General features: G+C 45.4%; 205 protein-coding genes, 1 tRNA gene, 1 pseudogene and 5 riboswitches (1 of these 212 only partly in view). Of the genes and pseudogenes, 93 read left to right on the forward strand and 114 right to left on the reverse strand.

All coding sequences use genetic code 11. The annotated features are described in order from the left end of the window. The 7 genes from tsf to glyS form a co-directional block, all read left to right on the forward strand. Window positions 1-128 carry the 3' portion of a translation elongation factor Ts gene (gene tsf / locus BMZ93_RS01570; protein ID WP_091501497.1) on the forward strand. 748 nt of this gene lie to the left of the window's left edge, so only the last 128 of its 876 coding nucleotides appear in the window; its start codon lies beyond the left edge, outside the window; it ends in the stop codon at window positions 126-128. A 99-nt stretch (window positions 129-227) separates the two neighbouring features. Further along, window positions 228-953 carry a UMP kinase gene (gene pyrH / locus BMZ93_RS01575; RefSeq protein WP_091501499.1) on the forward strand — a complete coding sequence of 242 codons (726 nt, stop codon included), beginning with the start codon at window positions 228-230 and terminating at the stop codon, window positions 951-953. After that, complete coding sequence (gene frr / locus BMZ93_RS01580; protein ID WP_091501500.1) at window positions 953-1,498, forward strand: ribosome recycling factor; 546 nt, start codon at window positions 953-955, stop codon at window positions 1,496-1,498. Before pyrH ends, frr begins: the two co-directional genes overlap by 1 nt. A 214-nt stretch (window positions 1,499-1,712) precedes the next feature. Beyond that, window positions 1,713-3,212, forward strand: coding sequence for a peptidoglycan amidohydrolase family protein (locus BMZ93_RS06530; protein ID WP_143404264.1), 1,500 nt, complete (start codon window positions 1,713-1,715; stop codon window positions 3,210-3,212). A gap of 249 nt (window positions 3,213-3,461) precedes the next feature. Beyond that, the gene (locus tag BMZ93_RS01590) at window positions 3,462-4,871 is read left to right on the forward strand and encodes a DUF2130 domain-containing protein (RefSeq protein WP_091501502.1); all 1,410 of its coding nucleotides are present in this window, start codon (window positions 3,462-3,464) and stop codon (window positions 4,869-4,871) included. A gap of 16 nt (window positions 4,872-4,887) precedes the next feature. Continuing rightward, window positions 4,888-5,835, forward strand: a complete 948-nt coding sequence (gene glyQ / locus BMZ93_RS01595; RefSeq protein ID WP_091501504.1) for a glycine--tRNA ligase subunit alpha — start codon at window positions 4,888-4,890, stop codon at window positions 5,833-5,835. After that, window positions 5,835-7,892 carry a glycine--tRNA ligase subunit beta gene (gene glyS, locus BMZ93_RS01600; protein ID WP_091501505.1) on the forward strand — a complete coding sequence of 686 codons (2,058 nt, stop codon included), beginning with the start codon at window positions 5,835-5,837 and terminating at the stop codon, window positions 7,890-7,892. Before glyQ ends, glyS begins: the two co-directional genes overlap by 1 nt. Window positions 7,893-8,045: 153 nt before the next feature. Here the strand turns inward: glyS and BMZ93_RS01605 are convergent, their stop codons facing one another. After that, window positions 8,046-8,324, reverse strand: a complete 279-nt coding sequence (locus BMZ93_RS01605) for a helix-turn-helix domain-containing protein (RefSeq protein ID WP_091501508.1) — start codon at window positions 8,322-8,324, stop codon at window positions 8,046-8,048. A gap of 64 nt (window positions 8,325-8,388) precedes the next feature. On the opposite strand from BMZ93_RS01605, the gene BMZ93_RS01610 reads away from it, so the two are divergent. The 15 genes from BMZ93_RS01610 (at window position 8,389) to BMZ93_RS01675 (ending at window position 22,540) form a co-directional block, all read left to right on the forward strand. Further along, window positions 8,389-9,561, forward strand: a complete 1,173-nt coding sequence (locus BMZ93_RS01610) for an AIPR family protein (protein WP_091501510.1) — start codon at window positions 8,389-8,391, stop codon at window positions 9,559-9,561. 143 nt (window positions 9,562-9,704) lie between these two features. Continuing rightward, window positions 9,705-10,268, forward strand: a complete 564-nt coding sequence (locus BMZ93_RS01615) for an ImmA/IrrE family metallo-endopeptidase (protein ID WP_159427774.1) — start codon at window positions 9,705-9,707, stop codon at window positions 10,266-10,268. Between the two features lie 3 nt (window positions 10,269-10,271). After that, window positions 10,272-10,745, forward strand: a complete 474-nt coding sequence (locus BMZ93_RS01620; RefSeq protein WP_091501514.1) for a hypothetical protein — start codon at window positions 10,272-10,274, stop codon at window positions 10,743-10,745. Between the two features lie 52 nt (window positions 10,746-10,797). Continuing rightward, the gene (locus tag BMZ93_RS06570) at window positions 10,798-11,043 is read left to right on the forward strand and encodes a hypothetical protein (RefSeq protein WP_159427775.1); all 246 of its coding nucleotides are present in this window, start codon (window positions 10,798-10,800) and stop codon (window positions 11,041-11,043) included. After that, a complete protein-coding gene (locus tag BMZ93_RS01625) occupies window positions 11,018-11,374 on the forward strand; it encodes a type II toxin-antitoxin system PemK/MazF family toxin (RefSeq protein ID WP_159427776.1) in 357 nt (118 codons plus the stop codon). Before BMZ93_RS06570 ends, BMZ93_RS01625 begins: the two co-directional genes overlap by 26 nt. A 515-nt stretch (window positions 11,375-11,889) precedes the next feature. Further along, the gene (gene lepA / locus BMZ93_RS01630) at window positions 11,890-13,743 is read left to right on the forward strand and encodes a translation elongation factor 4 (protein ID WP_091501517.1); all 1,854 of its coding nucleotides are present in this window, start codon (window positions 11,890-11,892) and stop codon (window positions 13,741-13,743) included. Window positions 13,744-13,884: 141 nt separating this feature from the next. After that, window positions 13,885-15,105: a zinc-binding alcohol dehydrogenase family protein gene (locus BMZ93_RS01635; RefSeq protein ID WP_091501518.1), complete on the forward strand. Its 1,221-nt coding sequence runs from the start codon at window positions 13,885-13,887 to the stop codon at window positions 15,103-15,105. 57 nt (window positions 15,106-15,162) lie between these two features. Next, window positions 15,163-16,053: a 50S ribosomal protein L11 methyltransferase gene (prmA, locus tag BMZ93_RS01640; protein WP_091501520.1), complete on the forward strand. Its 891-nt coding sequence runs from the start codon at window positions 15,163-15,165 to the stop codon at window positions 16,051-16,053. Between the two features lie 9 nt (window positions 16,054-16,062). Then, window positions 16,063-16,809, forward strand: coding sequence for an RsmE family RNA methyltransferase (locus tag BMZ93_RS01645; protein ID WP_091501522.1), 747 nt, complete (start codon window positions 16,063-16,065; stop codon window positions 16,807-16,809). 98 nt (window positions 16,810-16,907) lie between these two features. Then, window positions 16,908-17,300, forward strand: a complete 393-nt coding sequence (locus BMZ93_RS01650) for a hypothetical protein (protein WP_143404265.1) — start codon at window positions 16,908-16,910, stop codon at window positions 17,298-17,300. Window positions 17,301-17,396: 96 nt separating this feature from the next. Then, window positions 17,397-19,022, forward strand: coding sequence for an ABC-F family ATP-binding cassette domain-containing protein (locus BMZ93_RS01655; RefSeq protein WP_091501930.1), 1,626 nt, complete (start codon window positions 17,397-17,399; stop codon window positions 19,020-19,022). A 59-nt stretch (window positions 19,023-19,081) separates the two neighbouring features. Continuing rightward, window positions 19,082-20,251: a hydroxymethylglutaryl-CoA synthase gene (locus tag BMZ93_RS01660; RefSeq protein ID WP_091501525.1), complete on the forward strand. Its 1,170-nt coding sequence runs from the start codon at window positions 19,082-19,084 to the stop codon at window positions 20,249-20,251. Between the two features lie 121 nt (window positions 20,252-20,372). Beyond that, window positions 20,373-20,816 carry a nucleoside 2-deoxyribosyltransferase gene (locus BMZ93_RS01665; RefSeq protein WP_091501527.1) on the forward strand — a complete coding sequence of 148 codons (444 nt, stop codon included), beginning with the start codon at window positions 20,373-20,375 and terminating at the stop codon, window positions 20,814-20,816. Window positions 20,817-20,900: 84 nt separating this feature from the next. Further along, window positions 20,901-21,170 (forward strand): ACT domain-containing protein, encoded by a 270-nt coding sequence (locus tag BMZ93_RS01670; RefSeq protein ID WP_091501529.1) that lies wholly within the window; start codon window positions 20,901-20,903, stop codon window positions 21,168-21,170. A gap of 26 nt (window positions 21,171-21,196) precedes the next feature. Next, entirely contained in the window at window positions 21,197-22,540 is a 1,344-nt protein-coding gene (locus tag BMZ93_RS01675; RefSeq protein ID WP_091501531.1) for a PFL family protein, read from the forward strand. A gap of 764 nt (window positions 22,541-23,304) precedes the next feature. On the opposite strand, the gene BMZ93_RS01680 is transcribed toward BMZ93_RS01675, so the two are convergent. Further along, window positions 23,305-23,553 carry a hypothetical protein gene (locus BMZ93_RS01680; RefSeq protein ID WP_091501532.1) on the reverse strand — a complete coding sequence of 83 codons (249 nt, stop codon included), beginning with the start codon at window positions 23,551-23,553 and terminating at the stop codon, window positions 23,305-23,307. A 130-nt stretch (window positions 23,554-23,683) separates the two neighbouring features. On the opposite strand from BMZ93_RS01680, the gene xerC reads away from it, so the two are divergent. The 4 genes from xerC (at window position 23,684) to BMZ93_RS01700 (ending at window position 28,761) form a co-directional block, all read left to right on the forward strand. Further along, the gene (xerC, locus tag BMZ93_RS01685) at window positions 23,684-24,607 is read left to right on the forward strand and encodes a tyrosine recombinase XerC (protein WP_200769354.1); all 924 of its coding nucleotides are present in this window, start codon (window positions 23,684-23,686) and stop codon (window positions 24,605-24,607) included. Window positions 24,608-24,678: 71 nt separating this feature from the next. Then, window positions 24,679-25,554 carry an aldose 1-epimerase family protein gene (locus BMZ93_RS01690; RefSeq protein WP_091501536.1) on the forward strand — a complete coding sequence of 292 codons (876 nt, stop codon included), beginning with the start codon at window positions 24,679-24,681 and terminating at the stop codon, window positions 25,552-25,554. A 55-nt stretch (window positions 25,555-25,609) separates the two neighbouring features. Continuing rightward, complete coding sequence (locus tag BMZ93_RS01695) at window positions 25,610-26,506, forward strand: hypothetical protein (protein ID WP_143404266.1); 897 nt, start codon at window positions 25,610-25,612, stop codon at window positions 26,504-26,506. Between the two features lie 245 nt (window positions 26,507-26,751). Further along, entirely contained in the window at window positions 26,752-28,761 is a 2,010-nt protein-coding gene (locus BMZ93_RS01700; RefSeq protein ID WP_091501540.1) for a KUP/HAK/KT family potassium transporter, read from the forward strand. A gap of 43 nt (window positions 28,762-28,804) precedes the next feature. On the opposite strand, the gene BMZ93_RS01705 is transcribed toward BMZ93_RS01700, so the two are convergent. Continuing rightward, window positions 28,805-29,653, reverse strand: a complete 849-nt coding sequence (locus BMZ93_RS01705; protein WP_091501541.1) for an N-acetylmuramoyl-L-alanine amidase — start codon at window positions 29,651-29,653, stop codon at window positions 28,805-28,807. A gap of 87 nt (window positions 29,654-29,740) precedes the next feature. Here BMZ93_RS01705 and BMZ93_RS01710 point away from each other — a divergent pair, with 87 nt between their 5' ends. The 7 genes from BMZ93_RS01710 (at window position 29,741) to BMZ93_RS01740 (ending at window position 39,188) form a co-directional block, all read left to right on the forward strand. Further along, window positions 29,741-31,651: an ABC-F family ATP-binding cassette domain-containing protein gene (locus tag BMZ93_RS01710; protein WP_091501543.1), complete on the forward strand. Its 1,911-nt coding sequence runs from the start codon at window positions 29,741-29,743 to the stop codon at window positions 31,649-31,651. 64 nt (window positions 31,652-31,715) lie between these two features. Next, the gene (gene dprA / locus BMZ93_RS01715; RefSeq protein WP_091501545.1) at window positions 31,716-32,588 is read left to right on the forward strand and encodes a DNA-processing protein DprA; all 873 of its coding nucleotides are present in this window, start codon (window positions 31,716-31,718) and stop codon (window positions 32,586-32,588) included. Between the two features lie 193 nt (window positions 32,589-32,781). Next, window positions 32,782-34,146 (forward strand): cytosine permease, encoded by a 1,365-nt coding sequence (locus tag BMZ93_RS01720; protein ID WP_091501547.1) that lies wholly within the window; start codon window positions 32,782-32,784, stop codon window positions 34,144-34,146. Then, window positions 34,146-35,390 carry a cytosine deaminase gene (gene codA / locus BMZ93_RS01725; protein ID WP_091501548.1) on the forward strand — a complete coding sequence of 415 codons (1,245 nt, stop codon included), beginning with the start codon at window positions 34,146-34,148 and terminating at the stop codon, window positions 35,388-35,390. Before BMZ93_RS01720 ends, codA begins: the two co-directional genes overlap by 1 nt. Before the next feature lie 78 nt (window positions 35,391-35,468). Next, the gene (locus BMZ93_RS01730; RefSeq protein WP_091501550.1) at window positions 35,469-36,089 is read left to right on the forward strand and encodes a pyridoxamine 5'-phosphate oxidase family protein; all 621 of its coding nucleotides are present in this window, start codon (window positions 35,469-35,471) and stop codon (window positions 36,087-36,089) included. A 126-nt stretch (window positions 36,090-36,215) separates the two neighbouring features. Next, the gene (topA, locus tag BMZ93_RS01735; protein WP_091501553.1) at window positions 36,216-38,309 is read left to right on the forward strand and encodes a type I DNA topoisomerase; all 2,094 of its coding nucleotides are present in this window, start codon (window positions 36,216-36,218) and stop codon (window positions 38,307-38,309) included. A 69-nt stretch (window positions 38,310-38,378) separates the two neighbouring features. Beyond that, the gene (locus BMZ93_RS01740) at window positions 38,379-39,188 is read left to right on the forward strand and encodes a hydroxymethylpyrimidine/phosphomethylpyrimidine kinase (RefSeq protein ID WP_091501555.1); all 810 of its coding nucleotides are present in this window, start codon (window positions 38,379-38,381) and stop codon (window positions 39,186-39,188) included. Between the two features lie 54 nt (window positions 39,189-39,242). On the opposite strand, the gene BMZ93_RS01745 is transcribed toward BMZ93_RS01740, so the two are convergent. Then, a complete protein-coding gene (locus BMZ93_RS01745) occupies window positions 39,243-39,794 on the reverse strand; it encodes a helix-turn-helix domain-containing protein (protein ID WP_091501557.1) in 552 nt (183 codons plus the stop codon). 251 nt (window positions 39,795-40,045) lie between these two features. Here BMZ93_RS01745 and BMZ93_RS01750 point away from each other — a divergent pair, with 251 nt between their 5' ends. The 11 genes from BMZ93_RS01750 (at window position 40,046) to pepT (ending at window position 49,237) form a co-directional block, all read left to right on the forward strand. Next, the gene (locus tag BMZ93_RS01750; RefSeq protein ID WP_342027614.1) at window positions 40,046-41,317 is read left to right on the forward strand and encodes a tetratricopeptide repeat protein; all 1,272 of its coding nucleotides are present in this window, start codon (window positions 40,046-40,048) and stop codon (window positions 41,315-41,317) included. An 86-nt stretch (window positions 41,318-41,403) separates the two neighbouring features. Then, complete coding sequence (locus BMZ93_RS01755; RefSeq protein ID WP_091501559.1) at window positions 41,404-42,606, forward strand: CCA tRNA nucleotidyltransferase; 1,203 nt, start codon at window positions 41,404-41,406, stop codon at window positions 42,604-42,606. A 1-nt stretch (window position 42,607) separates the two neighbouring features. After that, window positions 42,608-43,108 (forward strand): dihydrofolate reductase, encoded by a 501-nt coding sequence (locus BMZ93_RS01760; protein ID WP_091501561.1) that lies wholly within the window; start codon window positions 42,608-42,610, stop codon window positions 43,106-43,108. Between the two features lie 9 nt (window positions 43,109-43,117). Further along, entirely contained in the window at window positions 43,118-43,969 is an 852-nt protein-coding gene (locus tag BMZ93_RS01765) for a DegV family protein (protein WP_091501564.1), read from the forward strand. 22 nt (window positions 43,970-43,991) lie between these two features. Next, window positions 43,992-44,567: a YpmS family protein gene (locus BMZ93_RS01770; RefSeq protein WP_091501566.1), complete on the forward strand. Its 576-nt coding sequence runs from the start codon at window positions 43,992-43,994 to the stop codon at window positions 44,565-44,567. Further along, a complete protein-coding gene (locus tag BMZ93_RS01775; RefSeq protein ID WP_091501568.1) occupies window positions 44,557-44,784 on the forward strand; it encodes a YozE family protein in 228 nt (75 codons plus the stop codon). The genes BMZ93_RS01770 and BMZ93_RS01775 overlap by 11 nt, the downstream gene beginning before the upstream one ends. Before the next feature lie 13 nt (window positions 44,785-44,797). Then, entirely contained in the window at window positions 44,798-45,643 is an 846-nt protein-coding gene (gene ylqF / locus BMZ93_RS01780) for a ribosome biogenesis GTPase YlqF (RefSeq protein ID WP_091501570.1), read from the forward strand. Next, window positions 45,636-46,403 (forward strand): ribonuclease HII, encoded by a 768-nt coding sequence (locus tag BMZ93_RS01785; RefSeq protein ID WP_091501572.1) that lies wholly within the window; start codon window positions 45,636-45,638, stop codon window positions 46,401-46,403. Before ylqF ends, BMZ93_RS01785 begins: the two co-directional genes overlap by 8 nt. A 110-nt stretch (window positions 46,404-46,513) precedes the next feature. Then, the gene (locus BMZ93_RS01790; protein ID WP_091501575.1) at window positions 46,514-47,203 is read left to right on the forward strand and encodes a tRNA (adenine(22)-N(1))-methyltransferase; all 690 of its coding nucleotides are present in this window, start codon (window positions 46,514-46,516) and stop codon (window positions 47,201-47,203) included. Then, the gene (locus BMZ93_RS01795) at window positions 47,200-47,991 is read left to right on the forward strand and encodes a Nif3-like dinuclear metal center hexameric protein (protein ID WP_091501577.1); all 792 of its coding nucleotides are present in this window, start codon (window positions 47,200-47,202) and stop codon (window positions 47,989-47,991) included. Before BMZ93_RS01790 ends, BMZ93_RS01795 begins: the two co-directional genes overlap by 4 nt. Before the next feature lie 10 nt (window positions 47,992-48,001). After that, window positions 48,002-49,237 carry a peptidase T gene (gene pepT / locus BMZ93_RS01800; protein WP_091501579.1) on the forward strand — a complete coding sequence of 412 codons (1,236 nt, stop codon included), beginning with the start codon at window positions 48,002-48,004 and terminating at the stop codon, window positions 49,235-49,237. A gap of 67 nt (window positions 49,238-49,304) precedes the next feature. Here the strand turns inward: pepT and BMZ93_RS01805 are convergent, their stop codons facing one another. Beyond that, window positions 49,305-49,487 (reverse strand): YjzD family protein, encoded by a 183-nt coding sequence (locus tag BMZ93_RS01805; RefSeq protein WP_091501581.1) that lies wholly within the window; start codon window positions 49,485-49,487, stop codon window positions 49,305-49,307. Window positions 49,488-49,680: 193 nt separating this feature from the next. Between BMZ93_RS01805 and BMZ93_RS01810 the strand changes: the two genes are divergently transcribed. The 16 genes from BMZ93_RS01810 (at window position 49,681) to BMZ93_RS01885 (ending at window position 66,942) form a co-directional block, all read left to right on the forward strand. After that, window positions 49,681-53,073, forward strand: a complete 3,393-nt coding sequence (locus BMZ93_RS01810; RefSeq protein ID WP_091501584.1) for a DNA polymerase III subunit alpha — start codon at window positions 49,681-49,683, stop codon at window positions 53,071-53,073. Between the two features lie 95 nt (window positions 53,074-53,168). Beyond that, window positions 53,169-54,575, forward strand: a complete 1,407-nt coding sequence (pyk, locus tag BMZ93_RS01815) for a pyruvate kinase (protein WP_091501586.1) — start codon at window positions 53,169-53,171, stop codon at window positions 54,573-54,575. Between the two features lie 91 nt (window positions 54,576-54,666). Continuing rightward, window positions 54,667-55,668 carry a PhoH family protein gene (locus tag BMZ93_RS01820; protein ID WP_091501588.1) on the forward strand — a complete coding sequence of 334 codons (1,002 nt, stop codon included), beginning with the start codon at window positions 54,667-54,669 and terminating at the stop codon, window positions 55,666-55,668. Then, window positions 55,668-56,150: an rRNA maturation RNase YbeY gene (gene ybeY / locus BMZ93_RS01825; RefSeq protein WP_091501590.1), complete on the forward strand. Its 483-nt coding sequence runs from the start codon at window positions 55,668-55,670 to the stop codon at window positions 56,148-56,150. Before BMZ93_RS01820 ends, ybeY begins: the two co-directional genes overlap by 1 nt. Next, window positions 56,128-56,682 (forward strand): diacylglycerol kinase family protein, encoded by a 555-nt coding sequence (locus BMZ93_RS01830; protein WP_244269330.1) that lies wholly within the window; start codon window positions 56,128-56,130, stop codon window positions 56,680-56,682. The genes ybeY and BMZ93_RS01830 overlap by 23 nt, the downstream gene beginning before the upstream one ends. A gap of 3 nt (window positions 56,683-56,685) precedes the next feature. Then, window positions 56,686-57,597, forward strand: a complete 912-nt coding sequence (gene era, locus BMZ93_RS01835) for a GTPase Era (protein WP_091501592.1) — start codon at window positions 56,686-56,688, stop codon at window positions 57,595-57,597. Between the two features lie 78 nt (window positions 57,598-57,675). Further along, window positions 57,676-58,467 (forward strand): DNA repair protein RecO, encoded by a 792-nt coding sequence (gene recO, locus BMZ93_RS01840; protein WP_091501594.1) that lies wholly within the window; start codon window positions 57,676-57,678, stop codon window positions 58,465-58,467. Beyond that, the gene (locus tag BMZ93_RS01845) at window positions 58,464-59,429 is read left to right on the forward strand and encodes an asparaginase (protein ID WP_091501596.1); all 966 of its coding nucleotides are present in this window, start codon (window positions 58,464-58,466) and stop codon (window positions 59,427-59,429) included. Before recO ends, BMZ93_RS01845 begins: the two co-directional genes overlap by 4 nt. 97 nt (window positions 59,430-59,526) lie before the next feature. After that, window positions 59,527-60,759, forward strand: coding sequence for a serine hydroxymethyltransferase (gene glyA / locus BMZ93_RS01850; protein WP_091501598.1), 1,233 nt, complete (start codon window positions 59,527-59,529; stop codon window positions 60,757-60,759). A 33-nt stretch (window positions 60,760-60,792) separates the two neighbouring features. Then, a complete protein-coding gene (locus BMZ93_RS01855) occupies window positions 60,793-61,341 on the forward strand; it encodes a 5-formyltetrahydrofolate cyclo-ligase (RefSeq protein WP_159427777.1) in 549 nt (182 codons plus the stop codon). Window positions 61,342-61,444: 103 nt separating this feature from the next. Next, the gene (locus BMZ93_RS01860) at window positions 61,445-62,779 is read left to right on the forward strand and encodes a Y-family DNA polymerase (protein WP_091501602.1); all 1,335 of its coding nucleotides are present in this window, start codon (window positions 61,445-61,447) and stop codon (window positions 62,777-62,779) included. Further along, the gene (locus BMZ93_RS01865; RefSeq protein ID WP_091501604.1) at window positions 62,772-63,182 is read left to right on the forward strand and encodes a hypothetical protein; all 411 of its coding nucleotides are present in this window, start codon (window positions 62,772-62,774) and stop codon (window positions 63,180-63,182) included. Before BMZ93_RS01860 ends, BMZ93_RS01865 begins: the two co-directional genes overlap by 8 nt. Continuing rightward, window positions 63,157-63,417 (forward strand): hypothetical protein, encoded by a 261-nt coding sequence (locus BMZ93_RS01870; protein WP_091501606.1) that lies wholly within the window; start codon window positions 63,157-63,159, stop codon window positions 63,415-63,417. Before BMZ93_RS01865 ends, BMZ93_RS01870 begins: the two co-directional genes overlap by 26 nt. A gap of 98 nt (window positions 63,418-63,515) precedes the next feature. Next, window positions 63,516-65,333, forward strand: coding sequence for a pyruvate oxidase (gene spxB, locus BMZ93_RS01875; RefSeq protein ID WP_091501607.1), 1,818 nt, complete (start codon window positions 63,516-63,518; stop codon window positions 65,331-65,333). A 114-nt stretch (window positions 65,334-65,447) separates the two neighbouring features. Next, window positions 65,448-66,161 carry a 2,3-bisphosphoglycerate-dependent phosphoglycerate mutase gene (locus BMZ93_RS01880; protein ID WP_091501609.1) on the forward strand — a complete coding sequence of 238 codons (714 nt, stop codon included), beginning with the start codon at window positions 65,448-65,450 and terminating at the stop codon, window positions 66,159-66,161. A 127-nt stretch (window positions 66,162-66,288) separates the two neighbouring features. Beyond that, window positions 66,289-66,942 carry an SDR family oxidoreductase gene (locus tag BMZ93_RS01885; protein ID WP_091501611.1) on the forward strand — a complete coding sequence of 218 codons (654 nt, stop codon included), beginning with the start codon at window positions 66,289-66,291 and terminating at the stop codon, window positions 66,940-66,942. 41 nt (window positions 66,943-66,983) lie between these two features. Here BMZ93_RS01885 and BMZ93_RS01890 read toward each other — a convergent pair whose 3' ends face one another. After that, window positions 66,984-67,673: a YjjG family noncanonical pyrimidine nucleotidase gene (locus BMZ93_RS01890; protein WP_091501613.1), complete on the reverse strand. Its 690-nt coding sequence runs from the start codon at window positions 67,671-67,673 to the stop codon at window positions 66,984-66,986. 175 nt (window positions 67,674-67,848) lie between these two features. Here BMZ93_RS01890 and BMZ93_RS01895 point away from each other — a divergent pair, with 175 nt between their 5' ends. Both BMZ93_RS01895 and BMZ93_RS01900 read left to right on the forward strand, forming a co-directional pair. Next, window positions 67,849-68,850: a YeiH family protein gene (locus BMZ93_RS01895; RefSeq protein ID WP_091501614.1), complete on the forward strand. Its 1,002-nt coding sequence runs from the start codon at window positions 67,849-67,851 to the stop codon at window positions 68,848-68,850. Between the two features lie 99 nt (window positions 68,851-68,949). Beyond that, a complete protein-coding gene (locus tag BMZ93_RS01900; protein WP_244269331.1) occupies window positions 68,950-69,519 on the forward strand; it encodes an NAD(P)H-dependent oxidoreductase in 570 nt (189 codons plus the stop codon). 49 nt (window positions 69,520-69,568) lie between these two features. Here BMZ93_RS01900 and BMZ93_RS01905 read toward each other — a convergent pair whose 3' ends face one another. Both BMZ93_RS01905 and BMZ93_RS01910 read right to left on the reverse strand, forming a co-directional pair. Continuing rightward, window positions 69,569-70,744: an ammonium transporter gene (locus BMZ93_RS01905; protein ID WP_091501616.1), complete on the reverse strand. Its 1,176-nt coding sequence runs from the start codon at window positions 70,742-70,744 to the stop codon at window positions 69,569-69,571. A 132-nt stretch (window positions 70,745-70,876) separates the two neighbouring features. Next, entirely contained in the window at window positions 70,877-72,157 is a 1,281-nt protein-coding gene (locus BMZ93_RS01910; protein ID WP_091501618.1) for an adenylosuccinate synthase, read from the reverse strand. 209 nt (window positions 72,158-72,366) lie between these two features. On the opposite strand from BMZ93_RS01910, the gene purB reads away from it, so the two are divergent. The 3 genes from purB to BMZ93_RS01925 all read left to right on the forward strand — a co-directional run bounded on the left by purB (window position 72,367) and on the right by BMZ93_RS01925 (window position 75,800). Then, the gene (gene purB, locus BMZ93_RS01915) at window positions 72,367-73,662 is read left to right on the forward strand and encodes an adenylosuccinate lyase (protein ID WP_091501620.1); all 1,296 of its coding nucleotides are present in this window, start codon (window positions 72,367-72,369) and stop codon (window positions 73,660-73,662) included. 108 nt (window positions 73,663-73,770) lie between these two features. Then, a complete protein-coding gene (proB, locus tag BMZ93_RS01920; RefSeq protein WP_091501622.1) occupies window positions 73,771-74,559 on the forward strand; it encodes a glutamate 5-kinase in 789 nt (262 codons plus the stop codon). Then, the gene (locus BMZ93_RS01925) at window positions 74,559-75,800 is read left to right on the forward strand and encodes a glutamate-5-semialdehyde dehydrogenase (protein ID WP_200769355.1); all 1,242 of its coding nucleotides are present in this window, start codon (window positions 74,559-74,561) and stop codon (window positions 75,798-75,800) included. Before proB ends, BMZ93_RS01925 begins: the two co-directional genes overlap by 1 nt. Before the next feature lie 307 nt (window positions 75,801-76,107). Here the strand turns inward: BMZ93_RS01925 and dapF are convergent, their stop codons facing one another. Together dapF and BMZ93_RS01935 are read right to left on the reverse strand one after the other, a co-directional pair. Next, window positions 76,108-77,085 (reverse strand): diaminopimelate epimerase, encoded by a 978-nt coding sequence (gene dapF / locus BMZ93_RS01930; RefSeq protein ID WP_091501626.1) that lies wholly within the window; start codon window positions 77,083-77,085, stop codon window positions 76,108-76,110. Window position 77,086: 1 nt separating this feature from the next. Further along, window positions 77,087-78,463 carry an aspartate kinase gene (locus tag BMZ93_RS01935; RefSeq protein WP_091501628.1) on the reverse strand — a complete coding sequence of 459 codons (1,377 nt, stop codon included), beginning with the start codon at window positions 78,461-78,463 and terminating at the stop codon, window positions 77,087-77,089. A gap of 177 nt (window positions 78,464-78,640) precedes the next feature. Further along, window positions 78,641-78,820, forward strand: a riboswitch (Lysine riboswitch). A 101-nt stretch (window positions 78,821-78,921) separates the two neighbouring features. Here BMZ93_RS01935 and lysA point away from each other — a divergent pair. The 10 genes from lysA to BMZ93_RS01985 all read left to right on the forward strand — a co-directional run bounded on the left by lysA (window position 78,922) and on the right by BMZ93_RS01985 (window position 89,082). Then, entirely contained in the window at window positions 78,922-80,241 is a 1,320-nt protein-coding gene (gene lysA / locus BMZ93_RS01940; RefSeq protein ID WP_091501630.1) for a diaminopimelate decarboxylase, read from the forward strand. Window positions 80,242-80,297: 56 nt separating this feature from the next. After that, window positions 80,298-81,002, forward strand: a complete 705-nt coding sequence (gene dapD, locus BMZ93_RS01945; protein WP_091501631.1) for a 2,3,4,5-tetrahydropyridine-2,6-dicarboxylate N-acetyltransferase — start codon at window positions 80,298-80,300, stop codon at window positions 81,000-81,002. After that, window positions 81,002-82,159 (forward strand): N-acetyldiaminopimelate deacetylase, encoded by a 1,158-nt coding sequence (locus tag BMZ93_RS01950; protein ID WP_091501633.1) that lies wholly within the window; start codon window positions 81,002-81,004, stop codon window positions 82,157-82,159. The genes dapD and BMZ93_RS01950 overlap by 1 nt, the downstream gene beginning before the upstream one ends. A gap of 4 nt (window positions 82,160-82,163) precedes the next feature. Then, the gene (dapA, locus tag BMZ93_RS01955) at window positions 82,164-83,033 is read left to right on the forward strand and encodes a 4-hydroxy-tetrahydrodipicolinate synthase (RefSeq protein ID WP_091501635.1); all 870 of its coding nucleotides are present in this window, start codon (window positions 82,164-82,166) and stop codon (window positions 83,031-83,033) included. Between the two features lie 12 nt (window positions 83,034-83,045). Then, window positions 83,046-83,819 carry a 4-hydroxy-tetrahydrodipicolinate reductase gene (gene dapB / locus BMZ93_RS01960; RefSeq protein WP_091501636.1) on the forward strand — a complete coding sequence of 258 codons (774 nt, stop codon included), beginning with the start codon at window positions 83,046-83,048 and terminating at the stop codon, window positions 83,817-83,819. Between the two features lie 16 nt (window positions 83,820-83,835). Beyond that, window positions 83,836-85,029, forward strand: coding sequence for an aminotransferase class I/II-fold pyridoxal phosphate-dependent enzyme (locus BMZ93_RS01965; RefSeq protein ID WP_091501638.1), 1,194 nt, complete (start codon window positions 83,836-83,838; stop codon window positions 85,027-85,029). Between the two features lie 12 nt (window positions 85,030-85,041). Next, on the forward strand, window positions 85,042-86,100 hold the full coding sequence (locus BMZ93_RS01970) for an aspartate-semialdehyde dehydrogenase (RefSeq protein ID WP_091501640.1): 1,059 nt from the start codon (window positions 85,042-85,044) through the stop codon (window positions 86,098-86,100). Window positions 86,101-86,370: 270 nt separating this feature from the next. Then, window positions 86,371-87,315, forward strand: coding sequence for a phosphate/phosphite/phosphonate ABC transporter substrate-binding protein (locus tag BMZ93_RS01975; protein ID WP_091501642.1), 945 nt, complete (start codon window positions 86,371-86,373; stop codon window positions 87,313-87,315). 218 nt (window positions 87,316-87,533) lie between these two features. After that, entirely contained in the window at window positions 87,534-87,629 is a 96-nt protein-coding gene (locus BMZ93_RS06695; RefSeq protein WP_342027618.1) for a putative holin-like toxin, read from the forward strand. A gap of 565 nt (window positions 87,630-88,194) precedes the next feature. After that, window positions 88,195-89,082, forward strand: a complete 888-nt coding sequence (locus BMZ93_RS01985; protein ID WP_091501646.1) for a DMT family transporter — start codon at window positions 88,195-88,197, stop codon at window positions 89,080-89,082. Between the two features lie 121 nt (window positions 89,083-89,203). Here BMZ93_RS01985 and BMZ93_RS01990 read toward each other — a convergent pair whose 3' ends face one another. Beyond that, the gene (locus BMZ93_RS01990) at window positions 89,204-89,779 is read right to left on the reverse strand and encodes an NAD-dependent epimerase/dehydratase family protein (protein ID WP_091501647.1); all 576 of its coding nucleotides are present in this window, start codon (window positions 89,777-89,779) and stop codon (window positions 89,204-89,206) included. Window positions 89,780-89,880: 101 nt separating this feature from the next. Here BMZ93_RS01990 and BMZ93_RS01995 point away from each other — a divergent pair, with 101 nt between their 5' ends. After that, window positions 89,881-90,459, forward strand: a complete 579-nt coding sequence (locus BMZ93_RS01995; RefSeq protein ID WP_091501649.1) for a TetR-like C-terminal domain-containing protein — start codon at window positions 89,881-89,883, stop codon at window positions 90,457-90,459. Window positions 90,460-90,539: 80 nt separating this feature from the next. Here the strand turns inward: BMZ93_RS01995 and BMZ93_RS02000 are convergent, their stop codons facing one another. Beyond that, window positions 90,540-91,022 carry a GNAT family N-acetyltransferase gene (locus tag BMZ93_RS02000; RefSeq protein WP_091501651.1) on the reverse strand — a complete coding sequence of 161 codons (483 nt, stop codon included), beginning with the start codon at window positions 91,020-91,022 and terminating at the stop codon, window positions 90,540-90,542. Between the two features lie 97 nt (window positions 91,023-91,119). Continuing rightward, a complete protein-coding gene (locus tag BMZ93_RS06575) occupies window positions 91,120-91,287 on the reverse strand; it encodes a hypothetical protein (protein WP_159427778.1) in 168 nt (55 codons plus the stop codon). 120 nt (window positions 91,288-91,407) lie between these two features. On the opposite strand from BMZ93_RS06575, the gene BMZ93_RS02005 reads away from it, so the two are divergent. Beyond that, window positions 91,408-93,351, forward strand: a complete 1,944-nt coding sequence (locus BMZ93_RS02005) for a S9 family peptidase (protein ID WP_091501653.1) — start codon at window positions 91,408-91,410, stop codon at window positions 93,349-93,351. 183 nt (window positions 93,352-93,534) lie between these two features. Here BMZ93_RS02005 and BMZ93_RS02010 read toward each other — a convergent pair whose 3' ends face one another. The 5 genes from BMZ93_RS02010 to BMZ93_RS02030 form a co-directional block, all read right to left on the reverse strand. Beyond that, window positions 93,535-94,374 (reverse strand): MetQ/NlpA family ABC transporter substrate-binding protein, encoded by an 840-nt coding sequence (locus BMZ93_RS02010; protein ID WP_091501655.1) that lies wholly within the window; start codon window positions 94,372-94,374, stop codon window positions 93,535-93,537. Between the two features lie 627 nt (window positions 94,375-95,001). Beyond that, on the reverse strand, window positions 95,002-95,694 hold the full coding sequence (locus tag BMZ93_RS02015; protein ID WP_091501657.1) for an SDR family NAD(P)-dependent oxidoreductase: 693 nt from the start codon (window positions 95,692-95,694) through the stop codon (window positions 95,002-95,004). A gap of 206 nt (window positions 95,695-95,900) precedes the next feature. Next, entirely contained in the window at window positions 95,901-97,586 is a 1,686-nt protein-coding gene (alsS, locus tag BMZ93_RS02020) for an acetolactate synthase AlsS (RefSeq protein WP_091501659.1), read from the reverse strand. 76 nt (window positions 97,587-97,662) lie between these two features. Beyond that, window positions 97,663-98,376 (reverse strand): acetolactate decarboxylase, encoded by a 714-nt coding sequence (budA, locus tag BMZ93_RS02025; RefSeq protein ID WP_091501661.1) that lies wholly within the window; start codon window positions 98,374-98,376, stop codon window positions 97,663-97,665. Between the two features lie 103 nt (window positions 98,377-98,479). After that, on the reverse strand, window positions 98,480-98,896 hold the full coding sequence (locus tag BMZ93_RS02030) for a MarR family winged helix-turn-helix transcriptional regulator (protein ID WP_091501663.1): 417 nt from the start codon (window positions 98,894-98,896) through the stop codon (window positions 98,480-98,482). A 371-nt stretch (window positions 98,897-99,267) separates the two neighbouring features. On the opposite strand from BMZ93_RS02030, the gene BMZ93_RS02035 reads away from it, so the two are divergent. From BMZ93_RS02035 to BMZ93_RS02050, 4 genes are all read left to right on the forward strand, one after another. Further along, a complete protein-coding gene (locus BMZ93_RS02035) occupies window positions 99,268-100,629 on the forward strand; it encodes a nucleobase:cation symporter-2 family protein (RefSeq protein WP_091501665.1) in 1,362 nt (453 codons plus the stop codon). Next, complete coding sequence (locus tag BMZ93_RS02040; RefSeq protein ID WP_091501668.1) at window positions 100,626-101,210, forward strand: xanthine phosphoribosyltransferase; 585 nt, start codon at window positions 100,626-100,628, stop codon at window positions 101,208-101,210. The genes BMZ93_RS02035 and BMZ93_RS02040 overlap by 4 nt, the downstream gene beginning before the upstream one ends. A 259-nt stretch (window positions 101,211-101,469) precedes the next feature. Beyond that, complete coding sequence (locus tag BMZ93_RS02045) at window positions 101,470-102,426, forward strand: GMP reductase (protein ID WP_091501669.1); 957 nt, start codon at window positions 101,470-101,472, stop codon at window positions 102,424-102,426. 96 nt (window positions 102,427-102,522) lie between these two features. Continuing rightward, window positions 102,523-103,053 carry a GNAT family N-acetyltransferase gene (locus BMZ93_RS02050; RefSeq protein ID WP_091501671.1) on the forward strand — a complete coding sequence of 177 codons (531 nt, stop codon included), beginning with the start codon at window positions 102,523-102,525 and terminating at the stop codon, window positions 103,051-103,053. Between the two features lie 48 nt (window positions 103,054-103,101). On the opposite strand, the gene BMZ93_RS02055 is transcribed toward BMZ93_RS02050, so the two are convergent. Further along, complete coding sequence (locus BMZ93_RS02055) at window positions 103,102-105,879, reverse strand: cation-translocating P-type ATPase (protein ID WP_091501673.1); 2,778 nt, start codon at window positions 105,877-105,879, stop codon at window positions 103,102-103,104. Between the two features lie 130 nt (window positions 105,880-106,009). Further along, on the reverse strand, window positions 106,010-106,174 hold the full coding sequence (locus BMZ93_RS06620; protein WP_200769356.1) for a hypothetical protein: 165 nt from the start codon (window positions 106,172-106,174) through the stop codon (window positions 106,010-106,012). Window positions 106,175-106,316: 142 nt separating this feature from the next. Between BMZ93_RS06620 and BMZ93_RS02060 the strand changes: the two genes are divergently transcribed. From BMZ93_RS02060 to BMZ93_RS02070, 3 genes are all read left to right on the forward strand, one after another. Beyond that, complete coding sequence (locus BMZ93_RS02060) at window positions 106,317-107,870, forward strand: multicopper oxidase family protein (RefSeq protein ID WP_091501675.1); 1,554 nt, start codon at window positions 106,317-106,319, stop codon at window positions 107,868-107,870. A 131-nt stretch (window positions 107,871-108,001) separates the two neighbouring features. After that, window positions 108,002-110,527: an ATP-binding cassette domain-containing protein gene (locus tag BMZ93_RS02065; RefSeq protein ID WP_091501677.1), complete on the forward strand. Its 2,526-nt coding sequence runs from the start codon at window positions 108,002-108,004 to the stop codon at window positions 110,525-110,527. Window positions 110,528-110,603: 76 nt separating this feature from the next. Beyond that, window positions 110,604-111,341, forward strand: a complete 738-nt coding sequence (locus BMZ93_RS02070; protein WP_091501679.1) for a DUF1003 domain-containing protein — start codon at window positions 110,604-110,606, stop codon at window positions 111,339-111,341. Window positions 111,342-111,401: 60 nt separating this feature from the next. On the opposite strand, the gene BMZ93_RS02075 is transcribed toward BMZ93_RS02070, so the two are convergent. From BMZ93_RS02075 to BMZ93_RS02135, 13 genes are all read right to left on the reverse strand, one after another. Further along, window positions 111,402-112,034 carry an NAD(P)H-binding protein gene (locus BMZ93_RS02075; RefSeq protein ID WP_091501681.1) on the reverse strand — a complete coding sequence of 211 codons (633 nt, stop codon included), beginning with the start codon at window positions 112,032-112,034 and terminating at the stop codon, window positions 111,402-111,404. A gap of 1 nt (window position 112,035) precedes the next feature. Next, entirely contained in the window at window positions 112,036-112,422 is a 387-nt protein-coding gene (locus tag BMZ93_RS02080) for a MerR family transcriptional regulator (RefSeq protein ID WP_091501683.1), read from the reverse strand. Then, entirely contained in the window at window positions 112,419-113,723 is a 1,305-nt protein-coding gene (locus BMZ93_RS02085) for an MFS transporter (protein WP_091501685.1), read from the reverse strand. Before BMZ93_RS02085 ends, BMZ93_RS02080 begins: the two co-directional genes overlap by 4 nt. A 131-nt stretch (window positions 113,724-113,854) precedes the next feature. Further along, window positions 113,855-114,886, reverse strand: coding sequence for a zinc-binding dehydrogenase (locus tag BMZ93_RS02090; protein ID WP_091501687.1), 1,032 nt, complete (start codon window positions 114,884-114,886; stop codon window positions 113,855-113,857). 160 nt (window positions 114,887-115,046) lie between these two features. Next, on the reverse strand, window positions 115,047-115,889 hold the full coding sequence (locus tag BMZ93_RS02095; RefSeq protein ID WP_091501689.1) for a DUF1129 domain-containing protein: 843 nt from the start codon (window positions 115,887-115,889) through the stop codon (window positions 115,047-115,049). Then, entirely contained in the window at window positions 115,879-116,220 is a 342-nt protein-coding gene (locus tag BMZ93_RS02100) for a PadR family transcriptional regulator (RefSeq protein WP_091501690.1), read from the reverse strand. Before BMZ93_RS02100 ends, BMZ93_RS02095 begins: the two co-directional genes overlap by 11 nt. A gap of 140 nt (window positions 116,221-116,360) precedes the next feature. Beyond that, the gene (gene brnQ, locus BMZ93_RS02105) at window positions 116,361-117,704 is read right to left on the reverse strand and encodes a branched-chain amino acid transport system II carrier protein (RefSeq protein WP_091501692.1); all 1,344 of its coding nucleotides are present in this window, start codon (window positions 117,702-117,704) and stop codon (window positions 116,361-116,363) included. Between the two features lie 311 nt (window positions 117,705-118,015). Further along, window positions 118,016-119,359 (reverse strand): branched-chain amino acid transport system II carrier protein, encoded by a 1,344-nt coding sequence (brnQ, locus tag BMZ93_RS02110; RefSeq protein WP_091501694.1) that lies wholly within the window; start codon window positions 119,357-119,359, stop codon window positions 118,016-118,018. A gap of 283 nt (window positions 119,360-119,642) precedes the next feature. Continuing rightward, window positions 119,643-120,215 carry an energy-coupled thiamine transporter ThiT gene (gene thiT / locus BMZ93_RS02115; protein WP_091501696.1) on the reverse strand — a complete coding sequence of 191 codons (573 nt, stop codon included), beginning with the start codon at window positions 120,213-120,215 and terminating at the stop codon, window positions 119,643-119,645. A 78-nt stretch (window positions 120,216-120,293) separates the two neighbouring features. After that, window positions 120,294-120,392, reverse strand: a riboswitch (TPP riboswitch). Window positions 120,393-120,485: 93 nt separating this feature from the next. Beyond that, the gene (locus tag BMZ93_RS02120; protein ID WP_091501697.1) at window positions 120,486-121,130 is read right to left on the reverse strand and encodes a TetR/AcrR family transcriptional regulator; all 645 of its coding nucleotides are present in this window, start codon (window positions 121,128-121,130) and stop codon (window positions 120,486-120,488) included. A gap of 33 nt (window positions 121,131-121,163) precedes the next feature. Next, window positions 121,164-122,261, reverse strand: a complete 1,098-nt coding sequence (locus BMZ93_RS02125; protein ID WP_091501699.1) for an ABC transporter permease — start codon at window positions 122,259-122,261, stop codon at window positions 121,164-121,166. Further along, window positions 122,258-122,980 (reverse strand): ABC transporter ATP-binding protein, encoded by a 723-nt coding sequence (locus BMZ93_RS02130; protein ID WP_091501700.1) that lies wholly within the window; start codon window positions 122,978-122,980, stop codon window positions 122,258-122,260. Before BMZ93_RS02130 ends, BMZ93_RS02125 begins: the two co-directional genes overlap by 4 nt. 115 nt (window positions 122,981-123,095) lie before the next feature. Further along, entirely contained in the window at window positions 123,096-123,956 is an 861-nt protein-coding gene (locus tag BMZ93_RS02135; protein ID WP_091501702.1) for an alpha/beta hydrolase, read from the reverse strand. Window positions 123,957-124,653: 697 nt separating this feature from the next. Between BMZ93_RS02135 and BMZ93_RS02140 the strand changes: the two genes are divergently transcribed. Next, window positions 124,654-125,994, forward strand: coding sequence for an SLC45 family MFS transporter (locus BMZ93_RS02140; RefSeq protein ID WP_091501704.1), 1,341 nt, complete (start codon window positions 124,654-124,656; stop codon window positions 125,992-125,994). Window positions 125,995-126,079: 85 nt separating this feature from the next. Then, window positions 126,080-127,765, forward strand: a complete 1,686-nt coding sequence (locus BMZ93_RS02145) for a glycoside hydrolase family 13 protein (protein ID WP_091501706.1) — start codon at window positions 126,080-126,082, stop codon at window positions 127,763-127,765. Between the two features lie 65 nt (window positions 127,766-127,830). On the opposite strand, the gene BMZ93_RS02150 is transcribed toward BMZ93_RS02145, so the two are convergent. From BMZ93_RS02150 to BMZ93_RS02165, 4 genes are all read right to left on the reverse strand, one after another. Beyond that, window positions 127,831-128,223, reverse strand: coding sequence for a tautomerase family protein (locus BMZ93_RS02150; RefSeq protein ID WP_091501708.1), 393 nt, complete (start codon window positions 128,221-128,223; stop codon window positions 127,831-127,833). Window positions 128,224-128,313: 90 nt separating this feature from the next. Continuing rightward, window positions 128,314-129,105 carry a hydroxyethylthiazole kinase gene (thiM, locus tag BMZ93_RS02155; RefSeq protein ID WP_091501710.1) on the reverse strand — a complete coding sequence of 264 codons (792 nt, stop codon included), beginning with the start codon at window positions 129,103-129,105 and terminating at the stop codon, window positions 128,314-128,316. Continuing rightward, window positions 129,095-130,642, reverse strand: a complete 1,548-nt coding sequence (thiD, locus tag BMZ93_RS06700; RefSeq protein ID WP_091501712.1) for a bifunctional hydroxymethylpyrimidine kinase/phosphomethylpyrimidine kinase — start codon at window positions 130,640-130,642, stop codon at window positions 129,095-129,097. Before thiD ends, thiM begins: the two co-directional genes overlap by 11 nt. Then, complete coding sequence (locus BMZ93_RS02165; RefSeq protein WP_091501713.1) at window positions 130,626-131,288, reverse strand: TenA family protein; 663 nt, start codon at window positions 131,286-131,288, stop codon at window positions 130,626-130,628. Before BMZ93_RS02165 ends, thiD begins: the two co-directional genes overlap by 17 nt. A 91-nt stretch (window positions 131,289-131,379) precedes the next feature. Beyond that, window positions 131,380-131,470, reverse strand: a riboswitch (TPP riboswitch). Between the two features lie 129 nt (window positions 131,471-131,599). Here BMZ93_RS02165 and BMZ93_RS02170 point away from each other — a divergent pair. Continuing rightward, complete coding sequence (locus BMZ93_RS02170; RefSeq protein ID WP_091501715.1) at window positions 131,600-132,037, forward strand: MarR family winged helix-turn-helix transcriptional regulator; 438 nt, start codon at window positions 131,600-131,602, stop codon at window positions 132,035-132,037. Window positions 132,038-132,083: 46 nt separating this feature from the next. Here the strand turns inward: BMZ93_RS02170 and BMZ93_RS02175 are convergent, their stop codons facing one another. The 8 genes from BMZ93_RS02175 to BMZ93_RS02210 all read right to left on the reverse strand — a co-directional run bounded on the left by BMZ93_RS02175 (window position 132,084) and on the right by BMZ93_RS02210 (window position 142,317). Then, entirely contained in the window at window positions 132,084-133,427 is a 1,344-nt protein-coding gene (locus BMZ93_RS02175; protein WP_091501716.1) for an MFS transporter, read from the reverse strand. Between the two features lie 260 nt (window positions 133,428-133,687). After that, on the reverse strand, window positions 133,688-135,025 hold the full coding sequence (locus tag BMZ93_RS02180; RefSeq protein WP_091501718.1) for an MFS transporter: 1,338 nt from the start codon (window positions 135,023-135,025) through the stop codon (window positions 133,688-133,690). Window positions 135,026-135,364: 339 nt separating this feature from the next. Continuing rightward, window positions 135,365-136,894 carry a PH domain-containing protein gene (locus BMZ93_RS02185; RefSeq protein WP_091501721.1) on the reverse strand — a complete coding sequence of 510 codons (1,530 nt, stop codon included), beginning with the start codon at window positions 136,892-136,894 and terminating at the stop codon, window positions 135,365-135,367. Continuing rightward, window positions 136,884-137,354 carry a PH domain-containing protein gene (locus tag BMZ93_RS02190; protein ID WP_091501723.1) on the reverse strand — a complete coding sequence of 157 codons (471 nt, stop codon included), beginning with the start codon at window positions 137,352-137,354 and terminating at the stop codon, window positions 136,884-136,886. Before BMZ93_RS02190 ends, BMZ93_RS02185 begins: the two co-directional genes overlap by 11 nt. A 105-nt stretch (window positions 137,355-137,459) precedes the next feature. Then, window positions 137,460-138,230 (reverse strand): pyrroline-5-carboxylate reductase family protein, encoded by a 771-nt coding sequence (locus tag BMZ93_RS02195; RefSeq protein WP_091501725.1) that lies wholly within the window; start codon window positions 138,228-138,230, stop codon window positions 137,460-137,462. A 113-nt stretch (window positions 138,231-138,343) separates the two neighbouring features. Beyond that, complete coding sequence (locus tag BMZ93_RS02200; RefSeq protein WP_091501727.1) at window positions 138,344-139,693, reverse strand: glucose-6-phosphate isomerase; 1,350 nt, start codon at window positions 139,691-139,693, stop codon at window positions 138,344-138,346. A gap of 55 nt (window positions 139,694-139,748) precedes the next feature. Further along, on the reverse strand, window positions 139,749-140,657 hold the full coding sequence (locus BMZ93_RS02205) for an ROK family protein (RefSeq protein ID WP_091501729.1): 909 nt from the start codon (window positions 140,655-140,657) through the stop codon (window positions 139,749-139,751). A gap of 316 nt (window positions 140,658-140,973) precedes the next feature. Next, window positions 140,974-142,317, reverse strand: a complete 1,344-nt coding sequence (locus tag BMZ93_RS02210; RefSeq protein WP_091501731.1) for an amino acid permease — start codon at window positions 142,315-142,317, stop codon at window positions 140,974-140,976. A gap of 126 nt (window positions 142,318-142,443) precedes the next feature. Between BMZ93_RS02210 and BMZ93_RS02215 the strand changes: the two genes are divergently transcribed. Next, window positions 142,444-143,319, forward strand: a complete 876-nt coding sequence (locus tag BMZ93_RS02215) for a LysR family transcriptional regulator (protein ID WP_091501732.1) — start codon at window positions 142,444-142,446, stop codon at window positions 143,317-143,319. A gap of 41 nt (window positions 143,320-143,360) precedes the next feature. Here the strand turns inward: BMZ93_RS02215 and BMZ93_RS02220 are convergent, their stop codons facing one another. The 22 genes from BMZ93_RS02220 to BMZ93_RS02325 all read right to left on the reverse strand — a co-directional run bounded on the left by BMZ93_RS02220 (window position 143,361) and on the right by BMZ93_RS02325 (window position 161,421). After that, on the reverse strand, window positions 143,361-144,026 hold the full coding sequence (locus tag BMZ93_RS02220) for an energy-coupling factor transporter transmembrane component T family protein (protein WP_091501734.1): 666 nt from the start codon (window positions 144,024-144,026) through the stop codon (window positions 143,361-143,363). Next, on the reverse strand, window positions 144,023-145,417 hold the full coding sequence (locus BMZ93_RS02225; protein WP_091501736.1) for an ABC transporter ATP-binding protein: 1,395 nt from the start codon (window positions 145,415-145,417) through the stop codon (window positions 144,023-144,025). The genes BMZ93_RS02220 and BMZ93_RS02225 overlap by 4 nt, the downstream gene beginning before the upstream one ends. Before the next feature lie 12 nt (window positions 145,418-145,429). After that, window positions 145,430-146,005: an ECF transporter S component gene (locus BMZ93_RS02230; RefSeq protein WP_091501738.1), complete on the reverse strand. Its 576-nt coding sequence runs from the start codon at window positions 146,003-146,005 to the stop codon at window positions 145,430-145,432. A 91-nt stretch (window positions 146,006-146,096) separates the two neighbouring features. Then, a riboswitch (TPP riboswitch) is annotated at window positions 146,097-146,186 on the reverse strand. Between the two features lie 65 nt (window positions 146,187-146,251). Beyond that, window positions 146,252-146,773, reverse strand: a complete 522-nt coding sequence (locus tag BMZ93_RS02235; RefSeq protein WP_091501740.1) for an HdeD family acid-resistance protein — start codon at window positions 146,771-146,773, stop codon at window positions 146,252-146,254. Between the two features lie 145 nt (window positions 146,774-146,918). Beyond that, window positions 146,919-148,259: an FAD-dependent oxidoreductase gene (locus BMZ93_RS02240; protein ID WP_091501782.1), complete on the reverse strand. Its 1,341-nt coding sequence runs from the start codon at window positions 148,257-148,259 to the stop codon at window positions 146,919-146,921. Between the two features lie 145 nt (window positions 148,260-148,404). Next, window positions 148,405-148,680, reverse strand: coding sequence for an HU family DNA-binding protein (locus BMZ93_RS02245; RefSeq protein ID WP_010690891.1), 276 nt, complete (start codon window positions 148,678-148,680; stop codon window positions 148,405-148,407). 180 nt (window positions 148,681-148,860) lie between these two features. Beyond that, window positions 148,861-150,171, reverse strand: a complete 1,311-nt coding sequence (gene der / locus BMZ93_RS02250; RefSeq protein WP_091501784.1) for a ribosome biogenesis GTPase Der — start codon at window positions 150,169-150,171, stop codon at window positions 148,861-148,863. Window positions 150,172-150,232: 61 nt separating this feature from the next. Further along, window positions 150,233-151,423: a 30S ribosomal protein S1 gene (rpsA, locus tag BMZ93_RS02255; RefSeq protein ID WP_091501786.1), complete on the reverse strand. Its 1,191-nt coding sequence runs from the start codon at window positions 151,421-151,423 to the stop codon at window positions 150,233-150,235. Between the two features lie 191 nt (window positions 151,424-151,614). Further along, window positions 151,615-152,295, reverse strand: coding sequence for a (d)CMP kinase (gene cmk / locus BMZ93_RS02260; protein ID WP_091501788.1), 681 nt, complete (start codon window positions 152,293-152,295; stop codon window positions 151,615-151,617). A gap of 20 nt (window positions 152,296-152,315) precedes the next feature. Further along, window positions 152,316-152,834 carry a hypothetical protein gene (locus BMZ93_RS02265; protein ID WP_091501790.1) on the reverse strand — a complete coding sequence of 173 codons (519 nt, stop codon included), beginning with the start codon at window positions 152,832-152,834 and terminating at the stop codon, window positions 152,316-152,318. A 71-nt stretch (window positions 152,835-152,905) separates the two neighbouring features. Then, entirely contained in the window at window positions 152,906-153,490 is a 585-nt protein-coding gene (locus tag BMZ93_RS02270; RefSeq protein ID WP_091501792.1) for an ECF transporter S component, read from the reverse strand. Between the two features lie 76 nt (window positions 153,491-153,566). Beyond that, window positions 153,567-153,703: riboswitch (FMN riboswitch) on the reverse strand. Between the two features lie 95 nt (window positions 153,704-153,798). After that, complete coding sequence (locus BMZ93_RS02275; RefSeq protein WP_091501793.1) at window positions 153,799-154,548, reverse strand: pseudouridine synthase; 750 nt, start codon at window positions 154,546-154,548, stop codon at window positions 153,799-153,801. Between the two features lie 14 nt (window positions 154,549-154,562). Then, window positions 154,563-155,228, reverse strand: a complete 666-nt coding sequence (gene scpB / locus BMZ93_RS02280; protein WP_091501795.1) for an SMC-Scp complex subunit ScpB — start codon at window positions 155,226-155,228, stop codon at window positions 154,563-154,565. After that, window positions 155,206-156,024 carry a segregation and condensation protein A gene (locus BMZ93_RS02285; protein ID WP_342027616.1) on the reverse strand — a complete coding sequence of 273 codons (819 nt, stop codon included), beginning with the start codon at window positions 156,022-156,024 and terminating at the stop codon, window positions 155,206-155,208. The genes scpB and BMZ93_RS02285 overlap by 23 nt, the downstream gene beginning before the upstream one ends. Further along, window positions 155,972-156,328: a hypothetical protein gene (locus tag BMZ93_RS02290; protein WP_091501797.1), complete on the reverse strand. Its 357-nt coding sequence runs from the start codon at window positions 156,326-156,328 to the stop codon at window positions 155,972-155,974. Before BMZ93_RS02290 ends, BMZ93_RS02285 begins: the two co-directional genes overlap by 53 nt. Window positions 156,329-156,336: 8 nt before the next feature. Beyond that, window positions 156,337-157,224, reverse strand: a complete 888-nt coding sequence (gene xerD / locus BMZ93_RS02295; protein WP_091501798.1) for a site-specific tyrosine recombinase XerD — start codon at window positions 157,222-157,224, stop codon at window positions 156,337-156,339. After that, complete coding sequence (locus BMZ93_RS02300; RefSeq protein ID WP_091501800.1) at window positions 157,224-158,111, reverse strand: CvfB family protein; 888 nt, start codon at window positions 158,109-158,111, stop codon at window positions 157,224-157,226. The genes xerD and BMZ93_RS02300 overlap by 1 nt, the downstream gene beginning before the upstream one ends. A gap of 83 nt (window positions 158,112-158,194) precedes the next feature. Further along, entirely contained in the window at window positions 158,195-158,641 is a 447-nt protein-coding gene (locus BMZ93_RS02305) for a GatB/YqeY domain-containing protein (protein ID WP_091501802.1), read from the reverse strand. A 94-nt stretch (window positions 158,642-158,735) separates the two neighbouring features. After that, window positions 158,736-158,924 carry a 30S ribosomal protein S21 gene (rpsU, locus tag BMZ93_RS02310; RefSeq protein ID WP_010690912.1) on the reverse strand — a complete coding sequence of 63 codons (189 nt, stop codon included), beginning with the start codon at window positions 158,922-158,924 and terminating at the stop codon, window positions 158,736-158,738. Between the two features lie 107 nt (window positions 158,925-159,031). Beyond that, window positions 159,032-160,204 carry an MFS transporter gene (locus tag BMZ93_RS02315; RefSeq protein WP_091501804.1) on the reverse strand — a complete coding sequence of 391 codons (1,173 nt, stop codon included), beginning with the start codon at window positions 160,202-160,204 and terminating at the stop codon, window positions 159,032-159,034. An 80-nt stretch (window positions 160,205-160,284) separates the two neighbouring features. Then, window positions 160,285-160,926: a DUF6198 family protein gene (locus tag BMZ93_RS02320; protein ID WP_143404268.1), complete on the reverse strand. Its 642-nt coding sequence runs from the start codon at window positions 160,924-160,926 to the stop codon at window positions 160,285-160,287. 90 nt (window positions 160,927-161,016) lie between these two features. Beyond that, on the reverse strand, window positions 161,017-161,421 hold the full coding sequence (locus BMZ93_RS02325) for a MarR family winged helix-turn-helix transcriptional regulator (protein ID WP_091501807.1): 405 nt from the start codon (window positions 161,419-161,421) through the stop codon (window positions 161,017-161,019). Window positions 161,422-161,494: 73 nt separating this feature from the next. Between BMZ93_RS02325 and BMZ93_RS02330 the strand changes: the two genes are divergently transcribed. Continuing rightward, window positions 161,495-161,923: a GNAT family N-acetyltransferase gene (locus BMZ93_RS02330; protein WP_091501809.1), complete on the forward strand. Its 429-nt coding sequence runs from the start codon at window positions 161,495-161,497 to the stop codon at window positions 161,921-161,923. 45 nt (window positions 161,924-161,968) lie between these two features. Here BMZ93_RS02330 and BMZ93_RS02335 read toward each other — a convergent pair whose 3' ends face one another. From BMZ93_RS02335 to hisS, 3 genes are all read right to left on the reverse strand, one after another. After that, complete coding sequence (locus tag BMZ93_RS02335) at window positions 161,969-162,835, reverse strand: YitT family protein (protein ID WP_091501811.1); 867 nt, start codon at window positions 162,833-162,835, stop codon at window positions 161,969-161,971. A gap of 256 nt (window positions 162,836-163,091) precedes the next feature. Next, window positions 163,092-164,879, reverse strand: a complete 1,788-nt coding sequence (gene aspS / locus BMZ93_RS02340) for an aspartate--tRNA ligase (RefSeq protein ID WP_091501813.1) — start codon at window positions 164,877-164,879, stop codon at window positions 163,092-163,094. Continuing rightward, complete coding sequence (gene hisS, locus BMZ93_RS02345) at window positions 164,879-166,186, reverse strand: histidine--tRNA ligase (protein WP_091501814.1); 1,308 nt, start codon at window positions 166,184-166,186, stop codon at window positions 164,879-164,881. The genes aspS and hisS overlap by 1 nt, the downstream gene beginning before the upstream one ends. Window positions 166,187-166,596: 410 nt before the next feature. On the opposite strand from hisS, the gene BMZ93_RS02350 reads away from it, so the two are divergent. Next, window positions 166,597-167,718, forward strand: a complete 1,122-nt coding sequence (locus BMZ93_RS02350; protein WP_091501816.1) for an SLC13 family permease — start codon at window positions 166,597-166,599, stop codon at window positions 167,716-167,718. Between the two features lie 39 nt (window positions 167,719-167,757). Here BMZ93_RS02350 and BMZ93_RS02355 read toward each other — a convergent pair whose 3' ends face one another. The 11 genes from BMZ93_RS02355 to BMZ93_RS02405 form a co-directional block, all read right to left on the reverse strand. Next, on the reverse strand, window positions 167,758-168,345 hold the full coding sequence (locus tag BMZ93_RS02355) for a uracil-DNA glycosylase family protein (RefSeq protein ID WP_091501818.1): 588 nt from the start codon (window positions 168,343-168,345) through the stop codon (window positions 167,758-167,760). 14 nt (window positions 168,346-168,359) lie between these two features. After that, window positions 168,360-169,331, reverse strand: coding sequence for an amidohydrolase family protein (locus tag BMZ93_RS02360; protein WP_091501821.1), 972 nt, complete (start codon window positions 169,329-169,331; stop codon window positions 168,360-168,362). A gap of 111 nt (window positions 169,332-169,442) precedes the next feature. Beyond that, window positions 169,443-169,628, reverse strand: a complete 186-nt coding sequence (locus BMZ93_RS02365; protein ID WP_091501822.1) for a hypothetical protein — start codon at window positions 169,626-169,628, stop codon at window positions 169,443-169,445. Between the two features lie 49 nt (window positions 169,629-169,677). Further along, the gene (locus BMZ93_RS02370) at window positions 169,678-170,175 is read right to left on the reverse strand and encodes a YbhB/YbcL family Raf kinase inhibitor-like protein (protein WP_091501824.1); all 498 of its coding nucleotides are present in this window, start codon (window positions 170,173-170,175) and stop codon (window positions 169,678-169,680) included. Window positions 170,176-170,259: 84 nt separating this feature from the next. Then, window positions 170,260-170,583 (reverse strand): branched-chain amino acid transporter permease, encoded by a 324-nt coding sequence (locus BMZ93_RS02375; RefSeq protein WP_091501825.1) that lies wholly within the window; start codon window positions 170,581-170,583, stop codon window positions 170,260-170,262. Beyond that, window positions 170,580-171,260 carry an AzlC family ABC transporter permease gene (locus tag BMZ93_RS02380; RefSeq protein WP_091501827.1) on the reverse strand — a complete coding sequence of 227 codons (681 nt, stop codon included), beginning with the start codon at window positions 171,258-171,260 and terminating at the stop codon, window positions 170,580-170,582. The genes BMZ93_RS02375 and BMZ93_RS02380 overlap by 4 nt, the downstream gene beginning before the upstream one ends. 258 nt (window positions 171,261-171,518) lie before the next feature. Then, window positions 171,519-173,195, reverse strand: a complete 1,677-nt coding sequence (locus BMZ93_RS02385; protein ID WP_091501829.1) for a BspA family leucine-rich repeat surface protein — start codon at window positions 173,193-173,195, stop codon at window positions 171,519-171,521. A 260-nt stretch (window positions 173,196-173,455) separates the two neighbouring features. Next, window positions 173,456-173,545: transfer RNA gene (locus BMZ93_RS02390), tRNA-Ser, on the reverse strand. 58 nt (window positions 173,546-173,603) lie between these two features. After that, window positions 173,604-175,445: a translational GTPase TypA gene (gene typA / locus BMZ93_RS02395; RefSeq protein WP_091501831.1), complete on the reverse strand. Its 1,842-nt coding sequence runs from the start codon at window positions 175,443-175,445 to the stop codon at window positions 173,604-173,606. A gap of 53 nt (window positions 175,446-175,498) precedes the next feature. Further along, complete coding sequence (locus BMZ93_RS02400; RefSeq protein WP_091501833.1) at window positions 175,499-176,296, reverse strand: inositol monophosphatase family protein; 798 nt, start codon at window positions 176,294-176,296, stop codon at window positions 175,499-175,501. Then, complete coding sequence (locus BMZ93_RS02405) at window positions 176,289-176,564, reverse strand: UPF0223 family protein (protein ID WP_091501835.1); 276 nt, start codon at window positions 176,562-176,564, stop codon at window positions 176,289-176,291. Before BMZ93_RS02405 ends, BMZ93_RS02400 begins: the two co-directional genes overlap by 8 nt. Window positions 176,565-176,772: 208 nt before the next feature. Between BMZ93_RS02405 and def the strand changes: the two genes are divergently transcribed. Next, window positions 176,773-177,348, forward strand: coding sequence for a peptide deformylase (def, locus tag BMZ93_RS02410; RefSeq protein WP_091501940.1), 576 nt, complete (start codon window positions 176,773-176,775; stop codon window positions 177,346-177,348). A gap of 108 nt (window positions 177,349-177,456) precedes the next feature. On the opposite strand, the gene BMZ93_RS02415 is transcribed toward def, so the two are convergent. The 20 genes and pseudogenes from BMZ93_RS02415 to parE all read right to left on the reverse strand — a co-directional run. After that, complete coding sequence (locus tag BMZ93_RS02415; RefSeq protein ID WP_091501837.1) at window positions 177,457-178,365, reverse strand: DnaJ C-terminal domain-containing protein; 909 nt, start codon at window positions 178,363-178,365, stop codon at window positions 177,457-177,459. Between the two features lie 87 nt (window positions 178,366-178,452). Continuing rightward, window positions 178,453-180,312: a molecular chaperone DnaK gene (gene dnaK / locus BMZ93_RS02420; RefSeq protein WP_091501839.1), complete on the reverse strand. Its 1,860-nt coding sequence runs from the start codon at window positions 180,310-180,312 to the stop codon at window positions 178,453-178,455. Window positions 180,313-180,400: 88 nt separating this feature from the next. Continuing rightward, window positions 180,401-180,979, reverse strand: coding sequence for a nucleotide exchange factor GrpE (grpE, locus tag BMZ93_RS02425; protein ID WP_091501841.1), 579 nt, complete (start codon window positions 180,977-180,979; stop codon window positions 180,401-180,403). A 12-nt stretch (window positions 180,980-180,991) separates the two neighbouring features. Next, window positions 180,992-182,026 carry a heat-inducible transcriptional repressor HrcA gene (gene hrcA, locus BMZ93_RS02430; RefSeq protein WP_091501843.1) on the reverse strand — a complete coding sequence of 345 codons (1,035 nt, stop codon included), beginning with the start codon at window positions 182,024-182,026 and terminating at the stop codon, window positions 180,992-180,994. Window positions 182,027-182,213: 187 nt separating this feature from the next. Beyond that, window positions 182,214-183,170: a riboflavin biosynthesis protein RibF gene (gene ribF, locus BMZ93_RS02435; protein WP_091501844.1), complete on the reverse strand. Its 957-nt coding sequence runs from the start codon at window positions 183,168-183,170 to the stop codon at window positions 182,214-182,216. A gap of 84 nt (window positions 183,171-183,254) precedes the next feature. Next, entirely contained in the window at window positions 183,255-185,729 is a 2,475-nt protein-coding gene (locus tag BMZ93_RS02440) for a DUF1542 domain-containing protein (RefSeq protein ID WP_091501846.1), read from the reverse strand. A gap of 153 nt (window positions 185,730-185,882) precedes the next feature. Continuing rightward, the gene (gene truB, locus BMZ93_RS02445) at window positions 185,883-186,794 is read right to left on the reverse strand and encodes a tRNA pseudouridine(55) synthase TruB (RefSeq protein ID WP_091501847.1); all 912 of its coding nucleotides are present in this window, start codon (window positions 186,792-186,794) and stop codon (window positions 185,883-185,885) included. Window positions 186,795-186,853: 59 nt separating this feature from the next. Beyond that, complete coding sequence (locus BMZ93_RS02450; RefSeq protein WP_091501849.1) at window positions 186,854-188,041, reverse strand: aminotransferase class I/II-fold pyridoxal phosphate-dependent enzyme; 1,188 nt, start codon at window positions 188,039-188,041, stop codon at window positions 186,854-186,856. Between the two features lie 120 nt (window positions 188,042-188,161). Next, window positions 188,162-189,331 (reverse strand): aminotransferase class I/II-fold pyridoxal phosphate-dependent enzyme, encoded by a 1,170-nt coding sequence (locus BMZ93_RS02455; RefSeq protein WP_200769357.1) that lies wholly within the window; start codon window positions 189,329-189,331, stop codon window positions 188,162-188,164. A 163-nt stretch (window positions 189,332-189,494) separates the two neighbouring features. Continuing rightward, window positions 189,495-189,854 carry a 30S ribosome-binding factor RbfA gene (gene rbfA, locus BMZ93_RS02460; protein ID WP_091501852.1) on the reverse strand — a complete coding sequence of 120 codons (360 nt, stop codon included), beginning with the start codon at window positions 189,852-189,854 and terminating at the stop codon, window positions 189,495-189,497. A gap of 22 nt (window positions 189,855-189,876) precedes the next feature. After that, entirely contained in the window at window positions 189,877-192,327 is a 2,451-nt protein-coding gene (gene infB / locus BMZ93_RS02465; RefSeq protein ID WP_091501854.1) for a translation initiation factor IF-2, read from the reverse strand. Further along, window positions 192,327-192,644, reverse strand: a complete 318-nt coding sequence (locus tag BMZ93_RS02470) for a L7Ae/L30e/S12e/Gadd45 family ribosomal protein (RefSeq protein ID WP_091501856.1) — start codon at window positions 192,642-192,644, stop codon at window positions 192,327-192,329. Before BMZ93_RS02470 ends, infB begins: the two co-directional genes overlap by 1 nt. Next, window positions 192,631-192,933 carry an RNase P modulator RnpM gene (rnpM, locus tag BMZ93_RS02475; protein ID WP_091501858.1) on the reverse strand — a complete coding sequence of 101 codons (303 nt, stop codon included), beginning with the start codon at window positions 192,931-192,933 and terminating at the stop codon, window positions 192,631-192,633. Before rnpM ends, BMZ93_RS02470 begins: the two co-directional genes overlap by 14 nt. A 17-nt stretch (window positions 192,934-192,950) precedes the next feature. Beyond that, window positions 192,951-194,129, reverse strand: coding sequence for a transcription termination factor NusA (nusA, locus tag BMZ93_RS02480; RefSeq protein ID WP_091501860.1), 1,179 nt, complete (start codon window positions 194,127-194,129; stop codon window positions 192,951-192,953). A 23-nt stretch (window positions 194,130-194,152) separates the two neighbouring features. After that, window positions 194,153-194,629, reverse strand: coding sequence for a ribosome maturation factor RimP (locus BMZ93_RS02485; RefSeq protein WP_091501862.1), 477 nt, complete (start codon window positions 194,627-194,629; stop codon window positions 194,153-194,155). 168 nt (window positions 194,630-194,797) lie between these two features. Next, on the reverse strand, window positions 194,798-195,067 hold the full coding sequence (gene rpsN / locus BMZ93_RS02490) for a 30S ribosomal protein S14 (RefSeq protein WP_091501864.1): 270 nt from the start codon (window positions 195,065-195,067) through the stop codon (window positions 194,798-194,800). After that, on the reverse strand, window positions 195,067-195,216 hold the full coding sequence (gene rpmG, locus BMZ93_RS02495; RefSeq protein WP_002815032.1) for a 50S ribosomal protein L33: 150 nt from the start codon (window positions 195,214-195,216) through the stop codon (window positions 195,067-195,069). Before rpmG ends, rpsN begins: the two co-directional genes overlap by 1 nt. Window positions 195,217-195,356: 140 nt before the next feature. Beyond that, window positions 195,357-196,262, reverse strand: a complete 906-nt coding sequence (locus BMZ93_RS02500) for a manganese-dependent inorganic pyrophosphatase (RefSeq protein ID WP_091501867.1) — start codon at window positions 196,260-196,262, stop codon at window positions 195,357-195,359. A 72-nt stretch (window positions 196,263-196,334) separates the two neighbouring features. Continuing rightward, a complete protein-coding gene (gene parC / locus BMZ93_RS02505) occupies window positions 196,335-198,764 on the reverse strand; it encodes a DNA topoisomerase IV subunit A (protein ID WP_091501869.1) in 2,430 nt (809 codons plus the stop codon). Window positions 198,765-199,085: 321 nt separating this feature from the next. Continuing rightward, window positions 199,086-201,059 (reverse strand): annotated as a pseudogene (gene parE / locus BMZ93_RS02510) (DNA topoisomerase IV subunit B); the annotation flags it as partial. 241 nt (window positions 201,060-201,300) lie between these two features. Here parE and plsY point away from each other — a divergent pair. Beyond that, a complete protein-coding gene (gene plsY / locus BMZ93_RS02515) occupies window positions 201,301-201,909 on the forward strand; it encodes a glycerol-3-phosphate 1-O-acyltransferase PlsY (RefSeq protein WP_091501872.1) in 609 nt (202 codons plus the stop codon). A 165-nt stretch (window positions 201,910-202,074) separates the two neighbouring features. On the opposite strand, the gene BMZ93_RS02520 is transcribed toward plsY, so the two are convergent. Together BMZ93_RS02520 and BMZ93_RS02525 are read right to left on the reverse strand one after the other, a co-directional pair. Further along, complete coding sequence (locus BMZ93_RS02520) at window positions 202,075-202,650, reverse strand: hypothetical protein (RefSeq protein ID WP_091501874.1); 576 nt, start codon at window positions 202,648-202,650, stop codon at window positions 202,075-202,077. 33 nt (window positions 202,651-202,683) lie between these two features. After that, on the reverse strand, window positions 202,684-204,921 hold the full coding sequence (locus tag BMZ93_RS02525; RefSeq protein WP_091501876.1) for a RelA/SpoT family protein: 2,238 nt from the start codon (window positions 204,919-204,921) through the stop codon (window positions 202,684-202,686). Window positions 204,922-205,170: 249 nt separating this feature from the next. Here BMZ93_RS02525 and BMZ93_RS02530 point away from each other — a divergent pair, with 249 nt between their 5' ends. Continuing rightward, on the forward strand, window positions 205,171-206,394 hold the full coding sequence (locus tag BMZ93_RS02530) for an MFS transporter (RefSeq protein WP_091501878.1): 1,224 nt from the start codon (window positions 205,171-205,173) through the stop codon (window positions 206,392-206,394). A gap of 98 nt (window positions 206,395-206,492) precedes the next feature. Here the strand turns inward: BMZ93_RS02530 and glnA are convergent, their stop codons facing one another. The 11 genes from glnA to BMZ93_RS02585 form a co-directional block, all read right to left on the reverse strand. Further along, window positions 206,493-207,839: a type I glutamate--ammonia ligase gene (glnA, locus tag BMZ93_RS02535; RefSeq protein WP_091501942.1), complete on the reverse strand. Its 1,347-nt coding sequence runs from the start codon at window positions 207,837-207,839 to the stop codon at window positions 206,493-206,495. Between the two features lie 42 nt (window positions 207,840-207,881). Then, window positions 207,882-208,223 (reverse strand): MerR family transcriptional regulator, encoded by a 342-nt coding sequence (locus BMZ93_RS02540; RefSeq protein ID WP_091501880.1) that lies wholly within the window; start codon window positions 208,221-208,223, stop codon window positions 207,882-207,884. Window positions 208,224-208,434: 211 nt separating this feature from the next. Next, window positions 208,435-211,125, reverse strand: coding sequence for a DNA polymerase I (gene polA / locus BMZ93_RS02545; protein ID WP_091501882.1), 2,691 nt, complete (start codon window positions 211,123-211,125; stop codon window positions 208,435-208,437). A gap of 73 nt (window positions 211,126-211,198) precedes the next feature. Then, a complete protein-coding gene (locus BMZ93_RS02550; RefSeq protein ID WP_091501884.1) occupies window positions 211,199-211,924 on the reverse strand; it encodes a Bax inhibitor-1/YccA family protein in 726 nt (241 codons plus the stop codon). A gap of 77 nt (window positions 211,925-212,001) precedes the next feature. Continuing rightward, a complete protein-coding gene (murC, locus tag BMZ93_RS02555; RefSeq protein ID WP_091501886.1) occupies window positions 212,002-213,336 on the reverse strand; it encodes a UDP-N-acetylmuramate--L-alanine ligase in 1,335 nt (444 codons plus the stop codon). 12 nt (window positions 213,337-213,348) lie between these two features. Then, window positions 213,349-214,005: a YtpR family tRNA-binding protein gene (gene ytpR / locus BMZ93_RS02560; RefSeq protein ID WP_091501888.1), complete on the reverse strand. Its 657-nt coding sequence runs from the start codon at window positions 214,003-214,005 to the stop codon at window positions 213,349-213,351. A 23-nt stretch (window positions 214,006-214,028) separates the two neighbouring features. Beyond that, window positions 214,029-214,709 carry a 5'-methylthioadenosine/adenosylhomocysteine nucleosidase gene (locus BMZ93_RS02565; protein WP_091501891.1) on the reverse strand — a complete coding sequence of 227 codons (681 nt, stop codon included), beginning with the start codon at window positions 214,707-214,709 and terminating at the stop codon, window positions 214,029-214,031. A 9-nt stretch (window positions 214,710-214,718) separates the two neighbouring features. After that, window positions 214,719-215,018, reverse strand: coding sequence for a hypothetical protein (locus BMZ93_RS02570; RefSeq protein WP_091501893.1), 300 nt, complete (start codon window positions 215,016-215,018; stop codon window positions 214,719-214,721). Further along, window positions 215,008-215,583: an NUDIX hydrolase gene (locus tag BMZ93_RS02575; protein WP_091501895.1), complete on the reverse strand. Its 576-nt coding sequence runs from the start codon at window positions 215,581-215,583 to the stop codon at window positions 215,008-215,010. The genes BMZ93_RS02570 and BMZ93_RS02575 overlap by 11 nt, the downstream gene beginning before the upstream one ends. 3 nt (window positions 215,584-215,586) lie before the next feature. Then, complete coding sequence (locus BMZ93_RS02580; protein ID WP_091501897.1) at window positions 215,587-215,802, reverse strand: cold-shock protein; 216 nt, start codon at window positions 215,800-215,802, stop codon at window positions 215,587-215,589. Window positions 215,803-216,025: 223 nt separating this feature from the next. Continuing rightward, window positions 216,026-216,682, reverse strand: a 657-nt coding sequence (locus BMZ93_RS02585; RefSeq protein ID WP_143404269.1) for a DUF1542 domain-containing protein, incomplete at its 5' end; no start/stop codon positions are given.

Genomic DNA, 216,682 nt, shown 5'->3' on the forward strand with positions numbered 1-216,682 from the left:
AAAAGGTTGCTGACTTTGCCAAGGAAAACGGTTTGACTGTTAAGTCATTCGTTCGTTACCAAGTTGGTGAAGGAATCGAAAAGCAACAAACAAACTTGGCCGATGAAGTTGCAAAGCAACTTGGCTAATATTTGATTTAAAAAAGAGTGCCCATTCATTTGGACACTTTTTTTACGGACGTAACGCCCATCCTTTGTTATAATTGAAGGTAAGAAAAAGGAGACACCATGACTGAAAAGAAATACAAGCGCGTGTTGATGAAGTTGTCTGGCGAGGCCTTAGCTGGTCCTAAAGGACAAGGAATTGACCTCGAAACTGTTTCATCAATTGCCGCTGAGATTAAGACCGTTCACGATATGGGAACCCAAATCGCCATCGTTGTTGGTGGTGGAAACCTCTGGCGAGGCGAACCAGCCGCTAAGGTTGGCATGGAACGTTCACGTGCCGATTACACTGGAATGCTTGGTACAACGATGAACGCCCTTGTTTTACAGGATGCTTTGGAACGTGCTGGTGTACCAACACGTGTTCAAACAGCCATTACCATGCAGCAAATTGCTGAACCATACATCCGTGGCCGTGCCATCCGTCACTTGGAAAAGGGACGTGTTGTGATCTTTGCTGCTGGAACTGGTTCACCTTACTTCTCAACGGATACAACGGCGGCTTTGCGTGCCAATGAAATTAACGCCGATGCCATCTTGATGGCGAAGAACGGTGTTGATGGTGTCTACGATTCTGATCCACGGACAAACCCTGCAGCAAAGAAGTTTAACCACTTGACTCATTTGGATATTTTGCAGAAGGGCTTGAAGGTGATGGACTCAACGGCTTCATCATTGTCAATGGATAACAACATGCCTTTGGTTGTCTTTAACTTGAACCAACCAGGAAACATTGAAAAGGTTATTGCCGGTGAAAATATCGGAACAACTGTGACAGGAGAAGAATAATGGCGATTGATTTTAATCAAGCAACTGACAAGATGAAGGGTGCCCAAGACGCTCTTCGCCGTGAATTAGCTGAAATCCGTACTGGACGTGCTAACCCACGTATTTTGGACCGTGTGCAAGTTGAATACTATGGCGCAATGGTGCCATTGAACCAAGTTGCTTCAATTTCTGTACCTGAAGCCCGTATGCTTTTGATCACACCTTTTGATAAGGGTGCTTTGGAAGCCATCGTTACGGCGATTAACATGTCTGACTTGGGCTTGAACCCAGCATCAGACGGTCAAATCGTTCGCTTGGCCATTCCTCAAATGACGGAAGAACGTCGTAAGGAACTGGTTAAGGAAGTGAAGGCTGAAGCTGAGAAGTCAAAGGTTGCGGTTCGTAACGTTCGACGTGAAGCAATGGATGCCATCAAGAAGGATAAGGAATTGACGGAAGATGACGTTCGAGATTCTGAAGACAAGGTCCAAAAGTTGACTGACGACAACATCAAGGCAATTGATGAAATCGCAGCTGAAAAAGAGAAAGAATTGATGACAATTTAATTCCAAGTTGAGAATGAAATGATAGAGCAAGCCTTAGTGCTTGCTCTTTTTTTCTTAGAATGGACTTTTTAATTTTAATAAATTTCCTTAAAATACTACTAAGAGTGATTTTAATTTTCAATTAAAATTAGCCAGGTAGGGCAATCCATGCTATTATTTTAAGAGAATGTATTTATAAAAGTAGCAATTTATTAAAATGAGACAAGGTACCAATATGACAAATCATCTATATAAAAACGGAAAGGCTTGGCTGACCCTGGCCTTTGCAGCCACTGGTTTTGCTTTTGCAAACCACAACCAGGCATCTGCTGATACTCAAGATGCGAATGCCTCAGCGGTTACATCTGATCAATCAGCGCAGCAAGCACAACAAACGCAACAGGTACAGTCTGAAACAACCACGGCTAACACGCAGCAGGTGGCTTCTGCACGTGATAACGCGCTAGCAAAGTATGCCAATCAACACGTGTCTGGCTATATTTATTCTCCTGATGTTTCAGGAGCAAATGGTGGCTACAACTGGTTTGAAGACGGTCACTTGTTTACTGGTTTCCGTAAGTATATGGGCACTTACTACTGGTTTGTTGACGGTGTTCGTCAAAATGCTGGCTGGCGTCAAGCTTGGGGTATGAACTATTACACTGATAACGATGGTCGTGCCGTTCAAGGACACCAAAACATTGGTGGACAGGACTTTGACTTCGGAAACGATGGTTCATACTATCTTCGTTCATCCGGTTACCTTCACGATGGTTCGAGCCAAAACGGAGGCTACCGCTGGTATGAAAACGGAAAGCTTTACACTGGTTTCCGTTACTACGCGGGTACTTTTTACTGGTTCGTTGATGGTGTTCGTCAGAACGCCGGTTGGCGTCAAGCATGGGGTTTGAATTACTATACTGATGATAACGGACGTGCTGTTCAAGGTCGTCACATCATTGATGGTAAGCTCTATGACTTTGGAGATGATGGTTCTTTCTACAACCGTCCATTGAACGGTTATTTCTGGGATGGTTCACCTAAGAACGGTGGTTACCGCTGGTACGATAACGGAAACCTTTATACTGGATTCCGTTACTATATGGGAACTTATTACTGGTTCGTCGATGGTGTTCGTCAGAACGCTGGCTGGCGTCAAGCTTGGGGCATGACATACTATACTGATGATAATGGACGTGCCGTTCAAGGATCACAGTACATTGATGGTCAATGGTACTTCTTTGGTGATGATGGTACTTACTACCGTCGTTTCGCAGCTAGTGATGTTGTGAACTGGTTCTACCGTAACTATGGTAAAATCACCTATTCAATGTACGGCTCACGTACTGGTGCTGATGGAACTGCCGATTGTTCCGGTGCTATGACTGAAGCCTTGATGGAAGCCGGTGCTTCAAAGCCAGCCTTCATCTACAACACGGATTCCATTCATGATTACCTTCGTAATAACGGTTACCACTTGGTTGCCGAAAATACGAAGACTCAAAAGCAAGTTGGCGACATCGTGATTTGGGGCCGTCGTGGTGAATCTGGTGGTGCTAATGGCCACATCATGATCATCAACAAGGATGATGATGCCAACGGAAACGGTGCCCGTGAAATTTCAGTTGATTACTGGACAAACGGTGGTTACAATTCCGCTATTTCAGAGCATGATTACAACTATTATGCTGCTGTTGATGGCCACCCATACTTCTATGTTTACCGTCATAATTAAAAAAGTAGAATCTTTGCTTCGCAAAGGTTCTTTTTTTCTTGCCTTTTTCAAATTAAAATAGCATAATATGTGTAAGCAATTCTCTTGTAATGACCCGGCGTGGAACCCGGCTAGCATGAGAACTCAACGAAAGTGTCAGAGCATTTTCTGCTCTGGAAATCAGGTGGAACCGCGCGCGAGCGTCCTGATGTCAAAGAAATTTTGGCATTAGAACGTTGGCGCGTTTTTTTGTCTAAAAAAGGAGGGGCGATGGCAAAACTAAAGTACAGTGTGCAATCCGAAACTGTTTTAGAACTGCAGGAAGCCGGTCAGGTTGGCGACATCATCGACCTGAAGGATAAGCAAGAGGTCGATACCGAAACGCTTGCGAAAGCCGTTCAAGAAGGGATTGAGCAGCGTATCCAAAGAGAAAAGTCGGACTGGGAAAAGAGTCAGTCTGCCATTCTGAAATCTAAGCTGGCGGAAGAGCAGCAGGCTGCGAATCTGACGCTCGAAAAGGCTAAGCAGGAAGTGGCGGAGGCTGCTCGTGAAAAGCAGGAAAAGCTGCAAGCCGAACTAGCGGATTTGAAGGCTTCCCTGAAGAGTCAACAAGCTGGTGAAAGCTCGGCCAAGGAGCTGGCATTAGCGAAGCAGCGGGAAGAGTTAGGCAAAGCTCAGGCGGCTGAAAAAGACCAACTGCAACAAGCCTTGCAGGATGTCCAGAAGCAACTTCAAGACGAGCTTTCCAAGCAGAAGGAATCGGCTGGACAGGAAAAGCTGAAGCTGGAAAAGCAACTGATGGAGCTTGAGAACAAGGTGCAGAACCAGGAGCGGGATAAGGAACTGGCCCTTGTTCAGACCAAGGCTGACTATGAAGCCCAGTTAAAGGCCGCTCAGGACCAGGTTGAGTTCTACAAGGACTTCAAGGCCCGTCAGTCGACCAAGGAAATTGGGGAGTCCTTGGAAGTATACGCTCACCAGGAGTTCAATAAGATTCGGCCCTACGCCTTTCCAAACGCTTATTTTGAAAAGGATAACGAGGTTTCCAAGGAAACCGGGTCGAAGGGGGACTTCATCTTCCGTGACTACGATGATGGCATCGAGTTCATCTCCATCATGTTTGACATGAAGAACGAGGCTGATTCGACCGAGAAGAAGCATAAGAACGCGGATTTCTTCATGGAATTGGATAAGGATCGCCGGGAAAAGGGAACGGAATATGCCGTGCTGGTTTCTCTCCTGGAATCTGATAACGAGTACTACAACACTGGGATCGTACAGGTTCCTGACTATCCTAAGATGTATGTGATTCGCCCCCAGTTCTTTGTCCACTTCATTGGCCTGCTGCGGAATGCGGCACTGGATTCTGTTCAGTACAAAAAGCAGTTGGCGGAAGCCAAAGAGCAAAACATCGATATTACCAACTTTGAGGATAATATCAACACTTTCAAGGACAAGTTTGCGAAGAACTACGAGTCTTACTCGAAGAACTTCCAGGCGGCCATTGATGAGATTGATAAGGCCATTAAGCGGATGGAAGAGGTCAAGCGCAAGTTGACCACTTCCGAAAACCAGTTGCGCCTGGCCAACAACAAGTTAGACGACGTTTCCGTTAAAAAGTTGACCCGTGGTAATCCAACCATGAAGGCCAAGTTCGACGAATTGAAAAAAGAAGATTAATTTAATCGAGGAAATTATGACAGATAAGAAACTTTCACTACAGGATATCATCCTGACTTTGCAAGAGTTCTGGGCTGCTAAGGGGGCTAACCTCATGCAGGCTTATGACAACGAAGTCGGTGCCGGAACACAAAGTCCATACACCTTCTTGCGTGCCAACGGCCCTGAACCATGGGCTGCGGCCTACGTGCAACCATCACGTCGTCCTGCCGATGGACGTTACGGTGATAACCCTAACCGACTCTTCCAGCACCACCAGTTCCAGGTGGTGATGAAGCCTTCTCCTGACAACATTCAGGAATTGTACCTGGCCTCATTGGAAGCCTTGGGTATCAACCCACTCGAACACGATATCCGTTTCGTGGAAGATAACTGGGAAAACCCATCAATGGGTGCTGCCGGTATCGGTTGGGAAGTTTGGCTCGATGGAATGGAAGTAACTCAGTTCACTTACTTCCAACAGGTTGGTGGAATCGAAGTTGATTCCGTTACTTCTGAAATCACTTATGGTTTGGAACGTTTGGCTTCTTACATCCAAGACGTGCCAACAGTTTATGATTTGGAATGGGGTCACGGTGTTCTCTACGGTGACATCTTCAAGGAACCTGAATACGAGCACTCAAAGTACGCCTTTGAAGAATCAAACCAGGAAATGCTTCTTCGCCACTTCGACGACTACGAAGCCGAAGCCAAGCACAACTTGGAATTGGGATTGGTTCACCCAGCCTATGACTACATCTTGAAGTCATCACACACCTTTAACCTATTGGATGCCCGTGGAACGGTTTCAGTTACGGAACGTGCCGGTTACTTGCACCGTATCCGTTCAATGGCCCGTCAGGTTTCCAAAGTCTTCATCGAGGAACGTGCTAAGTTAGGCTTCCCATTGTTGAAGGACGAAGCACTACGCGAAAAGTACCTGGGTGAAAAGGGAAAGTACGCTAAGAAGGAGGACCAAGACTAATGGCCGATTATATTTTAGAAATTGGATTGGAAGAAATGCCAGCGCATTTGGTAACTTCTTCTGAAAAGCAACTGGTAAAGCGCGTCAAGGACTTCTTAGACGCACATCGCTTGGCTGTACAAGAAATCAAGCCTTTCTCAACACCCCGTCGTTTGGCCGTTGAATTGTCAGGCTTGGCCGAAGGATCTGAAGCCATCTCCGAAGTGAAGCGTGGACCAGCCGTGGACCGTGCCAAGGATGACGAAGGAAACTGGTCCCGTGCCGCCCAAGGGTTCGCCCGCGGACAGGGAACTACTCCTGAAGAATTGACTGAAAAGGACGGTTACCTCTGGGCCAACAAGGAAATCGCCGGTGTGCCTGCCAAGGACATCTTGGCTAAGATTGGTGATGAAGTTGTGGAGCAAATGACTTTTACAACTTACATGAAGTGGGGCAACCACTCCTTCCACTACATCCGTCCAATCCGCTGGTTGGTTTCATTGTTGGACGAAGAAGTGGTGCCATTCTCAGTATTGGACGTGCAAGCCGGTCAGACCACTCGTGGCCACCGTTTCTTGTCTACTGATAACGTAATCATTGCATCAGCACAGGCCTACGAAAAGACATTGAACGACGCCTTCGTTATGGTTGATGCTAAGACTCGTAAGGACACGATTGTTGCCCAACTCGAGCAAATCGCCAAGGACAACAAGTGGAACCTGGACTTGCAGTCAGACATGGCTAAGGACCTCTTGGAAGAAGTGAACAACATCGTCGAATGGCCAACGGCCTTCAGCGGTCAGTTCGACGAGAAGTACCTGGAATTGCCTAAGGAAGTCTTGATCACTTCCATGCGTGACCACCAACGTTTCTTCTTCGTAACGAACGAAGCCGGCGACCTCTTGCCACACTTCCTTTCTGTTCGTAACGGAAACGCTGAAGACATCGAAAACGTTGCCCGTGGTAACGAAAAAGTCCTTGTCGCCCGCTTGGAAGACGCGGCCTTCTTCTACAAGGAAGACCAGCAAAAGTCCATCGCTGACTACATGGAACGTGTTAAGAAGCTTGTCTTCCACGAAAAGATTGGAACGGTTTACGAGCACATGCAGCGTGTGCAAGGTTTGTCTGCCCAATTGGCCCAAGCTTTGGGACTCTCTGATGAAGAACAAGACGATCTCAACCGTGCCGCTCAAATCTACAAGTTTGATTTGATGACTGGTATGGTCGGTGAATTCGACGAACTCCAAGGTGTCATGGGTGAGCACTACGCCAAGCTCTTTGGTGAAAAGGATGCCGTTGCCAAGGCCATCTACGAACATTACTTGCCAACCTCTGCCGAAGGCGAAGTTGCCCAAACTAAGGTTGGTGCCGTTTTGGCCATCGCCGACAAGTTGGATTCTATCGTTACCTTCTTTGCCCACGACATGATGCCATCTGGTGCTAACGACCCTTACGGTCTCCGTCGTGCCGCAACCGGTGTTGTCCGCACATTGGAAGCCTTCGACTGGCACTTTAACCTCTTGGACATCCTCCTTGCCTTCGAACAGAAGAACGGGGAAGTGGCCGATGCCAACTTGGACGACGTCTTGGCCTTCATGACCGACCGTGTCCGCAAGCAGGCTCTCGACGCTGGTATCCGTAAGGATATCGTGACGGCTGGTACTGCCAACGTTGTTACTGGTGACTTCGTGTATGTTGCTGACCGTACGAAGGTTTTGGCTAACCACGCCAAGGACGATAACTTCCGTGACGTCATGGAAGCCTTGGCCCGTGTTTCACGCCTTGCCAAGAAGATGACGGTTGATGCGCCAGTTGACCCAGCGCTTCTCGTTAACGACCAAGAGAAGGCCCTTTACGAAGCAACCAAGGATCTTTCATTGGCTGATCTCGAGGCGAAGGGTGCCGAAGCACTTTACCAAGCCTTGGTTGCCTTGCAGGCGCCAATCGCGGCATACTTCGACAACACGATGGTTAACGATGACGACGAAGCCATCAAGAAGAACCGTTACGCTCAATTGAATGCCATCAAGACGCTCATTGACGGCCTTGGTAACACAGAAGATATCGTTATCAAGTAAGTAGGCATACTTCATAATTATGTATATTAAAAAGTCGACCTGGAAGGGTCGGCTTTTTTGTGTGTTGATGGGATGTGTTGTGCGCTGGGAGAGGGCGGGGAGCGGCGAGAATTGGCGGTGCAAGGATGGAAAGGTGGGAGGCCGGCCAGAGGGCTATAGATATTGATCGATTTCAGTGATTAGATCTGGAAAATCAATCTGTAAGGCAATGGATATTTTCTTAAGAGTAAAAATTGATGGCAAGTTGTAGCCTAGTTCAATATTAGATAATGATTTTTCACTTATCCAGTCTTCAGGTAAAAGACCGTCTTCAATTGGCTCGGAAATAAAAACTTCACGAGAATATCCCAATACTTTTCGGTGTTGCCTGATTATATTACCTATTTCTTTGTTTTCTAACTGTTCTTTTCTTTTTACCACAATAGTAACCATGGTTCCTTTTATTATTATCTGTAATACATTATATTATACATATTGAATGAAAGAGGAGAAAACGATGATTGAAAAATTTCCAGTAAAAAGTATACGAACGACAAAGTCGCCTTCAACTGAAGGTGTTACAACATACACCATGTTGGTTGATTTTAATGATTTGCCAAATGACATTTCACTAGAAGTAAACCCACGTAAGCCAAAGATGAACACGGCTGTTGCTAAAAAATTGATTCATGCAGTTACGGGGACAGAAGAAGATTTTGATATTAAGAACCGTGGAATTGTAATTATTGCTAATAATCTGATTTTTAACAACGGTCAAGTTACTTTGGATTTGGGTGATGATCGTACTCGATTCGGTATTTTGGATGGTGGTCATACTTACACGGCTATTACGCAAAACCGAGGGGATATGCCTGAGGATATGCACAAATATGTAAAGTTGGAAATTTTGGTTGGCGAAAACCTTGATGCAACTGGGCTAGCTGATGCTCGTAATACGAGTGTTCAGGTTAGTGATATCGCGTTATTTGAATTAGATGATAAATTTAATGACGTTAAGGATGTCCTGAAAAAAGAAAGCTATGCTGATGATGTGGCTTATAAGGATAATGATAATAAGAGTATTCCTGTCGCAGATCTATTGCGATTGATGTACGCGATGAATATCGAGAAATTTGCAAGTGAAACAACAGCTCCTGTTTCTGCCTATTCATCAAAAGCAGCTGTTTTCCGTGACTACAAAAAGGAAATTGATAAGGGTGACGATAATGTCTATGCAAAATTAATTCCATTGTTACCTGAATTGGTTCGAATCTTTGAATTCATTCAACGTGATATGAAGAAGTACTATGCTGAATTTAAGAAAGCAAATGGACAGAGTTCATCTGCTTTTGGAAAAGTTCGCGGTGTTGAAGGAGCAGGAAATTATCACACAGCTTTTTCAAAGATGGATATTGAGTATCAAATTTCAAATGGATTTATTTTCCCAATCTTCGGTGCATTCCGTGCGCTTTTGAAAGAAAATAACGATGGAACTATCGAATTCGAATTTTCACCCGAAAAGGTCTGGAATAAAGTAGGTGTGAACTTAGTTCAGAATACTTTTGAAACAGATACAAACCCTCAAATGGCTGGAAAGAATAAAACGTTGTGGCAGGGAAACTATCGAATTGTTGAAGGTGCTAAAAAAGATTTGTTAATTGAAAAATTGATGAATCAAAACGGTTTGTAAGATATTGGTTTAAAGGTCGACACTTTGTGTCGGCTTTTTTTATTCCTATCCTTCATAACCGCTGCTTCATGACCGTGCTAGATTAAGAAATAAAAGCAAAGATTTATTTCTTGTCTTCGTATTACTACATGAAGGAGGTCAATATGGATAACACGAAAACGATTGCCGTGGTGAGTTTAGCAAAAATTGTTCGAAAGGATGTCTTTTGCTTGGAAGACAATCGCGCGCTGTTTGATAAGTTGGAGGGGATGGGCGTCGAGCTGTTAGGCTTCTTTGATAAGAAGATGTCAGCTTTACTGAAGTGGGATAGTCATTATCATCATCCGGTTATTGCGGTAAATAACCGGGATTCGGAGAAGAAACAAATCTTTTCATTGGCCCATGAGATTGGCCACTTATTCATCGATTATGGTTGGCTGCCAGAACCTTATAAGAACCCAGACGACTTTAACAATCTTGATGGCGTACTGAATGTGACTCATTACCGTCGGGTGAAGAGCCATCAAAACGGTAGGGATTCGAAACGTGAAGTGCTAATGGACGACTTTGCCAGGAACTTTCTGATGCCCTATGAAGAGGTGAAACAGCTATTGGTTGATAATGGCTTTAACGTGGAGACAACGATTGACCAGCTGGTGGAAAGATACTATGTAACTGAACTGACTGCGCGTCGGCAGTTAGGTTTTGTAAGAAATCGAGGTGATTGAGTGATGGATTTCACTGACCCAGTTTTTAGGAAACACCTGGAAGCTTTGGTTAATGATTTGCGCGGATTTGATAAATCTGAGACTAGTAGTCCTCAAGATGATGATTCCAATAAGGTGAGTTTTCATACACTGCGTAACCAGCAGAGTATCTCTTTTCGGGAACAAATCATCCTGGCGATTAGCGAAGATATTAAGAGTAAGGCGGCCATTCGAAAACGTTTTTCGACTTTTTATATCTGGTTCTTAACCTTAGTCACGACACTTGTTTTTTATGTCATCTTAGATCCGATTAACATGCTGTCGAGTGGAGCGAGCTTTTACTCGGATACGTTAAAGATATCGTTGGTGGGTACCTTCTTTGCCACACTATTGTCTGCCTTTATGGCGATGGTGAAATACGGTTTTACGGCGGAGAAACAGATGATTGAACTGTTTGATTTGATTGGAAATGAGAGTGAGGGTGGAAGTGATGAGTGACCCTCGTACGCAATAAAGTAATTGTGTTTTGTATTTGAAAGGAGAAATGAAAATGACTGTTCATACATATAGGCAAGGCAACGAAATAGTGATTACAATTCCAGCCGAATTTAAAGTAGAGGCAAATAAAGATTATCAGCCAACAATTTTACCGGATGGAACCATCAAGTTTATTCCAGAGGATAGTCCTTTCCCGGACATATGGAATGATGATCCGAAGGATATTGCCGCATTTAACCAAGAAATTGGTTCACTTGATGATGGTGCGAATTATGGTCGAGAAAACGTTGAGTATTAAGCCTGGCAGTGTGTATTGGATTGACGTGGAGCCACACTCTGGTCGAGAACAAGGTGGACACTTAGTATCAGAAAATAATATTCGGCGTCCGGTCGTTGTTGTATCGAATGAGAGATATAACGAACACAATATGGCACTTGTCTTTGCATGTACATCAACTAATAAGAAAAATCGATATTTATTACCCATTATGCTAAAAAAGCCATCTAATATTATTCTTAGTCAGATTTTGGGCTACGACATGGTGTCAAGAAATGCCCAGTATATGGGTTTTGATGTTGGCCAAGAGACATTGAGCTATCTAAGAAATATTGTTATGCAATATATATAATTTGTGAGGAGACTCAAAGGAAAAGCACCTACAAATTTTTGTAGGTGCTTTCTTCTACTATTGCAGAAGGGGTGTAAAGAAAGTTGCCCTCTTTTTATAAAGGAAGTGGTGATATGAATGTACTCACTACTCTGGAAAGGGGGAGGGCTTTGACTCCGGTAAAGCACTACAGCTAGTGATTAGCTCTGCGATTCTTATCGTAATGATTTTATCTTGCGTTGTTGCGCTATTAATTTAAGCAAAAGAAAATAACTATCTCTTCTTTGAACGGCCTGAGATGATTATTTTATAATTTTTTTAGGACTGCTTATCACTTTTGTGAGTCTGCTTGGTGGGCAATCTGTTGCAACCAGATTGATCTTTCTTTACGCCTCCAGTTTAATCAGGCCCACCAGACATCACAAGCAAATACCACAATGGTTCATATGCCTGTTGTAAAGCAATGCCGCTATTGGTTTGGCGGCCTTTTTCGTGTAAACTAAGTAATAAGAAAAACTTTTAAAAAGCAGGTAAACATGGCTGATTTTACAATTGACCAATTGAAGGAACGACAGAAGCGGATTCGTAACTTTTCAATCGTGGCCCACATTGACCACGGGAAGTCCACGATTGCGGACCGTATTTTGGAGCAAACGAAGACGGTTGCTGAACGTGATATGCAGAACCAGTTGTTGGACTCCATGGATTTGGAGCGTGAACGAGGCATCACGATTAAGTTGAACGCCGTTGAAGTTCACTACGAAGCCAACGACGGGCAAACTTACATCTTCCACCTGATTGACACACCAGGGCACGTCGACTTCTCTTATGAAGTATCACGTTCTTTGGCGGCCGCCGAAGGGGCTATCTTGGTTGTCGATGCGGCACAGGGTGTCGAAGCCCAGACTTTGGCTAACGTCTTCTTGGCCTTGGATAATGATTTGGAAATCTTGCCAGTCATTAACAAGATCGATTTGCCATCGGCAGATCCTGACAAGGTGAAGCAGGAAATCGAAGACGTGATTGGCTTGGATGCCGACGATGCCGTTTTGGTTTCAGCCAAGAAGGGGATTGGTATCCCTGAATTGCTGGAGCGAATCGTTTCGGACTTCCCAGCGCCAGACGGTGACTTGGAAGCGCCTTTGCAGGCCTTGATTTTTGACTCCCAGTACGATGCCTACCGTGGTGTTGTGGTCAACATTCGTGTCCGTCAGGGAGTTGTCAAGCCTGGTGACAAGATTCGAATCATGAACACCGGGGCTGAATACGAAGTCAACGAAGTTGGTGTGATGTCACCCAACGCCCAGAAGCGTGACTATTTGATGGCAGGGGATGTCGGCTATTTGACGGCTTCAATCAAGGACATCTCAACAACTCAGTCTGGTGATACCATCACGCTGGTCAACAACCCGGCTGACGAACCATTGCCTGGTTATAAGAAGATGACGCCAATGGTGTACTCAGGACTTTATCCTTCTGACAACGCCAAGTACGGTGATCTTCGCGACGCCTTGGAGAAGTTACAACTAAACGATGCTGCTTTGACTTTTGAACCTGAAACATCCCAGGCCTTGGGCTTTGGATTCCGTGTTGGATTCTTGGGCCTCTTGCACATGGATGTTATCCAGGAACGTTTGGAACGTGAGTTCGACCTTGATTTGGTCACAACGGCGCCATCCGTTACCTACAAGGTGACGACAACCGACGGCGAAGTTTTGATGATTGAAAACCCATCCGAACTACCAGCCTCACAGGACATCAAGACCATTGAAGAACCATATGTGCACGCGCAAATCATGGTGCCAAACGATTACGTTGGGGCCGTCATGGAATTGGCTCAGCGCAAGCGTGGGGAATTCGACACGATGGAGTACCTGGATGAGAGTCGTGTCAATGTGAAGTACTACATGCCACTGTCTGAAATCATCTTTAACTTCTTTGATAAGTTGAAGTCTTCAACTCGTGGTTATGCTTCATTGGATTACGAGCTGGACGAATACCGTCCATCCGACTTGGTTAAGATTGACATTCTCTTGAATGGCGATAAAGTCGATGCCTTGTCATTCATCGTCCACCGTGACTTTGCGGTGGAACGTGGCCGTATCATTACAGCCAAGTTGAAGGAAATCATTCCTCGACAGAACTTTGAAATTCCAGTTCAGGCCGCCATCGGGAACAAAATCCTGGCCCGTACCAACATTAAGGCCTACCGTAAGGATGTGACGGCCAAGATTCACACGGGTGATCCGGACCGTCGTGCCAAGCTGCTGAATAAACAGAAGCGTGGTAAGGCCCGCATGAAGGATGTCGGAACGGTTTCAGTTCCACAGGAAGCCTTCATGGCCGTTCTAAAGACCGAAGACGACGAACAGTACGCAAAGGGAAACTAATTTTTCTCAATTGTAGACTGGTTTAGGGCCTTTTGTATTTTTAGAGAATACGAATTTGTTTAGAATCATTGAAAAAGCCAATCTTCTGGGTTAGAATGAAACCAAACAGGGGTGAAATGCATCCCCCTAAGGAGTGTAATTATGGCTTTTAAAACAGTGATTGGTTCGATTGCAGATCACTTCCGGCCAAAGATGGACGCGGTCGGAGTGACACATAATGGCCCATTGACGGCCGATGACGCTTTCATTGAGCGTTCCGTCAATCAGCCACAACCGCGCGAAAACGAAATTCTTGTGCAGGTTTTGGCTTCATCCGTTAACCCGGTTGACGTTAAGATGCGTTCCGGTTACCAGGATAAGGGTGTCTTCCGTATCTTTGGTTTGGATGTTGTCGGACGAGTTGCCGCCGTTGGTAAGGACGTGTCCCGTTTTGCCGTTGGTGACCGTGTTTACTACGCTGGAAAGCAGCACCACGACGGTGCTGATGCCGCTTACCAGGTCATTCCTGCCGAGATGGCTGCTAAGGCGCCAGAAAATTTGGATGACGTATCCGCTGCGGCCATGCCATTAACGACCATTACGGCCTACGATATTTTGGTCCATGGTTTCCACTTGCCAATCGCAAAGGATGCCGGCAAGGGTAAGAGTGTTCTTATCATTAACGGTGCTGGTGGCGTTGGTTCAATTTTGATTCAATTGGCCAAGTACCTTGGCTTGACGGTGATTGCGACCGCTGGCCGTGCCGATTCACAGGAATGGGTCAAGAAGATGGGTGCTGATCACGTGGTGGATTACCACCGTGGCTTGGTTCGTCAGATTGCCGATTTGGGTTATCCCGAAGTTGACTACATTGCCAACTTGCAGGACACAACCGGCTACTGGGACTTGATGGTGAAGACGATTCGCCCTTACGGTGAGATTGCCTCAATCGTCGACACGACGATGCCAGTGGACTTAGGCGAATTGAAGTCCAAGTCCGCTTCCTTCTCATGGATTTTCATGTTAGCTCGTGGTAACTTTAACGTTTACTTGTCCGAGCAGGGACAAATCCTAGAAGATATGGCGACCCTCTTTGATGAAGGTATTCTTCACTCAACGGTCACGAAGGTATACCACGGCTTAACTGCTTATAGTATTCGTTCGGCCTTCCAGGATGTCGCGGGACACCGTGCCATCGGTAAAGTCGTTGTCGACTTCGCACCAAACATTAAGGCCTCTGAAGGTGGCATGCCACTGGAGGACGGTTCTGATAAGGAATCGACCTTCTCCGATGGACCTGATAACATTCAGGAAAAGGACGGCCAGGCTGAAAAGACTGGTAAGTCCGAACTAAACGATGAAGATGCACCAACACATTATTAAAATAGTAAAAGCCGGGAACCGGTTGGTTCCCGCTTTTTCTTTGTAAAGGATAATTAGATGACAACTTATCAAAAGGTAACATGGACGGTTCCTGCTGACCTGCAGGACTTCGTTGTCTCCGTTTTAATTGAACTGGGCGCCGACGGGGTGGAGCAGGGAGAAGGAACCCTGACCATTTATGAAGACCAGGCCAAGGATGGCTGGCGTGACCGCTTGCAGTCCTATGAAGTGGGTTTGAACCTGTTGAAGGACCAGGGCTTGGCCTTACAGGTGGAACCCATCGTGAACGAGGAACTGGCATCCGATACCTTTGAAAACGAGTGGAAGAACTACTACCACGCTGCCCGTATTACCAACCGCTTTACGGTCGTGCCTGCCTGGGAAGACTACCAAAAGCAGCAGGAAGGTGAAAAGTTGATTGTTATGGATCCAGACCAGGCCTTTGGGACTGGAACCCATCCAACGACGTCTTTGATGTTGCAAGCTTTGGAAACCGTTGTTCGTGGTGGGGAAAAGACCATCGACGTTGGAACTGGTTCTGGTGTCTTGGCCGTTGGTGCCAAGCATTTAGGCGTTGGCGACGTATTGGCCACGGATATCGATGAAGAGGCCGTGAAGACGGCCGAAGAGAACCTGGCCTTGAATCCGGTTGCCAAGGATGTGACCGTCATTGCCTCGGATTTGATGAAGGACGTGCCGGAGAATTTTGTGGCCGGCGGTGTTGATTTGGTTTTGGCCAACATCTTGGCGGATGTCATTGAGCCCCTGATTTCACAGGTTCGACCAGTCGTCAAACCAGGTGGTCACTTCTTAGTGTCTGGTATTTACGATGATGTGGCTGAGAAGATTGAAAAGGCCTTGATTGCCCATGACTTTGTCGTGGAACAGAAGATGCAGTCAGGCACTTGGCACGCCTACATTTGCCGTTTGCCCGAAGAAGCAGAATAGGAGATTGCCATGCACCGTTATTTTTTGAATGAAAAAATTGGCGCAGTAATTGAATTGACCAAGGACCAGGATGTCTTTCACCACATGCTGCGCGTTCGCCGTGCTAAGGTGGGAACAAAGGCGGAATTTGTGGATGTTGATCAGAAACTTGTCGTTGGGGAACTAGTGGAAGCCGGTTCCGATTCGGCAACGGTCAAAGTCTTAGAAGAGTTAAAGCAGAAGGTGGAGCTACCGGTTAAGGTCACGCTCATTGTTTCACCCGTGAAAAACGACCGAACGGACTGGTTTGTTCAAAAGGCGACCGAACTCGGTGTTGATCGAATCATCTTGACCAAGATGGAACGGACGGTTGTCGACTGGGGTAAGCAGCAGGAAAAGAAGTTAGCTCGTTTAGAAAAGATTGCTTTGAATGCTGCGGAACAGTCCCACCGTTTAAAGGTGCCAGAAATTGACTTCATGGCCTACCAAGACGCGATTAACGAGAACAAGGACCACGGCCTGGTTGCCTGGGAAGAGTCAGCCAAGGAAGGCGAGAAGGCGACTTTGCTAAAAGTCGCAGAAGAAGCTAAGTCTGGTGAACGCTTCACGGTGCTCTTTGGACCGGAGGGGGGCTTGTCAGTGGAAGAGATTAAGGGCTTAGCTGCCGCGGGCTTTGCGCCAGCTGGCTTAGGTCCCCGTATTCTACGTGCCGAAACGGCACCACTCTACACCTTAAGTGCTTTATCAACCATCTGGGAACTACAAGAGGGCATGTAAGAACTCCAACAGATTCTAAATTCTGTGCTTGTCGCTGTCCGCGAAAAAATTTATAATAGTGTATGTATCAAATTGAGAAAAAGACGGAGAATACCATTGTGGATTCAGTAAAGAATACATTTAATAGGAGCCTGGTGAACTGGCTAATCGCCTTGTTTATCGTGGCTATCGTCCTGCCTTACATTGGCTCAGTGCGTAGTTGGTCAACGATTTTCAAAGTTGTCTTTATGTACTTCATCGTCAATGGTGGTTTTGCCTTGGCTTTTGGTTACGCCATCCGTCGGAAGGGCTTCCGCTTCTATTGGATTTTTGCCCAATTTCTGGTGTTTGGGCTCTTGTCCAACTACCTTTTTAGCATTGTGAACGAATCCTACGGCTACTACTTAGCCTTTCTATACTTGATTTTGACTTGTTTTACTTTCTTTGCCAATAACGATGATGATCTTGACGAAAACGAACTGCCCGTTGATGGTGGTTATCAAGACGTCTAATCAAATGATTTAACGAAAAGCGCCCAAATAGGGGCGCTTTTCTGTTAGACTGTTATAAGGTAAATCTCGCATTTTATGAAAACGGAGGGAAACACCGTGATTACTGTTTCAGATATGACTTTTTCATTCTCTGGTAAGAAACTCTACCAGGATGTTAACTTAAAACTGGTACCGGGACATACATATGGTATTATCGGGGCCAACGGAGCCGGAAAGTCCACTTTCCTAAAGCTCTTGCAGGGCAAGTTGGAACCAACTGAAGGTTCAATCAATATTACTGCCGGGGCACGTATGTCCTCATTGGAGCAGGACCACTTTGCCTACGACGATTCAACGGTGATGGATACTGTTATCCAGGGTCACAAGCGTTTGTACGAAGTGAAGACGGAGATGGATGCCATCTACGCCAAGCCTGACTTCTCAGATGAAGACGGCGTTCGCGTTGGTGATTTGTCAGCTGAATTCGAAGAACTTGATGGTTGGAACGCGGAAGCGGAAGCGGCACAGTTGCTAACGAAGTTGGGTATCGACGAATCCATGCACTACACCTTGATGGGTGAATTGACTGAAAACGACAAGGTGAAGGTCCTCTTGGCCCAAGCCTTGTTTGGTAACCCTGATATCTTGGTTTTGGATGAGCCAACCAACGGGTTGGACGTTCAAACGATTTCATGGTTGGAAAACTTCTTGGCTGATTTCGAAAACCTTGTCATTGTTGTTTCCCACGATCGTCACTTCTTGAACGTGGTTTCAACGAACATCTTGGATGTTGACTACGGTAAGATTACACCATTCGTTGGTAACTACGACTTCTGGCGTGAATCAGCCGAATTGGCGCAGCGTTTGGCTTCTCAGCAAAACGCCAAGAAGGAAGAGCAGATTAAGCAGTTGCAAGAATTCGTTGCCCGCTTCTCTGCCAACGCTTCCAAGTCAAAGCAGGCCACTGCCCGTAAGAAGCAGTTGGACAAGATTACTTTGGATGATATCAAGCCTTCATCACGCAAGTACCCTTACATTTCTTTCCCAATCAACCGTGAAATGGGAAACGATTTGGTGAAGGTTGAAGGAATCTCCAAGTCCATCGACGGCGAAAAGGTTTTGGACAACATTACCTTTACTGGCCGTCCTGGTGACAAGATTGCCATCCTGTCCCGCTCTGATTTGGCGACAACGACTTTGATGCAAATCTTGGCCGGCACAATGGAACCTGACACTGGTTCGGTTACCTGGGGTGTGACAACTTCTCAGTCATACTTGGCTAAGGATTTGAACGACAACTTTGACGACCAAGACAAGGTGATTTTGGACTGGTTGCGTGACTTCGCCGAAGAAGAGCAAAAGGATAACACGTCATTGCGTGGTATGCTTGGTCAAATGCTCTTTAAGGGTGACGATGCCTTGAAGGAAATCAAGGTTTTGTCCGGTGGTGAAAAGGTGCGTATTGTTTTGGCAAAGATGATGCTCTTGAAGGCCAACGTCTTGCTTTTGGACGATCCAACCAACCACTTGGATTTGGAATCCATTCAATCCTTGAACGAAGCTGTTACAGCCTTTAAGGGTTCTGTGATTATGACCTCACACGATCACGAGTTCTTGGAAACAACGGCCAACCACATCGTTGAAGTTTCAGCGAAGGGTGTTGTGGATCGTTTGGATACGACTTATGATGAATTCATCTCGACTGATTCCATTCAGGCGAAGGTGAAGGCACTTTACGATTAATAATTGATTATCGCAAGAGCGCTTTCGGGCGCTTTTTTGTATAAAGAAGGAGTTCATTGATGGCAGTTGGAATTGAACAGATGGCTTTTTACACGCCGGGCTTGTCACTGGATATGATTGATCTGGCCAATGCTCGTGGCGAAGAACCAGACAAGTACACGATTGGAATCGGTCAGAGCACCCAGTCCATCGTGCCAAACTACGAAGACGTGGTCACGATGGGGGTTAATGCGGCTCGCACTTTCATTGATAAAGTCGATGTGGAAGCCATTGACATGCTGCTTTTTGCAACGGAGTCTGGGGTCGATAATTCGAAGTCGGGGTCGATTTTTGCCAAGAACTTCCTGGGCTTGAAAGAGGGCATCCGGGCCATCGAGATGAAGCAGGCCTGCTATGCGGGAACCTTTGCTTTGATGCAGGCCAAGGATTTTGTGACCCTTCATCCGAAGAAGAAAGTCCTGGTGATCGCTTCTGACATCGCTCGTTACGGTTTGAAAACACCAGGCGAAGTGACTCAGGGGGCGGGGGCTGTAGCAATGCTTATCTCGGCGGAGCCGAAGGTCGCTGTTATCAATGACGACACTGTCTACATGGTTCGGGATGAACCAGATTTCTGGCGGCCCATTGACTCTGACATCGCCTTGGTAGACGGTCATCAGTCAACGGACGTTTACAAGGAAATGTTCCTGGACTTGTGGGGCCGCTACAAGGCAGAAAAGGGCGTTGAGCTCGGTGATTTGGCCGGCTGGGGCTTCCACATGCCTTATACGAAGATGGGTAAGAAAGCTTTGGAGCAGATTTTGCCAGAGGTCGACAACGACCAGGCCGAGTTGCTGCGGGAGCGACTTTGTGACGCGCAGTTTTATAACCGGCATGTTGGGAATTTGTATACGGGGTCGTTGTATCTGTCCTTTATCTCGCTCCTTGATCAGAGTAAGCAGCTAAAGGCGGGGGACCGAATTGGCATGTTCTCCTTTGGCTCAGGGGCCGAGGCAGAATTGTTCTCATTGACTTTGGTGGACGGCTATCAAGAAGTGATTGCCGCAAACAAGGTGCAAGAGATGCTGGATGACCGGAAGCGTTTGTCCATGGCTGAATACGAACAGGCCTTTCAGAGCCAACTCTTTGATTCCAGCCAGGATGTTGCTTCGGATGCGCCTGAGAAAACGGGCCTCTGCCAGTTTACTGGTTGGCAGGAACGTTACCGTCAGTATCGGATGGCTAAATAAATTTTATAAACCGCTTGGAGAGTGATTTCCGAGCGGTTTTTTCGATACATTTTTTAGAAAGTAATCTAATAGTCACAGAATTTTGATACACTAGTTTTAAGACATAAAGAGGGAGTTTACCATGGCAAAACGAGTATATCTAGCAGGTCCGTTTTTCTCAGAAACACAGGTTGCACAGGTCGAACGGTTGGAAAAGGTCTTAGCCGCCCATCCCCAAATCGGCGATGTTTTCTCACCACGTAAGCATCAGCACGAAGAGTACGAACTATTCTCACCAGAATGGCAGAAGGTTACCTATGCCTCTGACGTACAAGCAATCAATGACTGTGATTTGATTGTGGCCTTGTCCGACTTTGACGGGGCCGATGCTGATTCAGGAACTGCCTGGGAACTTGGCTACGCTTTTGCTAAGAAAATTCCAGTGGTCATTGTCAAAGAAGATGAAGTAACCTTGAACTTGATGCTGGCACAGTCCTTGACGGCTTACCTGCACACGGTTGAAGATGTGGCGGATTACGACTTTGAAAAAATGCCAAAAATTCCTTACGACGGCGCTGTCGTATAAAAAAACACAAAAAGGGCAGGCGAAAACCTGTCCTTTCGCGTATAATTTAGTATTAAATAAAGAAGCCTAAGTGGCGAAGGAGTAATGATGAAAGCAGTTGTAACCGTAGTTGGACAGGACAAGACAGGAATCGTGGCGGGAATCGCCAACGAATTAGCAGCCTATGGCGTTAACATTTTGGATTTGTCACAGACGATTATGTCCAAGACTTTCACCATGTCAATGCTTGTTGAATTGGGTGGCGAAGACTCATTTAACGAATTGCATGCAGCCTTGAAGGAAAAGGGAACAAAGATGGGCGTTGCCGTTCACGTGCAACGTGAAGAAATCTTTGAAGCCATGTCACGCATCTAATCGAGCACAGTACGAAGGATTTAAACATGGAAACTAGTCAGATTATTGAAACCATTAAGATGGTCGAAGAGGATAACTTCGACATCCGTACAGTGACAATGGGAATTTCCCTTTTGGACACTGTGGCAAGTACTCCTGAAGAAACTGCCAAGAACATCTACAAGAAGATTACGACCTACGCCAAGGACTTGGTAGCGGTTGCCGAACAAATCGAACGCGAATACGGTGTGCCAATTACAAACAAACGTATCTCCGTTACGCCAATCTCTTTGGTGGCTGGATCAGCCAACGAAGAAGAAATCTTGCTTTTGGCCCACGCCATGGACGATGCTGCCAAGGAAGTCGGCGTGGACTTCATCGGTGGTTACTCAGCCCTCGTTCAAAAGGGATTCTCACACGGTGACTTGGCTTTGATTCACTCATTGCCACGTGCTTTGACGGAGACGGACTTGGTTATGTCTTCTGTTAACATTGGTTCATCCAAGGCCGGTATGAACTTGGACGCTGTTAAGTTGATGGGTGAAACCGTCAAGAAGATTACGGACTTGTCTGACACAGCCAATGCTAAGATGGTGATCTTTGCTAACGCGGTCGAAGACAATCCATTCATGGCCGGTGCCTTCCACGGTGTGACGGAACCAGATGTTGTCATTAACGTCGGTGTTTCAGGTCCAGGTGTGGTGAAGCGTGCCCTTGATAAAGTCAAAGGTGAATCCATCACGACGGTGGCCGAAACAATTAAGAAGACGGCCTTCAAGATTACTCGTGTTGGTCAGTTGGTTGGCTCATTGGCTGCCGAACGCTTGGGTGTTCAATTCGGAATCGTTGACCTTTCATTGGCACCAACACCAGCCCGTGGTGATTCGGTTGCTGAAGTTTTGGAAGCCATCGGTTTGGAACAGGTTGGTGCCCACGGTACCACCGCTTGCTTAATGATGCTAAACGATGCCGTTAAGAAGGGTGGCGTGATGGCTGCCCAAGGAGTTGGTGGTTTGTCTGGTGCCTTCATTCCTGTTTCTGAAGATGCCGGCATGATTGACGCTGTTAAGGCCGGGACTTTGTCATTGGCCAAACTGGAAGCCATGACGTCAGTTTGTTCTGTTGGTTTGGACATGATCGCCATCCCTGGTGAAACGCCAGCTACGACGATTTCTGGAATGATTGCTGATGAAGCGGCCATTGGAATCCAGAACAACAAGACGACTGCCGTTCGTATTTTGCCTACGAACGGTGCCAAGGTCGGTGACATGATTGATTACGGTGGCCTTTTGGGTACTGCGCCGGTTATGCCTGTTGTAGACAAGTCTTCTGCAGAATTCATCAACCGTGGTGGACACGTGCCAGCACCAATTCACTCATTTAAGAACTAATTTTTGATAACTGTATAAGAAAAACGCTCCTTTGTCGATATGAGACAAAGGGGCGTTTTTTGCTATATGCAGGGGGAGGAAATCTTGCTATTCTTTGGATGAACTTTGTTACTCCTGCATGGTGTTGTAGTTAGGCACCAGGAAAGGAGGATGAAGATTTGAATATTTTAGTTATTCTAATGCAATTGCTTGATGCCATACTATTTCCGGTATTAACTGCAATGTTAGCGGATTTAGTGCTAACTAAATTGCATAAATGGTTAAATCGTAAAGATTAATCATATGTGCCTCGGCTGGCCAGCCGGGGCTTTTTAGTATAAAAAAACCACCGCTGGCCGGCGGTGGTCTTGGAAGGAGAATGAAAACTCTTTTCCTAGTTATTCTGGTTTGATTATATCACACTAAAATGGCTTGTAAATTATCATAATATGAATCTTCATAATAAAAAGCCACCGCTGGCCGGCGGTGGCTTTGAAAGAAGAACAAAAGCTCTAACTTCAAATACTCTATTTAGACTATATCACGATGTATTTGGTTGTAAACCCTTACAGTATGAATAATCATAATAAAACCACCACTAGCCGGTGGTGGTTCTGAGAGGAGAATAAGAAATTGATCTCCAATACTGCTTCTTAAACATATCACGACGTAAGCAACATCCTAATTCTCAATCAGAATATATGCCTAAAGGGGATATATCTTGATGACGGCGGTCAATGAAAAGTAAGCACAAAAAAAGACCCGAACGGGTCTTTTTGACTTGATTAATGACGGCGACTGGCACGTGCGCCATAGTCGTAACGGTCATTTGCAGCAATTACGCGCTTCGTCAGTAAGTCAGAAGCTTGGTGATGTTGTTCTTCATAGTGGCGACCTTCTTCCAAGGCGACACGCTTATCACGATTGTTTAAAATGTTATCGCGGAATCGTAGGAAGAAGGCTGAGAACTTAACTCGCTTCATTTCCAGGTTGTGACGCAAGTAATCGGTATTTGAATTAATTGGTAAGTTCATTAGATTGCCTCCTAGCACTTGTTTAACTATGTCTACTATACTGCCCGGAAGCCCTGGATAATATGGTTTTTGCTAAATCGTAAGGGTCTTTACTTTTTCTTAAAAACTAGCTTTAGCGTATAATGGAATTATGGAAAAAGAACTGGCACAATACCAATCATATTTGAATGCTGAGCGTGGCTATTCTTCTTTGACGGTAGAAGCCTACAGTAAGGATATTCAGGCCTTTGTCGACTATTTGAAGGACAACGGCGGCTTCACACGTTTTCAAAGTGTTCAGCCTCTGGATGTCCGCGTTTACTTAGCTTCTTTATATGATGAGGTCTTGGCCCGAACGACCATTGCTCGTAAGGTATCGAGTTTGAAGAACTTTTACGCCTACTTAGTTAAAGAAGGGCTAGCGCAGGATAATCCTTTTGAGGGGGTGGCCTTGCGTAAACACCAGGCCCACTTGCCGGAGTTTTTGTATGACAACGAGCTACAGGCCCTTTTTAAGGTGGCCTATGATAAAAAGGACCATCCCCAGTACCGACGGGATGCTGCGCTTCTGGAGTTTCTCTTTGCGACTGGGGTTCGTGTTTCGGAGCTGTCGGGGATGCACCTTGATCAGTTGGATTTGAATAACCAGTTGGTGTTGGTACACGGAAAGGGGAATAAAGATCGTTACGTGCCCTTTGGCTCCTATGCGAAGAAGGCCTTGCAGGATTACTTGGAAAACGACCGGCCGGAACTCTTGGCTAAGAATAAAAAGTCGGACAAGCCAGAAGAGGTCTTTTTGAACACACATGGTGGGGCCTTGACCTCGGCAGGGGTGACTTATATCTTGCAGCAGTTGATGAACAAAACCTCCTTGACTGGTAAGATTCATCCCCACATGCTCCGCCATACTTTTGCGACGGCTTTGCTGAACCGGGGAGCGGATATGCGAACGGTACAAGAGCTATTGGGCCACGCCAATCTGTCAACAACACAGATTTATACCCATGTATCGAAAGCCACGCTACAGTCCTCTTATCAGAACTACTTCCCACGTGCGAAGCGTGAAAATGAGTAACCGCTTTCAATTGCCTTATAAAGGCGTTTTTATCTATTGTCATAATAAAAAAGAGGTAGTAAAATAAAAGCATGATAACCCTAGAAAATGACAAACTAACAGTAAAGATTAACGAGCACGGGGCAGAATTAACTTCTGTTTGGAATAAGGAAGATAGCCTTGAGTACATTTGGTACGGCGATCCCATGTACTGGGGACGCCATGCGCCAAACCTCTTTCCAATTGTGGGCCGTTTGCAAGGTGACCAATTCAATTTGGCTGGCCAAACTTACTACATGAACCAACACGGATTCGCCCGTAACATGGACTTCACCGTTGTGGAACGAGATGCGGACTACGTGCGTTTTTCACTTTCTGATTCAGAGGCCACTTGGCGTATTTACCCATTTGCCTTTAAGTTTGATGTCATTTTCCGTTTAAAGGGTTCTGAACTCTTTGTGGATTATGAAGTTCATAACCCTGACAAGCAGAAGTCACTTTTCTTCTCAGTTGGTGGACACCCTGGTTTCAACCTGCCTTTGGACGGCGGTAAGTTCTCAGATTACTACCTATCAGTTAAGCCTGAAAAGGTTTACGATCGGATTCGCTTGGTTGGGCCTTACTCAAATCCGAACATGCCATCGCCATTTAACGCCGATATTCCTCTGCGTTTGCGCCAGGAAGATTACCATGATGATGCCATCATTTTGAAGTTGGACCGCCAAAAGGCAACCTTCTTGTTGGCCCGTTTGGCTAACCAGCACGGCATGGAAATGACCGTTGATAACGCCCAGTACCTGGGTATCTGGACGCCCGCTGGTAAGGATGCACCATTTATCTGTATCGAACCATGGTGGGGAATTGCTGACACGGTGGATGCAACCGGAAACTTCAAAGAAAAGTTTGGCTGCAACGTTTTGGCAGCCGGTGATACCTTCAACGGTACTTACTCAATGAACTTCTTCTAAGATTAATAAAAAAGGAAAAGCCAGGCGCAACGCACCTGGCTTTTGTGTGAATAATATGGATTTTTTGACTCTAATTAAAGAAAAGCATGCGATTAACCAGGCCGCTTTGGCAGTGCCAATGGCCCTGGGACCAAATGATAAGTTCACGCCTTTCCGGCGACTCTTGGATACCGAGAATCCCGATGCTGTCATTTGGCAGGCGGACGCCATTGCTGATGACTTCTCAAAGGAAGTAATCTGGGACCAAGTTAAGCAGGGCGGTGCTCAAGCAGTTGATGAGGGCGACATGTCAGCCATGAAGAAGGCTTCCATGAAGGCTGAACTCGATAAGGCCCATGAAGAATTTCTATCAAACTGGCCAAGTATCCAGCAGCAGATCATTCAAGAACTACTGCAAAATGCGAAACAAACTGCGAATGGCCGCTACCTCTTTTTGTCCTATGCAACAAAAGAAGAGGGCGGCTCTGGCGAAATGGCTCCGGCGGACCAAGCCTTCTTCTTGGTATCGACTTTAAAGGCTGGTGGACAGGATTTTGCAGGTGCCTACATCCCAAGTCACTTGGATGAAAACTTGCAGAATAAGGTCCGTGAAGCTGCCAGGTCTGCTGACGTATTGACAATTCAGACCCAGCAATTAGCCGATTTGGATGAGCAGACTTTGACGACTGCCTTTGAAAAAGCGGTGGAAGCAGGGGATGATTTCTTGAATTTGGAGATTTCAGCAGCTGTGCTTGGAGAATACGATGTTTCAGATATTGAACTGATTCTATCAAATTTGTTAAGTAAGTACGCTGATAAGTTGCACCTAATTTTGACTTTGACAGGTCAGTTGAGCAAGGAACAGTTGGAGTCTTGGTTGATTTTGCCATCCGCCTTAGTGACTTTGGCACTATCAGGAAACTACCAAACACCAATGATTCAATCTACGATGAAAGAGTTGGGTTGGAATTAGTTCGTTTTCAATTTGAACCAGACATGGTATACTAGTTCTTGACCAACTGGGTAGTATCTATCTACCTACCCGGCACCCGCAAGGGTGTCGTTTTTTTTTACAATAAATTCCTTCAAAATAACTTGTATTGATGAGAATTAAGCGTTACAGTCAAACTGTTTACAGGATTATTTACTACTAAATGTTTGATAAAACGCTTCGGGGTGAATGCCTGATTCTTCATATTAATTCGAATTGGAGAAAAGATGACGAATAAGAAAAAATCGAAACTGAAATACGCAGCCTTCCTAATTACCCTTGGAATTGTCTACGGCGATATTGGTACCTCACCACTCTATACGATGAACGCCATTATTGCTGGAAACAGCAGTACGGATAATCAGCGAGCCCTGGTCATCGGATCAATCTCCCTGGTCTTTTGGACGTTGATGTTGATTACGACCATTAAGTACGTTTTAATTGCTTTGAAGGCCGACAACCACGGTGAGGGTGGCATTTTCTCCCTCTACAGTCGTGTACGTACGAAAAAGACAAAGTGGTTGATTCTCCCCGCCATGATTGGTGGGGCGGCTCTCCTGGCTGATGGGGCGCTGACGCCTGCTGTGACGGTGACTTCTGCCGTTGAAGGGTTAGCGGGTCAGGCCTTTGGCCCATTGACTTTTCCGACGGGGACAAAGTTTGTGGTGCCAGTGGTCTTAGCCATCTTGTTCTTTGTCTTCTCCTTGCAGCGAAAGGGAACGACAAAGATTGGCCGGCTCTTTGGACCATTAATGTTTATCTGGTTCACCTTTATTGGCCTCTTTGGGCTCTTGCAGGTCTTTCAGTACCCAGCGGTTTTACAAGCCTTGTCACCGGTTTATGCCGTTCAAACGCTCTTTTCTTCCTATAACAGTCAGGGAATCTTGATCCTAGGAAGTATCTTCCTGGCCACAACCGGTGCCGAAGCGCTCTATTCTGATATGGGACACGTTGGTAAGCACAATATTTACTTGTCTTGGCCATTTGTTTATACCATGCTGATTTTAAACTACATGGGGCAAGGCGCTTGGGTGATTATGAACCACCCAAGTGGTACGAATTTAAACCTCTTCTTTGATATTTTGCCGAACCAGTGGCGAATCGTTGGGGTTATCTTGAGTACGATTGCCGCGGTGATTGCTTCCCAGGCTTTGATTACCGGAGCCTTTACACTGGTGTCAGAGGCGATTTCGTTAAAGATTATGCCTCGTCTACGGATAACCTATCCAACGACGGCTCGTGGGCAGATGTACATCGCCTTTGTGAACTGGCTACTCTGTGCCGTCGGCATTGGCGTGGTGCTCTTCTTTAAGACCTCGCACCACATGGAATCGGCCTATGGCTTGGCCATTACGGTCACCATGCTGATGACCACGCTTTTGCTCTTTGAGTTTATTCGAAGTCAGTCGCAGTTAACCTATGCGGTAATTTTTGCCGCGACCTTCGGTAGCTTAGAGACCCTGTTCTTGATTGCTAGTTTGGTGAAGTTCATTCACGGTGGCTATTTCACGGTCATCTTACTGATGTTGATTCTATCCGTCATGGTCTTCTGGTATTACGGTAATAAGCGTCGTGAGGCTTTGTCTTTGAACAACGACTACCTGTCCTTGAAGGATTACCGCCGTCAGCTAGTGGAACTATCACAGGATACAAACGAGCCGTTGATGGCCAACAACCTGGTTTATCTAGTGAATATTCACGATGACTATACGTTGAAGAAGTCCGTTATCTATTCGCTTCTAGGTGCCCGGCCAAAGCGTGCGAAAGTCTACTGGTTTGTCACCATTCGTGAGGGACGAAATCCTTATGAAAAGTCCTATTCCATTGATCAAATGGGGACGAAGAACATCGTTCGTGTCGTCCTGTACTTAGGATTTAAGGTCAATCCTGAGTTGGAGTACTTCATTCGGCAGATTGCCAAGTCACTCGTTCGAGAGGGTTACCTGGAACCACAAAAGGTACGTTACGGCTTGGATATGAAGCGGGCCGTAGGTGACTTTAAGTACATCTTAACCAACAATTACTATACGGATTTGGAAGCTGTAACTCATATTTCTTCCTGGGACCGTTTCTTGATTGCCGGTCGTGTGCTACTTCAATCGCACTCTGTTAACCTCCGTTCCTTCTATCGCTTGCGCTTCTCCGATACTGTCGAGGAAGTGGTACCGCTCTTTATGGAACGACCACAGTCTTCGAAGCTTGAACGACTAGAAGTGATTAATCAACCAAGTGAATAAAAAAACCAGCAGGTGATGAACCTGCTGGTTTTTTTATATGGTGTTAATTTGATTGGATGTAGTTGTAAAGGCCATTGGTAATGTCTTTGGCAATCTTTTCCTGGTAAGACGTTGACTTGATGTAGTTCAGGTCCTTATCGGAATCAATGAAGCCTAGTTCGAGCAAGACAGCCGGACGGGTGACATCCTTAATCACTAGGTAAGGAATAGAATCATAACCGCGGTTTTGGAGAGGTAGGTTGTTCAAGGACTTGGAAAGTGATTGAACCAGGCTCAGCGAGTTACTGTTGTAGTAATACTGGGAAATACCTGACGCTGAGTTATGAGTACCAGAAGCATCGAAGTGGAAGGAGATTTGGGCGTCTGCTTGATACTTTTCTGCTGTACGGGGAATGTAGAGCAAAGGCACAATGACATCGGTTGAACGGGTCATCAAGACGCGGGCACCGGTCTTTTCCAAATCCTTCCTTGTCGCAAGGGCGGTTTTCAAGGTGTATGTCTTTTCGTAGTACTTATTGTTGTAAGACATGGCACCCGTATCGGAACCCCCGTGACCCGGATCCAAGACAATCGTTGCTTCAGAAAGTGCCGTTGGCTTCTTTAAGAAGGTATTGTTGGCAACCCATGACGCAACCCAGCCCTCTTGGTCGTCCTTGGAATCCTTGACATACCACCAGCCGTTTTGCCGTTTCAAAACAGTTAGTTTTGTCCCGGCCTTCATCGCTATAATTTGCTTCGAGGTACGGCTTGGTCCTTTCCGAAGAGGGACGTCGTCCGGACGGGTGGTTAACTGGTTCTGCTGCGAAAGCGAGAGGACCAGTAGGAAGGTAGTCAGGGTGATTAACCCTAGGACCGATAGGCCAATTTTATTATTTTTAATCCAATCAATCATAAAATGACTCTTTTTCTTTCGTGAACTTTCCTAAATAGTTTACCACGATGGCCGACAAAACCGGTTAAATTAAGTATAATAGAAAGCATGAAACAATTCCGAGTAGAAAATTTAACTTCCGTATATGGTGAAAAAGTCCTTTTTGAGGACCTTTCCTTTTTAATCTCTTCTGGTGACCGTGTTGGGCTAGTTGGTGTGAATGGTTCAGGGAAGACAACCCTGTTGAACGCCTTGTCTGGTAAGCATCCAGCCGACAGTGGTACGATTACGACCCAGAACGACTTTCGAATTGGCTACCTGGAACAGGATCCTGATTTGGATGGGCACTTAACTGTTTTGGATGCCGTTTATGCTGGTGATCAACCTGTTTTTAAGACGGTACGAGCCTACCAGGAGGCGCTAGACGCCTTTTCGATGAATCCCGAGGATACCAAGGCGGCGGATCGTTTTGAAAAGGCCCAGGCGGCCATGGACCGTGATGATGCCTGGACGATTGAGTCGCAAATCAAAACGATTTTAACCCAGCTACATTTAACGGACTTAAAAGCCGAAGTGAAGAATCTTTCCGGTGGTCAGAAGAAGCGTGTCGGGATGGCGCAAGTTTTGATTCAAGAGCCAGACTTGCTCATCTTGGACGAGCCCACCAACCACTTGGACTTCGATTCCATTGCCTGGTTGGAACAGTACCTAGCCAAGTATAAGGGTGCTTTACTAACGGTTACTCACGACCGTTACTTCTTGGACCGAGTAACCAACCGTGTCTTTGAGCTTTCCTTTGGTAAACTCTACGAATACGAGGGAAACTACCAGGACTACCTCGAGGGGAAGGCCCAACGTCAATCGGATGAGGCCCTGGCGGAGCATAAGCTGGAAAAGAAATACGAGCAGGAAAAGATTTGGATGAATAAATCCGCCCGTGCTCGTACAACGAAGCAAAAGGGCCGTGAGAAGGCCTTTGCACAGTTGGAAGAATCGATGGGTCAGGTCAAGCAGGACGAGGACATCGAGCTATCACTGGGCCAGTCACGCCTGGGTAAGAAAGTCATGAAGTTGGAAGATGCGACTTTGGCATTTGGAGACAAGTTGATTTTCAAGAATTTATCCATGCTTTTGGGGCAGCGTGACCGAATCGGAATTACTGGGCCAAACGGGGTTGGAAAGTCTTCCTTGCTAAACGTTTTGGCAGGCCGTTTGCCATTGACCGATGGAATCTTTGAAGTTGGTCAAACCGTCAAGCTTGGTTACTACACGCAGGTGACGGAAGAGATTCCTGACGATAAGCGTGTGATTGAGTATTTGACGGACGTGGCTTCGACCATTAAGGATGAGAATGGTCAGCCTTTGTCAGCAAAGGACTTGCTTGAGCAGTTCCTCTTCCCACCATTTATGCATGGGACACTGGTTCGTAAACTGTCCGGTGGGGAACGCCGTCGCCTTTACCTGTTGAAGATTTTGATGCAGGCACCAAACGTTTTGCTCTTAGATGAGCCGACGAACGATTTGGACATTGGGACTTTGACGGTTTTGGAGAACTTCTTAGCTCGCTTTGCTGGAACAATTGTGACGGTTTCCCACGATCGTTACTTCCTAGATTCAGTTGCTGACTATGGTTATTACCTAGCTGGCGGAGGTGAAGTTGACCGTTATAATGGTGCTTTCTCAGACTATTTGGATGAAGTGATTCTGCCTCAAGAGAGTGGGAATGGACAAGCTGCCGTCAAGGAAGAAAAGGCCGTTGAGGATAGTCCTGAGCCACAGAAAAAAGAGAAAAAACGTAAGTTAACTTACAAAGAAAAACAAGAATGGGAAACGATTGAAGATGATATTGCTGCTTTGGAAGAGCAAGTTGATTCTTTGAATAATGACATCGCGGAATGCGGTTCAGATTACGGTAAAATCGTGACGATTCAATCAGAGCTCGATGAAAAGCAGGCCGCTTTAGATGACAAGATGAGCCGCTGGGAATACCTTTCTGAAATTGTTGAAGGACAGGACTAAGGTCCTGTTTTTTATTGGACTTTTTTATTTGTATTTCGTATCAACTCTAAAAGGGGAAATACAGATGAAGCAGAAAGAGTTTTTATTGGCCCTTCATTTAACGAAGGGAATTGGTCTTATTCGTAAGGAAAAAATAATTCGCGCCATTGAAGAGAATCGGGCGAAGACAGAATATCCTTGGTCTTTTTCCGAGTTACTCCTTATTTTGGAGATGAATGGACAGAAGCGCTTTGCTGATCAGTTAGCAGTTGCTTATCAGGAGGGGCTTTTGCTGGCTCGTAATTATCCAGATGCTTACCTTTCGTACTTTGATGAAGAGTATCCAGTATTGTTGAGGGAGAGCTATCAGGCACCGTTGATTCTCTTTTATAAAGGTGACTTGCGGGCATTGCAGTTACCCGCTTTGGCAGTGGTGGGGACCCGAACGGCAACGGCTTATGGACAGGAAGTGCTGAGATACTTGCTGCCACCCTTGCTTGAAAGAGGGGGGGCGATTGTATCCGGTTTAGCGAAGGGAATCGATGTGATGGCGCATCAGGTGACTTTTGCGCATGGGGGTGTTCCGATTGCGGTCATTGGATCAGGGATAGGACGGGCCTATCCGGTACAAAACAGACGCTTGCAGGAGCAGGTAGCGGAACAGGGGCTCTTATTATCCGAATACCCACGAGATGTCGGCCCTAGTCGGGGCCATTTTCCTGAAAGAAATCGAATTATTGCGGGCTTAACTCGAGCAACCCTGGTTGTGGAGGCTAAGAAACGGTCGGGCTCTCTAATTACGGCTAATTTAGCCTTACAGAATAACCGGGAGGTCTTAGCAGTACCAGGATCAATTTTTTCTGAGGAATCCCGCGGTTGCCATGAAATTATTCAGGCAGGTGCTCTTCCTGTTCGATCAGTTGAAGATATTCTAAAAAATGCAAATTTTACAAATTGATGACATTTCCTTTAAATTCCATACCGAATCGGAAAGAACTGTGCTATGCTTTATACAACTTTAAGTGGTTCAGAGAAATCAGAAGTTGCAAAATATTAAATTTTAATGCGGGGATTATCGCCCCTTTTTGCAGCACGCTCTGAATCACGGATGGTTCGGAGCGTTTTTTCTTTGAAAAAGAGGGGGAGTCAAAATGGACAGTAAGCACTATCACGTTCGGCCAGTACCGGCCGAGGAACGAAATCTAGGTAAGTGGGACATGTTTGCCACTTGGTTTGGGGCCAATGCGAACAACGGCACCTGGTACATTGGTGGTATCATCGCTGCCTGTGGCATGATTGGCGGAATCTGGGCCTTGCTCATCGCCTCGATTTTGTCCTACATCTTCCTCAGTTTTATCTCCTTTATGGGCTATAAAACGGGACTATCAACTACTACACTGAGCCGTGCGACCTTCGGGATCCGCGGTAGTATCATCCCATCCATGATTAACTTCATCATGTTCATGGGCTGGACGGCGGTGAACACCTTCATCGCGGCGACTTCCCTTTCCTTTATCTTTCACAGTTTCTTTGGCTGGCCAGTCTACGGTCAGGCCGGTGGAAACAAGGGCTTGATTGTCGGTATCTTAATCATGTCCGTTCTGCACATTTTGAGTATTATTTCTGGTCAAAAGTCAGTCCGAATCATTGAGCGAATTGGAATTCTCTTGGTTATCTTCTTCGTTCTATGGGAAGGCATTGTGGTCTTCCGCCACGTTTCCTTGCACGAATTAGTGAACTGGGTGGTGCCCGCTAAGGACCGTATGCAATTTGGGGCAGCAATTGATATTTTGGCTGCCTTTAACTTGGCTTGGGTTACTTCAGCCGCCGACTTTTCACGTTTTGCAAAGACTAAGACAGTGTCAACGGTGTCATCCTTCTGGGGAGCGCTTGTTGGGGTGGTTGCCTTTGCCGCCATGGGCTTGAGCACTGCAATCTCAATTGCCTTAACGACCGGCATTTACAAGCCAGATAATTCCGATCCATCAACGGTTGCCAATGAACTGGGACTGGGAACCATTGCCATGATTGTCATTGTCTTGACCAGTATGACGGCCAACGCGGTGAACTTGCAGGCAGCTGGTTCAGCTTTGAACAACATCTTCAGCAAGATTTCACTTCGCAACGCCTTGTTGATTTCAACAATTATCGCGACAATTTTTACCTTTATCCCGGTTATTAACGGAGACTTCTTATCCGTCTTCACGGCCTTTCTGGACTACATCGGGATGTTCCTTGGCCCAATCATCGCCATTATGATTGTCGATTACTTCTTGCTAAACAAGGAAAACTACCAGCGTCAAAACTTTGAAAAGAACGGGGGACCTTTCTGGTTCCGCGGTGGTTACAACTTCATGGTGATTGCCCTCTGGGTTGTCGGTGTTTTGATGTACCTTTACCTTTCAAACGTGGAATTTTTGAAGGATACCATCGGAGCGACTTTCCTAGTAATGGTTGTAATTGGCGCTGTCTACTACGCCTTGGTTAAGTTAATGAATCGTTCAGGTGACAAATAATGTTAATTAAAAACGCACGGATTGAAAATGCTGCTGAAACAAGCGATATTCGTATTGAAAAAGGTGTGATTACGGAACTGGCCCCTTTGATTGAAGGGGCTGCCGGGGAAGAGATTTTAGACTTACAAGGGAAGTTAGTCTTGCCACCCTTTGTCGACTCCCATATTCACTTGGACTCAACACTGACTGCTGGACAGCCAGAGTGGAATGAGACGGGAACGCTTTTTGACGGTATCCGAATCTGGGCAGAGCGTAAGAAGACTTTGACCGAGTCCGATGTGAAGGAACGGGCAATTCGAACGTTAAAAAAGCAGGCCTGCCACGGTGTGCAATACGTTCGTAGCCACGTTGATGTGACAGACCCAAACTTAACCGCCTTGAAAGCCTTGCTAGAGGTGCGTGAAGAGGTCAAACCCTTCATGGATTTGCAACTAGTGGCCTTTCCACAGGACGGCATTCTATCCTTCCCAAACGGGAAAGCGTTAATGGAGAAGGCTGTCCAGATGGGGGTGGATGCCGTGGGTGGTATTCCACACTATGAATTCAATCAGTACTATGGAAAGGACTCCTTGGAGTTTTTGGTGGATTTGGCGAAGCGCTATGACCGCTTGGTCGACGTTCACTGTGATGAAATTGATGATCCAAACTCACGTAATTTGGAAGTCCTTGCGACTTTGGCTTACGAAAGCGGCTTGAAGAACAAGGTAACGGCCAGTCACACGGTTTCCTTTGCCTCAGTGCCCGATGCCTACGCCTACAAGCTGATGCGTGTTTTGAACATGTCTGGCATTAACATGGTGGCCAATCCACTGGTTAACATGCACCTTGGTGGCCGTTTTGATACCTATCCTAAGCGCCGTGGTTTAACCCGAGTGAAGGAACTACTGGAAAACGAGATTAACGTTTCCTTTGGTGAAGACGATGTGAAAGACCCTTGGTATCCAATGGGGGATGGCAACATGCTGGATTCACTCTACGTTGGTATTTTGGCTTCTGGTTTGATGGGATACACTCAGATTCAAAATTCTTACAAGTTGATTGGTGAGAATGGCGCCAAGACTTTGCACCGAGAAGATGGGTACGGTATCAAAGTCGGTAATAAAGCCAACTTCTTAGTCTTTGATGCCGACAACTTCTACGATGTTTTGAATGAACGTCGTACCATGCTTTATTCCTTCCATCAGGGTGAAGTGATTATCGAAAACCAACCGGTCAAGACGGTCAGCCGTTTGAAAATGAACTGAAATGTTTTAGAGTCATTCTTGCCTAGTGTAAATCACCGTGCTATATTTAATTTAATGTGATGAATTAGGGAGAGCAGCATGTATCCAAAACGTTTTATTCAATTATTTCTTATCTTTTTTGTAACGGTCATTGTTGCCGAATTACTGTCTGATGGGGTGGGGATGAACAGTCTTTGGCCTCACATCTTCTTTGTGACGGTCATTGGCTATTTGGTCTTGGTAACGCCTTTAACGATTTTGACGGTGATGAAGAACCGCAAGAAGTTTGGTAAGGACGATGCCACTAGTAAGAACGAGGCATTGAACGAAGCCTACGCGGCATTACCAAACATGGTTGCGCTGGCAACAAAGGATGAAAGCTGCTTGGTTTCAAACACTTTGATTGCCTTTAAGCCATCAGCACGTGAAGAAAACGTTTTGTACTTAGTAACCGATAAGGATTCAACCAAAGCCGCTGACTTACGCTGCCATCCTGAATGTGCCTTTACCACTTGGTACGCTAAGTCTGGATTGCGTTTGCACTCCAACCAGACAACCGCCGTTGTACTGGAAGATGAATTGGCTGAAAGTGAAATTGCAGAACATCCTGAAATTTTGAAACTTTCTGAGAATGCTGCTAAGCAAGCGGTCATTAAGTTGACTTTTTCTTCTATTGTAATTGAATCTTTCCAAAAGGCTGCCCAAGTGCTAACCTTTTAATAGACAAACGAGACTGTAAAGTTCTCGTTTTTTATTTGATGTTTGAAGATGACTTTTTAAAAAATATCTGTTTTAATATTCTGTATGCTATAATGCAGATAATTTGAAGAACTGTGAGGATCTGTCGTGGCAGAGAAGAAAACGAGCAAAACGACAACTCGTAAGAAAACAACTAGCAAGAAGACGACCCGGTCTTCTAAAAATAAAAAACTGGTGATTGTCGAGTCTCCTTCGAAGGCAAAGACAATTGAAAAGTACCTTGGTTCTACTTACCAAGTTGTGGCATCAATCGGTCACGTTCGTGACTTGCCTAAGTCAACCTTGGGTGTTGATGTCGAGGACAACTACCAGCCAAAGTACATTAACATTCGTGGAAAAGGTCCCGTCATTAAGGACCTGAAGAAGGCGGCTAAGAACGCCAAGCAAGTTTATCTCGCATCCGACCCGGATCGCGAAGGGGAAGCCATTGCCTGGCACTTGCAATATATTTTAGGGTTGGACCCCGAAAAATCCAACCGTGTTGTTTTTAACGAAATTACCAAAGATACTGTTAAGAACGCTTTTAAGGAGCCACGGACCATCAACCAGGATTTGGTCGATGCCCAGCAGGCCCGTCGAATCATTGACCGACTCGTGGGTTACTCGATTTCACCCGTCTTGTGGAAGACAGTGAAGCGTGGTTTGTCAGCCGGACGTGTTCAGTCCGTTGCTCTTGGTTTGATTATCGCCCGTGAAAAGGAAATCCAAGCCTTCCAACCAGAAGAATACTGGACCTTGGATTCTGAATTTAAGAAGGGCCGCTCAAAGTTTAAGGCGAACTTCTACGGATTTGATGGTAAGAAACAGCCACTGCCTGATAACGCAGCCGTCCAGAGTGTGATGGGGCAGTTGGACACGAAGAAGCCATTTACGGTTTCTTCCGTTAAGGCGAAGGAACGTAAGCGTTCCCCACAGCCACCATTTACCACGTCAACTATGCAACAGGCAGCCAACACGCAGTTGAAGTTCCGTACTCGAAAGACGATGATGACGGCTCAGCAATTGTATGAAGGGATTAACTTGGGCCGTGGACTCGGACAAGTTGGGTTGATTACCTATATGCGTACCGATTCAACCCGTTTGTCAGCGGTTGCTAAGAATGCAGCTGCTCAATACATTCACAACGAATGGGGTGAAGAGTACTCAAGCCATAAGCCAGTGGCTGGTGTCCCTCAGGAAGGGGCACAGGATGCCCACGAAGCCATTCGTCCAACGGATGTTTTCAAGACACCCGCTTCTATCAAGGATAAGTTGACGCCTGACCAGTTCAAGCTCTACTCCTTGATTTGGTCCCGTTTCGTCGCATCCTTGATGACACCAGAAATCTTGGATACGATGGCCGTGACGGTTGAACAAAACGGTGTGCTCTTCCACGCCAATGGTTCTAAGACAAAGTTCCCTGGATTTACGAAGGCCTATCCTTCAGCCAAGGAAAAGGACAACCTTCTACCTGATTTGGCGGAGGGGGATGCCGTTGATTTGGCAAAGACCAATCCGGAACAGCACTTCACAATGCCACCAGCCCGTTATTCTGAAGCGGCTTTGATTAAGGCCTTGGAAGAAAACGGTGTTGGACGTCCTTCAACTTATGCACCGACCTTGGATACGATCCAGCGTCGTAACTACGTCCGTGTGGATGCCCGTAAGTTTGTGCCAACTGAATTAGGTGAAGTTGTTCAAAACATCGTGGACGACAAGTTCCCGGATATCACCAATACGAAGTTTACTGCCAAAGTCGAGCACTCACTGGATGAAATCGAAGTCGGTGAGAAGAAGTGGGTGCCAGTTGTGGACGAGTTCTACAAGCCATTTGCTAAGGAAGTCGAATCCGCTGAAAAGACTTTGGAAAAGATTACCATGCACGATGAATTGGCGGGGATGGACTGTGAGGTCTGTGGCGCACCAATGGTTGTGAAGATGGGACGCTACGGTAAGTTCTACGCCTGTTCTCGTTTCCCAGATTGCCGTAACACCAAGGCAATTGTGCAAGAAATCGGGATTGAATGTCCAAAGTGTCATAAGGGGCAGGTCGTTGAGCGTAAGACCAAGCGTGGTCGAAAGTTCTACGGTTGTTCCCGTTACCCTGACTGTGATTTCGTTTCATGGGATAAGCCAAAGGCGCCCGGTGAAGAACAGTCGGATGATAAAAAAGATACGAAGAAGAAAACTGGCGCTAAGTAATATTGCTTAAGAAACTAGTTTAAGTAAAAGACGAGCCGCTGGGCTCGCCTTTTTTAGAAAAGAGATTAAATGGTCAAAAAAGTACTTACAATTGCGGGTTCTGACTCGCTTTCAGGTGGTGGCTTACAGGCTGACTTGGCGACTTTTGCAACGAAGGGGCTGGCAGCTTTTTCGGTCATCTCTTCGATTGCCATTATTCAGGAAAACGCTGTGACGATTCAGCCGGTAGATGATCAAACCTTTGCGACGCAATTTGAATCGTTGGAGCAGGTTGACCACTTTGATGCCATTAAAGTTGGCTTGCTTTGCTCGGTTGAACAAATCGAAACGACCTATCACTTCTTAAAGGGCTACTTAGGGCCGATTGTTGTTGATCCGGTACTGTCCTTTAAGGAGGGAGAGCTGGCGGTTGATCCGGAGATTTTAACCGCTTACCTTGACCGACTATTACCATTGGCCACTGTGGCAACGCCGAACTTGAATGAAGCCATTGCCTTAGCTCATCAGAACTATTTACCTCGGACAAAATCGGCAGCCGTTGCTCTAGCCAAACAATTGAGTGCCCGTGCCCGTTGTGCCATCTATTTGAAGGCTGGTCAGCAAATCCTAGCTGATCACCAGATTGATGTGCTAATGGATGAAGATGGACATTTATCGGTGATTCGCCATGAAACCATTCATTCGGACGGAAATAACGGAGCGGGTTGTACTTTGGCAGCGGCCTTAACCGCCCGTCTGGCCTTTGGGGATGAACTGTACGATGCCGCCCAACGTGCAGCGGAATTTACACGCCAGGGAATTCGACATGCCTACTCCTTATCGGATAAGCGTTCGGATGGCAATGTTTGGCCAAACTGGTATTTAGCAAAGAATAAATAAAAAAACGACTCCTTGATTGGATAGGCCTAAAGGCAGTTCAATCATTGAGTCGTTTTATTTTGCTTGTTTACGATATTGTACGGCGGTCATGCCAACTTGTTGCTTGAAAACCGTGTTGAAATAAGAGAGGTTTGGGATGCCGACTTTTAAGCCAATCAGTGCAACAGAATCCTTGCTGTCGCGGAGCATCTTCTTGGCCTGATACATTCGAAGGCGTACGAGGTAGGCCTGGGGCGTTTCATCAGTTGTGGTAACGAAGGCCCGGTGGATGACGCCAGTTGATACGTTGAATTCATCGGCTAGCGTTTCCAGGGTTAGACGTTTCTGATAGTTGTGAGCCAAGTAAACCTTCACTTGATAGACCAGCTTTGCTTTGTCTGAAAGGACACCGAAGGGCTGGCAATCAGGGCAGGGGACAAAGCCTTCAAAAAGTGCCTCATCGCAAGTTTTAAAAATGCGGATATCCTTTGGAACACAGTCTTCTTCACGTTGGCAGGAAGGGCAGCAAACCCGGTGGTCAGCTGTTACGCCGTAAATGAACTGGCCGTCAAAACTAGCGTCCTGATCGTGAATCGCTTGCCAACGCTTCTTGGTTAATGAATACATGACTGACTCCTTCCATAAAAGTGAATGGTCTTTCTAAAAAAACATAATATTATTAATTTTAGCACGAAATAGCGCTTTAGGGGGTTGAACATTGCTATAGCGATAATTGCCTTTGCCCTTCGGTATTTCAGAAGTGACGCTCGAAAAATATGGAAAGTTTTCATTTTCTAAAAATGCTTCTTTATACTTAGAACTGAGCAGGATATAATAGTTAGTAGAGTTTTTTAACAATGAACAAAGGGGCGGTAATCATGACAAATCACGCAGAAGAAATGATGAGTGCATTGAACTTAGGTCAGGTGACTGACGCTCAAAAAGCCTTTGACCTTTCGCTTAAAGAGGATAGCGATGATTTGGTTTTCTCACTGGCAGAAGACCTATACGCCATGGGCTTTGTGGATGAATCCAAGCAGGCTTATTTACAGCTTTTAGCAAAGCACCCGGACGAAGATCAATTGAAGTCTGCGCTTGCCGAATTAGCCATTGAAGAAGATAACTTAGAGGAAGCTCAGGATTATTTGGCACAGATTGCACCTAATTCAGATGCCTACTTGCAGGCATTGCTGGTCAAGGCCGACCTATATCAGCAGGAAGGCTTACAGGAGTCTGCTGAATACGCTTTGAAGCAGGCACGGCAGATTGCACCAGAGGAACCAGTGGTGGCCTTCGCCTTAGCGGAGTTTTACTTTTCAACTGGGGAGTATAACAAGGCCATTGCCTTGTACCGCTCCTTGCTTCTCATGGGCCAACGCCGAATTGCCAAAGTCGATGTTGCTGCTCGAATTGGAACGGCCTATGCTGCTGTTGGCAATATTGATAACGCCATTGCTTACTTCGAACAGATTAAGCCAATCGATATGACGGTTGATAATAAGTTCCAACTTGGCTTCCTTTACTATCAAAAGGGTGAAACCGCTGAAGCGGTTGAACTCTTGGAAGAAGTCTTGGACATTGACCCACACTACACCTCGGTCTATCCAATTCTGGGTCAAGCTCAGGAAAAGGCCAACGAAAAAGAGGCCGCTCTCAAAACTTATCAGGCAGGTCTATCTTATGACCAAACTAACGTCGTACTCTTTCGTTTGACTGCCAACCTGGCTTTCCAGATGGGGGATGACAAGTTGGCCGAAGATTCTTATAAGAAGGCCCTGGCTTTGGATGATGCCGATGTGGTTACAATTGCGGCGATGGCCGACTTTTACTTAGCTAAGCATGATTATGACCAAACGATTGAAATGATTACGGATGCGAATAAGCGCGACCTCTTTGATCCAAAGTTTAACTGGGATTTGGCCCGTGCCTACCATGCCAAGGAAGAGGATGAAAAAGCAGCTTCCTATTGGCAACAAGCAGCCGAGGATTATCCAGAAGATACGGACTTCCTCCACGATTTGGCGGACTGGTACCATGAAACGGGAAATCGTGACGAAGAAGCAGCTACTTTGAAGAAGGCCTTAGCTATTAATCCTGACAACTTTGAATTGTCCGAACGACTAGCTGAATTGGAAGACGTATTTTTCTAATTTAACCCTTAAAAACAGGCCGTGTTCGTGCATTTATCTAGAATTATTGCTAAGATAAAACTATAAGGAATAGTTGAGGTGGCCCCATGCAATTTGATGAACTGCCCGCCCAGTTAGTGGCGGCCAAACCGATATTAGAAAAGATAAACGAAGCTGGTTTCGAAGCTTACTTCGTTGGTGGCTGTGTCCGCGATATGATTCTTGGAGAAGAACTCCACGATGTCGATATCGCCTCATCGGCTTACCCAGAAGAGATTAAAGAGATTTTTGACAAGACCGTTGATACGGGTATTCAACACGGGACGGTCATGGTCTTAGACCATGGGGAAGGTTACGAAATTACGACCTTCCGAACGGAATCAACCTATACGGACTTCCGTCGGCCTGACTCAGTTACCTTCGTTCGCTCCCTGTCGGAAGACTTGAAGCGCCGTGACTTTACCATTAACGCTTTTGCTTTAGACGCCGATGGTACGGTAATTGATTTGTTTAATGGCCTCGATGATTTGAAGAAAAAACAAATTCGAGCCGTTGGAAAAGCCAAGGAGCGGTTTACTGAAGACGCCTTGCGAATGATGCGCGCGCTGCGTTTTGCGGCTAAGTTAGACTTTTCAATTGAAGAGGCGACCTTAGAGGCGTTGGCAGAACTAGCGCCTAACCTGGAAAAGATTGCCGTTGAACGTATTCAGGTTGAATTTGAAAAGATGCTAATGGGACAGGCGGCCGGCCGTTCTTTGATGACCATGGTTGAAGTTGGCTTGTTGCCATACTTCCCAGGTAAGACTGGTCGAATTAAGGCTAGTCATTTACTAGAACTAGCCAACTACCTACAAAGCGCCCAGCCTAAGAACTTTGCTGAAGTTTGGACGCTCTATCTAGCCACTGCTGGTCTTAATGCAGATGAATTACAAGATGAATTAAGGACTTGGAAGTTATCGCGTGAGGTTATGTCGACGGTTAACCGTTTGGCACCGGCGATTGAGAAGGTGGAGGGCCTGTCGGTGTGGGACCTCTACCAAATTAACGATTTAGCTGAAACGTTCTTATCAGTACTTGCAATCATCGGTGTTGATGAGTCAGTGCGCTTATCAATTGCTGCACAGTTCGATGCTTTGCCAATTCGTTCGGCTAAGGAATTAGCCGTTAACGGTGGTGCGCTGATTCAAGCAGGCATTGCTAAGCCAGGTCCAGCACTTGGAAAGATTCTTTCAGATATTGAACAGGCCGTTGTAAACGGGCAAGTGGAGAATGAACAAGCGGTGCTTTTCGACTTTGCAAAGGGGAAGTAATATGGCAGTATTAAGAATGGTTTGGGCCGAGGACGACCGACATGCCATTGGTAAAAATGGTACCTTGCCTTGGTCTTTGCCAGCTGATTTAGCACACTTTAAATCTGAAACATTAAATAGTACGATGTTAATGGGCCGTGCCACATGGGACTCCATTGGCCGACCTTTGCCAAAACGACGAACTGTTGTTTTGACAAGACAGCAGGACTTCAATCCGGGCTTTGATTCAGTTATCGTTGTTCATTCATTGGATGAGCTAAAGAAATTGATTGAAGCTGAGTGGAAGGAAGACCAATTGGTTACAGTTGCCGGTGGCGCTCAGCTATACAAAGCGTTAATGCCCATGGCAACGGAACTATCCGTTACGAAGGTAGCGGGTGACTTTGACGGCGATACATTTGTCGAAGCAATTGATCCATCTATTTTTGAATTAACTAATAAAGAAGAATTGGTTGATAATGGTCAAGCAATTCAATTTTTAACATATAAGCGAAGGGCTTAGGGGGAAACGATGAGCAAGGTAAAGATTGTAACTGATTCAGGTGCACGTTTTTCAGAGGCAGAATTAAAGGAATTCGATATGCAAATCGTTCCTTTGTCAGTTGAAATTGATGGCACAATCTATCAAGACGGTGTTAGCATTACATCTGAAAAGTTCTTGGACTTGATGAAAGAAAGTAAGGAATTGCCTCATACTTCACAGCCATCAATTGGTTCCTTCCAAGAAGCCTACGAAAAGGCTGCCGATGGTGATGAAGATGTTGAAATCCTTTCATTGCACATTTCATCTGGATTGTCAGGTACTGTAAACGCTGCTAGCCAAGCATCGGCACTTGTTCGTAACAAGGTTGTTGCCTTCGATACACGCTCAGCTGACCGTTCCGAAGCATTCGTTGTTTTGGCAGCGGCTCGTGTTGCTGCAGCTGGTGGTAGCATGGACGAAGTCCTTGCAGCAGCTGAAAAGGCCCGTGATGAAACTTACATCTACTTGTCATTCCGTACGCTAGACAACATGGTTGCTGGTGGACGACTCTCAAAGACACAGGGCTTGATTGGAAACTTGTTGAACATTAAGGTTGGTGCCTTTGTCGATAAGGAAGGAAAAGTCGATGTTGCGGTTAAGGGCCGTGGTATGAAGACTTTGAACAAGTTTAACGACGATGTGATTGAAAAGATGAAGGGCTTCAAGACGATGAAGCACATTGGTGTGAGTCACGCTGGTATTCCAGAAGAAGCACAGGCTTTGGCTGATCGTTTGAATGAAATCTGGCCTGATATGGATATCTTGGTATCCACCACATCACCATTGATTTCAACGCACACTGGGTTAGGCGCTTTAGCCATCTTGTTTGAAGCAGAATAAAGAGTAGTAAGAGGGGTTTGTCATGAAGAAGCACCGTTCCGTTTGGTTTTGGTTCTTTTGGTTATTAATAATTGCCATTCTATCGTTTGGGGCCTACACGGCTTACTTAGCAATGATGCCGACACGGACAAACTTTAGTACGACAACACCTAGTCAGAATACTAAAATTGATTTGACTTTGAACCGTGACCAGTTGAACGCCTTGGCTAAGACCTACTTAACCGATGATTCAAATGGTAAATACCAGGTGAAGGTTAATTCCGACAACGTTGTGGCGAATACGACGGTGACAATTTTTGGTCAGAAGTTGGATGCCCAGTTGACGATGGACCCAAAGACGACTGATGACGGAAACATTATTATGGCTGTTCAAAAGGTGGAACTCGGTCGCCTGGACTTGCCAGTCAACGTGGCCATGGGCTACATTAAGGCCATGTACTCTGGTCCTAAGGGTGTTTCAATTCAACCTGATCAGCAGCAAATTGCCCTTGATTTGTCTAAGTTGACGAACAAGAACGGTTGGACGGTTCGTGCCGACCAATTCGATTTGAAGGAAAACCGTTTCGCCTTTACAGGAGTGATGCAAAATGCCCAGTAAATCTAGAAGCTTTTACGGTTGGTTGATGACAAACCGCAACCCCGTTGCTGCTAATGAAATTCAGCAGTTTGCTAACAATGCTTTTTTGGATGCTTCCTTTCCGAAGCAGTCAATGGATTTCGATGAGATTTCCGAGTATTTGGAAACAAGTACTTCATATTTAATGTCGATGACGATTTTTGATGAAGCCTGGTCGGAGTACCAGGCTTCTCGTTAGTTAGGAGGAAGTGATGGGACAGAATATTCAATGGTACCCTGGTCACATGGCCAAGGCCTTTCGTTTGATGCGTGAAAACTTGTCATTAGTTGACATTGTTTTTGAGTTGGTTGATGCGCGAATCCCAATGTCTTCACGGAATCCTGAAGTTGATAAGCTAATTGAAAAGAAGCCCCGTTTGTTGGTGATGACGAAGGCGGATTTGGCTGACCCAAAAGAAACGGCAGCTTGGAAAGCCCACTTTGAAAAAAAGGGCTTGGCTGTGGCCGTATTGGACACCCGTGGTCCAAAGACTGCCCAGTATATAACGAAGGCTGCCAAGGATGTTTTGGCTGATAAGCTTGAAGCACAGGAGGCCAAGGGAATTAAGGACCGTCCAATTCGAGTGATGTTGGCAGGTATTCCAAACGTCGGGAAGTCAACTTTGCTCAACCACTTGGTTCAAAAGAACGTGGCGATTACGGCGAACAAGCCAGGGGTAACTAAAAAAGTCGCCTGGTTGAAAACCTCAACCGGACTGCAAATTTTGGATTCACCAGGTGTCCTTTGGCCAAAGTTCGAAGACCAAAAGATTGGTCAGCGTTTGGCTTTGACAGGGGCGGTGAAGGATACTATCTTTGCTAAGGATGATGCTGCACTGAACTTGTTAGCATTCTTCCGGGACTACAACCAAAAGGCGATTATCGACCGCTATCATCTCAATGATGATGCCTTTGATTTGTCGGATGTTGATTTGCTCCTGGCCATTACTGCTAAACTTGGTTTTAAGGATGACTACGAAAAAGCAGCCATCCGAATGCTAAACGATTTGCGTTCTGGCAAGCTTGGCCGCTACACATTGGATCGAGAATATGACTGAGACCATTGCAACAATTAAAGCGGCTTTGAAAGAAGCGACCTTCGATGATGCCCGTTTAGCGGAATGGCGATTGGACGAGCGTGCGGGTGTTCAAGCAGCCTTGAAGTCCTTTGACCGTCGTATCGAAAAAGCGGCTAAGCAGAAGGCAGACTTCATGACTCGCTTTGCCTTTGAGTCCGAGCTCTGGGAGCAGGGTTATCAGGCCATTGCCGGAATCGATGAAGTGGGTCGTGGTCCATTGGCTGGTCCGGTGGTAGCGGCTTCGGTGGTTTTGCCGGCTGACTTTGATGCATACGGTGTCATTGATTCTAAGCAGCTATCCGAAAAGGTTCGTGACGATCTCGTCCAGTATATTAAGGATGAAGCCATTGCCTATGGTATTGGAATCGTGCCGGCCGAACGAATTGATGAGATTAACATCTATGAGGCTAGCCGTGAAGCGATGAAGGAAGCAGTTTTGGCTATGAAAGTACCTGCTGACTATCTTCTAATCGATGCCATGGTAGTGGATTTGCCAATCCCCCAAACGAAATTGATTAAGGGCGATGCCCGTTCGAATTCAATTGGGGCAGCCTCGATTTTAGCTAAGGTGACCCGTGATGCTATCATGGTTGCCTATGATAAGGAATATCCTGGCTACGACTTTGCCAGTAACGATGGCTATGGGACGAAGAAGCACTTGGAAGGGCTGGCTAAGCTCGGTCCGTGTCCAATCCATCGTAGGTCCTTTGCGCCCGTTAAAAAATTACTTTCTGAATAAAACCGCTCAGGCGGTTTTTTAATTTGTTTCTAATTTAGTCTTGTTGTAAAAGATACTGAACAGTATAATAAAGAAAAGTTCAGTCGAATTATTTTGAAGGAGTGTCGTTCATGCCCCAAGTAAAGTTGAGTCCCCGCTTAGAAGCGGTTGCGAATTTGGTGGACGCAAAAAAACGAGTTGCCGATATTGGCTCCGACCACGCCTATCTAGCCACTTACCTGGTTGAGCAGGGAAAAGTCGCCCAGGCCATCGTTGGTGAAGTAGCGTTCGGCCCCTTAGATAACGCGAAGCACACAGTCGCCACACAGGGGTTAGGTTCCCAAATTGACTGCCGCTTGGCTGATGGCTTAGCTGCCGTTTCAAAAGAAGACGGGGTTGAGACCGTTGTTATTGCGGGTATGGGTGGCTTGCTCATTAAGAAGATTTTGAACGACCAGAAGCAATTAGGGCCCTTTAGCCAGTTGGTTCTGCAACCCAATACTGATCAGGACGCGGTGCGCGCCTGGTTAGTCGAGAACGGGTATGCCATCGTCAAAGAGCAAATGGTCGAAGAAGGGGAGCACCGCTACGAAATTATTGTGGCCGAACCCGGAAAACAGACTTTGTCAGCCGATGACCTCACTTTTGGCCCATTCTTGCGTAAGGAACAAGGCCATATTTTCTTACAAAAGTGGCAGCACGAGCAGAAACGTTTACAGTTGGTACTGGACCGCTTGAAGGAAGCTGGACAAGTGGATAATCCCAAGTACCATCAGGTATCAGAGAAGGTTAAGAAGATTCAGGAGGTGCTTTCAGCATGATTTTAGCTGCTGATTTGATTAAAAAAATTGAAGCTTTTGCACCAAAAGAGTTAGCTGAGAAGGGTGACCCAACTGGCTTGCAAATTGGTGACCCCAAGCAGGCCATCCACCGGGTGATGACGGTCTTGGACGTTCGTCCGGAAACAGTGGCAGAAGCCATTGAAAAGAAGGTAGATTTCATTTGGGCCCACCATGAACCACTGTTCTTCCCGGCGAAGAACCTGGACCTTTCAAACCCACAAAACAAGATGTATGCCGATTTGATTAAACACAACATTGTGGTCTACTCATCCCATACGAACTTGGATGCTGCCGAAGGCGGTTTGAACGACTGGCTCTGCCAAGCCTTTGATATTCAGAATGCGAAGCCATTGGTTGCCGAAGAGGGTAATGAGAAGACTGGCCTTGGCCGAGTGGGCTCTTTGCCGACACCGATGAAGATGGCCGATTATGCTAAACGAGTTAAGGCTGCCTGTGGCGTTGCCGCGGTCCGTCTCATTGCGAATAATCCGGACCAAGAGGTGCAGAAGATTGCTGTGCTCGGTGGTGACGGTGGTAAGTTCTGGAAAATGGCGCAAGCTGCCGGAGCTGACCTATACATTACGGCTGATTTGTACTACCACGTCGGTCACGATGTCTTAGCAGAAGACTTTGCCGTGCTCGACCCTGACCACCACATGGAAGCCTTGGCTAAACAGCCGATGGCCGACAAGGTGCAGGAATGGTTTGCTGGTGAACTGGAATCCCTTGTTAGTGAAGTAAATACTGATCCATATCGTTATTTGTAGGAGGTTTATAATGTCAACAAAATACCCAGAATTAATTAACCGCTTTATGCGCTTTGTCAAAGTCAACACACGTTCAAACGAAGAGTCTGAAACGACGCCTTCTGATCCAAAGGAAGTTGCTTTCTTGAAGGACCTTTCAGAAGAACTCCGTTCACTCGGTTTGTCTGACGTTCAAACAATGCCAGATGGCTACGTTTTTGCGAAGATGCCAGCCAACATTGATGATGCTGATGTACCAACGATTGGTTTTATTTCCCACGTTGATACGGCTGACTTCAACTCTGAAAACATTCAGCCACAAGAAGTGAAGAACTATGATGGTCAATCAGTTATCAAGTTGGGTGACTCTGGATTTACTTTGGATCCAAAGGATTTTCCAAATTTGAAAAACTACAAGGGTCACGATTTGATTACAACTGACGGCCGTACCTTGTTAGGTGCCGATGACAAGGCGGGGGTTGCTGAAATTTTTGCCTTGATTGACTACTTGAATGCACACCCTGAAGTTAAGCATGGGGCGCTTTCATTCGCCTTTGGACCAGATGAAGAAATTGGTCGTGGTGCTAATAACTTTGAAGTTAAAGCTTTTGGTGCCGACTTCGCCTACACGGTTGATGGTGGACCACTCGGTGAATTGGAATGGGAAACTTTCAACGCTGCTGGTGCAAAAATTTCAATTACGGGTCGTAACGTTCACCCTGGAACGGCTAAGGATACCATGGTCAACGCTTTGCAATTGGCCATCGATTTGCACAATGCCTTGCCAGCCGATGAACGTCCAGAAAAGACGGAAGGCCGTGAAGGATTCTTCCACTTGTACGCTTTGAATGGTACGCCAGACGAAGCTTCAATGGGCTACATTATTCGTGATCACGATCGAGAAGCCTTTGAGGCGAAGAAGAACCTTTTGATTGTGGCCGCTGACGAATTGAACGCCCAATTCGAAAGCCCACGTATCAAAGTAGACGTACAAGACCAGTACTACAACATGGGTGACGTATTGAAGGACAAGCAGGAATCAGTTGTACTAGCTGAATCTGCTATGAAGGCCTTGAACATCGAGCCAAAGATTGAAGCCGTTCGTGGTGGTACGGATGGTTCGAAGATTACCTTCCTTGGACTACCAACGCCAAACCTCTTTGCGGGTGGTGAGAACATGCACGGTCGTTTTGAATACGTTTCAAAGCAGGTCATGGAACAGGCAACGGACGTTTTGCTTGAAATTGTTCAGGAAGCAGCTAAGTAAATCAGAATAGAAAAAGGACTTTTTGAAGCGAAATGCCTCAAAAAGTCCTTTTTAATTCTTTTAAATTTTACTGAGCGGTCTGGCTGTCCTTTGAAAGGGCAGGGACAACGACAACAGCCAGTTCTCCAATGATAACAGTTACTAGTGCTGACATTGCTGGGTTAAAAGTGACACTCGTCATTTGACCAACGAGGTAGCCGAGAATTAATCCGAAGAATGCTGACCAGATTGCGGTAACGATATAGCGCATTTTTTCACCACCTTTTTTATTTAATGCCAATCTTACGCCTATTTTAGAATTGGTCAAGCAACAGAAACGAATTTTCGTCTAGGAAAAGTCGAGTCAGGGTGGTAGATGCCAGTAAACTTCACGGTTTTTTAAAGATATGAGAACAAATTTTCGGTATAATAAAAGCAAGAATTGTCACGTTTGGGAGGCCTCTATGTACGCACCATTACAAGTGAAAAGTGCTTATTCGCTCTTACAGAGCCCAAGTAGCATTCAACAAATCGTGGATACGGCCAAGGCCCGTGGCTACCAAGCAGTGTCATTAGCTGAACAGAACGTGATGTACTCTTTTGTTGACTTTTACAAGGAGGCCCGGGCGAAGGACTTAAAGCCTGTCTTTTCATTGCAGTTGATGGTGAATGGCTTAGTGAATTTGGCAACGGCCTTTCCGCTCTTGCTAACGGCTTACGAACAAAATGGGTATCAAAACCTGATTGAACTATCTTCTAAGAAGATGACTCTTGAAGACGATGAGCCGATGACTTTGGCCATGTTGGCTGACCATTTGGATGGGCTGGCATTGACTCTAACGCCCGAGTCAGAACTTGGCCAGTTAATTTCAACCAATGATCCATCGACGAAGAATTACTTAGAAAATCTTCTGAAACTGATTGGACAGCCGGGTAAGTTCTACTTAGGTATTTCGCCTAGTCTGTCCTTCGTCCAGCAAAAAGCACTCGCAACCTATGCTGGCGAAAACAATCTACCTTTAATTGCCTGGGACCGGGTTGATTACTTAAATCCGGAAGATACCTTTACAACCCAGGTTCTACGAGCTGTGAATGCTGGAACGGTGCTCGAAAACCTAGGACCACTTTCCCATGAAAAGGGTGCCTTTTACTTGAAGGACCAGGCGGAACTTGCCCAGTCGTATCAGCAAAGCCTTGAATTGAAGAGGGCTTACGAAAATAACGAGGCCTTGATTGATTCCGTTGACGTGGCCCTGAATTTTAAAAAGCCGGCATTGCCCGTCTATCAGCAAGACACCGGTCTCTCGTCGGCCGATTTCTTGAAGAGCCTCGCTCAAGCTGGCCTGAAACGTCGTTTGACTTTGGCTGGTATTCAAGAGGTGCAGCCCTATGTGGAACGTTTAGAAGGGGAACTGTCCGTTATTATCGACCTGGGTTTTGCCGATTACTTCCTCATCGTCTGGGATATCTTAAAGTTTGCCCGTGACCACAGTGTTCAAACAGGTGCAGGCCGTGGTTCAGCCGCTGGCTCCCTTGTTGCGTACTGCCTTGGTATCACAAACGTTGATCCACTCCAAGCCGGTTTGCTTTTTGAACGTTTCTTGAACCCTGAACGTGCTCAGATGCCCGATATTGATATTGATTGGCCAGATGACCGACGGGATGAACTGTTGGCCTACCTACACGATAAGTACGGACAGGCTGACTTCGCCCAGATTATTACCTTTGGTACCTTGGCTGCAAAGCAGGTACTTCGTGACGTCGGCCGTGTCTTTGGTCTAGATGCCAAAGAGCAGAAGAAGCTGACGGACACGATTCCGGCTGGTAAGAACGGTCGAAAAGTCAGCCTAGATGAAACCTTGGCAGACCCTAAGAACCGTTTGGAACCAGCAGTTTCAAAGTACGAGTTTGGAAAGCTGCTTTTGCAGACGGCTCGTAAGATGGAAAACTTACCCCGTAATTATTCCACCCACGCGGCCGGTGTTGTTTTGTCTGACAGTCCATTGACGGAAACCTTGCCCGTTCAGCGCGGCAATGACGGTTATTTGATGACTCAACTGCCAAAGGGACCGGTTGAAGAACTAGGGCTATTGAAGATTGATGTGTTGGGTCTAACGACTTTGAAGATTTTGGCAAAGGGGATTGAGCTGGCGCGTCCGGTTCTCGGGGACGACTTTGATATCAAAAAGATTTCCTTCGAGGATCAGGATACACTGGCGCTCTTTGCGGCCGGACAAACAAATGGTGTCTTCCAGTTTGAATCCCCCGGGATGCAGCGGATGTTGCGACGACTCAAGATTGACCGTTTTGCTTTAATTACGGCCTCGACGGCCCTTTACCGTCCAGGACCAAGTCAGCACATTGAAACCTTTATCAAGCGACGGTTGGGCCAGGAACAGGTACCCAAGTCCGACCCAGTTGTTGATCGGATTTTAGCGGAGACCTACGGAATTCTGGTTTACCAGGAGCAGGTCATGCAGGTGGCGGAAGCCTATGCCGGCTTCACACTGGCTCAAGCGGATTTCCTACGGGCAGCCATGTCGAAGAAAAAAGTCCAGCAGATGAAGCAGGCCAAAGAGGCCTTTTTGAAGGGGGCCCTTGAAAACGGTCACAGCCAGCAAGAAGCGGAACAACTCTTTGACTATATTGACCAATTTGCCAATTACGGATTTAACAAGTCTCACGCTGTGGCCTATTCTGAACTGTCCTTCTCCTTAGCTTATTTGAAGGCACACGCGCCTTTGGCCTTTTATACGGCCTTGTTGAATGCCCACCAGGGTGGGGCAGCGAAGGCACAGGGGTATTTGCAAGAGGCTAAGCGCCGCGGTGTCAAAGTCTTGGGACCGGATGTGAATCAATCCGAGGCGGACTGGTCAATTGAAGACGGCGCCTTACGGATGGGCTTGGGCAATATCTCAGGCCTTCCAACGCCATTCATTACCGATTTGATAGGCGCGCGCAGTCAGATAGGGGAGTTCAAGACAATTCAGTCCTTTGTCCTGGCTTTGCCGGACAAGTGGCGGAAAGAAAAGGTCTTGGGCTTGCTAACCTATGCGGGTGCGTTGGACCGTTTTGGCTATAACCGTGCTGAGTTAATTGAGAACATGGACGACTTGCTGACGGCGGCAGCCTTTGGTGAACAGGTTTTGAAGGAAACGAAGATGCGTCAGGTGCCAGACTTTGGACTGGTGGAACGCTTGCAAAAGGAAAAGGAAGTGCTGGGCTTTAATTTGTCGGGCCATCCAACTGAAGCTTTCCAAGCCGATTACGATGCTGGTAAAGTCAGAAGCATTGCGGACCTGGCTGAAAATCAGCAGGTTTCGATTTACGGCTTGATTAAGCAGGTCAAAGTCATTAAGACCAAGAAGGGGGACCAAATGGCCTTCCTTTCTGTATCCGATATGACTGGTTCTGTTGACGTGACCGTCTTTCCAAAGACTTATGAGCGTTTAGCTGACCAGTTAAAGATCGGACGGGTTTTCCAGATTTCCGGTAAGACGGAATTGCGTCAGGGGCTCTCTTTGATTGCCAACCGTTTGGTAGAAGTGAATCCAAATGAGGGCAACAATCAACGACAGCAGGCGCAATTAACAGAAGCTAGTTCGAAGCAAGAAAGGTCGGAGGGGATTTGGTTCCTCCGTTTAACTGATGAAAAGTCTGAGGTTGAGCAGAAGGCGGCCATCTGGGAATTGATGAAAAAATACCCAGGTCCGAACTTAGTGACCCTTTATTGGCCAGCTACGAAAAAAAGGCAGAATTTGCCAATTCAGTTTGGATTGGCAGGCAAAACGACTGTTATGGCGCCTTTGCAAGAGCTATTGGGTGAAAAAAATGTCGTTTTTAAACAAAAAGCTTAGATTCTAGCTTGTGAATTTACTGCCTTGTGTATTACAATGTCTTTAGGAAGTTGTTTGAAGCAACTCACCAAGATATCAAAGGAGCAGATTTACCCATGAAAAAGACGAAAATCGTCTCAACACTTGGTCCCTCATCAAACGATGTAGATACCATTGTGAAGTTAATTGAAGCTGGTGCTAACGTATTCCGTTTCAACTTCTCCCACGGTGATCACGAAGAACACTTGGGCCGTATGCAAAAGGTTGCAGAAGCTGAAAAGATTACTGGCAAGACAGTTGGACTTTTGCTTGACACCAAGGGTGCCGAAATCCGTACAACTAAGCAAGCTGATGGTAAGATCCAATTCACCACTGGTGACGTATTCCGTATCTCTATGGATGCTGACTTGGAAGGTACACACGACAAGATCGCTGTTACATACCCAGGTTTGTATGATGACGTTAAGGTTGGCGGAAAGGTTCTCTTTGATGATGGTTTGCTTGGAACAACTATCATGGAAAAGGATGACGCAAACCGTGAATTGGTCGTAAAGGCTGACAACCACGGATTGCTTGGATCACGTAAGGGTGTTAACGCACCTGGTGTTTCAATCAACTTGCCAGGTATCACTGAAAAGGATGCTGATGACATCCGCTTCGGTTTGGATCACGAAATCAACTATATCGCGGCTTCATTCGTTCGTAAGCCTGAAGATGTTTTGGATATCCGTGCCTTGTTGAAGGAAAAGAACATGGAACACGTTCAAATCATCCCTAAGATCGAATCACAAGAAGGTATCGATAACTTGGATGCTGTCTTGGATGTATCTGATGGTTTGATGATTCCTCGTGGTGACATGGGTGTTGAAATTCCTGCAGAAGATGTTCCTCTTGTGCAAAACGAAATGACAGCCAACATGAACAAGCGTGGATTGCCAGTTATTACTGCCACTCAAATGCTTGACTCAATGGAAGATAACCCACGTCCTACACGTGCCGAAGCAACTGACGTTGCCAACGCCGTATGGAACGGAACTGACGCTACTATGTTGTCAGGTGAATCAGCTAACGGTGAATACCCAGTTGAAGCCGTTACAATGATGGCTAAGTTGGACGAAAAGGCAGAAACTGTTTTGCCTAAGTACAACCGTCACAAGGATACTTTCTATCCAAACGACGACATCGAAGCTGCTGCATACTCAGCTGCACGTTTGGCTGACTCTGTTGATGCCAAGGCCGTTGTTGTCTTGACTGAATCAGGTTACGAAGCACGTATGCTTTCAAAGCACCGCCCAATGGCACCTATCTTCGCTTTGACTAACGAAGAACGCGTACAACGTGGTTTGACTTTGAACAACGGCGTATTCCCAATCTTGGAAAAGAACGCTATCAAGTCAGCTGATGAATTGGTTGCTGAAGCTAAGAACGTTGCTAAGGAACAAGGCGAAGCCGTTTCAGGTGACAAGATTGTTGTTATGTCTGTTGCTAAGTCAGCAAACAGCGTTTCAGTTGAAACTCTTTAATTTAAAGTCTGTTTCACTCAAAAGTCCGACTCTGTCGGGCTTTTTTTGTGTTAAAATTAAGAAAGTTCCAAGCAAATGAGGGATATGATTTTTGACAAAACAGAGTGAAAAGATTTTTACCTTTCAAAACATTGAGCAGCAGAGCGTTTTAACTGGTACTAACGACCAGTTACTCGTCTTAATTGAAGAGGCGCTTCATGTCACCATTCATGTTCGTGGTTCACAAGCGGTCATTGCTGGTGAAGAGGCGGATTTAACGAAGGCCTATGCCGTCTTAGACGTTCTGGCCAAACTTGTGAAAAAACAGGTTTCGGTTGGACCGGCGGACGTGGTTTCTGCTACCACAATGGCGCAGAAGGGGACGCTTGAATACTTTTTGGACTTCTACCAGGAATCCATTATTCGTGATAATAAGGGACGGGCTGTCCGCGTGAAAAACTACGGACAGCGCCAGTATGTCTCAGCAATCAAGCATAACGATTTGACTTTTGGAATCGGTGCAGCGGGAACCGGTAAAACCTTCCTGGCCGTGGCAATGGCTGTGGCCGCTCTGAAAAAGGGAGAGGTTGAGCGGATTATTATCGCCCGTCCCGCCGTTGAAGCAGGGGAGTCACTTGGTTTCTTACCAGGGGACTTAAAAGAAAAAGTCGACCCCTACATGCGACCAATATACGATGCCATGAACACCTTAATTGGTGCTGATCACGTTGAACGTTTAATTGAACGGGGTGTCTTGGAAATTGCGCCTTTGGCCTATATGCGTGGTCGAACTTTGGATGACGCTTTTATCATTGTCGATGAAGCGCAGAACACGACGAACGCCCAGATGAAGATGGTGCTAACCCGTCTGGGCTTTCAGTCAAAGATGGTCGTCAACGGCGATCCATCCCAAATTGATTTGCCAAAGGGTGTGAAGTCCGGTTTATTAGCCGCGCAAAAGATTTTGCAGGGATTGAACCGCGTGGACTTCGTTCATTTTGACAGTCAGGATGTCGTTCGACACCCAGTTGTGGGACAGATTGTCACGGCCTACGAAGAAGCCGATGAAAAATTAAAAGCATTGAAAAAAGCACGTGAAGAAGGACAAGCATAATGGATTTAGCGATTATTGATCAAACCAAGGATGGGGTCACACAGTTCCACAAGGACTTGGTAACCTATGTTTTGGACTATGCTGGTAAATACATCGACTTACCAGATAACACGGAGATGTCCGTGACTTTTATGAACAACGATGCCATCCAGGCCTACAACCGTGACTACCGTGGTTTGGACAAGCCAACGGATGTTATCTCTTTCGCCATTGAAGAAGATGGTGATGATAGCCCAGTCTTGGCCGATGAAGAGATGGATGCTGAAATTGCCAAGAACATTGGTGATATCTTGGTTTCAGTTGATATTATCGAGAGCCAGGCCGAATACCTTGGCCACTCTTTCGAACGTGAACTCGGATTCTTAGTGGTTCACGGTTTCTTGCACTTGAATGGTTACGACCACATGCTTGGTGAAAAAGAAGAAAAAGAAATGTTTGATTTGCAGAGGAATATTTTAGATGACTATGGACTCCGACGCTAAACGCAGCGAAAACCTACAACGTGATGAACTAGCCCGTTTTCAAGATGAGCTTGATCAATCGTCAAAGGTTCAACAGCAAAGTCAGCAGAAGGAAATCTCTGATGAACACGGACGGGAAACGGGTCGAAACCGTAATTTCTTTAAATCGCTCTTTAACGCGATTAAGGGGATTTTACTGGTTCTTGTTCGCGAACGAAACATGCGCTTCCACGTTGGCTTCGCCTTGATTGTGCTGGCTGGTGGTCTCTACCTAGGATTAAACCGTTCGGAGTGGCTCTGGGTTGTGATTGGCGTGTTCTTAGCCATTTATGGCGAATTCGTTAACACCGTTGTCGAAGCGGTGATTGATTTGATGGTGGATAAGCGCTACCACCCACTGGCAGGTCTGGTAAAAGATGTGTCAGCCGGAATGGTGCTGGTTTCTGTGGCAGCTGAAATGATTATCTTGTTCTTAATCTTCCAGCCACACCTCTGGCACTTCTTCGGTATCGAAACAGACTTCTCACGCTTCATTCACCGTTTGAAAGGATAATTCATGACTAAAGAAGGATTTAAATCAGGTTTCGTTGCAATCATTGGACGACCAAACGTGGGGAAGTCCACATTACTAAACCGTATTGTTGGCGAAAAGATTGCCATCATGTCAAACAAGGCGCAGACGACTCGTAACAAGATTCAAGGAATCTACACGACGGATGATGCACAGGTTGTCTTCATCGACACTCCTGGTGTTCACAAGCCACAGAACTCATTGGGCGATTACATGGTGAAGTCCGCCTTTTCTGCCTTGCACGAAGCCGATGCCATCTGGTTCGTTGTCGACGCTTCGAAGAAGCGTGGTGCCGGTGATAACTTCATCATTAACCGTTTGAAGGATGTTAAGAATACGCCAATCTTCTTACTCATCAACAAAGTGGACTTACTTAAAAAAGAAGAACTCTTTGAAGTGATTAAGACTTATCAGGAAGATGCGCCCGAATGGACGGAAATCTTCCCAATTTCTGCTACTGAAGGGGACAACGTTCCTGAATTGTTGGACACGGTTATCGCGGACTTGGACGAAGGTCCTCAGTACTTTGATGCCGACCAATTAACGGACCACCCAGAGCGCTTTGTTATCTCGGAATTGATTCGTGAAAAAGTCTTGCAGCTAACGCAGCAGGAAGTGCCTCACTCAGTGGCCGTTGTCATCGATAAGATTGAAACAGCTGACGATGGCATTGTTCACATTCAAGCTTCCATCATTGTTGAGCGCCCAACACAGAAGAACATTGTGATTGGAAAGCAAGGAAAGATGATCAAGCAAATCGGAACCCGTGCCCGTAAGGACATCGAGCGTTTGCTCGGATCCCGCGTCTTCTTGGAGACCTGGGTTAAGGTCGAAGAGCGTTGGCGTGACCGTCCTCAGGCCTTGCAATCATTGGGTTACCGTAAGGACGACTTTTAAAAGAAATAAGATTTTGCGGCTGGTCGCACAACTGGCCGCTTTTTCGTACATAGACATGCTAGAAGAAAGGAGAGGGTCATGGCGCTGATTGAAGGATTGATTTTACATACAACCGCCTACCGGGATAATGATTTACTGGTCAAAGTCTTTACCAAAGACGCTGGCATTATCACGGCCATGGCCCGGGGTGCCAAGAAGCAAAAGTCGAAGTTGGCGCCCGTTGGACAGGCCTTTACCTGGGTGGTGGTTGACGGGATTTACCCAAAGAATCAACAGGGTCTGGGCTTTATCAACTCCATTCAGGAGAGCCGGATTTATAAGAACGTTGTCACGGATTTAACGGCTGCGGCTTATGCGGCGCTGATTGCCAAGGACTTAACGGTTGCCTTGGAAGAAAATGTTCCACAGCCCGACTGGTACGAGAAGACCCTCGCAGCCTTTGAACAGTTAAACAAGCAAAAGGACCCACAGGTGGTGGCCAACATTATGGAATTGCAGTTACTACCGGTCTTTGGTGTTTCACCGAACTGGGTTCGTGACCCCTTATCCGGTGCTGAGACAGGGGACTTTGACTACTCCGATAAGTACAACGGGATTATCGAGAAGTCCCACTTTGATATGGATGACCACCGGCTGCACTTGGACCAGAAGACGGTCTACTACTTACGGCTCTTTTCAACCATTGATATCAGTAAGCTGGGGTCGGTGACACTATCGCCGATGACTAAGCGGGGTATTCAGCGAGTCGTCGATTATTTATACGATCAGCAGGTCGGTTTTCAACCGAAAGAAAAGCGTTTTATTCAAAAAATGGCCGCCTTTGAAGGGCAGTTACAGATTAAGCCACGTAAAAAGGAGAGTGAATCATGAAGAAGATTTTAGTTTTACATACTGGTGGAACCATCGCCATGCATGCTGCTGAAGACGGTGACGTGGAAGTTGGCTCAATTAATCCATTGAATCAGGCACAGTTTGATTTTCCTGCCGTTGATTTGGAGATTGAAAACCCCTTTAACATCCCCTCTGAGCACATTACGCCAGAACATATGTTAACACTCTATAACCGCCTAAAAGACGCTGAGAAAGACTATGACGGCGTTGTAATTACACATGGAACGGATACACTCGAAGAAACGTCTTTCTTCCTGGATAAGACCCTTGATTTGACTATTCCAGTCGTCATGACCGGGGCCATGCGTTCCTCAAATGAACTCGGTTCTGACGGTCTCTATAACTTCCAATCTGCTTTGCGGGTGGCCATGGATGAGGAAGCGGGGAACCGTGGCGTGATGGTTGTCTTGAATGATGAAATTCACGCGGCTCGCTTTGTCACCAAGACCCACGCCACGAACGTGGCGACTTTTGCATCCCCAATCTCTGGACCAATGGGTATGATTACCAAGCGGCAGATTATCTTCTTTTACGATTTGCCAAAGACAATGACCTACCCAATTGCTGCAGTGACCAAGAAGATTCCCGTTATGAAGGCCTACGCCGGAATGGATGGGCAGATTCTTTCACTCTTTGCTGAAACCGAGCATATCGACGGGATCATCATTGAAGCGCTGGGGGCCGGAAATTTGGGTGAAGATGCCGCCCGTGGGGTCCAGGAGTTACTAGACGCCGATATTCCGGTTGTCATTGTTTCCCGTTCATTCAACGGTTTAGCGGAACCGGTTTACGACTACTTAGGTGGTGGTATTCAATTGGAACGCGAAGGGGCGATTTTTGCCCGGGCAGTGAACGGGCAAAAGGCCCGTCTAAAGCTTCTTATCGGTTTGGAGAACGGTCTTTCAAAGAAAGCCTTGAAAGACTTTTTGAACGAATTCTAAGGAAGCGCGCTATAATAGTTTGGTAAAGCTTTTTACATAACGGTGGTAATCGTGCCTCGTTAAAAGTCCGGATCACATATACGTAGGAGAAAAGCACATGACATTTATGCAACAAGACCCATTGGTCTTCTCAGGAATCGAACAGGAAGCGGCTCGTCAGAACCGTACCATTGAGTTGATTGCCTCTGAAAACTTTGCCTCACCAGCCGTTCGCGCGGCCCAGGGCTCTGTTTTGACGAACAAGTACGCCGAGGGTTACCCATACAAGCGTTACTACGGTGGAACTGAATACGTCGATATCATCGAGCAGGCGGCTATTGACCGTTTGAAGGCGCTTTTCGGTGCCGAATACGCCAACGTGCAACCCCATTCTGGCTCACAGGCTAATGCTGCCGCCTACATGGCCTTCTTGAAGCCTGGCGACACGATTTTGGGGATGGATTTGGAAGCCGGTGGTCACTTGACCCACGGTGCCAAAGTCTCATTCTCTGGTAAGGTTTACCATTCTGAGTCATATGGCTTGGATCCTGAAACAGAAGAATTGGATTATGATGCCATCATGGAAAAGGCCAAGGCTGTCCAACCACAGATGATTGTGGCCGGGGCTTCCGCATACTCACGTTTTATCGACTTTAAGAAGTTCCGTGAAATCGCCGATGAAGTCGGTGCCTTCTTGATGGTCGACATGGCTCACATTGCTGGTTTGGTTGCCGCTGGTTTGCACCAGAACCCAGTTGGTATCGCCGACGTTGTGACATCAACAACCCACAAGACTTTGCGTGGTCCACGTGGTGGGGTAATCTTGTCACAGGAGAAGTACGCCAAGAAGATTAACTCAGCCATCTTCCCTGGTTCACAGGGTGGTCCTTTGGAACACGTGATTGCTGCCAAGGCCGTGGCCTTTGGAGAAGCTTTGCAACCAGCCTTTAAGGACTACGCAAAGCAGATTATCGCCAATGCCAAGGCCATGGTTGACGTCTTCAACGAAGCCGAAACGATTCGCGTGGTGGCAGGTGGTACTGATAACCATCTCTTCAACTTGGACCTAACAGCAACTGGCTTGACCGGTAAGGAAGCTCAGGAACTTTTGGATGCCGTATCCATTACAACCAACAAGGAAGCGTTGCCTAACGAACAACGTTCACCATTCGTGACATCTGGTATCCGTATTGGAACACCAGCCATTACCACTCGTGGATTTGATGAAGCAGCCAGCCGTAAGGTGGCCCGTTTGATTGTTGGGGCTCTTGAAAATCCAGATGATGACAAGGTTTTGAAGCAAATCAAGCGCGATGCTGAAAAACTTGCTATGCAGCACCCAATGCCATAAATTAACTTATGTTTTTATACTAAAATGACTGAATTGCTTAGTAAAAAAGACTGTCGGGATCAGCAAAAGGCCCGCCTGAAGGCATTAGCTGAAGAACATCCTGACGTAAAAGTCGCCCAGGAAGAAAGGCTGTATCGAAAGCTCTTTTCTTCGGCCGGTTGGCGGTCGGCTGATACGGTAGCGCTTACGAAATCACTACCGTTTGAAGTGAATACTGATTCGCTGATTCAACAGGCATGGCTGGAGAAGAAGACCGTCCTAGTTGCGCGAGTCGCTGAAGCTGGTCGCTTGGACTTCGTCCAGGTAAGCGAGAAAACGAACTGGTCGAAGCCAAATCGAATGGGCTTGGTTGAACCACTGGATGGAAAGGTCATGCCAGTAGCCGCCATTAACTTAATGATTGTACCTGCTTTGGCCTTTGATTGTGACAGTGGACAACGTCTGGGTTTTGGTGGCGGTTATTACGACCGGGTCTTAAAGGACTTTACCGGGAAAAGCGCTGCCTTATGTCTAGCTGAGCAGGCTCGATGCGACTGGATAAAAGACGATTTCGATCAAGTCGTACAAGAAATCATTAATTGAAATATACAAAGAAGATGGAAAAATCCATCTTCTTTTTTTCTTGCTAAAGCGAACATCTGTTCGTATAATAAAAAAGCACGGTATTTTGTATGAGGTAAGAACGATGGCAAGAACAATTCAAGATATTTATGCTAATGAAAAGCGGCGGGTTGTCTTTTTAATCGATTCGAAAAGTTTCTATGCCAGCGTGGAGTGTGTGGAACGGGGACTTAATCCCTTGAAGGCTATGTTAGTAGTTATGTCCCATCAGGAGAACCTGAAGGGTGGCTTAGTGTTAGCATCGTCGCCCATGGCTAAAAAGCGTTTAGGGATTTCGAACGTTACCCGCCAAAAGGACGTCCCGGACATACCCGGTTTAGTGAAAGCTGAACCCCGCATGAATCTATACATACAAAAGAACTTGGAAATTAATGCTATCTATCAGCGCTATGTAGACGAGCAGCACCTGCTGCCGTATTCAATTGATGAATCCATATTAGACGTTACGGACTTTTGGAAACTTTTTGGGGAAAGCCCCAAGGAAGTGGCTCAAAAAATCCAAAAAGAAGTCCTAAAGGAAACGGGGATTTACCTGTCGGTCGGCATTGGTGACAGTCCGGTGATGGCCAAACTGGCTCTAGATTTAGCGGCCAAGTCCGACCCCCATCTATTGGCCGAGTGGCACTATGAGGACTTGCCCCAAGTGCTTTGGCCGGTTAGTGACTTTGGCAAAGTCTGGTCGATTGGTCGAAAGACCGCTAAAAAATTACAGGCCTGGGGCATTCATTCGATGGGGGACCTGGCCCATTACAATCCCTACGTTTTGAAAAAGAAGTTAGGTCTAATGGGGGAGCAGCTCTTTGCCCTGGCCTGGGGTATCGACCGTTCCGACTTGACAGAGAAAGTCCAAACGAAGAATAAATCCTATGGTAATTCCCAAGTGCTCCCTTATAACTATCGGGACCGAGAAGCGATTCGGGTTGTGATATTGGAAATGGCGGACCAGGTAGCCTCCCGGCTTCGGTCACACGGGGTTCGGGCGGGGCTTGTCAGTCTTTATATGGGCTATGCCGAAGAGAAGATTGACTTTGACGAACGGCACAGCCGGACAACGGGTCTCCACCAGACTGTACGAATTGAACCAAGTAACCGCAGTAGTACCATGATGGCTACCCTGGAGAAGCTCTTTAATCAGTATTGGAACGGACAGCCGGTACGGCACGTTGGCGTGACGATGGCAGATTTAGGGACGGATAAGGTTCAGACCTTGTCACTTTTTGAACCAGCACCAGAAGCAGAAGAAGAAAAACAGGACCCGGTTGACCAAGTGGTTGATCAACTACGGAAACGTTTTGGTTCTGCTGCCATTGTTCGTTCCCACTCACTAGAGCACGGTGCCCGAGCCATTGAACGAGCCGGTTTGGTTGGCGGACACAACGGGGGGAATACCTATGAATAAGGACTTCTTAGAAGGGGAAGACTGGCTAGCCATGGTGCAGCAGTACTTTGAAAAGGACTATCGGGAACGGGGAAAGGTGAAGTGGAACGGCTTCTTCCTATCTGACCACACGGCAAAGTTAAAGAGCAAGAGCCAGAATGAGAAAGTGGCGAATCAAGCGGTTTGGTTATCAAAGCGGTCACTGGAGCAAATCCAACAATCCGTTCACCTGGCCTATGAGCATGCCAGCCTATTGATTCTTCAGAAGAACCAAGTTGATTGTGATAATCGAATACCCTTGCCAGTAGCAGGGCGAGTACGTGATTTTTATGCAGAGGGCTTTTATTTAGGAGATGAAGCCATTGATTGGACCGAAGTACGGTATGCGGAGGTAAAGAATGGAAAATCAAGAATTAATTACTGAAGTAATAAGAAGCATTGAGCCGCTTTTTCAAAAGAAGCCCAACGTCATTTATGAGGTGCGCTTAGTGAATCAGCCCTTTGCGGAGCAAATGAACATCTTCTTTGAGTGGGGGAGGATTGGACATGCGACAATTTCCAGACAGATTAAAGCGGTCCACCATATTGGCATGGACCAGGTTTTGACTTTTAAAAAGGAACTGGCAAAGCGCCTGTCGATCCCAATCCGTGTCGATTAAGGAACAGAATCTGACATCTGTTCAACTTTTTCTAAATAGTTTACATATGTGAAGTAATAAGACTATACTGGGGGTAAGAAAAGAACAGGAGATGTCTTATGTCAGAGAATACTGTAGCAGCAAGCGTCGCAATGTTAAAGGTTATTGAGGGATGGGGTGTTGACCATGTGTATGGTTACCCTGGTGGATCATTTAACTCCACCTTGTCCGCTTTAACCGAAGAAAAAGATAAGTTGAAGTACATTCAAATTCGTCATGAGCAGGTCGGAGCCTTTGCTGCAGCGGCCGATGCGAAGTTGACGGGTAAGATTGGTGTGGCCTTCGCCTCAGCTGGTCCAGGAGCTACCAACCTATTGACTGGTTTGTACGATGCCCGTGAGGACCATGCTCCCGTTTTGGCCTTGGTTGGACAAGCCGGTACTTCAGTAATGAATACGAACTTCTTCCAGGAATTCAACGAAGATCCAATTTTTGAAGATGTTTCCGTATACTGCCGTACGATTATGACAGCCGAGAGCTTGCCACACGTTGTGGACCAAGCCATTCGTCAGGCCTATAAGAATAAGGGCGTGGCCGTTGTTATTATCCCTAATGACTTAGGCTTCGAACAAATTCCAGACCTTCCATACGGTTCGCACAGTGCTAGTGACGATAAAGTCGCTCCTAAGGTGCAACCAACGGACCAAGAGGTCAAAGAGTTCTTGCGCCTCGTTTCTCAGGCAAAGCGTCCTGTCCTACACGTTGGACGCGGAATCAAGGATGGTGGGGATGCCATCATCGATTTGTCCAAGAAGTTGCAAATTCCAATTATCATGACCGGCTTGGCCAAGGGTTACGTGGATGAGAGTTACGAAGGTAACCTCGGTATGTCAAACCGTGCCGCCCACAAGGCAGCCGATGAAATCATGGCATCAGCAGACTTGTTGATTGCCGTGGGTGCGGATTTCCCATTCGCCGATGTCATTTATCAAACACACCCAATGAAGTTCATTCAGATTGATAACGACCGTGTTGAACTTGGCCGTCACCACAACCTTGATTTGGGTATCTGGTCGGATGCTACTGAGTTTGTAAAGGCTGTCTTGACCAAGGCTGACCAAGTCGAAGAACGCCCATTCATGAAGGCAGCTATCGCTGATAACTTGAACTGGCGTGACTACATGAAGAAGCAAGAAGAGGGGGCTGTTAACCCAATCAAGCCCGCCTTCGTCTACCAGCAGGTCAACCGAATTGCCGAAGACGATGCCATCTTCTCAATTGATGTCGGTGATAATATCATTAACGCTTTCCGACACTTGCACGTCGGTAAGCGCCAAAAGATGGTCATTTCAGCACTCTTTGCTTCAATGGGAACCGGATTGCCTGGTGCTCTAGCCGCTAAGTTGTCCTTCCCAAACCGCCAAGCCATTCAAGTGGCCGGGGATGGTGCCTTCTCAATGATTATGCAGGATTTGATTACGGAACGTAAGTATCACTTGCCAATCATTAACGTCATTACTTCAAACAAGGTGCTTGAATTCATTAAGTCTGAACAAGACGATTTGCCAATGCACCGTTCAGGTATTGATTTGGAAGACCAGAACTTCGCTAAGATTGCTGAAGGAATGGGTGTAGAAGGTGTTCAGGTAACGGAAGCTGCTGATTTGCCTCGTGCATTTGACCAAGCACTTCAGGTTACGAAAGAAGGCCGTCCATTCTTAATCGATGTGAAGGTTACGCCAGCTCGTGCTTTGCCAGTTGAAGCCTTGCAACTTCACCAAGGAAACGGTAAATTTGTTGAGACTGTCAGCCCTAAGTACAACGCAAACTTTGATGTTGAACGACCTAAGTCCGTTCGTGACTTCTTAGACTCCTATGACGGTCAATCACTAAAGACTTTGCCAGAGTTCTTTGATGAATACGGTGTCACATTATAAAAGTAAAAAAAGAAAAGACGCTTCGGCGCCTTTTTTATTTGGAAAAGTCATTCGTCCTTGATTATGCTATAGCAGAAAGTGTAAAATAGGTCACAATCAAAAAAGGAGTTCGATATGCCAACACTTGTCTTAATACGTCACGGTCAAAGTGAATGGAATCAAGCAAACCGCTTTAACGGTTGGATTGATACACAACTTTCAGAAACTGGAAAGAAACAAGCACGGGAAGCGGGAAAGCTTTTGCAAGATCAAGAGCTACACTTCGCTCGGGCTTACTCTTCTGTTTTGTCACGGACGATTATGACGGTGAACCGGGTGTTGGAAGAGCTGGGTCAGGCCTACATTCCCCAAGTCAAGACCTGGCGTTTGAATGAACGTCACTACGGTATTTTGCAGGGTGAGGATAAGGACGTGATGCGGGCTAAGTACGGCAAGGAGCAGGTACAAACTTGGCGTCGTTCTTACTCCGTCTTGCCTCCGTCATCAGCGGGATTGTCAAAGACTGTTACCATTGATGGCCGAGTTTACCCTGCCTTTGACCACCGTTATGCAGAAGTTCCCTACGGCTTGTTGCCAAAGAGCGAAAATATCCAAACGACGGAAGCCCGTGTAAAGCCAATCTTTGAAGAAGGTATCTTGGCAGACTTAAAGCAGGGCAAGGATGTTCTTGTGGTCGCCCATGGGACGTCCATTCGGGCCTTGACTAAGTTGGTTGAAGGATTAACGCCGGAGGAAGTCACCAAGGTTGAAATTCCAAACGGTCAGCCAATTCTATATGACTTTTCAAATGACTTAACTATCAAGCAAAAGACCGTTTTAGGTGATTAAGGGACAAAGGACGTGGAAACGTCCTTTTTATGTAGGGTGAAGTGGGACTTTGCAAAAGAAAGTGTCTTCTTTTATAATAGAAAATCCATCAGTTTCTTTATAAAGTACAATCAATAAGGAGGTTAGCATGTCAAATGTATTAGTAATCGGGGCCCATGGTAAAGTCGGTCGTTTAGCCGTCCAAAACCTACTAGCGTCAGGCGACAACGTTTACGCTGGTTATCGAGAAGAAAAGCAGTTTGATACACTAGCAGATCAGCATTCTTTAACAGCTATTCTATTCGATCTCAACATGTCGGCAACTGAAATGGCTGCTGTGATGACGAAATATGGTATTCAGCAGGTGGTCTTCACTGCTGGGGCTGGTGGTAAAGGTGGTGCTGAACGAACTGCTGCTGTTGATTTGGATGGTGCAGTTAAAGCCATGGAAGCCGCAAAGTCTGCTGAAATTGAAAAGTTCGTCATGGTTTCAGCAGCTGGTGCTGATAACCGTGTCATCTGGAAGAAGTCTGGTATCTATACCTACTTTATGATGAAGCACTATGCGGATATGATTTTGCAGGATTCTACTTTGAATTACACCATTTTGCGACCAAGCACGCTTTCTGATGAGCAGGCCAGTGGTGAGATTACTCTGTTAGATGAGCAGACTGTGCCCACTAGTTCAGTTTCAAGAGCTGATGTTGCTCAAATGATTGTTTTAGCAGTACACAATTCAAAAATGGATAAAAAGATTATTTCATTTGAACAGGGAAATGCTGACATGTACGCCTTGTTCTAAAATAAAAAGCCCTTCGCATTGAGTTGCGAGGGGCTTTTTGATTAGAGCATTTGGGCTAGTTCAGCTAATGAATAGGCGATGCGGTTGGGGTGAATGCTGTCTGGTAGTTCTTTTTTTGTTAGGTTCAGCCAAATGGTTTCGATACCCGCGTTCTGACCACCGAGCATGTCGGAGTATAGACCATCCCCAATCATGATTGTCTTTTCTTTATCAACGTCAGGGCGACTAGCAAAGATTTTTTCAAAGAAAAGGGCGTCAGGCTTGGCAACGGCAAGACCTTCAGATGTAAAGACCTGGTCGAAATATGGCATGAGTCCAGTCTCCTTTAAACGACGTAGCTGTGTTTCTTCTTGGCCGTTGGTACCGGCTAAGATTCGGTAGCGACCGTGCAGACTTTTCAATAGTTCTTTAGCGCCGTCTAACATGCGATAGTTGTGATCACGAAGGTAGGCGTAGTCTTCTTCCATTTGTGTAGCATTAACTTGTTGGCTTAATGCCAGCTTTTCCAAAGTCTTAGGAAAGCGGTCTTGAAAGATGGTGTGACGGTCAATTTCTTTCATCTCATACTGATACCAAAGACGACTGTTAACGGCCTGGTAGGTGGTTAAAGCCTCTTCTAGTGCAGCACCTGAAAGTTGTGCGTGCTTTTGAAAGAGCTCCTTAATATCGGCTACCTCACCACCCTTAAAGTCGAGCAGTGTGTCATCTAAGTCAAAAATTAGGGTTTGCATGAAATTAAAATCCTCCAAAAGATATCACGAATGCTTATATTATAGCAGGTGGTGATAGGGAGAAAGTTGGCGTCAAACAAACTTAGTAAATTATTAATTTCACTTGAAATCAATCCAAGTTAGGTGTTTAATAAAATTCGTTGCTTTCATTAAAAATGATAAGGAAGAGAAGACTATGAAAATCAAAAAAGAGCAGGTGAAGGGAATCGTTCTCGTACTGATTCTCTCCGCTTTGTCCCAGTTCTTTGCCCGCTTTTTACCACAATTAGGTGCCGAAGGAATTGCCATGATTTTGGGAATTATCCTCGGTAATACCTTGTTAACATCAGCGAGTTACGCTTCTGGTGTGAAGTGGTCCGAAAAGTATCCAATCGAAATTGGGATTGCTTTACTAGGATCGACTTTAACCTTTGCCACGATTGCTAAGCTTGGCTATCAAGGGGTTCTCTTCATTATTGTGAACATGGCCTTGGTTATCGGAACGGTTTTCTTGCTAGGACGCTATGTCTTCAAGGTCTCTTTGTCCGAAACGATGTTAATGGCTGCTGGAAACGCAGTCTGTGGTTCTTCCGCCATTGCCGGTGTTGCACCAGCGATTAATGCTAAGGACGATGATCGTCGTACAGCCGTTGCCACGGTGTCTCTGACAGGAATGCTCTTGCTTTTGACTTTACCAGCCCTAAGCCACGTCCTATTTGGTAGTCATAACTTCTTAACGGGTGCCTTAGTTGGTGGAACGGTTCAATCGGTTGGACAGGTTGTTGGTACCGCTTCGTTGATTAACCCAACGGTTGTCACTTATGCGACACTCTTCAAATTGCTCCGTGTCATGATGTTGGTGGTCGTCGTGATTTCCTTTGCGACAATCGCGAAAAAGGCTTCCGCAGAAGAAGTTGTTGAAGACGAGAAGAAGGCGAAGAACAAGTTACTTCCTTGGTACATCATCGCCTTTATCATCCTTCTTGTTATCAACTCAATGGCAACGTTACCAAGTGCTGTGCACGACGTGGCGCATGGTATTTCATCCTTCTTTGGCGTTGTCAACTTGGCCGCCATTGGCTTGAACTTGAAGTGGACGGTCATTAAGAAGTCCGGGGCAAAGTTCTTATCATTTGGATTCGTTGTTGGACTTTGTCAGGTTATTCTTGCCATTGTCTTGATTAAGTTATTCTTTTAATCTTATTTGGAAAGCAGCCGGAGTGCTGCTTTTTTTATTGTTATAATATTCCATAAGAAGGCTTTTTCATCAAAAGAGTCTTTCAATGGAGTAGGGGGAATGATGAATCTATTAATTATTCAAGGACACCCGGACAGGGAGTCTTTCACACATGCCAACGCGATGAATGCGATGAGAGAGGCTGAGAAAGCCGGGCATCAGGTGAAAATGATTGACTTAGCAGTCGATGATTTTGATCCAATACTACGCTTTGGTTATCGTCAGCACATGGATGATGAGAGTGCACCCCATCATTTTCAAGAGTTGATTCAAGAAGCTGACCATTTAGCCTTTTTCTTTCCAGTCTGGTGGGGTGCAGAACCCGCCGTGTTAAAAGGTTTTTTAGATCGAACGTTAACTCCTGGCTTTGCTTATCACTATGAGTCGCCAACTAAGATTCAGCATCTCTTGAAGGGGAAAACAGCTAGTCTGTTCATTACGAGTCGTGGTCCTGCCTGGTTTACGAAATCACCATACGGGGCCGTTGTGTCCCGTTGGAAACGGTTAGTCCTCGGTTTTTCTGGCATCAAAGTTAAAAAGACGCTTGTGATGGGTGATATGAATACGAAGAAAAATACAGAAAAGAAGCGCCAAGCATTCATGGCGCTCTCTGCAAAAGAATTGCAATAGAAAAAGAGCTAACCTTCGATGGTTAGCTCTTTTTAAGTATGTTGACTTATTAGTTTAAGCCTTTTTCTTCGGTTTTTGCATCAACTCGGAGTGTTCCGTTAAAGAAGAATGACAAGATTTTTGCGATGATGTATGAAACGATGGCAGTGAAGGCAATCGTAATCACAACGGCCAACACTTGGTCGCCTAATAGTGACCAGCTACCTTGAATTAATCCAGCAGTCGTTGAGCCGAATTCCTTACTTGCAAAAACGCCGGTTAAGAGAGCACCAAGAATTCCACCAACACCGTGAATTCCAAAGGCATCGAGTGTATCGTCGTAGCCACACTTTGTTTTAAGAGTTGAAAGTGACCAGTGGATAACGAATGCAACCAGAATTCCAAAGATAAGCGATGCCCATGGGGCAACAAAGCCAGCAGCAGGAGTGATGACAACCAATCCTGCAAGAGAACCGTTAAAGAGGTCTGCAACCGTTACGACTTTGTTCTTACGGTAAGCAATGTATGCGTAAACGAGCATGGCTGTTGCAGAAGCAACGCCCGTGTTGATAATGGCTGAAATGGCTTGGCCATTGGCGGCCAAAGCAGATCCACCGTTAAATCCGAACCAACCGAGCCAGAGTAGGAGCCCACCAACAAAAGTGAAGGAATCCTTTCCCTTAGGTGTAATCATGTGACGACGGGCACCAAGGACGAGAGCCAACGTCAATCCTGTCACACCTGAGGAAATGTGAACGACAGTACCACCGGCAAAGTCGATGGCACCAAGTTGGGCGATAAATCCGTTGTCCCAGACCATGTGAGCAAGTGGTGCGTACACAAGTACCATCCAAAAGCTTAGGAATGCTAGGAGGGCGGCTGTCTTCATTCGACCGACAATTGAGCCGGTAATGATCATCACGGTGATGATGGCGAATGTTCCTTGGAAGAAGGCAAAACCTGCATCAGGAATCGTTAGGGCACGAGTTGTATGATCGAATGAAACACCGTTTAAGAAGAGGTGCTTGAAGATATCGTTAAAGTGGTTTGTTCCTGGAAAGGCAAATGAATAACCGAGGGCGAACCAGAGCACGCTGACTAGACCAATTACGATTAATCCGAGGCGTAACATGTAGAAACGATTTTTTTCTTCAGCAACACCCGCGTAGAAAAGTGCTAAACCAGGGGTCATTAACCAAACTAAGAGCGACGAAACTAGGACAAAAGCAATATCTCCTGAACTCATTGTAGTATTTCCTTTCAAATGACGATTTATAATATAAATAGTACTTTACGACATTTTTAGCTATACCAATTAAATTTCGGGAACTTTTCTGACATTAGGACATAAAAAAAGCACTCATTGAGTGCTTTTTACTTACCAAATTTTAGTTAGGATATGGGTTGCTTCACGTTCTGGGCCAACGGCAAAGGTGTGCAAGGGAACGCCAACTAACTCTGAAACCTTTTCCAGGTAGTGACGGGCGTTGGTTGGTAATTCATCAATTGATTGAACCTTGCTAATGTCTTCTGTCCAGCCTGGCATTTCTTCGTAGATTGGTTCGCAGCGGGCAACGTCGCGGTTGTTGGCAGGGTAGTGGTCGATAACCTTACCGTCGAGATGATAGGCCGTTGCAATCTTAATGGTATCAATACCAGTTAGGACATCTAAACAGTTCAATGAAAGTTGCGTCATGCCGGAAATACGGACGGCGTGTCGGAGAACGACAGTATCGAGCCAGCCGATACGACGGGGACGCTTCGTTACAACGCCGTATTCATGGGCAACTTCACGGATGTGAGCACCAATTTCATTTTTGAGCTCAGTTGGGAAGGGACCTTCACCAACACGGGAAGTATAGACTTTGGCAACACCGACAACTTCGTTGATGCGCTTAGGGCCGATTCCAGAACCAACGGTTGCACCACCGGCAATGGGGTTCGAAGAGGTAGCGAAGGGGTAGGTTCCCTGGTCAATATCAAGCATTGAACCCTGGGCACCTTCAAACAAGACCTTCTTACCTTGATCAAGCGCGTGGTTAATGAGGTAGGAAGTATCCGTCACCATTTCCTTCATTTGTTGACCAAATTCAAGGTATTCTTCATAGATATCGTCAAAGTCAAGTGCTTCAGCACCGTATAACTTTGTTAGTAGTTCGTTCTTTAAGGCTAATGTGTTTTTGAGTGCTTCTTTGAACGTTTCAGGATCAATTAGGTCGCATACTCGGATACCAATTCGTTCGACTTTATCCATATAGGCGGGGCCGATACCCTTTTGAGTCGTACCAAGCTGATGGGCTTTACGTTCTTCTTGCAGGCGGTCTAAAAGACGGTGGTAAGGCATAATTACCTGTGCACGGTCTGAAATTTTTAAGTTATTGACGGTTACGCCATGCTCTTTTAAGTAGGCGATTTCATTAAAGAGTGTTTCGGGGTTTAAGACAACACCGTTTCCAATCACGTTAGTAACGTTTGGTAGAAGAATTCCAGATGGAATAAGTTGTAGGTGAATCTTTTCATCTCCAAGTACCAGGGTATGACCGGCGTTGTCGCCACCTGAATAACGGACGACGTAATCGGCCTTTTGGCTTAAGAAATCGGTAATCTTACCCTTTCCTTCATCGCCCCACTGACTTCCGACAATAACTGTTGCTGGCATGTAACTTGCTCCTTTTTTTCGGTCGCTTTTTATGACCAGAATTAATAATATCGAAGTGTTTACGAAAATACAAGGCCTATTTTAGTCCATTGTTCGTGTTTAAATATTTAAAAAACGGTGTTGTTCTCATTTTTATGGCAAATATCAAAACTATTGTTCGTTTTTTATGCTAAAATGACATTATTCGAAGAAAATAGAGGACGTTTTTTATGTTGCCACGTTATGCCAAAGCTGAGATGCGCCAAATCTGGTCGATGGAAAACCAGTACCGCACTTGGTTAGATGTTGAAATCGCCATCGATGAGGCCTGGGCGAAGAGGGGCTTAATCCCTACCGAAGATTTAAAGGCCATTCAAGAGCATGCCGACTTTGATTTAAACCGTATCCAAGAAATTGAAGCACAGACCCATCATGATGTGGTGGCCTTTACGCGGGCGGTGTCTGAGACTTTGGGAGACGAAAAGAAATGGATTCATTACGGGGTCACGAGTACGGACGTTGTTGATACGGCCAATGGCTTACGTTTGAAACAGGCCAACACAATCATTAAAGAAGACTTGCAAGCCTTACACCAACTGTTAAAGGAACAGGCTCTGCAGTATAAAGAAACGGTCATGATTGGTCGTACACACGGCGTGCACGCTGAACCAACGTCATGGGGTTTCAAACTAGCCCGCTGGTACGATGAAATTACCCGTCAGATTAGACGTTTTGATGAAGCATCTGCCGCTGTCGAAGTTGGACAGATTTCAGGTGCCGTTGGGACTTTTGCAAACATTTCGCCAGAAGTCGAAGAATACGTGTGTCATAAGCTGGGGTTGGGCGTTCAACCAATTACCAGTCAGGTTCTTCCTCGTGATTTACATGCGGACTACATGGCGACCATTGCCTTGATTGGTTCTTCGTTGGAAAGCTTCGCCACTGAGATTCGCTCACTACAGCGAACTGAAATACGAGAAGTCCAAGAGTTCTTCGATAAGAAGCAAAAGGGTTCTTCCGCCATGCCTCATAAGCGAAACCCCATTGGTTGCGAAAACATTTGCGGTCTGTCACGTGTGTTACGAGGGTACGTTATCCCATCATATGAAGACATCGCCCTCTGGCACGAACGTGATATCTCACACTCCTCTGTTGAGCGGATTCTCTTCCCAGATGCTACGAGCCTATTGGACTACATGCTTAAGCGCTTTACCAATATCTTGCGCAAGCTCGAAGTCTACCCAGAGCGGATGAAGGCCAACATGGACCATACCGGCGGTTTGATCTATAGCCAACGAGTTCTCTTGAAGCTGATTGACCAGGGCTTGAGTCGTGAAGCTGCCTATGACATGGTTCAGCCATTGACTGCCCGGGCCTGGGACGAAGGACTATCCTTTGAAAAGTTGGTGCACGATTCAGCTGAAATCGGCCAGTATTTGACTAAGGAAGAGTTAGATGATGCCTTCGACTATCGCTACCACTTGCGTCGAATTGACCAAGTTTATAAGCGCTTAGGAATTGAATAAAATTTTTCATCATCAAAGCAGGAATTTCCTGCTTTTTTTGTACGATAAAAGCCTAGCCAGACGCCTTTTTACTGCTATAATAAAATAAAAAACGTTGAGGAAAATAAAATGGCAAAATGGCAGCGGATTGTTGTAAAAGTCGGGACGAGTACCATTGTTGATACGAATGGTAAGGTCAACTACCCGGTGATTAATCGCTTGGCACAGGTGCTTACGTCATTACAAAACGAAGGACGGGAAGTGCTCTTCGTGACATCTGGTGCGATTGGTGTTGCCATTGACCAAATGGGACTAGCAGCACGTCCCAAGGAGATTCCCGAACAGCAGGCACTGGCAGCTATTGGCCAGGGTTATTTGATGTCAATCTATAACCAGTCCTTTGCCTTTTACAAGCAAACGGTCGGCCAAGTTTTGTTGACATACGATGTTTTTGAAAATCCGGGTATGCTAGCCAATACCAAGCAGGCAATTCAAGAGTTATTCAAGAACGAGGTTATCCCAATTGTTAATGAAAACGATGTGATTGCCGTTGATGAGTTGGATCACCAGCATTCCTTTGGTGATAATGACCATTTGGCAGCTCTAGTCGCTGATGAAATTGATGCGGATTTGATTATTTTGTCCGACGTGGATGCTCTTTATACTGCTAACCCTAATCTGGATCCGAATGCGAAAGCGATGCACTACGTTGCTGAAATTACTGATGAGATTCGACAGGCAGCAACTGGTTCAACTTCGGGACTAGGAACCGGCGGTATGACCACCAAGTTGGCTGCAGCAGAGTACATGATGAAGCAGGGCCATCGAATGGCTTTGATTAACGGTGCGAACCCAGATAACATCCTTTCTGTCATTGCAGGGGATGAAGTGGGGACACACTTTGAAGGAGAAATGTGATGACAGTTCTTGAACAAATGGGGGCACAGGCTAAAGCCGCTAGTCAGCAAATTGCCGCCTTAAGCGATGACTTACGTAACGATGTGTTAAAGGCGATGGCAGTTGCCCTACAAGATAATGAAGAAGCGATTATTGAGGCGAATCAGGCCGATTTGGCCCATGCAGAAGGTTTGTCTGCACCAATGCGTAACCGTTTAACGGTGGATTCTGCTGTCCTGCAGGGGATTGCAACTTCATTAGCTGCTGTTGCGACTTTGCCAGATCCATTAGCCGGTCCATATGAATCTTGGGAGCACCAAAGCGGTTTTGAAATTGTTAAAAAAATCGTACCTCTGGGTGTCGTTGCCATGGTCTATGAAGCACGCCCAAATGTGACGGTTGATGCTGCGGCACTTTCCATTAAATCTGGAAACGCTGTTATTCTTCGTGGTGGGAAAGAGGCGATTCGAACGAATGTTGCCTTAGCGATAGTTCTTCGTACCGTCTTAGAATTAAAAGGCTTGAACCCAAACATCGTTCAGTTAATTGAAGACACCTCCCACGAGAGTGTTAACGAACTATTAGGTATGAGAAAGTACGTGGACGTACTTATTCCCCGTGGTTCTAGAGGGTTTATCGACTTTGTTGTCAAAAATGCGTCGGTTCCGGTTATTGAGACTGGTGCTGGAAATACGCACATTTTTGTGGACGATTCGGCTAAGCAAAAAGAGGCAATTCAGGTGATTGTTAACGCCAAAACCTCTAAACCAGCCGTCTGTAACTCGGCCGAAAAGCTACTGATTCACGAGGCGATTGCGGCGGACTTTTTGCCAGCAGTTGCCTCGGCTCTTATTGAAAAAGGAGTTGAACTTCGTGGCGATCAAATTGCACAAAGCATCGATTCTCGTATCAATAAAGCGAGCGATGAAGACTGGGATACGGAATATAATGACCTCATTATGGCTATCAAAATTGTCCGTAATGTTGATCAAGCTATTGATTGGGTTAACGAGCACACAACTCACCACTCAGAAACCATCCTCTCAGAAAACAAGGAACACGTGGCGGACTTCATGAACCAGGTGGATGCCGCTGTTGTTTACCAAAATGTTTCATCACGCTTCACCGATGGCTTCGAATTTGGATTTGGAGCCGAAATTGGTATTTCTACGCAAAAGTTGCATGCCCGTGGCCCAATGGGCTTGCCTGCACTAACAACGATTAAGTATGAAGTGTTTGGTGATGGACAGGTTCGTCAATAGATCAAGGCCCGAAGGAGGTTGTTAAGAAAGGTCTGATAATGAGTGGTTATTCTTTGATACAGAAAGGAAAATTCAATGCAAACAATATCTTTTGATAGCATTTATGATGATGCTTTAAATCAAAGTAACGAACGCAAACTGCATTTAAAACAATTAGATGTAGCTATGAAGAGAGAAGTTACATTGACTTCCGAAAAGACTTTCGACTAGATACACTTAAAAAGTCATTGCAACAACCATCATTCTCTTTTAACAAACAAAAGAGCTCCTTGTTTAACGCTTAAACAAGGAGCTTTTATTAATGCTTTTATAACGACTCAACAAAGGCCTGATAGGCCGTTTCTTCATCCGTTTTAGTAGTTGTGAAGTTTGATTCTTCCAACTTAGCCTGATGCAAATCAGATTCATCGAAGGATGCTTTATCTAAGAAAGTCGCATTTCCGATCAATTCAATCCAAGGATGCTCGGCATCAGGATGAACATTCGTCTTTACCATACCACCTGGGTTATAAACTGAGATAGGTTGCTTGAGATTAACCTGTTCTGGATGAATTAGGGCAAAGGCGAAAGAAGTGGCGGACATTCCTGTTCCACAGGCGTTGGTAAAACCAACACCGCGTTCAAAGGTGCGGACAAAGAGCTTGTTTGGACCCAAAATCTTTGCAAAGTTGACGTTCACTCCGTCAGGAAAGTAAGGGTTTTCGCTGTTTAAGCGCTGACCGATTTCGCCTAACGTCTCGTTTAAATCCTGGTCGTTTTCGACAAAGGAAATCAAGTGTGGATTGGGTACAGCGATGGTCGTAAATGATAGGTGGTCATTAATTACTGGCAGCTTTTCGTTTACGATTTTATCGAAGCCTAAATGATCAAAGGGGAAAGCTTCCTTGTTAAAGAGAACAGGGGAGATTTCAACAGAGAAGGCGGGAACGCCTTCAGCAAAATCAGTAGCCCGACTAACACGTAAATCAGCCTCTGCCGTTTCGACCGTGAACTCTTTTTGTCCCATTTTTTCCGACAAGTAACGAGCTACCGTCCGGAGACCATTTCCGCACATCGAGGCAATGCTACCGTCAGCGTTGATGACCGTCATCTTGCCAAGGGGACCAGGGTGGGTTGGCTCATCAACAACCAAAACACCATCGGCGCCCGGCCAAAAGTCATTTTTCTGACAGAATCTTTGTGCCAATGCGACGAGTTCGTCCTGCGTTAAAGGCGTTTGTAATGTAGTTTGATCAAGGATATAAAAATGGTTGTGAGAACCATGGACATGAATTAAATCGACCATCTTAGGCCTCCTGTTCGTTCTTGTTAAAGAAGTGTTGGTAAATTAATGATACCGCTTTTTTACCATAGGCACGTTTCGTCCCAAGCATCGTTGAGATTTGAGAAGCACCCTGGTTGATCATGTTAATGGGCACGCCATTGTTCGTTAACGAGGCAATGGCATCCGTAATAATCGTTGGTTTTTTGAACATTCCTTCGCCAACAATCATGATAATGGTATAGTCGTCAATCCATTGCATAACGTCCGGATTCAAAGCGTCTTTAATATCTGCACAAAGTCGTTCAATCATCTCTTCGTTTAACTGCCGGTTATCAAAGATAACGGTCAAGTCATCAATACCTGAAGGCATGTGTTCGTATGAAATGTTGTATTTGTAGAAGATTTGAAGAAGCTTCAAAGTCATACCAACTTCCTGGTTCAAGAGATAGCGGTGTAAGTAGAGGGCTGAGAAGTGATCAGAGTTCGTGACACCGGTAATTGGGTATTCGGCTTCAAAGTCTTTTTCCGGAACAATCAAGGTACCTGGGTCTGTTGGACGGTTGGTGTTTTTCACATTAATGGTTACTTGACCCTGGATAGCTGGAATAATCGCTTCGTCATTGAAGACGGAAAAACCGGAATAGGAAAGTTCCCGCATTTCACGGTAGGTCATTTGTTTAATCGAAACGGGTTCTTCAATGATATGTGGGTTTGCAACATAAACAGCCGAAACATCGGTGAAGTTTTCGTATAATTTAATGCCCAGTCCACGAGCAACAATTGAGCCGGTTATGTCTGATCCACCACGAGCAAAGGTTGCCATTTGACCATCCTTTGTCATGCCATAAAAACCAGGAACCACGAGAATTTCATCATCGGAATATTCAAAGTTTTTCAAATTGGTATAGCTTTCTTCAAGGACGGTTGCGGCATTTGGCTGCCCTTCAACATAGAGTCCTAACTCCGCTGGCCCGGCAAAGCGTGCTTGATGTCCCAATTGATTCAAAACCATGGCCATTAAGATGGCATTTAGATGTTCACCGTGTGCTTTAAAATAGGCTAAACGGTAGTCGTCCTCTCCTGAAAAAGTACTTGAAAGATTTGAAATAATATCAGCAATCCCTTGGAAGTCCTTTTCTGAAATTTTGAAATAGTCCGCAATGTTCTGATAGCGGGAAATCAATTCTTTTTGAACAGCAAAAAATTCTGAGCTGCCAGGAGTGCTTTTCGCATACTGTATGAGTAAATCGGTAACTTTGGTATCGATGTCAAAGCGTTTACCTGGAGCAGATACAACCACGACGCGTCTTTCTGGGTCTGCTAACACGATGTTAACAACCTTTTCGTACTGTTCTCCGTTAGCTAGGGACGATCCGCCAAACTTAACAACTCTTGCCATATTCTCATTCTCCTCTAGTCGTTCTTTAATCTGATTGCATTGTATCAGCACTTTTTCAAGAAACAAGGGAGAATGTTATTCAAAAGGACTCAATTTTTTTGCCAATAGATGAAGAAATAAAATTAAAATTTTTTTAATTAAAAGGGTTGACGGATTCTAAAAACTGTTTTATTATTTAGACATCGAAGAGGTTGCGACCACGATGAGTAAATTAGTCGAGTTCCTGTGTGAACCATGACGCTAATCGAAAGGCACGGTCGCCGAAGCGCTTTAGTAGCACAGACTAAAGTAAGCTGGGACATCGTTTAATAAGCGATGGACTGTCACGATTCACATCGTGGTGCGCTTTCGACAATTGAAACCAGTAATTTTTTTATGAACCATTGGATTCTCTTGTATGAAGTGTAAACCACTTCGTACAGGAGTTTTTTTTATGCCAAATTGAGGGAGAGTAAAAAATGAACGAGCAAATTGAAAACAATCAAATTAATTCAGCCGGTCATTTGACGATTGGCGGCTGCGATGCCGTTGAATTAGCAAATGAATTCGGTACGCCTGTACTGGTTTACGATACTGCAGCAATCAAGACACAAATCCGACACTTCCAAGAAGTGTTTACACAAAACGATGTCGATTATGCAGTTTGTTACGCTAGCAAGGCCTTTGCTAACACGGCCATGTATCAACTAGTTAACCAAATGGACTGCCACATTGACGTGGTGTCCGAGGGTGAAATGAAGATGGCCATGCATGCCGGTTTCCCAGCTTCACGCATGACTTTTCACGGGAACAACAAATCCGCTGAAGAATTGCGTTTAGCAGTTACTTCCGGTATTGGCGTTATCGCTTTAGATAACTTCCATGAGATTCAATTGCTGAGTCAAATCCTAGAAGAAACGAACCAGCAGGTTGATGTCATCCTGAGAATCACTCCGGGAATTTCAGCCCACACCCACGAATATATTCAAACGGGTCAGGTTGATAGTAAATTTGGTTTTGATCTTGAATCAGGTCAGGCCGAAGAAGCATTGCAACTTGTTCTGAAAGAAGAGCGCATGAATATGCTTGGTGTACACGCCCACATCGGTTCACAAATCTTTGAACTAGCCGGTTTTGAAGGCGAGGGTGAAAAGCTCGTTGACCTAGCTGCTAGTTGGGAAAAGAAGTACGGTTATCAGACAAAAGTCTTAAACGTTGGTGGCGGATTCGGAATTCGTTACACATCCGATGACCGACCACTGGCTCCACAAGACTTTGTTAACACAATTATCAAAACCATCAAAGCTCGTACGAGCGAACTAGGCATTGCAACACCAGCCATTTGGATTGAACCTGGTCGTTCAATTGTCGGACCTGCCGGATACAGCTTGTATACCGTTGGATCACGTAAAGACGTGCCGGGCATTCGCTCTTACTTAGCTGTTGACGGCGGAATGGGTGATAACATTCGCCCCGCTTTATATGATGCAAAGTACGAAGCGGTCTTGGCGAACAACCCTGCAGCAGAAGCCGTTGAAACGGTACACGTTGCCGGAAAGTTCTGTGAATCAGGTGACATCTTGATTCAGGAACAGGCATTGCCAGCTACAAAGCCTGGTGATATCTTGGCTGTCCTAAACACTGGAGCTTACGGTTACTCAATGGCTTCGAACTACAACTTGAACCCCAAACCAGCGATTGTCTTTGCTGAAAACGGGAAGGCCACTTTGGTAACTCGTCGTGAACGAATTGAAGATTTGGAAGCACTAGATTTCAATTTAGACGGTTCAAGTAACTAAAACGAAAAACACACTCAATAAAAATACTATTAATATAGAAGAAAAGGTACAAAAACATGGAAAAGATGACTGCAAAAGAAATCATTCAATACATTGGTTCCGCTCAGAAGCAAACACCAACAAAGGCCTACATTAAAGGTAATCTAGCGGATGTCACTTATCCCGAGGGTGTCAAAGTCTTCGGCGATGACCAAGTCGCCACCATTTTTGGTGACTGGTCAGCCGTTCAGGCCGTTATTGCCCAGGCTGGTGTAGAAGATTCTGAAATTGAAAACAACGCCCGCAACTCAGCGGTGCCATTGTTGGATTTAAAGAACGTGAACGCCCGCATCGAACCAGGAACGGTGATTCGTGATCAGGTAACCATTGGCGACAACGCCGTTATCATGATGGGTGCTGTCATTAACATCGGTTGTGAAATCGGTGCCAACTCCATGATTGACATGGGTGTTGTGATGGGGGGCCGTGCCGTTGTCGGTGAGCACTCACACATCGGGGCCGGCGCGGTTTTGGCCGGAGTTATTGAACCAGCATCCGCACAACCAGTTGTTATTGAAGATAACGTATTGGTCGGTGCCAACGCAGTTGTAATCGAAGGTGTTCGAGTAGGAAAGGGTGCGGTTGTCGCTGCTGGCGCAATTGTTACAAAGGATGTTGAACCCTACACCGTTGTTGCAGGAAACCCAGCACGTAAAGTCAAGGATGTCGACGCGAAGACGGAGTCGAAGACGACTTTGGAAGATGATTTAAGAAAGCTGTGATGAGCATGTTAACGAAAGAAGATTTAATTCAAATTCGGCGTGATTTGCACCAGATTCCCGAGCTTGCGCTCGAGGAATTCCAAACACATGACTATTTACTGAAGGAAATCGCTCAATTTAACCAGGAATTCCTGACGGTTCGCGAGTTACCAAAGCTGCCAACGGCCATTCTAGTTCGAGTTGAAGGGTCAAACCCAATCAAGACGATTGGCTATCGTGCCGACATTGACGCACTTCCTGTTACGGAAGAAACGGGATTACCATTCTCCTCAAATCACGAGGGGGTTATGCACGCTTGTGGCCACGATATGCACATGACAGTTGCTCTGGCTGTTCTCAATTACTTCTCTGAACACCAACCAAAGGACAACATGCTTTTCTTCTTCCAACCTGCTGAAGAAGAAAAGTGCGGTGGGCTATTGGCCTATGAAATGGGTGTTTTTGAAGGCGAATGGCGACCTGATGAATTCTACGGTTTGCACGATTCACCTGATTTGCCAGCCGGTACAATTGGCTGCCGAATGGGCACGCTTTTTGCCGGATCAACAGAAGTTGACGTTGACTTCATTGGTACTAGCGGACACGCGGCTTTCCCTCACAACGCGAACGACATGGTCGTTGCAGCATCTGCCTTTATCGGACAAATTCAAACGATTGTTTCTCGTAGCATTGACCCTGTTCGCTCCGGTGTTATTACCTTTGGTAAGTTTGAGGCCGGGACCATTCGTAATGTCATCACTGGAAAGGCTCACTTGGAAGGAACCATTCGTGGCCTTGAACAATCGATGATTGAAGAGCTTGTTGCTCGAATTAAGGACGTGGCTGAGGGAATCGCCCGTTCCTTCAACTGTGAAGTCGTACCAACCTTTGAACAGGGTGGTTACTTACCAGTCGAAAACAACCCTGAATTAACAAAGAACTTTATTGATTATATGGAAGCCAACCATGGCGACCAGTTCAAGTTAACGGAACCTGCGATGACCGGTGAGGATTTTGGTTACTTACTTTCCAAGATTCCTGGCACGATGTTCTGGCTGGGAGTTGATGATAGCCATCCCCTCCATTCTTCCGAACTGAGTCCCAGTGAAGATGCTTTGGAACCTGGTGTAAAAGCCATCGTTGATTTCCTAGAATACCGAATGCAAGAGGAGGCCTGAGTTCATGCTATTTGAAAACGCAGATTTGATGACAGCCATTATTACGCCTTTTGACGAGAATAATGAGATTGACTTTGATACCTTGGCAACGCTGACAGAACGTTACATTAACGAAGGACACCGTGGCTTTATCATTGGTGGAACAACGGGTGAAACGCCAACGTTGACACACGATGAAAAGCTGGCCCTGTATCGAAAGTTTGCTGAAATTGTGGCCGGACGAGTACCCGTTATTGCTGGTACCGGATCAAATAATACGGCTGAAACGATCGACTTTACTAAGGAAGTTAGCCAAATCGACGGAATTGATGCCGCCTTGGTTGTGGTGCCTTACTATAACAAGCCAGACCAACGTCGTATGACCGCTCATTTTGAAGCGGTTGCTGAAGAGGGTGGCCTACCAGTGGTGATTTACAACATCCCCGGCCGAACTGGTGTCACCATGAGTAACGAAACGGTTGTCGAATTGTCTAAGAATCCGAACATCGTCGGTGTTAAGCAGTGTACCAGCATGACTGATTTGGAATACTTGGTAGACCATACTGGCCATGACTTTGCCGTTTATTCTGGTGAAGATGCACAGGCACTCTTTGCCCGTGTAATCGGGGCCAATGGGGTCATTTCCGTTGCTTCCCATTTGTACGGACCACAGATGCGCGCCATGTATGACGCTTTGTATTCTGGAAACTATCAGGAAGCAGGTGTACTACAACGTTGGTTAACGCCAAAGATGAGCGCCTTGTTCATGTATCCATCCCCAGCGCCAGTTAAGGCACTGCTAGATGCCGAAGGTTATAAAGTCGGTGGCTGCCGCCTACCAATTCTTCCATTAAACGATGAAGAAATGGAAGCTCTCGCACAAGCCATCCAGTAAAGGAGATTACCATTGATTAAAGTTATTATTGCTGGCTTCCGTGGTGCCATGGGCCAGCAAGCACTCCAAATGATCAAAGAGCAAGACAACCTAGAAGTTGTCGCTGTCTACTCGCCAAGCGCGAACGCTGAGAACGCGCAAGCAGCAGGTGTTGAAGCTGACACGCAGGTCTTCAACCAACTAGAGGACATCAAGGTCGAAGCTGACGTTTGGCTTGACTTTACTACGCCAGCAGCGGTTTTCGAGAACACGAAGTTTGCCATAGAACACGGTTATCAACCTGTGATTGGGACCACCGGACTGACTGATCAACAGGAAGAAGAACTAATGAACTTAGCCTCTGATAAAAAAGTCGGTGGCCTAATCGTACCGAACTTCTCACTGTCAGCCGTTCTGCTCATGAAGTTTTCAGAGGAAGCAGCGCAGTACTTCTCAGACGTTGAAGTAATTGAAATGCATCACGAAGATAAGAAGGATGCACCTTCTGGGACAGCCTTGATGACGGCCAAGCGAATCGATAAGGTTCGCAAGGCACACGAACAAGGTGACTCCAAGGAAACGATGCCAGGGGTTCGTGGCGCAGACTTAAATGGCATTCGTATTCACGCTGTTCGCCTTCCAGGCTACGTTGCCCACGAGCAGGTTCTGTTCGGAGGGGAGGGGGAAGCTCTGACAATCCGTCAGGATAGCTTTAACCGTTCTTCCTTTATGAAGGGCGTGAAATTAGCCATTGAAAAAGTTCACACAGTCGACAAACTAACCATCGGGTTAGAGCAGGTTATGTAATCAGAAAGAAGCAAGTATGCCGGAATTATTACCACAACTAGAAGATAGCTATAATCAGCGCCTTAACTTAGTTAAGCCATCCAAGATTCGTTCCTTTGACAATCAGATTTCTGATATCGAAGGATTGGTTAAGCTGACCATCGGGGAACCCGACTTTGACACGCCAGATCACATCAAGAAGGCCGCTATTAAGGCTATGCAGCAAAACCAAACGCACTACACGGCCCAAGCCGGCACAGCTGCACTACAAGAAGCGATTGCTGGATACCTCAAGCGACACCACGACCTGGTCTACTCAGCTCATAGTGAAATTGTTGCGACAGTTGGGGCAACGGAAGCGATTTACGCTATCTTGGAAACTTTGATTAATCCCGGTGATCAGTTTGTGATTCCAACTCCAGCCTTTGCGCTTTACGAGCCAATTATTAATTTACTTGGCGGTGAAGTCATTGATGTTGATACGTCAGAGACTGATTTTAAGCTTTCGCCTACGGTGCTTGAAAAAGTCTTATCCGAGAACGCCCGCGTTAAGGCAGTCTTCTTAAGCTATCCAAATAATCCTTCCGGTAGCACACTTTCTGAAGAAGAAGTTCATGCTTTAGCAAAAGTCATTAAGAAGCACCATGTCTTTGTCATTTCTGATGAGATTTACAGTGACTTGACCTACGATAAGCAACCATACTCAATTGCTCGTGATTTGCCAAAACAAACAATCTACATTTCAGGGGTTTCAAAATCCTATGCTATGACGGGTTGGCGAATCGGTTTCGTTGCTGCACCGGCAGACTTTATTGCTCGCCTACGTAAGATTCACGCCTTTATGGTGACTTGTCCATCGGCCATTGATCAGGCAGCCGCCGCAGAAGCCTTCCTGAATGGCGATGCCGATATTGATAAGATGCGTTTCGAATACCGTGAACGTCGGAACGTCTTGTTCCAAGGACTAACTTCCATGGGACTGCGACCACTTTATCCAGAAGGGGCTTTCTACCTTTTCGTTCCAGTTCCTGAATCATTCCAAAATGATGATGAACTCTTTGCCTTCCGATTAGCACGAATGGCAAAGGTCGGTGTAATTCCGGGTTCTGCTTTTGGAAACGGCGGTAAGGGATATGTACGCTTATCTTATGCAGCCTCAATGGATAGTATTAAGGAAGCACTCCGTCGAATTAAAACGGCTCTTAACGATGGCGTCTTTGTAAATGATTAAGGAGATAAGAAAATGAGAACTTATAACGTTGCGATTCTAGGTGCTACAGGGGCTGTTGGAACTCGTTTAGTTCAACAACTCGAACAATCAACAATTCCCGTGGCCTCTGTTAAACTGTTAGCTTCTGCTCGGTCAGCTGGTAAGAAAGCGACTTTTAAGGGAGAAGAAGTGACGATTGAAGAAGCCACTCCTGAAGCCTTCGTAGGCATCGACATCGTTCTTGCTTCTGCTGGTGGTTCAGTTTCAAAGCGTCTGCTCCCTGAAGCTGTAAAACGTGGCGCTGTTTGTATCGACAATACTTCTGCCTTCCGAATGGACCCAGAAGTGCCACTGGTTGTGCCTGAGGTAAACCCAGAACAGTTGAAGAAGCACCATGGCATCATTGCCAACCCAAATTGTTCAACCATTCAGATGGTGGTTGCTTTGAAACCCGTTTTTGAGAAGTTCGGTATTGAACAGGTGATTGTGTCAACTTACCAGGCCGCTTCTGGTGCAGGCCAATCTGCCTTGAACGAGTTTTTCCAGGAAAGTCGCGACTACTTGGATGATAAGGAAATGTCAGCCGAGATTCTGCCAACGGCCAGTGATAAGAAGCACTACCCATTAGCCTTTAACTTGCTTCCTCAAATCGACGTCTTTGAGGACGAAGGTTACACCCATGAAGAATGGAAGATGATTCACGAAACAAAGAAGATTCTCTTGAACGATATGAATGCTACTGACCTTAAGGTGACAGCAACCTGTGTTCGTGTTCCCGTCCCAATTTCACACGGAGAATCGGTTTACGTTCAAGTCAAGGATAAGAAAGCAACCGCTCAAGATATTCGAGCAGCGATTGCCGAAGGGGAGGGGATTGTGCTACAAGATGACCCATCACAGCAAATTTACCCTCAACCATTGAATGCCGTTGGAACACGGGAAACGTATGTTGGTCGTATCCGTCCTGATCAAGAAAACGCCGGAGCATTCAACATGTGGGTTGTTTCAGATAACCTCCTAAAAGGAGCAGCTTGGAACACCGTAGAAATCGCGGAACGTTTGGTTTCAGAAGACTTGGTACATCCACAATAATCATTTTAAAAGTCCTAATTAACCTTAGGACTTTTTTTATTTGTCTTAAAAAGGTAGCTGTTGAACATTCGTCTTTTAATAATATTTAACTAAAATGTAATATAAAGTTCGTTTTTAATTAGAATATTCATCTGGATTCCCGTTGAATATTCATTTAATCTAACAGATAATAGGTTAGTAAGCGAATGATTGGTTGCGTTTAATCCGACTTTATCATTCAAATACGAATGATATTGTTAGTTGTCGTATTTTTAGGAGAAAAACAGAAAAATGAAAAAACTTCTTGTTGCCGTTGCGGTCGTTATTATCGCCGTTGGAGGATTCTTTGCTTTTAATGCAAGCGGGAAAAAATCCGACGCTGACTCCAGTAAGAAATCGTCGAAGATGGACTTGAAGGAATTGAATCTTCAATTCGTTCCATCAATTAACTCAGATACCTTGGTAGCCAAGGCTAAGCCACTGGAACAACTATTGGGTAAAGAATTGGGCATTCCGGTCCACGTATCACTTGGAACTAGTGGTAACAGTGTCGTTGAAGCACTTGGTTCTAAGAAAGTCGATGCATCCTTCCTATCACCTGATTCTTATGTTCAAGCTCACAAGTTGTACGGTGCTAAGGCGTTGTTGCAATCAACCCGTTACGGTATCAAGAAGGACAACACTGGAGAATCAACTGGTAAGCTCGTTGATAACTACAGTTCATTCGTTATTGTTGGTAAGAACTCCGGCATCAACTCAGTGAAGGACTTGAAGGGGAAGAAAATCGCCGTTCAAGGCCCATCATCTGCTGCCGGTTACGTTTACCCAGCTGTTGAGTTGAACAAGAAGGGCATTAACGTCCTGAAGGAATCAACGCTTGTCCAAGTTAAGGGACACGATCAAGCCGTTATGTCTGTCTTGGATGGCGATGTTGACGCAGCCTTTATCTTCGGTGACGCTCGAAACGTTGTAAAGAAGGATCAACCAGACGTCTTCAATAAGACAAAGATTTTGTATGCCACAAGCGGTATTCCAAACGATACAGTAACTGTACGTAAAGGAATTAGCTCATCTGATGATCAAAAGATTAAGGATGCTTTGAAGAAGATTGCCAAGACTGATGAAGGTAAGAAAGTCTTGAAGAACATCTACTCATGGGATGGTGTTGCCGATTCAAAGGACTCAAACTTTGACACAGTGCGCGAGTACAACAAGCAAGTAGCGAAGTTGCAGTAATGATAAATTAGTAAAAATACAAAAAGCAGGAAACCGTCTATAAAGGCGATTTACCTGCTTTTTTTCATTGAGCATATCTACAATATCTCAATGTCAAACATGCTATAATCACTTTGCAAACAAGTGAAGATGGTGGCTATCCTGGAAAGGTGGTGGTGCCGATGATTTCAAAATCATGACCCCAAACATCCTAGGAAAGGAGAAGCCTGATGTCTGTAATGGACGTCTTAACGCTGCTGATAGCGTTTGGAATACTTATTCTGACGTTTATTGGCATCGTCATTGACCTAATCAAATTAAGTCAAAAAAAATAACCATCTTAGACTGTGACAAGCTAATGGTTATTTATTAATCTATAAGGCTAGCCACCGTTAACTGGTTTGCTAGGGAAACGGTGCTGTTGAGTCAGCATCGTTTTTCTGTACACTCATTATAACATATGCGAGCCATGATGACTTTGGCCAGTTGATGATATTGCGTAATTGCTAGGTATTAATGAATACCACTGATATAGTTGGTTCCTTTATATAATCCAATCACCAAACCATCACATTTAACTTCAGACAAAGGACCACTAAGGCGCTTAATTTATGCTGATATTGAATGGTAGCGTGCAAAAAACCTGATTAAGAGAAAAATATTAGCTGGGTAACAAAGCGGGGTTATTTTTGTTTGTTGGATTGAATTGAAAAGATAAACAGATATTACTTTCGATAATATATATTATGTAAAGTAAACCATATAGAAACTCATTTACTCTAAATTAAAACATGCAATGATGATCAAACTACATACTATCTTATAAAGCTCTTGTCATTATCATTGGTTCTAGTAAAATTAAGCTATTGTCCTTTAAAACAATTAGATTTGAGAGGTATTATGAAAAGTAAAACAAATACTGGTTTACTCTTTGCCATCATTGGTGGTGTTTTCTGGGGCGCTTCTGGAACCGTTGCAGAATACGTATTCAGTGTCCAGCACGTACCGTCAACTTGGTTAGTTGGTATTAGACTTTTGAGCGCCGGATTGCTCTTATTAGGCGTATCGGTAACACTTCATCAAGACATTTTCGCTATCTGGCATAAATGGTCATCAGTTATATCGTTACTATTATTTTCTTTCTTCGGAATGCTACCTTCTCAATTAGCTTATTTTATGGCTATTCAGTATGGAAACGCACCGACAGCAACTGTTTTACAGTTTCTAGGGCCTATTTTTATCATTTTATATCTAGCATTGTCTAGCAAACATTGGCCTAGTCGAATTAATACGATTAGCGTTTTCATTGCGGTTACAGGAACGTTTTTACTCGTCACAAGCGGTAATATTAAAGGTTTATCCTTCTCATTAGCGGCCATTTTATGGGGAATTGGTGCTGGTTTGAGTCAAGCTTCCTATACACTTTTACCAAGAAAATTGTTGATTGAATTCGATGATACATTGGTTGTTGGTTGGGGAATGTTTTTAAGTAGTATTCCCTTCCTTGGTGTTATTTTTAATTCTAAAGTCACTATAAATAATGTTGGTACAGCTAGTTCCATTGTCTTCATCGTTATTTTTGGTACGATGCTAGCGTACCTATTTTATCTAAAGAGTCTCCGGTATATCTCACCAAGCATTACTGGTATGTTAAGTTCATTTGAACCATTAACAGCTACTTTGTTATCGATTACATTCTTGCATGTTACTTTTAATTTTGTACAATTAATCGGTGGCGCATTAATCCTTTCAACGGTGTTTTTGCAATACTTTTTCAATAAAGAATAAACTATTCTTTGTTCATATAAAAATTAGTAATAAAAAACAACAGTGAGATTTTCTGGCTGTTGTTTTTTATATTTATCTATTTGCTATATATTTATGTTATCAAGAAATTCTTGTTCATTTACTACTTCGTTTCAATCAACTTAGTCACCATTTCGTCCGCGACCGAATCAATATGAACAGGCCGTAATCCAGATGAAAAGAGTCCCAAGACTTTAAATAAAGGTACTAACTTAGACAAGGCATCCGACCGACCATTCCCATAAACCAAAGTCGGATTAACAATTGCTGTTGGAATTCCGCTGTTGACTAACATGTCTGTTATTACCTGCTTGATTTCAAGAAAAGCTTTCGGGCCAAGACTACCTTGAATGAAACCCATTCCTTTGACATGATAAGCCTTTGCAATTTTCAACATCACTTTTGCAGGCTCCTCATTGATAGTTTTTAATTGTTCCTTGTCTTTTTCTGGCCGCCCAACAAGGTCAATAATATAGTCAATATGATCTGGGAGCATTGCTTTCAATTCAGAAAAATTCGTTACATCAACTGCATAATTATGTATATTAGGCTGATTAAGCACCTGCTTTTCTGATCGTGAATAGACAAAAAAATCCACGTTAGCATCACGATTTACCCAAGTTTCAATAATATTTCTTCCAATGTAGCCACCGCCACCTAAAAGTACTACGTTCGTCATAAATTCATCCTTTTTTTGTATAATTAAAATTGTATATGTATCAGCATATAGTACAGTCATACAAAGAAGAACAACAGGTTATCGAAAAGTGTTGAGTGAAAATGGATAGTCATTTAATTAAAAACAATACAAAATCAAAAATATTCTCCACATTAATTTTATTTACCAAGGACAAAACTATTTACACGGTAACAGTAGCCGAATTAACTCGAAAAATTGGCATTAATCGAAGTACATTTTATTTATATTTCACTGACATCTCTGATGCCATATCGCAAATGGAAAAGTTGCTAATTGAAAACATTATTAACGTATTAAAACGGACTCGAACACTTCACAGTGATGATGCAATTGAACTTGATATGTATAAAGCAATTACCTATTCAATAGATAATAATAGCGATGCTTTTATTGCACTCTTAGGGACGAACGGAGATCAACAGTTTGCTAATCGCCTGAAACAAAGCATTGCTCCTTTTATCGGTCCTAATGGGATTACAAAAACGACCAAAAATTCAGATATTCCAGAGGACTTTGCAGAAGATTTTATTATTAATAGTATTTTCAGCATCGTCCTCTTCTGGATCAACCATAATGCGGAGATGCCTTATGAAAAAGTCGCGAAGATTATCTATAAAACCAGAAGACTATCGCCACTCGAAATTGCAGGTGTTAACTAATAAAAATCTCCCCCACTATTAAATATAAAAACTCATTAAAAAAACGGCTTTCCTTATCAATTAAAGAAAACCGTTTTTTCTTATAAATCTAAAATAAAGAATTGATCACAGGCGTTATGTTGAGCTTCTTTCAACGGTGCATCAATCTCTCGAAAGCCGACTTTTTGATAGACATGAACAGCTGACTCTAATTTGTGATGCGTTTCGAGGTAAAGCTGCTGATAGCCAGCCTTGCGTGCCTCATTGATGACCAGCTCAATTAATTGATAACTGAGCCCTTGTCCTCGAGATGCCTCACTCAAATAAAGTTTTTGTAGTTCTGCCACCCTTTGTTCATTATCGTATTCAGCGAAACCTGCGCCACCAAATACCTCCCCCTCATCACTTAAAGCAACATAGTAATCCCGGTTATCTTTCGCATCGTAGAAACGACTCATTTGCCCCAGTTCAGGATCAAAGTAAGCCGTTCCTTTAATGTTTAAACCAAAGGACTTTAACGAGCTTTGTATAATGTTTTTCAAAGCGGCGTCATCATTTGGCGTAATTTTCCGTATCTGCGTCATTTTGTCTATTCCTTTGGCCTTCCAATTCCTATCTTATAGATCAATTCTTATAAATCAATTTAACTCTTAATTTAACTCTTTATGTAGTTCGATAAAGTCACCCCTGGTGCTTTTGACCATCTAAAATGACGTCCACAATTTCCTGGCCAACCGTTTCAGCCGTCTTAAAACCCTCGACTGACATGTTTCCGTTTTCTGCCTTCATTTCCACCTTCTGCCCCGTTGGCGCGTGAAAATCGCCTGGTTCCAATGCTTTAAAAGTCATAAGGTCTTCTTTCAGTAAAATTAATTATAAAAATATTTTATCATAATTTTCTAATGATAATCACATTGTTAAGGACCGTTTTGTTATACTAAGTGTATTATCAAACCTTAGGAGGACGCTATGCCCGGAGTTCAAATAACCGATTTATATCAATTAAAAAGTCTTAGTCAGCCATTCGTGAATAATGGTACGGTTTTCTTTGTGCAAAGCATGCTGGACGAAAAAGAAAACACTTATCGAGCAGATATCTACTCTATTGATGCTCAGCAGACCGTCCGTCCCTACACAAACAGCGGGCTGAACCTACAGCCAGTCGTTAGCCAGGACTTCCTTTACTTCCGCTATAAAGAAAACGAAGGTGCCTTTCAACTCATGAAGATGCCGGTTGATGGTGGTGTGGCAGAAGCCCTGACCGTCGAAGATAGTGTCGATCAACTCGTTTTATCAGCAGACAAAACCAAGATTTTCTTCAAGTCTGTTCATACAGACGACACGAAGAAAGAGCCTCTTGGGATTCGACACCTAACAGAGGTTCAAAATAAAGCCGATGGTATTGGTTGGTTGCCAACCAACAAGACCTATTCATTGAAGGTTTACAATGTTCGAAATGGTGAAACAAAAACCTTCTGGACGCGAAAACAGGACTTCAATTTACAAGATGTTTCATCTGACAACGGCAAAGTCCTTTACCTTGCTGCCGAACACCCAGAATGGGATGACAAGTTTGACGATACGATGGCTGTCTACTGCTATGACCAAAAGGCCGACAAGCATCAGCGGCTTACTAGAGCCATGCCCGAAGCAGTCTTTTCCGACGCTCATTTTTCACCCGATGGCAAGCAGGCTGCCTTGATTGGAACTGACTTTAAGCATTATTCAGCCTCTGTTAATCAGCTTTATCGATACGACTTTACTAATGCCGAGCTTAAGAACGTCACTGAAAACGCGGACTTAAACGTGGGCTATGAGCACAGTATCGGGAGCGATTTGATTCAAAACCGCTCCAACCGTTCTATTTATTGGTTATCAAACGAAGCCTTTCTCTTTATTGCCTATGACCATGGGCACAGCCAACTCTATTATTACGATGGCCAGAAAAAACAATTACTCAGCGATGAAGCACGAGACATTGTGGACTTTGTGCCAGTTGATGATCAAACAGTCGTTTTCGTCAATTCAACACCGGAAAAACCATCCGAATTAAAAGAATGGCAGCTCTCGTCCAAAAAGGAACAGACGCTCTATAATCCAAACAAAGCGTACGAAAATACTCATCAATATGCTAAAGTCACTTCCTTCCACTACCCTTCTACCGACCAAGAAGTCGAAGTACAGGGTTGGTTTACAAGGGCTCAGGGAGATTCCGAAGCTGCACCCCTCATCCTTTATGTTCATGGTGGCCCTCATGCCGCTTACGGGGACACCTTCTTCCACGAGTTCCAGGCACTGGCAGCCGAAGGCTACCACGTCGCCTACGTGAACCCACGTGGCTCAACCAGTTACGGGGAAGACTTTGCCACCGCCGTCATGGGTCACTACGGTGAGTGCGACTACGACGATGTCATGGCCGGACTAGACTACGTTCTCGAACACTTTGACGGTATCGACCAGAAGCACCTCTTCATCGCCGGTGGTTCCTACGGTGGCTTCATGTCCGCCTGGGTCGTTGGCCATAACAACCGCTTCCAAGCCGCCGTTATTCAGCGCCCCGCCATCGACTGGATTGGCCTCTACGGCAACAGTGATATCGGTGTGACTTTCGTATCCGCTGAAATGGGCGCAGACCTCTATAAGGACGCCGGCGCAGCTCAATACTATTGGGAAAAGTCGCCTTTGGCATACGCCGATAAGGTTCAAACACCAACAAGAATACAGCACGGTGTCCTGGACCGTCGCTGCCCGGCCAGCCAAAGTGAAGCGCTCTTCACAGCCATTAAACGCACCGGCACCGACTGTGACTACATCCGCTACCCACAATCCTTCCACGGGCTCTCTCGAAACGGTGCACCAGCACTTCGAGTACGACGAATCAATGACATTGTCGATTGGTTTAAGCGTTACTAATTAAGTAACAAATTTAACATAAAAAAGCAGTTACTAATTAAAAAGTAACTGCTTTTTGTATGTATACGTACATTTATAATACTTATAAATCAATATTGTATAGTAAATCATCAAAGAACAATAAAAAAGAACAAACCGAGATATTCTATCTCCATTTGCTCTTCATTTATTAAACAAAATTGCTTACTTTAGTCCAGGAGCACCCTTCCAAACAGCAACTTCACCAGTTTCAGACTTGTTGTTAATGTAATCGGCAACGTTATCTGATTGGTAAGCCTTCACGAACTTCTTGATGGCTTCAGAATGCTGCTTCTTCTTTGTCGTTACAATAATGTTAATACCGTTGTGTTGGCTCTTATCGATTGGACGAACATAGATAGCAGACTTAATTGAACGACCTGCTCCAACGATGAAACTTGGGTCAACAGAAGCCAAGTCCACTTCAGGCAAGACACGAACAAGTTGGTCCGTTCCAACTTCCTTAAACTTCAGGTTCTTCTTGTTTTCAGTAATATCCTTTAGCGTTGGGTCCTTGGCATCCTTGTTCACCTTGATCAATCCGGCATTTTGGAGCAAGAGCAAAGTCCGTCCCTGCGTGATTTTAGTGTTTGAAATAGCCACCGTTCCACCATCAGGAATTTCATCCAAACTCTTGTGCTTATCTGAGTACAAACGACCAGCAACAAGAATTGTTTCTCCAACAGGAACCAAATCAGTCTTGTGGGCCTTGTTCCAGTCATTCAAGAAGATGTAGTGCTGGAAAGCGTTCACATCAATGTCACCACTAGATAAAGCGGCGTTAGGCTGTGTGTAATCCGTAAAAGTCTTAATCTTCAAATCAAGACCTTCCTTCTTCGCATTAGCCTTAATAATCTTCCACTGCTCATCGGTATGCTTGTCACCGGCCATGATTCCCACTGTCAAAGTCTCATTCTTTGACTTGCCTTCGTGATGCCCAAAACTCAAGTAACCAATTCCTGCCAAGGCGACCAAGGCAATAATCCAAATGTAAATCTTTTTCATGATAATCCTTCTCTCTAAGTAAATTCTTTCATATTTATTCATTACTCAGTCAAGTAGGTGGATCGTTAATTCCAACACTTTTGATTAGATGATTAAGATTAATTTGTATCCATTCACGTGTTTGCTTAATTGAAGCCATAAAAAAACCAGTCCTTACAGTATTGGTTCATACTGAAAGACTGGTTTTACTCGATTGAAAAAAGAGTGGCCAAATAGTCTTGATGCAATATGAACGGTCAAAGTCACTTTCTTGAAGCGCTAATCAACCGTTCATTATGACGATTGATTAGCTAAAACATGGCTACGTTCATCATTTGCATCTTAAGCATTCTTTTTTCTCCTTTTTCTTTAATGTTGTTTTAATTTTATCATATAGGTTGGCTATGTCAACGCTTTTTAACTATCAATATTTTAAAAAATTAGCATTTTCGATAAAAATACTACATATCTCAAAATTGATAGGGGGTCCTTCTCTCAATTCAAATATACTTCATACCAATACCCCTTTTTCCACCAACAAAAAATGCACACCGATTCATTATCAGTGAAAAAAGTCGCTGTCATTATATATGAAACGAGACGATTAACACCACTTGAAATAGCCGGTATTAACTAGTTATCTCCCCCCTACTTCAACTCTTCATGTAACTCAATAAAGTCACCCTGATGTTTCTGGCCATCCAAAATTACATCAACAATTTCCTGGCCGACCGTATCTGCCGTCTTAAAGCCATCAACTGCTAGATTACCGTTTAGATCAGTTGTCGTTGGCCCTGGATGAATGCTGAAGATTTCCAGTGAGCGGTTCTGGGCTTCAAAATCAATGGCCAATGCGTCCTTCATCACGTTTTGTGCAGCCTTCGTGGCCTTATAAGCAAATGGATTCCAGTTTGGATTAGCAACTGTTGGAATCGTTATATTCACAATCCGACCATTGTTCTTTTCTAGCACTGGTAAGAGTAACTGCGTTAGCTCAAAAGTTCCGAAGAAATTTACTTGCATCGTACTTCTTAAGTCATCAACCGACGTATCATAGCTTAATTCATTTTTACCAGGAACGCCGGCATTATTTACTAAGAGTGATAGACTGTCATATTTTTGACCGATCACATCAGCTGCTTCTTTCAACGTTTCAGGCGCACTTAAATCAACTTTAACAAAGTCGGCAGCAACCCCTGACTCCTTTAAAGCCTTGACCGCCTCAATACCGCGCCCTTCATTACGGGCACCGACTAGTACCTGCCAACCTTGATTTCCTAAGGCCTTTGCAATTGCAAAACCAATGCCCTTATTAGCACCTGTGATTAACGCTTTTTTCATAAATTAGTGCCTCCATTCGAATAATATCTATCCCAATTATAGTGCAAGATTTTAGCAATAACAAAAAGTCCCCTTCTGTGTGAAAGGGACTTTTTATTTTATTGAAAATAAATCCTATTTCTACACAAAAAAATGAACATCAACAAAAGTCGATGTTCATTCTCACCAAGTATCAAAAAAATTATTTGTTTAAAGCTTAATCAGAATTATCCTTCTGATTCAATCAACTGTGAACCAAGTTCATAGTTGTGTGAGTAGTCGACTGGAATATCAACAACCACTGGACCATGAGTTGCAAAGGCTTCGTCAAGCACCTTGTCCAATTGATCAGGTGTATCAACACGCAATCCCTTGGCACCGAATGATTCGGCGAACTTAACGATGTCGATGTTACCAAAGTCAACACCGGCAGCTTGGCCGTTGTACTTCATTTCTTCTTGGAACTTAACCATGTCGTAGTGAGCGTTGTCGTTCCATACGATGTGGACAGTATCCAAGTTCAAACGAACAGCAGTTTCCAATTCAGCGGCTGAGAAGAAGAAGCCACCGTCACCAGAAACAGAAACTGACTTAGCACCTGGGCGAACCATAGCAGCAGTCAAAGCCCATGGCAAACCAACACCAAGTGTTTGCATACCGTTTGAGATCAAGAAGTGACGAGCAACGTATGACTTAAAGTGACGGGCCATCCAGATGTAGTGTGAACCGATATCAGTTGAAACAGTCATATCATCAGTCACGTGCTTTTGGATTGATTCAACAACGTCCAATGGGTGGTTCAAGTTAGCTGAAGCTGGTGTGTATGTTGGTTCATCAGCAGCACGCAAGTCGTCCTTCATTTCCTTCAAGACAGCTTGTCCTTCGGCAGGAACGTGGTAACCCTTGATGTCAGCATCCAACAAAGTCAAGCTTTGGGCCAAATCACCAATTAACTGGCGTTGTGGAACAAAGTTGTTATCGATTTCGGCTGGCGTTGTGTCTAAGGCCACGATGTTCAAGTTCTTTTCCTTGTTCCAGTTACGTGGTTCGTATTCGATGGCATCATAACCAATCGTTACGACCAAGTCAGACTTTTGCAAGAGCTTGTCACCGGTTTGGTTACGGAACAAACCGATACGTCCAAAGAAGCAGTCTTCTTCAAGGTCACGTGAGATAACGCCGGCACCTTGGAAGGTTTCAACAACTGGCAATTTTGTGTCTTGGAGCAATTGGTGAAGTGCTTCAACAGTGTCATCATCAGATCCACGGGCACCAACCAACAAAACAGGCAACTTTGCTTGCTTGATTTGGTCAGCCAACCACTTCAAATCGTTGATTGAAGCAGCACCTTGTTGTGGTGCTTGTACTTCTGGCAAGGCATCAATTGAAACAGGCGCATCATCAACGTCTTGTGGCAATGAAACAAAGGCACCACCACGCTTTGCACCGTTAGCAGCAGCAAAAGCGTTGGCAATGATTTCTGAAATGTTGTTTGGATCTTGGATTTCAGAACTGTAGTTTGTAATTGACTTGAAGAGTGATACTGAGTCCGTTGACTGGTGAGTCAAACGGTTCAAGTCACGACGTGGTACTTGACCACCGATGGCCAAGATTGAGTCGTTTTCAGCGCTGGCAGTCATCATACCAGAAACCAAGTTACCAACACCTGGTCCAGAAGTAACCACAACAACACCAGTCTTACCCGTGATACGTGAGAAGGCTTGGGCCATGAAGGCAGCGTTTTGTTCGTGACGAGTGATAATCAACTTTGGTGTCTTTTGTCCGGCCTTTGGGTGTTCCAAAGTTTCGAACAAGCGGTCAATCTTTGCACCAGGGATACCAAAGACAAGGTCAACACCGTGGTTGATAAGGCTATCGTTTACGATATCTGCCCCAAATTTTTGTTCAGACATATTTTTTACTATGAGCTGTTAGAGAGAAAAGACTCAGCCCATGTTTCCTTTCCTTTATTTCAGTCGCTTTAACAGATTAGTCAGCTGATTCCGCAGCGTGAATCACGTCGTTCAGCGTAGACAAGTCGGTCAAATCAGCATTCTTATAGTCTTCGTTGTCCATTGGTAGGTTAATGGTCAAGCCAGAAAGAAGTTGCAATTCAACATCAACAGACTTCAAGGTAGCGCCAAGGACATGGCCACCAAAGTCAAGTTCATCTGAGAGGAAGTGTTGGTGGAAGCCAGCAACACCAACGCCTTCGTATACGTGTGGTGTAAAGTAACCAACCATGGTTCCCTTCACATCGTTACGGTCGAAAATACGTTGTGTCTTGGCAATGGCACCCAAGCCAGGATATGGCTTTTCGGACTTCGCAGCGGCACGTGTTTCAACGGCTGCAAATTCCCCGGTCATCTTCACGGCGAAGAAGTAGTTCTTCGTACCAACTTCTTTCAAAATTTCCTTTGAAAGATCCTCTAAAGTAATGTTTTCGAAGTGCTTAAATGGCTTGAAGTCAGCCTGGTGCACGTCACCAAAGGCGATTGGAAAGTCGTCTGCGACGCGATTAACATGACCTTGAACATCAACTTGATAAGCAACACCATCAAGCATGATTAATTCACCGTCAACACCAGCACCTGTTCCGATTCCGGTATTTCCGGATTCCAACATTTCTTTAGCCGATACAAAGCCGTCAAGCAGACGCTCAACCAACATTTGCATCGTCCCAAATTGTACTAATGGTTTCATCTGTGTCCCCTATCTTTATTGGTCAACTAAGTTTACCTATAAAGCATACACCTGGACCAAGTTGTCTGTCAATATTCTTAATTACAGCTTTTGATTTTAATTTTTAAAAACTTTGTAAATATTGTTCAACCATATCGTTCAAGGCATCGTGCCAGTTACCATTGTGTAACTCCAAGAGGCGGTTAATCTTTTCACTCTGGTCGTGGTTCAACTCAGTGATCATCGCTTCACCTTCCTTGGTAAGAAAGAGATCTTTTGCACGTGGGTCGGCCGCAGAAGGCTTTGTACCGAGCAAATGGCGCTCTTCCAAATCTTTATAAGCCTTGTTGAAACCCTGCTTACTAATTCGCATGATGCCCAGAACTTTTTTAATGCTTGGGTCCGTCAGGTGACTAACCAGGAAAAGAATCCGGTGCTGCGTTTTGTTAATTTTAAAACGCTCTAAATCAATATGCTGTGAAAACTCCTGGTAAGCGAAGTAAATCATGGCAATATTGGATTCTTTAATTTTTTCATTCATGACTTGATATTCCCTATTTTTCTAAATGGTTTCGCAATCTGATTTTAACACCTGTTGTTAAGAAATGGCATACTAACATTTTTCCTACAACGCAATGAAGGGACTATTTTTAAAAATAAACCGAACAATATTTTATAAAACATTCAAATAAATACGAATTATATGATACAATAAAGGCACCAATTTGGAGTTATATACGGTTTTTAATGCTAACCGAGTCTCTACCGTCCGGCAAAAAGGACGACTATCACCAAGGGTTTTTAAAGCGCGCTTGGGAATTCTTTGCGCGCTTTTTTTATTTCTTTTGATATGGACTCACTGTCGACATTTTCAACCGCTATGACATTGGATGTTCAAATCAAGGAGAAATCATGGAAAAGCCCAACACCCCTTTACCTAAAGCACAAGCCCTTCTACTTGGCCTTCAACATGTCTTAGCCATGTACGCAGGATCGATTTTAGTACCATTATTAATCGGAACGGCCCTCCGTTTTTCATCGACGCAGCTGGCCTACTTAATATCGGTTGATATTTTCTGTACTGGATTAGCTACTTTATTCCAATTAAAGCAAACACCCATCACTGGAATTGCCCTTCCGGTTGTGCTCGGCTCTTCTATTCAGGCCGTTTCACCCTTAATTAACATCGGTTCCACACTTGGATGGGGAGCGATGTACGGTGCCACCATCATTGCCGGACTCTTCGTTGTCTTAATTGCCGGCAGCTTTGCCCGCTTACGAGACTTTTTCCCACCCGTTGTTACTGGATCTTTAATTACGGTCATCGGCTTAAGCCTGACACCCATCGCCTTACAAAACTGGGGTGGTGGTAATCTTCAGTCAAAAGATTTCGGCTCTTATCAAAACCTGTTGATTGGTGCTGTAACCATTGCCATTACCTTAGTACTAATGAAGCTTGCTAAAGGTTTCGTTAAAGCCATCGCCATTCTATTAGGTATCATTCTTGGTACCGTTTTCGCTGCTTGCCTTGGTGCGGTTTCATTAAAGCCAGTTGCTGAAGCAGCCTGGTTCCATTTGCCACAGCCCTTCTTCCTTGGGACACCGACTTTTTCACTATCAGCCTGCTTAACCATGATTGTCATTGTCTTGACCGCCATGGTCGAAGCAACCGGTGTTTACTTTGCCCTTGCAGATTTAACCGGCCGTAAGCTAGAACAAAAGGACCTAGCACGTGGTTACCGGGCAGAAGGGTTGGCCGCAATCCTATCTGGAATCTTTAACACCTTCCCCTACTCAACCTTCTCACAAAACGTCGCCGTTGTTCGTCTTTCTGGAGTAAAAACGAAGCAACCCATCTATTATGCCGCCTGCATCTTGCTCGTTCTGGGCCTTCTTCCAAAGTTTGGTGCCTTGGCGACCATCATCCCGAGTGCTACACTGGGTGGAGCCATGATGGTCATGTTCTCAACCATCGCCATTCAAGGCTTACAAATTCTTGGAAAAGTCGATTTGAACGCCGAGGGCAACTTGCTCACCGCTGGCCTTGCCATTGGTGGCGGACTAGCAATTGGATCAGTCCCAACTTTCCTCACTCAACTACCTGAAACGTTAAAATTAGTTCTTTCGAACGGTGTGGTTGTCACGACCATAATCGCCGTGTCGATGAACTTACTCTTAAACGGTTGGCCACGAACAGAACGAAACCAGGATACTCAGGAAACCGACGTTATCAACACCGAACAGTCCCTACTAGAAGCAGAGGAATTAATATGAAAGCACTCGAACAACGAATCCAAGAGGATGGCCGGGTTATTGAACCGGATATCTTAAAGGTTGACTCCTTCCTCAACCATCAAATTGACCCCGTGCTCATGCAGGAAATGGGCAAGGAGTTCGCAAGGCTCTTTGCCAATCAGGGGGTGACCAAGATCTTAACGGTCGAAGCTTCTGGCATCGCCCCAGCTGTGATGGCTGGTCTAGCCTTAGATGTTCCCGTTGTTTTTGCCCGAAAAAGCAAGTCACGTATTCTATCGGATGACGCTTTTACAGCCGACGTTTACTCCTTTACGAAGCAAACGAGCAATGCCATTCGAATTGACAAGCGTTTCTTGTCAGCAGACGACCATGTTCTTCTTATCGATGACTTCCTAGCGAACGGCCAAGCACTATTAGGGTTAAAGGAAATTGCTGATCAAGCAGGCGCCACAATCGTTGGTGCGGGCATCGTCATCGAGAAGTCCTTCCAACCCGGCCGTCAAAATGCCATTGACGCTGGTCTAGAGAACATCCACTCCTTAGCACGAATTGCCGTCTTTGAAGACGGCCAAGTCAAATTTGTAAACGAAGAAGCATAATCACCCAATAGAAAACACCTGCAGCTCATGCAGGTGTTTTTTTATGCCCTGTTCATAGAAAAAATCAAAAATCCGAACTTTCATTCAATTTCCATCCATTCGTTCGGTTCAGCAGACGATAAAAGGCGATTATTTATCACAACATCCTTGATTTAATGATTAATAAACCGTATATTATTAATTGTGATTTAGAAAATCAATGTGAAATATGAACATTATGTTCTGATGATGAACCCCGAATCGTGAATGGAGAACAAGAATGAAAACCTTTGATTATGATGCTATCCGACTTTTACCAAAGAAGAGTCTGTTAAAGAGCCGACGGGAAGCCGATACTTCAGTTACATTGGGTAAGTACACTTTCAAGATTCCAGTAATGCCTGCCAACATGGCAACGGTTATCGATGAAAACCTAGCCGAATGGTTAGCCTCTCGTGACTACTTCTATGTTATGCACCGTTTCCAGCCCGAGACACGGTTTGACTTTGTCAAAAAGATTCAAGAAAAAGGACTCCTGGCTTCAATCAGTCTCGGTATTACGGATGACGAGTACAAGTTGATTGATCGCTTTCAAGCTGAAAATGTTTGCCCAGAATACATCACAATTGACGTAGCACACGGTCATTCCGAGTTCGTCATTCAAATGATCCACTATATTAAAGAAAAGCTCCCCGACACCTTCCTGATTGTTGGAAACCTCGGTACGCCTGAGGCCATTGTTGAAATTGAGGCTGCCGGTGCGGATGCCACCAAGGTCGGAATCGGCCCTGGTAAGGCATGTATTACAAAAGACAAGACTGGCTTTGGGACAAACGGATGGCAACTCGCTGCCATCGCCAACTGCGCTCAGGTCGCTACCAAGCCAATTATTGCTGATGGTGGTATTCGACACAACGGTGACATTGCCAAGTCCATTCGCTTTGGTGCCTCAATGGTCATGATTGGTTCCATGTTTGCAGGTCATGATGAAACACCTGGCGATATTATTCAAAAAGACGGTAAGACTTACAAGGCCTACTACGGTTCGGCCTCTGCCGCTCAAAAGGGTCACCAGCATAACGTCGAAGGTCGTAGCCTAATGGTCGAATACAAAGGCAGCATTCAAGGCACGCTCACTGCGATGCAAGAAGACCTTCAGTCTGCGATTTCCTACGCCGGCGGCTTTGACCTCTCAAGTCTCAAAACCGTTGATTACGTAGTTCTCACCGATTATTAATTTAAATACACTAGGGACTTTTGATTACTAAAAGTCTCTTTTTCATTAACTTTCTTGTACAATAATAAGAAAAAAGTCGAGTAACGGAGGTCGCCCATGCATATCAGAACAGCCCAAACAAGTGATGCAGCTGCTTTGCTGGCCATTTATCAGCCATCAATTGAAAACAGCACCACCAGTTTTGAATATATCCTACCAACGCTTGCTGAATTTGAAACACGCATTAGTCAAACACTCGAAAACTACCCCTACCTAGTGATGGTCGAGGATGATCAGATTCTGGGCTACGCCTACGCCCATCCTTACGCAGAGCGGGCAGCCTACCAGTGGTCAACTGAGATATCCGTTTATATCGCCAAGGCCGCCCAGGGTCAGGGTATTGGCCGACAACTCTATCAAAAGATTGAAGCAATTTTAGAAAAGCAAAACGTCGTCAATGTCTGTGCCTGCGTAACGGGTCAAAACCAAAATAGCATCGCTTTTCATGAGCACATGGGTTATGAAATTGTTGGCCAATTTAAGCACATCGGTTTTAAGGAAGGCCAATGGTTAGACACCTTCTGGCTGCAAAAGGAATTGAACTGTCCAGACGTTCCAGCTCCCTTTATTCCCTTTTCAAAACTCTAAATTCAACAATAAAAAAGCCCAGGATTAGACCTGGACTTTTTAATTTGCTTACTTATTGAGCTTAAGGAAATACTTACGGACAATCCACTTACGACATTCTTCCAATAGAATCAATGGAATTGGAATGATGAGTAAGAAAATCCACTCGTTAACTCCTAATGCGTAGGTATTAAAGACATCCTGTAGGAATGGAACGTAGATAATCGCTGAAATTAGCATCACTTCGAAGATAATACCATTGATAATGTGTCGGTTACTAAAGAGACCAATCTTAAAGACTGAAGTGTACTTCGTACGGGCGTTCATCGCTGCCGCAATCTGACAGAAGACAATCGCCGCTAAGGTAATGGTTGTTGCTTCGGCGTAAACATCCCCTGAACTGAACAAGGCGTGTTCTGGCCAACCGTATGAATAGTTGACGAAGAAGTAGGCAGCTGAAGAAATTACTGACGCCACCAAACCGTAAAGTCCAAAGGCCTTCCAAATAATAGACTTGTTCAGCAAGTGGGCATTACGTGAACGAGGTGGTTCTTGCATGATACCTGGCTCACTCTTTTCAGATCCAAGACCAAGGGCTGGTAACATATCCGTTCCTAAATCGATGGTTAGAATCTGCATAACCGTCAGTGGCAATGGAATTAAACCACCCGAGAACAGGAAGAGTACGGAAGGAAAGGCTTCCGGCACGTTACTGTTCAAAATATAAAGTAGGAACTTCTGAATGTTACTATAGACCGTTCGTCCCTCTTCAATGGCGGCAATAATTGAAGCGAAGTTATCATCCGTCAAAATCATGTCGGCCGCTTCCTTGGCAACGTCGGTACCAGTAGCACCCATGGCGATTCCAATGTCAGCCTGCTTCAAAGCTGGGGCATCGTTGACACCATCCCCCGTTGAGGCAACAATCTCACCGTTCGCCTGGTTGGCCTTCACAATGCGGTACTTCTGTTCAGGGGCAACACGGGCAAAGATGACCTCGCCCTTCACGGCTTGACGCAAGTCTTCGTCGGACATGGCCGTCAACTCATCGCCAGAAATGACACGCGCTTTATCCGATACCAAACCAATCTTTGTGGCCACGGCTTTAGCGGTAATTGGACCATCCCCAGTCACCATGATAATCCGGATACCGGCTTGATGGGCTTTCTTGACCGCGTCGTAAATTTCTGGACGAGGAGGATCCGCCATAATGGTCAATCCAACAAAGGTTAAGTTCTGCTCAGTATTTTCAGCAGTTGCCTTTGACAGGTCCTGCCCTTCATCCGCTGATAAGTCACGGTAGGCAATGGCAAGTGAACGCAAACCTTGGGAGGCATACTGCTCGTTTGCCCCTCGAATGGCCTTCACATCGTCATCCGTAATGGGACGAACTTTACCATTATCCAAAATATTCTTTGTGATGGACAAGATACCACTCATGGCACCTTTGGTATAAAGGGTTAGCTTTCCATCCTGCCCCTTATTAATCGTTGACATTCGCTTACGATCAGAATCAAAGACGATTTCTTTTTGACGAGGGTTCTCGGAAGCTAATTGCTGACTAGCCAGCTGGTACTTTTCGGCCAAGATAACCAAAGAGGCTTCCGTTGGTGTTCCAACAATTGTTGCTTCAGCACCGGGCTTATTGGTTGGCTTAACCGTCGTATCGTTATTCAAACTAACTGCCTTAAGCAAGAAGTCTAAGTCAGGGTTTGCACCAGCCTTCACGGCCTGATCACCATCCATCACTTGACCGTTGTTTACATATCCCTGGCCGGTAACAGTATAAACCTTACCCGGCATCCAAACATGGTTGATGGTCATTTGGTTTTGCGTTAACGTTCCCGTCTTATCAGAAGCGATAACCGTCGTTTCACCCAAGGTTTCAACTGAACTCAAGCTCTTCACTAAGGCGTGCTTCTTAGCCATTCGCTGCACACCCTGTGCTAGTGACAGGGTCACCGTTGGCAAAAGTCCTTCCGGAATAAAGGCCACAATCATTCCCAGCGCAAAGATAAAGGACTTGGCAACTGGATAGTGAACGAAGAAGATGGCAGCTAAGAAGAAGCCGGCTCCAATTAAGATGGCAATGATTGACAGTTGGCGGGTCAAACGATTTAACTCCATCTCCAATGGGGATGGCTTCGACTTTTGACTCTGCGTCAAGCGGGCAATCTGTCCGAACTCGGTGCGCATTCCGGTGTTCAGTGCAACGACTTTAGCAGAACCGGCGGAAGCGACCGTTCCAGCATAGACAATGTTGCTCTCAGCGAACTTTCCCTCGCCATGGTGGTATTCCGCCTTCTTATCTGACAGGTTCGACTCCCCAGTTAAGGCTGATTCATCGACCTGGAAAGAATCGGACGAAATGACACGGGCATCGGCTGAAATACTATCCCCCGCTGCAATGGCAATCATATCGCCGGGCACAATCTCCGCAGTATCAATCTGTTCGGACTGGCCGTCACGAATAACCGTCGCCTTTGTTGGCAACATTTTCTTCAAAGCATCGGAAGCCTTCTGTGCTTGATTCTCCTGCCAGTAAGAGAAAAGCCCGTTAATCACGTTGACCGCCCAGATGGCAATTCCGAGTTCCAACATCTGCGCAAACATGGCAATTAAACCAGAAACCCAGAGCAGAATGGCCATTAAGCTAGTAAAGTTCTTCAGGAACTTCCATAACTTATTTTCACCCTTGGCAGACGTGATTACATTGTCACCGAACTTGCTATGTAGTTGTTGCGCCTGGCTGTTAGTCAGTCCCTTTTCACTTGAACCAATTGTTTGATAAAACTGATCTAACGGCATTTGCGCTAACTGATCATTATTTTGACCTTGATTTGGCATATCAACATACCTTCCTTTTTAATAAAAAAGCCCACAGAACAATGCACCATGTTTTGGTTGAAACCATGAGTCATCATTCTATAGGCGTTTTATTGACGTCCATTAATGATTTCATCAATGGTTAAACAAATTAACATCCTTTGTCATTGGAGATAACGGCGTAGGCTGATTCAACGAACATCCCCACGGCCATGACCCACATAGCGGGCATCATCTTCATAGTGGCTACCAAGTAAATTGTGTATGCCCACACAAGCATCATCAATAAATGAAAAATCCGATTAAACTTTCGCATTCCAAACCCTTCCCTATGTACTTATTACCGTACATTCTTATTTGACTAAATCATAACATAGTTATAGCAGATATTTAACATAGTATTACACATATGTGCCATGAAATTGTATACTAAGGGCAATCAATAGAGGAGGAAAACGATGTCAGAATCAAAAAAGCCAATCTATAACGATTACTTCTTTAATGAAAGTGCCTATGATTACCACGATGGTGGTTATGTGCCATTGGAGAAGTACGATTCACCTACAGTACCACTTGGTATTCCAACGCTTTTAAAGCCGGATAAGGAAACCGATACCGACGTCTGGTTAACGGTCCACGCCCAAGCCGGTGAAACACAAATTGTACCCGGTGCCAAAACAAAAACTTGGGGCTACAACCAAAGTCTCTTAGGCCCAACCATTGTCTTTAAGTCCGGTAAAACTTATCACGTCACGCTGAAAAACAGCCTACCCGAGCTTACGACTTTTCACTGGCACGGACTCGACGTTCCAGGACCATTCATTGATGGTGGCTGCCACGCCCCTGTCTACCCTGGTGAAAACAAAGAAATTACCTTTAAAGTCGACCAACCCGCTGCCACAACTTGGTTACACGCTCATCCATGTCCATTAACTGGTTGGGATGTTTGGCACGGCTTAGCTGCCATGGTCTATGTAACTGACAAGCACGAAGAAAGCTTGCCACTTCCTCATGAATACGGTGTTGATGACATTCCCGTTGTCTTGCAAGACCGTCGTTTCCACGAGGATAACCAGTGGGACTACGATGCCGACTACGATCCAGATGGTGTCGCTGGCCCAACCGCATTAATTAACGGAACGGTCAATCCAGAGTTTAACGTCACCACACAAAAGCTCCGTCTCCGTTTCTTGGATGGATCAAACCGTCGTGAATGGCGCTTGCATCTCTCCGATGACCTCGTCATGACACAGATTGCTTCTGATGGTGGTTTACTACCCGAACCCGTTCAGATGACCAAGTTAATGATTACCTGTGCCGAACGTGCTGAGGTTATCTTAGACTTTGGCAAGTACAAGGCCGGTGACCAAGTCACGCTCTACTCAGACGATATGCCAATCTTGACATTTAATATCAAAGAATTCACCCCTGACAACACGGAGATTCCTGAACACTTAGCCGACATCAACTACCCTGATGTTTCAGACCCAGATTCGTTAGTTCACCAAGTTGTCATGTCTGGAATGGATGAGTCAGTTGGTATCAACGGTAAAAAGTTTGGCATGATGCGCATTGATGACCGCCAAGAAATTGGCAAGACCGAGTACTGGGATATCACCAATACCAACGACTGCTGTGGTGGTATGTTGCACCCTTATCACATGCACGGTGGTTCCTTCCAAATCGTCTCGCGTAACGGTCACGCACCTTACCCTAACGAAATGGGCTTGAAGGATACGGTCAGTGTTAACCCTGGTGAAACTGTCCGCATCAAGATGCGCTTTAACTACGCCGGTGTCTTCATGTACCACTGCCACATCATCGAACACGAAGATGGCGGTATGATGGCCCAGTTGCAGGTTTACACGCCCGATGAACCAAACAAGAAGTACGATTTGATGCCAATGGATACTTTGATGAATGCTATCGCGAAAGAGCGCGGCTGCAAGGTGGATGAGTTAGTCATTAAGCCACTCGATTCCTATAAGATGATGGGAATGGATATGTGCTGATTGGGCACGAATGAAACAAAGTAAAAACCACATTGAGAAGAAGTCTTCCCGATGTGGTTTTTTATTTTGAATAACCTCCCCAACTATGCTATTACATAGATAAGAAACACTCTAATCAAAGGAGTTTACTTATGATTGAAAAGTCGCACATCCCAAGTCAAATTGAAGTCCGCGGCGGACGCGTTCACAATCTAAAGAACATTGATGTGAACATTCCACTCAACAAGTTTGTCGCCATCTCAGGTCGGTCCGGTTCCGGTAAGTCCTCATTAGCAATGGGCATTTTATTTTCGGAAGGTTCCCGTCGCTATCTCGAAGCCTTGTCTGCCTACACGCGTAACCGAATGGGACAGGAATCGTCAGCAGACGTCGACTCGATTCAGTACATTCCATCTGCGATTGCTCTCAAGCAGCGCCCCGCTACCCCGGGTGAACGCTCCACGGTCGGTTCCATTAGCGAGCTGTCCAACATCACGCGGCTTATCTTTTCTCGTTTAGGATCACCGGTCTGCCCCAACGGTCACCGCTTAGAACCCTCTTTGGCCATCAGCCGGGCGATGAACGAGGCCGAAAAGCCAGGTGAACACCACAACGAAGGCCAGCTACCCTGCCCCGTTTGTGGCGTGCACTTTACCGCCTTTTCCGCCCAGGACTTTTCAGCCAATAGTACCGGCGCCTGCCCAACCTGCCATGGTAGTGGTCAGGTCCGTGAACTCGATGAAGCCAAGCTAATTAAAGACGTCAATCTGTCGATTAAAGAAGGCGCAGTCGCTTCCTGGCACCTGCCCGGCCGAAACTTCATGCCATCAATCGCCCAAAGTCTAGGTGTTCGCATCGATGTACCATACAAGGACCTAACGGACAAAGAGAAAAGCATTGTCTTACACGGCGAGAAGAAACTTTACCCTGTCGACTTCCACACCTCAACCGGTCGCGTCTACCATTCGGACGGCTCTCTATACGAAAACGCCTACGATGCCGTGACAGATTCTTTAGCCAATGTCAAAAGTCAGGCAACACTCAAGAAGCTCGATAAGTTCTACCACTTCTCTACCTGCCCCACCTGTCATGGTTCACGTTTGAATCCAGACTTGCTGAAGCAAACGGTAGACGGCAAAAACATTGTGCAAGTGAATGACCTAACCCTCGGCGAGTTAACGAACTGGGCCGATAATACGGTGGACTCTCTTCCCAATAATATGGAGCACCTGGCCAACACGTTGTTTACAAACATGAAGCAGGTCCTTCGTCCTATCCTAAATCTTGGTCTCGACTATCTCACCATGTCCCGTGCCGGGGCTAGCCTTTCAACGGGTGAACTCCAACGCTTGCAACTATCGAAAACGATTCGCGCTCAGACCACCGGTGTTCTTTACGTTTTGGACGAGCCTTCTATTGGCTTACACCCAGACAATATCAAGGGACTCATTCAGGTCTTCCGCGAACTCATTGCCCAGGGAAACTCCCTAGTTGTCGTGGATCACGAAGTTGATTTAATTGCTGCAGCCGATTGGATTATCGAAATTGGTCCAGGTTCGGGCGAAGCCGGCGGTCTTATTATCGATGAAGGAACACCAGCAAAGCTAACCAACGATTCCCAGTCCCTGATTGGCCCTTTCATCAAGGGTTCGGCCAATATTGTTCATGATTCGGTCACTCCGGTAGGTACCGGCAAAACTACATTACGTGTTCAAAACTACCATAATCTAAAGGATGTCCAAGTCACCATCCCCGAACACCAGATGACGGCCGTGACTGGTTTCTCAGGTGCCGGAAAGACCTCCCTTATTCTAGACAATCTCATTCCAGCTATACAAAATAAAGAAAATAATCTAAAAACTGTAAGTGAGCTTACAACGAATATTACTAACACTGTCACGATTGATGCTAAACCCATCGGACGGAACACCCGCTCCACTTTGGCCACCTACACGAACATCATGAACGAACTTCGACGACTTTTTGCAAGCCTGCCAGAGGCCAAGAAAGCAAAATTAAGTGCTTCGGCCTTTTCATACAATAACAAAGAAGGTGCCTGCCCCACCTGTCAGGGGCTGGGTGTCATCACCGAAGATGTTCAGTTCCTGCCCGACATTGTGGAGACCTGTCCAACTTGTCAGGGCGCTCGCTTCAACGACCAAGCTCAGTCAATTAAATGGCAGGGTCAGTCCATTGTCGACCTCCTGAACCTTTCAGTGAAAGAAGCTTTACCCGTTTTCAAAGGGGAAGCCAAAATCGAAAGCGAACTAAAACTTCTCGATGAAATTGGTCTAAACTACCTCCATCTCGGTCAGGCAACACCATCCCTTTCCGGTGGTGAAGCACAGCGCTTAAAGCTTGTCAGTCACTTACATAAGAGCCAGATGCACACGCTTTTTGTCTTTGACGAACCAACCATTGGCCTGCATCCCCTTGACGTGCAAACGCTACTCGGTGTCTTCAACCGTCTTAAGGAAAAAGGCGCAACTATCATCTTTATCACGCACGACCTGGACATGATGACCAATGCCGATTGGCTAATTGACCTGGGTCCCCGTGGTGGTAATCAGGGTGGTCAGTTAATGGCCATGGGTAAGCCCTTTGATTTAGCCAAAGAGCCCCATTCCTTAACGACAGAGTACTTGGCTAAACACCTAAGTAAATTCGATTTAATCTAAATTATCCCTGCATTCTCGGACTGAAACTACTATAATGTGTCATATAACGACTAAAACGACAAGGAGCAGATGAATAATGGCTAATCCAACCGATAACCAGTACCAATGCCTCATTGATAACAAAGACGGCTACAACTTTGGCGCGGGAACTTTTCTCCATGACCTGGACCCCCAAACCCGTAAGATGATTAAGCAGGACCGGCCGAAGGCGTCAGACCAAGATTTCATCTGTTCCGAACACCTCGTTGCCTACCGTCTTCGTAAGCTGGATAAGATGATTCACGAAGACCAACGCAAAAACCAGCAAATTCATCAAAAGATGCAACGTGTCCTTCAAGATGATAACTACAAAATCATCGATGTTGGTAAGAAGTTAGATAGCACCTTAACCTTTGGCCAAAAAGTCGCGGACGGTGTCGCCCACTTTGGTGGTTCATGGCCATTTGTGATTTCCTTTGTGGTCATCATGATCGTCTGGATTATTTTAAACGTCACCCACCTCTTCGGGGCCAACTTTGATCCATTCCCATTCATTCTGCTGAACCTCTTCTTGTCCATGGTTGCTGCCATTCAAGCACCACTCATCATGATGGCCCAGAACCGAGCTTCAGACTACGACCGAATGGAATCACAAAACGATTACCACGTAAACCTGAAGTCCGAAGAAGAAATTCGCCTTCTCCACGCCAAGGTTGACCACTTGATTCAACAGGATCAGCCAAATTCCATGCAGATTCAAAAGATGCAAATGGAAATGCTAGCCTCTATCAATGAGGAGCTAGCATTGTTAAATAAAAAGAACGAAAAAGACTAAGAACTAACAAAAGACCCGCTCCAGATAAAATCTGAGCGGGTCTTTTTGTATTCATCTAAATTAATAGAAACTTGGCTTATCAAGTTTCTCAGAACCTGGTTCGTAAATACCAACACTGGCCTGAATGTCACGCTTGGGGTTATCAAGCAGGTCAAGGACATACTGGACAATCGCTTCTCGTGTCACCTGTGCGCCAACGAAGGGTTCGCCCTTCTGCGTGGTGGCATAAGCGACATTACCCTTTTGATTGTATAACCAAGACATCCGCATGTAGGTATAATCCAAGCCGGAGTCTTCAATCATCTGCAGGTTCTGGTGACGGGCTGGTGAAGCATCCCCAATCATGGAGCGATTCCATTCGCCAAACTTACCAGCGACTTCACCATAAACGCCAAGTACACCGGCGATAATAATACGCTTAATGCCGCTTGCCTTCATCGCTTCTAGGATTGGTTCCGTATCGTGGTCCGAATAAACGAAGACAACGTCCTGACCAGGCATGATTTCTTTAAGGAGTGCTTCGTTTGAGAAGTCCCCGTCCACGATTTTAACACGGGGGTTATTCTTGTACTCGCTAAGCCGTTCGTTAGCACGACGGGCGTAGAGCGTCAGTTGATCGTCCCGTTCATTTAGCAGGCGTTCCGTTAATTGATGAGCAATCTGTCCGGCTGCACCTAAAATCAAAATCTTCATCTTATTTCTCCTTTTCTAAATCATCTTCTGCTTTTCGCATATGACTTTCATAGTTTTCAACCTTGTAAAGTAAGTGGTCATGGGCCGCCTGCATTTTATCAATACGTTCCTGCATCTCTTCGGCCTGTTCGATTAACAAAGCCTTTCGAGCGGGAATCGTTTCTGGGTCATCCTCAAAAACCATCCCTACGTACTCACGTAAACGCTCGACCGACATGCCAGCATTGCGCATCGTCTTAGCAAAGTCCAACTGGCGAATATTTCGTTCATTGAAATCCCGTAGGTGATTTTCCTTACGGGCCACCGGCATAATTAAACCAATGCGTTCGTAGTAACGAATCGTATCGTTACTCAAACCTGTTTTTTCAGCTGCTTCTTTGATATTCATTTCGAAACCTTTCGTGTAACAAAAATGGCAACAATCGCCAAGGCAATCGCCGTATAGAGTGCCATCGAACCCACTTCAGCGTGGTAAGAACTCGTCGTCGCCACGATAATTGATAAGCCAACTGGGCCACCGATTTGATGGGCCGTGTTCGTTAATCCAGAAGCGATGCCAGCTAACTCATCTGGCGCTTGATAAAGTCCGGCAGATGTTACGGGTGCCAGTACCATTCCCTGTCCAAAGCCAATCACCAACATTGGTAGTGCAAAAGCTAGGAAGTAGCCAGAGGAGACATCGGATAAGGCGGTCCAAATCAGTCCCAAGAGTAGGAAGAACTCCCCTGCCAGCAGCACCTTATTATTACCATAACGCTTTGTCAGCCTTGGTAAAAGGAAGGAAACAACAAACTGCACAACCGTGATTGGTAAGAAAGCAAAACCAGACTCGAGCGCCGTGAAGTGGTATTCTTGCTGCCAAACTTGTGGTAAGAAGAACCAGTAAGGAAGCATGGCCATCATAAAGAGTAGACGAGCGGCATAGGCCCCTGACCGAACACGGTTTTGAAAGAGTGTCAGTGGCAAAATGGGGTTCTTCACCCGACTTTCAAAAAGAATGAAAAGAACAAGCAGTAGAAGCCCTAGTGCAACCATCCAAACCCTAGCACCCGTCAAGCCGTCAATCAGTGCGGCTAAGCCAAGAACCGATAAAATCGAACCAACATAGTCAACCTTGCTCTTCAAGCCGGGCTTATTGGGGATAAATTTGATGGCTAAAAGGAGCAAAAGGGCCGTGATCGGCACATTGATCAAGAAGCCAGCTTCCCATGAGAAGGCTGTCGTCAAGTCTCCGCCAATCAGCAAGCCTAAACTCGACCCGATACCAGCGGTCACACCGTAGTAGGCAATCGCCCGCTCACGCATCTCGCCCTGGTAACTATCCATCATTAATGCCAAAGTCGAAGGCGCAATAACCGATGAGCCAATTCCTTGGACGGCTCGCATCGCAATCACAAAAGTAGCGTTGTCAGACAGCCCAATTAATAAAGAACTTAATCCAAAAATCAGAATACCAGTTGTAAAGACCCGCTTCCGCCCCAAAATATCGGAGAGTCGCCCCGACAGTAACAGGAAGCCACCAAAGGTCAATGTATAGGCGTTTGAAATCCAAGACAAAGCAGCCTGTGATAAGTTGAGGCTCTGTCCAATTTCAGTCGAGCTCGTAAAGATAATGGAGTTATCCATCAGAATGAGAAAGTAACCCAGCAACGTGATGGGTAAGACCATTCCAAATTTCTCTTTTTTCATATTTTCTCTTTCCCCTTTATTGTATAACTTATGAAGTACAAAAGTTATTAAACACCTTGGAGTACACTCCAAGTCAAGAAAAAAGATAAAAAATAAAAAAGAACACTCCCGTGTTCCTTTCCATCATTCAATTAAAAGACTAGCAAGGACTTAATTGCCTCACGCTTGTCCATGGCCTCATAGGCTTTTTGAATATCCTTTAACTCAAACTCTTTTGTGAAGACCTGGCCAGGATGAATCTCATCATCCAACACCGCCTTCAACAAGAGCTCACGGTCATAGGTGGTAACCGCAGCGATTCCACCGCGCAAACCAATGTTCTTCCAGAACAAGTTGTTCGTGTTCATCATTGGGTCCTGTGGAATCCCAACACGGCCAACCACGGCGCCAGGACGACCAAGTTGCACAGCCGTTTGAACCGCTTGTTCAGAGCCAACACACTCCAAAATAGCGTCAGCACCAGCACCGGTTAGTGCCATAACATGCTTCACGCCGGCATCGTCACGTTCCTCGACAATGTCCGTCGCTCCAAAGGCCTTGCCCAATGCCTGACGGTCGGCATGGCGTGACATTAAGATAATCCGCTTTGCCCCGCGTAACTTGGCGGCAATCACGCCACAGAGGCCAACGGCACCATCACCCATAACAACAACAGTATCACCCTTTTTGACTTCGGCAGTTGCGGCAGCATGGTATCCGGTCGCCATGACATCTGACAAAGTCATCAAAGACTTCAATTGTTCATCCGTATAGTCTTCTGGCTGACCAGGAATCTTAACCAACGCCCAGTCAGCGTTCTTATAACCGATGTATTCAGCCTGGTAGCCAGTCGAACCACCCTTATCAGGATCTAAGCAGTCCCCGTCAAATCCGGCTAAGCAAGCCTGGCAGTGACCACAGCCATGGGTAAAGGGCGCAATGACAAAGTCGCCCGGTTTGACATTTGTCACCCCTGAGCCCACTTCTTTCACAATCCCGATGGCTTCGTGTCCAACTTGAGAACCTGCATCACGCTTGGCAATACCACGGTAGAACCAAAGGTCAGAACCACAAACGGATGCTCGCAACGTTTTGATAACGGCATCCTTGGGCCCTTTAATGCTAGGCTTTGGAACCTCCTGCGTTTCGACTTGACCTGGTTGAACAAAGACTGCTGCTTTCATGAATGAATCCCCCTTTTCGATATCAGGTCCATTTTGGACTTTTTGACTTCCTTTTGCAAAGTCCCTGACCTCTAATTATTATCCTAAACCCTAGACTGCACTCCAGGTCAAGAAAAAAAGCCATTCTTTTATAAAAAGAACCGCTTCTACTTAAGTTATTTTATTGATCATCATCCTTCTTATCTCGATGTGCCTGCCACATTAACATGCCCGTCGAAATAAAACATGCCAGCAAAATCAAAACGGCAAGAATAATCTGTCCCGTCTTATTCTCTAGCATTCCTGATAGGATTGGTAAACGCGTTAGGATCCCGATAATGGCTGAAAAGATGATGTAGAAGAAAACCGGCTTAGATAGGAAGCCCTGCTTTGCTGTCTTATTGTAAACAGCGAGGCCAAGCAAAAATAAGATAATAACGAAGATGCCCAAGGTCCCGTCCAAGTTAATTCGGACCGGCGTTTTCAACCAATAGATCATGGCAAAGGCCGGGAAGAGCAAGAGCATACCCGCTAAGATACCCAAAACGTTCTTCAACCACCCCGCTAACTTCGACGCCTTATAACGATAGACCAACGTCCCAATCGTCCGAACAATGAGCAGAATCGCCATGGTCATGTACATAGCGGACACTACGTAGGCCCCAATATCGATGGGCTTTCCTGGTACCGTCATCGTTGGTAGGAAGGTAATGGCCAAATAACCAAAGAAAGTATAGAGAATAATCTTAGCAAAGGAAACACCATCGTTTGGCAACTTCTTTAGTAAGTTATCCGCTACCAACTTGGGCGACTGGCCAAAGTAGTCGCGAGCCGACTCCCCGTTTTTTTGCGCTTCTAAGATATCTTGCAGAATGGCCAGCAGCTGCTCCTCCACTTGGATGTCATCCTTCAACCAGGAAGTGGTCCGAACGTAAACCAGAAAATCATCGTAAAATTCCTTGTTTTCTTTATTCAATCCTGGACGTAAGTCGTTGTTACGTTCAATTAAATCTTCAACCTTCATGCTTGGCTCCATCTATCATTAACTGCATCGTTTGTTCGAGTTCCTGCCACTGACCAAAAAAGTCATTCATCGCGTCTAAGCCATCAGCTGTTGGCAAATAATACTTTCGATCAGGTCCACCTTCAGATGGCCGACTTTCTCCTTGAATCAGGCCACGTTTTTCCATGGTCGCCAACAAGGGATAAATCGTCCCCTTTGGCACCTGACCCAAACCAATTCGATTCATTTCCTGGGCAATTCCGTAGCCATAGTTTGGCTCCCGTTTCAAAATTGCCAGTAAAATACCTTGTAAGAAGCCCTTCAATAGCTGACTGGAAATTGTCTGTGCCATTTATTCGCCCTCCTACTTTCAATATGGTCAGTCTACAGGAGAACGACTAGTTTGTAAAGCATACTAGCTATTGAAGTCAAAGAAAAAGTCGAACCAAGCGGCTCGACTTTGATACATTTTAATGATTTTTGTATGTTAACTTATTCGCCGTATGGCTTTCTAGAAGCAGCCTTCCAACCCATTGCAAAGATTACCCCACCAAGCGCAGGCAAGACCCAACCAAAGCCTTCCGCTGCCAATGGCAAGTGCGTGGTATAGGCTGTCGCCAAAGAAGCGGCCCAAGATTGGCTAGCAAGTGGTGAAGCGCCCAAGGCATCCAAGAATGCAGGCACCGTTACCGCTAACAAAACGGCACGGTACATTACAGCATCCTGCTTGACCCATTTGTTGGTCACACCAAGCAAAGTCAATGCTAAGGCGTATGGGTAAAGCAACATCAAAACGGGCGCTGACCAGGCGATGATGTTCGTCAAACCGGCGTTTGCCGTCACAAACGATCCGATGGCGATGACACGAAGCCAGAAGAGATAGGAAACCTTTGGGAAGACTTTGTGCAAGTCCTGTGCAAAGGAAACAAAGAGTCCCATAGCCGTTGTAAAGACAGCCAAAGTCACGATCACGCCAGTGGCCAAAACCCCGACGTTCCCCGTGTAATGGGTTACGATTTCAGAAAAAGCCGTTCCACCGTTAGCAGCAGCCTTCATCGTTCCAAGTGATGAAACACCAAGCAAAACAGTGGCAACATAGATCAGTGATTCCATCAAGATGGCAACAAGGCCAGACTTAGCCAAGACCTTTGAAACGTTGGCCCCTTCAAAGCCTAAACCACGGACGGCATAGACAACGGAAACGGCCAAGGCAAGTAGCGCCAAACCGTCCATTGTATTGTAGCCGTCCAAGATTCCTTGGAAGGCGGCCTGACTTTGGTAAGCGTCAGTAGCGTGTTGGTGCAAGTCCCCCATTGGCAAGAAGAGTGCAAGTACAAGGATTAACCCTAGCAAAGCTAAGAAGATTGGATTCAAGTACTTTCCAACCCACTTCATCAAATTCGACTGCTTCACCGTAAGAAAGTATGCCAAACCGAAGAAAGCGGCGGTGAAAGCCAGCATGGCCACTTGATGGTAGGTAGCTGGCACGAATGGTTCAACCCCCATCGAGAAGGCCGTGGCTGCCGTACGGGGTGTTCCGAAGAGCGGACCGATGGTAAAGTGGATGACCACTAGGAAGACCGTTCCGAACCAGGGAGCCGCTGGCTTGGCAATGTCGTAGACGGACTTTGAGTTCGTCAGTGACACCGCAAGCATGGCGAGGAATGGCAGAAGTGCCCCTGTCAAAAGGAAGCCTGCTACAGCGGGAAGCCAGTTATGACCGGCTAATTGACCCAGTTGAACTGGGAAGATAAGGTTTCCGGCACCAAAGAACATACCGAAGATGAGTGACGCGACCAAGAACAATTGCTTAGTCGTTAGTTTTTGCTTTTCCATAATGAAAAACTCCTTTAGAATTCTCAAACATCGTTTTTGAGCAAATAAAAAACCAGCTACGTTAAACGCAGCTGGTTTCAAACACATTCATCAGCTGCCTATCATGTAAAAGATAGGCAACTTAAAAAGTCAGCACCTATCCCTATGGAATAATAATGCTGATAATAATGGCTTGGTTGTTTGTCATTGAATGTGTCATTTGCTTACTCACTTTATTTGATGTTTATATTAAAACATGATGAGGAAAAGATGTCAATTGTAACATGTAAAAAAGGATGACCTGAGGTCACCCTTTTCAATTTACTTATCAATTAAGCTGCCGCCTTCTTTGGAAGAAAGGCACGGAAGATCAATGCCACAATGGCACCGATAATGGCTGGAAGAACCCAACCAAAGCCTTCGCTGGCAAGAGGAATCAAGTTCTGGTATGCAGAAGCAATTGATGTGGCAAAGTCTGTCTTGGCCCATTGGGATGAAAGCAAACCATCAATGAAGGCTGGAATTGCAATGAAGGCCATGATGAAACGGTAAATTGTCTTATCCTGCTTGACCCACTTGTTCAAAACAGCAAGGATTGTCAAAGCCAATGCGAATGGATAGATAATCATCAAGAATGGCGTTGAGAATTCAATAATCTTTGTCAAACCAGCGTTTGCTGTGATGAAAGAACCAATTGTGATAATGCGGAGCCAGTTCTTGTATGAAATCTTAGGGAAGATACGGTGCAAATCCTGTGAGAAAGATGCTGAAAGACCCATAGCAGTTGTGAAAACGGCCAAAGTAACAATCACAGCCGTTAACAAGATTCCAACGTTTCCCGTGTAGTGGTTAATAATGTTTGAAAGCGCTGCCCCACCATTGGCAGAGATTGGCATGATACCAAGTGATGAAACACCTAGCAAAGTCGTGGCGATGTAGATAATTGATTCAAGCAAGATTGCCAAAAATCCAGACTTAGCCAAAAGCTTTGGCACCTGCTTGTCGGAGAAGCCCATGTTCTTAACGGAGTAAACAACGGAAACGGCAAAGGCCAACAATGCCAAACAGTCCATTGTGTTGTACCCTTCCAAGATTCCTTGGAAGCCGGCTGACGCTTGGTAAGCACCGGTAATCTTTTGGTCCAAACCACCCATTGGCAGAATCAAAGCAACGAGCAAGATAAGGGCTAGCAAAATCAAGAAGAGTGGGTTCAAATACTTTCCAACCCACTTCATCAAGTTCGATTCCTTGATTGACAGGTAGTAAACCATGATGAAGAAAATTGCTGAGAAAATCAACATGGCCAACTGCTGGTAGGCGGCTGGAACCAATGGTGAAATTCCCATGGCAAAGGCCGTAGCTGCCGTACGTGGTGTCGCAAATAGTGGCCCCAATGAGAAGTGAATGGCGATGATCATAATCGTCGCAAACCATGGTGCAACGGGCTTAGCGATATCAAAAACCGACGTTGACTTCGTCAAGGCCATTCCTAACATGGCCAAGTAAGGCAATACACAACCCGTCAATAAGAATCCGGATACGGCTGGCAACCAGTGGCCACCAGACATTTGTCCCATTTGAACCGGAAAGATGAGGTTCCCAGCCCCAAAGAAAAGGCCGAAAATCAGTGATGTGATGAGTAAGATTTGTTTCTTACTCGCTTTACGCTCTTGCATAGTAGTTCTCCTATTTTTATGAAAATTGATCTTTAGAACAAAGAAAAAAGCCAGCTGCATGCGCAACTGGCTTTGTCTAACTTGACTCACTCAGCTGCCTATCCCTGATAGCGGATAGGCAAGCCAAAAATTCAGCACCCTATCCTAACGGATAACGACGCTGACGACGACGGCTGAGTTAATAGTCAAGTTCTTGTTCATAGTCTTTCTCTTTTCATTTGATGTCTTAATTAAAACAAAATGAGAGACCACTGTCAAGAATCAATTTTTTAAAAGATTTCAATTATTCAGCAGTCATCACGATTTTAGGATAAACTTCAGCCAAAATCACAAGCACAACGGCCGAAGCGATAAAGGATGGCAACATGTAGGAACCGTTATAGATGGTTGAGTAGACCCACACGTTCTCCCCCTTTGGCGCATAAGAACCAAAGAAGAAAACGGCTGAAGCCGTGTGTGAAAGGAAACGAAGGAAGGAGCCAACAAAGACCCCAACCGTCAACCAAAAGGCGGCCATTCCCTTTTCCTTCTTAGCAAAGGCCTTCTTAACCATTGGTACTGTCACTGCTGTAAAGCCAACCACAGTAAAGGCCAGTGGGTAGTCCAAAAAGGCTTGGACGGGTGTCAAAATGTAAGCCCCCAGAATCAACTTAATCATTCCGAAGAGGAAACCAGTTGTTAGTCCACCCTTGTAACCATAACGGTAGGCCATAATCATCGTTGGCACCATTTGGAAGGATATCGATCCTCCCTCACCCCAAAGGCGAATGGACCAAAAGCTTAGGACGACTGATAAGGCAGTAAAAAGCGCCATTTCAGTAATGAAGCGCAAATTCTTTGACTTTGTGTTCTGCATGTTTTTTCTCTCCTTTTTGCATCACAGACCACAAAAAAACAACGGATCCGAACAGCAAAAGCAGAACGAAAACCATTGTTTCATCTTTTCTGTTTTCCCTACGCGTGTTCTAACACAACAGGTTCGAAGGGTCGGCTTACGCGCTCTCAGCCCTTGCGGGCTCCCCTAAACGGACGTTATTTTCTTGTTGAATTTATTATAGCGAATAGCCTTCGACTTTGACAAGGGCTGCAAAGAAAAAAGTCAGTCGCAAAGCGACTGACTCTCTCGTTAATTCTTTTGGTAAATGGCGGCTAGCATAATTTCTTTCGTCTGTTCCAGCCGTTTATCCGCAGCAGTTTCTGACATGGTAATTCCAATTCGAACCACCTCGATATATATCAAAACTAATTGTGAAGCAAAAAGTCGTAAAATGTCCTGACCATTCAACCTTGCCTCAGGTCCCGCGAGTTTTTCTAATATCGCTGTAATCGTCCAAAACTTATCAGACATACCATCCACTAATTTTTGAACCAATTCATCATCAATCATCAACTGTGAGACAACAATTGTCACAAGACTCTGATTTTGAAGAAAAAACTGATAACGATCTTTCAGCATGAAAGTTAAAAATTCGGCGAAGGAATCCTGGCCCGACTCAATTTCCAACTTATCAATGAAATCATCCCCATATTTCGGAAGAATATTTTCAATCGTTAAATCAAGAATTTGATTCAATAAGCCTTCTTTATTCTTAAAATACTTGAAGATAACCGCCTGGCTCACCCCTGCATTAGCCGCAATGGTTGATGTTGAGCTACTAGCGTAGCCCTGTTCCGCAAAAAGCTGAATGGCTGACTGAAGAACCTTTACTTGTGCAGGTGTCATCTTACTTTCTTCTGAAGATTTTAAGTAGTCACTGACAATCTGATCCATGAGACATATCCTTCTAAATAGTAATGCCTTTTATTATACCTTACGGTAACGACGTAGCCCAAAGATGTTGGCCGCAGTCAAGACAACCAAGAAAATCAAGAGAGCAACAATTTGTCCCCAGATTGATGAGAAGCCTTGTCCTTGAAGAACGACGGCGTTCATCGCATCAGCAGCGTACTTCATTGGCAAAACGTCCCCAATGATTTGTGCCCAAGATGCCATTGAGTTGAATGGAATGATTCCTGAGAAAATCATCTGTGGAACAACCACGATTGGGATAAACTGAATCATTTGGAATTCAGAGGCTGCTAACGTTGACACTAACAATCCAAGTGCCAAGGCAACCATGGCAAGTAAGATATTGATTAAGAAGAGCAATCCGACTGATCCAAGCACCTCAACGTGCAAAAGCGTAATCGTAAAGGAAACAATAACGGCCGTTTGCAAAATAGCAATCAAGGCGTATGACAGCATGTAACCGTATACGATTTCCGAACGACGCACTGGCGTTGCCAACAAACGAGACAAAGTACCGGTTGTACGTTCCTTAAGAAGTGAAATTCCTGAAATCAAGAAGACAAACATGAACACGAAGAATCCCATGAAAATTGGCATGATGGTGTCAAAGAAAGTCGTATTCTTGCTTCCATAGTTATACTTTTCAGAAAGTGAAACAGAAGAAGTAGCGGCTGGTTGTTGTCCAGCTTGTGTTGCCAAAACAACGTTCTGCTGGGCCATCGCCTTCACCTTGTTTTGGGCAAAGGTGCTATTCACAACCTGGCGAACCATTGATGTCTTAGAAGCGTCGATGTTGGCATAGCGCAACTGGTACTGGTTCGTTCCAGTCTGTGTCAAAACAGCGTCAACATCCTTATCCTTCAAGGCTGACTTGGCCTTACTTTCAGAATCGTAGGACTTCGTGTTCACGTGACTGGTATTCTTTAAGGAATCCGTCACGACTTGCTCCACACGGACCGTTCCAATTTCAACGGTTGGCGTTGAGTTTAACGTAAAGACGTAGTTCAACAAAGTCAAAATCAAAACTGGGGCCAAGAACATCAAGGCCAAAGTACGCTTGTCGCGCATCATTTCCATTAAGATACGCTTTGAAATCGCTAGTGTTCGTGTCATTCTTCTTCCTCCTCTGCCTTCAAGAAGACGTCTTCAATGCTTGGGACACCATACTGTTCTTCCAGCTGCTTTGGCCCATCGTTAGCGATGACGCGGCCACCCATTAGGAGGGCCACACGGTCAACCAATTCCGCTTCATCCATCACGTGAGTGGTAACCAAAATGGCGTGTCCCTGCTTCTTCATATTGTGGAGTTCAGCCCAGATCTGACGACGAAGAGCTGGGTCAATTCCAACCGTTGGTTCATCCAAAACAAGCAGCTTTGGATCACCCAAGAGCGCAATGGCCAATGAAAGGCGGCGCTTCATACCACCTGAGAACCCTGAAACGGCCTGGTCTAGGAAGTCTCCCAGTGAAACAACACCGGCAACACGATTAATTTCAGCATCCAAGCCTTCCTTATCGATACCACGCATCTCAGCAAAGAACTTTAAGTTGGCACGGGCTGTCAAAGTCTCATAGAGGGCATCCGACTGAGCCATGTAACCAATCTTTCCTAACAACTCACGTTTTGGCATCGCTTCACCAAAGACATAGGCTGTACCGGCATCCGCCTTTTCAACACCCAAAGTCACGTTGATGACCGTTGACTTACCAGCTCCTGAAGGACCAAGCAAGCCAAGAATCTCACCCGTTTCGAGTGATAAGTCGACATCCTTTAGCACTTTTAAGCTACCAAATGACTTGGCGACTTTTTCCAAAGAGATAACTTTTTCCATATCAAACTCCTTTTAAATCAAGTGAGTGATTACTCACTCACTAATATACGCCCTTTAATTCTACTGTCAACAAAAGCCAGAAAAAAAAGGAGGACATTAGTCCCCCTTCTGTCGGTTATTTCTTCAAGAAAGCCAGCATTGCAGCGTCGACTTCCTTATTTTCGTGGAGCTTCGAGTGTTGACCATCCGCCCCTGTAATCAGCTTCTCTTGGTAGGTTGATGGCGATTGGACGAAGTACTTCAATGACTTCGACGAGTTATTATAAACGGTCGTATCGTTCTGGCCACTCCCCTGTGAATTACCATAAATGTTCAAGACCTGCACTGCGTGATCTTGGTAATAGTCCTTTAATGGTAAGAGTCGCTTGTAATAGGCCGTTTGGACACTAGGCAAACCTGAATCGTAAACCGTTGCCTTTGAATCCGGTTCCGTCAACATCAAGCCGTTATAGGTACCAGCTAAATCAATTTGCTTCTTAACAACTGGCAAAGAAGCACTGTCCGCCTTGGCCGTGTTCATTAGATAGTAAGCAATGGCCATATTTCCCATCGAGTGACCAACCAGGTTGACATTGTCGACCCCCTCTTTTTTCAGATTGGTCATAATGGTCTTCACCCAATCCGAGGTCTTTTCAAAGTCCTGGTTTTTATTATCGTCGAACTGTACCAAAACCAATGGGTTCTTATCAGACTTTTGAATGGCACGGCCCATTGAGACTTTTCCGTCATCTGATACGGTGACATCAATTCGACGGTTCGAATACCCTTCGTCAACCAGATACTGCGCCATCGACTTCTCGGCGTTACGAGAGGAGCCATAGCCATGGAAAAAGACCGTCGCCGTCTTACCCGAAACATCGGTTTTTTCGATATTCGTACTTTGCCGATGAGCTGCTAAAGTCTGGAAAGTAGCATAACCCACCAATATCAGCAAAACCACAATCACAATTGTCATCAGATGGCTGTGTCTTTTCATTTCTGTCCTCCACTTATCTTCTATCTATTATACATGTTTTCCTTCGACGGCATTTTAAGTGGAGCAGACCCGATACTTTTTACGCTAAATTGCCCGCCTTAAATAAAAGGAGCACCTACAAAATTAGACAAAAAAGACGATATTATTCCTCACTATCCTTTTCTTTGACAGAGACGCTTTGCTTCTTTTCACCAGATTTTGAGATAAACAAGGTCAAATAACTTAGAAAAAGGCGCAAATTTAAAAGAATTTTCGCCTTCAATAATTTGCACTTTGAACCGTGCCCGCCGTTTTTTAATTTAATAAAGTCAAAAGCCCCTCTCTCAGTCTTTCTATGAAAGCGTAAAAATCGACCGTTTATTTGACATAAAAGCAATTATTCTAATTTGTGTAAGCGCTTTCATTATTATTTTCTTCGTGCTAACCTACCGGTACAGACATGGAGGAAAAAATTATGCTACTTGAAAACATTGAAACGGACGTTCAAATTATGATTCGCCTGTTTCAACCGGACGGTGGGTATATTCCCAATAAAAGCCCAACGGAAAAATAGGAAATAGAATATGAAAGCTTTATCATCCCAGATGATATTAGGGAACCTATGCCAGCGTTAACATCAGCTTTTTTCGGTAATTAGCATGGGCAAAAATGACGTCTTCGTCTCGCTTCCCTAATGAATCGTTAACAGGAGAGACCAATGGAAAAAGAACATTCGATTACTCGAAAAGCTCGACCTCGTTTAACACAAAAGCAAATCTTCATGATGACCTTCGGTTACTTCGGTACGCAAATTGCCTTCGCCATGCAAACCGGTACAATGGGTCGTATCTTTCAAACAATTGGCGCAGACCCTAACAAGCTCGGCTTCTTCTTCATCCTGCCACCCCTTGCCGGTCTGGTTGTTCAACCCTTAGTCGGTTACTTTTCAGACCGCACTTGGCATCACCGCTGGGGACGGAGAATGCCCTACCTGATTGCAGGTACAGTTGTTTCCATGTTAGTCATGCTGCTATTACCCAATGCTGGATCACTAGGATTTGGTTATGGATCATTTGCCGCTTTGACATTTGGAGCCGTCGCTGTCCTCTTCATGGACTTAGCCTGTAATGTTTCCCAGCAACCCTTTAAAATGATTATTCCGGACATGGCCAACGAGGAGCAATCGCAAACCCTCTGGTCCATGCAAAACGTCTGGGGCTCACTTGGTTCCCTAACTGCTTTTGGCGCTCCAATTCTATTGACAGCGCTTGGCATTTCAAACACAGCCAAACAGGGTGAAGTACCCCTTTCAGTACGAGTGTCCTTTTATGTAGCAGCCGCTATTTTAGGTCTCTCAACCATTTTTACCATCCGCAATGTGAAGGAATACAGCCCAGAAGAAATGCGGAGCTTCCAAGATGCCGAAGTCACGTCTTCATCCGATAAAGCATCCCTCTGGGAAATCTTAAAAAGCGCTCCCAAGACTTTTTGGCGCTTAGGCCTCTCAGCCTTCTTCGTTTGGGTGGCCATCCCCTACATGTGGACTTACTCAACGGGTGCCTTAGCAGAGAACATTTGGCATACTACGGACCCAACAAGTGCTGCCTTCCAGGCTGCCGGTAATTGGTTCGGCCTCTTGCAGGCAGTCTACTGTGCGGTCGCTATCCTTGTCGGCCTATTCTTTACCAAGCTGACAAAGCACACGCGTCGAATTGCCTATACCATTTCCCTATTCTTAGGTGCCCTTGGCTTCCTATTCATTGCTTTCGGACACAGCAAGGCGCTATCAATCGTTGCCTTCGTCTTGTTCGGTATCGCCTGGATTGCCATCATCACTGTGCCTTTCACCATCTTAACGAACTCCTTAAATGGTGAACACGACGGCGCGCTCCTTGGCCTCTACAACTGTTTCATCTGTATTCCTCAGATTGTCGCATCTTCCATTTCATTCATGATTCTACCTGCACTTGGTGGATCGATGGCGAAGATGTTTTACATCTGTGCCAGCTGCTTCCTAATCGGAGGATTATCCATTTGGCTGGTGAAGGACGAGAAGTAGACGCATCAAATAAACTTCGTTATAATGGCATTCAATTGTTTTTATGACCTAACCCAAAACATTACCTTAATATGGAGGATTTATCATGACAACGAATCAAACTAAGTGGTGGCAAAAGGCCGTCGTCTATCAAATTTACCCCCGTTCATTTCAAGATTCCAACAACGATGGAATTGGTGATTTGAAGGGAATTGAATCACGACTCGACTACGTTAAGAAATTAGGAGCCGACGTCATCTGGTTGAACCCAGTCTATGACTCACCAAACGAAGATAACGGTTATGACATCTCAGACTACGATGCCATTAACCCAGAATTCGGTACCATGGAAGAATTCGATTCATTGCTTTCAGAAGCCCATGACCGTGGCATCAAGATTGTCATGGACTTGGTCGTTAACCACTCGTCATCACAGCACAAGTGGTTTATCGAGTCGAAGTCCTCAAAAGATTCTGACAAGCGCGACTTTTACATCTGGCGTGACCCTGTCGATGGCCATGAACCAAACAACTGGGGCTCATTCTTCTCAGGTTCAACTTGGAAGTATGATGAGAATACCGGTCAGTACTACCTCCACCTCTTTGCCGAAGGGCAACCAGACTTGAACTGGGAAAATGACAAAGTCCGTCAAACGGTCTTTGACATGATGAACCGCTGGGTGGATAAGGGAATCGATGGCTTCCGAATGGATGTTATCTCCCTTCTTTCAAAACCAGAAGGTCTTCCTGATGGTCCTGTTGCCGAGGGTGCAGAATACGCTAGCTCAAACGACATGGTTGCCAACGGTCCTAAGATTCACGACTACATTCAAGAAATGCGTCAAAAGGTTTTGAATAACGCGGACATCATGACAGTTGGTGAAGCATCGAACGTTAATATTAAAAATGCGAAGCGTTACGCAGCCGCCGATGGTTCCGAGTTAAACATGGTCTTCCAGTTCGAACACATGGACTTGGATCAAAACCCTAATCCTAATCTCGGTAAATGGGACAACGCCCCTCTTTACCTCCCTAAGTTAAAGGAAAACTTGACCAAGTGGCAAACCGAGCTAGCTGGTGTTGCATGGAACTCTCTTTACTGGGAAAACCACGATCAACCACGTTCTGTCTCCCGCTTTGGTTCAGACGCACCTGAATTCCGTGTGAAGTCCGCTAAGATGTTAGCAACCCTCTTGCACTTTATGCAAGGAACGCCGTACATCTACCAGGGACAAGAAATTGGAATGACCAATGCCAACAACTTGGCCTGGGAAGACTTTAACGACATCGAAATCAAGAACGCCCGTAAGTACCTGGTGGAACGCGATGGCTTGATTGATGCTGATACCCTCCTCGACTATGTTCACTATAAGGGTCGTGACAATGCACGTACCCCAATGCAATGGACGGATGGTGAAAACGCCGGCTTTACCGAAGGCACTCCTTGGTTGAAGCTCAATGATAACTTCGACAAAATTAACGTTGATCAAGCATTGAATGATGAAAACTCAATCTTCTACCACTACCAACAACTCATCAAGTTCCGTCACGACTTGGATATCGTCACGACTGGCCGCTATGAATTACTCGACCCTGAAGACGAACAAGTTTATGCCTACAAGCGTGTTGGTGAAGGCGAAGAGTTACTTATCATTAACTCATTTGCTGAAGAAACACTTGAACGTGACTACCAAGTGCCAGCAAACGCTGAACTCCTAATCTCAAACTACGAGGATGACATGGGCACAGAATTACGTCCATACGAATCCAAGGTTTACCGTATTCAAAAGTAAACAAATAAAAACCGCTGAGTCTTCATTGACCCAACGGTTTTTTTATTGATTTAAAAATGAACGAATTAAAGATCACCATTGATGAAATGGTTTCGTCCCATTCCAAATGACCAGTCTTCGGCATGGTTTGTTGCAAAAGTAATGATAACATCTTCAGGACGGACGCCCGCCTTTTCAGAAAGTGCAGCCACTAGTTGCTTCGTGAAAGCCTTCTTAGCTGGCATTGGGCGTGGTGTTGACAAAACAGTGAAGAACAAGGCCTTCTTTGTCCGGTCATAACCCAAACCAACGTCTTGCAAGCATAGTTCGTAGTCTTCGTGCTGTGTCACGATTTGGAAACGGTCACGGTCAGGCAATGACAATGTTTCCTTCGCAACATCAAAAGATACTTGCATCAAGTTTTTAATTTCGTCTGGTGAGTATTGACCCTTCACCATATCGATTTTCATAAGTGGCATAATTCGGCTCCTTTTGTTTCATACAATACATCTACCTTAGCACAAACAGAGCACAATCGTATTATAAAATTTCAATTTTAATCCTTATGATTAAGACTTTTTGATGTTTGCGTACTTTGAAAGTTTCCCATCGCTTAAATTAGCCAATTGATCCATCAAAGCGTTCTTAAAAGTCGCGGGTCCTTCAACCGCTTGATTCTGAACCGCCATATCAGCGGCCACCGGCAAGATGCTAGCAGCCTGTACGACTTTCTCCAAAGTCGTCCCCTGTGCCAGGCCAAGGGCCAAGATACCATCCAAGGCATCCCCCATCCCAACGTTGACCGCTAGGTACGGATGACCATTGTCAATTTCATAGACGGTTTCGCCATCTGTTACCACGTCCTTAGCACCTGAAATCACCAGAATGGCGCCAGAGACTTTGGCATAGGCCTTCGCCGTTTCAACCGCGTTAGCCGCACTGGTGGAGTCAATGCCAAGGGCAGAAGCTTCGCCGGAAAGTAAGGCTGCAATTTCGCTCAAGTTCCCTCGAATGACCGTGGGCTGGACTTTTTCGACTAAGGTTAAGGCTTGCTGGCGACGAAGGTCCGAAGCGCCAGCCCCAACCGGATCAAAGACAACGGGCTTGCCCAACTTCTTCGCCGTTTGGCCAAGGTGAATTAGGCGGTCATGGCCAGCAGCAGTGATTGTTCCCATATTAATGACAACGGCAGAAGCCAGTGAAACCAAGGCGTCGTCATCACGTGCGTCATCCCCAACCAGCGGAGATCCCCCCAGGTAAGAAATGACATCCGCTACCAACTGTTCGGTCACATGGTTGCCATTCATCATCACCATCGCCGGCTGAGTGTGCATGACTTCTAAAATATCGTTATTCTTCATTTTCCTTAATGTCCTTTCCAGTAAATTCAGCGACTGTTTCCACCAAATTTCGACTCTTCGTAAAGGCCGAAATGGCTGCTAGTCCATCGGCCCCGGCCGCTCGAATGGCTTTGGCATTGCTCTCGCCTACACCACCAATTGCCACAACTGGCAGGTCACTGGCTTGCTTGACAGCTGCTAAGCCCTTTAGTCCGATTGGTGCCTTGGCATCCTTCTTCGTTGTCGTGGCAAATACCGGTCCAACACCGATGTAGGATAGGTACTGCTGAACCTTCTGACTTTCTTGTTCTTCAGCTAAGTTTAATACCGAAAGGCCGATTAATAGCTGAGGGGCCCGTTGGGCAATCTCGGCCACATCACTATCCGACTGACCAACGTGAACACCATCGGCATTCAATGCAATGGCTAGGTCCACATCGTCATCGATGAAGAAGAGCACGTCGTAGGCCCAACAGATGTCACGCAATTGCTTACCAATTCGTAACCGTTCGTCAAAAGTCTTCTCTGCCCCACCCTTTTCACGGTATTGGACTAGGGTAATGCCAGCTGCGCAGGCATCGCGAACAATATCGACTAGCGCCTGCTCGGATTCCCCCACATTGGCAAGCCCGACAACAAACTGGCAGGCCCAGGCGTCTTTTGGCAATTGCTTTCGAAAGACGTTTGGGTCCGTCCATAAGCCATGGTTCAAAGGTCCGTGACCATGGCCGATATAGAGGGGATGGCCAATGATCTGGTTCATGTAACGGTGCCCCATTAAGATGGCCTTTTTAAGAGACATCCCCTTCGCCAGTTGAGAAGTAATAGCTGCCGAGAGCGTGTCGCCAGTTCCATGCTTGCGCTTTCCCGGGACTTTGATTCCTTCCAGAACAAAGTGCTCGTCTCCTAAGGCGATGTAATCTAAGACCGCTGTATCCGACAGGTGGCCGCCCTTCACCATGACGTTTTGAACACCTAGCGCCTGAATCTTAACGGCCGCCTGCTTCATGTCTTCCAAGTTTCGAATCGCCATACCAGCCAGTAATTCGGCTTCGGGGATGTTTGGCGTAATCAATTCAGCTAAGGGTAGTAGCTCACTCTTCAAAGCCTGCACACCAGCTTCATCTAAGAGGGCAGCGCCCCCTTTTGCCACCATGACTGGATCAAGAATAAGGTGCTGAATCTGGTACTCCCGAATATTTCTCGCCACCGCCTTCACTCGCTCCGCATCAAAGAGCGCCCCCGTTTTTGCCGCCCGCACATCAAAGTCGGCCATGACCGCCGCGAACTGCCCATCAATCATGTCCACCGAAGCAGGCTGGGCTGCGTCCACACCCAAGGTGTTTTGGGCCGTTAGTCCGACGACAACTGTCGTCGAAAAGACTTGATGGGCCTCCATGGTTTTCATGTCGGCTTGCAGACCTGCCCCGCCACCGGAATCAGATCCAGCGATGGTCAAGGCTGTCGGGTACTGCCGGTCAGCATCCGAAAAATCAACCGCCGTCAATAACTCAATTGATTCCGATTCATCCAAAGTTTTCTCACCTCTTCTTACCATCTTGGACCTCCATTGCCTGAGCAAAGAAATCGTTTTCAAACTGCACGGATTGGTAGAAGGCGGTGAGTCCTTGTTGGCGAACATCTTCTGAGACTTTTTCAGCTTCTTTGTCTAGCGCTGCTAATAAGTCACGGGTGACCTGGCCATCCGTTCCTTTGTAGAAGTCAAACCACTCGAAGAATGGGTTACCTGGCTTCATCTTGCCATCTTCAATCAAGCGCTCCGCTAAGTAACCATACACGTAAGGGCAGCCGGCTAATGCGGAAAGGGATACAAAATTCCCCTTCTTGTCTGATTCATCCAAGTGGTTTAAGTAGCCGGTCGTGGCTGGCAACCAGTCCTTTACCACCTGCACCTGATTGATATCCGTGACTTCCTTAGCCAAAATGTCCATCATCTGGTGTGGCTCCGTGTCCTGGTCCCCCTGGAACTGCAAAAGAGTCTCCGTTTCAATCTTGTAGGACTTCAAAACCTTCGTAAACATTGGCAAAAAATGATCTAAATAGATGTTGTCCTGATAAATGTAATTCAAGAGCGGTTCAGCTAAAATCTCTCCCCGCTCACAAGCTTTGATGAAGTCGTTCTCGTAGAAACTTGGCAAAGCCTCCTTCATTACTCCCTCAATCTGCTTCACATATGTTCCCATGACATCCTCCTATGGCACCTTGGCCAGAAATTTTTGACAATAAAAAAGTCCCTGGCTAAAAGCCAAGGACGTCATGAACGTTAAAAAAGACAGTATCCTGCCAAATCGTTCCCTGCGTCCGTACTAACGGCTTCAGGTTCAATGGGTATAATCTCAGCACAAAGGCACCCCAAGATTTCTATTGTCGAAAAGAGTATAGCATAGCCCCTGTAAAAAGCACAAGCAGCAAATTTTCTATAAATTTCTCTTGTCAGAATCGAAAAAATAGTTAAAATAATAAGTATACTTATTATTTTAAAAGGATGATTCTCATGGCATCGAATGAAGAATTACAAGCTTTCCAAAACTCAACTTCACAAACCTTTTTCGCCCTTTATACGGACTGGTTCCGCCAAATGAAGAGCCAGCTCCGTCGTATCGGCCTGACCCACCCTCAGGTTCAGGTTCTTGCTGCCTTGCAAGAACTGAATCTAAAAGAAGATGAGGTCACTCAGGTCATGGTTGCCAAAAAAGCAGACATTGACCCCATGACGGCTTCCGCCATCATTACCAAATTAGCCCGTGCTGACTACCTCGATCGCTTTCCTGGTAAGAAGAAGGCGCGAACAAAGGCCCTTCGGATTAACGCCAATGGTCAGGCCCACTTAGATGAAGCCCTAGCCATCCTGTCCGACTTTGAAAAGGACTACTGGAAGGATCAAAATCCAAACCGTCAAGCCCTTATCGAAGCAGCTAAAAAATCACTCTAATTAACAAGAAAACCGCCGGAATATCTCCGACGGTTTTTATTTGTCATTATTTGTTAACTGAGGCTTCCAAAGCACGAACCTTACGTTCTTGGAAAACCAAAGCAATTAACAAGATGATTGCACAAGCAGAAGCGAAGTAAATCACGTTTGAGGCCATTGACCATCCGTACTTACGAACCAATGAACCAATCAAAGCAGTCGCAATTGTTTCACCAAAAATATACTGGAAAAATCCCATGAATCCGGCTGACAATCCTACTGCATAGTGAGGAACCGCTTCGTTAATCATCAAGCCCACCAATGTGATTGGTGTATAAATCAACGTTCCCATCAAAAATAAAACAACAACAAGAACGGCTTGATTAGCAGTCGTGAAGTAAAGAACCAAGCAGCCCAACAATCCCAAAGCTGAAATTAAGCAGATCATGGCGCGACGTCCATCAAAAAAGTCAGAAAGCGCACCTAAGGCAATCACACCTGGTACAGCTGAAACTTCAAAGATTCCAACAAACCATTTTGCCCAAGTAACTGAGAAACCCTTTGTTGGTAAGTAAGAAGGAATCCATGACATGACACCGTAACGAATAATATAGAAGGACATTGATGCCAAAGTCACCATCCAAACAACCTTATTCAACAAAATACTGTTGAGGAAAGTCTGCAAGAATGGCACGTTTGTCGTATCCGCCGTCGTTTTCTCACCCTTGGCGTCAACTTCCACGTAACCAGAGAAAGTTCCGATATCTGGAAGGCCAACACTTTCAGGCTTGTCCGTGTTAATCAAAAGCATCAATGTTGCCAAGATAGCTGAAATAACGGATGCCGTCACAAAGACGGCTGTCAATGAACCAGAAAATAGGAAAGTCGCCATTTCAATTGACAAGACACAGCAGAAGGCTCCTGCGTTGTGTGCAGATGACCAAATTGAATAGGCAGTTCCACGATTCTTCTTTGAGAACCAAATGGAAATTTGACGCTGACATGCTGGTGCACCCATGGCCTGCGTAATGGCAATCAAAGTCATCAATACCAAAATCACTGGGAATGACTTGGTAAACCCAATGATTAAGTTGAAGAAAGCCGATAGATACAAACCGGTTGCTAAGAACCAGCGGGCATTCAAACGATCAACTAGGGCACCCATGAAAATCTTAGAGATTCCATAACCAACACCAAAAGTTGATAAGATCAATCCAATTTGACCAATGTCAAATCCATAGTGGTCCATAATGGATACTTGTTCCGTGGTAAAGACCAAACGAATAATGTAGTAACCAATGTACGAAAAGGAAGTTGCTAAAAGCACTCCCAGCTGACGACGCTTATATTCAGACTTAACCTGATCTTGCGACAACGTACGGTCAGCTTTCTTATTGTTAAAAGAAAACATCTCTCATCCTCACTCTAATACTCTCTCTAAAACGACGGTTGTATAAATGTAAAGGCTTACACAACAGATAATATTTTAAATAAGAGAAAAGGTACTGTCAACCTTCTTTTTCGGCTTTTTTAAAGCTTGTAAGCCTTTTCATTTTATATTTTTAAAGTCAATACCCCTTTAAATTTTCTAGTTAATTTAAAAACAAAAATAAATATACCAAGAAATAAAAAAAGAAGTTTTAGCTATATTCTAAAACCCCTTTTAACTATTTAATTATTAACGGCCCTTTCCATTTCCCGTAATTGCTTTTCTTTAAAAACCAATGCAATCAACAGTGCAATTGCCAGAACAGCTGCCAAATAAATTACGTTTGACCCCATCTGCCAGCCGTAAGTCTTAACCAAGATACCAATCAGAGCGGTCGCAATCGTTTCACCAAAGATATACTGGAAGAAGCCCATAAAGCCGGTTGAAAGGCCCAAGGCGTAATTTGGCACTGCTTCGTTGACCATTAATCCAACCAAGGAGAGTGGCGTGTAAATGAGAGTTCCCAATAAGAAGAGTACAACAATTAAAGCCAGGTGGTTATCCGTCGTGAAGTACACCACCAAACAGCCGAGCATCCCTAGCGCTGATACCAAGCAGATTAATGCTCGGCGTCCATTTAGTAAGTCTGATAAGGCGCCTAATGCAATGACACCTGGAACCGCTGATAGTTCAAAGATACCAACAAACCACTTCGCCCAAGTGACCGAAAAGCCCTTCGTTGGCAAGTAAGATGGAATCCAGGAGAGAATACCGTAGCGCACGATGTAAATCGACATGGAAGTCAGCGTAACCAACCAAACCACCCGATTCAATAAAATACTGTGCAAGAAGATTTGGCCAAAGGACTTATCCGTTGTCTTTTCAGTCCGTGCTTCACCCTTCCCGTCCACTTCGACATAGCCAGAATGAGTGGCAATGTCTGGCAATCCGACGCTTTCCGGTGTATCCGTGTTAATCAAAAGCATGAGTGTGGCAATCAAAGCTGAGAAAGCGGATGCCACCACAAAGACCATCGTCAGTGAACCAGAGAATAGGAAGATGGCTAACTGAATCGACGCCACACAGAGAAAGGCGCCCGCATTGTGGGCCGATGCCCAAATGGAAAAGATGGAACCGCGATGCTTCTTAGAAAACCAGAGGGAAATCTGTCGCTGGCAGGCCGGTGCCCCCATTGACTGTGTAACTGCAATTAAGAGCATCAGTCCTAAAATTACATAAAAGTTCTGTGTGAACCCAATCAACAAGTTAAAAAAGGCTGAAAGATACAAACCAATTGCCAAGAACCAGCGGGCGTTTAGTCGATCAACTAAGGCCCCCATAAAGATCTTCGCAATTCCGTACCCTACTCCAAAAGTTGACAGAATCAACCCGATTTGTCCGATATCAAAGCCGTAAGCCTTCATGATATGAACCTGCTCGGTCGTAAACACTAAGCGAATAATGTAGTAACCGATGTATGAAAATGACGTTGCTAGCAAAACACCAGCTTGTCGACGCTTGTAGGCTGCATTAATGCCAGCCTTTGAAACTCCTCGATAAAGCTTCTTTCCTTCAAACATAATCTCGTCCTCGTTTCAAGATGTGGAATGAGGCTTGGGCTGGTCGATTCGATGCTGACCGGCTTCTAGCCCCGGGATTAGTCAGAATGCATTCTTTTCATGACTTTAATTAAATTTTATATAGATATTTTTAAACTGTCAAAGACTAATTTTAAAAATATCGATTAAAAACATTTTAATGAAAGCGTGAACATTTATCAAAAAGCACCACAACTTCAATTCTTTAAAAATGAATCTCCTAAATATCGCGTCCTATCCCACTTAATTTTTTAAATACATAAAAGGAGCCATTCGAAATATTTCGAACAGCTCCTTCAAAAAATAATTGAGATATAATTACTATTTGCTATAAAAAGTCTTGTATTCTTGGTAGACTTTTTCCACTTCCGAAAGCTTTAGATAGCGTGCGCTAATGTCTGAAGAGAAATTATCAGAACGAACAGTAACCACTAAGTGGGCGCGCTTGTTTGAATGGGCCAACCAAATAGACTGTTGGACTGACATTGCCTGGATTTTATCCATGGGAATGTAGAAGGTTTCCTTAGTAGAGAAGCGGGCGTCTTGAACAACTAGAATGCCTTCATCAGCATAGAGTTGAACCGCCGTACAAATCCCCTTGTACCAGCCGTTTGCAGCCACCAAAACCGTTAGCAAGGCCGCTAGTGTAATCGCCCACCAAAGATGCACAAAGTAAAGAATCCAACCGGCGAAGATCCAAAGAAGGAAAATGCCGTTACGAGCCATGGTCAATGACTGGTAGTAACCGGCTGAACCAGACAAATCATCTTCTTCCGGTACGATTTTTGGCAGCCAGTCATGCACCAGCTTAGTCGCTTCCTTTGCCTTGACCATGGGCATTAGGGTCGGCTGACTCTTTGTCACATCGTCATCCCCATTCCGATCCGTAATGATTAACATACGTACGGATGCATAGCCAAGCAAACGCCGAATCCAAGACTGATTGACCTGCACACTTTGGATTCGTGATTCAGCTAGGGAAAGTGAACGTCTTTCAAAAAGGCCACGTTGAATCAGCAACTGCTGCTTTTCTTGCTTCACTGAAAAGCCGTAGTAGACAATCACTGTCTTCACAATGTTGAAAACAAAAAGCACAATGATGAATAAGAAAAGCAGCGCCGATGCCATGACTAGACCGTGGGCAGTGGCTTCCGAAAAGACAGTCTGATAAATCTTACCGTCATGGTCAAAGTGAGAAGAAATCCCCCAGAGCACAAAGAATTGTGCGACTAGTTCTGGGGCCGTCATCGCGTACAAGAGCAAAGCGGGTAACTGAACAATATAATCTTCCCGGCTCGATGACTCACTGGCAGCTGACCTTGTTAATTGTTCAGCTAGAGGCTTTTCAGCCTCCTGCAAGGCATTAAAATCTGCCTGCTTTGAGGCCAAACCCTTGTCGACCACCGCCAATAACTCAGCTAAGGGCTCTGACTGGTTCGCTTGCTTTTCCTTTAGCACCCAAGTTACCCAGCTTGGCACGATGGGTAATTGAATTTGATTCTCCTTCTCCCCACCATGACCGGCTGAATCAACGGAAATCTTTTCCAATTGAAAGGGCTTTAAAAAGAACCACTGCGACTCGTGAATGTTTTGAATTTTTTGATAAGGTAAATGCCGGACCTTACGGTTAATAATGCCGCTTGAAAAGACCAATTCACTTTCCGTTAACTGGTAGGTCGACATCGCGTAGTCAATGATTTCATAACCCAGCCACAGGATAAAGGCCAGTGCCCACTGCCAGGGCTTCAAATGGAAAAAGACAATCAGCGAAATAAGGGACACAACCAGGGCCTTCCCATCCAAAATAATATGCTCAATCAGGGCAAATGGATGAAAGTGCTTAGGCTTCATGGCGAGCCTCCTTGGCTAGGCGCATTACCTGGTCCTTAAAAGCAATCGCTTCGTCATGGGTGAGCGCTTCCACTTCGTAATGGGAACCACCAGTTACCAGCACGACTTTTTGCAAATGAAAAAGCTGTAATAATGGTCCCTGATCAAGGTCCACGTTTTGGATTCGATCAATCGGAATGGCCGTTAAACGTCGGAAAAAGAAGCCCTTCTTAATCTCAATATCTGTTTCATTCACACGGTAACGGTAAATGGCGTAACGGTAATGAACGAGACCAAAACCACACAAAGTCAAAATCGCAATGGCAGCGTACAAAAGAACCAATACCCAACTTGGCAAAGTCCAGTCCGTCCACTCTGGCAAAAATACTTGTAAGCCAATAACGACGGCTAAACCAACCGCCGTCCCAATCGCTTCGACAATATACCAAATCGTCTTAATTTCTTTCGGTAATGCTTTCATCTTCTCTCCCAAATAAAAAGTCAGAACAGGTAGCTGCTTGTTCTGGCTTTTTAAGTATTTATTGTATTAAATCGTCCAAATTGTATAAGTAAACGTATAAGATAATTACTTATTTGCGGACAAAATAGCTTGATGTACCGCATGGCGGAAACCATTCTCTTCAAGGGCCAGTACACCCTTAATCGTGGTCCCACCAGGGGAAGTAATCTGCCCCTTTAAGTCAGAAAATGACAAGTCGGACTGCTGTGCCAGACTAGCTGTCCCACGTACAACGGAAGCAATAATATCGAATGCGACCGTTCGGTCCATCCCCTTCGAAACGGCGGCATCTTCCATGGCATCCATCAAAACATCAATGAAGGCTGGTGAACAACCACCAACGACACCAGCGATTCCGATTTGGTCAGGCTTTACTTCGACAACATCGCCAAGGGCAGCCAACAAGGCATGCACACTTTGCTTTTCTTCATCGCTAGCCTGAGCAGACTGGGCCAAGGCGATGGTTCCCGCATTCACAGCAACCGGAATGTTTGGAATAAAGGTAAAGACCGTGTTACCTGAGGCAACGGCAGCCAAATCGTCACTGGCAACACCTGCTGCGGCTGACAAAACCACGGTTTTCTTTGAGAGACCCGCTTCCACCAAGCCCTGCAAAACAGAAACCGTCACCTTAGCAGGAACGGTGAGCATCAAGATATCAAAGTCCTGACCAGCAAAGGTCGCCTTATCAGACATCCCTGAGATGCCCAATTCGTCCGCCTTCTTAGCATTTGATGAAAGGGCAATCACTTGCAAATCATTCAATTCATCTTGCTTTACCATGCCTTTAACAAGGGCTGAACCCATGTGACCTAATCCAACAATTCCGACTTTCATGTGCGACCTCCAAGAAGTTTTCTTCCTTGTATTTTAACAGAAAAAGACGGTCAGTCCTAAATAAAAATAGCCTTCCCGGTAGCGGGAAAACTATTATCTAAAATACAATTGAATTAACGCAAGCGAGCTTGGTATTCTTTTGTTTTCTCTTCATAACCGGGCTTACCCAAGAGAGCGAACATTGCTGTCTTATAGGCTTCCACACCAGGTTGATTGAATGGGTTAACGGCGAAGAGATAACCAGAGATGGCAACGGCCTTTTCAAAGAAGTAGATCAAGTAACCCAAGGTGTATTCATCCTGCTTTGGCAAGTGAATGGCCATGTTTGGCACACCACCATCAACGTGGGCTAGGACAACTCCTTGGAAGGCCTTGGTGTTAATCTCATCGATTGTCTTACCTTCTAAGTATCCTAAGCCATCGTTGTTATCGCTTAGCTTTGGCAAGTCCATGTCAACCATTGGGCTATCAAGCTTCACGACCGTTTCAAAGAGGTCACGACGTCCTTCTTGAATATACTGACCAAGTGAGTGCAAGTCTGTTGAATAGTTAGCAGAAGATGGGAAGATGCCCTTTTGGTTCTTACCCTCTGACTCACCCATGAGCTGCTTCCACCACTCTGCTAAGTACTGCATACTTGGCTCCCAGTTTGCGAGGATTTCGCTCGTGTAGCCCTTATCGTAAAGGATACGTCGGATAGCAGCATAACGATAAGCCGCGTTCTTCTTCATATCCGCTTCAGTAAAATCGCCTTGACTAGCCTTGGCACCTTCCATCAAAGCATCAACATTGGCCCCTGCTGCCGTCAAAGGCAAAAGTCCAACCGGCGTCAACACTGAGAAACGACCGCCGACACCGTCAGGAATCACAAAGCTCTCATAGCCAGCCTTCTGGGCTTCATCATGCAAAGCACCCTTTTTACCATCAGTCGTCGCATAGATTCGCTTTGCTGCTTCTTCCTTACCGTACTTCTTTTCAAGGAGTTCCTTGAAGACACGGAAGGCGATGGCTGGTTCCGTCGTCGTTCCAGACTTTGAAATAACATTAATGGAGAAGTCCTGGTCGCCAATTGTCCGAATCAAATCATTAATATAGGCTGACGAAATGGAGTTTCCAGCAAAGTAGACTTTCACACCGGACCGTTGCTGGTTGGCCAATTCGTTATTAAAGACGGGGTTCAAGAAGTCGATGGCCATCTTAGCCCCAAGGTAAGAACCACCAATTCCAATCACAATCAGAACATCAGAGTCTGATTGAATCTTCTCAGCAGCTTGCTTAATGTGTGTCAATTCATTTTGGTGGACATCGGCTGGCAGTGTTAACCAGTCGGTAAACTCAAATCCCGCACCAGAACGGTCTTTTAGCTGTTGATCAGCTACCGTCACTAGTGGTTGAATTTCATCTAATTCATTTTCAGATACAAACTTATTTACGTTCTCACTATCAAATGTAATGTATGCCATTTTACTTCCTTTAATTATTCGAACTTCATGCGATTCACGTACTATTGATTACTACTTATCGATCGATGGCAAAGGCATGACCTTCACCTGCAATCAAGACCTTTCGGGCTAACTCAAAGTCCCCAACGGTGGCTGAACCGTTATTTTCAGCTTCAGGCATCGTTAAGTACTCATCCAAAGGAGGAATGTCAACGTATCCATTTAGTTCTTGGTCGAAGTGCTTCCGAATCATATCTAAGAACTTTGGTGAAAGTACCCCACCACCGAATACAATTTTGTTCGGACGGACAGTCAATGTCGTTTGCACGGCTGCCTGCGCCAAGTAGTAAGCCATGATATCCCAACTTGGATCATCAAGTGGCACATTCTTTCCATTCTTTCCGGTACGAGCTTCAAAAGTCGGACCAGAGGCCAAACCTTCAAGACAGTCCCCGTGATGTGGGCATAGACCGCCAAAGGCCAAGTCATCAGGATGACGCTTGACTTTTACGTGTCCCATTTCTTGCAGACCTAAGGCACCAATAAAGTGGCCGTCAATTACAATCCCGGCACCAATTCCAGTACCAACGGTGTAATAAACAACAGAGTCAATTTTCTCACCCCGCTGCTTGGCCGCTACATACTCACCGTAGGCAGAACCGTTAACATCCGATGTGATAAAGACTGGGACATCGATGGCGTCTTTAATGGTCTTGACCAAGTTAACGTTTCGCCAAGCAATCTTTGGCGTGTTATTTGTAATCACGCCATAATCCGCTTGATCTAAACGAACTTCAACGGGTCCAAAAGCGGCAATACCAATTGCGTCCAATTCCGGAAAGCGCTGAAAGAATTCAACTGTTTCTTTCAGCGTCTGCTCTGGTACCTTTGACGAAAATGTTTCTTGTTCGATAATTTGATACTTTTCATTCCCAACGGCGCAAACAAACTTCGTTCCACCAGCTTCAATACTTCCAAGTAACATAACATTTTCCTCCTATGTCTGTACCGGTAGAATAGCACGATGATAAGAATAATGAAAGCGCTTTCACAAACCGGAATAATTCCCCTTATATCAATAAAAAAGCCCTTATTAGGGTACTAATACAAAGACTTTAAAAAGTATTTTTGACTTTCTTTAATCCGAGGGCGGAGCAGCCTGATAAACGTTCAAAATATTGAAGAGCAAAATTCTTTTTTTATTTTCTTTTTTTCTAAGTTATTTAAGCTTGTTTATTAAGCAGCAGGAACAATACAAAAAAGTCGGTCACAAACCATTTGGTTCGTAACCGACTAAATCATTAATCTTTAATTTTAATTTGTGCAACGATAGCTAGGAAAACAATCCAGATAATTGAAAGGATTGTTGTAAACATCGTTGCCTTGGTGATGAGCATCAGAATAAAGATGAGGCCCAAGAAGATGATGGTCAAGTAATCAGACCATGGTGAGAATGGCAACTTAAACATCTTAGTTCCGCTAACATTCCCCTCCTTAACCTGCTTCTTGTAAACCAGGTGTGTGACCATCAAGGCCATGTAGATGATCAAGAAGGCGGCGGAAGCAGTTGATGAAATCAAGTTAAAGGCATCCGTTGGGAAGAAGTAGTTCACAACAACTGACAAACCAACAATCAAAGTTGAAAGGTTGATAGCGGCACGTGGAATGTGGTTGCGGTCCAAACGACCGAAACGGGACTTAGGTCCAGCCAATGAGTAAAGCATCCGGCCAGTCGTAAAGAAGGCCGAGTTAATGGCGGAAGCAGCGGCCGTCAACACAACGAAGTTGATAATGGCAGCGGCTGATTGAATCCCAATTCCTGAGAAGACCTGCACGAATGGTGACTCACCCGCCTTGTAGTTGGTCCAAGGTTGGATAATCATGATGGCTGACAAGGCACCAATGTAGAAGACCAAGATACGAAAGACGATTGAGTTAATCGCACGTGGAATGGTCTGCAAAGGATCCTTTGTTTCAGCGGCCGTTACCCCGACGAATTCGACTCCCAAGAAGGAGAAGAAGGCCATCTGGAAGGCAGCCAGCAAGGTGTTTCCATGGTTGGCAACCAAACCGTGTGACCAAAGTGTTGAGAACTCCGTTGTTCCCATTGAAGTCTTGACGTGACCCAAGGCCAAAATTAAACCTGTTCCAATCATGGCACAGATGGCGATAATTTTAATCATCGAGAACCAGAATTCTGCTTCCCCAAAAGCCTTCACGGCAATGATATTCACTAGGTACAAAGCCACTAGGAAAGCTAATTCCCAAGGCCAAGTTGGCATATCTGGGAACCAGTAATGCATGTAGGTTCCAATGGCCGTCAGCTCAGTCATGGCAATGACAATCCAGCCAATCCAGTAGGTCCAGCCAAGAACAAAGCCGGCTTTCTTACCAAGGTACTGTGTCATGAAGTCAATAAAGACGGGCTTGGAATCATCTGAAATTAACAATTCTCCCAAGGCACGCATCATCGCAAAGACAAATAGTCCTGTAATAATGTAAACCAATAGGATGGCAGGACCAGCCTTTGAAATAGAGGAACCAGCTCCCAAGAAGAGCCCAGTTCCAATCGTCCCACCAAGGGCAATCATGGCCACGTGACGGTGGGATAGTGTTCGGGCAAAGCCCTGTTTTTCATTCGACATACAAATACTCCTTTGTATTTCCTCTCTAGTAGTTTATACTATGCACATAAACAAGTAAAACTAAACCTTTTCAATTTAAAGTGAATTTTACTCACTTTAGATAATGGACACTTTTGAGGATTAAGTATGAAAACTTTCACCTATCAAATTTTCGCATCGGTTGCTGAGAACGCCTCCTTTAAAAAGGCAGCCAAGGAATTAAATATCACGCCTTCAGCAGTTTCCCACGCCATTGCCAACATGGAAAATGAATTAGGTCTCCCCCTGCTCATTCGTAACCGGTCTGAAATGGTACTTTCCCAAGCTGGCAAGGAACTCTTGCCAATGGTTGAGCGACTCCTCAACGAAGACCGTCAGATCCACGCCCGTGCTGCTAAAATTGCTGGCTTAGAAGGTGGTAGCATCCGTATCGGTGCCTTTTCATCGGTCTGTGTCACCTGGCTACCAACCATTATTCACCGTTTCAAAAAGAAGCACCCCGGTGTTAGCATTAACATCATTCAGGGTTCCTTTAAAGAAATCGATCAAGGTGTTTCCCAGGGACGAATCGACATCGGCTTTTCGACTTTCCCGTCATCTGAGAGGCTGGATTCCGTTAACCTCATCAACGATGAACTGAAGTGTATTACAGCCAATGACTTTGTCCCTAAAAACGGCCAGTCAATTGGCTTAGCCGACCTCAAAAATCAACACTTCATTCTCCAGCGTGCCGACTACGATGCCGATACCAAAGTCGCCCTGGATGAATTAGACGTCCAGCCCCAAGCCATCAACTACTCCATCGATGACCAGTCAATCATCGCCATGGTCGAAGCGGGAATTGGCTGGGGTATCCTTCCCGACCTGGCTTTAACCCGTCTTTCGGGCGAAGTAAAGGCATATCCCTTCCAAACGCCCTACTTCCGTCACCTAACCCTGGTCACCAATCCTTCGGTTGCTGATGATCCGTTAGTACAGGAAATGAAGTCTGAGATTCTTCAGTACATTGCGGAAGAAAAATGAAAGAAAAGTGCCCGAAAGATTCAATCTTTCGAGCACTTTTTTTAATACTGTGATAAATATAGGACGATAAAAGTCGAACACATAATCAGGGCAATCCAGACAAAGCCAAATTTCTGATATGGGTATGACCGATAGCGAGTCCGCACGGCTCCCTCCTGGAAACCGTGTGAAGTCATCGCCATCGCTAACATTTCAGACCAACGAATGGCATGAATCAAGGCCTTAAAATAAAGCGTGGGCTGGTACCAATGAACGGCCTGCCCCCGCATGTACGAAGCGGCTTGAATACTTCTAAAAGTCTGCTTAAAACGCGGAATGAAATTGAGCGCGGCTAGCATCCCATAAATAAAGGTAGCCGATAATTTCAGATTCTCTTCCAATGACTTTAGCAAAACCGATGGGCTCACCGCGTTGGTTAACCAGGCCCCCACAAAGATGAAGAGGCCGACACGTGAGCCCATCATGTAGGCCGTGTGTAACCGCTCTGACAAGTTTCCTACCGAATAAAGGTAGAAGGACCAGAAAGTAGCCAGCGTCGGTAAGAGCGCAATGAAGAAATAGCGCAGGATACGCTGAATTCGAATCCCCTGAAAGAGCAGTAAGCCGATAAAGAAAACATACAAAACAACGTTTAAAGTAAAGGACTGTGTTAAGGCAACCTCCAGTGAAATCAGTAGTGATAAGTACAGTCGCTGACTGGCATTCATTGTACCACCTCCTTCTCTTCAACCAATTGATGCTGTTCTAATTGAAGGTGGCGGTCAATGTAAGGCAGAATTGGCTCAATTTGATGGGACACATAGATAACCGTCAAACCGAGGTCCTTCTGACAGTGATGAATCAAAGCTAAGACCTTTTGCACCGACTGCTCATCTAAACCAGCTAGAGGTTCGTCTAAGAGTAGGACCTTTGGCGCCATGATTAGCATGAGAAGTACCTGCAGTTTCTTCTGCTGACCACCCGAAAGCGTATAAACCGACCGTTTCAATAGATTGCCTAGCCCTAGTTCATGAAGTTGGCAATTAACACGGTCCCTTGTCCAGTAATTTTCTTCATAAGAATTCGCTAGAACCTGCTCAATTTCCTCTGCAACTGTAATGGACAAAAATTGATCCAGCGCTTCTTGAAAGACAAGGCCGACCCGCCGGTAATACTTGGCCGCCTTCCACTTTTTGAGTACTTTACCTTCAAAGTGAATACTCCCCTCGTATTCCTGTAGCTTTGCAAGGGCTTTTAAGAAAGTAGACTTACCAGAACCATTTGGTCCAGTTATCAAGATCACTTCCCCCTCGTGAATAGCCAACTCCTCTTGAAAGATCAGCAAACGGTGGTCGTTACTAATTCTCAGGAATTCGGCTGTAAACAAGGTTTGGCTATCTTTTGGCTTGGAAAGCGGATAATCAATGTCTTGAAGCTCTACCGGCCAATCCTCTTGTGCGACTTTGCTCAGCCGGCCGTTATCAAAGCGGTAAAAGTCGCTCATCTTATCAGCATAACCAGCCCACTCATGGTCAGCAACCATAACCGCGTAGCCCTCTTTCGAGAGCTTATACAGCAGTTCCTGTAAGTCCTTACGCGACTGCTGATCAACCGAAGCAAAGGGCTCGTCTAACAAGATGTAGCGTGCGCCCAGCGCCAATACTTCGGCCAGAGCCACCTTCTGCAACTCCCCACCCGAAAGTGCTTGTAAAGAACGGTTGCGAAAGTCAGACATACCAACCTTCTTTAAGGCCAGTTCAATTCTTCTCTCAATGTCTTTTTCATCAACCTGAATGTTCTCCAAAGCAAAGGCCAACTCTTCTTCCACAGTTGGCATGGCAAACTGCTCCTTTGGATTTTGAAAAAGCAGTGCTAATTCAGCAGCCCGCTCGTTAGCCGGAATCTCTGTCAGCTTTCTCCCGTCTAAGCTAACAGAACCAGAAAGCTTTCCACCATACTGCGGATAAAGTCCCGCTAGTGCTTTTAACAAGGTCGACTTACCTGAACCAGATTCTCCCATAATCAGGGTCAAAGAACCCGGTTGGATTTCTAAGTCGAGATTGGAAAAGATTGATTCCTTCCGGTAGGAAACGCCTAACTGATTTGCAAGTAAGGCCATAATCCCCTGCTCCTATTCTGCTTCGTCAACAGGAGACATAAAGTGTGAACGATCCAAGAGCTTTTCAATCCAGTTAACCAAGACACCACCAAAGAAAAAGATGGATAGGTAACGAACGACAAAGAGTGCAGCCATCATTGGAATTGAGTAGTTCACATAGCCTGAATGGTAGAGGTTCCAGATAAAGGTCACCACTGTTCCAGTCAACGTTGACAACCACAAACCAGTCTTCCAGTTCTTGTAGCCAGTCAATGTAAAGCCAACTTCAGAACCAGCACCTTGAATCAAACCAGAAAGCAAGGTTGCCACTCCCCAGTAACCACCCATAAACATCTCACCGGCTGCACCAATCATTTCAGCTAGCAATGCCGTTCCAGGCTTTTTCAAAATGTAAGCTGCCAAAGGCCCGGCCATCATCCACACACCGATGGTGAACGAGCCAGTAAAGGCCTGCAAGCCGACCGCGGCAAAGGCACCAGTTAATACTTGATATACCGGGTCCATCAAAAAGTAAATGACTGAAAAGATAATTCCAATCATTGCCAATAGGATGGCGTCCCGAAGTGTCCACTTGTTTGTATTTTTCATGCTTTTCCTCCTTTTTTGAAGGGGAACCATTGATTATCGCAATAAAAAACCGTCTGCATTAGACGGAGTCTAACACAAACGGTTGCTAAATAGCTTTATTGTGCGAACTCCCTACGTCGGTATTAACCGGACAGGTTCAATGGGTGTTATCTCAACCAAAAAGGTACCCCAGTTCTTTATGCAATTAAATACGAGTATTATACTAACGGTAAATCCATATTTATGCAAGCTATTTTATATATTTTTTTATAGTGACCGCGCAATAATCAAAATTCCAAAGGCCAATAGGTAGAAGGCAATCATCCAAACCATGACTGACGCTGCTAGCATTGGTGAGAAGAGCATCACGAATCCTAAGAAGACTGACAAGCATCCTAAGAAGGTTGTCCAAAAGGCAACTCCCCCACTCAATGGACGAACAACACGGGCCATGTAAATTTCAAAGATTGAATCCCAAATAAACCAGATGGCAAAGAGAACACCAATCACTGAGATGCCGGCCATGATGTGACCAATAAAGAGAACGGCAATCACAACGTCCAGAATAACGGTGACAATCCACCATCCTGAACTAGCCTTTGCCATCTTTCGATCTGACCAAGCTTCGTAACCAACAATGAAAGCGTGAAGCAAAGCAAGGAATCCAAACAAGTAGGACAAAGAAACCAAAGTTGATAGTGGCCGACTAAAAATTGCAACGGCCATGACAATAAACAAGGCTCCAACAGCAATTGACCACCAATTTCGTTCACCATTATACTCTCGCATTATGTTTCTCCTTTTTTCATTTATTAGCGGTTACCTATAATCACTCTAAGTAATCACTTCTCTACAACTCCTATTGTAAGTCTTCTATCTAACTTTGTTAAGCTAAATTAAAAAAAGAGACCGAAGTCTCTTTTTTTTGTTGATATTACTTTGAAGCCTTTGCAACAGCTGCCATTGCAACAGATGATACATAGTTAATTGGTTGACCAAAGTTTGGCTGGAAGAAGAAGTCAGTCATTGACAATTGGTCAATGGTCATCTTATTTTCGATAGCCAATGAAACCAAGTTAGCAGCCTGTGAAATGTCATGCTTTGACATGAAGGCACCACCGACGATACGGCCAGTTCCCTTTTCCCAAGTCAAAGATGCTTGCACTTCAGTTGTGCTCAACATGAAGTCAGGACGGTAGTCTTCTGAAATCGTTACGGATTCTGCATCAACACCCTTCATTGCTGCTGATTCCTTAGTCAAACCAGTTGCAGCATAAGCCAAGTCGTACAATTCAACGGCTGAAGTTGCTTGTGTTCCTTGGTAAGCCACTGATTTGTTTTCGATGTTCTTACCAACCAAGATTCCCTGACGAACAGCGTTCGTTGCCAAAGGAATGTAGTCGTACTTTTCAGTTGGGTTGTAGAAGACCGTTGCTGCATCACCGGCAGCAAATACATCAGGAACAGAAGTTTCCATGTATTCGTTCGTTTCGATGGCACCGTTCTTCAACATATCAACTTGTCCCTTGAAGAGACCAGTGTTTGGCAAGAAACCAATTCCCAAGATAGCGATGTCAGCTTCATAGGTTCCCTTATCAGTGGTTACCTTCACGCCGTTTTCAGTATCTTCAAATGATGAAACCATTTGGTTCAATTCAAGTTCAACGCCGTGCTTTTTGTATTCTTCTTGGAAACGTGATGAAAAGTCTTCTGAAGTATTCTTAGCCAAGACACGGTCCAAACCATCAATCAAAGTTACCTTCTTACCAGTAACTGACAACTGTTCAGCCAATTCAGCACCGATATAACCGGCACCGATAACAATGGCAGACTTAATGTCTGAAGTAGCTTCCTTCAATTCGTTGGCGTTGTCCCAGTTCTTTGAGTCAAAGACCTTATCTGAGTAAATACCAGGCAAGTTTGGCTTGATAGCCTTTGAACCAGTAGTAATCACGATCTTATCGTAATCAGCAGCTGTTTCCTTACCAGATGCAAGGTCCTTATAAACCAAGTGCTTAGCAGCCAAATCGGCTTCCGTCACTTCAGTTCCCATGTGCATGGTAATACCCTGTTCAGTCAATGATTCAGGTGATTCGTAGAACATCTTACTTGGTGAAGAAACATGGTCTCCAATCCACAAGGCAATCCCACAGGACAAAAATGAAACTGTGTGATTTTTTTCGAAAACATCGATCTGTGCGTCAGGATGTTCTGCCTTCGTCTGCTTAGCGGCGAAAACGCCGGCGTGGGTGGCTCCAATAACTGCTACTTTCATGAATAACTCCTTAAGTTGCTCACTTACTTTTCTAATTGTTGAATTTATTGTACTTTTTTTAATTTAATTTGTCAAGAATTTCACTAACATTTCACATATGAAAAATTGCAACAAAAAAGCACCCTCACGGGTGCTTTAAAGTTTATTACTTAACAGCTTCCTTCAATGCCTTACCAGGCTTGAATGCAGGAACCTTTGATGCAGGAATTTGGATTTCTTCCTTAGTTTGTGGGTTACGTCCCTTACGGGCTGCACGTTCACGAACTTCGAAGTTACCAAAGCCAATCAATTGAACCTTTTCGCCCTTCTTCAAGGCGTCTTCGATTGATGACAATACGGCTGCAACAGCCTTGTCAGCATCCTTCTTTGTTAAACCAGTCTTCATTGCGACTGAATCGATCAATTCTTGCTTGTTTGCCATTCCTAATCTCCTTGCAAATCTTAATTTAGAATACCCGCTGGCGATATACTCGTAGTTCGGGTGGGAACGCTACCGTAGCAACTTCCATAAGACAAGCTTAGCACAACTAAATTAAAATGTGTAGCCAAATGCCCTATTTTTAACACTTGAAACGTTAATTTAATAGGCTTTGCAGCCTTTTTACTTACGTTGACGAATAATTAACTTAATTGGGGTTCCTGAGAAGTCAAAAGCAGATCGAATTTGATTTTCTAGGAATCGCTGATATGAGAAGTGCATCAGCTCAACATCGTTAACAAAAACAACAAAAGTTGGTGGTGCCACTGCAACCTGCGTTGCGTAATAAACACGCAAACGACGGCCGTTATCAGTTGGCGCTGGGTTCGTTGCCAAAGCATCCATCAAGACATCGTTCAACATTGATGATGAAATACGCTTCTGATGGTTCTCGTTAACCGAGAGAATCAAATCTGGCAAACGGTCCAAACGCTGCTTTGTCTTTGCTGAAACAAAGACGATTGGTGCATAATCCAAGAACTTGAAACGATCACGAATCATGTTCTCAAAGTCCTGCATGGTATGCGTATCCTTTTCGATGGCATCCCACTTGTTAACAACGATGACCAAGGCCTTACCAGCATCGTGGGCATAGCCTGCAACGTGTGTATCTTGGTCACGGATACCCGTTTCGGCATCCAAAACCATCAAGACCACTTCAGAGTCATCGATGGCCTTCATGGCACGCATAACAGAATACTTTTCCGTATTCTCATAGACCTTACCACGCTTACGAATTCCGGCCGTATCAACCATCACGAACTCGTCCCCTTCTGGGGTCATAAAACGCGTATCAATGGCGTCACGGGTTGTTCCTTCAATGTTTGACACAATCATTCGGTCTTCGCCTAAGATTGCGTTAACAATTGAAGACTTACCAACGTTTGGACGTCCGATAATTGAGAAACGGACGGCTTCATCATCTTGCACGGCGGCTTCGTCTGGGAAGTGCTTAACCACTTGATCCAAGACGTCACCCAATCCGATTCCGTGGGAACCAGAAACTGGGTAAGGATCGCCTAATCCAAGGGAGTAGAAGTCATAAATATCTGAACGCATTTCAGGGTTATCAACCTTGTTAACTGCTAAGACAACGGGCTTATCCGTTCCATAAAGCAAGTTAGCAACGGCCTGGTCATCGGCTGTTAAGCCTTCACGACCAGAAACCACCATGATAATCACGTCGGCTTCATCAATGGCCACTTCAACCTGGCCACGAATTTCAGTTAGAAATGGCGCGTTCCCCATTTCCAAACCTCCGGTATCAATTACACGGAAGTCGTAGTTCAACCATTCTGCACGAGCGTACAAACGGTCACGAGTAACGCCGGGCATATCTTCAACGATAGCCATGCGTTCCCCAACAATTCGATTAAAGAGCGTTGACTTACCGACGTTTGGTCGGCCGACAACAGCTACAATTGGTGCTGCCATAATCTGCTCCTTTCTTTTTAAATATAAAAAAAGACTGGCAAGCCAGCCTTTTTATGTCATCTTACAACTTGTCACCGAAGAGGTCGCCCAAAGTAGCGGCACCTTCATCTTCTTGTTGGTAAGCTGCAACATCGGCACGTGAAGCACCGTTTGAATCTTGGTTATCTTCACGCTTGTTAGCAGGCTTTTCTTCCAAAGCCTTCATTGACAATGAGATACGTTCTTCTTGTGGCTTAACGTCCAAGACTTGTACCTTAACCTTGTCACCTGACTTCAAAACGTCAGCTGGGTTTTCAACACGCTTGTGTGAAATTTGTGAAACGTGAACCAAACCTTCGATACCAGGGAAGATTTCAACGAAAGCACCGAAGTCCTTAACGCGCTTAACAGTTCCTTCAAGAACAGTACCAGCTGGTGCCTTTTCAGCAACTTCATCCCAAGGTCCTGGTTGAGTTGCCTTGATTGACAATGAAATACGTCCACGTTCAGTATCCAAGGCCAAAATCTTAACGTTAACCTTTTCACCCTTTGACAATACGTCAGCTGGGTTCTTAACACGGTCGTGTGAGATTTCAGAAACGTGAACCAAACCGTCAACGCCACCCAAATCAACGAATGCACCGAAGTCAGTCAAACGAGCAACAGTACCTTCAACAACTTCACCAACAGTCAAACGTGAGAAGGCTTCTTGCAACTTTTCAGCACGTTCTTGTGCGGCAACAGCCTTACGTGACAAGATCAAACGAGCCTTGGCTGGGTCGATTTCGATAACTTCAGCCTTGATGTCTTGTCCCTTAAATTGGTTCAAATCAGAAACGAAGCGTTCTGCAACCATTGATGCTGGAACGAATCCGCGGATTCCTTGTACATCAACAATCAAACCACCGCGAACGGCGTTCAAAACAGTTGCATCAACTACATCGCCTTCAGCAAATGAGAGCTTTTCCCATGCCTTGCGGGCTTCCAAACGCTTCTTTGACAAGAGGTATGCAACCCCTTCCTTGTCTGAAGTTACGTTAGAAACAACAACAGTTTCAATTGTGTCTCCAACCTTCAAGTCGTCGGCCAAGTTGACGCTACGATCGTCAGAGTACTCACGCGCTGGCACAACTCCTTCTTCACCGGTATGCAAACCGATAACCGCTTGGTTATCGTTGTCGATGGCCAAAACTTCACCAGTTACGACATCCCCTACCTTAATTTGATCAGCACTTTCAAGAGCTGCTAGTAATTCGCTGTTTGTATCACTCATGACGTCAAACGTCCTCCTACATTTACACTTATAAGGGTATTTTATCAGAGCTTCGAGACTTTTCCTAGTATTAATTAGAAAAAAATTAACTGATTCGTAATAATTAATCAAAACTCGTGCTCGAACCACACACTTATTACTTACATTTTAGCAGATTTTTTACTATTTTAGCAAGAAAAAAGCACCAAGCTTTAGGCTTGATGCTCTTCGATAATTGTTTTGATTTTAGAAACGACACCGTCAATGCTAATACCCGTTGTATCAACTTCAATGGCATCCTTTGCTTTAACAAGTGGTGAAATGGCACGGTGTGAATCCTTGTAGTCACGCTCTTCAATTTCTTTCTTGAGCGTTTCGAGATCAACATCCATCCCCTTGGCCTTGTTTTCCTTGTAACGACGCTCGGCACGTTCAGCAACCGATGCAATCAAGAAAATCTTAACCTGGGCGTTTGGAAGAACGGTCGTTCCAATGTCACGACCATCCATAATCACTGGGTTTGATTCGGTCATTTCACGCTGCTTATTAACCAAGTCCGCTCGGACAGCTGCGTATGAAGAAACTAGTGAAACGTTATTGGTAATCTCAGTTGAACGAATCTCTTCCGTGACTTCCTCACCATTCAAGAAAACCTTTTGTACGGGAGTGCCAGGCTTGAAATCAATGGTAATTCCTGGCAACAAAGCAGTGATTCCGGCTTCATCATCATAAGAAAGACCCGCCTTCTTAGCAGCAACAGTGATTGCTCGGTACATGGCACCAGTATCTACATAAACATAATGTAGTTGGTTAGCCAGTATTTTAGCAATCGTTGACTTTCCGGCTGAAGCCGGTCCATCAATAGCAACTTGGAAAAAAGCGGGTTTTGTCATGATTAATTTACTACCTTCAATTACTTAATCTTCAATGCTTGTCCAGCATATTGAGAATAGTTTGTCGTGGTTACGCCAGGGTTTAATGCACAAATATTAGCTGGTGAGGTATTGTGTGTAATCGCAAAGTTGTACAAAGTCTGATTAGCTGCTAGAACAGCAGTATCAGCATTCGCTGCGGTTGCAGCAGCCTGTTGTTCAGATGAAGCAGCTGCAGCAGATGATGAAGCTGAGCTTGCAGCAGCTGATGAACTGCTATCAGCGGTATCTGATGACGCTTGGGTAGCATCTGATGATGAGCTGGCTGTGCTTGCCTGCTTGCTATGCTTTGGCTTATCTGATGAAGACGTACTTGTCTTCGTCAACTTTGGTTGATTCTTCATCATACCGTAGACTGGCGCTGAAGCTAACAAGAACAAGGAAAGGAAAACCAAGAAGACGACGAGGCCACCATGGTTCTTCTCCTGCTTTTGCTTATTTTCTTTTTTAGGTCCATCAAATCGGTTCTTACGTGATAGAACGACACCTTCGTTATTCATTGGGTATGCCTCCAATTTCATTCGTATTTTCAGTCTAACACGAATTAGTTGGAGAAATTGATAACCTTTTCTTAAGGTTGAAAGACTTTCTTAAAAGGTGCTAAGACCGATAAAGTCGCGTAACTCGCCACGTACCAAACAATACCCTCAATCAGGTTGAATGGTAGGACCATTCCCCATAGGTAAACCTTGATTCCAATGAACTTCGCAATGTCAAAGTGTGCCATTGATGAATAGAGCGGAATTGCCCAAATGATATTCATCATAATAGCGACCAGGGTCATCAGTGCCATCGCGGCAATCAAAGCCAGCACTTGCTTCAAAAATGGATACTTACTTAAGACCTGTACTTTCCAGATCAATGCAATGGCTAAAACGAAAGCGATAGCAACGGCCAAGTTCACCGGCATCCCGATGTAGGTGTTCACCCCTTCATTGAAAATCACAATTTTCAATATTGTTCGAACAACCAGCACTAATACCGCTGAACTCAATCCATACCAGGACAGTGCTAGGAAGACTGGCACAATTGAAAAGTCAATTTTCAAAAAGGATGCCGCTGGTAGAATGGCAATCTTAGGGAAGATGGTGAGGGCAAAGGAAATTGCCGTCAGAGCTGCTAAGATGGTTAAACGTTTTGTCGCGTGATGTGTCATTTTTCACTCCTTTGGCCATAAAAAAAGGCCGATATCTCACGCGGGGCAAAATAAAGGCCAGCTAAAAAGAGCTGTCTTTAAACTTCTTTATACCCGACTGTACGGTCGGCTTTGGATTCGAACCAAATCAACTGTTAAATAACAGGTCACGGGCTTATCAGTAAAAACTGCTTCACCGCCGGTTGGGATTTTCACCCGACCCCGAAGTTTTATTAAGTTACGTTTTTTATTCTAGCACAGGTAATCGTAATTACAATACAAAATCAAACAAAAAGGAACGCTATCAGCGCTCCAATTTAAAATATCAATTACTTACGGCGAAGGAAGCGGTAGTCCCCTGCTTTCAAGCGCTTTACTTCATCGTGAGAAATATCGCGGTAGTCCCCTGGCTGCAAACCAACCAAATCAAGGAAGGCATAGCGGTCACGACGGAGCTTCTCAACTGGGTAGCCCACCTTGAAAAGCATATCCTTTACTTGGTGGTTACGACCTTCGTGAATGGTCAACGTGATAAAGGAAACCTTACGGTCATGATCGACCTGTTCAATGGCAACCTTGGCTGGTGCCGTCCGCCGGCCCTTTAACATGATGCCCTTCTTCAAAGGCGCCAGGTCAGCCATGTTGGCAATACCCTTGACTTTGGCGGTATAAACTTTATCAACCCGTCCCTTTGGATGCATCAATTGGTTCGCTAATTCCCCATCGTTGGTCATTATCAAGGCACCCGTTGTATCGTAATCCAATCGTCCAACTGGGTAGATACGGGCATCAACGTCTCTCAATAAATCAACCACGGTCTGGCGACCCTTATCGTCGGATGCAGTGGTCACAACCCCGCGGGGCTTATTCAACAAGTAATAAACCTTCTTTTCAGAGCCATCGATTGGTACACCGTCAACTTTAACTTCGTCGCCTGGTTGAACCTTCGTTCCAAGCTTTGAAACGAGTTCACCGTTCACTTCCACGCGGCCTTCAAGAATAATCTTTTCAGCCCCTCGCCGTGAAGCAACACCAGCTTGGGCCATTACTTTTTGTAAGCGTTCACCATTTTCTGCCATGTCGTCCCTCCTTTTTACTCATCGTCTTTATCTTCTAAATTTAAATCATTGCGCTTTTGACTAGCTACTTCGTTCTGTTCGTCTTCATTTTCATCATGAACCGTATCGCCCTCTTCATCAATTTCATCAAAAAGTGCGAGTTCATCACGCTGTTCATCCGAAAGAATCACATCGCGGATATCTGGTAATTCAGGCAAATCAGCCAGTGAGCCAAGGCCAAAGTAATCCAAGAAATCCGGCGTCGTCCCGTAGAGAATTGGTCGTCCGACCTCTTCCTTGCGGCCAACCGCCTCAATCAATTGGTGCAGTTGCAGTTTCTGCAGGGTTCCAGCTGAGCGGACACCACGGATTTGATCAATCTCAACTCGGGTAATTGGCTGCTGATAAGCAACAATCACCAGCGTTTCCAACTGGGGTTGGGTTAGTTTACTATTGACTGGTAAATCAAAGTACTTTGACACCAATTTACCATAGGCAGGCTTGGTTACCAGCACGTACCGGCCATCTGCCGAGCGAATAGTCAAAGGGCCTTCCGCATCGTTTAACTTCTGCCAGAGTTCATCGACCAATCCAGGAATGGCGCCCTTTTCATAATCAGTTAACTTAGCCAATTCAGCAGCTGAAAGGCCATCTTCCCCCGCCACAAAGAGCAGGGCTTCAATTTGCGAAATCGCGTTCATGTTTCACCGCTTTAATTAAAATCTCGTCGTCTAAATCCGCCTGCCAGATGGTCAACTTCTTCTCTTTGGACATTTCTAGCAAGCCCAAAAAGGTCATCACCAAACGATCAGCATAATACAAGCCATCGAATAGTTCTGTAAAAGTCAAAGACTCGTCATCAGGCAAAGCTGCCAACTTCGTTTCAATGGTCTTAATCCCATCACCAATCGTGTAACTGTCCGAACGGACCTGACGGGTTCTAGGCACTAAGTCCTTTTGACGGGCAATCACGTTGTCAAAGGCCAACTGCAAATCCACCAGGGACAAACCAGGTGCCAAAGTCAGCTGCCGTTCTTCTTCCGGCGTTTCATCCACTAGGGCTGGTCGGCCAAAGGACTTCATCCCCACTTCCTGCCGTTCATCGAAGAAGCCGGTTGCCTGCTGGTAACGTTGGTAAACCAAAAGGCGGTTAATCAATTCTTGCTTCGGATCGAGTTCATCCTCGTCCGATAACTCATCCTCAATTTCAGGTTGAGGTAATAAGTCATTGGACTTAATACGAATCAACTTCGCCGCCATCACCAAGTACTCAGCCGCAACATCCAACTGCATGGCCTGCTGCTTTTTGATGAAAGCCAGGTACTGCTCGGTCACCTGAGCAATTGGTAGGGATAAAATATCCATTTCATGCTTTTTAATCAGGTGCAAGAGCAGGTCCAAGGGACCCTCAAAGTCTGTGATTTTAATTGTTAAATCAGCCGGCTTAATAATGCTTTCTCCACTTATCAATGGCAGTCTGTGTATCAAAAGTCCCAACTAAGGTACGGTCAGGATAACGCTCCTGTAGGTCAGAAAGCATCTGTGCCTGCGTAGCCTTCTTCGGTGAGCCAGGCGTTACCACAACGTGACGGACCAGAACGACTTTTTCTTCATAGAGCTCATAACCCAGCAAGCCCGTAATTGGGTCGTGGGGTTCATCTTGAAAGAAATAAAGGTAGTAGCCATCCTGCTTATAAGCTTCCATGGTTTCGTTAAGGTACTTGACGTTCCTTAAATCCGGTACCAGTGAAAAGAGACCCATAATGGTCTTTTCATCATCTGCTCTTGGCTGAACTAACATATGTCCTCCTATGCTCGTGGGTGATACTGGTCGTAAACTTGCGTTAGACGCCCCTTGGAAATGTGGGTGTAAATTTGAGTGGTCGAAATGTCGGAGTGGCCCAACAGTTCTTGCACAATTCGTAGGTCTGCACCGTTCTCTAAAATGTGTGTGGCAAAGGAGTGGCGTAAGGTGTGGGGTGACACATCCTTTTCAATGCCGGCCTCTTTGACTAACTTCTTAATCAACTGCCAAACACCCTGTCGGCTAATCGGACGACCGTGATCATTTAAAAAAATTTGGTCGGCCTTTTTATCTTTTAAGAGTTTAGGCCTCGAATCACGTAGGTAGGTCTTGAGCCAGTCGACGGCTACCTCACCCACCGGAATAATCCGTTCCTTGTCGCCCTTTCCAATTGTTTGGATTAAAGACATATCTAAGTGCAAATCGGCCAGCGTCAAGTTCACCAGCTCCGAGACACGCAGTCCCGTGGCATACATTAACTCCAGCATGGCCTTATTCCGAATTCCCAATGTTTTGGTCAAATCCGGTACATCCAGTAAGCGATCCACTTCCTCAATCGTTAGAACGGCTGGCAAGTGCTGGGCCTTCTTCGGTGGTTTGATATTTTGCATGGGGTCATGGGCCACAAGCCCCTCTTTTTTCAAGTAAGAGAAGCACTTCCTTAAGGTTGTGACCATCCGGGCGACCGAAGTATTCGCTCGTCCCTTGGCACGTAACTGGTTCAAAAAAGTCAAAACCAAGAGGTGGTCAACATCCTGCACTGTTTTATGCTGCTCTTCTAAAAACTTTGTAAAAGTCGTTAGGTCTTGCTGGTAGGCCTTGACCGTGTTTTGAGACAAACCACGTTCCACCTGAATGACCCGTAAGTAATCGGCCATTTCCTGCGGTAACATTAGTTGCCCAATCCCTTGTCCGTCAAGCGGATACCATCGTCAACCATCTCGATCAAACGGTCCTTGTACAAGCGACCCAAGGCACGCTTAAACTGGCCCTTGGAGAAGCCAAATTGGGCTCGAATATCTTCGGGCGCAGACTTGTCGTTAAATGGCAGAAAGTGCTCGGACTTACGTTGCAACTGCAAGAGCAAGAACTGGGCATCTTCGTCCATGACCTTGTAAGCCAATGGCTTTAATGACAAGTTAATCACGCCACGGTCGTTGACACCCAAGACACGTCCTTCGATCACTTCACCCAAGCGAGGTTCCACTTCACGTTCTGAAGGATGGATGAAACCAAGGCAGTAGTTATCCGTAATGACCAGTGTTCCCACCAACTTGTTACGGTAAACCGTGGCCTTAATCTTATCACCCTTCTTAATACCAGCACCCAAACGGGCCTGGCGGGAAACGGCTTGAATGATATCCTGTTGGGCTGGCTTTCCCCAAAGGCGGCCCTTGTTATCTTCCTTGATTGAAAGCAACAAGCGGTCACCCTTCTTTGGCCAGAGTTCCTTCATCGTTGGCAAATCATCCAACGAAACAGCTAGGTCCTTGTTGGCCAAACCAATGTCCACGAAAATTCCAAGGTCGGAACGTGCTTGCACGACTTTGCCCCAAGAATACTGATCCTTTTGGACATCTGGCACCGCTTTTGTAATCTGCAAGCGGTGGTCTTCATTTTGATAGGCAAAGCCAGTGACGTAGCCACCAATTTTAAGGGGCTTCATCAACTCGTCTTTATCAATTTCGTAAGTGTGACCCCCGTCGGTTTGAGCGTAAAAGTACTCACCGTTTTCGTCGGTCACCTTGGCCTTAATAATCTGTCCTAATTGTTCGTTCATGATTTTCTCCAAACTTCTTATTCTATAAAAGTCAAAAAAGCGGGGTCTCCCCTGCTTTTCCGTCTGACTCCTTCAGGCAGGGCTTAGTTAGCCAACGCCTTCTTTACTGTGTCTGCGACAACTTTACCGTCGGCGCGACCCTTAGTCTGAGCAGAAACGATGCCCATAACCTTACCCATGTCCTTAGGTGAAGTAGCGCCCGTCTTTTCAATGGCAGCAGCAACCACTTCCTTGATTTCGTCTTCTGAAAGTTGGGCTGGCAAGTACTTTGCCAATACGTCCAATTCAGCTTGTGTATCAGCGGCCAAATCTTCACGGCCACCTTCCTTGAATTCAGCGATTGATTCCTTACGCTGCTTCACTTCACGTGACAAAACGCTCAATTCTTCCTCTTCAGTCAAGTCGTGACCTAAGTTGATTTGTTCGTTCATGACAGCGGACTTAATTTGGCGGACAACTGCCAAAGTCTTCTTGTCCTTGGCCTTCATCGCCGTCTTCATATCTTCTTGTACTTGCGCTAATAAGCTCATTCCACCCACTCCTTTTAAAAAGTATCTATAGTTATTTATAGTTTACCACGGAGGCACAAAAAAAACGCCACAAAGTGGCGTTTTTACAAACGAATTAACGCTTGTTCTTCTTCTTGTTGCGCTTACGTGCAGCTTCAGACTTCAACTTACGTTCAACTGAAGGCTTTACGTAAAATTCACGCTTCCGGTATTCTTGGAGAGTACCGTCCTTAGAAACACCACGCTTGAAACGGCGCAATGCATCATCCAAAGATTCGTTCTTACGAACAATGACCTTTGCCATGCGATTCCCCTCCTTTCCGGCATTTTATTTCGTCTATACGATATGCACTTGAACCTTAATATTATCTCAAGGCAACATCTAAAAGTCAAGAATTTCACAGAACTTTTTTAGCTTTTCTTTTTAAAGATTAAAACAAGCAGTGTTGCCACTGTGAGGACCGCTGTAATCACACCATAAACCCCAATTCCCGGTTGGCTACCGCCAAAGGAAGAAAAACCTTCCAAGAAGGAAACAATGGCTGGTGCGAAGGCCGTTCCCATGTTACAGCCGACCAGTAAAATCGAATTAGCTAGTCCGTCTTCGACTTTCGCCACGTGACTGTCTACCATGTCAAAGATATAGGTTCCAGCTAATGGATAAGCTAAACCGATAATGCCAACAGCCAAACTCAAGGACCAAATATCACTAGCAAAGTTCATCAAAATCGTACCAACCGACATGCAGAGAAGGCCAGCCACTAAAACGTACTTCTTAATCGCTTTAAAGGTTGCGCCAAAGAGAAAGCCCATTAGCATGGAGGCAATCGTGTAACCCGTGATAATTAGCGAGGCTGTCGTCCCGTTTCCAATATCATTCATTACCACCACGGATGGGGTCAAGACATTGACAATTGCCATTCCAATCGTCAAGAAGCCACAGAAGAGTGCCGGCCAAACAATTTCCCAGGATAGCTTGGACTTACTCTTCTTTTTTCCCTTCTTTGGCATCTGATATTCGGGTACGACTTTCCAAAAGCCCAGTAAAACAATGAAGATAAAGGCGTAGGCCAAGAAGGAGGCCTGCCAGGAAATATTTAACAAGAACCCAGCCAGCAAATTAATGACACAAACACCGATGGGCTCGAAGGCGGAACGGTCCCCTAACATTTGCGCCTGATCATCCCCCTCGTAATAAAGGTTAACTAAGGTAATGGCTAAAGAATTGGTCATCCCAATCCCAATTCCAAATATAATTCGTGCTAATAGAATTAACCAGATGTTGTCCATCATAACTGGCGCAACACCCGCAACTCCCATCAGCACCATTCCGATTAGGACGATTTTCTTAATACCGAAACGGTTGGCCAATCGACTCGAAAACAGTAAAACAATAAAGGCCGGAATCTGCTGAATCGTAGCCACCATGTCGATGAGCGTGGTCGGATAATTTAAAAACTCATCATGCATGGCTGGTAGCGCTGGTGAAATCGCGGTCCCAGATGTAATAACTAAGGAAACGGCTAAAATCCAAAAACGATGTGAGACTTTTTTCGGATCCCAAGTTTTATTTTTCTTAGACATAAAAAAAACTCCTCCAAAGTAATCATCACTTTTATTGTAACGCTACTTTGGAAAAGTTCTAAATTATTGCGATATACAATTTAATTATGTTTCAAAAAAGGAAAGGCGTATTTATGGAAAAAAGCAATCAGCTCACCGTTAGCCACCAGTGCCAACACAGTTCCAATTTGAATACCAACCCACTCGCCTTCTCTAAAGAAGACCAGGATAATGATCAACACAGCCGGCAAAAAGGCTAGCAATTGCCCCTTCCAAACATTTCCATCGAAGAAACGGCTGGCCAAAATATCCGTTAAGGAATCCGTCGGGTACATCCAGAGATTGGCCCGTTGGTAAAAGGAGGTACCAAGACAGACCACGACAATGCCGAGTAGAACTAGTAACACCCGCGCCCCCTCAGAGGTCATATAGCCGTGCAAGAAGGACAAGTGACGAACAAAAAACTGAATCAACTCACTAAAGAAGAAGACAAATACTAATTCGCCAGACAGGTAAAACCAGGAAAAGTGGCCTTGTAGGATAATGTTGGCCAGAATAACCAGACAGCCGATACTGAATAAGATGACGTTCAGTGGTAGGTCTGTCACTCGGTCAATTCCTAGCGAGGCCGCGGTCCAAATCCCGTTCCCCGCCCCCGATAGAATAGTAAAGGAATTCCCTAAGGTAACCAAAAATAGCCCCAGTAAAAAGAAGCAGTACCTTGTAATTAATCGATTCTTCACGTGTTTGTCTCCCAAACTTTCTTGATAATGAACAAGTATAAAATCAAACAGTTGCATTTGCAACTGTTTGTGTTAAACTATTTTTACCCATTAATTTATTTTTGAGAGCAAGGCCATTAGCTGCTCCTTCTCTTCCGAGTTCAAAGCGGCTAACTTGTCAAAGACATCGTCGTGTTCAATCTGGATAACTTTTTGGTAGATCATCTTCCCCTGTTCAGTGGAATAAAGCTGTTTGAAATTACGGTTTTTCTCACCAGCGACTTTTTCAATGTAACCGCGGTCCTCGAGCTTCTTTAATGCCCGACTCAACGTGGTTTTATCAATTTGAATGAGAGTCGCAAGCTCAGATTGCGTCAATCCCTCGTGTTCAACAATACGAACCAGGTACAAGAAAAGATTATTCGCTAATCCAAATTCTTGAACTTCGTGGTTCATCATCATCATGGCACGACGAGAAATGGCACCCATTTGACGGAAGATATCATATTCAAGCATTGTGCTTACCTCAGTGTTCTATAGTTGCATCTGCAACCACCAGTATACTAAAAATTAAAAAGGATGTAGAAATATGTGGATAGCAAAACCTTTTGAAGAACTCACGTTAGATGAATTTTTCGCCTGTGAGAAACTCCGTCTCGATACCTTTGTCGTCGAGCAAGGAATCAAATACTGTGACCTCGATGAAACCGATAAAGAAGCCTACCACATCGCCTACATCGAAAACGATGTCTGCCTGGCATACGCCCGACTTTTTAAAGCCAATGGTCACCCCCACTTTGGTCGCGTCGCAACCGCCCTTGCCGCCCGTGGCAAGGGTTACGGTGGTGAACTAATTCGTCAAATCTTAGCAAAGTCCGAGGCCCTCTGGCCCGGCGAAAAAATCGAAATCGAGGCTCAGCACCAAGTTGTCGGCCTCTACAAAAAGTTCGGTTTCGAATCCGTTGGCGACACCTTCGTTCTCGAAGGCATTGTCCACCAAAAGATGGTTCAAAAATAAAGAAAACGAGCAGTCCAATCGGATTGCTCGTTTTTTATTCAATATTTATGGTTCCGGTTCAAAGAAGCGACCACCGGTGTGATCGACCTTTGATTCGGAGTAAAAGGCGTGCTTGTCAACCTCGTGAATAGCTTCGCGGAGGTCAGGCAACTCATGCTGGGTCACAACGGTCAAGACCACGGACTTGTTCTTACCCGTATAGCCACCGTGCGCGGCATCGATAATCGTTACCCCACGACGCATCTTCCGTTGAATGTGCTCGCACATTTCCTCTGGACGGTCCGTGACAATCATCTCTTGGACTTGCTGCTGTTGCTTGTAGAAGACGTCGATGAAGTGGGCGGAAACGACAACCCCAATGATAGAGTACAAAGCGTACTGCCAACCATAGGTTAAGCCGGCCCCAATCATAATCAAGGCGTTAAAAGCCAAGTTAACGGATCCAACCTTCGTATGGAACTTCAACTTGAAAAGCATCCCAATGATGTCCAATCCACCGGTTCCAACCCCACAGCGTAGCGCAGTTCCAACGGCCATTCCGTTCAAGCCACCACCGAAGATGGCACAGATCAAAGGGTCTGGCGTTAGAACCGTCTTCGTCGCAAAGACTGGCACGAACAAGGCCGAGAGTGCGACGGCCAGTGCTGTAAAGATGGCAAAGCGCCGGGAAAGCTTAAAGGCGGCAATCACCAGCAGTGGTAAGTTGGCCGCGGCGATTCCCCAGGAAACCGAGATACGACCATCGGTCAGCGTGTCAATTAACTGGGCCAAACCGGTAAAGCCGGATGAATAAATGTGGCCGGGCTTCCAAAAATAGTTCAGGGCGATGGCCAAGATGACACCGTATAGAACGGCCCCCATGAACTGGTGGTAGTAATAATGATCTAGTTTTTTTTCAACTTTGGCTAGCATGTTCTTTTGCTAAGTTAACTTTGGCCAATGACCGTTAGTCCCTAGCATCGTTTGACCAAATAGCAGCCTGGTCCTTGGCTGGTTCATGGCATAGGCATGAACTACCCTTATATTCTAACAAGACTAAGATAAAATTGGGAATAAAATTCAAAAATGTACCAAAAATATATATTTGTCACATAAAAACCTATATAAAAACGCTCCCTACCGGTCGCTGTGACCGCCGTAGAAAGCGTTTTCTGTGTCTATTATAAGTTTACTTATCTTCTGAAGTTTCTTCGTCTGCTTCCAATCCCAATTCAGCTAATTGCTTAGCATCAACTGGTGTTGGCGCTTCCGTCATTGGTTCAGTGGCTTTTGAGTTCTTAGGGAAGGCAATCACTTCACGAATGTTGTCTTGTCCGGCAAGCAACATGGCCAAACGGTCCAAACCAAGGGCGATGCCACCCATTGGTGGGAAACCGTATTCCATGGCTTCAAGCAAGAATCCGAAGGCCTCTTCGGCTTGTTCGTGCGTGAAGTCCAAGGCACGGAGCATCTTTTCTTGGATGTCCATGCGGTGGATACGGATTGAACCTGATCCCAATTCGTAACCGTTCAAGACCAAGTCATAAGATTGTGCATGGGCCTTGTGTGGGTCTTCCCCTTCATCCAAGTAGTGCAAATCTTCTTCGTTTGGCATCGTGAATGGGTGGTGGGCCGCAATCCAACGGTCGAAGTCTTCTGAGTATTCGAAGAGTGGCCAGTCAACAATCCAGGCAAAGCGCCATGGTGTGGCCGTATCAATCAAGTTCAATTCCTTGGCCGTCAAGCGACGCAAAGCATCCAATGAAGCAGCCACGATGTCAGCACGGCCGGCACCGAAGAGCATTAAGTCCCCTGCCTTTGCATCAGCAGCTGCGACCAATGCCTTGGCTGCGTCATCGTCAAAGAACTTGGCGATTGGACCAGTCAAGCCATCGTCTGTGACTTTCAACCAAGCCAAGCCCTTGGCACCGAAACGTTCGATGTATTGACCAAGCTTATCAATGTCCTTACGTGAGTAGTGGTCAGCAGCGCCAGGAACGGCCAAGGCCTTCACAACGCCACCGTCCTTAACAGCGTTGGCAAAGACACCAAAGTCAGAGTCCTTCACAACGTCTGACAAGTCCTTGATTTCAAAAGGAATACGCAAGTCAGGCTTGTCAGTACCGAAACGGTCCATTGATTCCTGCCAAGTCAAGCGTTCGATGTCTTCCAACTTCAAGTCGTAGTTGACAACGTCCTTCATGATTTGTTGTACCCAGTGGCCAACCAAGCCTTGGATTTCAGAAGCGTTCAAGAATGACGTTTCCAAATCGAGTTGAGTAAATTCTGGCTGACGATCCCCACGCAAATCTTCGTCACGGAAGCAACGGGCGATTTGGAAGTAACGGTCAAAGCCAGCCCCCATCAACAACTGCTTAAAGAGCTGTGGTGACTGTGGCAAAGCGTAGAAAGAACCTGGGTAGATACGTGAAGGAACCAAGTAGTCACGGGCACCTTCTGGCGTTGACTTTGCCAAGTATGGCGTTTCGATGTTAATGAAGTCATGTTCTTCCATGAAGCGGTAGGCAGAAGACATAATCTTTGAACGAACGCGCAAGTTGTGTTGCATTTCTGGACGGCGAAGGTCCAAGTAACGGTACTGCAACTTCAATTCTTCACCGGCGTTAACGCCATCTTCGATATCGAAGACAGGTGTCTTTGAGTCGGCCAAAATCTTAGCTGATTCCACCTTCACTTCGATGGCACCGGACTTAATCTTGTCGTTCTTCTGAGCGGCGTCACGGGCTACGACTTCACCTTCAACGGCGATCACGTACTCGTTACGAACCTTTTGGGCCACTTCCAAGGCTTCGGCTTGGTCAGCTGAGAAAGTCAACTGAACGATACCTTCACGATCACGAAGATCGATAAAGACCAATTCCCCAAAGTTACGACGCTTTTGTACCCATCCGGCCAAGGTCACTTTTTGGCCGACGTACTTTTCATCAACTAAACCTGCATATGTGGTGCGCTTCATTATTCTGCCTCCTCTGCCACTAATTCAGCAATGACTTTTTCGATTTGTTCACCGACTTTGTTTAAGTCCATATCGGCTTGATGACCAGTAATCATGTCCTTGACCTTGACCTGTCCGGTTGCCACTTCTTGATCACCAATGGTAATCACAAAGCGGGCCTTACGACGGTTAGCAGCCTTAAACTGGGCCTTCATTGAGCGTCCCGCGAAGTCCAAGTCCGCTGAGAAACCAAGGTCACGCAAGTTCGTTGCCAATTCAAGAGTCGTTGCACGACTTTCATCCCCAATGTGGGCCAAGTAGAAGTCCAAGCCAGCATCTTCCAAGTTCAACTGGTCTTGGGCTTCAAGCAAGGCAATCAAACGTTCCACACCAAGTCCGAATCCGATTCCTGGCGTTTCAGGGCCACCGAATTCTTCAACCAAACCAGAGTAACGACCACCACCAGCGATGGTTGCCGCTCCCTTCAAATCAGGGTCGGTTGTCATGACTTCAAAGATAGTGTTGTTATAGTAGTCCAAACCACGAACCATGGTTTGATCGACTTCGTATTGGATACCAAGGTCATCCAAGTAGGACTTCACGGCCGCAAAGTGTTCCTTTGATTCTTCTGACAAGTAGTCAAAAATCTTAGGTGCATCGGCAACGATGACTTGGTCGTTCTTGTCCTTTGAATCCAAGACACGCAGTGGGTTCTTTTCCAAACGAACCTGTGAGTCCTTTGACAATTCCGCTTCGTGTGGCTTCAAGTAGTCAATCAAAGCCTGACGGTAGTTGGCACGTGATGCTTGGTCACCCAAAGTGTTCAAAGCAACCTTGAGATCCTTCAAGCCAAGTGAGGCCAAGAACTTCACAACCATCGTGATTACTTCGGCATCCAAACTTGGTTCCGTTGAGCCAAAGGCTTCCACCCCGATTTGGTGGAACTGACGGAAACGACCAGCCTGTGGACGTTCGTAACGGAACATTGGGCCCATGTAGAACGTCTTGTATGGCTTTTCGTGTTCTGGTCCAAAGAGTTTGTTTTCAACGAAGGCACGGACAACGCCGGCTGTTCCTTCAGGACGCAAGGCCATGTGGCGGTCACCCTTATCGAAGAAGTCATACATTTCCTTTGTCACGACATCGGAGGTATCCCCTGCTGAACGTGAGAAGAGCTCGAATGATTCAAACATTGGCGTGCGAATTTCACCGTAACCATAACGGGAGAAAATCAAACGGGCCTGCTGTTCGATACGCTGCCAGGCGAGAACGTCTTTTCCAAAGAGATCGGCTGTTCCCTTTGGCTTTTGATAATTTGCTTTTGCCATATTGTTATATTGACGCCTATGCGTCGCCTCCATTTATATTCAAACCAGTAACCAAAAAAGCGCCCCTAGAAAACGTAGTTCAACTACATTCTCTAAGGGCGCTTGGGCGCGGTACCACCTTACTTTCGTGTGCATGCACACGCTAGGTATCCTTAACGCGGATAGACGGCTGGGTTAACAGCGCCTCTGTAGGTGTCATGAACAAAGCCTTGCCTGACTTGCAGCAACCGTCAGGTCTCTTTTTCAAGGATTTTTGTTCTTTCCCTATTCATCGGTTATTCGTTGCTCTTATTGTATTGCAGTTTTAAGGGCCCTGTCAAGAAAAATGAAGCCTTCCGACGACTTTTTTCACGAAGTACTCATGAACGCTTCTTCTACCGTTATAATAAAAGAAGCAAAAAGGAGTCAGCATGCAGCGAATTATTCAAAAACTACAACATGATACCCTCTTCTTATTTACAACGGCACTCGTTTTAATCGCTGCTTGTTTCGGGAGCATTCACTTCAAAAACGTCTCCTGGGAAACGGTTGAATCCCTGCTCGCTCTGCTGGGCCTGGTCACCCTGCTGCAGTCTTTGGGTTTCATCGAAGCGCTTGCTCGTTTCTTTATCGAGAAATCTAAGACCAGCCGTGACCTCATCACCGCCATTTTCCTTTTGTCCTTCTTCTCGGCCATGGTTGTGACCAATGACGTTGCTATTCTAACCATTGTTCCACTGACTTTTGCAATGGCTAAAAAAGTAACTTTTCCGACTGTCAAAGTTGCCGCCATGGCGACCGTTTATGCCAACCTCGGTTCGGCGATTTCTCCCATCGGTAACCCGCAAAACATCTTCCTGCTGGCGCACTACCAGAACAGCCCGCTTGACTACGCCATCCCCGCTGCTATACTGACACTCCTCGCGCTGATCTCCATGCCACTCTTTATCAAGCATGTATCCAACCGGCAGCTCCCTACCATCCAAAAAAAATCCGTAATCAAAGAAATGAAGAAGTGGCAGTATTACTTACTGGGCGTTGCTACGTTAGTCATTCTAGCCATCTTAATTAGCCACCATGGGGTTTTACTAGCGTTGATTTTGACCGTCTTGTTGCTAGCCTACTACCATCCCCGCTCCTTCCGAGAGGTTGACTACGGTGTCGTCTTGTCCATCATGAACTTCTTCTTGCTGGTTGGCGCACTAATGGCCATTCCGTCCGTGAAAGAGGCGTTAACGACAATTGGCGAGCACCCCCTCCAACTCCTTGGAACAGGAATCCTGCTTAGCCAGGTAATTTCGAACGTTCCAGTTTCAGCCCTTCTAGCCCCCCTGACCTCCCATGCCAGTGTCCTCTACTTAGCCGTTTCAGTGGGGGCCTTTGGGACCTTGATTGCCTCGCTAGCTAACTTGCTAGCCTTCCGTCAGGTCAAGGCCAACGCCATTGCCCGCGTCCGCCAAAACTTCATCCTGCACTTTACTTATTACAACGTGATTTTCTTGGTGATTGGCTCCTTGCTAGCCGCCCTCTACGTTGCCCTATCCTCACTATAACTAAAAGGAGCTCCCATTCGGGAACTCCTTTTTATCTGTTTATTTTTCAGTTTTCTCTGGTCCCAAAATCTGTCGTACCCGCTTCTGCAAGGCTGGCACAACGTCCTTTTCGTACCAAGGGTTCTTGGCCAACCAGATGTTATTACGTGGGGATGGATGCACGATTGGGAAGTACTTTGGCCAGTACTCTTCGTAGTTACGAATCGTATCCGTAATCTTCGCCGAAGACTTCTGATGCAAGTAGTAGTGCTGTGAATAAGAGCCAACCAGAATCGTCAACTGACGGTCTGCCATTTGTTCGAGCAGTTGGGGATGCCACTTCTCAGCAATGCCCTTACGGGGCGCCTTATCCCCGGACTTAGCCTTGCCGGGATAGTAAAAGTCCATTGGGATTACCCCAATATCACCGGAGTCGTAAAACTCCTCTTTGGAAACCCCCAACCATTCACGCAAGCGGTCCCCGGAAGCATCGTTCCACATGATGCCCGTGTTCTGTACACGCAATCCAGGCGCCTGGCCAATAATCACAATCTTAGCCGTTTTAGGCGCATTAAAAATTGGATTCCAACCTTTATCCGTGAACTCCTTGTTCATCGGATCCGCTTTAATTTCATCAAATAGTGACATAACTCCCCCTCTTCTTAATTTAAAGCCGGGTCATTAGCCTGTGCTGCCGCTTCTACTGCCGTCTGCTTGAAGTAGACTTTATCAGCGTTATTGTATAAAATATCCGCTAGTTCTTCGCCATCGAATAGTCCCGAGGCCACCAACCAGTTCGCTAAATTCTCATAGGAATTAAAGGTTGCTGACCATGGCGAGTCCGTTCCCCAAATCAGGCGCTTAGCCCCCAAAACTTCCTTGGCCAAGGCAACCATTTGCTGGCACTTAGGGTATGGAAAAGTCGTATCAGCCTGAATATCTTGAATAGCCGATAAGTCCACATAGATATTTCGCTTTGATTGGAAGGCATCCAAGGCAGCTTTCAATCGATTCAAATGTTTCTCTGATGGGAAGGACAAATGGCAGACAACGAAGTCTATCATTGGATAACGCGCTGCCAAATTGACAATCGCTTCCGGCTGATAGGAAACCTGCTCGTATGAACCGTAGTCGACCGCCACCGTAAAACCCGGGTAGTCCGCTAAGTAGTGAAAAATTTGACCAACCCGGGCATCCGTATCCAAGCGGAATGGTTCATTACCATGGTAGCCATGTAGGCCACCACCCTGGGAGATTTCAAACTTAATGGCACGGAACCCCAGTTCTTCAACATGTCGTCGAACAATGGCCATCGCCTTATCTGCAAAAGGGTCCACAGAAAAAGCCCCGATGAAGCGTTCTGGATACTTTTTAATCATTTGATAGCTATAGTAATTTTGATAACCATTCAAAGAGCCCTGCAATAGCACAGCCTTTTCAACGTCGGCTTTATCCATGAGCTGCATGGCTGCTTCAGCCGTAAAGGAATCATCCCCAGAATCTTCGGGAATCAACTGGATCACAGTCCCATCATCCCAGATGGCCTTACCATCGCCTAAAGCGTTTAAACGGCCCTTACCGTTCAAACCAGCGATATTTCGGACTAAGTGTAGGTGTCCATCGATTTTCTTCATACCGGCCTCCTGATTAGATAATTTCAATTCCATTGTACACTTTCTAAGCTAATCTGTTTAGATAGTAAAAAGTCCCACCAGCAAGCAAGCCGGTAGGACTTTGAATAACAATTATGAAAAATAGGCCGCATGAATAATCAGCAAAATTGCACCAATTCCAAAGATAATCGTTCCCCAAACTAACTGAGAAATCACGGAACGGTCACCGAAGTACAAACGCAGAAGCGGTGCCGTACTTCCAAAAATCAATACGATAATACCAATAAATACAAGGCCGAGGCCGATGAGTGATAACATGAATAAATCCTTTCATCCGTCTTCATTCGTTGATAATGAACAGTAAAAATTATGACTTAGCCAAGATCTCAGTGCTATCTTCGGCCAACACGTGCCCCTTCATCGCCTTCATCAACTCATTGAGATAAAAGCCGTTCGATAGGTCTAGCTTTTCATCTAGGGCAAAGACGGTCAACGTGTAATCGTGATCACAGTTAGGTGGCATTGGGCCACCATAGTGCTGGGTGATGTTCACACCATAATCAGGATAGAACTTTGAACCAAAGCTATTCTCTCCCTGAATCAAGTCCTTATCGGCACGTGAGCTATCCTCTTCCACCGCCGTCACGGGCCCAAAGCCAGTGGCTAACCAGTGAATGAACGGAAATCCACAGACAGGCACTGCGTCATAATCAATTAAGGTAATGGCTAAGTCCTTGGTCCCTTCGGGCAACTTGTCCACTTTAAATGGAAATGAACAAACCGGAATACCAGAATCGCGGAACGCTTCTGGTGCAAACTTGCCGTACTTATCAGGTAAATAACCAGACATTTCTTTAATCTTCATCATTTACTCCTTTTTGTTCTCTACTAATAGTTTAACAGCAAATGATAAGAATACAATTTAGTAACTGTTGTCCCCTAAGACTTTCTAAGTCAGGTAAACCAACGCGACATAGGACAACGTACCAACCAGAATCGAAATCAACATATTTTTCTTGTAGAGGTGCACACCAATCGTTAGCAAGCCCGCAATGACCGCTAACAGAGTATCGTGGCTGGAATGCAGCAATTGGCTCTTATAACAGTAAACCACTAGGATACCAAGAATGGCCGGTGGCAAATTATTGCCTAAGTAACTGACAAAGTCAGGGGTCGGCTTCTTCCCATTAAAAATCATAAAAGGTAAAAAGCGGGAGGCCATGGTCGTCAAAACGGCAATGGCAATCGTACAAAGCTGCTCAGTAAATGTCATTGGCCCTCCTCCTTTCGGTAGCGAATGTAAAGAACACCGACCATCAAGAGCATTGAAATGGGTAGGAAGTATTCCGGACCAAAGATAAAGAGTGACCCCAGGGCCAGCACAATCCCGGTGACTGAATTGAAGTGCTTCTCCTCGTTCACGAACTGGTCCATGAATAGCACGATAAAGAGCGCTACCATGACAAAGTCGATTCCCTTGATTTGGAAAGTGATGAGAGAACCTAAGAGGCCTCCAATCATCGCGCCCATCACCCAGTAAAAATGGTTAAGGAATGTTACATAAAAATAGAAGTGCTTCTTATCAATCGTTTCGGGAATCTTTGTCGCATAGTTAATCGAAAAGGATTCGTCAACCATTCCAAAAATCAAATAAATCTTTCGCCAACCAGTATTCTTATAACGTTCCAACATGGAAATACCATAAAAAAGGTGGCGGGAGTTAATGATGGCCGTCAGTAGTAGCACACCCCACGGGTTAAAGCACTTCAACAAAGCGTTTCCCACAACAAACTCGACCGATCCGCCAAAAATCGTCATGGCCATTAAGGTTGGAAATAGGAAGTTAAAACCTAACTGGTTCATGTACAAGCCATAGGTCATCCCTAAAAAGGCAAAGCCAGCCATGATTGGGATTGTCTTTTGAAAAGCTAATTTAAATTCAGAACTCATTTTGTCACCTCTCCTGTGATAAAGGGTAGTGAATAATTACCAATAAAAAAGTCCCTAAAAATTATGAGGGATTTTTAAGAACTTTGTTAGTATAAAAAAACAAAATTAATAAATATCTTTTAAAAACACTTACTAAAGTATTGTAACAGCTTTTAACTTTTAATTCATTGACTTTTTCAGATTATTAAAAAAGCAAGTACTTAAAAGGCACTTGCTTTAATTTCATTCAAATTTTAATGAAAGTATTTGAACTATCGATTACTTATTACGCTTTGTCAATAAGTATCCAACCGTTGAGAGACCAGCAACTAAGAATGCTGGAACAAAGATTCCCGCGTTCTTTTCAATCATCTTGCCCGTTTCTGGCATAGCATGACGAACAGCGTTTCCCGCTACTGAATATGAGCTGCCATAAACGCCCTTAGCTGTCTTTCCACTTGTTCCATTAGTGGTTTCACTTGATGGTGTATGACTTGCAGCTGGTGTATTGCTTCCGCTGCTTGATGGAGTTGTACCACCGTTAGCTGGAGTATTCGAGCCATTTCCACCATTGTTACTTGGTGTTGGTGTTGGCGTAACAGGAGTATTTGGTGTTGGAGCTGGCGTTGGCGTTGGTGTTGGTGTCTTAGTCGAATAGATGACATCAATATTTTCATCCGAGCTATCTGCCGTTGGTGTTTCAGCATTAATCTCGGTCACAGCCTTATCGTTCACCTTAGGATCAATGTAGTTATCCCCTAGTTCTTGTTGAATCTGTACATCAGAGAACTGTGTGGCAGAGTCAGTGGCTAATTGCCATTGACCGTAGTCAGTCACAGCACCCGTCAACCAATTCTTAGTAGCGGTTCGTTGGTAAGAGACTGTTTGAACCAATGGACTTTGCCCAGCAATTTCATTATGGTTAGAATCTAAATAATTAATTGTTCGTTTAACTGTCTTTGTTTCAGTAATTTGCGTTACTGGTACGGTCGTTCCCCACTCATACCAACCTCCAGTTTTTGCACCGGTATCAAAGAAAGTCGTATAATCATTGGCATTCATTGTCAATGCCTGTGGATTAGCTGTTGATGGACTATCAACTAATGTGTAATAGCCGTATCGATCTGATGAAGAATGGTCACCTAAGCCCGTGCTCTCTGCTGGATCAATCCTTGCTTGAGCCAACTTAACAAAGAGCTTCTGACCATTACCAATTTGTGAAAATGTTTGATAAGAACCAGAAGTAATCAAGGTAGTAAAACTTGAAAGATCCACCGTTTGCAAGCTACTTGTATTTTCGAACATGCGTTCCGTGTACTGTAAACGGTTTGTATTAAAGGTACTCAAATCCAGATTTTTCACACTAGATAAACCATTAAACATATCGTTTATGTTTGTGACCTGGGCAGTATTAAATGAACTAACATCAAGGCTTGTTAAAGAGGAACAGTTGTAAAACATTTTATCAAAATTTCCAACATTTGCCGTATTGAATTTACTTAGATCAACTGAAGTCAAAGAAGAATCATCAGCAAACAGGCTCCCCATATGCTCTGTGTTCGAGGTATCCAAATTAGTCAGGCCAGTAAAGTCAGTTAGTTTAGTTAGACCGCCAAATAAGTTTTCGGATTGTTGAGGTGCCGCAACCGCTTGCGTAAAGACAATGTGCTGAACATTTGGGAAGAGAGTCGAAAGGCTAGAAGCTGAGCTTACTGGCAAGGTTCCCCCACTCGTAAAGGTCAAAGTATTCGTTGAATTGTCATAAGTATAACTAACCGTTCCAAAAGTACCATTCGTCGTATCGGCACTTGCCCTAACCTGTGACACTGGCAAGGTATGTTGTGTTGCCGGTGTTACGCTCACTGCCCCTAGTAAGGCAAAGGAAGCTAAAGAAGCTGCAACCCATCGTTTTACATGACGATTCTTTTTATCAACATTAATATTTAAATTAACCATAACTATCCCTTTCTGTAATTATTATAAGTACAGTTCCGTTATAGGTCTCTTTTAAATAAAATGCAAATTAAGTAGTCAATTAAAAAAGGACCAGAATTAAATCGGTCCAAAGTAGCAGTACATCAATGGAATAGTGTTATTTTCTGTTATTTTTCTGCCTTTTTGCTTGCTTTCTCTTGCTTTCCATAGACACCGTAAAAAAAAAAAAGAGGATAAGACTGGGCTTTATGGGCCCTCTTACCCTCTCTTGATAATGGTCAAGGAGATAGCGGGATTTGAACCCGCACACCGCCATACGACGGCTCGACGGATTTCGAGTCCGCTGCAGTACCAGATTGTGCCATATCTCCATAAAACTGCCCTAAATTTTTGACAAATTTAGAACAGTTAAATTTAAAGCTTATTAAATTACTTGTTCTTGCGCTTTGCAGCCTTTTCACGTTCTGAAGTGTTCAAGATAGCCTTACGGATACGAACATTTTCAGGCGTTACTTCAACGTATTCATCATCGTTCAAGAATTCAAGTGATGCTTCCAAGTTCATTTCGCGAGGCGTCTTGATAGAAGCGGTTTGATCCTTGTTAGATGAACGAACGTTTGACTGTGGCTTCATCTTCGTAACGTTAACAGAGATGTCGTTGTCACGAGCGTTCATACCAACAACCATACCTTCATAAACGTCAACACCGGCACCAACGAACATTTGACCACGGTCTTCAACACCCATGATGGCGTAGTTCGTAGTCTGTCCCTGGTTGATTGAGACCAAGGCACCGTTACGACGACCTGGTTCCCAGTTCTTAACCATTGGACGGTATTCTGCATACGTGTGGTTGTAGATACCGTAACCGTGAGTAGCAGTCATGAATTCAGTTGAGTAACCAATCAAACCACGTGAAGGGGCCATGTAAGTCAAACGAGTCTGGCCGTTACCAACTGACTCCATGTTTTGCATTTCACCCTTACGTTGGTTCAATGAATCGATAACTGATGATGAGTATTCATCAGGAGTATCGATTTGAACTGATTCATATGGTTCTGACTTCACACCGTCAATGTCTCGGAAAATAACTTGTGGACGTGAAGCTTGCAATTCGAAGCCTTCACGACGCATTGTTTCAATCAAGATTGACAAGTGCAATTCACCACGACCAGATACCAACCAAGCACCAGCTTGGTCCATGTCTTGAACACGCAATGAAACATCGGTGTGCAATTCACGGTGCAAACGGTCTTCGATTTGACGAGCAGTCACAAACTTACCTTCGCGACCAGCAAATGGACTGTCGTTTTGACGGAAAGTCATTTGCAAAGTAGGTTCATCAATACGAAGCAATGGCAATGCTTCAGGATGTTCTGGATCAACAACAGTTTCACCAACGTTGATGTCTTCCATACCTGAAACGGCGATCAAATCACCGGCCTTGGCTTCTGTGATGTCAACTTGGTCCAAACCGATAAATCCGGCCAACTTAGTAACACGGAAGTCTTGAGTAGAACCATCAATCTTCATAACGCGAACGTTATCTCCGACCTTGATTGTTCCACGCTTAACACGTCCAATACCAATACGACCAACGAAGTCGTTATAGTCCAACATGGCAACTTGGAACTGCAATGGTTCGTCAGAGTTGTCAACTGGTGCAGGAATCGTTTCGAATACCTTATCGAAGATAGGCTTCATTGTGTGTTCTTGTGTATCAACTTCTGGATCCAATGAAGTGGTTCCGTTCATAGCTGATGCAAAGACAACTGGGAAGTCCAAATCATCGTCATCGGCACCCAATTCGATGAACAAGTCCAAGACTTCATCAACGACTTCGGCTGGGCGTGCACCTGGACGGTCCACCTTGTTAACGATAACGATTGGTGTCAAGTGTTGTTCGAAGGCCTTCTTCAAAACAAAACGAGTCTGTGGCATTGTACCTTCAAAGGCATCAACAACCAAGAGAACTCCATCAACCATTCCCATGATACGTTCAACTTCTCCACCGAAGTCGGCGTGACCAGGTGTGTCCAAGATGTTGATCTGACGGTCGCCAACACGGACAGCCGTGTTCTTTGACAAGATCGTGATTCCACGTTCCTTTTCAATGTCGTTCGTGTCCATGGCACGGTCACCCAAAGCTGCTTCCTTACGGGCGTCCATTGTGTCTGACTGCTTCAACATTTCATTCACCAACGTCGTCTTTCCGTGATCGACGTGGGCGATGATTGCAATATTACGAATATCTTCGCGAAGTTTTGCCAATTTCTTGTGCTCCTTTATCTTAGCTACTCACAAGAAAGACTAGGAGGTATCCCCTAGTCTTTCACCATCTTGACTACCTCGCGATGAATACTGCTTGTAGCGATTAATACTGAGTTAGATAATAGCATATTAGGAGAGGTACCGTCAAGGTTTTTAACCTGATAACCCATTCCCTCAGCTAACGCTCTTCCGGCTGCTAAATCCCAAGGGGATAACTTAGACAAATAGGCCTGTGCAGAACCGGCGAAAAGCCGTGTAAATGAAATGCCTGCCGATCCCAAAACACGGAAGGCACAGGCCCTCTGAGCCAGCTCGCCATAGGGTTTCTCACCGACGACTAACCGTCGGCCAGAAACGATGACAACGGAATCAGTCAAAGTCTTATCTGTCAGTGGCTCTAACGCCCGCTCGTTTTCATAAATACCAGTTTTTTGTCCCCCATGAAAAAGTCGTGCCGCAGGCACGTCACAAATCCAACCGAGAACTGGCTCTCCATCCTCATAGAGGGCCATCATAATGGCGTAGTCCCGGTTCTCCAAAACAAAGTTCAAGGTGCCATCAATCGGGTCGATAAACCAAACTTGCCCGTCCATTGACTGAGCACGGGCCTCCCCCGCCTCTTCACAGACAAAGTGGGCATCCGGATCTAGCGCTAAAATTTTATCGATCAAAACCTTTTGGTTCGCCCGGTCAATGTTAGTGACTAAATTACGGTGGTCGCCGTCTTTATTGGAAACTTTTAGTCCATGTTTGGCTCGCTGCTCCTTGGTTTGAACCGCTAAAGTCTTAATCCAGCCAGACACCAGGTCATCAATCTCTTTAATTTTTTCCTGGCTACTTAAATCAATCACTCACAATCACCCGGTTATTTCCGTTGGCCGTCAGCTTCATTGTTTGATAGATTGAGTGACCAGTTTGCTCTTCAAAGTCACGGTCAAAGCGCTTTTGTTCAGCCTTTGAAGGAATTACCTGGCTAAACTGCTGATGAGCATCTAACAGTCGTGCTCGATCACAGCCACCTTCATAGACCTGTAAAACAGCATCCACTAAGTTTGACACAGCAATCATGTCATTGACGTCCCAGTTACCATCAATTGGTAGTTGATAATTATCAGCCATGTTTCACTCCTTTAATTGCATTTCCTAAGTACATTCTAACAAGGACTGTCCACTATATCTAGATGATGCCCGTCTGACTTTTCAAAAATAATAAGCACACTTATCTCAAAACTGTATTATTTAATACCGATAAAGTCCCAGCAGCCCTTTCACATCAGTCATCTTTTTTGCTATACTAGGAGGTATGAAAAGAAAGGTGGCTTTGCCCATGACAATTCGCTTTACCATGGATAAGATTACAAAAGATGGCGACCCAGTCTTGCGGAAGACAGCCGAAAAAGTGCCCTTCCCACTCTCGGAAGAACACCGTCAGCTAGCAGAAGACATGATGACCTACTTGGTCGTGTCACAGGACCCTGAAAAGAATGAAGAATACGGACTACGCCCAGGTGTTGGTCTAGCTGCCAACCAAGTTGGTAAATCACTACAGATGACAGCCATCTTGATTCCTTCAGCTGATCCAGCTGAAGAAGACGAAGAACCCTACTTCAAGGGTGTGGTTTTCAACCCCGTTATCATTTCAGAAACAGTCGGTCGAACAGCCCTTGAAACTGGTGAAGGATGTCTTTCAGTTGACGAAGACGTTCCCGGCTTCGTTCCCCGCTCAAAGAAGATTAAGGTTCGCTACCAAGACGAAAAGGGTGACACTTACGAAAAGACACTTCGTGACTACCCTGCCATCGTCTTCCAGCACGAAATTGACCACCTCCACGGTAAGCTTTACTACGATCACATCAATAAGGCTGAACCATGGAAGATTGACGACAATACAAAGTACGTTTAAAAATATTTTCAGTCCATTGAAATTGATTTTTTCAATGGACTTTTCTTTTGGATTTAGCTAAAAAAGCAGCTCATCTTAAATGATGAACTGCTTTTTATTTAAACTAATTTACTTAAAAAGACCTTTTTTACCGGCTGGCTTTCCAGATGCCTTGGCAAATTCTTCCATGGCAGCCTTCTGTTCCTTGTTTAACTTGGTTGGTACGACAACGTTGATGACAACGTATTCGTTACCAAATCCGGCTCCGCGCAAACGTGGTGCCCCCTTACCTGCCAAACGGAAGCGACGGCCGTTTTGAGTTCCGGCTGGAATCTTCAACTTCACGTCACCGTGAACCGTCTTCACAGGAATTTCAGCACCCAGCGTAGCAGTGACAAAGTCAATGTCCTGTTGCACGTAGATATCCGCACCATCACGCTCGAAGCCGTCCTTTGAGGCTGCAACAGTGAAAACAACGAAGAGGTCTCCGCGTGGTCCACCGTTGACACCGTCTTCACCTTGACCAGCCAAGCGCATTTGTTGTCCGGTTTCGACACCGGCTGGCACCTTCACCTTGACTTCAGTTTGCTTATGGTCGTTTTGTGAACGGGTATACTTCACATGCTTTTCAGTACCGAAGATGGCTTCTTCAAAAGTCAACTGCATGCGGTACTGCAAGTCACGTCCCTGACGGGGTGCGTTTGGATCCTGCTGGAAGCCACCACCGAACATCTGAGAGAAGATGTCGCCAAGGTCGGAGAAGTCTCCTCCAAAGCCACCCTGTGCGCCACCAAAGCCGCCGAAGCCACCTTGACCGTTAGCACCAGCCGCACCAAATTGGTCGTACTGCTGACGCTTCTTAGGGTCACCTAGGGTTTCCCAGGCTTCTTGGACTTCCTTATACTTATCCTCAGCCCCTGGTTCATGGTTCAAATCGGGGTGATACTTTTTGGATAACTTTCGGTAGGCCTTCTTGATTTCGTCCTGGCTGGCGTCCTTTGAAACACCAAGTCGATCATAAAATTCCGTATTATTCACAAGCTCAGCTCCTTTAATTCATAGTATGTACAACAGGCTAGGTCTCCCTAGCCTGTTTTAATAATAGAAAGTTATTTCAAATTGAAATTACTTCTTCTTGTCGTCATCGTTAACTTCTTCGAAGTCACCGTCGACAGTGTTGTCATCCTTCGCTTGGCCTTGACCAGCTTCTTGACCTTGGGCTCCACCTTGAGCAGCTTGTGCTTGTTGGTAAAGCTTTGCAGCCAATTCTTGGGCAACCTTTGACAATGCGTCAGACTTTTCCTTCAAATCAGTCAAGTCAGCATCTTCAGCAGCTGCATCTTCCTTGGCCTTCTTCAAAGCTTCCAAAGCATCCTTCGTTGGCTTTGTGTCTTCTTCAGATAACTTATCACCAACTTCTTCCAAAGTCTTTTCAGTCTGGAAGATTAATTGATCAGCGTTGTTGCGCGTTTCAACGGCTTCCTTCTTCTTGTTGTCGGCTTCTTCGTTTGCCTTGGCGTCGTTCATCATCTTTTCGATTTCTTCGTCAGACAATCCACCAGCAGCTTGAATGGTAATCTTTTGTTCCTTCTGAGTACCAAGGTCCTTAGCAGAAACGTTTACGATACCGTTACGGTCAATATCGAAGGTAACTTCGATTTGTGGGACACCACGTGGGGCTGCAGGAATGTCAGCCAATTGGAAGCGACCCAATGTCTTGTTATCGGCAGCCATTGAACGCTCACCTTGCAAGACATGGATGTCAACGGCTGGTTGGTTATCAGCGGCCGTTGAGAAGACCTGTGACTTTGACGTAGGAATCGTCGTGTTACGGTCAATCAACTTCGTGAAGACACCACCCATGGTTTCGATACCAAGTGACAAAGGTGTAACATCCAAAAGAACAACGTCCTTCACATCACCAGTGATAACTCCACCTTGAACAGCGGCACCCAAGGCAACGGCTTCATCAGGGTTGATTGAGTGGTTAGGTTCCTTACCAGTCAACTTCTTAACTGATTCTTGAACGGCTGGGATACGAGTTGATCCACCGTTAAGGATAACTTCATCGATGTCAGAGAATGACAAACCAGCATCCTTCAAAGCGTTCAATACAGGTTGCTCAGCCTTCTTAACCAAGTCAGCTGTCAATTCGTTGAACTTTGCACGTGACAATGACATTTGCAAGTGCAATGGGCCTTGGTCACCAGAAGCGATAAATGGCAAATCAATTTGTGCTTCAGAAGCTGATGACAAAGTCTTCTTAGCAGCTTCGGCAGCATCCTTCAAACGTTGCAAGGCCAACTTGTCTTGCTTCAAATCAATGCCGTTTTCCTTCTTGAATTCATCAGCCAAGTAGTCGATGATCTTTTGGTCAAAGTCATCACCACCAAGGTGAGTATCACCGTTTGTTGACAAAACTTCGAAGACACCGTCACCCAATTCAAGGATAGAAACATCAAATGTTCCACCACCCAAATCGTAAACAAGAATCTTTTCATCCTTGTCCAACTTGTCCAAACCATAAGCCAAAGCTGCGGCCGTTGGCTCGTTGATGATACGTTCAACCTTCAAACCGGCAATCTTACCAGCATCCTTAGTTGCTTGACGTTGTGCATCGTTGAAGTAAGCAGGAACTGTGATAACTGCTTGGTCGACTTTTTCGCCCAAGTAATCTTCAGCATAGCCCTTGATGTACTGCAAGATCATGGCTGAGATTTCTTGTGGCGTATATTCCTTACCGTCAACCTTAACCTTGTATCCAGCTTCACCCATGTGTGACTTGATTGATGAAATCGTGTCTGGGTTTGTGATGGCTTGGCGCTTTGCCACGTCACCAACTTGGGTTTCCCCGTTCTTAAATGAGACAACAGATGGTGTTGTCCGTCCACCGTCAGGGTTGGTGATAATCTTTGGCTTACCACCTTCCAAAACAGCAACAGCAGAGTTCGTTGTTCCTAAATCAATACCAATAATCTTTGACATATTCGATACTCCTTTTTCCTTAAATTAACAATTTTTAGCTTTTTTCGGTGTGGTACGTTAAACGTTGATTCACCATATGTAAGTTTACTTACTGTGCAACCGCAACCATTGCAGGTCGGATAACACGGTCTTGTAGCATGTAGCCCTTTTGGAGAACCGCCGCTACTTGGTCCGCCTTCAACTCACCTTCAGCAGGTACTGTTTGGACACCCTGCATCGTTTGTGGGTCAAAGTCGTCGCCGACCTGGCCGACTTCTTGGATACCGTTGGCAGTCAAAGCGGACTTCAAGGTCTTCAAAGTGATTTGAACACCCTTGTGAATCTGAGCGACTTTATCGTCACCTTCCGCATCAACAGCCAAGGCACGTTCCAAGTTATCAACAACTGGCAAGATGGCTTCGGCCAATTTCTGACCGTCGTACTTGCGGATGTTGGCCATCTCACGTGCGTTACGCGTCTGGATGTTTTGAATCTCAGCCTGGGCACGGAGAAGAGCGTCATCTTTATCAGACAACTGCTGCTTCAATTCAGCCATTGGGTCAGCTTCTTTTGCTTCTGCCTTTTCCTCTGGCTTCTTTTCTGGGTTTTCACCAGCGAAATCCTGGGCCTTTTCTTCCTCTTGGATTTCTTGTTCTTCAACTTGATCTTCTTGATTCTTCTTGGCCACGAGAGCCTCCTTTTATCTATCGTATTCGATGAGTTTTGAATCCAAGGCCGAAGCGAATGCTGAAAGCAAACGCGACAGTTCGGCGTAAGGTAATCGCATTGGACCGACCAGCGCAATCACACCGCTGTCATCCTGACCAACCGTAAAGGCGGTTGATAACATGGCAAAGTCATTTAAGACTGGCGTGTGTAATTCCTCGCCTAATCGGATGTTCACCTGGCCCGGCTTGGCTTTCGCCAAATGCCGGACGGCATCAGGTGAATCAAAGAGCTCCAAAATCTTACGAGCTGATTTAACATCCATGTAGGCGTCGTCTGCCACCTCCAAGAGGTTGAACCGTCCGCCCAGGTGAACGGTTTCAGAAACCGAACGAGCAAGAACGTCACCGAACAATTGGAGGAAGGCTGCGGGACTTTCAATCTTGCGTGATAGTAAGACGGGTAACTGTTCTGAAGTCATCAGTGAGAGGACTTCGTGAACGGGTCGTCCAACCATCTGCGCGTTGATGTAGGCCACCATTCCTGAAAGGGAATCCAAAGGTAATTCCTTTGGCAAGCGGAAGGTCTGCGATGTCACCTTTCCATCTGATGTGGCCAACACGGCAATCACTTGCCGGTTTTCCATCGGAATCAGTTGGAAGGATGAAATCTTCAGGTTAATTGGCTTCGGCTTTAAGACCAAAGCCGTTAACCCAGTTTCCTTCGCGAGCAATTTCGCTGTTTGATCAAGTAACTCGTCCAACTCGTGGAAGTTACCGCGAATCTGCTTTGCCACCATCTGAATTTCCTGGTCTGAAACACCAGCTTTACCCATTAGATGGTCTAGGTAGTAACGGTAACCTTCAAGTGAAGGAACACGACCAGCAGAAGTATGTAACTTCTTAATTAAATCAGCTGCTTCCAAGCTGGACATTTCATTTCGAATTGTCGCTGGAGAAACATCTAGGTTTAACTCGTCGTGCAGAGTCTTTGACCCAACGGCGTGGGCGGTTTGTGTGTACTGGTAAATGATGGCGGCTAGAATCCGCTTTTGTCTTTCCGTTAACACCAAAGCACCCGACCTTTCTTTGTTTAGCACTCGATTACCTCAACTGCTAATTCTTATTATACGCAAGCTTGTATAGAATGCAACCCTTTTTAGCAGTCTTTTTTAAAGAGTGCTAAATGAAGATTAAATCTTCTCCACAAAGGCCGCCACCATCGCCTTCTTCCAAAATAAAAAACTAGCCTTTCGACTAGTTTTTCTTGAAGTATTCTCTGGTGTCTTCTCGATCGCGTTCTAATTGGGCAATCAAATCTTCAGCTGAATCAAAAGCCACCTCGCCACGGAGGTATTGCAGCCAGTCGACTTTGACGGGTTCACCATACACCGCCTGTTTGAAGTCCAGCAAGTTAATCTCCACCGTCACCGGCCGGTTGGCTTCAAAAGTCACGTTCCGACCAATCGAGGCCATCCCCTTCACCGTCTGGCCAGCAATCTGCACCCGCACCACGTAAATACCAAGTGCTGGCAGCGTTTCAAGTTCTGGCGTCCAAACGTTAATGGTTGGAAACCCAAGCGTTCGTCCACGGGCATCCCCATGGACCACAATTCCTGTCGTCCGGTGGGCACGGCCTAAGTTGTCATTCGCAAAGTCCAAATCGCCATCTGCCAGTGCAGCCCGTATATCCCGGGAGGCGACTTTGGCAGCGGCATCATCCCCAGCCAGCGTTTTCTTACCGACAGTGATAACTTCAAAACGGCCTTGCGCATACTCTGGCAAATGGGCCATGTCCGCTCGGTCAGCTGGACGACCGTAGAGATGGTCATAACCAGCCACAACCGCCTTAGCACGCAAAGCGAGTAATACCTGCTCAACGAAGTCTTCCGGCTTCAAAGTCGACAGCGCCGACGTCAGATTCAAGCAGTAAACACGGTCCACGCCGAGCTCCCCTAATAAGGCCACCTTTTCATCCAAGGGTGTCAGGTCGTGCCAGGGCAAAGACTGTTTTTCAAAAACAACACCGGGGTATGGCGTATACGTTAAAACCGCTAAGGGCAAGCAGAGTTTATCAGCTTTCTCCCTCGCGGCCTTGATCACGGCCTGGTGACCCTTATGAACACCATCGAAGTAGCCCATCACGACAACTTGGTCCGATGCTTGATAGATATTGTTATCCAAAGGGTAGTGAATCTTATATAGTTCTGTCATATTTTTTATTATAACGTTTTTATCAATAAAAAAGGCAGTTTCAATAGAATGAAACTGTCCTTCTACTCTTTTAATAGCTAAAACTTACTTGTGGTTTCGCTTAAAAACAGTGTAAACCGTTGCCGCTGCCATTGCTGTCCAGGTGAGAACAGCAAGCACCGTTTCCTTTAAGCTAATCTTCTGATTAATAGCGGTTTCTGGCAGGCCACTCTCAGACGTTGATGCAGCTGTCTTGGAAGATGATTGCTCTTTCTGCCCGGTCTTATCCCCATCATTTTTCTGATGGGCTGGAGCAGTAGGAACTTGCTTGCCATCCCCACTACCAGCTTGGTTGTCCTTGTCAGGATTGGTATCGTCTGGCTGTGAGTTATCGCTACCCGGTTGGTTCTGATCGTCAGCACCCGGCTTGTCATTTTCCCCGGCACCTGGTTGCCCATCGTCACCGGGCTGCTTATCATCACCAGAACCTGGCTGACCCTTACTACCGTCGTCGCCCTTCTTACCATCATCTGAAGCTGGTTGATATTGATCTGCCAGTAATTTCTTAGCCTGGTCAAGGGTCTTATCAATTTCGTCAGCCGTCTTTAAGGCAGATAGCGCTTCTTCTACTTTTGCCAGTTCTTCCTTGACAGCATCGACCTGTTTGGCTTTATCGGACTTGGACAGCTTTTCATCCTGCTGAATTTCATCAATAATTTGCTTAGCGTAATCATCTAAAGTCTTGCCGGCATCCTCCTTCTGTTCTGCGATACTCTCACCAGGTTGGTGCCCCTTATCAAGGTCGGATTGCCCATCTTTCACCGCCTGCTCGATTTCATCGGTCGTACTCAAATGAGTAATGCCATTCTCTACTCCTGCTAATGAATCGTTAACAGCTTCCTTCTGCTTATCCTTTTCAGATTCGGTTAAAGAATCGTCCTTTTGAATGGCATCGATAATCTTCTGAGCGTAGTCCGCAAGCCCCTTCTTGGCCTCTTTCTTTTGTTCATCAATCTCGGCCTCTGAGTCATAGTAAACGGTAACCTCCTCGTTTACTGCTGGGTCGGTCAAGCCGAACGTCCGCCCTTTCAAAGAACCAGAATGAACCACTGGATTCGCATAAGTCTCGCCCTTCACTTGAATTTTGTTATCCAATTTTAGGTCAGACCAAGCCTTGGCTGACCCATCTGCCAGTTTCCAAGTAATCTGGTCAGGATTCACGAGCTGCTTGGTCCGATAGTCATAAAGAGCCGTTCCAATCATAGACACCGTTTCTTTATTATCAGCTAGCAGCTGCTGATGCTCCCCATCCGCTGCTTGAAAATGGACTGTTCGAGTCATCGACTTTTGTAGCTGGGCCTTTACTGCGTCCGGTAAATCATCAGTCGCTGATACCATCCCCACACGGTCCTCATAAACCGCCGTGTACTCTTGGTTGTCTGAGTTGATATCAAAGTCGTTAAGAGCTGGAAGCTGGTTATCGGACACCAACTCCCCCTTGCTGTCCACGATGTTCTTCAGTTGGTAATCAGCTGTATTTTTAACAGGCTCATAAGCAGACCAGGCTTTGTTAGCAGATCCTGGCGCCACCGTCACAACAGGGTCGCCCACCTTTGAACCGTCAAAGTCACTCACCGTCTGGGCAATATTCAACGTGACCGGCCAGTTCACATCAGTCATCCCAGCAATCTTCTTTCCATCCGCATCTTGGAAGTGAATCGTCCGCGTCACCTTTTTCTGTGTGGTGACCACATGGGTTTTAGACTTCAAATTGAGCGTGATATCCACGGTATTTTCACCGTGTTTCAAAACGGAATAGTCCTGATTCGTACCAACCGCCATTCGATATGGTTGACCGTCCGCATTCTTATCAACAGCTGAATTCTTGTTCATAAAGCCAAAGAGACCATTTTCAGTTGTTTGTACATAATCAAAAATGCTTTGTCCATTCTCCATCTGAGATAAAGAGACAAAATCAAGTTTGTCAGTCTTTAATTCAGGTAGTGAATAAGTCTCTGGATAAGTAACCTTTTGATTGTCAGTAAAGTTGAGTGGACTAAAGAAGAAGCGCACGACCTGATCAGTGCTTGCGATGTACTTCGCGTTTGGTCCAAATGTAATACCAGGCTGTTGGGCGTTCACATCGACTTTATCAAAGTACCAGTTACGGTGTCCATTTTCATCCACCTTGGAATAGCGGCTTAAGCTCGCCCGTGCTGAAAAAGTCTTGTATAGTTGACCGTCAATGTTCACCTTAATATTCTGATTCATTCCCACAAGGAAAATACTCTTATCAGCGCTTCCTGGATTTGTATAACTATAGGTCGTTTTGTCGTTGTCCGCAACATTTAACCCATCGTTGGAATAGCCCACCGTTGGCTGAACAACACCATCGCCATTCGCCTGTACGGACTGCTTGTTCACCTGGTTGTCTGAAGCAGACGTCTGTTCTGTTGACAAGACCTGTCCGGCCAAAAGAAAGGCTACCGTTGTCGCCGAAACCACAACCCAGTTCTTCTTTACCTTTCGTAACTGCTTCCGTTCTACTCTTTCACTTGAAACGCGCTTTTCAAAGCTCATTTTCCTCTCCTCAAAATATATTTATTGTTTATATCGTCACAAAGAGAATTATAATCCTTTCCTCTAGTATTTCAATTATCTGAACTTCGTTAAAATAAACAAAAAAACTAGCTATATTCATAGCTAGTATCCTTATTTTTAGATTATTTGTTTTTAAAATTGATAACGTGAACGCCAGAGTTCATCCTCATCCGAATAGAAGTAAACAGCGATTAACTTCTGGTCATAATACAGTTGGTAATAACCACTCTCGTTCTTTGGCCACTTTGAAATTTTTTGACCGTGTGAAACGGCAAAATATTCTTCATCCGTCAAATCTTTTCGCTCGTAATCCAAAACATCAGCGATTGGTAGGAGTTGTTTCTCAACCTCTTCTTCGGACATTTCCATTAACTTGTCCAGATCAACCGCCTGGTCAAGCGAGAATCCAGAACCAGCCGTACGTGTCAAAGAAGTCATCGTTGCTGGTAGACCCAAAGACTTTCCTAAATCATAGGCCAAAGTTCGAATATAGGTCCCCTTTGAGACTCGTGCTTCAAAGTCAATCGACTGGTAGGGCTGTCCTTCTTCCCAGCGTAAAGCTGAGGTTGGCTTAAACTCGTAGATAGTTGCTTCTCGCCTAGGTAGCTCGACTTCTTGACCAGCACGGGCGTATTCGTACAAGCGGCGGCCATTGACTTTGACAGCTGAATAAATTGGCGGAATCTGGATGATGTCGCCTTCCAATGACTGAAAGGCCGACTGCAACTCGGCCTCATCCAGTCCCTCATCCAGCGGCTTCTTCTCCACCACTTCCCCATCGGCATCCTGACTCTCCGTCGCATAGCCAAAGGTAACCGTGCCCTGATAAGTCTTTGGGCGGGTCTGTAGCAGGTCAATCAACTTGGTCGCCTTCCCCAGCGCAACCACTAAGACACCGTCCACATTGGGGTCTAATGTCCCCGCATGCCCAATCTTTTTCTGCCCAGAAACACGGCGCAGACGGGCTACAACGCCAAAGGAGGTCATCCCCTTGGGCTTATTTACCACAAGTAAACCAGTTAACGTACTCGCTTGCTTTGCCATTTCATTCTCCATTCAAGTAAAAAAGCCGGTCATTCAAAGTGAAATCGTCGGCTTTTATTTTATCGGTTTTCGCGAACCTTTTCAATGTAAGCTTGCAAGCGGGACAGACCTTCTTGCAACTGGTCAGTGTCACCTGCGTATGAAATTCGAACGTAGCGCTTGGCCCCGTCGAACATCGAGAAGGCTTCCCCAGGGATAACCCCGACTTTTCCTTCCTTGGCTAGCTTCTCTGCAAAAGTCCAACCGTCCTCTTCAATATCATCTGGCAACTTAGCAAAGATGTAGAAAGCACCGTCTGGTGACAAAACGTCAAAGTCCAAATCGCGAAGGACCTTCACCGCCATATCACGACGCTTTTGGTAAGTGTCAATCATTGGCTGGATGTCAGCCTTTGGCATCTTCAATGCAGCCAAAGCGGCATCGTAGACAAAGGTTGGGATGGAGTATACCAAAGTAGCGTGCACCTTTTGAATTTCAGCAGCGACGTCCTTTGGTGCCATTACGAAGCCGACACGGTAACCAGTCATAGCGTGTGACTTCGACAAGCCATTCACGACGATGGCACGGTCTGGAATCAAGGCCCCAATAGATACGTGGTCACGTCCGTAAGTCAATTCTGAGTAGATTTCATCTGAAATGACCCATACGCCAGCCTTTTCAAAGGCCTTGGCCAAAGCTTCCAACTCTTCCTTGGTATAAGTAACACCAGTTGGGTTACTTGGGTAGTTAAAGAGCACGGCCTTCACAGGAACCGTGGCTTCCTTAATGGATTCTTCTAACAATTCTGGCGTCAACTTGAAGCCAGTCTTTGAAGTATCCACCGCAATGGCCTGCCCACCGGCCATTTCAATTGATGAGAAGTAAGAACCGAAGGCTGGATCTGGAATCAAAATACCATCGCCCCGTGAGAGTAAAGTCTTGAAGATGGCAAAAATAGCCTCTGTCACACCAGCCGTTACAACAACTTGTTCGATTGAATCGTACTGCAAGTTATAACGGTCCTTCATGTAGTCCAGGACGGCCTGACGTAGTTCAGGGTCCCCCTGTGAGTTACCATAGTGTGAATGGTTTGCTTCAACTCCTGCAACAGTGGCAGCCTTTACTGCTTCAGGCGTGTCAAAACCAGGTTCTCCAAAAGTCAGGAAGAGCAAGTCATCAACACCCATAATACTTTGTTGGAAGCCCAAAAGCTTATCGGCTGGCACCGCCGTTACTTCAGGATTTAATGCTGGAATATGGTTAGTCATTGAATCACTTCTTTCTATTTATCTACTTAAATGTTACTAATATTCTAACTTATTTCAAGCCGAATTGACAGGTTTTATGAAAGAAAAATGAGTAAACGACAATCCGTTTACTCACTCTTTTTAGTATTTCTCATTCAAATACAATCGTAATTTATCCAAGCCTGCTGTCAGTCGTTCCATATCAGCAGCATAGGAGATTCGAATGTAGCGCTTTGCTTCATCAAACATTGAGAAAGCCGTTCCAGGAATCAGGGCTACCCCGCCCTCTTCCGCCAAGTGATAGGCGAAGACGTCGGAATCCTCCTTCACCTTATCTGGTAGCTTAGCGTAAAGGTAGAAAGCACCTTCAGGGCTAACAAGGTCAAAGCCCATATCAGTTAATTGCGCAGCAGCGTAATCACGCCGTTCCTGATAACCCTCTTTCATGTAATCCAAGGACTGACGGGAAAGCTTAAAGGCGGCGACTGCACCGTCTTGCACGAAGGTTGGCAGTGAAAAGACAGAGGAACCGTGTACCTTTTGAATTTCACTAACCAGACTTTCAGGCCCGGCAATTAAGCCCAGACGGTATCCCGTCATGGCATGGGACTTTGATAAGCCGTTGACCACAACCGTGCGTTCAGGCAGCAGGGTTCCCATCGAATGGTGTTGCCCCTGATAAGTCAGTTCAGCGTAAATTTCATCCGAAATTACCCAGAGATCATGCTTTTCAAAGCACTTGGCTAATTCTTCTAATTCTTCCAGCGTATAGGTGACACCCGTTGGGTTGTTTGGGTAGTTAAAGAGCACGGCTTTTACAGGAACAACCGCTTCTTTGATGACCTCTTCCACACCTTCAACCGTCAACTTGAAGTCCGTCTTCGCCGTGTTGATTGGCAAAGCCACACCACCTGCCAGGGACAAAGCCGCAAAGTAGGAACCATAAGCAGGATCCGGAATTAACAAGCCATCACCTGGTGTAATCAAGGTCTTGAAAATCGATTGAATGGCCTCGGTTACCCCAGCCGTCATAATTAGATTATCAATACTTGGATACTGCAGCTGATAACGGTCCGCTAAGTAGGCTAAGGCTGCCTCCCGTAAGGCAAGTTCTCCCTGTGAGTTCCCGTAGTGCGAACGGTCAGCCTCGATGGCTGCAATCGTCGCCTCTTTGACAGCAGTCGGCGTCGCATATCCTGGCTCTCCAAAAGTTAAATAAACTAAGTTATCAAATTTGCTGATTGACTTTTGAAAAGTCAAAATACGGTCTGGTTCGAGTTCCGTCACCAATTGGTTCAAGGGCTGCGTCATAGCGGGTATCCTTTCTTACGACTGTTTTATTCATTACTGATAGTCTACCGCTTCTTCACGACCATTCCTAGGTGAAAAAGATGAAACTATTATTCTTTAAAGTGAATTTTTTTCAATTAAATAAAAAAGAAGCCGGCCAATAGCCGACTTCTTTTAATTACCCTTACTTACCTTCTTTTTGGTGCAATTCACGAATCAATGATTCGATGTGGTCACCATATTGGATTGATTGATCCAATACGAAGTGTAATTCAGGAATCTTATAAACGGTCAAACGTGAACCGAGTTCGCGACGGATTAATCCAGACGCTGCTTCCAATCCAGCTTGGGCCTTCTTCCGGTCAGACGCATAATCTGAAAGGATTGAATAATAAATGGTGGCGATTTGCAAGTCACCCGAAACATCAACAGACGTAATCGTGACATCTTGAACTCGAGGATCGTTCACTCGCTTCAAGATCAAATCGGAAATGTCTTTTTGAATTTCCTGAGCTAAACGCCCAGCACGTTGTGGATTTGCCATATCTGCCTCCAATTCTAAAAGCTTACTTAGGCTTTACTTCTTCCATGATGTAAGCTTCAACATGATCACCTGGCTTGATGTCGTTAAACTTGTTAACAGTGAATCCGAAGTCGTAACCGAACTTCACTTCGTTAACGGCATCCTTACCGCGCTGCAAAGAAGCCAATTCGCCGTCGAAGACAACCGTTCCATCACGAACGATGCGGACCTTAGAGTCCTTGGTAATCTTACCTTCTTCAACAGTGGCACCGGCAATGGTTCCGACCTTAGAGAACTTGAACAATTCCTTAACTTCGATTTCACCGATAACCTTTTCTTCGTAAACTGGTTCAAGCTTACCCTTCATGGCTGCTGTCACGTCATCAATGGCATCATAGATAACTGAGTAGAAGCGCATGTCAATCTTGTCAGCTTGTGCTTGGTTCTTGGCAAATGGCGTAGGACGCACGTTAAATCCAATAATCAAGGCACCTGATGCTTCAGCAAGTGAAACGTCTGATTCGTTAATGGCACCAACGGCGGCGTGAACAACGTCAACCTTAACACCATCAACTTCAATCTTCTTCAATGAACCAACCAAGGCTTCAACAGAACCCTGAACATCGGCCTTCACAACAACTGGCACAGACTTCATTGCCTTTTCAGCCATTGTGTTAAAGAGTGTATCCAATGTAACCACTGAAGATGAGTTACGTACTTCTTCACGAGCACGCTTTGCACGTTCTTCACCGGCTGCACGGGCTGACTTTTCATCGGCCATGACAACAAAACGGTCACCGGCAGATGGCACTTCGTTCAAACCAGTGATTTGAACAGGTGTTGCTGGCTTGGCTTCCTTGATGTCTTGTCCGTTTTCGTTTTGCATTGTACGGATACGACCATAAGTGTTTCCGACAACGACAGGGTCACCAACATGCAAGGTTCCTTGTTGAACCAAGACAGTTGAAACAGGACCACGTCCCTTATCCAAACGAGCTTCAATAACTGAACCACGGGCAGGAACCGTTGGGTCTGCCTTCAATTCCAAAACGTCAGCTTCAAGCAAAATCATTTCAAGCAATTGGTCAACGTTTTGTCCCATCTTGGCAGAGATCTTAACGAAGATTGTTGAACCACCGTATTCTTCAGGAACAAGGTCGTAGGCCATCAATTGGTTGATGACTTGGTCAGGGTTAGCCCCTTCCTTATCAATCTTGTTAACGGCAACGATAATTGGTGTTCCAGCAGCCTTGGCATGGTTAATCGCTTCGATTGTCTGTGGTTGAACACCATCATCAGCGGCAACAACCAAAACAGTGATGTCGGTGATGTTGGCACCACGGGCACGCATTTCAGTAAAGGCCGCGTGACCTGGTGTATCCAAGAAAGTAATCAAGCGACCATCCAAGCGAGCTTGGTAGGCACCGATGTGCTGCGTGATACCACCGGCTTCGCCAGCAGTAACGTTCGTCTTACGCAAGTAATCCAACAAAGTTGTCTTACCGTGGTCAACGTGTCCCATGATGGTGACAACTGGTGCGCGTGGCTCCAAGTTTTCTTCGTTAACCGCAGCGTCGTCGAAGAAACGGTCGATGTCGGCCAAATCTTCTTCTTCCTTCTGCTTAGCTTCGATACCGTAATCAGCAGCAAGAATTTCGATGGTATCTTCATCCAATGACTGGTTTTGGTTCGTCACAATTCCAAGCAAGAAAAGCTTCTTGATGATTTCAGCAGTGTCACGGTGCAAGAGCTTTGAAAGATCCTGCACGTTCATGCCAACCTTGTACTCCAATACTTCTGGCAATGGCTGTTCCTTACGAACAGTTGGTTGCTTCTTAGGGGCTTGCTTAGCAGCAATACGACGAGCCTTCTTTGAACCGTGTGGCTTGTCGTTACGGCGTGGTGTTTGTTGACCAGTACCGTTGGTATTACGCTTACGCGTGTTATTGCGCTGTGAGTTACCACCTGAGGCCAAAGAACCACCGAAGCGTCCCTTACCTTCGGATGTAGCGGCTGGCTTTGCCGTCGTTGAAACTGCAGGCTTAGCAGCAGGCTTCTTTGCGGCTGGTTTTGCCGCCTTCTTAGCAGCTGCTTCCTTAGCACGCTTGTTTTCAGCAACGTATTCCTTCAAAGAATCATCCTTCTTTTCAGAATAGTTAATCTGTCCTTCACGTGGCTTTGTTGACCATGACTTCTTTTCACGAATCATTGGACGGCCAGTGCTGTTGTTTGAACGGTTGTTTGGACGACGTGAACCAGATTGTCCTGGACGTCCGCCATTGTTACCACCGTTTTGAGGACGGCCTTGGCCACCCTGTTCCTTACGTGGTCCATTTGACTTTGGACGTGGACGAGCTGGTGATGCAGGCTTAGCCGCTCCATCCGCTAACTTAGCAGCGTGACGACGTTGTGAAGCTGGTAACTCCTTACGTTCTGGCACTGCCATCTTGCGGGTCTTTCGGTTTGAGCCGGAGAATTTCTTTTCTTCTGCCATTAATTCCGCTCCTTTTCTTCAAGTAATTGTTTAATTTTTTTAGCAAAGCCAGCGTCAGAAATGGCGAGAACCGACCGGTTTAACCCAATCGATTGGCTAATTTCATCCCTGGTCAAGTCATCGATAAAGGTAACTTGGTAGAACTGACTTTTGTCCGAAAATTTCTTATGTTGACTGGCCCCACCATCTTTTGGAAAGAAGACGACGCGGGCTGTCTGGTTTTGAATTGCTTTTAGAGTCGGCCCTGACCCTAAGACGAGCTTGTTGGCTCGTCGAGCAAGGCCCAAGACCTGAATCATTTCCTTAGTCTTGTTCATTTTCAAAAAGCTCTTTTCGGGCTTGCTGATGATCAACGTATTCGTAAAGTTCCTCGTAGAAACTGGGGTCAATCGCCTGCGAGAAAGCCTTTTCAAAGACGCGCTTTGCTTGCGCTTCCTTAGCCACTTCACGGTCTAAGGAAATGTAAGCGCCACGGCCATTCTTCTTACCAGTTGGATCTAAGAAAACTTCGCCTTCTTTATTCTTAACGACCCGGACAAGGTCTTTCTTTGCCACCATTTCGCCAGTGACAATGTCTTTTCGCATCGGAATTTTCCGTGTCTTCATGAGGCACCTCCAAGAAATTAGATTTCAGGATTTTCTTCGTTATCATCTGCGACCATAGCATCAACGCTATCGTCAACATCTGTATCAGTGGCTTCATCAGCTGCTTTATCAAAGGAATCATCTGAAGCTTCATCCATTGATACAGCCAAATCATTAGCTTCTGATTCAGGCTTAATGTCAATCTTAACGCCTGTCAAACGGGCAGCCAAACGGGCGTTTTGTCCCTTCTTACCGATTGCCAATGACAACTGGTCGTCTGGAACGATAACCGTTACGGCTTGGTCGTTTTCAGGGTCAAAGATAACATCCGTTACTTCAGCAGGGTTCAAAGCGTTGGCGATGTACTGTGCTTCGTCTTCCACCCATTCCACGATGTCCATGTGCTCGCCACCTAATTCGGTAACAACAGCTTGAACACGGGCACCACGCTGACCAACGAGGGCACCAACTGGGTCCAAGTCAGAATCGTGCGTGTAAACAGCAATCTTTGAACGGTCACCGGCTTCACGGGCAACGGAAACAATTTCCACAGTTCCATCGTATACTTCAGGCACTTCTTGTTCAAACAAACGCTTAACCAAGTCAGGTGCCGTACGTGATACAAAGATTTGTGGTCCCTTCAAGGAATCATCAACCTTTGATACCAAAACCTTGATGCGGTCACGCATACGGTAGGTCTCATTTGGCATTTGGTCACCAGCCGTCATGACGGCTTCTTGCTTACCTGGCAACATCACGTACAAGAAACGGTTGTCTTGACGTTCTACTTCACCGGTAATGATTTCGCCTTCATAATCCTTGTAACGGTTATAAACGGCCTGACGAGTTGCTTCACGCATCTTTTGAACGATAACCTGCTTAGCGGCTTGCGCTGCCATACGGCCAAAGTCCTTAGGTGTTACGTCGAAACGGATTTCGTCACCTGGTTCGTAAGCCTTGTTAATTGCCAAGGCGTCCGTCAAGGAAATTTCTGTATCAGGGTCCAAGAGGTCTTCATCAAGCACAACGGTCTTCACCTGCTTGATAGTCATCTTGCCCTTCTTGTCGTCAAATGTTGCTTCAACGTTTTGGTTGGCGTTGTATTGCTTCTTGTAAGCGGCCTTCAAGGCGTTTTCCAAGGCTTCAACAACGACGTCGCGGTCAATACCACGCTCCGCTTCCAAGGCGTCTAATGCTTGTACTAGTTCTTTACTCATGTGCATACTCCACTGTTAACTAATTAAAACTGGACAGAGACAACGGCTTTGGCAATTTCGTCGAAGGTAAAAGTCTTGTCTTCCCCATCAACTGTCAAAGTCAACTTCGAATCATCGAGCTGGCTAATTTCGCCAGTCCACTTCTTTTGGCCATCCTTTGCGGCAAAGAGCGCGATGGTGATTGGATCACCCGCCTCCTTAGCCCATGCAAAATGCCAAGGTTCATTCAATGCCCGGTCCATACCTGGAGAGGCAATATCTAGCATGTATTCACCAGGAACTGGGTCAACTTCGGCCGTATCAAGGGCTTCGTTCACCGCCTGTGTAAATTCGGTAATCTGCGCCATGGAAATGTTCTCATGATTAGGCAGATCAACTAAGAGCTCAACTGTTTTTTGTCCACCAATCTTCTTGATTGACAGGTCCCACAAAAGGAGTCCCTGTTTATCAATGATTGGCTGAACGATATCAACAAGGGCTTGGTTCTTTGCTTGCACCATTTATCGCTCCCTTCCTATTTCTTGCCATAAAAAATGAGCCGGTCAAATGTTCTCGACCCGCTCATTTACGACTGTAAATTAACTTACCTCTATAATAGTTGATTTACGGCCGAAAAGCAAGGAGGTAAAGAAAAAACCACAGCAGCAAGGCTGTGGTTTTAATTTAATTTACCAAGAAGCCTTGCGGACACCAGGAATCTGACCCTTGTGTGCTAATTGGCGGAAGTTCAAACGTGACATTCCGAATTCACGCATATATCCGTGAGGACGGCCATCGATACGGTCACGGTTGTGTACACGTACAGGTGATGAATCCTTTGGCAACTTTGCCAAACCGATGTAGTCACCAGCAGCCTTCAAAGCAGCACGCTTGTCAGCGTACTTGGCAACCAATGCTTCACGTTGCTTTGCCTTTGCAATCTTTGATTTCTTAGCCATTACTTGATCTCCTTAAACGTTACAACTTTACGAAGTTTTGGTGAGTACTTCTTCAACTCCAAACGGTCAGGCGTGTTACGACGGTTCTTTGACGTCAAGTAAATACGCTCTCCAGTTTCATCATTGCCTAATACGACATGAATACGCATAGTCCTAGCTCCTCAGTTTTTAGAATTTTTGATAAAAATTTATTTGCTTGTCAATACAAAATAGTATTATACATGCTTGTTTCTAGACTGTAAAGGGGTCTCTTTAACTTTTCTTAAAAAAGTTTTACCCAATCCACAACTTAGAATTGTGATTCCAATGGAGGAACCACTTGCTTCTTACGTGACACAACACCAGGTAGGTCGATAACGTTGTCAACAAGGTTCTTGTCGAAGGCGTTTTCAACAGCTGCTGCCACATCACCAAGGTAAATAGCCTTTGAATTTGAGTTCAAGATGTCAGTGATAACCAACAAGAAGTTTTCGTATCCAGAAGCCTTCATCGCCTTTTCCAAATCAGCTTGACGCTTCAAAACGTCGTCAATGTCAACCGTGTTAACTTGACCGATACGGAAGTCATGACCACCCATTGTAAAGGACTTTGCATCCCCTTCCAACAAGTCTTCGTCAGACTTCTTAGAAAGATCAGTTCCGGCCTTCAGCATTGCCAAACCGTAGGCTTCGATATCATCGATACCAGCCATCTTAGCCAATTCAGGCAAAGCTTCGCGGTCAACATCAGTAGTGGTTGGGCTCTTCAACAACAATGTATCTGAAATCAAACCAGATGCCAACATTCCAGCAATCTTAGCAGGAATTGTCAAACCAGCTTGCTTGTATTCGTAATACAAGATGGTTGAAACAGAACCCCAAGGCTTTGCAGTAATGTACAAAGGCGTTGCGTTCTGGAAGTTGAACTTGTGGTGGTCGTAGATGCCGTAGACCGTTACATCAGCTAAGTTATCAACTGACTGTGCGGCTTCGTTGTGGTCAACCAAAACAACTTGTTCAGTGGTTGCCTTATCAATAACTGGTAGGGCTTCCAACTTAAAGTAATCCAACGCAAATTGTGTTTCTGCATTTGGCTTACCTTGAGCAACAGCCTCGGTATCCAAACCTTGCTGCGCCAACAAGTCAGCAGCTCCCATTGCAGAAGCAACTGTATCCATATCAGGACTCTTGTGTCCAAAAACTTGAATCTTTGCCATGATTATTTCTCCTCAATTGCGGTTACCCGCTTCCAATTCATCCCTATTGTATCAAGAAGGACTAGACTTTTTCTAGTCTTCTTCTAAATTCAAAGCCTTAATTGACTTAGCCTGACCATCAGACGATGGATTCAACAGGGCCGAGCCATTTGCCGTGCGGTTTGATAGGCCGTGATCTTGTAACTGAATGTCAAAGGTCTTTAAGCGGTCCGTTTCAATACGCAAGGCACCTTGGTCTGCCGGAATGGCCGTTGCTGCAGCAACAGCGTAGTGCACCGTTTTACGTGGTGACAAAATCTGCATTCCCTTGTTTGCTCGGTGGGATTCTGAAATCTCATCCAAGCGGGAATACTTAAAGGTTCCCTGGTTGGTAACCAAGGCCAAGTAGGCCAACTTATCATCAAGTACAAGGGCCGTAATGATTCGGTCATCATCAGCAAGCTTCATTGCCTTAACACCGGCTGTACGGGCACCGACAACGGGCACCTCATCAGCGGCAAAGCGCAACGCCAATCCAGATTCAGAAACCGTCATGATTTCCTGCTTTTCAGAAACCGGCGCAACCGTCACCATTCGTGAATCGTCGGTCTTCAGCTTCATCACGGTTGCAGACTTCTTCTTGTATGACTTTGGAATCAAATCCTTCAAGACAGACTGCTTAATGTAGCCATCGTTTGAGGCCATTAACAAAGTCTTCTCGCTCTCAGGGTCCTTAATCACCATGGCCGACAAGATGGTCTCATCGGGGTTCCAGTTGCTCAAAGTCTGTGAGAAGTGCTCCCCTGGTTCCTTCCATTTGAAATCGGCAATCTCGTATACCGGACGGTAAATCAGATTACCCATGTTGGTGAAGGCCAGAAGGTGCTCCGTTGTATTCACTGTTTCGTTCAAAATAATCGGATCATCTTCAGCTAAGCCGTTATCATCCGCAGACGCCTTGAATGAACGCAGTGATGAACGCTTAACGTAACCGTTTTGTGAAAGCAACAAACGAACGTTTTCGTCTGGAACCGTCACGGCCGTATCGATGACCAAGGATTCAATCTTATCCTCAATGACCGTCATACGATCTGTGGCGTATTCCTTTGATACTTCACGCAATTCCTTACGAATCACATTGTGCAAAGCAGCCGTTTCGTTCAAAATCTTTTCAAGTTCGGCAATCTTCTTTGCCAAAGCGTCGTGCTCGTCTTGCAACTGGGTGACATCAGTATTGGTCAAGCGGTACAACTGCAAAGTCACAATGGCTTCCGCCTGTGGCTTGGTGAAGTCATACTGGTCAATCAAATTCTGAGTGGCATCCTTGCGATTCTTTGATGAACGAATCGTTTGAACAACTTCGTCCAGAATAGAAAGCATTCGGATGAGTCCCTCAACGATGTGCTGACGGGCCTGAGCCTTCTTCAAATCGTAGGCTGAACGCTTCAAGACCACTTCCTTACGGAAGTCCAAGAAGGCGTTCAAACCGTTTTGCAAAGTCACCAAAACAGGACGTTGGTCGTGAATGGCCACCATGTTGAAGTTGTATGAAACCTGCAAATCGGTCTTCTTAAAGAGGTAAGTCAGGATACCATCGGCTGATGCATCCTTAGTCAATTCAATGACAATGGACATCCCCTCACGGTCCGATTCATCACGAACTTCAGAGATACCTGCCACTTCCTTGTTCAAACGAATGCCGTCAATCTTAGCAACCAAGTTTGACTTAACCACTTCATAAGGAATCTCAGTGATTTCAATCTTTTGCTTACCACCCTTGAGTGGTGTGACTTCCGTCTTTGAACGGACAACGACACGGCCACGGCCCGTTTCATAGGCTTGCTTGATACCATCCAACCCCTGGATGATACCACCGGTTGGAAAGTCCGGTCCCTTCACGAATTCCATCAACTTATCCAGGCTTGCACCAGGATGGTCCAAGAGGTAAATCAAGGCGTCGTTAATTTCTTTTAGGTTATGTGGGGGAATATCCGTAGCATAACCGGCAGATATCCCCGTTGCCCCGTTCACAAAGAGGTTTGGAATACGGGAAGGTACAACCGTTGGTTCGTAGGTCGTATCATCGAAGTTCAAAACCATTTCCACCGTGTCCTGAGCAAGGTCACGAAGGATTTCACCGGTAATCTTCGACAAACGTGATTCGGTATAACGCATCGCAGCGGCCGGGTCGTTATCGACCGAACCGTTGTTTCCGTTCATATCAATCAATGGTTCACGGACTTTCCAACTCTGTGAAAGTCGGACCATCGCGTCGTAAATTGAAGAATCACCGTGGGGGTGAAAGTTACCCATGATGTTACCAACCGCCTTAGCGGACTTACGGTATGGGTGATCATAAGTGTTTGAATCCTGATCCATCGCATACAGAATACGACGCTGAACAGGCTTGAGTCCATCACGAATATCAGGAAGGGCTCGCTCTTGAATAATATACTTCGAATAGCGTCCGAAGCGTTCGCCCATGACGGCTTCTAATGAAAGCTCGGTAATGCGGTCTGCCATGTGAGCAATTCCCTATCCTTTCGTAATCAATTAAAACAAATCCAAGTTCTCGAAGTTTTCGGGAGCTTTTTTACTATCGTCCTTAGCCGTTTTATCAGAAGCAGGCTTACTTGGAGACTTTTCAGCCTTTGGCTTTTCCTCAGTCGCTACTTTCTTATCAGTAGACTTACTTTCTAAGACTTTAGATTCAGCTTCTTTCTTTTCCTTAGTCGCAATCTTCTCGGCTTCGGCACGTTCTGCCTTAGCGGCAGGACTGTTCGCAGCAACACGGGCGATTTCATCGATTTCGCTTTCACCGTGTGGGTCCTTACCAGCCATTACCTGGTCAAAGACCTGCTTTGAATCAGAACCACCGGCCACATTATCCAAAATGGAGCCTTCTTCTTCAAGGGTAAATTGCACGTTCTTTTCAATCCACTGACGACGAGGATCAACCTTATCCCCCATCAGAGTTGTCACGCGCTTTTCAGCTAACATGGCATCCCCAATTTTGACACGAATCAAAGTACGTGATTCTGGGTCCATTGTCGTTTCCCAAAGGAGCGTGGCATTCATTTCACCAAGACCCTTGAAACGAGTTAACTCGTACTTTGTTTTCGCTTCTGACGTCACCTTGGCCAACTCATCGTTTGTCCAGGCAAAGTCGTCCGCCTTCTTGCCGCGGTACTTCACACGGTATAGTGGTGGCAAAGCGATGTAAACCTTCCCCGCTTCGACCAATGGTCGCATGTAGTTATAGAAGAAGGTCAGCAAAAGTGTTTGAATGTGGGCCCCATCGTCATCGGCATCGGTCATGATAATGACTTTGTCAAAGGCGGCGTTCTTGATGTTGAAGTCTGGGCCAACCCCTGCGCCAATGGCGTAAATCAGAGTTGAAAGCTCTTCGTTCTTCAACAAATCCACTAACTTAGCCTTCTGCGTGTTCAAGACTTTTCCACGCAATGGCAAGATGGCCTGGAACTTACGATCACGTCCCTGCTTAGCAGAACCACCGGCTGAATCACCCTCGACCAAGAACAATTCGTTCTTGTCGGCGTTCTTCGACTGAGCGGGCGCTAGCTTACCAGAAAGCAAACGTTCTTTCTTCCCCTTGGACTTGCCAGTTCGCGACTCTTCACGAGCCTTACGAGCAGCCTCACGGGCTTCACGTGCACGGAGGGCCTTGCGGACAATCTTCTGTCCGAAGTCCCCGTTTTCAAGCAAGAAACGAGCCAAGGTATCGTTCACAACGGAATCAACAGCCCCACGGGCCTCGGTTGTTCCCAACTTATCCTTCGTCTGCCCTTCGAACTGCAAAATTTCTTCTGGCACACGCAAAGAGATAACCGCTGACAAACCTTCACGAACATCAGAACCTTCTAAGTTCTTATCCTTGTCCTTCAAGAGGTTCACACGGCGTGCGTATTCATTAAAAGCCTTCGTCCATGCTGAACGGAATCCCATTTCGTGGGTTCCACCGTCCTGGGTACGGACATTGTTAACAAAGGAAAGCAGCGTTTCGGAATAACCATCGTTATACTGAGCAGCGACATCAACCACGATTCCGTCAGACTTTCCTTCAAAAGTCATAACAGGACCAAGGCCTTCCTTCTCTTCGTTCAAGAATTCAACGAAGGAGTGCAAACCGTGATCATAGTGGTAAATTTCTTGGCGGGCAGGTGAGACACGCTTATCCGTAAGAGTAAACTTCACACCTGACATCAAGAAAGCCGCTTCACGCAAACGTTCCGCTAAGGTATCAAACTTAAAGACCGTTGTGGAAAAGATTGAAGCATCGGGCTTAAAAGTCACAGTTGTTCCCGTGTGGTCCTTGGTTGGTCCCAAATCCACAAGGGTTCCGATTGGCTTTCCACCCTTTTCAAAACTTTCTTCGAATCGGTGCCCTTCACGGACAATGGAAACCTTCAATGATTCTGACAAAGCGTTAACAACGGATGAACCAACACCGTGTAGTCCACCAGAAGTAGCATAACCACCCTGTCCGAACTTTCCACCGGCGTGTAACACCGTCAGGATAACTTCAGGCGTTGGCTTACCAGATGAGTGCATCCCCACTGGCATTCCACGTCCTTGGTCGGAAACGGTAATAGCATTATTTTCTTCAATGGTAACTTCGATATCATCACCATAGCCACCAAGTGCCTCATCGACGGCGTTGTCGACAATTTCATATACCAGGTGGTGGAGACCACGGCCATCAGTTGAACCAATGTACATTCCAGGTCGCTTACGAACGGCCTCGAGCCCCTCTAGGATTTTAATCGAATCTGCATCGTAATGTCTTTGCTCTGTCACAGTGATCATCCTTTTTTCTTCGTATTCCAAAAGTCGGGGGTCCCCCTACTTTTGGCAATCTACTTTATAATAGATTAAAATTTAAAAACTGACAACAAAAAATATTGCCACCACTCCGATTTTTTTAATCCCTTTTCGATTCATTCCCCCATTTTTAAGCGAAATAAAAGTCTTCTTTAGAACCAAACTTGCCACCATGTGGTAAAATATTACCTGCTGTTTCAAAAAGGAGTTTTTACCCATGGAAAAAATGATTATGGTTTTTGTACTTGCCTACTTAATCGGTTCATTAGTACCCGGTTACTGGATTGGCAAAATTTTCTACCATAAAGATATTCGTACCGAAGGCTCCGGGAACATCGGTACAACGAATGCCTTTCGAATTTTAGGACCCGTTCCTGGTTGTTTCGTTTTGGCCTTCGACATCTTGAAGGGGGCTTTTGCAGCGATGCTCCCCCACTTCTTCGGATTAGACATTAACGTCATGTTAGTTGGGCTATTCGCCATTCTTGGTCACACCTTCTCCATTTGGATTGGTTTCAAGGGTGGAAAAGCCGTGGCCACATCCGCTGGTGTCCTTTCCGTCTATAACGGTCCCCTCTTCTGGATGGTCTGTGCAGTCTTTGTGACCTGCCTGGTTCTCTTCTCAATGGTGTCCGTTGCATCAATGGTTGGCTTCTCATTTGCCACTGTGATGTCAATCTTCTACTACCACGATTTAATTCTTTCCATTGTGGCAGTTGTCCTAACCGGTTTCGTCTTCTACCGACATCGCCAAAACCTTGGACGAATCTTCAAAGGACAGGAATCGACCATTCCTTTCGGATTAGTCTACTGGCTTAAAAAATAACGAATATTAATAAAAGGGCGACATCTCCGGGTGCCGCCCTTTTTTTGTTTAAAAATCAATCTTATCTCTTAGTACCAATGGTCAATAACTTTTAATTAATTTCTTCTCGATTTTCCTTAAACAATAGCACAAAAAACGCCCCTGACTAATCAGGAGCGTTTTTCTTTATTTGATTTTACGAGCTGGTAACTTCAATCGTTGCCAAACATCTGGCTGCAAACGCCGTAAGAATAAGGTGGCGTGCAGTGTCAGCAAGACCGCATCAATTAGGTTCATCTTGAAGATATAAAGAATCAAAAATAGCAGACTAGTTGGTGGCAAAAGCAAAAGGACGAAAATAATCCATGCTCGTTCAATTGTCCACTTCCGTTTGATGTGTCGCCGTTCAGCCACTTCAGGCTGATAGGAAACAAAGTCAGTTAGTTGATTCTGAGTCTTCTTCACCTTTCGGTAGGAAGCCCACCAGAAGTAGAAAGGCAAAATGGTCGTTACAAACAACCCAGCCCACCAAAGTAAAGGGTTACTTAAAGTAATCATTGGAATTGGAAAGAAGAACTTTCCAATCCAAAGAATCGTACCAATGACGGCAGATATCAAGAAGGTAATAAATAACGCTAAATCATTGCCAGATTTTTTAGGCATTCGACGCAAGTAGTAGCTCTGTGCTTTTACGTCATAATAAACAGTCTGATCCTGGCCGTCCTTTTTCAGGGAAACCAGGCGGATTGGGGTGTTGGACACGGAGTCCTCCTCGCTTTCTCTTTTTGTTTCTTTTTAGTGAATCGTTCGCTTTACATCGTAAACCGAATGGTGTGCGGACAATGAATCGATAATGCCATTCAATTGTGCCAAGTTTGATACACCCAATGATGCCTGAACTTGGACCATGCCACTACGGGTCACGTGTCCATTAATTTCTTTAATGAAGCGTGTCTTTGAGTTCAAAGACTTCAACAAGGTATTCAAGATACCCGGTTCATTTTCGGCATGAATGGTCAAATCAGCCGTATAATCAGGGCGCTGGCCGTTAGGGTCAGCCCAAACAACGTCCACCAAACGTTCCCCAGCCTTTTGAGCGGAGTGAATATTTGGACAATCGAAGCGGTGAACCGCAACACCACGTCCCTGCGTGATGTAACCCGTCACTGTGTCACCAGGAACTGGTGTACAGCAGTGTGCCAAATAAACAAGAAGACTGTCAATACCAGCAATCACAACATCTGAGTCTGGGTTCTGTGACTTCCCCTTAACCTGAATGTTTTCCTTCTTGATGGCGCCACCCTCTTCAAGCAGACGCTTTTGTAACTCTTCGGCTTCCTTGGCTTCGAGTTCTTCACGGTAAGCCTTCGTTAACTCACGAACAACAGCCAAACGGGTAACATCCCCATATCCAACTGCTGCCAGCAAATCGTCCTTTGTCCCTGACTGGAAAGTATCTGCCACGGCCTGTAACTGCTCATCAGAAATAAAGTTATTAACATCGTATCCCTGATCAAAGAGTTCCTTTGAAACGGCATCCAAACCAGATTGAATATTGTCAGCACGGTCACGCTTCTTCAAAGAAGACTTAATCTTATGACGGGCCTTACGAGTCTTAACCAAGTCCAACCAATCACGGGATGGCTGGGCGTTTGGACTAGTTAAAATTTCAATGATATCACCGTTTTGAATACGGTAATCCAAGGGAACAATTCGGCCGTTGGCCTTAGCTCCCGTTGTATGTGCACCAACATTCGAGTGGATGGCAAAGGCCATATCCAATGGTCCCGCACCGGCTGCTAATTCGTAGACATCCCCTGCAGGTGAAAAGGCGTAAACACGGTCAACAAAAAGATCCGTTTGCACAGAGTCCATGAAGTCCTGGGCATCTTCAGCCGATTCCTGGAATTCCAAGATTCCCTGAATCATGTTCAAGACTTGTTCGGACTGGTCAGAAACGTTCGCCTGTTGGTCAGAACCCTTGTTCTTCTTATATGCCCAGTGCGCCGCCACACCAAATTCGGCAACTTGGTGCATCCGGTAAGTACGAATCTGTACTTCTAGGGGACGGCCACCCGGTCCAATCACCGTCGTATGCAATGACTGGTAACCGTTTGGCTTAGGAAGGGCGATATAATCCTTAAAACGACCTGGCAATGGCTTCCAGTGTGCGTGAATAGCACCCAAAACAGCATAGGTATCTGGAATGCTTTCCGTCAAAACACGGATGGCAGACAAGTCATAAATTTCATCAAAGGACTTATGCTTATCAACCAACTTACGGTAAATCGAATAGATGTGCTTAGGACGACCGTAAACCGAAACATCTTCGATGTGTAGTTCATCGATACTTGCTTCAATCTTATCAACGGCCTCTTGAATGACCTCAAGACGTTCGTCACGCTTCATATCCATCATTGAAGCAATCTTATGGTAAGCATCGGGCTCCAAATAAAGGAGTGACAAGTCTTCCAGCTCCCACTTAATAGCAGAAATTCCAAGACGGTCAGTTAATGGCGCATAGATTGACAGTGTTTCTTGTGCAATTCGGCGCTGCTTGTCAGGACGCAAGGCATCCAAAGTTCGCATGTTATGCAGACGATCGGCCAACTTAACAATAATCACACGAATGTCTTTTGCCATCGCTAAAAGAAGCTTACGGTGGTTTTCCGCCAACTGGACTTTGGAGTCCTGGTACTTAATCTTCGATATCTTGGTAACACCGTCAACGATACGAGCAACAATTGGGCCAAACTTATCACTAACGTCTTCGAGCGTAACTGGCGTATCCTCGACAATATCGTGTAAAAAGCCAGCCACAATCGTTGGACCATCCATCTTCAACTCGGCTAAGATACCAGCCACTTGGATTGGATGCGCAATGTAGGGAATCCCAGATTGACGTTTCTGTTCTTTGTGTAGTTCATTCGCCCAGTTGTAGGCCTCATGAACGGCTTTGATTTGATCTTCTGGTAAATAGTCCCCGACCATTTCCAAGACCTCATTTGCCTTGTACTCTTTATGCTTCGTCATGGGACCCCCTTTCAAAACGGCGATAGCCATTTAACTTGTATTTAATCACAATTATAATAGAAGAAAAGAGTGTACACAAGTTAGAATTTGTCCCTTATTATGTTCTGAAATGAGCATAATAAAGGACAAAATTTATACCCTTTATCTAATATAAAAGTCCAAAACATCTTCTCCCCTTGAACTTAGCTGAAAATTGCAAATAAAAGGAGTAATATTATTTAAATAGCATTCAATATAAAGGAGGGACAAATGGCCAACGAAAACAAAGCAATTAATTGGAAACGAAACGTATGGATTGTTTGGATAGCCGTCTTCATGACCGGTATTGCCTTCTCCGAAATTCTTCCTTTTCTTTCCCTTTACATCAAAACACTGGGTGACTTTTCAAGGCAGGAACTAAACTTTTACTCAGGGGCAGCCTTTGCCGTAACCTTCATGGTTTCCGCCATCGTTTCCCCTCTCTGGGGTAAGCTGGCCGATAAAAAGGGCCGCAAGCTGATGATGCTCCGTGCCGCCTTAGGCTTGGGTGTTCTCATGGCCTTCAACGGTTTCGCCCAAAACATCTGGCAGCTACTCCTCTTCCGTGCCATTCAAGGAGGACTGGGTGGTTTCGTGTCCAACGCCAACGCCCTAATCGCTACGCAAGCACCCCGTGATCAAGTTGGACGAACTCTAGGAATTGTAACGACCGGCTTTACTGGCGGTAACCTAATTGGTCCCCTTGTCGGTGGAGCCTTAGCATCTTTCATGTCCTACCGGATGATTTTCTTAATCACCGCCGTCATTTTTGGAATCGTCTTCATCTTCATTCTGCTCTTTGTTGAAGAAGAAGCACCGCAGGCAGCTCAACAAACAACGGATGATAGTGAGCCTGCTCCATCACACAAATTCCGTGACCTACCAAATAAGAACTTACTACTTGGCCTCTTTGTTACGACAGCACTAGTTCAGACGGTCAACATGTCCATCAACCCAATCGTGGCCCTCTTCGTTCACGAAGTACTCCACGGCCAGTCAAACATTACCTTCATTACTGGAGTGGTGGCTGCTATGCCCGGATGTGCGACTTTCATCTTTGCCCCATGGTTCGGCCGACTTGGTGACCGAATCGGAACCAAGTACATGATTCAGGCCGGCTTTATCTTAGCCGTCCTAGCCTTCTTCCCAACGGCCTTTGTATCAACTGTCTTCTGGTTAATCTTCTGCCGTTTTGCAGTTGGAATCGCCGATGCTACCCTGATGCCCGGCGTTCAAACCCTTCTGTCACGCAACACACCAAAAGAAATGGTTTCACTGGTCTTTTCATACAACCAGTCCTTCATGTACATCGGAGCGGTTGCCGGGCCAATGGCCGGTACTGTCATTGCCTCCATCTTTGATTACCGGGCCATCTTCATCTTCTCAGCGATTGTCATGGTCATTAACGGGACCCTCTTCTACTTCAACGTAGCCCGCAAGGAAACGATTAAGTAAGCCGTCCTAATTGCTGGTATGCCCTCCGCATAACCAACAATAAAAGCACCAAAAAAGTCCTCCGAGAATTCTCGGAGGACTTTTTAAGTTGAACTATTTTAGTATTGCATGAAGTAGTTATCAAGTTCCCACTTTGAAACATACTGACGGTATGAAGAGTATTCGATGCGCTTTGCTTCAATAAACTTGTCGGTGATGTGTGAACCGATTGCGTCGATGATTGTTGGATCTTGTTCCAATTCTTCCAAAGCATCCAAGAGCGTGTCAGGCAAGTTCTTGATACCAGCCTTCTTACGTTCGTTTTCGTCCATCAAGTAGATGTTACGGTCAACGGATGCCATTGGTTCGAGATGGTTATCGATACCATCCATACCGGCTACCAAGATGGCTGCCAAGCAAGTGTATGGGTTGGTTGTTGGATCAACCGTACGCAATTCCAAACGAGTTGCCATACCGCGTGAAGCTGGTACTCGAACCATTGGTGAACGGTTTGATGCAGACCAAGCAATGTAAACAGGTGCTTCGAATCCAGGAATCAAACGCTTGTATGAGTTAACCGTTGGGTTCGCAATGGCAGTGATGGCTGGGGCGTGCTTCAAAAGTCCACCCAAGAAGTTCATGGCTGTTGTTGAAAGACCCATGTAGTCATCGTCCTTACCGTCAAAGGCGTTGCCGTCCTTAGTAAAGAGTGACATGTTCACGTGCATTCCAGAACCGTTGATACCAGCAACTGGCTTTGGCATGAAGGTTGCATAGTAGCCATTTTCACGAGCGATTGTCTTAACAACCAACTTGAAAGTCTGAATCTTATCGGCTGCATCAATGGCATCCGCGTACTTGTAGTCAACTTCGTGCTGACCTTCCGCAACTTCGTGGTGGGCAGCTTCAACTTCAAAGCCCATTTTTTCCAAAGTCAAAACGATCTTACGACGAACGTCTTCACCCATGTCCATTGGGGCCAAATCGAAGTATGAACCATGGTCGTTCAATTCCATCGTTGGCTTGCCGTTTTCATCCATCTTGAAGAGGAAGAATTCTGGTTCAGTACCAACGTTGAATGCAGTAAAGCCTTCGTCTTCGGCCTTCTTAACGGCGTTCTTCAAGGCGATACGTGGGTCACCAGCAAATGGTGTACGATCCTTGTTGTAGACATCCGCAATCAAACGGGCGACTTTACCACCGTGTTCATCGGTTGCCCAAGGGAAAATCAAGAAAGTTGAAAGGTCAGGATACAAATACATATCTGACTCGTTGATTCGAACGAACCCTTCAATTGATGAACCATCGAACATTAGGTCGTTGTTCAAGACCTTGTCCAATTGTGAAACTGGCACTTCGACGTTCTTAATCATTCCCAAAACATCGGTAAAAGTCACGCGAATAAATTCAACGTTCTCGTCTTTAACGCGTTGCTTGATTTCTTCTTTGGTTAGTTGCTTTGACATCTTTTCCCCCAATTTGTTTAACTTCTTCATGCACGTTTCTGGCTAAGGTTGATTAAAACGGGCAATTTGCGCAAATTCGTCTTGCAAAGAACGACGTAGTGAAGAATCGGCATCTTCCTCGCGAATCTTCTTCAGACGGTTTGCCTTATCAAAGAGCTCTTTAATATCCTTGGTCGAATCACCTGCATCCAAATGATCCTTAATCCGTAAGAGTTGGTCAATATCGTTCAAAGAGAAACGGCGCTGACCACCATTTCCTCTTTTGGGTTTCACGAGCCCGTGTTCCTCATAGTATCGAATCTGACGATCCGAAAGTAAGGTAAGCTCACGTACCACAGACATTGGCAAGACAGCCTTATTTCGTTGTAATTCTGAACTTTTCACGATTCAACCATCCCCCTTGCTAAAAATAATAGCCGAAAGTCATATTTTTGTATAATAATTGGTTAGGTTTCTTGACCTTGACCCCCGAATTGGTATGGTCATTGGTCTAGTTTCATTCTAAACTTTATTTTTAAAAAAATCAGTTAAATGGCTTAAAATCAACGATTTATAGCAAAAAAGAGCCTAGAATTTGGCTCTTTTTTATTTTTAACTATTTTGCTTCATACCAGGTTGGTCCAGCGTGTGACTCAACCTTCAAAGGAATGGCAAGCTTAACAGCGGAATCCATCACCTTTGTGACAGTCTCGCGGAGTTCTTCCAACTCTTCCTTTGGACATTCAAAGACCAATTCATCGTGCACCTGCACAAGCATGTTGGCTTGCATGCCCTTCTCTTCGATGGCCCGACTGACTTTGATCATGGCAATCTTGATGATGTCAGCGGCAGAACCCTGAATTGGTGAGTTCATCGCCGTTCGTTCTGCAAAGGAACGGGTATTGAAGTTCTTGGCGTTAATATCAGGTAGATAGCGGCGACGGTGTTCAATCGTTTCAACATAGCCGTCCTTATGTGCCTGCTCCTTGATTTGTCCCATCCACTGGTGAATACGTGGGAACTCCTTGAAGTATGTCTCAATGAAGTTCTTGGCATCCTTACGAGGAATGTTCAAGTTCTTTGACAAACCGTAATCTGAAATACCATAGACGATTCCAAAGTTAACCGCCTTAGCTGTACGACGTTGCTCAGCATCGACTGGTGCATCATCTGGCAGGCCAAAGACCTTGCGGGCTGTTTCAGCGTGAATATCCTCGTCTTCTACGAAAGCATGTTCCATAGCGGGGTCACCAGTAATGGAAGCCAACACTCGTAATTCAATCTGTGAGTAATCAGCACCAAAGATTTCCCAACCTTCGTGTGCTGGCACAAAGGCGTGGCGAATCTTTCGACCGGCTTCAGTACGCATTGGAATATTCTGCAAGTTTGGATCAACAGATGACAAACGACCCGTCTGGGTCAACGTCTGCAAGAAACGCGTGTGGACTTTATGGTCCGCTGGGTCAACAACGGCCAACAAGCCATCCACATAGGTGGACTTCAACTTAGCCAACTGACGGTAGGCCAGAATATGCTCAACGATTGGCGCTTGTGGGGCCAACTTCTCCAACACTTCGACAGCCGTTGAGTAGCCTGTTTTGGTTTTCTTAATAACAGGCAAGCCCATCTTATCAAAAAGAAGCGTTCCCAATTGCTTGGTTGAATTGATATTGAACTCTTCACCAGCCATCTGATAAATCTCAGTCTTCAAGTTGGCAATTTGCTCGTCCATCTCCTGGCCCATCTTAGCCAAACGGTCTTCTTTCACAGTGAAGCCCTGTGCTTCCATCTTTGCTAGCACAAAGGAAAGTGGCAATTCAATGTCGTTGTAAAGATGTCCCTGCTCATGTTCATCAAGGTCCGCAAAGGCCTGATCACGGAGATCAAAAATCGTTTGCGCCTTATGACCAATATGGTCGATTAAGACTTTATCGTCTTCAGGAATAGCAAACTTGGCACCCTTACCGTAGATTTCTTCGTCATTGGCTAGGTAACGGCCAAAACGACCGGCAAGTGTGGACAGAACGTTATCATTGCCAACCGTATCCAAGAGGTAGGCCACCAATAAGAAGTCAAAGTCAGCCCCTGCCAAGTTCAGGCCAAGGCGGTGACAAAGTACCCAGTGCTCTTTGGCATTAAAGAGCTGAAGGGCAATATCCTCTGATTCAATAATTTGACGCAAATCTTCATTATCGAAGAGTGTAAAGTCGCGGGAACCATAGTAGCCAACCTTATCATTCCCCAAGGCAAAGGCAAACATGTCGGCTGTATGGTAGTTAGGACCTGTCGTGTCGATGTGGAATGCCAAGGACTTTTCCTTAACCAATTGCTTCAATACGTCAGCGGTCAACTCCTTTACTTCTGTGAAGTTTCCCTGTTTGGTCTCCGCCTCTTCGGCTGCTTCACCATTGTCATCAAAGAGTGAATTGGCGCGTAGCTTATTCAAAGCCTGCTTGAAGTGCAACTTCTCAAAGAGCGAAACTAATCCCTTTTCCTTAGGACCATGGTATTCAATGTCCGTGAGTCCAATTGGAAGCTTAGCATCGGTAATAATCGTAGCCAACTTTTGTGCACGGAAGGCAATGTCCTTATCTTCAATCAAATGTTCCTTCATCTTAGAAGGCTTCATCTCATCGACGTGGGCGTACAAATTTTCCAAATCATGGTACTGCTTCAAGAGCTTGAGGGCAGTCTTTTCACCAATCTTGGTTACACCAGGATAGTTATCAGAAGTATCACCCGTTAAGGCCTTCTTATCAATAATCTGGGCTGGTGTAATCCCATACTGTTCCATGATGAAGTCTGGTGTATAAACTTCAACTTGAGTGACACCCTTCTTAGTTAATTTAACCGTAATGTCGTCCGTAACCAACTGAGTCAAATCGGCATCACCAGTAATGATAATCACTTGATCACCAGCGGCCTGTCCAACTCGTGACAAAGTCCCGATGATATCGTCGGCCTCTAAACCAACCTGCTCGTAGTTGTGTAATCCGTGAGCCTCCACCATTTCATGCAAGTATGGGAACTGTTCCTTGAACTCGGCCGGCGTCTTGTCACGGCCAGACTTGTACTCTGGGTATAAGTCACCACGGAATGTTTCTTTTCCGGAACGAGCGTCCCAGGCCACCAAGGCCATATCCGGCTGCATTGGTAGGACAATTGACTCTATAAAGTTATTGAAGGCAACTAAGGCGTTCGTGTGCAAACCTTCAGGTGTTACCATTCGGTCAAGCTGCTGGTACATGGCATAAAAGGCACGGAATGCCAGTGAGTTACCATCAATTAAAAGAATCTTTTTACTCATAAATACCCCTTGTTTATCTTCTTCGATTTTAGCATAAAAAAAGCTCGCCTAAGCGAGCTTCTTTTATTAATGATTAGTCACGCTGATCTCCGAAGAGTTGCAAGAGTGAGTAGAAAATGTTGATGAAGTCCATGTAGAGCATCAAAGCACCAACGACAGCAATTCCTGTCAATTGTGAGTCATCTGCTCCCTGGCCTGCCATTTGTACGTAGTTTTGACGAAGCATGTTGTTATCGTAAGCCGTGTACAAAGCAAAGATAATAACTGATGCAAAGGAAACCAAAAGTTGCAAACCTGATGATGCCATGAAAATGTTAATCAATGAAGCAACAATCAAGCCAATCAACAAACCGAACAAGATAGGTCCCATTCCAGCAAGTGACTTCTTAGTGAAGAAACCGTAAGCGGCCATTCCACCGAAGAGCGCTGCAGTTGAACCAAAGGCTGCCAAAACAGAAGCTGACGTGTAGAAAGCTAAGAGAATTCCAAGCGTCAATCCTTGTGCGACGGCAAAAGTCATTAGCAAACCAAAGGCCTTCGCTGGGTTGTTCTTAATTGAAGCCCCACGAATCATACCAACCAATACCAATTCAATGGCAACAACGGCAATTGTTCCAATCCATGAACCAGTGAAAAGCGTTATGACTTGTGGCAAAAAGAACTTCTGTACGATGAATCCAGAAATTGCAGTTACCAACAAGGCGATAGCCATGAAGCCATACACCTTTTGGAAAAAGAGCTTCATTCCTTCATCAGCACCTGTCACATCGCGACGTGTGTTGAAATCAAAGTTATTCATGATATACCTCCTCGTATATTTTATAAATCTCTTTGTAATATTCTAAATAATTTACACTAAGTGAAAATTAAAATTGATTAAGACCGATCTGACTGAATCTGTCCGAGCAACTTTTCAAAGGCAAACTCGTACTTTTCGATATCCCCTGCTCCCATGAAGACCAAGACACTGTTTTCATGGTTCAAAAGTGGTGACAAATTATCTTCAGTGATAATTGTAGCGCCACCAGGAATTTCCTTCGCGATATCTTCAGCAGTCACCGTTCCAGTTGCTTCACGGGCTGAACCAAAGATTGGTGTCAGGTAGACTGTGTCAGCCTTCGACAAGACCTTAGCAAATTCGTCCTTGTAAGCAATCACACGGGTAAAGGTGTGAGGCTGGAAGACAGCGACGATTTCCTTGTCAGGATGTTCCTGACGGGCGGCATCCAAAGTTGCCTGGATTTCAGTTGGGTGGTGAGCGTAATCATCAATGATGGTCACACCGTCCACAACCTTTTCAGAGAAACGACGCTTAACACCTGGATAGGTCTTCAAGTGTTCACGAATACCATCCAAATCCAACCCTTCAAGGTAGGCAACCGCGATAACCGCTGTCGCATTGAAAATGTTGTGCTGACCGAAGATTGGGATGAAGAACTTGCCTAAGTCCTTACCACGGAATGAAACATGGAAGTTTGAACCGTTTGTTTCCTTATCAATCTGATCAATTAAGAAATCATCACGTCCCGCCACGTCACCGTAATAGTAAAGTGGTACATCGACTGACAACTTTTGCAAAGATGGGTCATCACCCCAGGCAACGATTCCCTTCTTCACACCTTTGGCGAAGTCCTCAAATGCTGAGAAAACGTCATCCAAATCCTTGTAATAATCAGGATGGTCAAAGTCGATGTTCGTCAAAATGGCGTAATCAGGATGGTATGGCTTGAAGTGTCGACGGTATTCATCCGCTTCCAAAACAAAGAACTGTGAGTCCTTCACGCCATGACCAGTTCCATCACCAATCAAGTAAGAAGTGCGGGCCACGTTCTTCATCACGTGGGCCAACATACCAGTTGTTGATGTCTTACCGTGCGCACCAGCAACCGCAATGGTTGTCGCCTGTGCAATTTGTTCAGCAACCGCATCGGGATAAGAAATCATCTTAACCCCTGCATCAAGTGCTGCTCGTACTTCAACTTGGTCATCTTCGAAGGCATTTCCTCGTACAAAGATGTAGTCCTTGTACTTCTCAATGTTCTTAGCATCAAAGGATAGAATCTTAATTCCAGCCTTTTCCAAAGGTGCCTGAGTATAAGTGAACTTATCAATATCAGAACCAACAACCTCGTTACCTTGGTCATGCAGGATTTGAGCTAGTGGACCCATTCCCGTTCCCTTGATTCCAATGAAGTAATATTTCTTAGGCATAGTACTCTCTTTTTAGTAATTCGTATCGATACGTCCGTCGTTGTATAGGTCCTTTGCCTTTTCAAATGAGAAGGCTTCACCAACAGGACCGAAGTCATCAGGAAGCACCAAAGCACCTGGCTTATCAGGTGCACCTTCCAACTTCAATTCACGACCAGAAGCAATCATCCCTGCTGATGGTACACCACGAAGTGCACCAGGCCAGATGATTTCACCTGAAGGCATCATTGAACCAGGTTGTGCAACCACAACCTTAATTCCAGTTTCCATGTTAGGAGAACCAGAAACGATTTGGAGTCGTTCGTCTGCTCCAACGTCAACCTTCGTCACGTGCAAGTGATCAGAATCTGGGTGTTCCGTCATTTCTTCAACAAGACCGACAACCATCTTAGATGGTTCTGCCTCAACTTGAATGTCAAAGCCAGCATCGGCAATCGCCTTTGTGACAATCGCTGCTTGTTCATCAGTCAAAAAGATTTGACCAGCTTCATCAGTCAATCCCAATTTGTCGGCTAAACCAGCAATGTTTACAGCTAACAAATCACCTGATTCAGGGTCTGTCACCACCGTCACATTGTCCTTTGTTTCAACATTTTGACGCCCATTAGATGGAGCAAAAGTCAGCATCAGGATGTCACCTTCTGCTGCTTGATTATAAACTGCAATCATGGTTATTGTCCTTTTTAATAAGTTTACTTATTTGATAATGATTTTAGATAAGCCAAGAGCAACTCAGCTGAACGTTGTCCTGCTTGAACAACGTATTCATCGAAGTCAACGTCTGACTCACCATCCGCCTGGTCTGAAACGCCACGCAAAACGATGAATGGCTTACCAAAACGAGTGGCTACTTGGGCAACTGCTGCCCCTTCCATTTCGGCCAAATAGGCATCCGGGAAGTTAGCCTTAATACTCTCTTTTTTCGCCTGTTGAACGAAAGTATCACCAGTTACGATGAGTCCCTGCTTAGCATCTGTTAAATCAGAAAAAGCAGCAACTAAATCAGGGTCGGCTTCAAATCGTGCGGGCTGGGCTGGCAATTGGCCGTAGTCATAACCAAAGGCTGTTACGTCGGCATCAAAGTATGCTAACTCTGTACCAATAACTAAATCGCCAATGGCCAATTCAGTTTGTAAGGCACCCGCTGATCCAGTGTTAATCACAACATCAACATCGAATACCTGGGTCAAGATTGTCGTTGCGGTTGCCGCAGCGACTTTTCCGATTCCTGACTCGGCTAAGAAAATCTCTTGCCCTTGATAATTTCCAACCAAAATCTCGAGGTCTGAAAAGGAAACGAGCTGTGCGTCATTTAACGCAGCAGTCAAAGCCTTCTTTTCCTCAGCCATTGGGGTAATAATTCCAACTTTCATGGACTCCTCCTATGGTAACGCGAAGAACAATGCGTACATCACAACCGTGACAAAGGCGACTAAAATCATCAGACGGTTGTAGCGCCATGAGAGTCGGTCGGTCTTTCCACGTTGTGTGAGCTGCCCGTCAGAACCTAACTCAAACTTACCTTTATGCGTTAAGCGCATTTCGGCACGGTTAGCAGGCTCCACAACCGTCACTTCGTCTTCATGTTCCCTAGCGTATTCACGCTCGACTCGACGGCGTTGACGTGCTCGGCTACGTTGTTCACGATTTTCTTTATTGCGATTGAAAAAATTAGCGGCCATTCTTAAGCCTCCGGATTGTCCAGTGGAAGTAAGCTGCCAAAGTCTTCAAATCGTTCAACTGACCGGCTTCGTACATCTTTGTCATCTCGTCATAAGAAACCGTGATGATATCCAAGAATTCCCCTTCATCACGTGGCAATTGATCTGAACCATCCAAGTGTTCCAAATCAGTTGCAACATAGAGGGCAATCTTGGAATCAGTGAAGCCAACGGCTTCAAAACCGTCGGCGAACTCTTCTAAGTGTCCAGGATGAACGCGAATCTCTTCGTTTAGTTCACGGATTGCCGCTTCATGACAGGCTGTCTTCACATCGCCATGGTCACGGGCATCGACTTTACCGGCTGGAATCTCCAAAACGAAGTCCTTCACTGGTTCACGCCACTGCTTAACGAAAACTGCGTGGTCTTCATCAACCAATGGCAAAATACCAACAGCTGGTCCACGAGTCACAACGTCACGCTGTGCAATCGTACCATCAAAAAGCTTAACGCGACGAGAATCAATCTTAAAGATTGGTCCCTCATACATGACCTCGTTAGAATAGAACTCTTCCTTCTTAACCACGGCTTAGTCCTCCTCTTTGATTTCGGAAACTTGAGCAGCCTGGAAAGCATCCTTTCCCTGTACAAGCACGTACTGTACTCGTTCACCTGGGTGCAGGGACTTAAAACCTTCGCCTGCAATTCCATTGAAGTGAACGTAGATGTCATCACCCTTTTCGTCGGGTGTAATGTAACCGTATCCACGGTCTTGTTGCCAAATTTTTACTGTACCTTTTTTCATACCTTCATTATATCAAAAAAATATTGCACTAAGTGGAAAAGTCGCTCAGGAACCTTCTGAACACTATTTTATTAGATATTAGGCAGAACACTGTTCTAAATAAGAACAACCTCTCACCTTGATACTGTCTAAAATCTCCCCTTAATCTAATGTATAGAAAAAGCACCCCCTATCAATTAATAGGAGGTGCTAAAAGAATGATTCAAGTAATTAGACTATCTATTTACTTTTGTTCTTCATCATCCTCTTCCTTTTTCTTTGCAAACCAAACAAATCCACGCCATCCAGCTAGCGATGCGACAACAGCACCCAAGAAGCTGTTAAAGATGACAGAATCATGTTCTGGCTCCTTTACTGACTTCGTTGCTTGCTTTGCCTTTGTTGGTTTTTTAGACTTCTTTCCATCCGTTGTCTTTGGCAATTCCACTTGAGTTGCTTCATTTGCCGCAGGTACTTCTGTTTGGGTCTGTGTCTGAGCTGCTGGGGTCTCTGACTGAGTCGTTGTTGCTCGTGCAGGTTCAGATGTAACCGTTGGCGTTGCCACAACTTCAGAGTTAGTTGAAACTGCAAGCGTTGGAACAGCTGCTGGTTCACGAGTTTCACCACCAGTAGTTGGTAGAACAATGATGTTACTCAAATTGATAATGGCGTTCTTACCATTATCAACCGCGTTATCAATAGCTAATTTATCCTGAGCATTATCAATGTCATTCTTAGCACCATCCGCTGCCTTATCGATAACATTTTGTTGCTCTTGCTTGACATCCGGCGTCAGCTTATCGTTGTTTGCCAACTTGTCTTGGGCGTCTGCGACAGCCTTATCAATTGCTGCCTTCGCGGCATCGCGCTGAATATCCAAAATACCTTGATCACGTGCACC

Origin of the sequence: Fructobacillus durionis, assembly GCF_900112405.1 — a bacterium.
Taxonomy (GTDB): Bacteria; Bacillota; Bacilli; order Lactobacillales; family Lactobacillaceae; genus Fructobacillus; species Fructobacillus durionis.

Coding starts and splice junctions, on each gene's coding strand:
- truB (WP_091501847.1), bottom strand. CDS start 186,794: ATGGCAAAGCAAGCGAGTACGTTAACTGGTTTACTTGTGGTAAATAAG.
- BMZ93_RS02405 (WP_091501835.1), bottom strand. CDS start 176,564: ATGGCTGATAATTATCAACTACCAATTGATGGTAACTGGGACGTCAAT.
- BMZ93_RS06620 (WP_200769356.1), bottom strand. CDS start 106,174: ATGCGAAAGTTTAATCGGATTTTTCATTTATTGATGATGCTTGTGTGG.
- BMZ93_RS02050 (WP_091501671.1), top strand. CDS start 102,523: ATGCATATCAGAACAGCCCAAACAAGTGATGCAGCTGCTTTGCTGGCC.
- BMZ93_RS02305 (WP_091501802.1), bottom strand. CDS start 158,641: ATGAGCTTATTAGCGCAAGTACAAGAAGATATGAAGACGGCGATGAAG.
- BMZ93_RS01745 (WP_091501557.1), bottom strand. CDS start 39,794: ATGTATTCATTAACCAAGAAGCGTTGGCAAGCGATTCACGATCAGGAC.
- BMZ93_RS01730 (WP_091501550.1), top strand. CDS start 35,469: ATGTATCCAAAACGTTTTATTCAATTATTTCTTATCTTTTTTGTAACG.
- BMZ93_RS06695 (WP_342027618.1), top strand. CDS start 87,534: ATGGACGTCTTAACGCTGCTGATAGCGTTTGGAATACTTATTCTGACG.
- BMZ93_RS02080 (WP_091501683.1), bottom strand. CDS start 112,422: ATGAATATCAAAGAAGCAGCTGAAAAAACAGGTTTGAGTAACGATACG.
- BMZ93_RS01795 (WP_091501577.1), top strand. CDS start 47,200: ATGATTTTAGCTGCTGATTTGATTAAAAAAATTGAAGCTTTTGCACCA.
- BMZ93_RS01895 (WP_091501614.1), top strand. CDS start 67,849: ATGAAAATCAAAAAAGAGCAGGTGAAGGGAATCGTTCTCGTACTGATT.
- BMZ93_RS01620 (WP_091501514.1), top strand. CDS start 10,272: ATGGATTTCACTGACCCAGTTTTTAGGAAACACCTGGAAGCTTTGGTT.
- BMZ93_RS02290 (WP_091501797.1), bottom strand. CDS start 156,328: ATGTTAGTTCAGCCAAGAGCAGATGATGAAAAGACCATTATGGGTCTC.
- BMZ93_RS01645 (WP_091501522.1), top strand. CDS start 16,063: ATGCACCGTTATTTTTTGAATGAAAAAATTGGCGCAGTAATTGAATTG.
- BMZ93_RS02070 (WP_091501679.1), top strand. CDS start 110,604: ATGGCTAATCCAACCGATAACCAGTACCAATGCCTCATTGATAACAAA.
- pepT (WP_091501579.1), top strand. CDS start 48,002: ATGTCAACAAAATACCCAGAATTAATTAACCGCTTTATGCGCTTTGTC.
- BMZ93_RS02300 (WP_091501800.1), bottom strand. CDS start 158,111: ATGAACGAACAATTAGGACAGATTATTAAGGCCAAGGTGACCGACGAA.
- BMZ93_RS02005 (WP_091501653.1), top strand. CDS start 91,408: ATGCCCGGAGTTCAAATAACCGATTTATATCAATTAAAAAGTCTTAGT.
- ribF (WP_091501844.1), bottom strand. CDS start 183,170: ATGACAGAACTATATAAGATTCACTACCCTTTGGATAACAATATCTAT.
- BMZ93_RS02380 (WP_091501827.1), bottom strand. CDS start 171,260: ATGAGTTCTGAATTTAAATTAGCTTTTCAAAAGACAATCCCAATCATG.
- BMZ93_RS01885 (WP_091501611.1), top strand. CDS start 66,289: ATGTCAAATGTATTAGTAATCGGGGCCCATGGTAAAGTCGGTCGTTTA.
- ylqF (WP_091501570.1), top strand. CDS start 44,798: ATGGGACAGAATATTCAATGGTACCCTGGTCACATGGCCAAGGCCTTT.
- thiT (WP_091501696.1), bottom strand. CDS start 120,215: ATGCAGAACACAAAGTCAAAGAATTTGCGCTTCATTACTGAAATGGCG.
- recO (WP_091501594.1), top strand. CDS start 57,676: ATGGCGCTGATTGAAGGATTGATTTTACATACAACCGCCTACCGGGAT.
- BMZ93_RS02315 (WP_091501804.1), bottom strand. CDS start 160,204: ATGTCTAAGAAAAATAAAACTTGGGATCCGAAAAAAGTCTCACATCGT.
- BMZ93_RS02000 (WP_091501651.1), bottom strand. CDS start 91,022: ATGACGCAGATACGGAAAATTACGCCAAATGATGACGCCGCTTTGAAA.
- BMZ93_RS02365 (WP_091501822.1), bottom strand. CDS start 169,628: ATGTTATCACTCATCGGCCTCGGCCTTGTATTTATTGGTATTATCGTA.
- BMZ93_RS02165 (WP_091501713.1), bottom strand. CDS start 131,288: ATGGGAACATATGTGAAGCAGATTGAGGGAGTAATGAAGGAGGCTTTG.
- pyrH (WP_091501499.1), top strand. CDS start 228: ATGACTGAAAAGAAATACAAGCGCGTGTTGATGAAGTTGTCTGGCGAG.
- BMZ93_RS01925 (WP_200769355.1), top strand. CDS start 74,559: ATGACAGTTCTTGAACAAATGGGGGCACAGGCTAAAGCCGCTAGTCAG.
- hisS (WP_091501814.1), bottom strand. CDS start 166,186: ATGGCAAAAGCAAATTATCAAAAGCCAAAGGGAACAGCCGATCTCTTT.
- BMZ93_RS02180 (WP_091501718.1), bottom strand. CDS start 135,025: ATGTTTGAAGGAAAGAAGCTTTATCGAGGAGTTTCAAAGGCTGGCATT.
- BMZ93_RS02120 (WP_091501697.1), bottom strand. CDS start 121,130: ATGGATCAGATTGTCAGTGACTACTTAAAATCTTCAGAAGAAAGTAAG.
- BMZ93_RS02035 (WP_091501665.1), top strand. CDS start 99,268: ATGGAAAAGCCCAACACCCCTTTACCTAAAGCACAAGCCCTTCTACTT.
- BMZ93_RS02570 (WP_091501893.1), bottom strand. CDS start 215,018: ATGGCCGCTAATTTTTTCAATCGCAATAAAGAAAATCGTGAACAACGT.
- BMZ93_RS01720 (WP_091501547.1), top strand. CDS start 32,782: ATGGACAGTAAGCACTATCACGTTCGGCCAGTACCGGCCGAGGAACGA.
- rpsN (WP_091501864.1), bottom strand. CDS start 195,067: ATGGCTAAGAAATCAAAGATTGCAAAGGCAAAGCAACGTGAAGCATTG.
- BMZ93_RS02030 (WP_091501663.1), bottom strand. CDS start 98,896: ATGAATGAAAAAATTAAAGAATCCAATATTGCCATGATTTACTTCGCT.
- BMZ93_RS02565 (WP_091501891.1), bottom strand. CDS start 214,709: ATGAAAGTTGGAATTATTACCCCAATGGCTGAGGAAAAGAAGGCTTTG.
- BMZ93_RS02525 (WP_091501876.1), bottom strand. CDS start 204,921: ATGACGAAGCATAAAGAGTACAAGGCAAATGAGGTCTTGGAAATGGTC.
- BMZ93_RS02455 (WP_200769357.1), bottom strand. CDS start 189,331: ATGACGCAGCCCTTGAACCAATTGGTGACGGAACTCGAACCAGACCGT.
- BMZ93_RS01690 (WP_091501536.1), top strand. CDS start 24,679: ATGATAACCCTAGAAAATGACAAACTAACAGTAAAGATTAACGAGCAC.
- BMZ93_RS01695 (WP_143404266.1), top strand. CDS start 25,610: ATGGATTTTTTGACTCTAATTAAAGAAAAGCATGCGATTAACCAGGCC.
- dapA (WP_091501635.1), top strand. CDS start 82,164: ATGCTATTTGAAAACGCAGATTTGATGACAGCCATTATTACGCCTTTT.
- BMZ93_RS01590 (WP_091501502.1), top strand. CDS start 3,462: ATGGCAAAACTAAAGTACAGTGTGCAATCCGAAACTGTTTTAGAACTG.
- prmA (WP_091501520.1), top strand. CDS start 15,163: ATGACAACTTATCAAAAGGTAACATGGACGGTTCCTGCTGACCTGCAG.
- BMZ93_RS02175 (WP_091501716.1), bottom strand. CDS start 133,427: ATGTTTTCTTTTAACAATAAGAAAGCTGACCGTACGTTGTCGCAAGAT.
- BMZ93_RS02270 (WP_091501792.1), bottom strand. CDS start 153,490: ATGACACATCACGCGACAAAACGTTTAACCATCTTAGCAGCTCTGACG.
- dprA (WP_091501545.1), top strand. CDS start 31,716: ATGAAGCAGAAAGAGTTTTTATTGGCCCTTCATTTAACGAAGGGAATT.
- BMZ93_RS01950 (WP_091501633.1), top strand. CDS start 81,002: ATGAGCATGTTAACGAAAGAAGATTTAATTCAAATTCGGCGTGATTTG.
- xerC (WP_200769354.1), top strand. CDS start 23,684: ATGGAAAAAGAACTGGCACAATACCAATCATATTTGAATGCTGAGCGT.
- dnaK (WP_091501839.1), bottom strand. CDS start 180,312: ATGTCAAAGATTATTGGTATTGATTTAGGAACAACGAACTCTGCTGTT.
- scpB (WP_091501795.1), bottom strand. CDS start 155,228: ATGAACGCGATTTCGCAAATTGAAGCCCTGCTCTTTGTGGCGGGGGAA.
- BMZ93_RS06570 (WP_159427775.1), top strand. CDS start 10,798: ATGACTGTTCATACATATAGGCAAGGCAACGAAATAGTGATTACAATT.
- BMZ93_RS02145 (WP_091501706.1), top strand. CDS start 126,080: ATGACAACGAATCAAACTAAGTGGTGGCAAAAGGCCGTCGTCTATCAA.
- BMZ93_RS01615 (WP_159427774.1), top strand. CDS start 9,705: ATGGATAACACGAAAACGATTGCCGTGGTGAGTTTAGCAAAAATTGTT.
- BMZ93_RS01845 (WP_091501596.1), top strand. CDS start 58,464: ATGAAGAAGATTTTAGTTTTACATACTGGTGGAACCATCGCCATGCAT.
- BMZ93_RS02370 (WP_091501824.1), bottom strand. CDS start 170,175: ATGAAGATTAAAGAAATGTCTGGTTATTTACCTGATAAGTACGGCAAG.
- BMZ93_RS02470 (WP_091501856.1), bottom strand. CDS start 192,644: ATGAACAAGACTAAGGAAATGATTCAGGTCTTGGGCCTTGCTCGACGA.
- BMZ93_RS02330 (WP_091501809.1), top strand. CDS start 161,495: ATGTGGATAGCAAAACCTTTTGAAGAACTCACGTTAGATGAATTTTTC.
- BMZ93_RS02090 (WP_091501687.1), bottom strand. CDS start 114,886: ATGAAAGCAGCAGTCTTTGTTCAACCAGGTCAAGTCGAAACGCAGGAG.
- BMZ93_RS01660 (WP_091501525.1), top strand. CDS start 19,082: ATGGCAGTTGGAATTGAACAGATGGCTTTTTACACGCCGGGCTTGTCA.
- BMZ93_RS02215 (WP_091501732.1), top strand. CDS start 142,444: ATGAAAACTTTCACCTATCAAATTTTCGCATCGGTTGCTGAGAACGCC.
- BMZ93_RS01705 (WP_091501541.1), bottom strand. CDS start 29,653: ATGATTGATTGGATTAAAAATAATAAAATTGGCCTATCGGTCCTAGGG.
- budA (WP_091501661.1), bottom strand. CDS start 98,376: ATGAAACCATTAGTACAATTTGGGACGATGCAAATGTTGGTTGAGCGT.
- BMZ93_RS02205 (WP_091501729.1), bottom strand. CDS start 140,657: ATGTTACTTGGAAGTATTGAAGCTGGTGGAACGAAGTTTGTTTGCGCC.
- BMZ93_RS02385 (WP_091501829.1), bottom strand. CDS start 173,195: ATGGTTAATTTAAATATTAATGTTGATAAAAAGAATCGTCATGTAAAA.
- BMZ93_RS02075 (WP_091501681.1), bottom strand. CDS start 112,034: ATGAAGATTTTGATTTTAGGTGCAGCCGGACAGATTGCTCATCAATTA.
- BMZ93_RS01765 (WP_091501564.1), top strand. CDS start 43,118: ATGAGCAAGGTAAAGATTGTAACTGATTCAGGTGCACGTTTTTCAGAG.
- BMZ93_RS02130 (WP_091501700.1), bottom strand. CDS start 122,980: ATGGAAAAAGTTATCTCTTTGGAAAAAGTCGCCAAGTCATTTGGTAGC.
- BMZ93_RS02085 (WP_091501685.1), bottom strand. CDS start 113,723: ATGAAAAAAGAGAAATTTGGAATGGTCTTACCCATCACGTTGCTGGGT.
- BMZ93_RS01670 (WP_091501529.1), top strand. CDS start 20,901: ATGATGAAAGCAGTTGTAACCGTAGTTGGACAGGACAAGACAGGAATC.
- BMZ93_RS01755 (WP_091501559.1), top strand. CDS start 41,404: ATGCAATTTGATGAACTGCCCGCCCAGTTAGTGGCGGCCAAACCGATA.
- BMZ93_RS01880 (WP_091501609.1), top strand. CDS start 65,448: ATGCCAACACTTGTCTTAATACGTCACGGTCAAAGTGAATGGAATCAA.
- xerD (WP_091501798.1), bottom strand. CDS start 157,224: ATGTTACCGCAGGAAATGGCCGATTACTTACGGGTCATTCAGGTGGAA.
- BMZ93_RS02010 (WP_091501655.1), bottom strand. CDS start 94,374: ATGAAAAAGATTTACATTTGGATTATTGCCTTGGTCGCCTTGGCAGGA.
- BMZ93_RS01770 (WP_091501566.1), top strand. CDS start 43,992: ATGAAGAAGCACCGTTCCGTTTGGTTTTGGTTCTTTTGGTTATTAATA.
- BMZ93_RS01700 (WP_091501540.1), top strand. CDS start 26,752: ATGACGAATAAGAAAAAATCGAAACTGAAATACGCAGCCTTCCTAATT.
- BMZ93_RS02220 (WP_091501734.1), bottom strand. CDS start 144,026: ATGAATGCCAGTCAGCGACTGTACTTATCACTACTGATTTCACTGGAG.
- codA (WP_091501548.1), top strand. CDS start 34,146: ATGTTAATTAAAAACGCACGGATTGAAAATGCTGCTGAAACAAGCGAT.
- BMZ93_RS01635 (WP_091501518.1), top strand. CDS start 13,885: ATGGCTTTTAAAACAGTGATTGGTTCGATTGCAGATCACTTCCGGCCA.
- BMZ93_RS02095 (WP_091501689.1), bottom strand. CDS start 115,889: ATGAAGGTTGAAGATTTAATTGAACGTAACAACGACTTACGTCCAGGA.
- BMZ93_RS01890 (WP_091501613.1), bottom strand. CDS start 67,673: ATGCAAACCCTAATTTTTGACTTAGATGACACACTGCTCGACTTTAAG.
- BMZ93_RS01805 (WP_091501581.1), bottom strand. CDS start 49,487: ATGCGCTATATCGTTACCGCAATCTGGTCAGCATTCTTCGGATTAATT.
- BMZ93_RS01760 (WP_091501561.1), top strand. CDS start 42,608: ATGGCAGTATTAAGAATGGTTTGGGCCGAGGACGACCGACATGCCATT.
- rbfA (WP_091501852.1), bottom strand. CDS start 189,854: ATGGCAAATCCACAACGTGCTGGGCGTTTAGCTCAGGAAATTCAAAAA.
- BMZ93_RS02275 (WP_091501793.1), bottom strand. CDS start 154,548: ATGGCAGAAAATGGTGAACGCTTACAAAAAGTAATGGCCCAAGCTGGT.
- BMZ93_RS02045 (WP_091501669.1), top strand. CDS start 101,470: ATGAAAACCTTTGATTATGATGCTATCCGACTTTTACCAAAGAAGAGT.
- BMZ93_RS02140 (WP_091501704.1), top strand. CDS start 124,654: ATGGAAAAAGAACATTCGATTACTCGAAAAGCTCGACCTCGTTTAACA.
- BMZ93_RS01910 (WP_091501618.1), bottom strand. CDS start 72,157: ATGCCAGCAACAGTTATTGTCGGAAGTCAGTGGGGCGATGAAGGAAAG.
- spxB (WP_091501607.1), top strand. CDS start 63,516: ATGTCAGAGAATACTGTAGCAGCAAGCGTCGCAATGTTAAAGGTTATT.
- BMZ93_RS02325 (WP_091501807.1), bottom strand. CDS start 161,421: ATGCTTGAATATGATATCTTCCGTCAAATGGGTGCCATTTCTCGTCGT.
- BMZ93_RS01990 (WP_091501647.1), bottom strand. CDS start 89,779: ATGACGAACGTAGTACTTTTAGGTGGCGGTGGCTACATTGGAAGAAAT.
- BMZ93_RS01785 (WP_091501572.1), top strand. CDS start 45,636: ATGACTGAGACCATTGCAACAATTAAAGCGGCTTTGAAAGAAGCGACC.
- BMZ93_RS02185 (WP_091501721.1), bottom strand. CDS start 136,894: ATGAAGCCTAAGCACTTTCATCCATTTGCCCTGATTGAGCATATTATT.
- BMZ93_RS01965 (WP_091501638.1), top strand. CDS start 83,836: ATGCCGGAATTATTACCACAACTAGAAGATAGCTATAATCAGCGCCTT.
- BMZ93_RS02190 (WP_091501723.1), bottom strand. CDS start 137,354: ATGAAAGCATTACCGAAAGAAATTAAGACGATTTGGTATATTGTCGAA.
- BMZ93_RS01665 (WP_091501527.1), top strand. CDS start 20,373: ATGGCAAAACGAGTATATCTAGCAGGTCCGTTTTTCTCAGAAACACAG.
- BMZ93_RS01975 (WP_091501642.1), top strand. CDS start 86,371: ATGAAAAAACTTCTTGTTGCCGTTGCGGTCGTTATTATCGCCGTTGGA.
- BMZ93_RS02335 (WP_091501811.1), bottom strand. CDS start 162,835: ATGCTAGCCAAAGTTGAAAAAAAACTAGATCATTATTACTACCACCAG.
- BMZ93_RS02150 (WP_091501708.1), bottom strand. CDS start 128,223: ATGCCACTTATGAAAATCGATATGGTGAAGGGTCAATACTCACCAGAC.
- BMZ93_RS01870 (WP_091501606.1), top strand. CDS start 63,157: ATGGAAAATCAAGAATTAATTACTGAAGTAATAAGAAGCATTGAGCCG.
- def (WP_091501940.1), top strand. CDS start 176,773: ATGACAATTCGCTTTACCATGGATAAGATTACAAAAGATGGCGACCCA.
- thiD (WP_091501712.1), bottom strand. CDS start 130,642: ATGGTAAGAAGAGGTGAGAAAACTTTGGATGAATCGGAATCAATTGAG.
- brnQ (WP_091501692.1), bottom strand. CDS start 117,704: ATGGAAAAGCAAAAACTAACGACTAAGCAATTGTTCTTGGTCGCGTCA.
- aspS (WP_091501813.1), bottom strand. CDS start 164,879: ATGAAGCGCACCACATATGCAGGTTTAGTTGATGAAAAGTACGTCGGC.
- BMZ93_RS02245 (WP_010690891.1), bottom strand. CDS start 148,680: ATGGCAAACAAGCAAGAATTGATCGATTCAGTCGCAATGAAGACTGGT.
- BMZ93_RS02125 (WP_091501699.1), bottom strand. CDS start 122,261: ATGACACGAACACTAGCGATTTCAAAGCGTATCTTAATGGAAATGATG.
- frr (WP_091501500.1), top strand. CDS start 953: ATGGCGATTGATTTTAATCAAGCAACTGACAAGATGAAGGGTGCCCAA.
- lepA (WP_091501517.1), top strand. CDS start 11,890: ATGGCTGATTTTACAATTGACCAATTGAAGGAACGACAGAAGCGGATT.
- BMZ93_RS01675 (WP_091501531.1), top strand. CDS start 21,197: ATGGAAACTAGTCAGATTATTGAAACCATTAAGATGGTCGAAGAGGAT.
- BMZ93_RS02040 (WP_091501668.1), top strand. CDS start 100,626: ATGAAAGCACTCGAACAACGAATCCAAGAGGATGGCCGGGTTATTGAA.
- BMZ93_RS02015 (WP_091501657.1), bottom strand. CDS start 95,694: ATGAAAAAAGCGTTAATCACAGGTGCTAATAAGGGCATTGGTTTTGCA.
- glyA (WP_091501598.1), top strand. CDS start 59,527: ATGACATTTATGCAACAAGACCCATTGGTCTTCTCAGGAATCGAACAG.
- BMZ93_RS01810 (WP_091501584.1), top strand. CDS start 49,681: ATGTACGCACCATTACAAGTGAAAAGTGCTTATTCGCTCTTACAGAGC.
- BMZ93_RS02375 (WP_091501825.1), bottom strand. CDS start 170,583: ATGACATTTACTGAGCAGCTTTGTACGATTGCCATTGCCGTTTTGACG.
- BMZ93_RS02240 (WP_091501782.1), bottom strand. CDS start 148,259: ATGAAAGTAGCAGTTATTGGAGCCACCCACGCCGGCGTTTTCGCCGCT.
- BMZ93_RS01985 (WP_091501646.1), top strand. CDS start 88,195: ATGAAAAGTAAAACAAATACTGGTTTACTCTTTGCCATCATTGGTGGT.
- brnQ (WP_091501694.1), bottom strand. CDS start 119,359: ATGCAAGAGCGTAAAGCGAGTAAGAAACAAATCTTACTCATCACATCA.
- BMZ93_RS02060 (WP_091501675.1), top strand. CDS start 106,317: ATGTCAGAATCAAAAAAGCCAATCTATAACGATTACTTCTTTAATGAA.
- cmk (WP_091501788.1), bottom strand. CDS start 152,295: ATGACAAAACCCGCTTTTTTCCAAGTTGCTATTGATGGACCGGCTTCA.
- alsS (WP_091501659.1), bottom strand. CDS start 97,586: ATGTCTGAACAAAAATTTGGGGCAGATATCGTAAACGATAGCCTTATC.
- BMZ93_RS02450 (WP_091501849.1), bottom strand. CDS start 188,041: ATGACTAACCATATTCCAGCATTAAATCCTGAAGTAACGGCGGTGCCA.
- rnpM (WP_091501858.1), bottom strand. CDS start 192,933: ATGAAGACACGGAAAATTCCGATGCGAAAAGACATTGTCACTGGCGAA.
- BMZ93_RS02210 (WP_091501731.1), bottom strand. CDS start 142,317: ATGTCGAATGAAAAACAGGGCTTTGCCCGAACACTATCCCACCGTCAC.
- infB (WP_091501854.1), bottom strand. CDS start 192,327: ATGGCAGAAGAAAAGAAATTCTCCGGCTCAAACCGAAAGACCCGCAAG.
- BMZ93_RS02440 (WP_091501846.1), bottom strand. CDS start 185,729: ATGAGCTTTGAAAAGCGCGTTTCAAGTGAAAGAGTAGAACGGAAGCAG.
- rpmG (WP_002815032.1), bottom strand. CDS start 195,216: ATGCGTATTCATGTCGTATTAGGCAATGATGAAACTGGAGAGCGTATT.
- glyS (WP_091501505.1), top strand. CDS start 5,835: ATGGCCGATTATATTTTAGAAATTGGATTGGAAGAAATGCCAGCGCAT.
- BMZ93_RS02055 (WP_091501673.1), bottom strand. CDS start 105,879: ATGCCAAATCAAGGTCAAAATAATGATCAGTTAGCGCAAATGCCGTTA.
- BMZ93_RS01710 (WP_091501543.1), top strand. CDS start 29,741: ATGAAACAATTCCGAGTAGAAAATTTAACTTCCGTATATGGTGAAAAA.
- lysA (WP_091501630.1), top strand. CDS start 78,922: ATGAACGAGCAAATTGAAAACAATCAAATTAATTCAGCCGGTCATTTG.
- BMZ93_RS02485 (WP_091501862.1), bottom strand. CDS start 194,629: ATGGTGCAAGCAAAGAACCAAGCCCTTGTTGATATCGTTCAGCCAATC.
- BMZ93_RS01680 (WP_091501532.1), bottom strand. CDS start 23,553: ATGAACTTACCAATTAATTCAAATACCGATTACTTGCGTCACAACCTG.
- BMZ93_RS02135 (WP_091501702.1), bottom strand. CDS start 123,956: ATGAAAAGACACAGCCATCTGATGACAATTGTGATTGTGGTTTTGCTG.
- BMZ93_RS02265 (WP_091501790.1), bottom strand. CDS start 152,834: ATGAATAACGAAGGTGTCGTTCTATCACGTAAGAACCGATTTGATGGA.
- ybeY (WP_091501590.1), top strand. CDS start 55,668: ATGGATTTAGCGATTATTGATCAAACCAAGGATGGGGTCACACAGTTC.
- dapF (WP_091501626.1), bottom strand. CDS start 77,085: ATGGTCGATTTAATTCATGTCCATGGTTCTCACAACCATTTTTATATC.
- BMZ93_RS02170 (WP_091501715.1), top strand. CDS start 131,600: ATGGCATCGAATGAAGAATTACAAGCTTTCCAAAACTCAACTTCACAA.
- BMZ93_RS01900 (WP_244269331.1), top strand. CDS start 68,950: ATGATGAATCTATTAATTATTCAAGGACACCCGGACAGGGAGTCTTTC.
- polA (WP_091501882.1), bottom strand. CDS start 211,125: ATGAGTAAAAAGATTCTTTTAATTGATGGTAACTCACTGGCATTCCGT.
- ytpR (WP_091501888.1), bottom strand. CDS start 214,005: ATGATTGCAGTTTATAATCAAGCAGCAGAAGGTGACATCCTGATGCTG.
- BMZ93_RS02065 (WP_091501677.1), top strand. CDS start 108,002: ATGATTGAAAAGTCGCACATCCCAAGTCAAATTGAAGTCCGCGGCGGA.
- thiM (WP_091501710.1), bottom strand. CDS start 129,105: ATGAAGAATAACGATATTTTAGAAGTCATGCACACTCAGCCGGCGATG.
- BMZ93_RS02225 (WP_091501736.1), bottom strand. CDS start 145,417: ATGGCCTTACTTGCAAATCAGTTAGGCGTTTCCTACCGGAAGGAATCA.
- BMZ93_RS02500 (WP_091501867.1), bottom strand. CDS start 196,262: ATGGCAAAGATTCAAGTTTTTGGACACAAGAGTCCTGATATGGATACA.
- BMZ93_RS01995 (WP_091501649.1), top strand. CDS start 89,881: ATGGATAGTCATTTAATTAAAAACAATACAAAATCAAAAATATTCTCC.
- BMZ93_RS02230 (WP_091501738.1), bottom strand. CDS start 146,005: ATGAAAAATACAAACAAGTGGACACTTCGGGACGCCATCCTATTGGCA.
- BMZ93_RS01610 (WP_091501510.1), top strand. CDS start 8,389: ATGATTGAAAAATTTCCAGTAAAAAGTATACGAACGACAAAGTCGCCT.
- BMZ93_RS01740 (WP_091501555.1), top strand. CDS start 38,379: ATGGTCAAAAAAGTACTTACAATTGCGGGTTCTGACTCGCTTTCAGGT.
- dapD (WP_091501631.1), top strand. CDS start 80,298: ATGGAAAAGATGACTGCAAAAGAAATCATTCAATACATTGGTTCCGCT.
- proB (WP_091501622.1), top strand. CDS start 73,771: ATGGCAAAATGGCAGCGGATTGTTGTAAAAGTCGGGACGAGTACCATT.
- BMZ93_RS02235 (WP_091501740.1), bottom strand. CDS start 146,773: ATGCGAGAGTATAATGGTGAACGAAATTGGTGGTCAATTGCTGTTGGA.
- BMZ93_RS01865 (WP_091501604.1), top strand. CDS start 62,772: ATGAATAAGGACTTCTTAGAAGGGGAAGACTGGCTAGCCATGGTGCAG.
- BMZ93_RS01935 (WP_091501628.1), bottom strand. CDS start 78,463: ATGGCAAGAGTTGTTAAGTTTGGCGGATCGTCCCTAGCTAACGGAGAA.
- BMZ93_RS02350 (WP_091501816.1), top strand. CDS start 166,597: ATGCAGCGAATTATTCAAAAACTACAACATGATACCCTCTTCTTATTT.
- BMZ93_RS01905 (WP_091501616.1), bottom strand. CDS start 70,744: ATGAGTTCAGGAGATATTGCTTTTGTCCTAGTTTCGTCGCTCTTAGTT.
- BMZ93_RS02195 (WP_091501725.1), bottom strand. CDS start 138,230: ATGAAAGTCGGAATTGTTGGATTAGGTCACATGGGTTCAGCCCTTGTT.
- glnA (WP_091501942.1), bottom strand. CDS start 207,839: ATGTCAAAGCAACTAACCAAAGAAGAAATCAAGCAACGCGTTAAAGAC.
- BMZ93_RS01750 (WP_342027614.1), top strand. CDS start 40,046: ATGACAAATCACGCAGAAGAAATGATGAGTGCATTGAACTTAGGTCAG.
- BMZ93_RS01605 (WP_091501508.1), bottom strand. CDS start 8,324: ATGGTTACTATTGTGGTAAAAAGAAAAGAACAGTTAGAAAACAAAGAA.
- rpsU (WP_010690912.1), bottom strand. CDS start 158,924: ATGGCAAAGGTCATTGTTCGTAAGAACGAATCTTTGGATGATGCATTG.
- plsY (WP_091501872.1), top strand. CDS start 201,301: ATGGAAAAAATGATTATGGTTTTTGTACTTGCCTACTTAATCGGTTCA.
- BMZ93_RS01790 (WP_091501575.1), top strand. CDS start 46,514: ATGCCCCAAGTAAAGTTGAGTCCCCGCTTAGAAGCGGTTGCGAATTTG.
- BMZ93_RS01860 (WP_091501602.1), top strand. CDS start 61,445: ATGGCAAGAACAATTCAAGATATTTATGCTAATGAAAAGCGGCGGGTT.
- murC (WP_091501886.1), bottom strand. CDS start 213,336: ATGCCTAAGAAATATTACTTCATTGGAATCAAGGGAACGGGAATGGGT.
- der (WP_091501784.1), bottom strand. CDS start 150,171: ATGGCAGCACCAATTGTAGCTGTTGTCGGCCGACCAAACGTCGGTAAG.
- BMZ93_RS02550 (WP_091501884.1), bottom strand. CDS start 211,924: ATGAATAACTTTGATTTCAACACACGTCGCGATGTGACAGGTGCTGAT.
- BMZ93_RS06575 (WP_159427778.1), bottom strand. CDS start 91,287: ATGACTTTTAAAGCATTGGAACCAGGCGATTTTCACGCGCCAACGGGG.
- BMZ93_RS01775 (WP_091501568.1), top strand. CDS start 44,557: ATGCCCAGTAAATCTAGAAGCTTTTACGGTTGGTTGATGACAAACCGC.
- rpsA (WP_091501786.1), bottom strand. CDS start 151,423: ATGAGTGATACAAACAGCGAATTACTAGCAGCTCTTGAAAGTGCTGAT.
- glyQ (WP_091501504.1), top strand. CDS start 4,888: ATGACAGATAAGAAACTTTCACTACAGGATATCATCCTGACTTTGCAA.
- pyk (WP_091501586.1), top strand. CDS start 53,169: ATGAAAAAGACGAAAATCGTCTCAACACTTGGTCCCTCATCAAACGAT.
- BMZ93_RS02580 (WP_091501897.1), bottom strand. CDS start 215,802: ATGAAAAAAGGTACAGTAAAAATTTGGCAACAAGACCGTGGATACGGT.
- BMZ93_RS01625 (WP_159427776.1), top strand. CDS start 11,018: ATGGTCGAGAAAACGTTGAGTATTAAGCCTGGCAGTGTGTATTGGATT.
- nusA (WP_091501860.1), bottom strand. CDS start 194,129: ATGAGTAAAGAACTAGTACAAGCATTAGACGCCTTGGAAGCGGAGCGT.
- BMZ93_RS01830 (WP_244269330.1), top strand. CDS start 56,128: ATGACTATGGACTCCGACGCTAAACGCAGCGAAAACCTACAACGTGAT.
- BMZ93_RS02360 (WP_091501821.1), bottom strand. CDS start 169,331: ATGAAGAAAATCGATGGACACCTACACTTAGTCCGAAATATCGCTGGT.
- BMZ93_RS02355 (WP_091501818.1), bottom strand. CDS start 168,345: ATGTCACTATTTGATGAAATTAAAGCGGATCCGATGAACAAGGAGTTC.
- purB (WP_091501620.1), top strand. CDS start 72,367: ATGTTGCCACGTTATGCCAAAGCTGAGATGCGCCAAATCTGGTCGATG.
- era (WP_091501592.1), top strand. CDS start 56,686: ATGACTAAAGAAGGATTTAAATCAGGTTTCGTTGCAATCATTGGACGA.
- BMZ93_RS02100 (WP_091501690.1), bottom strand. CDS start 116,220: ATGGCACAGACAATTTCCAGTCAGCTATTGAAGGGCTTCTTACAAGGT.
- BMZ93_RS02200 (WP_091501727.1), bottom strand. CDS start 139,693: ATGGCATACATTACATTTGATAGTGAGAACGTAAATAAGTTTGTATCT.
- BMZ93_RS01970 (WP_091501640.1), top strand. CDS start 85,042: ATGAGAACTTATAACGTTGCGATTCTAGGTGCTACAGGGGCTGTTGGA.
- parC (WP_091501869.1), bottom strand. CDS start 198,764: ATGGCAGACCGCATTACCGAGCTTTCATTAGAAGCCGTCATGGGCGAA.
- BMZ93_RS02530 (WP_091501878.1), top strand. CDS start 205,171: ATGGCCAACGAAAACAAAGCAATTAATTGGAAACGAAACGTATGGATT.
- BMZ93_RS06530 (WP_143404264.1), top strand. CDS start 1,713: ATGACAAATCATCTATATAAAAACGGAAAGGCTTGGCTGACCCTGGCC.